The 168,650-nt window shown below is 35.2% G+C and carries 208 protein-coding genes, 6 tRNA genes, 2 pseudogenes and 1 riboswitch; of the genes and pseudogenes, 160 read left to right on the top strand and 56 right to left on the bottom strand.

What is annotated here, in order from left to right:
- The 16 genes and pseudogenes from ACESZG_RS10270 to ACESZG_RS10345 all read right to left on the bottom strand — a co-directional run.
- A pseudogene (locus ACESZG_RS10270) lies at positions 1 to 1,659 on the bottom strand (hypothetical protein); the annotation flags it as partial.
- A gap of 93 nt (positions 1,660 to 1,752) precedes the next feature.
- Positions 1,753 to 3,522 (bottom strand): hypothetical protein, encoded by a 1,770-nt coding sequence (locus ACESZG_RS10275; RefSeq protein ID WP_373218105.1) that lies wholly within the window; start codon positions 3,520 to 3,522, stop codon positions 1,753 to 1,755.
- A gap of 5 nt (positions 3,523 to 3,527) precedes the next feature.
- A complete protein-coding gene (locus tag ACESZG_RS10280) occupies positions 3,528 to 3,785 on the bottom strand; it encodes a hypothetical protein (RefSeq protein ID WP_118520370.1) in 258 nt (85 codons plus the stop codon).
- Positions 3,786 to 3,836: 51 nt separating this feature from the next.
- The gene (locus tag ACESZG_RS10285) at positions 3,837 to 4,907 is read right to left on the bottom strand and encodes a hypothetical protein (RefSeq protein ID WP_368256483.1); all 1,071 of its coding nucleotides are present in this window, start codon (positions 4,905 to 4,907) and stop codon (positions 3,837 to 3,839) included.
- Between the two features lie 2 nt (positions 4,908 to 4,909).
- Positions 4,910 to 5,773 (bottom strand): hypothetical protein, encoded by an 864-nt coding sequence (locus tag ACESZG_RS10290; RefSeq protein WP_373218108.1) that lies wholly within the window; start codon positions 5,771 to 5,773, stop codon positions 4,910 to 4,912.
- A 7-nt stretch (positions 5,774 to 5,780) separates the two neighbouring features.
- Positions 5,781 to 6,023, bottom strand: coding sequence for a hypothetical protein (locus ACESZG_RS10295; RefSeq protein ID WP_055053273.1), 243 nt, complete (start codon positions 6,021 to 6,023; stop codon positions 5,781 to 5,783).
- Between the two features lie 29 nt (positions 6,024 to 6,052).
- Positions 6,053 to 13,276 carry a DUF6273 domain-containing protein gene (locus tag ACESZG_RS10300; protein ID WP_373218110.1) on the bottom strand — a complete coding sequence of 2,408 codons (7,224 nt, stop codon included), beginning with the start codon at positions 13,274 to 13,276 and terminating at the stop codon, positions 6,053 to 6,055.
- 12 nt (positions 13,277 to 13,288) lie between these two features.
- Positions 13,289 to 13,996 carry a hypothetical protein gene (locus ACESZG_RS10305; protein ID WP_373218112.1) on the bottom strand — a complete coding sequence of 236 codons (708 nt, stop codon included), beginning with the start codon at positions 13,994 to 13,996 and terminating at the stop codon, positions 13,289 to 13,291.
- A gap of 14 nt (positions 13,997 to 14,010) precedes the next feature.
- The gene (locus ACESZG_RS10310) at positions 14,011 to 14,457 is read right to left on the bottom strand and encodes a hypothetical protein (protein ID WP_373218114.1); all 447 of its coding nucleotides are present in this window, start codon (positions 14,455 to 14,457) and stop codon (positions 14,011 to 14,013) included.
- Between the two features lie 2 nt (positions 14,458 to 14,459).
- Complete coding sequence (locus ACESZG_RS10315) at positions 14,460 to 14,903, bottom strand: hypothetical protein (RefSeq protein ID WP_373218116.1); 444 nt, start codon at positions 14,901 to 14,903, stop codon at positions 14,460 to 14,462.
- 21 nt (positions 14,904 to 14,924) lie between these two features.
- Positions 14,925 to 15,323, bottom strand: a complete 399-nt coding sequence (locus ACESZG_RS10320; protein ID WP_055053268.1) for a hypothetical protein — start codon at positions 15,321 to 15,323, stop codon at positions 14,925 to 14,927.
- A gap of 14 nt (positions 15,324 to 15,337) precedes the next feature.
- On the bottom strand, positions 15,338 to 15,730 hold the full coding sequence (locus tag ACESZG_RS10325) for a hypothetical protein (protein ID WP_373218119.1): 393 nt from the start codon (positions 15,728 to 15,730) through the stop codon (positions 15,338 to 15,340).
- Between the two features lie 53 nt (positions 15,731 to 15,783).
- Complete coding sequence (locus ACESZG_RS10330; RefSeq protein ID WP_373218121.1) at positions 15,784 to 16,008, bottom strand: hypothetical protein; 225 nt, start codon at positions 16,006 to 16,008, stop codon at positions 15,784 to 15,786.
- Positions 16,002 to 22,133, bottom strand: a complete 6,132-nt coding sequence (locus ACESZG_RS10335) for a hypothetical protein (RefSeq protein ID WP_373218123.1) — start codon at positions 22,131 to 22,133, stop codon at positions 16,002 to 16,004. The genes ACESZG_RS10330 and ACESZG_RS10335 overlap by 7 nt, the downstream gene beginning before the upstream one ends.
- Complete coding sequence (locus ACESZG_RS10340; RefSeq protein WP_373218125.1) at positions 22,130 to 23,074, bottom strand: hypothetical protein; 945 nt, start codon at positions 23,072 to 23,074, stop codon at positions 22,130 to 22,132. Before ACESZG_RS10340 ends, ACESZG_RS10335 begins: the two co-directional genes overlap by 4 nt.
- Positions 23,075 to 23,136: 62 nt before the next feature.
- Positions 23,137 to 31,851, bottom strand: a complete 8,715-nt coding sequence (locus tag ACESZG_RS10345) for an Ig-like domain-containing protein (protein WP_373218127.1) — start codon at positions 31,849 to 31,851, stop codon at positions 23,137 to 23,139.
- A 59-nt stretch (positions 31,852 to 31,910) separates the two neighbouring features.
- Between ACESZG_RS10345 and ACESZG_RS10350 the strand changes: the two genes are divergently transcribed.
- Together ACESZG_RS10350 and ACESZG_RS10355 are read left to right on the top strand one after the other, a co-directional pair.
- Complete coding sequence (locus tag ACESZG_RS10350; RefSeq protein WP_373218129.1) at positions 31,911 to 32,417, top strand: hypothetical protein; 507 nt, start codon at positions 31,911 to 31,913, stop codon at positions 32,415 to 32,417.
- The gene (locus ACESZG_RS10355) at positions 32,417 to 33,334 is read left to right on the top strand and encodes a hypothetical protein (RefSeq protein WP_118592914.1); all 918 of its coding nucleotides are present in this window, start codon (positions 32,417 to 32,419) and stop codon (positions 33,332 to 33,334) included. The genes ACESZG_RS10350 and ACESZG_RS10355 overlap by 1 nt, the downstream gene beginning before the upstream one ends.
- A 998-nt stretch (positions 33,335 to 34,332) precedes the next feature.
- On the opposite strand, the gene ACESZG_RS10360 is transcribed toward ACESZG_RS10355, so the two are convergent.
- From ACESZG_RS10360 to ACESZG_RS10540, 37 genes are all read right to left on the bottom strand, one after another.
- Positions 34,333 to 34,503, bottom strand: coding sequence for a hypothetical protein (locus tag ACESZG_RS10360; RefSeq protein WP_182465158.1), 171 nt, complete (start codon positions 34,501 to 34,503; stop codon positions 34,333 to 34,335).
- 264 nt (positions 34,504 to 34,767) lie between these two features.
- Positions 34,768 to 35,232: a hypothetical protein gene (locus ACESZG_RS10365; protein ID WP_368256301.1), complete on the bottom strand. Its 465-nt coding sequence runs from the start codon at positions 35,230 to 35,232 to the stop codon at positions 34,768 to 34,770.
- Between the two features lie 429 nt (positions 35,233 to 35,661).
- The gene (locus tag ACESZG_RS10370; protein ID WP_373218131.1) at positions 35,662 to 38,220 is read right to left on the bottom strand and encodes a phage tail tape measure protein; all 2,559 of its coding nucleotides are present in this window, start codon (positions 38,218 to 38,220) and stop codon (positions 35,662 to 35,664) included.
- 14 nt (positions 38,221 to 38,234) lie between these two features.
- Entirely contained in the window at positions 38,235 to 38,690 is a 456-nt protein-coding gene (locus tag ACESZG_RS10375) for a hypothetical protein (RefSeq protein ID WP_373218133.1), read from the bottom strand.
- The gene (locus ACESZG_RS10380) at positions 38,656 to 39,171 is read right to left on the bottom strand and encodes a hypothetical protein (protein ID WP_055053255.1); all 516 of its coding nucleotides are present in this window, start codon (positions 39,169 to 39,171) and stop codon (positions 38,656 to 38,658) included. The genes ACESZG_RS10375 and ACESZG_RS10380 overlap by 35 nt, the downstream gene beginning before the upstream one ends.
- On the bottom strand, positions 39,161 to 39,643 hold the full coding sequence (locus tag ACESZG_RS10385) for a DUF1064 domain-containing protein (RefSeq protein WP_055053254.1): 483 nt from the start codon (positions 39,641 to 39,643) through the stop codon (positions 39,161 to 39,163). The genes ACESZG_RS10380 and ACESZG_RS10385 overlap by 11 nt, the downstream gene beginning before the upstream one ends.
- Positions 39,644 to 39,647: 4 nt before the next feature.
- Positions 39,648 to 39,857, bottom strand: coding sequence for a hypothetical protein (locus ACESZG_RS10390; RefSeq protein ID WP_055053253.1), 210 nt, complete (start codon positions 39,855 to 39,857; stop codon positions 39,648 to 39,650).
- 66 nt (positions 39,858 to 39,923) lie between these two features.
- On the bottom strand, positions 39,924 to 40,229 hold the full coding sequence (locus ACESZG_RS10395; protein WP_055053252.1) for a hypothetical protein: 306 nt from the start codon (positions 40,227 to 40,229) through the stop codon (positions 39,924 to 39,926).
- 65 nt (positions 40,230 to 40,294) lie between these two features.
- Positions 40,295 to 41,095 carry a hypothetical protein gene (locus ACESZG_RS10400; RefSeq protein WP_055053251.1) on the bottom strand — a complete coding sequence of 267 codons (801 nt, stop codon included), beginning with the start codon at positions 41,093 to 41,095 and terminating at the stop codon, positions 40,295 to 40,297.
- A gap of 21 nt (positions 41,096 to 41,116) precedes the next feature.
- Positions 41,117 to 41,908: a hypothetical protein gene (locus tag ACESZG_RS10405; RefSeq protein WP_373218137.1), complete on the bottom strand. Its 792-nt coding sequence runs from the start codon at positions 41,906 to 41,908 to the stop codon at positions 41,117 to 41,119.
- Complete coding sequence (locus tag ACESZG_RS10410; protein ID WP_055053249.1) at positions 41,901 to 42,467, bottom strand: hypothetical protein; 567 nt, start codon at positions 42,465 to 42,467, stop codon at positions 41,901 to 41,903. Before ACESZG_RS10410 ends, ACESZG_RS10405 begins: the two co-directional genes overlap by 8 nt.
- Positions 42,464 to 43,522, bottom strand: a complete 1,059-nt coding sequence (locus tag ACESZG_RS10415) for a hypothetical protein (RefSeq protein WP_373218139.1) — start codon at positions 43,520 to 43,522, stop codon at positions 42,464 to 42,466. Before ACESZG_RS10415 ends, ACESZG_RS10410 begins: the two co-directional genes overlap by 4 nt.
- Positions 43,515 to 43,829 carry a hypothetical protein gene (locus ACESZG_RS10420; RefSeq protein ID WP_055053247.1) on the bottom strand — a complete coding sequence of 105 codons (315 nt, stop codon included), beginning with the start codon at positions 43,827 to 43,829 and terminating at the stop codon, positions 43,515 to 43,517. The genes ACESZG_RS10415 and ACESZG_RS10420 overlap by 8 nt, the downstream gene beginning before the upstream one ends.
- Positions 43,819 to 44,268, bottom strand: coding sequence for a hypothetical protein (locus ACESZG_RS10425; protein ID WP_055053246.1), 450 nt, complete (start codon positions 44,266 to 44,268; stop codon positions 43,819 to 43,821). The genes ACESZG_RS10420 and ACESZG_RS10425 overlap by 11 nt, the downstream gene beginning before the upstream one ends.
- A 10-nt stretch (positions 44,269 to 44,278) precedes the next feature.
- Entirely contained in the window at positions 44,279 to 44,815 is a 537-nt protein-coding gene (locus ACESZG_RS10430; RefSeq protein WP_055053245.1) for a hypothetical protein, read from the bottom strand.
- 59 nt (positions 44,816 to 44,874) lie between these two features.
- Positions 44,875 to 45,465 (bottom strand): hypothetical protein, encoded by a 591-nt coding sequence (locus ACESZG_RS10435; RefSeq protein WP_373218142.1) that lies wholly within the window; start codon positions 45,463 to 45,465, stop codon positions 44,875 to 44,877.
- Positions 45,466 to 45,571: 106 nt separating this feature from the next.
- Complete coding sequence (locus ACESZG_RS10440; protein ID WP_373218144.1) at positions 45,572 to 46,279, bottom strand: GIY-YIG nuclease family protein; 708 nt, start codon at positions 46,277 to 46,279, stop codon at positions 45,572 to 45,574.
- 392 nt (positions 46,280 to 46,671) lie between these two features.
- Positions 46,672 to 47,100 (bottom strand): hypothetical protein, encoded by a 429-nt coding sequence (locus ACESZG_RS10445; protein WP_227194032.1) that lies wholly within the window; start codon positions 47,098 to 47,100, stop codon positions 46,672 to 46,674.
- 18 nt (positions 47,101 to 47,118) lie between these two features.
- Complete coding sequence (locus tag ACESZG_RS10450; RefSeq protein ID WP_119252993.1) at positions 47,119 to 47,592, bottom strand: hypothetical protein; 474 nt, start codon at positions 47,590 to 47,592, stop codon at positions 47,119 to 47,121.
- Positions 47,593 to 47,646: 54 nt separating this feature from the next.
- Positions 47,647 to 49,239, bottom strand: coding sequence for a hypothetical protein (locus tag ACESZG_RS10455; RefSeq protein WP_349062402.1), 1,593 nt, complete (start codon positions 49,237 to 49,239; stop codon positions 47,647 to 47,649).
- A gap of 48 nt (positions 49,240 to 49,287) precedes the next feature.
- Entirely contained in the window at positions 49,288 to 49,473 is a 186-nt protein-coding gene (locus tag ACESZG_RS10460; RefSeq protein WP_055053241.1) for a hypothetical protein, read from the bottom strand.
- Positions 49,474 to 49,476: 3 nt separating this feature from the next.
- Positions 49,477 to 51,021 carry a hypothetical protein gene (locus ACESZG_RS10465; RefSeq protein ID WP_055053240.1) on the bottom strand — a complete coding sequence of 515 codons (1,545 nt, stop codon included), beginning with the start codon at positions 51,019 to 51,021 and terminating at the stop codon, positions 49,477 to 49,479.
- Positions 51,022 to 51,032: 11 nt separating this feature from the next.
- Positions 51,033 to 53,039 (bottom strand): hypothetical protein, encoded by a 2,007-nt coding sequence (locus ACESZG_RS10470; RefSeq protein ID WP_070100115.1) that lies wholly within the window; start codon positions 53,037 to 53,039, stop codon positions 51,033 to 51,035.
- On the bottom strand, positions 53,036 to 54,238 hold the full coding sequence (locus tag ACESZG_RS10475; RefSeq protein WP_055053239.1) for a hypothetical protein: 1,203 nt from the start codon (positions 54,236 to 54,238) through the stop codon (positions 53,036 to 53,038). Before ACESZG_RS10475 ends, ACESZG_RS10470 begins: the two co-directional genes overlap by 4 nt.
- Positions 54,239 to 55,059: 821 nt before the next feature.
- Positions 55,060 to 55,131 (bottom strand) — tRNA-Glu (locus ACESZG_RS10480).
- A gap of 41 nt (positions 55,132 to 55,172) precedes the next feature.
- Entirely contained in the window at positions 55,173 to 55,445 is a 273-nt protein-coding gene (locus ACESZG_RS10485; protein ID WP_055053238.1) for an HU family DNA-binding protein, read from the bottom strand.
- A gap of 17 nt (positions 55,446 to 55,462) precedes the next feature.
- Positions 55,463 to 56,236 carry a GIY-YIG nuclease family protein gene (locus tag ACESZG_RS10490; protein ID WP_373218148.1) on the bottom strand — a complete coding sequence of 258 codons (774 nt, stop codon included), beginning with the start codon at positions 56,234 to 56,236 and terminating at the stop codon, positions 55,463 to 55,465.
- Positions 56,237 to 56,242: 6 nt separating this feature from the next.
- Entirely contained in the window at positions 56,243 to 56,434 is a 192-nt protein-coding gene (locus ACESZG_RS10495) for a hypothetical protein (RefSeq protein WP_119252989.1), read from the bottom strand.
- Positions 56,431 to 56,775, bottom strand: a complete 345-nt coding sequence (locus ACESZG_RS10500) for an HU family DNA-binding protein (RefSeq protein WP_055053235.1) — start codon at positions 56,773 to 56,775, stop codon at positions 56,431 to 56,433. The genes ACESZG_RS10495 and ACESZG_RS10500 overlap by 4 nt, the downstream gene beginning before the upstream one ends.
- On the bottom strand, positions 56,772 to 57,389 hold the full coding sequence (locus tag ACESZG_RS10505) for a ClpP family protease (protein WP_055053234.1): 618 nt from the start codon (positions 57,387 to 57,389) through the stop codon (positions 56,772 to 56,774). Before ACESZG_RS10505 ends, ACESZG_RS10500 begins: the two co-directional genes overlap by 4 nt.
- 27 nt (positions 57,390 to 57,416) lie before the next feature.
- On the bottom strand, positions 57,417 to 58,652 hold the full coding sequence (locus tag ACESZG_RS10510; protein WP_373218304.1) for a PhoH family protein: 1,236 nt from the start codon (positions 58,650 to 58,652) through the stop codon (positions 57,417 to 57,419).
- Between the two features lie 183 nt (positions 58,653 to 58,835).
- Positions 58,836 to 59,066, bottom strand: coding sequence for a hypothetical protein (locus ACESZG_RS10515; RefSeq protein ID WP_118592927.1), 231 nt, complete (start codon positions 59,064 to 59,066; stop codon positions 58,836 to 58,838).
- Between the two features lie 96 nt (positions 59,067 to 59,162).
- Positions 59,163 to 60,035, bottom strand: a complete 873-nt coding sequence (locus ACESZG_RS10520; RefSeq protein ID WP_373218151.1) for a hypothetical protein — start codon at positions 60,033 to 60,035, stop codon at positions 59,163 to 59,165.
- Positions 60,035 to 62,767 carry a hypothetical protein gene (locus ACESZG_RS10525; protein ID WP_373218153.1) on the bottom strand — a complete coding sequence of 911 codons (2,733 nt, stop codon included), beginning with the start codon at positions 62,765 to 62,767 and terminating at the stop codon, positions 60,035 to 60,037. Before ACESZG_RS10525 ends, ACESZG_RS10520 begins: the two co-directional genes overlap by 1 nt.
- A gap of 305 nt (positions 62,768 to 63,072) precedes the next feature.
- On the bottom strand, positions 63,073 to 63,960 hold the full coding sequence (locus ACESZG_RS10530; RefSeq protein WP_349062394.1) for a hypothetical protein: 888 nt from the start codon (positions 63,958 to 63,960) through the stop codon (positions 63,073 to 63,075).
- Between the two features lie 104 nt (positions 63,961 to 64,064).
- Complete coding sequence (locus ACESZG_RS10535) at positions 64,065 to 65,171, bottom strand: Bro-N domain-containing protein (RefSeq protein ID WP_373218155.1); 1,107 nt, start codon at positions 65,169 to 65,171, stop codon at positions 64,065 to 64,067.
- 12 nt (positions 65,172 to 65,183) lie between these two features.
- Positions 65,184 to 65,453, bottom strand: a complete 270-nt coding sequence (locus ACESZG_RS10540; protein WP_055053226.1) for a hypothetical protein — start codon at positions 65,451 to 65,453, stop codon at positions 65,184 to 65,186.
- 193 nt (positions 65,454 to 65,646) lie between these two features.
- Here ACESZG_RS10540 and ACESZG_RS10545 point away from each other — a divergent pair, with 193 nt between their 5' ends.
- The 141 genes from ACESZG_RS10545 (at position 65,647) to ACESZG_RS11245 (ending at position 151,262) form a co-directional block, all read left to right on the top strand.
- The gene (locus tag ACESZG_RS10545; RefSeq protein ID WP_373218157.1) at positions 65,647 to 65,823 is read left to right on the top strand and encodes a hypothetical protein; all 177 of its coding nucleotides are present in this window, start codon (positions 65,647 to 65,649) and stop codon (positions 65,821 to 65,823) included.
- 430 nt (positions 65,824 to 66,253) lie between these two features.
- Positions 66,254 to 66,430, top strand: a complete 177-nt coding sequence (locus ACESZG_RS10550; protein ID WP_349062391.1) for a hypothetical protein — start codon at positions 66,254 to 66,256, stop codon at positions 66,428 to 66,430.
- A gap of 1,098 nt (positions 66,431 to 67,528) precedes the next feature.
- Entirely contained in the window at positions 67,529 to 68,299 is a 771-nt protein-coding gene (locus ACESZG_RS10555) for a hypothetical protein (protein WP_373218159.1), read from the top strand.
- 113 nt (positions 68,300 to 68,412) lie between these two features.
- Complete coding sequence (locus tag ACESZG_RS10560; protein WP_373218161.1) at positions 68,413 to 68,622, top strand: hypothetical protein; 210 nt, start codon at positions 68,413 to 68,415, stop codon at positions 68,620 to 68,622.
- Positions 68,615 to 69,091: a hypothetical protein gene (locus ACESZG_RS10565; protein ID WP_373218163.1), complete on the top strand. Its 477-nt coding sequence runs from the start codon at positions 68,615 to 68,617 to the stop codon at positions 69,089 to 69,091. Before ACESZG_RS10560 ends, ACESZG_RS10565 begins: the two co-directional genes overlap by 8 nt.
- A gap of 6 nt (positions 69,092 to 69,097) precedes the next feature.
- Positions 69,098 to 69,247 (top strand): hypothetical protein, encoded by a 150-nt coding sequence (locus ACESZG_RS10570; protein WP_373218165.1) that lies wholly within the window; start codon positions 69,098 to 69,100, stop codon positions 69,245 to 69,247.
- 333 nt (positions 69,248 to 69,580) lie between these two features.
- Positions 69,581 to 70,144: a hypothetical protein gene (locus tag ACESZG_RS10575; RefSeq protein ID WP_373218166.1), complete on the top strand. Its 564-nt coding sequence runs from the start codon at positions 69,581 to 69,583 to the stop codon at positions 70,142 to 70,144.
- Between the two features lie 12 nt (positions 70,145 to 70,156).
- Entirely contained in the window at positions 70,157 to 70,561 is a 405-nt protein-coding gene (locus ACESZG_RS10580) for a hypothetical protein (protein WP_373218168.1), read from the top strand.
- A 2-nt stretch (positions 70,562 to 70,563) separates the two neighbouring features.
- Positions 70,564 to 71,055: a DUF5688 family protein gene (locus ACESZG_RS10585; protein WP_373218170.1), complete on the top strand. Its 492-nt coding sequence runs from the start codon at positions 70,564 to 70,566 to the stop codon at positions 71,053 to 71,055.
- Complete coding sequence (locus ACESZG_RS10590; RefSeq protein WP_055053216.1) at positions 71,052 to 71,285, top strand: hypothetical protein; 234 nt, start codon at positions 71,052 to 71,054, stop codon at positions 71,283 to 71,285. The genes ACESZG_RS10585 and ACESZG_RS10590 overlap by 4 nt, the downstream gene beginning before the upstream one ends.
- Positions 71,286 to 71,300: 15 nt before the next feature.
- The gene (locus ACESZG_RS10595) at positions 71,301 to 71,501 is read left to right on the top strand and encodes a hypothetical protein (RefSeq protein WP_055053215.1); all 201 of its coding nucleotides are present in this window, start codon (positions 71,301 to 71,303) and stop codon (positions 71,499 to 71,501) included.
- Between the two features lie 26 nt (positions 71,502 to 71,527).
- Entirely contained in the window at positions 71,528 to 71,866 is a 339-nt protein-coding gene (locus ACESZG_RS10600) for a hypothetical protein (protein WP_055053214.1), read from the top strand.
- Positions 71,867 to 71,868: 2 nt separating this feature from the next.
- Complete coding sequence (locus ACESZG_RS10605; RefSeq protein ID WP_055053213.1) at positions 71,869 to 72,054, top strand: hypothetical protein; 186 nt, start codon at positions 71,869 to 71,871, stop codon at positions 72,052 to 72,054.
- Positions 72,055 to 72,454: 400 nt separating this feature from the next.
- The gene (locus ACESZG_RS10610) at positions 72,455 to 72,640 is read left to right on the top strand and encodes a hypothetical protein (protein ID WP_055053211.1); all 186 of its coding nucleotides are present in this window, start codon (positions 72,455 to 72,457) and stop codon (positions 72,638 to 72,640) included.
- A 415-nt stretch (positions 72,641 to 73,055) separates the two neighbouring features.
- Positions 73,056 to 73,262 carry a helix-turn-helix transcriptional regulator gene (locus ACESZG_RS10615; RefSeq protein WP_118592943.1) on the top strand — a complete coding sequence of 69 codons (207 nt, stop codon included), beginning with the start codon at positions 73,056 to 73,058 and terminating at the stop codon, positions 73,260 to 73,262.
- A complete protein-coding gene (locus tag ACESZG_RS10620; RefSeq protein ID WP_373218173.1) occupies positions 73,263 to 73,496 on the top strand; it encodes a hypothetical protein in 234 nt (77 codons plus the stop codon).
- Entirely contained in the window at positions 73,493 to 73,717 is a 225-nt protein-coding gene (locus ACESZG_RS10625) for a hypothetical protein (protein ID WP_373218175.1), read from the top strand. The genes ACESZG_RS10620 and ACESZG_RS10625 overlap by 4 nt, the downstream gene beginning before the upstream one ends.
- Positions 73,710 to 74,030 carry a hypothetical protein gene (locus ACESZG_RS10630; RefSeq protein ID WP_118592945.1) on the top strand — a complete coding sequence of 107 codons (321 nt, stop codon included), beginning with the start codon at positions 73,710 to 73,712 and terminating at the stop codon, positions 74,028 to 74,030. The genes ACESZG_RS10625 and ACESZG_RS10630 overlap by 8 nt, the downstream gene beginning before the upstream one ends.
- Positions 74,027 to 74,260, top strand: coding sequence for a hypothetical protein (locus ACESZG_RS10635; protein WP_055053204.1), 234 nt, complete (start codon positions 74,027 to 74,029; stop codon positions 74,258 to 74,260). The genes ACESZG_RS10630 and ACESZG_RS10635 overlap by 4 nt, the downstream gene beginning before the upstream one ends.
- A gap of 71 nt (positions 74,261 to 74,331) precedes the next feature.
- On the top strand, positions 74,332 to 75,174 hold the full coding sequence (locus tag ACESZG_RS10640; RefSeq protein ID WP_373218178.1) for a hypothetical protein: 843 nt from the start codon (positions 74,332 to 74,334) through the stop codon (positions 75,172 to 75,174).
- Between the two features lie 76 nt (positions 75,175 to 75,250).
- Positions 75,251 to 75,910 carry a hypothetical protein gene (locus ACESZG_RS10645; protein ID WP_373218180.1) on the top strand — a complete coding sequence of 220 codons (660 nt, stop codon included), beginning with the start codon at positions 75,251 to 75,253 and terminating at the stop codon, positions 75,908 to 75,910.
- Positions 75,907 to 77,439 carry a hypothetical protein gene (locus ACESZG_RS10650; protein WP_373218182.1) on the top strand — a complete coding sequence of 511 codons (1,533 nt, stop codon included), beginning with the start codon at positions 75,907 to 75,909 and terminating at the stop codon, positions 77,437 to 77,439. Before ACESZG_RS10645 ends, ACESZG_RS10650 begins: the two co-directional genes overlap by 4 nt.
- Positions 77,432 to 78,403: a M28 family peptidase gene (locus tag ACESZG_RS10655; protein WP_373218184.1), complete on the top strand. Its 972-nt coding sequence runs from the start codon at positions 77,432 to 77,434 to the stop codon at positions 78,401 to 78,403. The genes ACESZG_RS10650 and ACESZG_RS10655 overlap by 8 nt, the downstream gene beginning before the upstream one ends.
- A 160-nt stretch (positions 78,404 to 78,563) precedes the next feature.
- The gene (locus ACESZG_RS10660) at positions 78,564 to 79,082 is read left to right on the top strand and encodes a hypothetical protein (RefSeq protein ID WP_055053199.1); all 519 of its coding nucleotides are present in this window, start codon (positions 78,564 to 78,566) and stop codon (positions 79,080 to 79,082) included.
- Positions 79,083 to 79,143: 61 nt separating this feature from the next.
- The gene (locus tag ACESZG_RS10665; RefSeq protein WP_182466339.1) at positions 79,144 to 79,299 is read left to right on the top strand and encodes a hypothetical protein; all 156 of its coding nucleotides are present in this window, start codon (positions 79,144 to 79,146) and stop codon (positions 79,297 to 79,299) included.
- A gap of 1 nt (position 79,300) precedes the next feature.
- Entirely contained in the window at positions 79,301 to 79,543 is a 243-nt protein-coding gene (locus tag ACESZG_RS10670; protein ID WP_055053198.1) for a hypothetical protein, read from the top strand.
- The gene (locus tag ACESZG_RS10675) at positions 79,527 to 79,772 is read left to right on the top strand and encodes a hypothetical protein (RefSeq protein ID WP_118571405.1); all 246 of its coding nucleotides are present in this window, start codon (positions 79,527 to 79,529) and stop codon (positions 79,770 to 79,772) included. Before ACESZG_RS10670 ends, ACESZG_RS10675 begins: the two co-directional genes overlap by 17 nt.
- Positions 79,762 to 80,037: a hypothetical protein gene (locus ACESZG_RS10680; protein ID WP_373218186.1), complete on the top strand. Its 276-nt coding sequence runs from the start codon at positions 79,762 to 79,764 to the stop codon at positions 80,035 to 80,037. The genes ACESZG_RS10675 and ACESZG_RS10680 overlap by 11 nt, the downstream gene beginning before the upstream one ends.
- Positions 80,016 to 80,309, top strand: coding sequence for a hypothetical protein (locus tag ACESZG_RS10685; protein WP_055053195.1), 294 nt, complete (start codon positions 80,016 to 80,018; stop codon positions 80,307 to 80,309). The genes ACESZG_RS10680 and ACESZG_RS10685 overlap by 22 nt, the downstream gene beginning before the upstream one ends.
- On the top strand, positions 80,288 to 80,521 hold the full coding sequence (locus tag ACESZG_RS10690) for a hypothetical protein (RefSeq protein ID WP_118592952.1): 234 nt from the start codon (positions 80,288 to 80,290) through the stop codon (positions 80,519 to 80,521). The genes ACESZG_RS10685 and ACESZG_RS10690 overlap by 22 nt, the downstream gene beginning before the upstream one ends.
- Positions 80,522 to 80,537: 16 nt before the next feature.
- A complete protein-coding gene (locus ACESZG_RS10695; RefSeq protein ID WP_155511692.1) occupies positions 80,538 to 80,789 on the top strand; it encodes a hypothetical protein in 252 nt (83 codons plus the stop codon).
- Entirely contained in the window at positions 80,786 to 80,926 is a 141-nt protein-coding gene (locus ACESZG_RS10700) for a hypothetical protein (RefSeq protein ID WP_155511691.1), read from the top strand. Before ACESZG_RS10695 ends, ACESZG_RS10700 begins: the two co-directional genes overlap by 4 nt.
- Positions 80,923 to 81,192, top strand: coding sequence for a hypothetical protein (locus tag ACESZG_RS10705; RefSeq protein WP_055053192.1), 270 nt, complete (start codon positions 80,923 to 80,925; stop codon positions 81,190 to 81,192). The genes ACESZG_RS10700 and ACESZG_RS10705 overlap by 4 nt, the downstream gene beginning before the upstream one ends.
- On the top strand, positions 81,189 to 81,458 hold the full coding sequence (locus ACESZG_RS10710) for a hypothetical protein (RefSeq protein ID WP_373218190.1): 270 nt from the start codon (positions 81,189 to 81,191) through the stop codon (positions 81,456 to 81,458). Before ACESZG_RS10705 ends, ACESZG_RS10710 begins: the two co-directional genes overlap by 4 nt.
- On the top strand, positions 81,459 to 81,668 hold the full coding sequence (locus tag ACESZG_RS10715; RefSeq protein ID WP_373218192.1) for a hypothetical protein: 210 nt from the start codon (positions 81,459 to 81,461) through the stop codon (positions 81,666 to 81,668). It begins immediately after the preceding gene.
- Positions 81,669 to 81,727: 59 nt separating this feature from the next.
- The gene (locus tag ACESZG_RS10720; RefSeq protein ID WP_373218194.1) at positions 81,728 to 82,141 is read left to right on the top strand and encodes a hypothetical protein; all 414 of its coding nucleotides are present in this window, start codon (positions 81,728 to 81,730) and stop codon (positions 82,139 to 82,141) included.
- A 10-nt stretch (positions 82,142 to 82,151) separates the two neighbouring features.
- Positions 82,152 to 82,412: a hypothetical protein gene (locus tag ACESZG_RS10725; protein ID WP_373218196.1), complete on the top strand. Its 261-nt coding sequence runs from the start codon at positions 82,152 to 82,154 to the stop codon at positions 82,410 to 82,412.
- Positions 82,405 to 82,977, top strand: a complete 573-nt coding sequence (locus ACESZG_RS10730; protein WP_373218197.1) for a hypothetical protein — start codon at positions 82,405 to 82,407, stop codon at positions 82,975 to 82,977. Before ACESZG_RS10725 ends, ACESZG_RS10730 begins: the two co-directional genes overlap by 8 nt.
- Entirely contained in the window at positions 82,958 to 83,371 is a 414-nt protein-coding gene (locus ACESZG_RS10735; RefSeq protein ID WP_373218199.1) for a hypothetical protein, read from the top strand. The genes ACESZG_RS10730 and ACESZG_RS10735 overlap by 20 nt, the downstream gene beginning before the upstream one ends.
- Positions 83,372 to 83,417: 46 nt before the next feature.
- Positions 83,418 to 84,494: a phage antirepressor N-terminal domain-containing protein gene (locus ACESZG_RS10740; protein ID WP_055053185.1), complete on the top strand. Its 1,077-nt coding sequence runs from the start codon at positions 83,418 to 83,420 to the stop codon at positions 84,492 to 84,494.
- 5 nt (positions 84,495 to 84,499) lie between these two features.
- Positions 84,500 to 84,793: a hypothetical protein gene (locus tag ACESZG_RS10745; RefSeq protein ID WP_055053184.1), complete on the top strand. Its 294-nt coding sequence runs from the start codon at positions 84,500 to 84,502 to the stop codon at positions 84,791 to 84,793.
- Between the two features lie 221 nt (positions 84,794 to 85,014).
- On the top strand, positions 85,015 to 85,302 hold the full coding sequence (locus ACESZG_RS10750) for a hypothetical protein (protein ID WP_155511690.1): 288 nt from the start codon (positions 85,015 to 85,017) through the stop codon (positions 85,300 to 85,302).
- Positions 85,290 to 85,592: a hypothetical protein gene (locus ACESZG_RS10755; protein WP_055053181.1), complete on the top strand. Its 303-nt coding sequence runs from the start codon at positions 85,290 to 85,292 to the stop codon at positions 85,590 to 85,592. Before ACESZG_RS10750 ends, ACESZG_RS10755 begins: the two co-directional genes overlap by 13 nt.
- Positions 85,585 to 86,649, top strand: coding sequence for an SPASM domain-containing protein (locus ACESZG_RS10760; protein ID WP_373218202.1), 1,065 nt, complete (start codon positions 85,585 to 85,587; stop codon positions 86,647 to 86,649). The genes ACESZG_RS10755 and ACESZG_RS10760 overlap by 8 nt, the downstream gene beginning before the upstream one ends.
- Complete coding sequence (locus tag ACESZG_RS10765; RefSeq protein ID WP_227194092.1) at positions 86,643 to 86,963, top strand: hypothetical protein; 321 nt, start codon at positions 86,643 to 86,645, stop codon at positions 86,961 to 86,963. The genes ACESZG_RS10760 and ACESZG_RS10765 overlap by 7 nt, the downstream gene beginning before the upstream one ends.
- Positions 86,950 to 87,240, top strand: a complete 291-nt coding sequence (locus ACESZG_RS10770) for a hypothetical protein (protein WP_227194094.1) — start codon at positions 86,950 to 86,952, stop codon at positions 87,238 to 87,240. Before ACESZG_RS10765 ends, ACESZG_RS10770 begins: the two co-directional genes overlap by 14 nt.
- The gene (locus ACESZG_RS10775) at positions 87,233 to 87,478 is read left to right on the top strand and encodes a hypothetical protein (RefSeq protein ID WP_155511689.1); all 246 of its coding nucleotides are present in this window, start codon (positions 87,233 to 87,235) and stop codon (positions 87,476 to 87,478) included. Before ACESZG_RS10770 ends, ACESZG_RS10775 begins: the two co-directional genes overlap by 8 nt.
- A complete protein-coding gene (locus ACESZG_RS10780) occupies positions 87,462 to 87,908 on the top strand; it encodes a hypothetical protein (RefSeq protein ID WP_373218205.1) in 447 nt (148 codons plus the stop codon). Before ACESZG_RS10775 ends, ACESZG_RS10780 begins: the two co-directional genes overlap by 17 nt.
- 1 nt (position 87,909) lies before the next feature.
- Positions 87,910 to 88,305 (top strand): hypothetical protein, encoded by a 396-nt coding sequence (locus ACESZG_RS10785; RefSeq protein WP_055053176.1) that lies wholly within the window; start codon positions 87,910 to 87,912, stop codon positions 88,303 to 88,305.
- A 14-nt stretch (positions 88,306 to 88,319) separates the two neighbouring features.
- Positions 88,320 to 89,111: a hypothetical protein gene (locus ACESZG_RS10790; RefSeq protein WP_373218207.1), complete on the top strand. Its 792-nt coding sequence runs from the start codon at positions 88,320 to 88,322 to the stop codon at positions 89,109 to 89,111.
- 1 nt (position 89,112) lies between these two features.
- A complete protein-coding gene (locus tag ACESZG_RS10795) occupies positions 89,113 to 89,334 on the top strand; it encodes a hypothetical protein (RefSeq protein WP_373218209.1) in 222 nt (73 codons plus the stop codon).
- 4 nt (positions 89,335 to 89,338) lie between these two features.
- Positions 89,339 to 89,605, top strand: a complete 267-nt coding sequence (locus tag ACESZG_RS10800; protein ID WP_118571426.1) for a hypothetical protein — start codon at positions 89,339 to 89,341, stop codon at positions 89,603 to 89,605.
- 11 nt (positions 89,606 to 89,616) lie between these two features.
- The gene (locus ACESZG_RS10805) at positions 89,617 to 90,036 is read left to right on the top strand and encodes a hypothetical protein (RefSeq protein WP_373218211.1); all 420 of its coding nucleotides are present in this window, start codon (positions 89,617 to 89,619) and stop codon (positions 90,034 to 90,036) included.
- Positions 90,033 to 90,299 carry a hypothetical protein gene (locus tag ACESZG_RS10810; protein WP_227194101.1) on the top strand — a complete coding sequence of 89 codons (267 nt, stop codon included), beginning with the start codon at positions 90,033 to 90,035 and terminating at the stop codon, positions 90,297 to 90,299. Before ACESZG_RS10805 ends, ACESZG_RS10810 begins: the two co-directional genes overlap by 4 nt.
- A 2-nt stretch (positions 90,300 to 90,301) precedes the next feature.
- Positions 90,302 to 90,763 carry a hypothetical protein gene (locus tag ACESZG_RS10815; RefSeq protein ID WP_373218213.1) on the top strand — a complete coding sequence of 154 codons (462 nt, stop codon included), beginning with the start codon at positions 90,302 to 90,304 and terminating at the stop codon, positions 90,761 to 90,763.
- Positions 90,764 to 90,792: 29 nt separating this feature from the next.
- Entirely contained in the window at positions 90,793 to 91,335 is a 543-nt protein-coding gene (locus ACESZG_RS10820) for a hypothetical protein (RefSeq protein ID WP_373218215.1), read from the top strand.
- Positions 91,322 to 92,071, top strand: a complete 750-nt coding sequence (locus tag ACESZG_RS10825) for a hypothetical protein (protein WP_373218217.1) — start codon at positions 91,322 to 91,324, stop codon at positions 92,069 to 92,071. The genes ACESZG_RS10820 and ACESZG_RS10825 overlap by 14 nt, the downstream gene beginning before the upstream one ends.
- 18 nt (positions 92,072 to 92,089) lie before the next feature.
- A complete protein-coding gene (locus ACESZG_RS10830; protein ID WP_373218219.1) occupies positions 92,090 to 93,031 on the top strand; it encodes a DUF5688 family protein in 942 nt (313 codons plus the stop codon).
- Positions 93,032 to 93,076: 45 nt separating this feature from the next.
- Positions 93,077 to 93,643 (top strand): hypothetical protein, encoded by a 567-nt coding sequence (locus tag ACESZG_RS10835; RefSeq protein WP_373218221.1) that lies wholly within the window; start codon positions 93,077 to 93,079, stop codon positions 93,641 to 93,643.
- Between the two features lie 3 nt (positions 93,644 to 93,646).
- Positions 93,647 to 94,456, top strand: a complete 810-nt coding sequence (locus tag ACESZG_RS10840; protein ID WP_373218223.1) for a hypothetical protein — start codon at positions 93,647 to 93,649, stop codon at positions 94,454 to 94,456.
- 98 nt (positions 94,457 to 94,554) lie between these two features.
- Positions 94,555 to 94,743 (top strand): type II toxin-antitoxin system HicA family toxin, encoded by a 189-nt coding sequence (locus tag ACESZG_RS10845; RefSeq protein ID WP_055053164.1) that lies wholly within the window; start codon positions 94,555 to 94,557, stop codon positions 94,741 to 94,743.
- A 9-nt stretch (positions 94,744 to 94,752) separates the two neighbouring features.
- Positions 94,753 to 94,968 (top strand): hypothetical protein, encoded by a 216-nt coding sequence (locus ACESZG_RS10850; RefSeq protein WP_055053163.1) that lies wholly within the window; start codon positions 94,753 to 94,755, stop codon positions 94,966 to 94,968.
- A gap of 37 nt (positions 94,969 to 95,005) precedes the next feature.
- Entirely contained in the window at positions 95,006 to 95,185 is a 180-nt protein-coding gene (locus ACESZG_RS10855; protein WP_055053162.1) for a hypothetical protein, read from the top strand.
- A gap of 48 nt (positions 95,186 to 95,233) precedes the next feature.
- Positions 95,234 to 95,950 carry a hypothetical protein gene (locus ACESZG_RS10860; RefSeq protein WP_055053161.1) on the top strand — a complete coding sequence of 239 codons (717 nt, stop codon included), beginning with the start codon at positions 95,234 to 95,236 and terminating at the stop codon, positions 95,948 to 95,950.
- Between the two features lie 10 nt (positions 95,951 to 95,960).
- Complete coding sequence (locus ACESZG_RS10865; RefSeq protein WP_118571438.1) at positions 95,961 to 96,959, top strand: tyrosine-type recombinase/integrase; 999 nt, start codon at positions 95,961 to 95,963, stop codon at positions 96,957 to 96,959.
- 40 nt (positions 96,960 to 96,999) lie between these two features.
- Positions 97,000 to 98,208: a hypothetical protein gene (locus ACESZG_RS10870; protein WP_373218226.1), complete on the top strand. Its 1,209-nt coding sequence runs from the start codon at positions 97,000 to 97,002 to the stop codon at positions 98,206 to 98,208.
- 2 nt (positions 98,209 to 98,210) lie between these two features.
- A complete protein-coding gene (locus tag ACESZG_RS10875) occupies positions 98,211 to 99,116 on the top strand; it encodes a hypothetical protein (RefSeq protein WP_118571440.1) in 906 nt (301 codons plus the stop codon).
- Between the two features lie 95 nt (positions 99,117 to 99,211).
- Positions 99,212 to 99,478, top strand: a complete 267-nt coding sequence (locus ACESZG_RS10880; protein WP_055053157.1) for a hypothetical protein — start codon at positions 99,212 to 99,214, stop codon at positions 99,476 to 99,478.
- Positions 99,469 to 101,505: an NAD-dependent DNA ligase LigA gene (gene ligA, locus ACESZG_RS10885; RefSeq protein ID WP_373218229.1), complete on the top strand. Its 2,037-nt coding sequence runs from the start codon at positions 99,469 to 99,471 to the stop codon at positions 101,503 to 101,505. Before ACESZG_RS10880 ends, ligA (ACESZG_RS10885) begins: the two co-directional genes overlap by 10 nt.
- Positions 101,506 to 101,647: 142 nt before the next feature.
- Positions 101,648 to 102,283 (top strand): hypothetical protein, encoded by a 636-nt coding sequence (locus ACESZG_RS10890; RefSeq protein ID WP_118571442.1) that lies wholly within the window; start codon positions 101,648 to 101,650, stop codon positions 102,281 to 102,283.
- Complete coding sequence (locus ACESZG_RS10895) at positions 102,283 to 103,188, top strand: ATP-binding protein (RefSeq protein ID WP_055053154.1); 906 nt, start codon at positions 102,283 to 102,285, stop codon at positions 103,186 to 103,188. Before ACESZG_RS10890 ends, ACESZG_RS10895 begins: the two co-directional genes overlap by 1 nt.
- 40 nt (positions 103,189 to 103,228) lie before the next feature.
- The gene (locus tag ACESZG_RS10900) at positions 103,229 to 104,329 is read left to right on the top strand and encodes an AAA family ATPase (protein ID WP_055053153.1); all 1,101 of its coding nucleotides are present in this window, start codon (positions 103,229 to 103,231) and stop codon (positions 104,327 to 104,329) included.
- A 38-nt stretch (positions 104,330 to 104,367) separates the two neighbouring features.
- Positions 104,368 to 104,438: transfer RNA gene (locus ACESZG_RS10905), tRNA-Gln, on the top strand.
- Between the two features lie 405 nt (positions 104,439 to 104,843).
- Positions 104,844 to 104,917: transfer RNA gene (locus tag ACESZG_RS10910), tRNA-Ile, on the top strand.
- A 224-nt stretch (positions 104,918 to 105,141) separates the two neighbouring features.
- Positions 105,142 to 105,214, top strand: a tRNA-Leu gene (locus tag ACESZG_RS10915).
- Positions 105,215 to 105,255: 41 nt separating this feature from the next.
- Positions 105,256 to 105,894, top strand: a complete 639-nt coding sequence (locus ACESZG_RS10920; protein WP_373218232.1) for a hypothetical protein — start codon at positions 105,256 to 105,258, stop codon at positions 105,892 to 105,894.
- Between the two features lie 442 nt (positions 105,895 to 106,336).
- Positions 106,337 to 106,418, top strand: a tRNA-Leu gene (locus ACESZG_RS10925).
- Positions 106,419 to 106,442: 24 nt separating this feature from the next.
- Positions 106,443 to 107,042, top strand: a complete 600-nt coding sequence (locus ACESZG_RS10930; RefSeq protein WP_349062340.1) for a hypothetical protein — start codon at positions 106,443 to 106,445, stop codon at positions 107,040 to 107,042.
- Complete coding sequence (locus tag ACESZG_RS10935) at positions 107,032 to 107,592, top strand: cysteine hydrolase family protein (RefSeq protein WP_373218234.1); 561 nt, start codon at positions 107,032 to 107,034, stop codon at positions 107,590 to 107,592. Before ACESZG_RS10930 ends, ACESZG_RS10935 begins: the two co-directional genes overlap by 11 nt.
- 1 nt (position 107,593) lies before the next feature.
- Complete coding sequence (locus tag ACESZG_RS10940) at positions 107,594 to 108,055, top strand: hypothetical protein (RefSeq protein ID WP_349062339.1); 462 nt, start codon at positions 107,594 to 107,596, stop codon at positions 108,053 to 108,055.
- Positions 108,056 to 108,108: 53 nt separating this feature from the next.
- Positions 108,109 to 108,912, top strand: a complete 804-nt coding sequence (locus ACESZG_RS10945; RefSeq protein WP_373218236.1) for a ribose-phosphate pyrophosphokinase — start codon at positions 108,109 to 108,111, stop codon at positions 108,910 to 108,912.
- Positions 108,913 to 108,964: 52 nt separating this feature from the next.
- Complete coding sequence (locus ACESZG_RS10950) at positions 108,965 to 109,252, top strand: hypothetical protein (protein WP_118571449.1); 288 nt, start codon at positions 108,965 to 108,967, stop codon at positions 109,250 to 109,252.
- Positions 109,245 to 109,613: a hypothetical protein gene (locus ACESZG_RS10955; protein WP_118571450.1), complete on the top strand. Its 369-nt coding sequence runs from the start codon at positions 109,245 to 109,247 to the stop codon at positions 109,611 to 109,613. The genes ACESZG_RS10950 and ACESZG_RS10955 overlap by 8 nt, the downstream gene beginning before the upstream one ends.
- The gene (locus ACESZG_RS10960) at positions 109,597 to 109,938 is read left to right on the top strand and encodes a hypothetical protein (protein ID WP_118571451.1); all 342 of its coding nucleotides are present in this window, start codon (positions 109,597 to 109,599) and stop codon (positions 109,936 to 109,938) included. The genes ACESZG_RS10955 and ACESZG_RS10960 overlap by 17 nt, the downstream gene beginning before the upstream one ends.
- Entirely contained in the window at positions 109,938 to 111,413 is a 1,476-nt protein-coding gene (locus tag ACESZG_RS10965) for a nicotinate phosphoribosyltransferase (protein ID WP_118592986.1), read from the top strand. Before ACESZG_RS10960 ends, ACESZG_RS10965 begins: the two co-directional genes overlap by 1 nt.
- Positions 111,406 to 111,879, top strand: a complete 474-nt coding sequence (locus ACESZG_RS10970) for a hypothetical protein (RefSeq protein WP_118571453.1) — start codon at positions 111,406 to 111,408, stop codon at positions 111,877 to 111,879. The genes ACESZG_RS10965 and ACESZG_RS10970 overlap by 8 nt, the downstream gene beginning before the upstream one ends.
- Before the next feature lie 19 nt (positions 111,880 to 111,898).
- Positions 111,899 to 112,300: a hypothetical protein gene (locus tag ACESZG_RS10975; protein WP_373218239.1), complete on the top strand. Its 402-nt coding sequence runs from the start codon at positions 111,899 to 111,901 to the stop codon at positions 112,298 to 112,300.
- A 10-nt stretch (positions 112,301 to 112,310) separates the two neighbouring features.
- A complete protein-coding gene (locus tag ACESZG_RS10980; protein WP_055053141.1) occupies positions 112,311 to 112,811 on the top strand; it encodes a hypothetical protein in 501 nt (166 codons plus the stop codon).
- A complete protein-coding gene (nadE, locus tag ACESZG_RS10985) occupies positions 112,804 to 113,949 on the top strand; it encodes an NAD(+) synthase (RefSeq protein ID WP_373218241.1) in 1,146 nt (381 codons plus the stop codon). The genes ACESZG_RS10980 and nadE overlap by 8 nt, the downstream gene beginning before the upstream one ends.
- A gap of 1 nt (position 113,950) precedes the next feature.
- Complete coding sequence (locus ACESZG_RS10990) at positions 113,951 to 114,139, top strand: hypothetical protein (RefSeq protein ID WP_055053140.1); 189 nt, start codon at positions 113,951 to 113,953, stop codon at positions 114,137 to 114,139.
- A 12-nt stretch (positions 114,140 to 114,151) separates the two neighbouring features.
- A complete protein-coding gene (locus ACESZG_RS10995) occupies positions 114,152 to 114,547 on the top strand; it encodes a hypothetical protein (protein WP_373218244.1) in 396 nt (131 codons plus the stop codon).
- On the top strand, positions 114,547 to 114,930 hold the full coding sequence (locus ACESZG_RS11000; protein WP_118571457.1) for a hypothetical protein: 384 nt from the start codon (positions 114,547 to 114,549) through the stop codon (positions 114,928 to 114,930). Before ACESZG_RS10995 ends, ACESZG_RS11000 begins: the two co-directional genes overlap by 1 nt.
- 9 nt (positions 114,931 to 114,939) lie before the next feature.
- Positions 114,940 to 115,458 (top strand): hypothetical protein, encoded by a 519-nt coding sequence (locus ACESZG_RS11005; RefSeq protein WP_373218246.1) that lies wholly within the window; start codon positions 114,940 to 114,942, stop codon positions 115,456 to 115,458.
- On the top strand, positions 115,421 to 116,452 hold the full coding sequence (locus ACESZG_RS11010) for a DNA polymerase beta superfamily protein (RefSeq protein WP_373218248.1): 1,032 nt from the start codon (positions 115,421 to 115,423) through the stop codon (positions 116,450 to 116,452). The genes ACESZG_RS11005 and ACESZG_RS11010 overlap by 38 nt, the downstream gene beginning before the upstream one ends.
- 2 nt (positions 116,453 to 116,454) lie before the next feature.
- Complete coding sequence (locus ACESZG_RS11015; RefSeq protein ID WP_373218250.1) at positions 116,455 to 119,076, top strand: calcium-translocating P-type ATPase, PMCA-type; 2,622 nt, start codon at positions 116,455 to 116,457, stop codon at positions 119,074 to 119,076.
- A gap of 1 nt (position 119,077) precedes the next feature.
- Positions 119,078 to 119,845 (top strand): VWA domain-containing protein, encoded by a 768-nt coding sequence (locus ACESZG_RS11020; protein WP_373218252.1) that lies wholly within the window; start codon positions 119,078 to 119,080, stop codon positions 119,843 to 119,845.
- 17 nt (positions 119,846 to 119,862) lie between these two features.
- Positions 119,863 to 120,501, top strand: coding sequence for a TerD family protein (locus ACESZG_RS11025; protein ID WP_118571462.1), 639 nt, complete (start codon positions 119,863 to 119,865; stop codon positions 120,499 to 120,501).
- Positions 120,501 to 121,250: a PspA/IM30 family protein gene (locus ACESZG_RS11030; protein ID WP_373218254.1), complete on the top strand. Its 750-nt coding sequence runs from the start codon at positions 120,501 to 120,503 to the stop codon at positions 121,248 to 121,250. Before ACESZG_RS11025 ends, ACESZG_RS11030 begins: the two co-directional genes overlap by 1 nt.
- A 233-nt stretch (positions 121,251 to 121,483) precedes the next feature.
- Positions 121,484 to 121,666 carry a hypothetical protein gene (locus ACESZG_RS11035; protein ID WP_373218256.1) on the top strand — a complete coding sequence of 61 codons (183 nt, stop codon included), beginning with the start codon at positions 121,484 to 121,486 and terminating at the stop codon, positions 121,664 to 121,666.
- 13 nt (positions 121,667 to 121,679) lie between these two features.
- Positions 121,680 to 122,102, top strand: coding sequence for an NADAR family protein (locus ACESZG_RS11040; protein ID WP_373218258.1), 423 nt, complete (start codon positions 121,680 to 121,682; stop codon positions 122,100 to 122,102).
- 149 nt (positions 122,103 to 122,251) lie between these two features.
- A complete protein-coding gene (locus ACESZG_RS11045; protein WP_373218259.1) occupies positions 122,252 to 122,503 on the top strand; it encodes a hypothetical protein in 252 nt (83 codons plus the stop codon).
- Between the two features lie 10 nt (positions 122,504 to 122,513).
- Positions 122,514 to 122,675, top strand: a complete 162-nt coding sequence (locus tag ACESZG_RS11050; RefSeq protein WP_373218261.1) for a hypothetical protein — start codon at positions 122,514 to 122,516, stop codon at positions 122,673 to 122,675.
- Positions 122,675 to 123,640 carry an SPFH domain-containing protein gene (locus tag ACESZG_RS11055; protein ID WP_119253568.1) on the top strand — a complete coding sequence of 322 codons (966 nt, stop codon included), beginning with the start codon at positions 122,675 to 122,677 and terminating at the stop codon, positions 123,638 to 123,640. The genes ACESZG_RS11050 and ACESZG_RS11055 overlap by 1 nt, the downstream gene beginning before the upstream one ends.
- A 317-nt stretch (positions 123,641 to 123,957) precedes the next feature.
- Positions 123,958 to 124,149 carry a hypothetical protein gene (locus tag ACESZG_RS11060; RefSeq protein WP_373218263.1) on the top strand — a complete coding sequence of 64 codons (192 nt, stop codon included), beginning with the start codon at positions 123,958 to 123,960 and terminating at the stop codon, positions 124,147 to 124,149.
- On the top strand, positions 124,146 to 124,511 hold the full coding sequence (locus tag ACESZG_RS11065; RefSeq protein ID WP_118592622.1) for a hypothetical protein: 366 nt from the start codon (positions 124,146 to 124,148) through the stop codon (positions 124,509 to 124,511). The genes ACESZG_RS11060 and ACESZG_RS11065 overlap by 4 nt, the downstream gene beginning before the upstream one ends.
- The gene (locus ACESZG_RS11070) at positions 124,508 to 124,750 is read left to right on the top strand and encodes a hypothetical protein (protein WP_118592623.1); all 243 of its coding nucleotides are present in this window, start codon (positions 124,508 to 124,510) and stop codon (positions 124,748 to 124,750) included. The genes ACESZG_RS11065 and ACESZG_RS11070 overlap by 4 nt, the downstream gene beginning before the upstream one ends.
- Positions 124,741 to 125,484: a metallophosphoesterase gene (locus tag ACESZG_RS11075; protein WP_182465136.1), complete on the top strand. Its 744-nt coding sequence runs from the start codon at positions 124,741 to 124,743 to the stop codon at positions 125,482 to 125,484. The genes ACESZG_RS11070 and ACESZG_RS11075 overlap by 10 nt, the downstream gene beginning before the upstream one ends.
- A 2-nt stretch (positions 125,485 to 125,486) precedes the next feature.
- Positions 125,487 to 126,263, top strand: coding sequence for a hypothetical protein (locus ACESZG_RS11080; protein WP_118592624.1), 777 nt, complete (start codon positions 125,487 to 125,489; stop codon positions 126,261 to 126,263).
- Between the two features lie 4 nt (positions 126,264 to 126,267).
- On the top strand, positions 126,268 to 126,489 hold the full coding sequence (locus tag ACESZG_RS11085; protein WP_118592625.1) for a hypothetical protein: 222 nt from the start codon (positions 126,268 to 126,270) through the stop codon (positions 126,487 to 126,489).
- Positions 126,490 to 126,634: 145 nt separating this feature from the next.
- On the top strand, positions 126,635 to 127,192 hold the full coding sequence (locus ACESZG_RS11090) for a metallophosphoesterase (protein WP_070100113.1): 558 nt from the start codon (positions 126,635 to 126,637) through the stop codon (positions 127,190 to 127,192).
- Entirely contained in the window at positions 127,183 to 127,359 is a 177-nt protein-coding gene (locus tag ACESZG_RS11095) for a hypothetical protein (protein WP_182465137.1), read from the top strand. Before ACESZG_RS11090 ends, ACESZG_RS11095 begins: the two co-directional genes overlap by 10 nt.
- Positions 127,359 to 128,657 carry an RNA ligase family protein gene (locus ACESZG_RS11100; protein ID WP_373218266.1) on the top strand — a complete coding sequence of 433 codons (1,299 nt, stop codon included), beginning with the start codon at positions 127,359 to 127,361 and terminating at the stop codon, positions 128,655 to 128,657. The genes ACESZG_RS11095 and ACESZG_RS11100 overlap by 1 nt, the downstream gene beginning before the upstream one ends.
- The gene (locus ACESZG_RS11105) at positions 128,654 to 129,424 is read left to right on the top strand and encodes a putative quorum-sensing-regulated virulence factor (protein ID WP_118592627.1); all 771 of its coding nucleotides are present in this window, start codon (positions 128,654 to 128,656) and stop codon (positions 129,422 to 129,424) included. The genes ACESZG_RS11100 and ACESZG_RS11105 overlap by 4 nt, the downstream gene beginning before the upstream one ends.
- A 1-nt stretch (position 129,425) precedes the next feature.
- Positions 129,426 to 129,599 carry a hypothetical protein gene (locus ACESZG_RS11110; protein WP_182465138.1) on the top strand — a complete coding sequence of 58 codons (174 nt, stop codon included), beginning with the start codon at positions 129,426 to 129,428 and terminating at the stop codon, positions 129,597 to 129,599.
- 65 nt (positions 129,600 to 129,664) lie between these two features.
- Positions 129,665 to 130,585, top strand: coding sequence for a hypothetical protein (locus tag ACESZG_RS11115; RefSeq protein ID WP_373218268.1), 921 nt, complete (start codon positions 129,665 to 129,667; stop codon positions 130,583 to 130,585).
- Between the two features lie 52 nt (positions 130,586 to 130,637).
- Positions 130,638 to 131,636: an AAA family ATPase gene (locus ACESZG_RS11120; protein WP_119253562.1), complete on the top strand. Its 999-nt coding sequence runs from the start codon at positions 130,638 to 130,640 to the stop codon at positions 131,634 to 131,636.
- Entirely contained in the window at positions 131,636 to 132,229 is a 594-nt protein-coding gene (locus ACESZG_RS11125; protein ID WP_373218270.1) for a hypothetical protein, read from the top strand. The genes ACESZG_RS11120 and ACESZG_RS11125 overlap by 1 nt, the downstream gene beginning before the upstream one ends.
- A gap of 2 nt (positions 132,230 to 132,231) precedes the next feature.
- Entirely contained in the window at positions 132,232 to 133,842 is a 1,611-nt protein-coding gene (locus tag ACESZG_RS11130) for a DnaB-like helicase C-terminal domain-containing protein (protein WP_373218272.1), read from the top strand.
- Between the two features lie 8 nt (positions 133,843 to 133,850).
- Positions 133,851 to 134,987 carry a hypothetical protein gene (locus tag ACESZG_RS11135; RefSeq protein WP_055053120.1) on the top strand — a complete coding sequence of 379 codons (1,137 nt, stop codon included), beginning with the start codon at positions 133,851 to 133,853 and terminating at the stop codon, positions 134,985 to 134,987.
- An 11-nt stretch (positions 134,988 to 134,998) separates the two neighbouring features.
- The gene (locus ACESZG_RS11140; RefSeq protein ID WP_349062309.1) at positions 134,999 to 135,985 is read left to right on the top strand and encodes a PD-(D/E)XK nuclease family protein; all 987 of its coding nucleotides are present in this window, start codon (positions 134,999 to 135,001) and stop codon (positions 135,983 to 135,985) included.
- Positions 135,985 to 138,549: a PHP domain-containing protein gene (locus ACESZG_RS11145; RefSeq protein WP_373218274.1), complete on the top strand. Its 2,565-nt coding sequence runs from the start codon at positions 135,985 to 135,987 to the stop codon at positions 138,547 to 138,549. Before ACESZG_RS11140 ends, ACESZG_RS11145 begins: the two co-directional genes overlap by 1 nt.
- A gap of 108 nt (positions 138,550 to 138,657) precedes the next feature.
- The gene (locus ACESZG_RS11150; RefSeq protein ID WP_373218276.1) at positions 138,658 to 139,197 is read left to right on the top strand and encodes an NUMOD4 domain-containing protein; all 540 of its coding nucleotides are present in this window, start codon (positions 138,658 to 138,660) and stop codon (positions 139,195 to 139,197) included.
- Positions 139,198 to 139,389: 192 nt separating this feature from the next.
- Positions 139,390 to 140,769 (top strand): hypothetical protein, encoded by a 1,380-nt coding sequence (locus ACESZG_RS11155; protein WP_373218278.1) that lies wholly within the window; start codon positions 139,390 to 139,392, stop codon positions 140,767 to 140,769.
- 131 nt (positions 140,770 to 140,900) lie between these two features.
- A complete protein-coding gene (locus tag ACESZG_RS11160; protein ID WP_349062306.1) occupies positions 140,901 to 143,024 on the top strand; it encodes an ATP-dependent RecD-like DNA helicase in 2,124 nt (707 codons plus the stop codon).
- Positions 143,025 to 143,035: 11 nt separating this feature from the next.
- On the top strand, positions 143,036 to 143,233 hold the full coding sequence (locus ACESZG_RS11165; RefSeq protein ID WP_055053116.1) for a hypothetical protein: 198 nt from the start codon (positions 143,036 to 143,038) through the stop codon (positions 143,231 to 143,233).
- A complete protein-coding gene (locus tag ACESZG_RS11170) occupies positions 143,223 to 143,435 on the top strand; it encodes a hypothetical protein (RefSeq protein WP_118571482.1) in 213 nt (70 codons plus the stop codon). Before ACESZG_RS11165 ends, ACESZG_RS11170 begins: the two co-directional genes overlap by 11 nt.
- Positions 143,407 to 143,679 (top strand): hypothetical protein, encoded by a 273-nt coding sequence (locus ACESZG_RS11175; RefSeq protein WP_055053114.1) that lies wholly within the window; start codon positions 143,407 to 143,409, stop codon positions 143,677 to 143,679. The genes ACESZG_RS11170 and ACESZG_RS11175 overlap by 29 nt, the downstream gene beginning before the upstream one ends.
- Positions 143,680 to 143,732: 53 nt before the next feature.
- Positions 143,733 to 144,086, top strand: coding sequence for a hypothetical protein (locus tag ACESZG_RS11180; RefSeq protein ID WP_055053113.1), 354 nt, complete (start codon positions 143,733 to 143,735; stop codon positions 144,084 to 144,086).
- Between the two features lie 18 nt (positions 144,087 to 144,104).
- Positions 144,105 to 144,341 carry a polya polymerase gene (locus ACESZG_RS11185; protein WP_373218281.1) on the top strand — a complete coding sequence of 79 codons (237 nt, stop codon included), beginning with the start codon at positions 144,105 to 144,107 and terminating at the stop codon, positions 144,339 to 144,341.
- A 1-nt stretch (position 144,342) separates the two neighbouring features.
- Positions 144,343 to 144,768 carry a hypothetical protein gene (locus ACESZG_RS11190; protein WP_055053111.1) on the top strand — a complete coding sequence of 142 codons (426 nt, stop codon included), beginning with the start codon at positions 144,343 to 144,345 and terminating at the stop codon, positions 144,766 to 144,768.
- 11 nt (positions 144,769 to 144,779) lie between these two features.
- Entirely contained in the window at positions 144,780 to 147,023 is a 2,244-nt protein-coding gene (locus tag ACESZG_RS11195) for an adenosylcobalamin-dependent ribonucleoside-diphosphate reductase (protein WP_373218284.1), read from the top strand.
- Complete coding sequence (locus ACESZG_RS11200) at positions 147,023 to 147,292, top strand: hypothetical protein (RefSeq protein WP_055053108.1); 270 nt, start codon at positions 147,023 to 147,025, stop codon at positions 147,290 to 147,292. Before ACESZG_RS11195 ends, ACESZG_RS11200 begins: the two co-directional genes overlap by 1 nt.
- Before the next feature lie 2 nt (positions 147,293 to 147,294).
- Positions 147,295 to 147,516: a hypothetical protein gene (locus ACESZG_RS11205; RefSeq protein ID WP_373218286.1), complete on the top strand. Its 222-nt coding sequence runs from the start codon at positions 147,295 to 147,297 to the stop codon at positions 147,514 to 147,516.
- 141 nt (positions 147,517 to 147,657) lie between these two features.
- Positions 147,658 to 147,864, top strand: coding sequence for a hypothetical protein (locus tag ACESZG_RS11210; RefSeq protein ID WP_373218288.1), 207 nt, complete (start codon positions 147,658 to 147,660; stop codon positions 147,862 to 147,864).
- The gene (locus tag ACESZG_RS11215) at positions 147,849 to 148,538 is read left to right on the top strand and encodes a hypothetical protein (RefSeq protein WP_118592641.1); all 690 of its coding nucleotides are present in this window, start codon (positions 147,849 to 147,851) and stop codon (positions 148,536 to 148,538) included. Before ACESZG_RS11210 ends, ACESZG_RS11215 begins: the two co-directional genes overlap by 16 nt.
- A 16-nt stretch (positions 148,539 to 148,554) precedes the next feature.
- Complete coding sequence (locus ACESZG_RS11220) at positions 148,555 to 148,962, top strand: hypothetical protein (protein ID WP_349062299.1); 408 nt, start codon at positions 148,555 to 148,557, stop codon at positions 148,960 to 148,962.
- 56 nt (positions 148,963 to 149,018) lie between these two features.
- Complete coding sequence (locus tag ACESZG_RS11225; RefSeq protein ID WP_118592643.1) at positions 149,019 to 149,537, top strand: dUTP diphosphatase; 519 nt, start codon at positions 149,019 to 149,021, stop codon at positions 149,535 to 149,537.
- Between the two features lie 120 nt (positions 149,538 to 149,657).
- On the top strand, positions 149,658 to 149,885 hold the full coding sequence (locus ACESZG_RS11230) for an HPr family phosphocarrier protein (RefSeq protein ID WP_055053102.1): 228 nt from the start codon (positions 149,658 to 149,660) through the stop codon (positions 149,883 to 149,885).
- A 2-nt stretch (positions 149,886 to 149,887) separates the two neighbouring features.
- Positions 149,888 to 150,565: a hypothetical protein gene (locus ACESZG_RS11235; RefSeq protein ID WP_373218291.1), complete on the top strand. Its 678-nt coding sequence runs from the start codon at positions 149,888 to 149,890 to the stop codon at positions 150,563 to 150,565.
- Positions 150,562 to 151,095 (top strand): guanylate kinase, encoded by a 534-nt coding sequence (locus ACESZG_RS11240; protein WP_118571490.1) that lies wholly within the window; start codon positions 150,562 to 150,564, stop codon positions 151,093 to 151,095. Before ACESZG_RS11235 ends, ACESZG_RS11240 begins: the two co-directional genes overlap by 4 nt.
- Positions 151,080 to 151,262 (top strand): helix-turn-helix domain-containing protein, encoded by a 183-nt coding sequence (locus ACESZG_RS11245; protein WP_055053099.1) that lies wholly within the window; start codon positions 151,080 to 151,082, stop codon positions 151,260 to 151,262. Before ACESZG_RS11240 ends, ACESZG_RS11245 begins: the two co-directional genes overlap by 16 nt.
- Before the next feature lie 43 nt (positions 151,263 to 151,305).
- On the opposite strand, the gene ACESZG_RS11250 is transcribed toward ACESZG_RS11245, so the two are convergent.
- The gene (locus ACESZG_RS11250) at positions 151,306 to 152,499 is read right to left on the bottom strand and encodes a tyrosine-type recombinase/integrase (RefSeq protein ID WP_373218294.1); all 1,194 of its coding nucleotides are present in this window, start codon (positions 152,497 to 152,499) and stop codon (positions 151,306 to 151,308) included.
- Positions 152,500 to 152,841: 342 nt separating this feature from the next.
- Here ACESZG_RS11250 and ACESZG_RS11255 point away from each other — a divergent pair.
- Both ACESZG_RS11255 and ACESZG_RS11260 read left to right on the top strand, forming a co-directional pair.
- Positions 152,842 to 152,913 (top strand) — tRNA-Arg (locus ACESZG_RS11255).
- A gap of 124 nt (positions 152,914 to 153,037) precedes the next feature.
- Complete coding sequence (locus ACESZG_RS11260; RefSeq protein ID WP_020993940.1) at positions 153,038 to 153,943, top strand: SH3 domain-containing protein; 906 nt, start codon at positions 153,038 to 153,040, stop codon at positions 153,941 to 153,943.
- A 147-nt stretch (positions 153,944 to 154,090) separates the two neighbouring features.
- Here ACESZG_RS11260 and ACESZG_RS11265 read toward each other — a convergent pair whose 3' ends face one another.
- Entirely contained in the window at positions 154,091 to 155,335 is a 1,245-nt protein-coding gene (locus tag ACESZG_RS11265) for a polysaccharide deacetylase family protein (protein ID WP_368208823.1), read from the bottom strand.
- Between the two features lie 181 nt (positions 155,336 to 155,516).
- Here ACESZG_RS11265 and ACESZG_RS11270 point away from each other — a divergent pair.
- The 8 genes and pseudogenes from ACESZG_RS11270 to ACESZG_RS11305 form a co-directional block, all read left to right on the top strand.
- Positions 155,517 to 156,170 (top strand): annotated as a pseudogene (locus tag ACESZG_RS11270) (pseudouridine synthase); the annotation flags it as partial.
- Between the two features lie 88 nt (positions 156,171 to 156,258).
- Positions 156,259 to 158,217, top strand: coding sequence for an NAD-dependent DNA ligase LigA (gene ligA, locus ACESZG_RS11275; protein WP_020993939.1), 1,959 nt, complete (start codon positions 156,259 to 156,261; stop codon positions 158,215 to 158,217).
- A gap of 25 nt (positions 158,218 to 158,242) precedes the next feature.
- Positions 158,243 to 159,175 carry a homoserine O-succinyltransferase gene (gene metA / locus ACESZG_RS11280; protein ID WP_022381035.1) on the top strand — a complete coding sequence of 311 codons (933 nt, stop codon included), beginning with the start codon at positions 158,243 to 158,245 and terminating at the stop codon, positions 159,173 to 159,175.
- 361 nt (positions 159,176 to 159,536) lie between these two features.
- On the top strand, positions 159,537 to 159,950 hold the full coding sequence (locus ACESZG_RS11285; RefSeq protein ID WP_373218296.1) for an HU family DNA-binding protein: 414 nt from the start codon (positions 159,537 to 159,539) through the stop codon (positions 159,948 to 159,950).
- Positions 159,950 to 160,147: a hypothetical protein gene (locus ACESZG_RS11290; RefSeq protein WP_373218298.1), complete on the top strand. Its 198-nt coding sequence runs from the start codon at positions 159,950 to 159,952 to the stop codon at positions 160,145 to 160,147. The genes ACESZG_RS11285 and ACESZG_RS11290 overlap by 1 nt, the downstream gene beginning before the upstream one ends.
- Positions 160,147 to 161,118 carry a hypothetical protein gene (locus ACESZG_RS11295; RefSeq protein WP_368211338.1) on the top strand — a complete coding sequence of 324 codons (972 nt, stop codon included), beginning with the start codon at positions 160,147 to 160,149 and terminating at the stop codon, positions 161,116 to 161,118. Before ACESZG_RS11290 ends, ACESZG_RS11295 begins: the two co-directional genes overlap by 1 nt.
- A gap of 317 nt (positions 161,119 to 161,435) precedes the next feature.
- The gene (locus tag ACESZG_RS11300) at positions 161,436 to 161,621 is read left to right on the top strand and encodes a hypothetical protein (RefSeq protein ID WP_118520670.1); all 186 of its coding nucleotides are present in this window, start codon (positions 161,436 to 161,438) and stop codon (positions 161,619 to 161,621) included.
- Entirely contained in the window at positions 161,621 to 162,223 is a 603-nt protein-coding gene (locus ACESZG_RS11305) for a hypothetical protein (protein WP_055149318.1), read from the top strand. The genes ACESZG_RS11300 and ACESZG_RS11305 overlap by 1 nt, the downstream gene beginning before the upstream one ends.
- Before the next feature lie 233 nt (positions 162,224 to 162,456).
- Here the strand turns inward: ACESZG_RS11305 and ACESZG_RS11310 are convergent, their stop codons facing one another.
- Positions 162,457 to 162,711, bottom strand: coding sequence for a helix-turn-helix domain-containing protein (locus ACESZG_RS11310; RefSeq protein ID WP_373218301.1), 255 nt, complete (start codon positions 162,709 to 162,711; stop codon positions 162,457 to 162,459).
- 167 nt (positions 162,712 to 162,878) lie between these two features.
- A riboswitch (cyclic di-GMP riboswitch) is annotated at positions 162,879 to 162,959 on the top strand.
- 116 nt (positions 162,960 to 163,075) lie between these two features.
- On the opposite strand from ACESZG_RS11310, the gene ACESZG_RS11315 reads away from it, so the two are divergent.
- The 7 genes from ACESZG_RS11315 to ACESZG_RS11345 all read left to right on the top strand — a co-directional run bounded on the left by ACESZG_RS11315 (position 163,076) and on the right by ACESZG_RS11345 (position 168,374).
- Positions 163,076 to 163,618 carry a YHYH domain-containing protein gene (locus tag ACESZG_RS11315; RefSeq protein WP_243874232.1) on the top strand — a complete coding sequence of 181 codons (543 nt, stop codon included), beginning with the start codon at positions 163,076 to 163,078 and terminating at the stop codon, positions 163,616 to 163,618.
- A gap of 34 nt (positions 163,619 to 163,652) precedes the next feature.
- Positions 163,653 to 164,063: a hypothetical protein gene (locus ACESZG_RS11320; protein WP_173720424.1), complete on the top strand. Its 411-nt coding sequence runs from the start codon at positions 163,653 to 163,655 to the stop codon at positions 164,061 to 164,063.
- 126 nt (positions 164,064 to 164,189) lie between these two features.
- Positions 164,190 to 164,657: a hypothetical protein gene (locus tag ACESZG_RS11325; protein ID WP_118574576.1), complete on the top strand. Its 468-nt coding sequence runs from the start codon at positions 164,190 to 164,192 to the stop codon at positions 164,655 to 164,657.
- A 121-nt stretch (positions 164,658 to 164,778) separates the two neighbouring features.
- Positions 164,779 to 165,063, top strand: coding sequence for a DUF2442 domain-containing protein (locus ACESZG_RS11330; protein ID WP_055053093.1), 285 nt, complete (start codon positions 164,779 to 164,781; stop codon positions 165,061 to 165,063).
- A 159-nt stretch (positions 165,064 to 165,222) separates the two neighbouring features.
- Positions 165,223 to 165,462, top strand: a complete 240-nt coding sequence (locus tag ACESZG_RS11335; protein WP_008703324.1) for a hypothetical protein — start codon at positions 165,223 to 165,225, stop codon at positions 165,460 to 165,462.
- 131 nt (positions 165,463 to 165,593) lie between these two features.
- Positions 165,594 to 166,184 (top strand): zinc dependent phospholipase C family protein, encoded by a 591-nt coding sequence (locus ACESZG_RS11340; protein ID WP_368211335.1) that lies wholly within the window; start codon positions 165,594 to 165,596, stop codon positions 166,182 to 166,184.
- Positions 166,185 to 166,499: 315 nt separating this feature from the next.
- A complete protein-coding gene (locus tag ACESZG_RS11345) occupies positions 166,500 to 168,374 on the top strand; it encodes a C40 family peptidase (protein ID WP_368211333.1) in 1,875 nt (624 codons plus the stop codon).
- Positions 168,375 to 168,650: the final 276 nt, after the last annotated feature.

Raw genomic sequence — 168,650 nt, forward strand, 5'->3', positions numbered from 1 at the left:
TCTAGCAGTTGCTAGTTTATTTGCGGAGTTTGCAGCACCACCAGAACTAGAACTTCCTGCATAATTGTGCGTATGAGATGATGGTGCGAATGTAGATGGCTTACCTGTAACATTACCCCAAGCAACAGAATTTGCACTGCCAGCACTATTCGCATAAGATGCAGTACCGCTATCAGTACCAGAAACGATACTACTATATGCTTGTTTATGAAGTGCGGTACCAGCTGCTGCAATAGTAGCATAACACTCGGTAGATGTTTTTGCATCTGTTGCAGAGGTTCCACTTACTTCTGAAGAATTGACCAGCACCCAAGTTCTGCTGATACCACCACGCGCACCACTTGCAAGTGTACGGAAACAAGTTCCAGCATACGATCCTCCTGTTTTAAAGAAGGCATCTGCGTAAGTCTTTCCAAAAACATTGTAAATTCCGACTTGTACGCTATCCGCACTTAAGCCACAACGAACCAGCCATTTTACTTCAACTGTCGATGCTAAGCTGCTGTTATTCGTACGTAATACAATTCGTACAATACCGAAGCCACCACCACTATAATCCTGTGAGATAAAGAATGTGGTTGATTTATCTGAATAGCTTGCAGCAATAGTATCCAGTTTTGCGAATCGATGGAATGGATAATTGTTTTTGTCGCCTACACTCGCAGACGAACTATAAAATCCGATATTTGCAGAGGAGTTACCACTACCATCATAGTTAAAACTTAGCGTGATGTCAGTTCCACCAGATACGGTTCTAGCAGTTGCTAGTTTATTTGCGGAGTTTGCAGCACCACCAGAACTAGAACTTCCTGCATAATTGTGCGTATGAGAGGTAGGAGATTTCCCATTTAGAGCAGTTGTAATAGCATTTTGAGTCATGGTACCATCTGTAGCCGACCCAGTTTCAGTATAAAGCTTAGTTATTCCTAAGTAACTTGATGTACCTACAGAATATGTCGTATTTGTAGGGATTACCCATGCACCATCTGCACGAAGAAACTTTAATTGTTCTCCTATATTAGGTGCAGGAACAAGACCAGCACTTCCGGCAGAAGAAGAAGTAGCACCCTTCATGTTTCCATAAGTATGATCGGTAAATAATGCATCTGCAGGCACTGACTTACCAAGTGTATATGAACAAGCTACTGGTTTACCACCTGAGAAATATACTGGCTGAGTTGATGATCCAGCATTAGAAGTAAGAGCAGCGGCAGATGATGCGCTACCTGCAGAAATAGCATATTTAACACTTTTTGTGGCATCAGCAGTATTGTCAACGTTGCCTAATCCGACTTCACTTTTAGTATGCGTATGTGAAGACGGAGCTTTCCCGTCAACTAACTCTTTTAATATTTTACCCTGTGCAGCAGATAGAGACTCAGTTGTAGAGCTGCTTATTAGATTATCCTGAATACCTCGCCAAGTGTCACTTGAAGGAGGCGTATAGCCAAGAGCGCTTATTACATCGCTTTTTGTAAGATCAGCTTTTACATAAGAGAGTTCTGACCATTTATGCGTACCATCTCCCACTTTATGTTTACCGAATTTATCACTTGTAATTGCTATTTCTCCACTTAAAAGAACAGGATTATTTTTATTCCAATTAGCTTCCGTATCATATTTATGTTTGATTCGTATATTGAGATTTTGTTCTCCCATTGTGCACCTCCCTTTTTTAATTTTTATTTAAATAGATATAATCTATAATTTTCATATTTAGTAAAGCAGCCTCATAAAAGAGGCCACTTTCATTTAAACAGATGTCCCACAATTTAAAATAAGAGTATTGGCTCCATTAGTTAAATAATCAGTATTTAAACTTTTAACACTAAGAGCAACATTTCCTCCACCGTTAAATGCTACAGCATCAGCAACGGCACCTCCAGTAAGAGAGAAATTTCTTGATGCTGCAAGTTTTGTTGCAGAAGCAGCATTACCTGTACAAGCAGCCGCAGAAGTAGCAGTCGTTGCGTTACCCTGAAGAGCACCTGCAAAAGTAGTAGCAACAAGTTTTCCAGCAGTTGTATCAAGATATACACCTGTATCAAATACCTGTTCTCCAATACCAGTTGCTGCACTTGTAGTACCAGTTACATAAGCCTTTGCAGTAGTATTAAGAGTATTCTTTACTTTCTGGTCAGTTGTTTTGTAACCTTTTCCTTCAACAAAAGCGGCAACAGCTTTTGAAGTTGGAAGCTTAGTAGAAGTAGAAGCAGCTGCGATAGAAGAATCTACCTGTTTTGTAGCAGCTTCACCTACTGTAATTTCTCCAGACTTAGCACTTGTTGTAAGATTCTGTGTTGTAGTGGAATACTTAACAGTAGTAACGATTTCATCACCAGATGGTACAACAATCCATTTTGGATCCTTTGACATAGCGACTACTAAGTCACCGACCTTAGCTGTCACAGCAGCTCCTGTATAAGAATTATCAGCAGCTACAGAAACCTGAGTAATTACTTTATATGTATCGCCTATTACAACAGAAGATGTAGGAAGAGCAGTAGCAGTACCATTAGTTCCAAGTGTTCCTTTAAACACCATTGCATCAGAAGCAGCAATAGAACTTGAAATTTTGGCATCTACATACTGTTTTGTTGTTGGCTGTAAAGCATCAGTTGGATCGGCTGCAAGCGTTACTGTACCTGTGAATGTACCACCGGCTTTTGGCATAGCCGCGTCTGCTTTTGCACCCTGAGCGGATGTAGCATAGGCACCTGAAGCTGTGTAAGCAGCAGAACCTAGCCCTTTAACAGCAATATTGTCAGTAGCATTGCCGTTAACAGTTAATTTAATTGTGCCGTTATTAGTTCCAGAAGTAATAGATACAGACTGAACTGATTTATCTGCTTTAGCACCTTGTGCAGCTGTTGCAAATGTCTCGGCACCTTTAAATGCGGCAGAACCAAGAGCACCAGAGGCATGCGGAACTAACTGTCCGGAAGTATTTGTTACTACAGGAACATTGGCTGTCGTTCCAAGAGCGGCTCCATTTACAGGAACTTGTCCCTGTGAAGCTCCAGCTCCTTTATATGCAGCAGATCCCAATCCTTTTACTGCTATATCTGTTGCTGCTCCAGTTCCTGTTGTTACAGAGATTGTACCGTTCGCAGTGCCAGAAACTACTTTACGGACTGCGTTTGTAGCAAGAGCACCCTGTGCGGCAGTTGCATAAGCAGAAGTATTTGTATATGCAGCACTTCCTAATCCTTTTACCGCAATATTATCTGTAGTTGTTCCATCTACAGTCAGTTTTAATGTACCGTTGTTAGTACCGGAAGCAAGAGTTACGTTCTGTACTGAACCATCACCAATCAGTGCAGAGATTTCTTCTGGTGTCATAGTCGCATATGGCAATTCAGCAAATGTTTTAACCCCATCACCAATTTTAATTTTGTAAGCGCCAGATTCTGTAATTTCAATCGCTTGTTCACCTTTTAATAGAACAAGCGTAGATTTCGCCCAATTAGCGGTTGTGTCCGATTTAAGGGCAATACGAGTATTCAATGTCTGTGTAGCCATTCACATCATCCTTTCGAGCTACCGCATTGCATGATGAATTCCTTTTCAGGATCAAATGCCAATGCATAATATTTGATATTATTATCATCCCATCTATAGATTGCATTTGTGGTTGTGTCCACATAAATTGCATTTGTTTTACCAATTGTTGGAAACAATGTATAAGATGCATAAGGGATGACTTCTTGCTGATCAGCTATATATTTTTTAATATAATCAACAAGCTCAGTAAGACCTTGTAAATTAAGAAATTGTTCTTTCATTATCTGCACATCCCTTCGCTTTAATTAAAGCAAGGGGAGTAACCCCTTACTTTACGCACTAAATAAACCTTTGATAGACGCACTTGGAATTGCTTCGTATCCATCTCCAACAAGCCCCTTAAGAGCGGTGATATCAGATGTGTTCTTAGCAATCTTCGGTTTTTCAGCGGCAAGATCTTTTTCAAGAGCAGTAATCTTACCTTCGGCAGTATCCATTCTGCCTTTAACAGCAGTAATATCTCCAGCATTCTTTTTATCAGCAGCTTCTAATGTAGGTAATTTCTTTTCAATAGCATCAATTCTTCCTACAGCGGCTGTCAGATCTTCAGCTTTCGCATACTGAGAAAGGTCAGAATCTGCAAGAGCCTTAGAAACATATTCAGCAATATAACTTACGATATCTTTAGATGTTGCTGTGTTTGGGAGAGTACCGATAAGTGTTTTCAGCTTAGAGATATCCTCTTTATTGGTAGTAATCTGACTATTCATTCCTGCTGCATCAGATGCATGAGAAGAAATCCAATCAGAGATTTCCTTCAGTGTGTCATATGCTTCTGGGGCGCCGTTAACAATCTGAGCAACTGCATCAGAAACAGCTTTCTTTACGGATCCAGCCCCGGTTCCATTAAGAGTACTGATTGCTGCGGTATTAGCTGCAACACTTGATTTCAGAGCAGAATCATCATATGTGCCTGTCTTTACAGCTTCTTTAATATAAGAAACTACATCTTTAGCTTTAGCACCAGTAGGAATAGTACCAACATAAGACATTACTTCTGTTTTTGCTGTGTTAGCAGCTCCGGCTGCATCGAAATCTGTAGCCGCCTTTCCAGAATCTACAAGATTACCATTAGCATCAAGACCTGCAAGATGTCCGGAGATAGCTCCTTTTACCTTATCTGCTTTGCCTGTTGGCTGTGGAATAGTAATAGTAAATGCTGCTTCATCAATGGTTACGGGAGCAGTTTTTGTATAGAAATAAAGTGTGTATCCGTCTTCTGACTGGGATACTGTTTTAATTGAGCTTTTAACAGCTTCACTGATTTTTGTGTCAATCTGTACGTTATGCAGATTTAAGAACTCCTGAAGATTAGAAAGTGTAGCGAACTGTAATTTTGCCATAATTAATTTCCTCCTTGAAATATATTTGTTAAATCTTTAGAATCAATACCACCAAGTTTTCTTTCTAAAGCAGCGTCAATATGTTCGTCTAAAACATCCAGAACAGTTTCTTCAATGATATTTGAAACATATTCTTTTACAGAATCAGCACTTGCAAAATTCTGCTCATTGATCCAGTTTTCAGTGATATAACGATCAGTCGTATATTCACCATCCTGCTGAATGAAGTATAATGTAATAGATTTTCCTTGCATTTTTGTGATTGTTGTGCTGGAAGTATCAGCGTCATGAGATACAAGATACAGAACATCGTCTGCAGAAGATTGAACAGTAGTATTGTTTCCGCCAATGATAGATTGGCCTTTTACTTTATAAATACCATCATCGAGTGATGATATCTTTACTGGGACAACAAGAGTACCTATAAGATTTGTAATAGGCACATCAGATAATTTGTTATAAGACAAGCTATTAATATATTCTACGACAGTAGACTTGTCTTCAAGGTTACCAATAATATTATCCAGAAGTGTAGAGAGTTCAGAGGACTTAACATAATTATCCAATCCGATTGTTTTCTTGACTTCTTCAATAATATGATCTCTATCCTCATCTGTCATAGAGACATCATAAGAGAAGAGTAATTTATCTCCGGTGAAGAACATAAGATTTGAGCCAATGTATTTTACATCCGTAATCTGTTTGTCACCTTTGACATATTCTAATGTGTTGTCGATGGTCACCCATGCTATACTCTTACTGTCTTGGATGTAACAAAGTCCTGGGTATTTTAGCACCCCTCTTTGTAAAGCCTTTTCTGCAATTTGCTTAGTTGATGCAGAATACCAGGTTGGAATTAACGCCATGCTGTGATCACCTCTTCAATTTGTCATATTCATATTTTGAAATTTCTTTTATTGCATAGATGTCATTATCAGGCGGAAAATTATAGAGACCTTCAATGTGCCATCCATATTTTCCGTCTGAACTTAAAATAGCCTGTGCTTCTGTGATATCACATAGAAGCAACAGACTATGTTTCTCCTGATATTTGATATACAGGATATGATTAAGGACATCTACGACTTCATCATTTTTGATTACTTTATAATACATGTGATATCCTCCTTATAATATGGGAATGGTTACCCCTCACTTGAAATTGAGAACATAAGTAAGATTCCAGAATTCTGTCCTGGATAAGAGAACCCATATGTTCCACCGGCTTCATTGACTGTATACAGCCAGTTTGCAACTGTAGCATTTGGAGATCTGGTCCAGTAAGATTTATACTCCGTAGGAGTAGAAGAATTTGCTTTCTTTCTGGTATCATCATCTGTGAAATAAGCAATAGGAGCATTTGTTTCAGAAATATATGGTTCAGAAGTAGCAGTAGGATCAATTTCGTACAGAGATGGAACATAGAATCTGCAATTAGATACGGATGTATCATTTGATTTATTACCAATAGAAGAGTATACTTTTACAGGTTTGATCAGAGCTTTCCATAAAGGAGAAATAGCTTTAAGCAAACGTGTATTCAGCCATGTGTTCAGAGAAGATTCAGCCCATCCACCTGCATTTGTGCTCTTATTATTATAAGGCTTTTCAGTACCTAACAGGTTTGAAGCAACAAATGTAATGTTAGCTCTCTTTGAAGCAACGTCAGACAGATAATATCCTTTAAACTTAGCCACTTCCATAGGGATTATTTCGTGGATCCATGCAGCAATATCCATACATTGTTCTTCACCAAGATCTGCGTACCATACTTTAGCCCAATGTATAGTGCCTTTTGCAAAGTTTTCATATGCTCCGTCGTCAGCTTTAGAACATCCAAATACGAGAGTGGAACTATGCTCTGGAATCCTGATCGCATTCAGAGTAGTAGAAGACACTTCTTTCCCAGTCATGTTTGAATTGTATACATAAAGCTTCTGACTTCCAGCTTCATGACGGAATACAATAATCTCTCGATTTGTTCCAGCAGATGGAGTTATACTATCAGTATTCCATGAGAAACGAGGTTCCTGAGAATACCAAAGTCTGAATCCATTTGAACCATCACCCTGAAAACACTGAGCAAGAGTGGAGTTTACACTATTTCCTGAATCAAATTCAAAGTCAATAGCAATCGTAAAGTCTCTGTCTTTTTCCATGATCTTTAATCCGGTGTCAATATAGTTTGTTCCATCAAATTTAGTCGCAGTTGAAATAACTTCATGCTCTTCAATGTCGCCATAGCTATAATCAACACCAAGTTTGAAATCTAATGTATCTTTTAATGATAATGATTTTGCTTCAAGTCCCATTTTCATAAGAGTATAAAGCTCAACCTGTGTCATATTGGCCAGATCCTTACCATCAAAATATCCATCTACATATTCGCAGGTTTCATATACTGCATTGATCGTTTTATTTCCATCGACAAATCCTGACTTATCCCATCCTTTAAACAGATTGTACTTATAAGCAGATTCCTCAGCAGTATATACAGGAGTATCACCTGTATATTTTACATAAGAACCATACTGGGCAGTAGATTCTTGAAGAGATAATCCTTTAGAAACATATTTTACAGTATATTCACGAATTTTACTGTCATATACAGCAGTAATAGTTCTGTCAGCAAAGATTCCTGTCATTGAACCTTCCCATCCTTTGAAGGTATAATCAAGCTTAATTGTGCTTTTCTTTGTAGGAATAGGAATCGGATTAACTTCTCTTGTAGTAGGATCAACAGCGTTTCCACCTTTATCTACGTACTGGATATCAAGGATAGTATTACTTTCATCATCATTTATAAATGTAACTTTGAATTGAGTAATGATTGAATCGTAAGTAAGAACAAGGTCTGTCCAGATTCCAGGTTCATCTTCAGAACCAACAAATTCTTTATATTCCTGCTGTCTGACTACAGGAACATGAACAGATCCAGTAAGAACAGACTGCTCTGTAGTAGCTCCATTATCATCAATACCAGTAAGCTTTGATAATTTCAGAAGAAGCGTAGTATCATCAAGATTCCATGAGATACCAGTAATTGTTACGGTACGAAGAGTATTAATAGCAGCATTTAAGATAGCAAGAGCATCTACGATAGAATTCTGACATACAAATGTCTGTAAATTATCGTATCCTGCAACCTTAAGATCAGTTAAGTCTTTGAGGTTCTTGAGTGTAAGAGTGTTGATAGAAGATGGGAGATAAGCATGAGCAATCTTACCATGATTAGCAAATAATACAGATGTTACAATAGTTCCATCAGCATAAAGATTAATAAGATTTTCACATGCAGACAAGTTAACAGATCCTGTAAGATTTGGACAATTACGAATATCCAAAGTCTCAAGAAGAGTATTATTACCCATATTAAGAGATGTCATAAAAGTATTCTGATATCCAGCTGTATTATTACCAATGATAAGAGTTTTCAGCTTAGAAGCCTTGGAAAAATCATTATCATGAATATAACAAGCAGAGAGGTCATTTAGTGCCTCAATTCTTGATGCAGCATAGATAAGAATAGCTGTATCATCCATGTTTGTTAGATTAGTAGTAATTTCATATTCTTGTCCGGCTTTTGCACGTACCTGAGTGGTTTCTGGAGAGTTACCATAAAGTACAGAAATATACATGTCAGAATAAGGAATAATTCTCAGTGTGTAATCTGGTTTGACTACAACTTTCTTAGGTGTATTACATCTGAACATGATCTGATCAGACTTTACATCTGTATGTAAGAATTTCGTTCCCATATAAATATGCTGGTCACGTTCCCATTGTCTGAGATGATATTTTTCACGTCCATTCATCATCTCATTAAGGAATCTTACTGTTCCAGCACGATATGTTCTCAGATATAATCTTTCATAGTGGATTCTCCAAAGTTCTTCTGGGAACTGGCTCTGCCAAGCCTCATACTCATTAATTAAATGAGAATCAGACCAACAGTTAGAGTCTACAGACTGATACATATTTCTTAATTCTTGTGTAAATACATCACGTATTCTGCACCACAATACAGATTCAGCAGCATTGAAAACATAACCAGATGAAGGATTTCCTTCTTCTTTATAGTCAGTATCTTCCTTACCATATGGAAATGACAGCTCACCTGAATTATTAATACCAAGCTGAGTGTCCATATCATATGCCCATAGATCAAATCTATAACCATTATGCAGAGCAGCCGCATCATCATCTATAGTATAATATTTAGCTTTATCACCCATAGTTGTAGCTTCTTCCTGAGTGATATAATGTTTTGCCCAATGCGGGAAAACATTCTTGGCTCTATTGTCAATCATACTATATCTGAGTGTAACTAAATAGAAATAGAGCATTGCATCCTGAATACACCAATCTTTCAAGCCATCTTTAAATTCTTTATCACTAGACGTAATTACAAACTCATAGAAGTCTCTCCAAATCTGTTTGTTATCTGTACGTATTTTCTTTTTTGCTTCATCAGAAGTAAGAGCAGAACCATCCTTAGAATCGCCACAACAATCATATCTGAATTCAAATGATCCATCCCAGTTATTATACAGAGCATCATATGCTGTATTACCAGTTTTCCATTCAGCTTTACTGATAGGATATTTCATAGTTCCATCTTGGTTTATTATACCGGTCTGGAATGCAGAGTTTGGAAGAGTATTGTCACTGATTTCAATACAGAATTCTTTCATATCCTCTGGATCATAAGCTCTTGTAATATCAGTCTTCTTTGAATCTCCCATATTACCGAGAGAGTAGAAGTGCCAGTCTGTATCCTGAAATTCTCTATGAGTAGTAATATCAGGATCAGATTCTTTAATAAAGATTACACAGTTGACAAATTCCATAGAGTTCTTAACTTTAGGATCTCTACGTACCGCAGGACTTTCATATGGTAAAAAGTCGTTGAATCTCTTCTGTCCTAATGCATTAGTTGCCATATTTGAAGATGCTACATTTACTTTAAAATTCCACCAATTATTTGGAACAGAGTTTCTTGTAAGACTAATCTTACCAGTTCCGTCCTCATATTTTGTGCCATCACCAAGAACTAACTCTGTCTTATAGTTAGGATCAAGAGGAATCTTACTATTGATCTGATGTACACCATCCGCACAACAAATAACATCAATATTTCTGGCAGCAAAACCATATTCATTACTTGTAGTTCCCTGTCCGGCGTGGAAACAGTTAATAAATTTCCAGTTATCTAATTTAGGATCCCCATTCTTATAAATACATTCCATAGAAGTATTTTTAACAAAATCCTTCTTATCATTTGTAAAGTGAGGGGCTTCAATTTTTATAATTCTTAAATTCGGGCAAGCATTAGCTACAGAATCTGGAGTAAGAGCATTATTGTCATTGTAGATCTGGTTTCTATTATATCTTGCAATCATTTCATCTGAATCTCTGGCATCTGCAATAAAGTTAGCAAGAATGTCAGAATCTGTGAGAGAAGCAGAATAAGCTTTCATTCTATAAATCAACACATCACAATCCGGAGAACCAATAGAAATTGGGGCAGGAGAATACTGGTGCAGTCTATGAGAATTATCATAAATAAGAGGTCTTCCTCCAACTCCGTCTTCATAAGTCATAATGATAGAAGTTGCAGATGTGTCTTTTGTATCAATTGTATTGATATTATATTCAAATTCAATAATATCCTCTTCGCTATATGGAAAATATAAGCTGTCAGTAGAAGTGTTCACGTATGCTTCATGAACATCCATTTTAATACCTACGTCAGAGCCTTCAGTACCATCAATACATGATAAGAAAGTAGCAGAAGCATTACGAACATTCTGAGTCTTAAATACAAATTTGAATTCAGAACCAGTCTGTTTCGGGTCTTTTCCGAAGAGATTATAATTAATCTGAGCAGTTGTTCCAGCTTTTACACAGAAATACTGATTTCCAGAAGCATCAATTTGGTATCCACCATTATCCCAGTCAAAGTTATCTGATACTGAAAGAGTAATAGCAGAGTTATTTTTATCGGTCCAGAGTCTGTCGGTATCTCCATTGGATTTTCCAACAGGGTTAAAATCAAATGCTAAGTTAGCTGTGATTGGTTCAACATCAATATCAAGTTTAGTGATATTAACTGATAAAATCTTAGTCACTTTACGACATGAGATGGTCAGGTTATGTTTTCCTTCAGTGGATGACTTATAACTCCAGATTTGAGCAGAACGATTTACAGAAAGAGTGCTCTGTACTTTACCATCAATTGATAGTTTTACAGAGGCTGGATTGTGATCAGGATCATATACAACATATTTAATACTTGTTGCCTGGTACTGTTGTGCTGTAAATTCCTGTTGAGCACATCCAATAATAGGAGTTCTATTTGTAGGATCAACACAAATAATATCCTTACAAACAGTATTTGAGGTTATTTCTTTATTGTTAATTGTCGCAGTCATATATACTTTGAGTAAATGGCTGCCATGTTCCTGTTTAGGAATATTATAAGACATAATTCTACCGGAAGACTGAGTTTCAACAGTGCCTAAGTCTTTTCCATCAAGAATAAAATGAAGAGTCTTATTGACATTTCCGTAAGGTGTATACCTAAACACTACATCTGTATTTGTATATAACAAAGTATCATCAAATGTGCTTTCAAGTTTGAATTCTACAATAGTAACAGTCCATGTCTTAGTGGCAAGTGTCCCAAAACTGTCGGTAATAGTTAATCTAATAGTATTTGCACCGACATTAAGATATTCAGTGATATCAAAACTATTGTTTCCTTGCGCAGCCGTATTCGTAGCTACAATAGTATTACCAACTTTCCACACAGCAGTACCGGCTCCAGTTGTATCACCAGTATTATCTACAGATGAAAAACTATATTCAATAATTGCTTTTGAACCAAGTAAGAAAATAGCATCTGCATTTGTGATTCTTTCAATAGTAATAGTAGTAGTATCTGAGGAAGATCCTCCACCACCTTCAATTTTAAAGCTTTTCTGGATTTCTCCATCCTTTAAAAATGTAAAAATACTATTTTCGTATGTAACATCGTACTCTGCAGCCGCAGGATTTTTCTTGATTTCTTCAATGGCGGCTTTAACATCTGTAATATCTGTATTAATTCCTTCAAACTGAGTATCATAAGAAGTCATATTTTGTTTCAAGATATCTACAGCATTTTTGGCCTCATCAGATTTTGTAGTAGCACTTTCTACTTTTTTCTCAATGTTTGAAATAGTAGTTTTTATCTCTGAGACAGCAGTAGTATTGGCATTTACATTCTTTTCGATTTCAGTTTTAGCTGTTTCAAGTGGACCAATTCGATTAGAGATTACTGTATCTTTCTCGTCCATTTCTGCTTCAAGTTCCTGCTTCAATGCAGCTCTCCACTCAGCAGATGGCTCAATAGAACTAAGTTCTACAGTCTGAATAATAGTTTCTCCATCTTTGAATACTAATGAACCTTTTCCATTGACAACAGAATACTCAACTATGAGGTTTGCAAGACTGTTAATAGTAATAGGTTCTCCAATAGGTTCCGTTCCATCTTTAAACACTAAATTTCCAGTTGTGTTGTCATATTCAACTTTTAAGTTCTTCAAACTGTCAATACCAGAAATAGCAGTGTTTAATTCTTTGACTTTTGTATCAACTTCTGTTTTTGTATAATATGCTTTCAGAGATTCAGTTACTGTTCCATTAAGATCATTCATAACAGATGTTTTTACATCTGCCTTTATATCATCTACATTAATAGAGGCAGCAGAAGCCTTTGCTTCATCTGCGTATTGTTTTGCTTCGGCTACATGACCAAGAATCATATTTACAAAACTTGTATACCAATCTTCAGAAGGTTCAATGATTCCGTCATAATTTAATCCTTGAAGAACAGTAAACTTACCATTTGGTCTGGTTCTCCAAATATAATTGTTTCCTTTTTCATTTACGCCAGTAGCCATAATTTCAAAAATTATATCTCCGGCATTTGCTGTAACAGCAGCATCAATCAACCAACCAAATCGAATATAAGTATTATTGGAAGCTACATTGATAACTGTCGCTACTTTACCCTTTTTCTCAGCTACAGATTCATACCTTATCTGGATGAGCATATCCATAAGATCCATACCATCCCAATATCTTGGAATCCTAAATGGCATATACTGGCTGTTTTCTTCCTGCATAATATTAATCTGTGTAGCATCAACGGCAATATTTTTTAAGTTATCCACTGTTGAATATGCATTGTCTTGATATTTGGTATATACTTCATAACGACCATCAGTACATAATGTATATTCCTCAGTATCTACGGCTAACTCAGCACTCAAAGTCATTGCCGAATTAGCCGCAGCAGCAATTTTAGAATCTTTAAATGACATATCATGACTCCTTTACTTTAATAATTTATCCAGATCGACAACCTGATCAAGATGAACAACTCCATCCTGTGTACCATCAGGATCTTTACCTGTCATATCTTCGGCTACCATAGCAGAAAGATCTTTTACAACGATACCATTTCCAGTATCTTCACCATTTCTGTCTGTTAAAGTGATTTTTCTGTCTTCTGTATTAAGACGAATATCTTTCACCATACCTTCATAAGTTGCTTTATTCTGAGCATTGAGATCTTTAATCATTCCTTCCATAGCAAGGAGTCTCTGATCAATTTCAGTAAACAATTCAGAAGGTTCATATTTATCAAATTGTACAAGTGGAGTAATATGAATAACACCTGATGTGGTTTTTCGAATATAAGAAGTGTACGTTCCATCTTCATTAGCAACAAGTTTTAAGAACGTGAAAGATACTTCGATATCCCCGGCTTCAGCAGTAAGTGCTGCATCGACAGGAATTAAATACTGAATATAATTCTGTTCATATTCAAGATTATTTATAATAAGTTGTGTCATTTTAATTTTGTCTGATATCGGAAGCTTATATTTCATATAAACAGTAGTATCAGTCATATCAATCTGTTCTCTGTATAGTTTGCTTGTCACAATCTGAATCTTATCTACATAGTTACTTCTTTCCACAATTGATTCTTTGACTGTTGTTACAACAGTATTTTCATCTGTAATTTTTAGTGTATACATAACTTCCTCCTTCCTTACTTAGTCTGAGCTTTTTCTAAAGCTTCAATTCTAGTCTGTAGTGACTTAATAGTTTCCTGCAGTGTTGTGACTGATGAATTCGCATTATCAGCACTTTTCTTGATCTCAGCAGCATTCTGAGTCAAAGTAGTAATATTGTTCTGTATTGTTTCGATATTATTGGTCATGCTAAGTAATGATGTATTGATCTGTTCAATTGAAGTGTTAGAAGAAGAATCTGCAGACTGCAGATCAGAGATAGATTTCTGTACGGCAGTCATAGATTCTTTCAATTTATCCACATCAGCTCCCAGCTGAGTAAGTTTTCTTCCAACAACAAGGGCATCAGCGAATGCACCCTGTTTAGATAATGTCATATCTGATTCAGGGAGATTAGCCAGATAATTATAATCATACTTAACAACACCAACAGAGGTTTGAATTCCCTGAATATATGTTGCCATTATTACTCACCTTTTTCTACAAATTCATATAGTACTGTCATATCAAGCATAGACAGTTTGTCTTCATTAGATTTAAGCATTTTCTTGAGAGATTCCTCTGGGATCATCTCAACATCAAGTTCACATGTTTTATCATAAATTTTCTGCAGACTTTCTTGGATTTCAGGGATGATTTTATCTTTTATGTCATCATTAAGAGCACGATTTCCTGTTTCATTACCGTTTTCGTCAACAATAGGATGTGAGTTTTCCTCTGTAAAATAAGAATCAACTAACTCCTGCTCAACCTCTGAGATTTTATCTACCTGCGCCTTAAGAGCCTTCAGATTCATTGTATTCGCCCAGAATACATCAACATCTCCTGCGATTAAATCCGCACGACTCTTCATAGAATTTAATGTTTTATACATTGCCATAATGTCTGCATTTACAATAACTTTTTTCATAATCCTTGTACTCCTTTTATATTAATATGTAACTTTATTTTCTCTGACGAGTTCTTCAATAGCATCATTTAGATATGCTTCAAAGTCAGAATATAATGTTTCGATAGCCGCTTTAGAATCTTCTGTAATCAAAGCCTTAGCTTTATCAATAGCCATCTGTTTAGCAGTTTTCTGAGCTTCTGCATCAAACTTACCTTCCTTCTTCAAAGCATCTACATAAGTCTGATTAACTGTGAGCACTGCTTTACTAATAGCATCAGTAGCAGCGTCTATATATTTTACGAGCTGATCATTCTCCAAGTTCTTTTCCTGTTCTTTAATCTTTACTTTTAGGAAGAGGATTCCATAAGTAATAAGAAGTGGAAGAATACCAGTAATGATCAGATATAATACGTCCTGAATACCCTGTTTAATATTCATAGTCATACCTCCATTCATCCTACAGCCTCATCTTCAGATACATGATCGAAGACTGGCTTTTCTTGTGATTCTAAATTGCACATTGCAGTATCATAGGTAATACCTCCGACCTGGTTTTCTTTACTAGCTTTGGCATAATATCCTAAAATTGTAGGAATCAACGCTGCCGGAATACCTATGAGCGCATACATATAACTTGTATCTCCGGTGAGACTTATCATATGTTCGCTAAACCAAAGAATCTGTAAGCAGATAGCAAAGACTACAAACACAATAAGCTTACTTGTATTTGGTTTTTTAAAATTAAATCTTTTAACCTTTGCTGCCTTCAGATTTCGTTTCATTTCAATCTGCCGATTTTGGGCTTTAATTCTCTTTAATTCAAGTTCATATTCTCGACTGGTCAAATATTTCACCTTCTTTGCATAATAAAAGACCACGATTGCTCATGGCCTCTTATTTATTCAGGAATAATTCCATATACGTATGTTTCAAACTCTGTAAAATCTTTCAGGACTGCTTCTTTATTTGTTTTAAATGCTTCACTATCCTGAATAGATTTATTGATATTTACATTTCCATCTTTACTAACAGATGCATTAAGATAAGCAACCTGCTTTGAGCTTTCACCTTCACCGATCATAACCTGACCGGATACATTTCTTGTTTCACTAATTTTTAACATAACTTTTCCTCCATTTTTTGTAGTCGTTGAGTAATGAGAGAGAGCTGTCCCTGGAGTATAAGAATTTCATTCTTAAGGGATTGATTTTCAGATTCGAGAGAATCAATACGATGATGGGCTTTTTGAGTCATGTGAGTATTGAGAGAAATGAATTCAAGGTAATTCATTGAATATTCATCAGTACGTCCAACAAAATTAGGCTTATCTAAAATAGCTTTTGTAACCATACTATAATTTTCTGATTCAAAATTATTTTCTTTTAAATGCCTTTCTGTTTCCCTTGCTCCAAATCCGAAATGTATTTTAGGTATTTCATCATCGTTTGGACGTTGTTTAAATTTATATTGAATTGGATTTAATGACATATAAAACTTGTCAATAGATGAAATAGTATTAATACTTTTAATATCATCTTTTATATACTCATCTGAACCACCGTTTAAAGCACCTGTATAATAAATATTCTTCCATTTATAGCTTGCATTTCCTAAATTTAAGCCCTCCATTTCATATGGACCGAAATATCTTGCAGATCCATTTGATGTAACTTCTGCATAACGATTTTTTTCACTATTATGATATATTTTCGTTACAGATGTATAATCTACAGATCCAGCTGGCCCACGTGGACCAGTCGCTCCTTGTGGCCCACGAGTACCATTTTTACCATCTTTACCATTGGTTCCGTCTTTTCCCTTAGGGATACTAAATTTAAATGTCAAAGTATCTCCTGCAGTGTTTACAGAAGTCTCTACTTTAGGATCATCGTTATAATTAACTTGACTAGCAGTTGCTTTGTAAGAAGCAATCTTTCCGCCACCAGAATTTAAAGATGTGTATGTGTGTCCACCCATATGAATTGCGTTTACATACAAACAATTAAATTTATTATTTTTAGAACCAATATTCATGGTTGCGCTTGCGTCTCTTTTGATACTTGTTATAACCGGGATTCCGTTTGTATTCTCATCAGTTTTTTTTTCAGTATAAATATTATAAGGCATAATACACCATGTAGCGGTAACATCAGCATCTTGCTTATCTACGTTACCAATACCAATTGCACAACCACCTTCTGTATTTGGAAGCAACGTATGATTATGTCCATATCCATTATATGAAAAATATTCTCGATTATCATAATCAAGATAGATTGGATTTCCAGAACTATTAACTTCATATGGTGTCCATTTCATATTCTGATAAGGGATAGATCCTGTTTTAGTATCTATAACAAATTGACTTTGTACTAAACAATTGCTTTGTATTTGCATAGGCGCAGTAACAAGGAGAGTATCCCCCATGATTCGCAAAGTATTTCCACCACCAACATCTGTAGATATCATATATCCGCAATCATTATTTAGCCCGAATCTTAAATCACCGCTTGTAAGTCCCCAATTAGTAGCAGAGATGATTTCTCTTGAATCAGTAGGGTTACCGTTTACATCATTATAATAAATGCTATAACTTCTTTTTGCAGTCATTGTTCTTGCGGTTACATTTCCGGCGAAAGTACCAGAAGAAGCATAAATAGTACCAGAAATAATAGCATTACTTGCTTGTAACAAACCATTTTTTGACACTTTAAATCCAGTTGCCCCAGAGGGTATTTCTTGATCTTCATTTTGAATAATTCCAATTTTTCCATCAATAGTAATATATCCACTAAGATCAGATGGAATATTAGGTCTATCGTCAAGATCATTATAACTTAGTCCGTTAACAGTTGAACCTGGTCCAAGTGTAAGTGAATTAGCAATTATATCTCCTGTAAAGCTTCCTGAAGTGGCTGTAATATGACCTTTAAATGTAGCGCCTTGACTATTAATGTTTAGGTAATCACCCCAATGAATACCATCTGGACTTATACTTATGCTTCCTTTATTAGCAGTTAAAGAATTACTTGAAATAATCCATCCACCAATAAATCCATCATTAGCTGCAATCTTACCTGTAAACTCACCTTGATTAGCATACATCTTACCGTTAGAATCAACCATAAAATTACCGTCACCAAGAGCAATGCCATTGATTCCTACATATACATTTTTATTCGTTGAAATAGAAGAGGGATATTGAGTAGGAAAATCTTTTAATCCAGAATACAATTTTCCAGCTTCAATAACGAAACCTTTTTCGCCACCAATATAACCAGAATTAGCAGAAATCTTTCCACCAAACTCTCCGTCACCTTTGAAATGAGCTTCCCCTGAAGCATCTATACTAAAATTTTTCGAAGTAATAGCGCCGTTCTCCATGTCAATCAATGTTCCAGCCTGGGAATAAAGAGGAGAAGTGTTTGAAGGATCTTTGTAATTATTAGATTTCAGTTTTCCTGTTTTGATCAAGAGAGCATTAACATTCTCTGTACTGATAGCTCCAGCATCAATCTGAGTCTTGCCTGCAGTTGTGCCATTGGTATTGATTGCTGTAATCACACCATCAATATTGATCTGATCTGCTTTAATACCTACAACTTTAGATGAAACAAGATTTATAAAATCTGGGGTCAGCTCTAATTTAGATTCTCCAGTCCCACCAGTAGCAATAAGATTCAACTTATCAGCAGTCTGTGTTATAGAAGTAGAAGCTGCATCAAGCTTTTTATCTGTCTCAAGCTTATTATTTGAAACCGTCTGAGTAATTCCATCAACAGTTTGTTTATACTCTGTATATTTTGTATAGATAGACGATCCGTCTTCATTAAACAAACTGTTTTGTATACTCTGTACGATTTGACCCTTTTGAGGATCAGTAATGTTAGTAATCTGCTCAGTTGTCTGGTCTTTAAATGAAGTATATTGCTGACCGAACTTTTTACCATCAAGGTATACCTGACTGATATCAATTCCACCTTGTTCATTCGGTTCTACCATAGTAAAACTTAGTTTTTCTTTATTGATTGTTCCATCAGAGATCATATTATTGACAATAGTGTTATCAGGAATACCTGTTTGAGTGATACCATTTTCATCAAATAATGCTGTCTTATCACCGTTCTTGACAACAAAATTAAACTTTCCGGTACCATCCTGACCAATCTGTACCCTAACAGCTCCTGTTGAATCATAGAACTGCTGAGTGCTATTCTTAAAGGCAATACCAGCTTTTCCACTAGAGATGATCATAAACTCATCAGCAGTAGCAGTATGAGTATTTAAGTCAGCTACGGTCATCTTCTTAGCAATAAGATCCGTGATTACTGCTTGGTCAATAGTTACATTCTGAGCAGTAAGATGTACTGCCTGGAGATTACCTACACCAGCATTTCCTGCCAGGAGATTTTTCACATTAATCATATCAGCATTAATCTGGTTAGATTCTATAATCTTAGCTGACAGCTTTTCAATATTTGCCTGTTCCGCTTCGAGAATACGAGTTGTGATCTTATCTGCGGAAATAAGTTTTACATCGAGATATTTCATGAAAGCAGTATCAACAGTAAGCTTATCAAATACACCTTCTTTTGCTTTCACGAGTTCTGCAATAATTGTATCAGCAGTAATGGTTCCGCCAGACCCGGTTCCTCCAGTGACAGTTCCACCTAACATTGAATTGAATAGAGGATTTGAAAAGATTTGTTTGATAGCTTCTGATGTGATGACATAATCAGAAGTAGAAGATTTGTTGACTGAATTAACACGACCACCATTACGGTTGGAAGTATTAAGGGCATCGTTTAAAAGAGTATTATAATCATTCCTTTTAGCTTTGTACTGAATCATATTGCTAAAAGTAACTTCCATAGATTCATCTAAATCACAAGGATTATATGTGATTTCAATTACTCTTAGTTTAATATAATTAGTATCAGTGATTCCTACACGCACAAAATCATTTACCGCAAGCTGTTCATGGTACTCCTTAAATTCTGGAAGAGCGTATACATTCTCTACATCATCAGTATATGTATATTGTGGATGTGATTCCACATACAATTCTTCCAATGCATCGTCATAAAGAACTTTAGACTTATCTACGGCATCAGCAGTACTGTCAAGAGTAGTAACAATAATATTTTCATTTGTATAAGTGGATTGGCTATATAAACTCTTAATAATATATGTTTCTTTATCAGTAAAAGCTGAGTATTTGTTCTGTACTTTACCAAAATTTTCAAGTAATACATCTTTTGCAATCTGGTTTCGTTTCTCTTGAATTTCAGGTTTCTTAGCCTTATCATATTCAGCCTGGCGTTCTTTTAAAGCAGCCTCAGCCTGATCTTTTAAATTCAGATAATCCAGATATTTTTGATGCATCTGAGTAAAATATGCTTCTTCATATCCAGAAAGAGGATTATAACCATCTGCATAACCACTCTTTTTTAATTCTTTAATACAGCTATCGTAAGTTGAAATCTTTACTTTTAATTCTGAGATTCCATATAACTTCCAATCAGTTTCATAAGCTTTTATAATATTTTCAGATTGCGTGAAATACCCAAACTGGCTAGGTGAATCGCCCATCTCTAATTGCATACCGCATATAGTGAAATCATTAGTTCCAGCGAATGCTACATCAATTAAACGAGAAGAAAGATTAAAAGAAGTATAAACTCTTGTCCAAGAAGATGTAATGTTATAAGCAACATTCTTTCTATCTTCTCCAGTGTTATTATAACCAAGATAAAATGTACCGGATCCTTTTACAAAACAACTAAGAGTATATCTCTGAGATGGTTCGATACTGATATTGTGTTGATAGATGCCACCATCTGTACCAGTTACTTTAACTCCACGAGTGATTCCATAAGCAGGAGCATCATCAATTTGTATAGTTTGAAAAGAAGAAGTTCCAGGGTTTACCATATACCAATCTTGGCCCAACACAATCGGATTTACACATGAAATAATATTTCCTTTACCGAATCCTTCTACGGTTTCGTCTTGAGCTTGTAATGCAGCTACAATAGATGGAAGAGTGTAGTTCATAATTGATTCATATAAAGGCCAATCATGTGACTTTTTTAAAGCTTCTAAATCAAAATTCTTTTCATCATCAACATATAGAGCTTCTAAACCCTTAATGATTGCCATGTTAGCATTATATGCATCTTTTAAATCTTCAACTTTTTTCCCGAACCAATTTGTTTGAGCAGTATCAATTGGGACTCTATTCATTAATTCAGTAAGAACTTCCAAATTTTTATTATATTCTTTGGATAAATTAATAAACTCTTCTCTGTGGGACTCCCGGTAGCTTTGCCATGCATTATATTTTTCTTGTAGTGAAGTATCCATGTAAGGCTCACATATAAAATAGGAAAGATCAGTAATTACAGAATCACCAAAATTGACTGCATCAATATTATAATCATCTAAGCCTTCAACATAAAATTGTGTAACTAAATTTTCATCTCTGGAAATAGTTATACTATTCTGAATGTTTCTAAAACCCAAAACTACATTTGTATCTTTACCTAAGCTGTCAGGTCTATAAACATTTATGGTCATATTTACAGTATCAAACTCAAACACACATTTATAGGCTTGTGCGGCCTCTTGTGTTAAGAAAGCATATACATTTTGATCGTCTACTTCAAAGTTACATATATTATTAGGGAGTAATTTTCCGTCGTCATCAGGAGTAATATTATCCACATAACCTATATGCCAACCAGGGACATCTGCATGTTTTAATACTAAATGTAAAAAACTTAGATCTTCATTTTCTGAATCATAAAACTTAATCTGATAAAACTTATTTGTATCATGAGTTGCCTGATACATCATTTCATAGGAATCTTCTTCGCCCATATTAATTTTAAAGTTTTTCAGTTTATATTGAGTAAGCATGATTTCATAAGACTCAGCAGTAATCTCTTTAGTTTCACGCAAACCATCATTATTAATAGTTGGCGGATCTACTATTTTGAACCAAATGCCATCACAGTATAGCTCCATTAGCTCATCAAGTTCTTCATACCCGTCAGTAACAGTATTGTTTATGTATTTATCAACAGTAAATGTTAATTCAGCTGTATTATTAGTTTTTAACGACAATGAAGCGGTAGATGTATCAATGCCTCCTAGCGCACAATATAATCTTTTGCCAGGTTTAGCTAAATAAATAATAGAAGGCTCAGTACGTCCATAAATATCATACTTATGATTTATTTTCACCCAAACGCACCCACCTTTCTTGGTTCTCTATAAATAAGCTCAAATGTAGCATCACCAGTGAATCTTAATTCATTTTCACCGTAAGCCAATCTAAGCCAGTATATATTATCTATATCTTTTACACCCAAATCTTCAAAACTTATAATTGAATTAGTAATGTCATATATTTTTAAATGCTGGCAATCAATATAAAAGTCATCATCTTTTAAAGCATTTATTTTCATTGTTCCGTTATTGTCTGTTACATTTTGGATTGTAATAGTGCCATGGCTTTTAGGGGAAATTTTAATAAGAGGATAGATGTAATCTTCATGACAGTCAGAAGTGTTGTTAATTATATAAGTTTTTGGAAGAGTAGAAGAAGAGGTGATATTATGCGTAATCTCAGGAGTGTAACCATATGGACTGTCGCAAGTGACTGTAAAATTCATTTCATATGGGAACACAACATGATCAGTAGTAATTTCTGTGAATGTAGCAAAGAACTCTATATCTTCGTAGAAGTAGTCACCACCAAGTATCTTAAATAATTTTGGTGTTTGTGGAGAAGTTAACCAGCCATTAATAATACGGATATTGCTTGAAGAAAGGTAATCAGTATCATTCATCTGTATAACACCTAATTTAACATCTGGTATGTACTCCAATGGGAAAGTAATAATACCATTTTTCAATATAGGAGTACATTTTTCTGGGTATGTAATGATTCCACTAGATAATTCAGGTGTCACATTTATATTGTGACAAGGATTTTTCATGATGCTAAGTGTAAAGCTATAATTATCACCGTACACTGTTCCGAAATGATTTTCTCTTGCTCTATATCTATTCTTTTCTCCTAACTGTAAAGATCTGCTTTCAAGATTATCATTGTCTGTGATTCCAGTCATTATAATCCCGTATTCACTAGAATTATGTCCATCAAATTCAAATTGTAACATTTATTCACCTCTTTCATTTTATAATTTCATACAATAAAAGAACTGCCGAAGCAGTCCTTTTATCATCTAAGCTTTCTCCAGTCTCTAGTCATATTTTTGTTAATAATTGTAGAAACTTTGTTTGCGACATCTTGGATGTCTAAATCATTACTCATATTTGCTACATTAATGTTCACTTCGTTGTTGATAGTATAATCATTATTTGTGGCAGTAGGAGTAACCGGGTTAAACATATTGGTAAAGTTATTCATTGCAGCAATAGAAGGCTTGAGCAGACGAGTAAATTCCTCGGTCATTACTGATTCGCCAACTTTTGCACCAATGAATCCCTGATCCCCATTACTAATAATAGCTTTACCTAAAAGAGTACTCATATCAGCAGGTATTAGTTTATTTATTATTCCACCAGTAGCAAAACCATATGATTTATACTTTTGAAGTATCTGATTTTTTAAAGCAGAACCCCATGAATCATATTTTTTAACACCTGGAGTACTAATTCCAAGAATATCTGCAAGCTGTTGCATTTCTTTTGGTCCGACTTTTTTACCTTTGGAATTGAAGTAACCTACTAACTGACTAACACCAGATGGAATATCAGTTGCTCCATCTGGACGATTAGGTAGAGAGCTTGTCCAATCCTTCAGATATGCCTTTTTGAATCCTTCAACTGCGACATCAGACTGGTAGCTATGATTAGCCCCATTTTGATATGCATATTGCATGGCGGCTCTTAAGTTATCTCCAGAAGTAACATCAATCCCTGCATTAGCTGCATAGGATTTAATTGCTTCGTAATGAGCGTTTGGCATTACATGAACGGTACAAGTGGCTTTAGCAAGACCACCACCGCCAATAGCAGTAATGATACATTTTCTTGTTTTAGACTCATCACGCGCCATTAAACCGTTCTTATTAAGACCTGAAGACACACCACGAACTGTACCATCAGAAGAAACTTTCGCAATAGATTCATCAGAACTTTTCCACTCAATATCAGAGTGTTCCGGTTTGCTTGGTGACCATGTTGCTTTAAGCTGCTGTTTAATATGGTCATAAGTTAAATAAATATCAGTAGCGTTTAGTTTTAAACTGTATTTCTTGTTATTAACTGTACCTGGAGTTTCATTTCCAGCACCAGTGGAGTCTTTATTGCTATTAAATGTATTGTGAATACCATTCTCAGCACCGGTATATGTATTATTACCAGTTGTAGAGCCACCTTGTCCATTGCTTGTTCCATATGGAAGAGTAACTTTCATATTAGAAATGGTTTCTAATGCTTTTATCTGTTGAATCAAACTTGTATTGAAATCAGCAGACTTACCTATCATAGTATCAAATGTACTAGACACCTTAACACCATACTGATCCATCACAGTATGTAAATGTTTATATGTGTTATCATAATTAGTGGTTACATTGGTAAGCATTCCACTAATAATAGCTTCCTGAAACGAAGAATTCTTCTTTACTGCATCAAGTGTATTATCAAGAGCTTTATTCGCTTCATTAGAGAAATTCTCATAGCCGGTATTTTTCATATCGACTTCGTGTTGATGCATGGTATCTGCCATATCATCTTCGGCATCTGCAAGTTCCGCACGTAATTTCTCAAGACGAGCTTTGGCGGCAGCATTACTGGTTCCTTCAAGGGCAGCTATCTGGGATTTAAGAGTATTAATATCTTTAGACTTCTTTTTTAAAGTTTTGTCATAATCGTAATATTTCTCTTTAGCAGAAAGAGCGTTTTTACGCTTATCAATATTTTCCTGAAGTAAATCATTCTCTTTCTTAATTTGAGTCTCATACATATCAAGCATATTCTGTTTCAGTTCAGAAAGAGCAGTAGATTCTTGTTGAATACCATCAAGAAGTTGTTTGCTTTTCTCATTGTATTCGTCTAAGCTGTAACAACCATTTTTATATTGTTCTTCAAGCTTATTAAGACCTTCCCTATAGTTAGCAATCTTCTGTTTTGTCGCATCTATAGATTCTTGAGTTAATAAAATGTTAGTTAATCCATTTGTAGTAAATGAACCATCATCATTGTAAAAACTTTCAGCGTCACCGAGAAGTTTTTGCATAGTCTGATATTCAGTGATAACATTTGATAGTTTATCTTGTGCATCATCAAATGGTTTCCAACGAAGCTCCATGATTTCATTTTTCAGATTTTCTATATCACTGCCGATTTTTAAAATTTGTTCGTCAATCTGTGCTATAGAATCAAGATACTTCTGAGCTTCTTCATTGTTCATAGAAGAAAAATGAATATCATAGTATTCGGCTTTTTCTGCACGAAGCTTTTGAAGTGCATTAATCTGTCTCGCATTAGATTTAATGCGCTCCTGATAAATCTTTTCGTTAATCTGATACTCAGGATTATCATTTGCTTTTGCGTAATCAATTACTGCATCCTGCTTGGAACCTGCACGATCCCAGCGGTCAACAGCCCATTGTTTTATCTGTTCACGATTATCTTGTAAAGCCTGAACTAATTCAGCAGCTTCATTTTCTAACTTAACAGCCTCTGTCTGGAGACTATAAAGCTGTTTCTTCATCTTTTGGTATTCTGGATCGACAGTTTTATGTCCATTTACCTTAAGATATTCTTTCATCCTACCTTTATATTCTTTTATTTCTTTATCAGTAAGACGTTTCTGTTCATTGGTATAATAGAGTTCCTTTTTCATGTATTTTTCATATATAGAACCAGGTTTCTGATTATACCCTTGTGAGACTCTCAATTCCTGTTTAGCGTTGTAATAGTCAGCTTTGTTCTCACGTTTACCTATAACGGTGTCATAAGCTTCAATAACACGCTCAACCTTTGCTTTAGCTAAATCTTTCTGTGACTTAGTGAGTTCACGAATCGCTTTGTCACAATCCAAGATTTTTTCATACCATTCCTGATATGCGTCAACACGTTTCTTATCATCTTCGGATAAACTTTCAATATTGATTGTACCATTCTGGACTTTCTTTTTCAGTTCATCAGATAAACCAACAGCAGAAGCAACTTCATTTGCTTTAGCTACGTATTTTGCTCTGGAATCTTTTTGTGTCTGTAATTGTTTATTTAGATTTTTAAGTGCTTTATCATAATTCTTCTCAGAAGACTTATAATTACTATAATCGCTTTCAGCGATATCTTGATACTTTTCAACGATTCTCTCTAAACGGTCAAGAGCAGTTTCTATCCAGTCTTTAGCTTGAGTACTTACTTTTTTAATTGTATCATCTAATTCTGATGTGCCGTCTGCATAGGCAGGAGCAAGGGTTACACCAGAAGCAGTGCCTTGTGCATATGCTCTAGCATGACCATGTGTAGCACCATGTTTTAATAAATCCTCTGTTTGAGTAGCTGAAAAGATGATGTCACCTTTTTTCAAATTCTCAATATGAGCACCACCAGGAATAAGTGACCATACACCATCACGCACTATGGATTCAGAATGACCATTGATACCTACTTCGTTAACAATGGCCTGTTCATCATGTTTAAGTGCTACATCACCTTTTGCATGAGCAGAAGAGAGAGGCTTCATATTGAGAACGTTATAAGCTGTTCCAGAAGCGTGGGCAACTGAAGTCATTGTACCCGAAGCAGTTGCTATGGCACCACCAGATGGAGCACCTATAATATGGGCATAATAATTAACTGTGCCAGAAATAGTAGGAGCTGAGGTAGGAAAATCTCCTTCATAATGAGCAACTCCGTATGCATCATCAGCCACATGTGGGAAAATGCCTTCATAATTTGCTATTCCTTCAGCATCTGGGACAGTAGGCGCTTCATCTACATGAGCTGTAGCTTTAACGGTTGTATCTGGTACAGTGGGAGCTTCTGTTACATTAGCTTTTGCATTTAAACTTACTTGTACTCCTTCTCCACCAGTAACACCAGTGATATTGGCCTTAGCGTTGACTTCAACAGCATCTCCAGAATAAGGCTCGATTTCAAGTTTACCTTTGACAGGAACTTCAGTATCAGCAGTAGCGGCAGAATCAACATCTACCCCTTTAATAGAAGCGTGTACTTCTACATTTGCTCCTTTAGAATTTGCTGTACTTTGAGCTTGCATAAGCTCATCAAATTCTTCTTTATTGTTTACTTCACAATCAACAACTAATTTAGCTCCATTGGTAGGGGCAGATTCAATTAATTCGGTGGCCTTCTCAACATCCTCTTCACCATTAACTTCCATATCAATAGTAGCTGTAGTATCAGATGGCATAGATTCAATTGTAGATTTTGCTTGTTCAAAACTACCTTCATTAGAAACATCACAGTTTAAAGTTACAGTGGATCCAGAAACGTTTTGTAAGTTTTCAATATCTGATTCTGCTTCACTGGTATCTGCTTCAACATCAACTTTTGCCGTTATGTCGTCATTTGATATTTTAAGCAATTGGTCTTCTGCAGTTTGTATATTATCAGTATCTACTAATTTAACTTTAGAATCAGTCTGAGCTTGCTGTAAAGTTTCAAAAGCTGCATTAGCATCTTGAGTAGCTTGATCCAGAGTGTTATCCATGCCTTTTTGGTATAATTGGGTCTGGACATCCATTTCATTCTTAGCTTGCATAAAGTCTTGAGCAGCTTTTACAATACTAGAACTAGAATCGGCTTGAGATATATCAGAGGAGTTATATTCTACATCTTGCTCATGCGAAATAGCTCCTGTATACACAGTCTGGAGTTCTTCACCACCAGTAATCTCTGGATGGTATTTACCATCACGATCTCTATACTTATCTACTTCTGTTCCTAAATCAGTTACTTGCTGATGAATAGAATCTAAATCAGTTGAATCAAAATCAAATTTATAAGTTTTTCCTGTGAGATCAGTTAATTCATTTTGAGCTTCTTTCGCTTCGGTAACTACAGAATCCAGATTTTTTGTTGCATCAGTAGTATCTGTATTAACCTTTAAGATACCTAAACCTTCAAGAGCAGTAAGAATCTGGTCTTTAGACAACTGAGTCTTATCTGCTAACTGTTGTATGGCATCTTCAGCCTGTTCCATACCCTCAACATTATAAGCACCATCATTTAATTTGATGCCCTCTAATTGTGTACGGTTATATTTAGAAAGGGTTTCAAATGACTTTTCAGTAGCGGCATCGTTTTCTTTATGGGCAGCAGTAAGAGCTTCCAATGAATGTGTATATTCAGCAGCCCTATCAGGATCATCACCGAATCCCATCTGTTCAGCAGTCTGTGGTTTCTCCCAAGACCCCTTAGTAGTTTCTTTAGAGGAATCACTACTTTTCTCAGAATCTTTTAATTTACCAGCTTCTTTTAAAGCCTCAATAACAGAACGAGCTTGGTCTTTAGTTAAACCGAGTTTTTCACATAAAGATTCAACAGCTTTTTCTGCATCACCTAATTCAGTGTCCCATTTACCATCATTGAAATCTATACCTTCTAACTGTTCAGAAGTATATTTTCCAAGAGTGTCTACTAAAGAAGTAACATCTGTGTTCTGTTCTTCATATGCTTTATTGATACCATCAAGAGCAGTAGTAACAGAAGCAGAATCTGTTATAATGCCATCCATTAATGAAGATACATCTGTTCCTAATAATTCTTTAACAGTAGTACCGTAAGTGGCAGCTAATTCTTCCTGTTTAGCTATTAATTGATTAATTGCAGAAGTTCTTTGAGCTTCTGTCAGATTCTCATTCTTTTTAACATTTTCTATTGCATTCTGATATGATTGTACACCCATTGCTGCCGAATTAAAATTATCAACAGCAGTCTGTGCAGCATCTTCAGAGTAGTCACCCATATTATCATAGGTTTCTTTTAAATCCTGTTTATATTTATTAACTTTGTCCTCAGAAGCAGTAATAGCAGTAGTATTGGTGCTATCTGTATTCTTTAATTCTTCAAGTCGTTTTTGTTCGTCTGAAAGAACAGAAGTAAGTTCCTGAACCCTATCTATACCTTCTTCTGTAGATGATATAAAGTTATTATCAATGCCATAATCACGAAGACGACCGAAGTTAGCACTCATGAATTCTTTGCTGATTCCCATTGATCGAGCGGCTTTACTCATATCATCTATGTCAAATGACCATCTTTTACTTGCATCATCATAAGATGCCATACCCTTAGATTTAAGATCAGCTAAGAAATTATTAACACCTGTCTTATCTTCTGTGAGATATCTTACAGCTTTACCATAGTTCTCTGCAAAGTTTGCTCTATCATCTGAACCTGTAGGAGAAATAAGAGCGGCAAATGATTTAAAATCATCTGTACCTACAAGACCTTTATCATATGCATCTTTAGCATTCTTTAGTCCGGCGACAATGTTATTATATTTATCTCCGGCATTCTCCGTACTCTGGGCACGTTGCCACTGAGAATAATAGGAAAGAAGTTCCTGTTGCTGTTTCTTAGTTGCTTGCCATTCAGACTGAGATTGCATATAAGATAAATATTCGTTTCTAGCATCTTTTAATTTATCTTTTTCAGAATCATAGGCAGCTTTTTTATCATCTTCGTCTTCAGTTCCTTTAGCTTCTTTCCATGCTTTTTTTGCTTTATTTGTTACATCTGTTTGATCCTTAATAGCTTTGGTCTGTAACTTAATACCCTTTTCGAAATCTCCATCAGTGGCTTCAGCCTGATATTCCGTAAAGGTTTTCAAAGCATCTATGTTTAGTTTGATACCATCAGAAGTAGTGGTGAATAAATCATTAACATTTTGCTCAATGCCACGAGGATCTTTCACATCTTTGAAAGCAGTAGAAAGGATCTTAACATTGTCTTTAGAAATTCCACCTGCAGAAGTAGTCTCTGTAAGAATAGTTCCCATAGAAGAAAGAGTAGACTTAGCAGTTGATACTTTCGTTTCCATTGAATCTAAAGAAACGGCTGCTTGATCACTCATATTTTTAGCTGCTTGTTTAGCCTTTTCGAATGCCGTATAAAATTCATCAATTGAACTTAAATCTTTATTATCAGTGATAACCTGTACAGCTATTTCAAGTTCATCTTGTGTAGCATTTTTTAGATCTTCTCTTACTTTTTCGGCATCGCCTTTAGTTTTGCTAGCCTTTGCTCCTTTCAGAGCATCTCTAACCCTATTAAGACTATCTTGATTCTCCCAAACAGTATAAGCTTTATCATTGTCATCATATTCAGTATGAGCAAAACCAAAAGCTTCGGCTAAAGTACCTTTAGTCCAGAAATCGCTTTGAGAAATGTCTGCTATAGACTCAAGGACATCATCTCTTCTTGCAGCAAATTCTCTTACAGTTTCCTGGTCTTTAGGTTCCATTTCAAACAGTTGAGACCAAAGCTTCTGTTGATCTGGAGTAGCAGTAGCCATAGGGTTGACTACATTGTTACGGAGCCATGTGTCCATGTCTTTGCCGGACTGCTTAAAATTATCTAGTAGTCTTGTGCCGTCTGAAGAACCAAGCATACTATTCAACTGTGATTGAAACTCTGATGCCTTATCTTGATCTTCCCAGCTATCGAAAGAATCAATAGTACTTGCCATTGATTTGATAGAAGAAACCATTTCTCTTTTAGAGGCATCTATAGATTCTTGAGTATTAATTAAATTGGTATGAGCTTCTTGAAGTTCGCTATTGTCTGAGTTTAATACACTAGCAGCTTCATTATTAAGGAAATCTAATTGTTTGCCATCAAATTCAAGAGTTATCTTTTGACCATCTGCTGATTGTTTATAACCTTTTATTGCTTTTCCAAATGTGTTACCAAGCGCATCATATGCCGTTTGATCCAACGTATAGGTGATGGTATCTTCTCCTTTTGTATGCTTTTTAAGCATGTCGGAAAATTTTTGTACAGAATCAACTTTATATTTAGCTGCATCATATGCATTTTTGTATTCGTCTTGTTTGCTCTTATTCTCTCCTAAAGCAGTCTCATACCCTTTATACTGATCACTAATATTTTTCTTTGTATCATAATAAGTAAGATTCCTCTGTAGCTTTAAATAATCATTGACCTGAGTGTTTAAATCCTCAGCATTAGTTCCTGCATTAAGAATAGCATTACCCTGAGAATCCCATGAACGTGTGAGACTAGGAGCGGCAGCAGCAATTTGATTGCTTGTATCTAAGAAATCCTTATATTCATCATCTGTAAGACTAATATTTTTAATAGAATTACCGGATATTTTTACACCTTTGGACAATTCTGTGTATTTGGAAGTAAGTTCTCCAAGAGAAGCTTTCTGATCCTCATAGGCTTTAGTTTGGGATTGAATGGATTCTTTTGCTTCTTGGCCTTTAGCAATTAAGTTCTCATTTTTATGAACGAAAGCGTCAATGCCTTTACCAAGCAATGAGAAAGCTCCTTGTACAAGCATTCCAACACCAGCAGAAATAAAAGCATTGCCAATCATTGAGAGACCAGCAGATGCCATACTTTTTAGACCATCGGACCATTTCCCTTGTTTCTGTTGATCAGGTTTCTCCACCTCATTTTCTCTTTTAAAATCAGTGAGAGTCTTAGCATTAGTAGCTATTTGCTTGCCATAATCTTTGGCTCTTTGACTAGCATTCTTCGTTGCTTCATTCGCTTTAGCCATACGTTGCTCGTTGTCTGTAATGGCCTGACCATTGTTATCAAGTTGCTTGTTAAGGTCTTTAAGAACTTTTAAATCATCTGAATATGCTTGATAATTTTTATTGGCTTCTGCATAGCCTTTTGCTATAGCAGCATTACGTTGAACTCTTCGTGATTGTGGTAAAATTCCTCCATCTTCATTCTTGGCGAAAACCAAACTGTGTGATATAATATAGCAAATCTTAATTACTATATATAATAGAAAGAAGGAACAATATGGAAGAATTATTATTTTGCAATAAATGTGGAAAGACCAGTACATCTTCTTCTTATAAAATAGGGGATAGATGTTATACCTGTGAAATTGGAACTTATATAGGTACTGGCATTGATTGGTCTACAGCATATATGGAGTTATCAAAAGAATATGAGAAAACTCATGACGGTCATTGTCCTAGTTCCTTAGAATCTGATGAAATGCTCCGAGAGAAATATTTCTATAAAAAATTAGACAATGAAGTAGATTACTCTGCCGTTAAAAAAAGAAAATACTGGGAATCCCCTGAAGGAGTAGAAGAGCAAAACAGGATAACAGACAGATGGTATGCCAAACAGAATGCTCAGAAATTCTCTACTGGGCCTAAGTGTCCAATCTGCGGCAGTACAAACCTTAAGAAAATCACTGGAACAAGAAAAGCAATGAAGATAGGTCTGTTTGGTCTTTTTGGAGCTGGTGATCTTGGTAAGACTTATCAGTGCTGTAAGTGTGGAGCTAGGTTTTAATGAACATACCTGTAAATGCTAAAAGACAATTAGATAAAAGAGATATATATTGTATCTACCGGAGACCCAAAAAAGATAAAGATATATGCACTTTACCTGATAGGCATTATTGTCAAATGTGTACGGCTAGACCACAGACAACATGTCGCTTAAAGGTTTCTCAGTATCGAAATGAACTAAATGCTCGCAATAACAAAAAAGAATATCTTTTTGGTGTAGAAGTAGAACATGTTAGTAAAATTGATAAGAAGCTGAAACCAGCACAACATTCATTAAGCTCATTTACGGAAAGTTCTTCAAAAAATGCCAGTACAAGAACGTACAACTTGAATCATAATACTGTAGGCTCATATATTGATTATGGACCCAAATGGGATATTAAAAATTGGGCTGATTTTAAATATAAAGAAACCGTATATGTATTTAAGGGATTTTTGTATTGTGCAAAACATCATTCTGATTCATTGAGTCATGGACAAGTTATTATAAGAAATTTAAAAGGTACTAAAGAAAAGCATAGAGTAAATTTAATTTATTGTGCTAAGTGTAAAAAGTATTATATTGATGAAAGCCATTATAAAGATTTTATAAGACAGAAAGTATTGCTTGATTTTAGGATTAGGGCAAGCCATTCTCGTGGATATGGCTTTGGCGGATTCAAATCTGAATCTGAGTTACATCTTTATGGATATAATGCACAAAGCTCTACACCTAAGTCGGTACGACAACAAGTTTTGTATGATGTTGTTTCCAATAGGTTAATGCGTGTAGAGGTTGTTATTTCACACTTACAAGGACTCATTTCAATAAATGAATCAAGAAATGATAGAGCTACTGTTATCAAGCGCTACCGAGAAGATATGGATTTTTTATATGAGAAATTTCCAGGAGTAAGTATGGAATATAGAACCTTATAACAAGAGCTTTAAATGTAATACGTGCGGATATACATAATGATAGTTTATGAGCAATTTAATCATAATCTGCCGGAAGTGCGGTTACACATGGTGGCTAAGAAGATAATTATGACAAATAAAATACTCTATCATCAATAATATCACATAATTTTTGTGTTTCAATTTCATTTTTTAATAGGAAACATTTTCTTTTATCAAATATAAAGTAAAAGATTGTTTTAACATACAAGACAAAATATTTAAATTTTCTTGTAATAAATCTTTTATTCATATAAAGAGATGTTTTTATGAAACGAATTTTGCATTTGGAGGAAATATTTTTCATGGATGAATTCTTTCGTAAAATATTAAATGATTTTGTAGATGAGTATAATCAACAGAATATATAAAATTTAATGAACTCACGTTCTGGATATACAAAGTTGTCGAATATTGTTATTATACTACTAGGTATATTATGGTTATAGGTGCTGCATTATAACTCGCTGCACGATAATATACTTGATCATTTCTTTTGATCATGCAGAAGTGTTGGCATACATTCTGTATTGTTGATGCGGACGAAGAATCTGCCCGTTCTGGGCAATACACTTCCCCAATAAAGAAATTTATAAGGGAAGGGGGTGAAAAGAAGAATATGAATACTGGAATAATAATATCTCTTGGTAGTCTTTTACTTGTTGTAATATTAGCTGGTCTATATTATAACTCGAAAAATCATACCGTTGATCAAATTTGCAACCATCCAGAATTATCTGATGAGAAAGTCAAATTTATCACCGGAATGATGAAAAGACAATACAAGAATAAAAAAGTTGACTAATCGCTAATAATGTTCTACTTTATCATTTAATTACTTCGTCATATGTATTTCTCTTTTTAAAATTTTTAATAGAAGGAGAACTGTCACAGCAGTTCTCCTTTCTGTGCACCAACACTTTGCATAATACTATAGGAAAGTTAACAATCTCGACTGCATTGAATACAACCGAAAAAGATTATTCGTATAAGTCATATCCTGGGAGTTGATTAGCAATTTCTTTTGGGTAATTACTGATAAATTTTGTTCTGCCAATATCACTGATTTCTATAAGTAAATCTGTAATTTCGTTTGAGCTTAGATTTTGAATATATTCAGGAACTAATCTATCAAAAATGTTTTTATCCATTAAATACACCTACTTTCAAAACTATATTATGGAGGTTTAAAGATTATGGAAATATTAGAATGTCCTCTTTACAAAGAGTGTAAAGAAGAGGAATGTCCGTACTTTGAAAATGAAGATTGTACGTATTATACTAAGAAAGAGCAGGAGACTGAATAGTCTTTTGCTCTTTTGATGAATTTTGTAAGTATGTTTTATAAGTATCACAAGTAATACCTCTTATAACAGGAGAATCAATTATCTGACTTTTCTCTTTGCTAATAAACATTAGCTCCAATTTACTCCCCATGATGTTACCTCCTCGAAAGTTATTTCTGGGAATATTTTCTGAACAACAGAAAAAGTAGTTAGTTTGACTTTTGTTTCATTTGTTTCTTGAAAATAGTAATGCACTAATTCTTCAATAAATGCGAATAGTTGCATGTGTTGATTGTTAGATGTAATTATCCGTTCCATGGAGTATACTAAAAAAGACATACATCTTCCATAAGTGGTTGCTTCATTTTCGGTGACAGAAAAACTGCCATCTTTTGTAAATATTAGACTTACAGGAAATAATTTAGTAGGATCAATATTTTTTTCATATAAATATTTGCTTAAGGATTCTAATCCTTTAGTAAACAAATTGGCCAGTTCCTCTGGCATTTCATAAGTTGCATTCATAAATAAGCATCCGTCAAAATATGGCGGAGCAATTGGTGCATAAGTTCTGATAGAATTATTTATTATCATAGTTTTACCCTCCTATGTGAAATATAGCATAGAAGAATAATAAAGTAAAGATTTGTGCTTACATCACCTTTGCACATAAGGTAAGATTGCTTACGAGAGTAAGATGTATTTACCCTTTAATTTATTCGGCGTAAGCTGCCTAACAGTCCTGACTATTCCTTCTTGATCCGGAGACCAAGTTCCCATTATAGTCGATGAACGTTCTTCTCAGAGAGAAGCTTCGCTGCAGATCACCCATATATATACATTGTTACTATACCTATTACATTACTGTAATTGGGGAGTAGTATATACTTCGGTTCACCCTGAATGCCAAATTAAAAGCATTTCTCTATTCCTTCGAATAAAGACAGTTTCGGTTGTTTGCTTAGTAACCCCTTTCTCATATGAGATCGTTCCGTGTCACCACCAGGTTACATGGGGCGTTTTCTAAAGGACCAACTGATAATTTGTCCCACCCCAGTCCATAGCATGGCTAACAAGCATACCGCCGACTCCGGCTAAGGTTTTATTGAGTCCTAAACCATTTAAAAGTCCTACAGCGCCGTTGCCAACATCAAGCAATCCTTTAAAAGTATTAGTAGTACCTTCTGATTGCCATAATTGTGACCAAGATTCTTTGATCTTAGTTGTTTTTGCTTCAATAGAATCAAGGTATGTATTAAGCTCATTCTGAGCTGAATTTTGATAATTATTTGCGGAATCATTATAAACATCTGTAAGCAATTCAGGATGCTGCAATATGGATGCAAGAATATTACTTCTATTTTTTCCTGCCATCATTTCAAGCAGAGCAGCCTGTCTATTCTGACCATCTGCCAAATCTTGCTTACCAATATCATCCCAAACCTGAGAGATATCTTTTAAAATATCATAAGTATCTCTATAGTTTCCATTCATATCAAGAATAGAAACTCCAGCCTTACCGTTAACGGCAGTAAGAGATTTAATATTTGAATTAAGTTTAGAAGTGGTCTCTACAAGACCTTCTGTATCTTCACCCATAGAAGATAATTCTTCAGCAGAAGTGCCTCTAAGTCGTAATGCAATTGTTCTAAGACCAGCACCTACCTTCGATGGATCCTGCACTACACTATTTGCTGCCGTAACAAGAGCAACTGACTTGTCAAAGTCGTTCCCCGCTGCTACCAATGCTGAACCTGAATCCTGTAAAGCAGTGGCAATTCCGTCTGTAGAAATTGCATAGTTGTTACCAATAAGATTCATTTTATCAACGAGATCCATAGAATCATCAACTTTTACATCGTATGCTTTCATCATGGAAATCATAGCGGTTGTTGCATCATCTATAGATCCGAATTCTGATACATTTTTTAAAATACCTGTATTTTTAGCTAAAGTCTGAGATTCATTTAAGCTATATCCAAGACGAGAAAAATCAGCAGCACTACTAGTAATCTGAGTGGTTGTACTACCAATGTCTTTGGCATCAGTTCTAGCCTGAGTAGTAAAGTCTCTATATTCTTGTTTTGTACCATCTGATGTTTTCTTAAGTTCAGTCATCGCTGAATCTAATTCTTTTATTGATTCGACACCGGATCTGACACCTGTTGTTAATGCTTGGAATCCAAAATTACTTACAAGATACTGGCTAAGACTACGGAACTTTTGTCCCATTTCAGAAATATAACTAGATAAAGGTTTTACACTTTGAGTAACTTTAGTAAGAGATTGGTCAATATTACCTGGACCATTTTTATATGCTAATTGATATTTTTCAAATACACCAGACCCTCTATCAATAGTAGCATACATTTTACCTTGTGCTGCATTAAACTCTGTTGTGTATTTGCTTCCTTTTGCCAGATCTGCTGACATTTGTTCCATCTTAAGACGGACCTTATCAGATGCTGGATCTAAATCTGTACCAATATATTCTGAACGGCTATATCTATTTGGAGTACGTGAGAAAAACTGATTAGTATTACCGAGATACCTAGCTTGACGATTGGCTTCAGAGTGGAGAGCAGCAAAACGTACTTGCTCAGTGTCTCTTTCGTCTCCAGTAAGAGTCGCAAGACTATCACGAGATTTTTTTAATTGCTCATATGTATCATTGAAAGATTTTAATCTTTCATCATAACCTTGTCCTAGAGTTTTATCTAATGGTTTACCATTGTTAGGATTATATACTTGAGCCATTTTATTGAATGTCTTCTGTTTCTCACCCAAATTAGTGATAACTTTGTCGTATTCTGAAGCACTCTGAGTCATTGCTTTGTATGCTTCTTGATTCTTAGCCTGTGCTCCTCGAATGTCAGATGCAGAAGTAACCCAATCAGAAGCAGTACCTTGATTTTGTATCTGTCTAGCCAGCTGAGAATTTCTATGTCCTATAGTTCTCTTTGACTGTTTATAAGTACTTTCATCAATAATCCCACTTACATACTGTTCCTGTAGGGTTCCTATTGTCTTCATATTTCTCTTAATTTCAGCTTGAGCTTGTCTAAGAGTAATACCTGCAGATCTTGCAGTATTAGAAGAACTAGTAGTTTCTCCAACAACTATTTTACCGTCTTTAGTTTTTATATTGTCTCCAACAGTAAGCTTAATAGAGCCCATGTTTTTAGCTGTAGATTTTATTTCATTAAGTTTGGCTAAAAGTCCATCAAGTTCTCCCATAATTCCTTGATTTACAGAAAGTTTTACTTCTCCTAGATCAAGCTTACCCTGATACTTTGACAGCTTATTGGCTGTATTAGCCATAGATTTTAAAGCTTTTTCGGGATCGACCATCTGTTCTACAAGATTAGATCCTTTAATAACAGGAGTATTTTTAGCGGCTTTGGCAGTTGCTTTACTTATTGTTTTTACCGCTGTCTGTGCATTTTTAGTTAACTGTTTAGTATTACCTAATTCCACACCTAGTTTAATGTGCTTCTCTTTTAAAGAATTAATTCGTGTCTCTAATGCATTTAGCGCACTGTCTTCAACTTCTACACCAACGTTTATTATATAATCAGCCATTTTCTCACCTCACTTTATAAACCAACAGAATGTAATCCGCTGATAACAAATTTTGTTGCTTGCCCTTTGGCATGCATTTTTCTAGCACGAAAATATTGTTCCCAATAATTTCTGATAGGAGTTATTTTTTTACGAAATCCATGATTACCTGTTTCAAAACCCCAAGAAAAAACTATTTCTGGATCACCTTCCAATGGTTCCCATATGCCATGTCCTCCAGACATATGGCTTGAATCAAATCGTGCTCTAAGCTCTGCACTTCGACTATAAGCAAAGCCTGTAATTGTATGAATATTTTTTAAATCATAAAGTCTATAACCATCCGCCCAAGAAGAATAGTCATTATAATATTTTTCTTCTGACTGTTGTGCATCTCTTTCCATCTTAGGCTTGTAGTCATTAACAAACTGCTGTAAACCAATAGTTATTCCCTGGTCAATCAGCTTTCTTAACTGTGGAATTGTCCCCATCTTTTACATCAGCCAACTTTCGTAAATAATCTAACTGTTCCGGAGTAGCTTCTTTAAAAACATTTTCTAATATTCCAAATAATGCACTTAATCTATTAGACATAGAGTTAGTAAATGAAATACGAGCAGAAAGTGTTTCTTCAAACATAGCGACCATATCTCCATAATCAACACCAATCATTTCAATAATTTTATCTAAAAGACCAGAAGATACTAAGGCATCATAAGCATCAAGGCCTTCTTCGTCTTCGTAGGTGAGATTAGTATAGATAACCACACATGTCAGAGAAAAGTTTAAATGCTTATTCATTGGTTCGTATGTAAGAAGAGAAGTATCATATTCAATAATACTTTCAATAACTGTATCTATAAGTGCTCGTTTAGTAGCAAACGGCACATAATTTTCAACTTCAAGTTTTTCTAAAGCCCCTACTGGGTTCTCTTTATATTCTTTTACAAATTCTAAAATATTAATTTCCATCCTTTTTTCCCTCTTTCTTCCTTGCTCTTTTTAAAGCTTCATTTTCATCCCAATCGATCCAACCAGTAGACTTAGTATGAGTGATCCATACATAGTCCAAATCAGGATAGATATAATACATCAGTTTCCGTTTAATCTTGGCAGAAGGATCAACCATTCCACCTTTAGTGTCGTAGACACGTTCGCTTCCATCTGAGTATTTGACCCAAAAGTCAGCAACATAATCTATTGCACGTATAGTCTTTCCATTATGCCTGAAAGACGGTTGCAATTTATATTTTTTTTGTAATTCATAATCTACAATTTCACCAGAGTCCAATCCAGCGCATACGATGTCTTCATAAAATCTTTTCTCTAATAGAGAATCGAAACATACTTCTTTTTCTGTTTTTCTATCTATAACAGTACGATTCTGTTTACCTTTAGTAGTTTGATCGACACCATATTTAGATCTTTTTTTATAGTTCCTCACGTTATCACTCCAAAGTATGATTTTGATATTCTTTGTAATACGGATAACTTTCTTTCTTATCAAACACCATTACAATCACATCAGGACTATAATAAACATCTAAAGGCTTTAGCCCATGCTTTAAATAAAGTTTCATTTGCTGTGGGTCTATAATTCTCACTGCCTGAACCGGATCATAAGGAACTCCTTTTAAGTTAGGTATTACAATCTCCATTTAATTCCTCCGAAAAAAATAAGGGGAAACTGCAAAAATAGTGCGGCTTTCCCCTCAATAAAATATTTAATTTTCCGTCACTATTTTTTTAGTTTTTGCTTTAGGCTGTTCTTCTTTCATAATTTCATTTACTTTATCCTGAATAGGTTTAGTAAATCTTGTTTTATGAGTAACAGCATCAGCCAATTCTTTTTTTGCATCCTCTTTGGTCACATCACCAGTATTGTATTTAGCAATAATGTTATATACTTTTCTACATTCTTCTGTATGAAAAGCTACCATCCAAACAGGTTTATCTGCATCTTTAGTGCACTTAGGACAATACTCATAAGTAGTGCCACAAGTTACACAAATTCTTGGTTTTGATTTCATTGAGTATTCCTCCTTTGCCTTATTAGAAATGCCCCGGATTCGTCCGGGGCATAACAATTCAAGGATTATTCCTCTACATCATCCTCTGTCATTACAATGTAATACAGTGGAGAACCTGTCTGACAATAATCTCTCTGAGCTACACCAGAGAATGTAATTGTACTATCTGTTTCAAGTGTCAGATCGCAATCTGGTGATACCTGGAAACTTGGGAATACGATATAAGCTGCACGAACTACATCTACAGAACATGTGTCTGCAACGAGAACTTTCATTGTAATAGAAGAAGTAGTCGGGAACTTATCAGACTCATTAGTAACCTTAACACCGTTTTCTGTTTCATACTCGTATTTAGCAATAAGAGTACCTGTTACTCCAGTTGGAAGAGTGATTTTTCCACTGTCCTCAGCATATACAAATTCAGTTGCAGATGGAGCAGCAGTAGTAGAAGCAGTATAAGCTTTTCCTAATGTGCCGTTTGCTTCCAGAGCATAAAGCTTTGTAAGTGGAGCTTTCGGTTTCAGCTTTTCAGGAATTGTATATTCCTTAATGCCAGTTGTATCAATATGTAAGATTTTTGGTGCAAGAATCTTAGATTCTTTTGAAGCAATAATCTTATCTGTGCCAAATGTCTGAGACAGCATAGAGAATGAAAGTAAGTTACAATCAGCAGATACTTCTACAGATTTGGATGTATAGAATCTCTTAATCAGTACACCAAGAGCATCTGTTTTATCTTTACTTTCAGAAGTTGTATTAATAGAAACATTAGATAAATTGTTTAACAGATAGAGTAAATCTCCATCGCTATTTTCACCAACAATTTCTAAGACTCTATCAATAACCAGAGAATCAAAATTTGCCATAATATTTTCCTCCTTGATTTATTATTCGGTTTTAGTGACTCGTACATTGCTCGAAGAGGAGTACTCATTAGATAAGTCACGCAACCAATTTAATTGTTTAAGTAGATTTGGATTCTTAGACATATCAACCATTCCGCTGTACATTCCTGCAGAGATGGAGGCAGCAGTATTAATGGCCTGAATCCTTTGAACAGAATCTAAAAATGCATAGATTCCAAGACTTTTAAGACTGTTAATGTCATATTTAAAACCAGGACTATTTACCATAGATGAAATTAAAGGCAATAAAAAAGAACCCGGAGAGGGTTCTTGAGAAGTTTCTTTTACTCTTTGAATTTTTTTTCTTCTATCTTCATCTACTAATAGCTGTAAGGTTTCTTTGTTTGCAGCTCGTTCACGCTTAGGATGAATATTGTGCATCTCACGAATGAAAGATATCATTTTTATGTATATATCACGAGTAATTATTAATTCAGTATTTTCATCACAAAGCATTATATTATGGGTTTCCGGATCGACTAAAGGTGTCATATCTTTCAATGAAATAGTATCACCTAAAAGAAGACAGGTATCTTCAACACCTATATCACGAGTAAGAAGTATGAATAAATCAAAATCATCCAACTTACTATAGTTATAACCAAGATCCCACAATTCAGACTTATAATCAGAAGGTGTAGAACATATTTTATAAACTACATTAAAATAATGATTTTCTCCATATTTAGCTATATCAAGAATAGAAGGTTGATAAATAGTAATCTGATCATTAATTTTAAGATTCTCACCTAAATAAATGAGAAGTTTATCCATAATAATCACGACCTAACTTATCTAAGCGATTACTCTTAAGCCTATTTTGAATATCATTCGGAGCAGTCTGTTCAAAATACATATTCCTATAGTAATAACCATTTTCAGCCACTTTGCCAGAATCATATGTTTTTATTAACTGCGTACCTAATATGTTTGACCATTGAAATCTTTCTTTAACTAAAGCTGCTAGTAAATCCTGTCGATCAATACCCCAAATAGTACTGACATCATCCTGGTGAGCTATAGTTCTAAAAATAATTTGTTTAGAAACCATAATATTATTTGAGTATACAATTTCAGTGTCATTTACTTCAAAACAAATAAAGTTTTTGACTTTACTTTGTGCATCTGGAATCTTTAAAAAAGAATAAATATTTACATTATAATAATCTTCCGGACACGCATTAACTGCTTGAAGTTCTTTATTATTTAAGATTTCAATAATATCTGAATCTTTGTATAAATCCTCTAAGATTTTTCTCTTATCATAAGAAATACTGTCAAATCCCTGTTCATTTCTACAAGAAAATAATCTATCAATACGCTCTTGATTCATCGCATCACCTCCAATTCAATAGAAGATGGTTGCTTATTTGGAAGAGTAGCAATAATCTTTATTACTTTTCCTAAATTATTATAATTTAACAAAGCTTTGATACTTAACGTATTCTTACCTTCAGAGATTTCAAAGTCATTAGATAATTCTTCTACAGATAATTTGTTTCCATTGAACTCATAAGACCAAATGACAGATTTATCTTTAATATCACTCGCAACTGAAATAGTTCTTTTAGAGCCTCCAACACGTAAAGCTCTATTAGTACCTGAACATGATAAAACAATGTCCTCTATTTCTGGCTCTTGAGGAATAACCGGAGAGTCATAATAGTCACATATTTTTAATTCAACATTATCTGTAACTTTATTGAAATGATCCTGTTTAAGCGTTACTTTAGTTACTCCGCATGGGAACGTATCTTCTAGTTTTGACACTTCAAAAACTAAAGGCCTAATCATAGAATCACTCAACATGAAACGATCATTATAATCAATTGTTTGCGTAGTTGGAGTAGTAGGGACAATAAACTGTGACTGATTATCTACTGATGTAAAGAAACCATCGCTCCATACGCCACTGTTGTAGTTGTTGCGGTTTCTTAATACACCAAAACAACTATAAATTTGTTTATTCTTTATCCATTTAAACATCCAATTACATTTAAGAATGTTATATCTTATGAAAGAGTTTTTATCATTCTTCCCTAAAATAAGCCATAGCTCATGAACACCTGTGTTCTTATCCGGTATTTCAAGATAAAAACCAAAACGTTCAATACTATCTTGGTCCATATATTTCTTTTCAGGGAAATAGCCAGGTCTGAATTGAGCCAGATACTCAACCTGGTCCTTATTGATTGTATAGGTTTGAGAATACTGATATTTGATTTCAACATCTTCTAAGTATTCCATAGTCCTAGAATATAGCTTACATTGTCTGTGACCTAAGTCATTGGTGAAAGTTTTCTGCATGATTTCGTCTGACTGAGTACGAATACTGTCTGATACAGTATTACCGCATAAAGCCATTCTTTTTTTGAAAATATCACTCATGGTTATCACCTATTTTATCTATGATAGAATGAGCATCAAAAATTATTTTTCTATATTTTTGATGGTTGAAATTAGGATTATTAAATTCAAGTTTGGCGCATTCTATTGTATTAGCCAAATCAATTATATAAGGTGATGGGATTAATTCAGCTAATGCTGCAATATATAATTGCAAGTTATTAAAATAATTGTTAAGTTTTGGATAAGAGTTTTCTTGATAGATTAAAAGCCAATGAATTTTATTATGTAGTAATTCTATATAATCAGAGAACTGATTGTCATTAAAAGTTCCATATTTATACTTCATTCTGATCACCATCCAGATAAGAATTACTTCTGGAAGAGTGATTCCTAAAATATTTTCTGGCTTCCTTTTTATATTTCTTTTGAATGCTCATAATATAATTGGCATGTTCTTTTTGGCTGGTCCATTTTTCATCTTTTGAACCATAAAACATATTAGTATGCTCTAAAGAATTCAAACGAATATCATACCAAGCAACGACCATATATAAAGCAACGACTTCTATTTCACCATTAGTAAGGGTGTCCTCGAATTCGAACAGAACATCATTTTTTTTCGTTAAATCATGTTCTATTTTTAACTGGTCTAATTCAATCATTGCAATAGCACTATTTAGCCATTCTAAGCACAATTCAGTCCAGTCATCAGACGCTAATTTTAATACTTTTATATCTTCAACTTTATTTTCAAATCGTTTAAATACTGTTTCATAAGAGGTCATAGAACACCTCCTAAATCATTTTTTCTAACTCTGTACCACAAATTTCATCTACAGCACGTACTTTCTGAATAGAATCAAATGTACCATTATCCAGTCTAGTTGCTACCTCAATTTTAATTGCTGTTTTAAGCCCCTTAGGAACTTCAGCAAGTGCTTTCTTAAACTGAGCTGGTGAGAGAGCAAGAAACTGATTAATATCAGAAGCATCATAAAGATTATCATAAAGATCTTTTACATCTTTCCATCTAGGATCCTCTAATAATTCATCATTCTCAATCTGGAAACATGGATCATAAATATATGGTGATCGGCTAGATTTAAGAGAGTACAAATCTCTATATTCTACTTCACGAACATCTCCATATCCATCCCAACGGTATAGAATATCACTTTGTTTACCAGGCATAAATAATGTTCCCTGCACTAAAGAACGACATTCAATAAGTTCGTTCTGTTCAAACTTTTTAGTAGTTTTAACAGGAGCTGTTTCCTTTGTAGTATTTTCAGTAGTAGCAACAGTTTTTGTTGCAGCTCTTCTTGTTGCCATGTTATTACTCCTTTTTAATCAGTTAAAGAGGTGGTAACTCCACCTCTTTAAATAGTTTTTTATTTAAGTGTCCAAACTCCGAAACGCTTTCCAATAATTGTGGCCACACCCATTTTAATCTGATATTCATACTCATTAGTTTTATCCATATTTGTATTTCCATCAGATACTTCTTTAATCTGAGCGTCGCCTTCATTGTAGATCTTGATAAATTTGTTATCAGCTACTGGCATAATCAGAAGTTTAGTATTATCTACTAACTTTTTACTTGTGTCATTGTTAGCAAATCTCTGTGGAATTTCAACAAGACGAATACCTTCAAACATACCTAAACGGCCTGTAGTGTGTCTTTCATCTTTCATTGCATTAGATACCCAAGTAATATCTTCCATAGCAGAAAGTTTTGCAAGAGCAGATTTGGTACCCATAACAACTACTTCATCACCTGTAGCCATCTGTACATCTTCGATTAGAGTCATAAACTCATCTTTTGTTGTTGATGAAAGTGTACCTGTCTTATTAAACTGTGTAGACGGGAGAACCTTCTCACCTGCTGCCATTACAGCTGCGTATACCATATCGTTGATTTTCTTATCAAAGGCTTCATAGATTTTCTGTACAAATCCAGCCCAGTCAACACGACCTGCCATAAACAGCTCATATTCTGTGTAAATTTTAATTCCATACCATGAAGTTCTTACAGAGAATGTCTGTCCTTCTGCCAGACGCTGTCTAATACTTAATGTTTAACTTATATTATTTTCCAATATTTAAAAATTCCCATGTATAACCGCCACAAGTTTTTCTCTGCTTGCGACAGACTTTTAATATTGCAGAACTATCAAGTGATAATTCTTTTGCTGCTTCTGCAGCATCTTTAAATTCTTTATTTAATTCAATACAAAAAACAGGAGTAGTATTTCTTCTGCTTGATGGTTTACCTATTTTTGCGTCAGCTATTTTCTTTTTAGCTTCCTCAGTGTGATGTCTACCATACATACCATTGTTTTTACCTGTTATTTTTTCTTTTATTTTAGGATTTTTCCACTGATTTATTGCATCAGAACTTCGGATTGATTTTAGATTTGAATTTAAGTAAGACTTTTTTACAGATTCGCTCATCTTACGGCGAGACTCTGTAGAATAAGAATTATGATCTTGACCACCTGATTTTAAATTGTATCCTTTATCTCTATTAAGAGTATCATAGTAGTCTATATAATAAATCTCTTTTTCGTTTAATTTATCAATAGGACAGTATTCTAAAACATAGAATTTGAAATTTTCGATACCGTATTTATTCCATGCTTTTTGTAAATAATCATTATGATGTAATCCACTGTTTAATTCACTGATATGTTTTTTCCATCTTTCATAGATATTTACAGATTGTCCAATATATTTTTTATTAGTTGATAAATTTTCAATGCAATAAATACCAGATACCAATGTATCTTTTTGCATTCGTTCATCTCATTTCAATTGTATTTTGGAAAATAATTTTATAGGGGCGTTAACCCTGTTGAGCCATAGCTCCTCATATTTTCATATGAGAACAGACTATATCTTTTCCCGGATATGCCGAGCGCACCATTTCCATTTAAGGGGGTTTCACCCACTCACTTGAGCCGTACTCCTGTTGTGAATCTCTTCACCAAAGGGATAGTCGTTGAACATTACCTTTCGGTCTTAGCTGCTGATTGTCCATTATTAAAGTGTTTAGGATTTAACCATGCACTATCTATTCAATTTTTTCTACTTTCGTCGCATTCACATTTATACCTATACGGTATTATGTTGTAGCTTGAATAGCTTTAGGATTTTCCAGCAATTAAATGCATATTTTTTCATACAGCTTACGCTATACGGACCCTATTATTGTCAAGGTCATGATGGTTACCGGAAAGTTCAGACACTGTCAGAATAACTTCATCCGGTACATAGAACTCATTAGTATCACCGTCAGCCATAGATTTGATTTCTACAAATTCATTGAAGAATGGGTTTTCTCCCCAACCAGAAACAAGCAGATTCTCTACTGTCTCTTCGATAATTTCAAATACATCAATTTTATGTCTACGAATAGCTTTTCTAAGTTCTTTTCTTGAGCAGTTTTCATCTACTCCAAGTACAGAGAACATAATCTCTCTGATTTTATTATTAGCATCTTTTGTAGATACTTTTTCTTCTCCCTTAGCTGTGTCAAACATAAGCTGGGAGTACTCTGCATAATCATTTTCAGCAAAAATATTTCTTACTTCATTACTTGAAAAATTAAGTTTCATTATGTATTCCTCCTTCCATTAACCAATTGTCAGCTTTTTGTCTGCTACAGTTACAGTTGCACCTTTAGTAGGAGTACCACTAAATCCTTCAGATGATACTTCAAACACATCACCTACATAAAGCTCATATGCTCGAACGATGTCGCCATTTGCGTTATAGAAATTACTTTCATGTTTAAGAGCGGTAGTATACTCTTCGTATAACATTGGTACTTGGAGCAGTAACAGAGCATCTCCTGGTGTTTTAACTTCTACATACCAATTTCCGTTAGCTGCTTTATCCAGTACTACACCAGCAAAACCAGTAGAATCTTTAGCTTTATAAGTCTCCGGTTTGATATAATCGCCTTTTGCAACAATTGATCCGTTGTCCAGATCTTCTTCAATCTGAATGTTATAAATATGACCTGCAATAGTAGCTTTCAGCTTAGAGCTACCAGCAACAGCGTGTTTTTCAGCAGTGGCCATAAATTTCTGAAAATTAGATGCCATTTTTATTTCCTCCTTTAAATATTTTTAGGCAATAAAAAAGAGCTATTTGATAGCTCAATCCTTAAATAAACTTCCATATGGTTTCTTAGCTTTCTTAGGTTCAGTAAAACCAATAGCACTAGGTTTCTGCTGATAGTTGAAAGTGCCTTTTTCTTTAACATATTTACCTAAAATAGCATCGGCTCTTGTCTGTACTTCTTCTACACTGTAGATAGCCTGATTTTTGATCAGTTCTTTAAAATCTTCTCTATTTTTCAGTTCAGTGTAAATTTCAGCACCAAGAACAGCTTCTTTATCTTTTGATTCGTACTCATTAATTCTATTCTGAAGAGCAGCATAGTTACTTCTGAGTTCTTCTAATTCACTTTTTTCTGAAAGCGTAAGATACTCTTTAAATAATTCTGTTCTTTCATCTGAGAGAGATACTGCATCGCCATCTTTTGTATAGCCCTGACGGAAAATTTTACTTTCATCCCAGTTGCTATATACAAAATGGTCATCATATGTAGCATTAATAAAATACCATTCATTATCATTTTCTTCCCAAGTAGACAGAAGAGTATATAATGCACCTCTTACATCTTCATGACTAATTTCAAAAGTAACTTCAGTATTACCATTTTCTTTTTTTGTATATCTTTTTTTATTGCTAAACTCTGAATTGTCATTTGATTCTGGATCAGCTTCCGGATCAGTAACTGGTTCTTTTACCGGTTCGTTTGGATCTTCTGTACCTTCGAATAATTCAGCAAACTTAGCCTCTAACTCTTCATCGGACATAGACTCATAATCAAAGTCAAGGTCTTCAACAGTTTTAGAGTATTTCTCTAATAATTCATTGAGTTTCAACGTTTGGTTTCCTCCTTTCGTTGGTTCTTCAATTTCAAACTTAGCAAGAGTCTCCTGCAAAGACTGAATAACCTTTAGTAATTTTTCTTCTGTATTAGTAAAAAGACTATTATTCTCTTCACTGAAATCAGCAATATCTAATCTGGCACCCTCCATACCTTCTTCAACGGGTTTCTCGGTGATAGGATCAGTGCCTAAACAAGTTACACCATTATATCTGAATTTATCTAAGTGAAGCACTTTGTCCTTAGTGTCAAAAGAGAGTTCTGAAATACTTAATTCACAACTTACTTTACTTCCTTGTTTACGCTGAATAATTTCACATGCTGGAGCACAATAATCGTTATAAATTACCGCATCGGCAATAACATATGTTTTATCATGTTCTTTATCATACTCAAGATGATATCCTTCAGGATTGACAAAAACACCAATAGGTTGCTCAATGTATGTAATGTTTCCTTCATCATCAAATTCCATAGCATGAGAAGTAAAATCAGTAGTTCCATCAGATAAAGTGGTAATAGCGGCCAGAACTGGCCTATAGTGTAAAGACGGTAAAGCTTCTAACTGAGCTTCTTCAGATATATAAGATTTATTTCTATTTTCATATAAATGATTTACTTTGAATTTAGTTCGTAAAAAACCATCATCTTCATCAGAATCTTCTAATTCAAATTTTGCCGGAACCTGAACTGCAATATTATATCCAGACTCTTTGGCACTGAATACAGTTGTCTGATTCCTCTGTTCAAAAAAAGAATAGAGATCATCTAATGTAAGTACTTTTTTCTTCATGTTAGCCTCCTTTCTATTGTGTATTTTTATCCTCATAGAAGAGGAGTACTAACTTGCACAATAAATATCGGTATAAGTTAGCTTGTTTATATCTATATTTACATTTGCAAAAGAAAGAGATGAACAATTTGCAAATGTATAGATACCTTTAGTATAGCCGACCTGAGGAAAGCCAATAGATTTTAAAATATTTGCTGTTTCCTGGTCAGCAGTTCGGATAAAATGTTTGTTCATCTATTATCCCTCCTGTTCACTGGACTTTTCTGATTCTCTACTTTTTTCACCTTCATCTGTAAGGTTGTCAGATTGAGGTCTTCCACCTTTTGTATCATCTGTTTTACCATCAATAACTTGCTGTGAGGCAGATCCACTCAATGTGAAAGAAGTACTAAAAGGAATCCATGTTTCGTGAAGTTTTAGAACAGTATTTTCAAGATAATCCATAGATAAAGCTTCAAGAGGTGAGATACCATCAAGAGCAGCAACGGCTAGCTTTACTGGCACACCTCGTTCTCCAGATTTCATAAGTTCTTCTTTTTTAGAAGCTTTTGTGTAAGGAGATACCTCAAAATATTTTACTCTAGCATGATCATCACCAATAGCAAAAGTAAGATATCTATTAACTCGTTCTTCTATCTGTGGAAGGACAGTTTTAATAGCCATCATTGTGTCACAAAGAATAGCAGCAGTAAAAGCTGTCGTACCTGAGACTTTGTCATTATCAAGAATCTGTGCACCACCAGAATTTTTAAATAAATTCGAAGTAGCAGTAGCAATTCTATTAACATCTTGAGTCTGGTCACCTTGAAACTCTATAGGTTCAATTTTAAGAGGGGAGATAGCTGCAGATACACAATCTGGAAGAGATTCAACTAGTCTATTATAATATTCAATGGCTGTATCAATATCTACTGAGAAATCATCTGGTTCGTCAGAGTTAGTAAGTGTTTCTAATCTTGCAACCAGAAGTTTATAGATTGATAAGTCATCTTTTACCGACTGAATACTTTGGAGATCAATAAGATCAATAAGTGGTTCGAACAAACCAGAAAGAGGTGGCATATTAAGCGTTGGATCATCAATGTTAACTTTAATTACAAAAGTTCTTTCTGGATCCAACTCTTGCCAACGAAGAGTATTGTCACTTTGAAAGGAATTGTATTTAGAATTAAATTCAGAATCCCAGTATTCTAAGTCGGCAGTATGACTTCTGAAATAACTGAAATCAAAGGCACAATTAAGAGTGCCATCATAATTGACAGAAGATACTTTACAATAATCTCCATCAAGAGGGTAAATGAAGAATCCAGAATCATCTTCATATGTATAACCATAAAATGTATCTTCACGCCATGCAATCAATAGGCATTTTAAAATCTCTGACTGCATATTCATCTTATCAAGTTGTACTAAAGTATTAAAATAACTAGTCTTTATTTTTTCATCGTCATGCGCATCCTCAGTAAAATCTATCTGAGGTATAACATTAAGAGCTGTTAAATCTACCATTTCTGCCTGATAGGAGATAAGTCTTCTGTAATTATGAGAAACTCTATATAAGAATCTGCTCAAATTACGAAGGTTAGATTCATTGGTTTTAGGGTTTTGCATATATTGACGTAATTTATCTTTACTAAATACAGTAAATGTTCTTGTTTCTGTTTTAGTTAAATCAATAAGCTGTACGGCTTGCTTTACTTGAGCGAATTTTTCTTGTAATGCCTGTTGTTTAAGAGCATAATTTTTTATCTCTTGAGTTGTTTTTTCCTCTTTAATAGCCAATGTCTCACCTCCTAACTAAACATTTTTCTTACTACACCTTTACGAATAGGCATAGCAGCAGCTATATTTTCTTTTTTGGGACGTTTCTTATTTTTAATATGTTCTCTACGAAGTTCTGAGAGTCCATAACAGAGCATTGAGAAACAATACGAACGATCATCATGCAATTTGTTTTGCTTCTCTGTAGACAGTTCAAAGCCATCTTTACCAGATTCTCGTTTCTTTCGTACCATATTAACCATTTCCTCCTTTAGTGAGTCGATCTGTACTAGACCAAGTTCCTCATCAGGAGATAGTTTATAAATTTTAGTTGAGGCCAAATTTCTTTCTTGAAGTTCTTCTTCAACTAAACGATCTAATTCACCTTTAGACATAGATTTATCTTTATACTTAGCAATTAAATCTTTTTTTGCTTTTGCCATTTCTTTTTCGTCTATATCTAGCATTGTTAAATATCCTTTATTATCATACTCAGCAGTGAAATCTATGAGATCAAGTCTCATCATTTCAATAGCAGCTTCATAGATAATAGATTTATACATAGTAGGCGGTAATAATTTAATTTTATCTACAGCATTAGGAAATTTTTTGACATAATCAGACGACTGTTCTTTATCTATAAGACCTCTATGTAAATATTTCTGTTCACCTTCATGTCCTTCTTCATACCAATCTTCCATAAGATAATCTGCAATATTAACACCGGCACCACCAGAACCAGCATCTATAAAGATATTACTTATGTTTGTATAGTCATCGACTCCATCACCGTTATAGTCAAGAATCAGTTGTTTCAGTTTCTTGACCTGTTCAGGTGTACGCATAGGAGTTTTATTCTTTTTACTAAGATCCATAAAATTAATACCATTAGCAATACGCATTCTCCAATTGTCTGAAGAATCTTTATAATATTCTCCAACAAGGACAAAAGAGTTATCCATAGATCTAGCTGGATCATATGCTAAGGCAAAAAGTCTGTCTTTTGTATCATTAAACATAATTGGGGGACGGATAGTAGAATTTTTTACTATCATAGAACGTTTGAAGATGGCATCTGCACCGCCATCAGAAGTGAATATATTGTAATACTCACGAAGAGCTTTTTCTTTATTTTCACGCATTGCATTGTCAACCTTTTCTTTGGTTAACAGAGATGCTGGATAAATCTTACCTCTATATGTAGCATTAAACATAATCTCACAGTTGATGTCTGCTACAAAATGATCTTTGGAACCCCAGATCATAGCTTTACTGTATTCTTTATACTTTTTATAAAAGTAAGAATCAGTAGTGCTGGCACTTGAAGTGTAGAGTAATTGGTTAGGCAATTCTTTAGGAAGAGTAGTTACATTTACACTTCCACCCATTTTAAAGTTCTTATCCTGAGCTGTATATGGTTCAATAACCTGAAATACTTCTTCGTCCAGGAAACCAGATTCATCAAAACAAACTGCTTCTGCACGTTTTCCTCTTTTCGCGTTGACGTTACTGTTAAGTGTTTTAACGAAGCTACCATTATACAATCTATAAGTAAAACCTGCAGGATTTCTTATAAAACCATCATTATTGGTCATATTAATGACAACTTCATTCCTAAATACATCAGTTAATCCAGTAAATGACTCAATTTCATTTTTAGCGATAGATACAATCTTTTCAAAAGTTTCTATGGACTGGTCACTGGTGCCAGCGCATATATAACATCTACAATTATTAAGAAGCATACCTCTTGTCATGTAATATAATGCAAGCAATGTCGATTTTCCATAATTTCTGGTACATAACCATAGAGCATACATCTTATCCCAAGAATTCATAAATGTATAGGTCTGCACATCAAGAAGGTCAACGCCTATGAATCTTTCCATAAATTTGGTTGGATTTCTTAATCCCCATTGTTTAATTTCAGAAAGTTTCTGCATTCCTTCCATTTTTCGTTGAGAAATGATTTCTTCTGTAGGCTTAACAAAAATAGTAGGTGTATCTGGAACCCATATACCAGAATCAGTCTGTTTCATTCCACAATCACCTCATCATTTTCATCAATCAATTTCTTATCTCTGAGGAAATTTTTTAGATCATCGTTCTCTCTACGAAGAATACGTGCTTCTTCAACCGCAGCATCACATTTATTTTCTAATTCCAACACCTTCTGACGTTGGGTAGATATCATTTCAGTATAGTCATTTTCATCTAAAGCCAACTGTTTCATGATTGCAGCAGTACTGGCTTCCGCAACCTGAAGCATACCTTGAGAAGTTCCTATATCAAAAGCATTTACTTCCTGTTCACGAAGCTTCATTTCCTTAAGCTCTTTTACTTTCCCGGTCCAGGTATTAGCACCTTTAGTATTATGATTGCTATGCTTAATACTAATTCCATTATCACGAGCCAAATCAAGAGTAGTTTTCATAATGTCTTTTTTAGTGGCTTCAAGAGCTTTGATAGTAGCAGAATTTTTTATAATAGATTCTGGAGTTTTCTGCAGAGCATTAATTACAGTATTGATTTTTTCAGATTGGTTAAGACTATGTACAATCTCTACACAGGCACCTAACTTCAATTCATCGTCTTGCGTACTTTCATCGAGGAAACCTACTAATTTTCCATACATTAATGGTTTATCTGCATCAGCAGCAGATTCGAATGGATCATAACCAAGAGCTGAAATAACAGTTCTTTTATTGGTTTTATACATTTTTTTTACTTCATCAGAGTTATCTACAGACCCAATAGACGGTAGAAGAGTAGAACTATTGCCACAATCACCATCTTTCCAAGTTAATGTATTATATTGTGGCATAGATATATTTTTTATATAACTAGTCCAGGTATTATTTTTGGGCCGACCAGACATAGTGTTAGCAGCTTCAAGAATAGATTCATCATAAAGCTTTTGAAAGAAAGGTTTGTCTAAATATCTGAGCGCTAACTGGACACTCTGCTCATCAGGGGCTTTCTTATTGCCTTTTAAATCTTCAGAATATGCCAACTTTGCTGCACACATTTTACATATTCTTGTCACACCAGTAGTACATAGAGGATCTGTACTTTTATAAAAGTCGGAAGCATCTTTCAGCTTTCCACACATATTACATGTAAATTTAGTACGCCCTACTTCATAGAGAGCTTCATCAATAGCACGATCAATAACTTTTTGAGCAGGTGCTTTAGGTTTTGCTCTTGGTACAGGCTTTTTTTCAACTTCTTGTGCCACTAGAGCACCTCCTTTTTATCCAATTAAAAAAAGATACCAAAGTATCTTAGTAATAGCAGGTATGGGAGTTGAACCCATCTACAAGCCCTATGAAAGCTCCGAGGAACCGATCCTACGTAACCTGCGGTATTTGTAGACTCAAAAGGCTCATTATCTGTTGCAATCAGAGACAAAACCTTCTAATAAACCTAATCCATGCGTATACACATCTCATAGTAAAACTTATCTACTTGTTTTATGGAATTTTGATTTAATTTGTTAACCTCATGGGAGAAGAGTGATTCGAACACTCAAAGCAATTGCAACGGTTTTACAGACCGCCGTAGATCTCCATCTCTACCGTTCTCCCGGACGTTGCGTTAGGGATTCGAACCCCAGAGGCTTTTACACCCAGACAGTTTTCAAGACTGCACCCTCGACCTACCGGACACGCAACATTAATCTGTCTTTCCAGATTGTTAGGCCGCTCCGCAGCCATTTCCTAATTATAAGTAAAAGGCAGGAGAGTAGTCCTGCCTTTCAACCGGAATCAATCCGGTTATCTTTATATTCATGATATGCTACAATCACATAACCAAGAGTTACATGGTAGGATTTTCACCTACGAATTCCCACAGGAGGTGGGCTGTAATCTACATATCTTGTAACGCAAAGCAGAGTAATCGAAACTCAATCCTGTCGGATCACACGACTTAGCAGGTCGGTTCCACACCTTGTGAATTTACTTTGCAGAATAGGAGGGGGGAGTTCCAGTTCTCCCCAAAGAAACAACTATACGGAAAATGACATTTGAGATTACCCACAACTCTCAAATATACAAACATCCGGTACGGGAATTGAACCCATGTTACTGCATTGAAAGCGCAGTGTCTTAACCGCTAGACTAACCGGACAAATCGCCAACCTGGAATTCACCAGGTCAGCAATTTAATATTTATTTCACTGCATCTTTTAATGCTTTTCCGGCTTTGAATTTAGGTGCAAGATGAGCTTCTGTCATCATAGTTTCTCCCGTCTGCGGATTACGACACTCTCTAGCAGCTCTTTCAACAACTGAGAAAGAACCGAATCCTGTGAATGCTACTTTTCCTCCGCTTGCCAGTTCATTAGTGATAACCTGAAGAAATGCGTCAACCATTGCTCCAGTATCTTTCTTTGTGATTCCTGTTGTTTCTGCTACTTTTGTAATAACTTCTGCTTTTGTCATAATAATTATTTCTCCTTTTATTCTTTATTATTTACTACGGCATATCTAAATTTATAGCCGTGAGTTTGTTTTAGTTTTCCTTTACACACCTTGCTTATAGAAGATGGATCTAAATTTAATTCTTTAGCTGCTTGACTAATACTTTCATAATTATTGATAATTTCTCCAGAAGAGGAGATTCGATCTATAGATTTTAGGGTAGAATCTTTATAATTCTTTCTTTGATGTAATCTATAAGAAATAATTTCATCAGTGGTCATATCCTTAATGTCATTGAAATACATAAAAATATATCCATGACATGTATTGTTTTTTCCTGATGCAGTTTTAGAAATGTTTGTGGAAGCTATGCCATTAGCTCTGGCACAGTCCTGTACGCTTACATAATACTCTAACACTTCATAGTTAGTATCTAACTTTATAATAGGTACAGTTTCGTCTACACCATTAGAAAGCATTCCAAAATTTTTAGGAATACAATTTCTATTATAAGCTTTGTAACCTGCCAAGCCTGATCCACCAAGAGTCATATTATACCCATAATTATATGTATCTAATGTAGCTATCCAATAAATTTCTTTAATATCTAACTCGTCAGGTTGGCATTCTTCAAGTATATAAAAATCAAAGTTCTCAATACCGTATTTATCCATTGCTCTATAAAGAAATGTATCTCTTACTAAAGAACTTGTATGTCTATGCTGAGTCCATCGTGATTTAATATCAATAGATTGACCAACATACTTTTTGTGATTTATTTTATTCTCAATGCAATATATACCACAGGACACTCAACATCAGTCCTCTACAGGGACCTCTGTTTTTTCTGTGACAGCTAAATCAAAAATACAGCCTTCAAATGTATTCTTCAGTGCGTTGATAAGATCAACTACCTCGCCATCTACGTAAACAGCTCCCTGTTCATCAATTGTAGCCTTCTTGATTTTCATCTGGGTAGTAGTTGTTGTTTTAATTTCTACTCCATTCATCCTTTTCTTCCTTTCACTCTTTCCCACAATTTTAAAGCTTCTCTGTACTCTTTAATATTATCTTTCCTCCAGCGAGCACTGTAACGTGCAGAGAATTTTAAAGTAGGTTCTATTGTTTTAATTTCTCCATCAGGCATCTTTTTCTCATGACTTGGTACTAATTTACTAAACATACCAAATCCTGTGAACAGTCGAATTTCTACATCCTTATGTTCATTTGCTGACAGGAGTAAATCATACACAGTTTCTTCTAAAGCTTCATATATTTCAGCTATATTTTCTTCTTGATAGCCTGTTTTTTCTGAAACCTTAGCAATCAATTCCTTTTTAGAATATTTCATAATATTTCATCAATAGGGCAATCGACACCAACAATAGTATCAACAATTCCCAATTCTTTAGCTTCTTCTGGGAACATATAATATTCTCGATCAGCAATACCGTCTAAAAAATCTTTGGTAATAGAGGTATTGGCATATACAAGTTCAGCTAATCTTTCATCACATTTATTATAAAAATTCATGATGTCATTTGCTTTTCTGGAAGTCTGCATAATACCGGTTTGTCCGTCATGAATACAAATTGTACTATTAGGAAAGATATATGATTTATCACAGACCATTGGAATATAACTTGCCATACTTGCAGCCATTCCAATTATTAAGCAATAAACAGGTGTAATACTATGTTTAATACAATCAATGAGTCCCATTCCGAAGTTTACGACTCCACCTACTGAATTTAAAATAATCCAAATAGGCTTTCTTTTATCTTCAGGAACATCTTTATCTTCCTGATTATATTTCAAAATATATAAACAGATGGACTCTAATAGATTGTTATTGATTTCATCGTTAATGATTAATCTACGATTGTCATAGTTGCTTTTGATGATATCAGCAACTAATTCATCTACTCCACTTTTCATAATTGGAAAATCAAATAATTCTTCCATATGTTTCTCCTTGTAATCCTTATATTTTTAGAAGTGATCCTTTTCGAAAAGATCAGCGAAGAGTTTACTGGTTTCTGATCGCACATCTTCTCCAAGATAGATACATCCAAATTTTTCATTTCCTTTAAACTCATTGCACATTTTAATGAGAGGATTATTAATCGTTTTACTTAACAGGGATTGTTTGTAATCACCTGCAAGATAAATTTTACTGTTCTCTCCGAGTCGTGTACCAATAAGTTTAATTTGACTTTCTGATAAATCTTCTGCTTCATCACAGAGAATAACAGTGTCATTATAAGTAGTACCTTTCATAAAGAACGGTACATTAGTATCTAACACACCAGATACTTTCAAACTCTGTAATTCAAACTCTCCGCCATTAAGAGACTGAGAGAGTGGTTCAAAGAATCTCCCAACTTTATCTTCCATGTCGCCTGGAAGGAATCCGATCTCTTTACCTTCACCAGAAACTTCTCGTACACCTAAGATTTTACTATTTCTGCCTTTCTCCTTTACATTGTATAGTGCCATTTGCATAGAAAGATAAGTTTTTCCGCTGCCGTAACCACCGAGAATAGCAGCGATAGTAATATCTGGGTTATTCAAGATATCTAATGCACAACGTTGTAAAGAGTTTTTTGCTTTAATAAATTTGGAAGATGGCAGTTTTAGTGCCACAAACCCCTGACCATCATAGCGCATTTCTTTAGTAGTGCCATCGTCAGTATTTTCAATAATGAGATACTCATTGGTGTACCAAGTTGAATAATCTAGTTCAGCCATAGCCTGATTGATAGCATTAGTATCACCTTTAATTACTTTATATCCTTTATATATCTCGTTAGTAGGCTCTACGATTCCATACACTGGCAGGTTAAAGACTTTCCTTGCAATATTTTTGCAGCACAAATCATCTGAAATGAATTCAATATCCTGAACTTTAGATAGAGTATAAGCACTAAAAACAATCCTGTTGTCTGGTCTAACTGGATCCAATTCAAAATTTAACAGTTGTTTTTCCATTTCAAAATTATAATTTATTACGGAATACTGATCATGATTCTGATCTAAAAGACGAGCTATATGTCTAGCTTTGTATTTGATATCCTCATCTTTCCGAGAGGATGTTTTGATATTTTCGATTTCTCTAAGAGTTTCATCAGAGATGAAGAATCTTTCTTTGAATGCTGCCTCCTGGAGATTCAGGAGAGCATTAGTATCATAAAATTTAGTAATAGTTAGGCACTCCTTTACAGTGATTTTGCTTTATCAGCATAGTAGTCCTCAATATATCTGTTATTGCCTGAGGTCTTATAATATCCTACATGATATCCTTTTTTATTAATGTAACCTTTGTGCGTGTTTCTAATGATACCTTTGTCCATTAGTTTTTCAATTTCTTTCTTAGAAATCGGTTTAATAATAATCAACTCTTTCTATAATTTATTTTTTATTAAATAGATGTTCGTAGATTTCCATACCCCTGTCATTCAGCATCCTGTAGTAAGGTTCCTGAGAAGACTCCCCATTTCTTCTCACAGTCACACCGGAACAGGCTGCGTTGTCACAGCGGAGGATATTTACGCCATCTACTTTTTTCAATGTTTTCCCACAGACAGGACATTTTCCTAAAAATTTCTGTCTGGCAAAATAAAGTCTATTATTGTTTTTCATCCTTATATCTTCCCTTTCATATATACTCAATCAACGAAATCTCGCAAACGCGCCTGTAGAGCGCATTTGCGGAGACATTGGTTTAATTTGATAGCGTCATTTTTGCGCCATATAGCGGGCCTGACGCTTCCTATGATTTTTTCGATCATTTTTTTGTTGACATTCGGAACAAAGTACAGAACGATTATTTTTGGATACTGCAATAAATTCTTTACCGCAACAATCACACGTAATAAGTTTTGTTTCATCCTTGGCACTTTTATTCTGGCAATCGGTGCAATAAGGCGAACCGCCTTTAGAATATTTCACTTTATACGGCTTTCCGCAGCGTTTACACAGTTTTATCTTAGACTTCGGACCTAAGTTCTGATACTGATAGCCCAACTCACGCATATCTGTAATTTTAAGCACCGGATCAGACTCATTATCAACAAATGTGATTCTTATATTGAAGCGAGTTATCTTTTTACTCACTTCAACCAACCCTAATTCCTTTAAGTCATAAATCATGTACGGACGATCATCTACTTTACAAGTTACTCTGGCAAGGTTGAAATATACGTCCATAGAATAATTGATCCAGTTATTATTGGTTTCTGATTTTAGATTGTTAAACTTGGCAATGACTAAAAGAGTAAATGCAAGTCTTTCCCTGGCAGGATTCTTGATTTCCTTGATAGTATCTAACTCTTTCTGCGTAATAGGTATATAGTCAATGTTCAACAGATCTCTCTTCTTAGCTTTACCAATACATTTGTCTATAAATGAGTACCAGTTATTGATATCAAAATCAGAATCTACTTTGGAAGCAAATTCTTCTATACCATTATAAATTTCTTTCTGAGTATACTTCTCCTGATACATATATCTAGTTAGAAGAGCTATGTTTGCTCCTAAATCTTTAGGATTACAATCACCGAGTTCTAACATTTTTTCTATATATTGTTTTTCGTTGAGTATTAAATCCATTATTCTTCGCCTTTCATTTTTACTTTTTTCATTGAGAAGTGTTCGCCGCAAAACTCTATATCACCGTCTGGATCCTTTACAGGAAACTGCGCATAGCCATCTGTTCGAGAAAGAAGGTTATCAATAATAGTGTCTCCGGACATCTCCCAGACGAAAGTTTTACCCTTTTTTGTGTTATATCCCAAATCAACCAGAATGTTACAAAGCTTTTCTGCGTCTGGAACATATTCTGCACACTCTGATTCAAAAGTCATTCCAATAGGAGTTAAAGAAGTATCTTCATACACAGAGCTATGGCGACTCATTCTGTTTGCATAAGTTTTGTTATATTTATCATAGATACGTTTTATAAAAGCCTTATCCTTATTTGTGTAGGTAGCATCTGACTTCAGAATAGAACTGTCAAACGGTACCTTACTTTCTTTTACATCAGCCAGTGTTTTCTCAATTTCCCAACAGAGTTCATTGACTACACAGGTTTCTGCATTGACTGGATAGAATTCTTTATAGAATTTAAGAAACTCTGCCTGTTCTTCAGTCAACTCTTGTGATGACAGCAGCTCTTCCAGTGGAATATTAAATCTGGACCTGCTCACGGCATCTGATGTTTTGATGTAGTCTTTGTATTCTTTCATAAGAGTAGGGTAGTTGTAGATGAAGAAGTATGGCTTCTTATCTGCACAAATTCTCTGATTGAATTCCTTCTTAGATATTTCTTCTGGTGTATCTGTTTCTTCTATACGGTTGTAGCTATTGTCATACCAATGTTTTGGCATAGGTTTAGCGATGATTCCTTTAGCTTTATCAATAGAGTTCTGTTGGAACAGCTGCCCACACAATATCCTGTAGTCTAAGACTTTATATTCCTCACTGTCTTTCGGGAACCTTGCCTGTAAGCATATCTGTGAAGTGATAACATTAGTAATAGGACCAATCGCATCACCGAAAGAACCTTTATTAGCTTGTATCATATCTGTCTCAGTCGGAACTACCTTGTTTCCTTTGCGCTGAATACAATAGATCGGAGGTAAGTTTTCTGTATGCTTAAGTAAGATGTCATTATTAGTAGTGAACATTAAATCTCCATCGCAGTCGGCTCCATTGAGAGCTTCTTTAGTACTATCCCATGAGTTTAACAACATACATGTGTTTATATATCTATACCAATAAGTCATATCAGGAGTCCCTACTATCTTAAGCTTACGTACATTGTATTTGCTTGTCATAGGTGCTCTGAAGCAGCAGACCTCGCTGACTTCTCGATCAAGCCAATGTTTATGCCAGCATTCCCCAGCATGGAGTAATCCTGTGACCGGTAAACCAAAGATACTCTGCATCAAGCTATACGGATCCCCTCCAATGATGGCAAAGTTACCCCTTACTTTGAGTACACCAATCTTGGCCTGTCTGATTTTTTTCTTTATCATATTGTAGATTCTGTCTCTGATGTAAGGATCATGAATCATCTGTGGCTCAATCATGAGAGCATTGATATACGGTTCTTCATCAATATAGGAATCTTCTGTAAGATTTGTTCCTCTCAGAAATAGGAGTGACTTCCTGTAATCTAATCCAAGGATTTCTTGAATTTCTTCTACTGTAGGACGGACCAATTCAGTTACTTCTTCCGGTGTAAGGTGGTAATTCTGCAGGAACTGGTAATTTGTGCTTCTGTACTCATCAAGTCTTGCAGGAGCAGTCTTGGCTATAGATATTTGATAATGATATTTTTCTACATTGGACCAGTAATCTTCGAAAGAAGAATAGGAATCCCATAATTTAAGCATAGAAGTAGTAATAATCAGTTCAGACTCTCTGATATCTCTCATATCTCCCCAGGCATCTTTTATATAGAAGTTTTTCGCTATAGATTCCCCAAAAGCTAAGTAATCCATTGTGAAAACCATGCCCTTTGTCCATGGAAGTCCTCTGAGATTACAGCCAGATAAAAAATCTTCTTCTTCGTCAAGCTCTCTTGCCCAACGGTAAGAGAGTGATGGAAGCATGATTCCGTAACCGTCTGATTCCGTAAGCTCTATTTCTTGATCCTTGAGGAACTCTACTATTGGTTCATCAGACTGAGAGTCATCTACACGAATAATGTCTTCTGTGAAATGAGTAATGCAGTCAGGAACGACTATGATCCCTTTTGGCATACTTACTGGAATACTACCGGAACAGATCAGTGCCTGGTACGCTTCAAGTTTAGCTGGCACAAATTTTTGTTCTAGGTTCCTACCGCAACAGAGACGCTCATAGAGCTGGGGATATAGCCTTTCAGAGACATAAACAATAGTAGAATTCTTTATGCCCCCGTTGGTGCCTAGGAGTCTGTGATATTTTATTCCATTGATAGAAAAGCCTTTATTGGCTCTGTTATAATCAGACATTTTATCAATGATCAGACACATGTAATCTGGAACAAATTGAAGATTATAGAATCTTTTATAGAGATTTGCTATGAGAGTATCTTTCTTAGAAGAATCAGATTTTTTGAGACGCTTGATTTCTTTCTTTATATAAGAAGCTTCTTCTTCTCTGGCTTCACTGGTGTCTCCGTTGAGTTCATCAATGAATCTGAGAATCTGGCTATCAGACAGAGAAATAATGTCTTCTGTGTTTAGAGCTTCCTCTAATGGATATTCTAGCTTCCAGCGTGATCTGCGAAGACGTTCACTGTGGAGCTTGAATAAGTATCTTTTACATTTTTTCTGCTTTGCTATTGTAATCATTCCTTTCTTTAACTTATGCGAGCCATGAGGGTCTTATAGTTTTCTCTCACTCGCTTCGCTCATTCGTTCAACTTCGAATAATATTTTTTCTACTTAATAAAAAAGGTACAAATATTTTTTTATATATAAAGATATATGTACAATTTTTATTTTGGTGGAAACTTTTCACCAACAAAAACAATCAACGTCTGAACGCAAAATTTTTTCAGAAGCAGCTGCTTTAGGCGAGGCGCTTAACCGCCGAGTGTAGAAAGTAGCGCTGAAAAAACTTTCATGTGTTCAGACCTCAGGCTTCGCCTTCCGGTCTACCGACTTAAAATACTGGTGTTTATGATGGATTGAATCTTTTTCTGATTAACTTGATCAAACTTATTGCTAAATTTATAAAGCTTCTCGATTGTTAAAGCATTCATTTCAGACAAACTCGGCTCAGGAAGATTATTAAATGGTTTAATAGAAGTGAACACATAACATTTAGTATATTTTTTGATTCCATATATAGACAATTTATCTAAAATATATTGAGTATACTTCTGAGAATCAGAACTATGTAAAACAGACCATTCATCTTTATATGAAGTTTCCTGCAGCGCCTGTTCTTTGAGCGCTTCTATAGCTTCTGTAGGTATGTCTATTTCTTCATATCCTTGTTTGAAAGTGTATCTATATTCCATATGATAAGAAATACATTCTCGCTTTTTAAAATTAGTAAGAGTAGTATATAAAGTTTTACTCAATAAATTGTTCAATTTATTAAAAAAATATCTATAAGTTGAAAGTGAAAGGTTAGTTGTATTTACACAATCTAAGTAATACTTTGGACGCGTGAATCTGCAACTGGTCATACCCAACTCCTCAAATAGTTCTGAAAGAGAATATTTATGGTTGAGTTCTAACGTAGTTAAATTGGCATAAATCATAGAATTGTATTTACCCTGAGGATAATATTCTCTTGGTGTTGCTATTCTTTTTTTACATTTTTTCCTGGGTTTTGTGACAGGTTCAGGAAAAATGTCAGTAATAATAATTCTGTTGGAACCAGGCACCTTATCCCATGAAAAATATTTCTTCATCTCATTGACTCTGACAACATATCTGTTTCCGGCAGGCATCTTCTGACCAGTAAGAGCTACTGACAGTTCCTGCATATTTTTAAATTCTTGACCTGGTAAAATTTTTGTAGTGTCAATCAACTTTCTTACCCCCTATATAATGGTTTTATTTGAGTATATGGATCAAATTTCTTTTGTAAGAGGCTCACTGTAAAGTTGTAAGCCTCTCACTATAGAATCAAAATTTACTTGCATATTTCATAATACTGAGCAGACAGCTTTTCGATGTCTGGACCGAAGATTACACATGCTATTTCAGCTAGATCATTGAACATACCAATGTGCTCTATGTAATCTAAACGGTTCTGTAGCTTAGGTTTATGTGTCTCATTGTAATGTTCAAGCTGTACTTTAGTATTCATATGAAACTTATTGTCGAACTCTCTGTAGAGGAATGGCCAACGTGTATGAGGACTTCCTCCGAAGCGTACAATTCTATTGAGGATCTGACGTTTATCTGCTAATGGAATGTCTGATGTAAGATTACGAATGATGTCTTCCTGATGTGAAATAGTGTGATTCTGCTGCTGAATTGTATTGTTCTGTTGCTGGATAGTATCAAGAGTAGTTTTAAAAAGAAGTCGAGTGTTCTGATCTGCAAATGGAAGATAGGTGTCTAGGAAAAGATCGGATTGTGATGGGTTAACATAGCCCCCTGTCTTACGGATAGAGGGGAGTACTTCTGAAGTAACCCAATGCTTGAACTCTTTTGCTGATGGGAGCTTGCTGCTGAGAATAAGGGAGTAGAGACCGGATTCGTTGATCCAAACGGGATGTTGAGTTCTTCCAAAACTGTCTATAATAGATGGGGCGTCTCCGGGACGGGTCATCTTATCTTCATCAGAAATATTCTTTCTAATAGCTTGTGTGGTATCTGAATATCCCAATGCTACAGCTACATCCTTACCTACGAACCATGGTTCCCCTGAGATTTCAACAGTTCTCAGCTCACCAAATTCTGGATGATTGAACACTGTTGGGGCTTCTGTTGGCGTAGACGCTTCTGAAAGATGATTTATAAACCAGTTTAGATGTTCTTTGGTAGGGTCTATTTCTTTGAAACCTGCGTAGTTAATGATGATAAGTTTACGGGAATTAAAAATAGTATGATCGGTATTTTCAGGTGAAACATGGTATTTTATAGCTCGCCAGGTGTCTTTGTAACCACAGATAGCTGCAACATCTTTACCGATGAACCATGTGGTGCCTTCAATGATAGAGTATCTGAGAGGGATTGAAATTGAATCATTAGTGTGGTATAGTAATGTGTGGGTATTAGTAAAAGTCTTCATATAAAATACTCCTTATGATTTATAAACTTGTTTACGGGTTAAAGCTTCAAGCTCATCATAGTCATACTCAGTTAAGTGGGAATCTGTAGTATTGATCAGGAACTCGTTGGGTTCGAAAGATGAGAGAAGTGAGTCTAAGAGTAGAAGAGTGTTTTGTACACCTAGATTGTAGCCTTTTACTGCATCTGGAGGTGCAGTAGATAGAATGGCTGATTTGTGAGAATCAAGTTGTTTCTGGAGTTCTTGAGTAAGATTGACTCCAATAAAAGTAATGTCGTTCATATGTGCCTCCTGTGATTTCTATCCCTTTCGGGATAAGTGTATTATAGCACTGACTACGAAAAATGTCAACAGAATTTTACAAACTTGTTTAGAAAAATAAAAACAGGTGAATCAGGAAAACATATATAATAAGGAAGAAACTCTGATCTGGAAATCGAGTGAGAGAGATGTGATGATCGGAGAAACTGGGAACATGGATCCGAAATCTGAACTTGGTGTCAAAAAAGCTCTGCATCCCCGGAAAACACTGCGTTTTCAAGGCTTTCAGGGCATAAGTACCCCCGGTCTAAAACGTGCGAAAATGCTTATTTTCAAACCTTTAGTGGGCAGATATGAACAGTTTGGGCTGATTTTGGTTGTTTCTGACTGAAATAGTAGGAATGCTATGAATTGTGCAATGGTAAGATGTATCGTTTTACAAACGCCCCGTTTTTAAGGCTTTAAAGTGTTAAAGTGGATAGCCCTAGTATACTTTAATAAATCAGTGTTATACATCCGTACCGTAGCAAAATTTTACAGTATTGAAATTTTACAATTGAAAAATTTTGCAGTGATAATACTATAGAATTTTATAGTACTAAAGTAATCAGAATATTCGTACAATATAATGAATTGTATTGAATTGTGTCTGGTTTCTTTGCTCGAACCATAGTGTTTTTAAGATTGCGAATACAATTTTGCTTTAAAACTCAATGTTTCTGACAATTGTTTTCTTTTGCAGTAAATTAACTAACAATTCTTGCTAGAAGTTTAATTATATATACAACTCAACAAATTGAATAGAAAAGAGGCTATAATTTATGTCAAATTATGAATATAACAAGAAATATGCTAAAGAATGGGACAAAAAGAACATGAAAAACGTTGGTGTCAGTTTACGAATTGAACAATATGAAAAACTCAAAAAATATTGTGATTCTAACAATATTGCAGTATCAGCTTTTATTAAATCACGTATTGCAGATATAATTGATTAAACTTTATTGATTAACACTCTATTCTAAATATTTAATCTATTCTAAATATTCATTCTATTCTGAATATTCATATGTATTACACTATGTATATAAGTACATACAGTAATACGTATTACACTTTGTATGCAGACTGTCTGATCCTGACGACCTTTATTTTTCGCTTTAATAGGAAGTAATTTTTCACGAAAAAACTTTTTTTCATGCAATTTTCCCAGTGTTTATGCTGGTTTGCGAACTTTTGTAAACGTGTAAATAAAAATATTTTTAAAAAAGCTATTGACAAACTACCTTGAGAGTAGTATGATAAGCGTGTCGATAAGGAAAGGCGGTCGGCAAGTTCAAGCGGTGGTTAGGTATCCACTCAAAAATACCTAAAGGAAGAAATAAAACTTTTTTGAAAAAAGTACTTGACAATCTACCTTTAAGGTAGTAAGATAAGTACATCGACAGGAGAAAGGAGTGGTAATTATGATTCGTCCACTATGCAGGACGTAAACACTGCATAGGCACTTGTTAGCAGATAGCAAGAGTCTACTGAAATAAGACACAAATACTATTCAGGCACTTGTTAGCAGATAATAAGCGGTATTTCTAAACCGATATCAATTGAACCATTTCCCGAAGTCTGGGATATCTTGTTAGTGGACTCGAACGGCTTCCGCTTTTATAGGGGGGAAAGAAGGTTTCGACAGCAAGAGATGACAGGGTAGGGGATAAAAAATCATCTTGTGAAGATGCAGGATGGAGTCAGCAGGTGGGCTATGACTAACATTTCAGTACGGTACGCAACTATAAACAACTTTGTAAATCATTTTTATTGTGATTCCCGATAATATGCCTCTGTTTTAACAGACACGTTGGTTTCCGACGTGTTACGGTATGATTTACAATTTGCTCATTCAGACATAACCTGCGCAGGGTATACAGTGCAAAGCGCACACCTTGCAAAAATGGTTGACGTCTTTATTGATTCTATCCGTATCTAAGGCGGAAGGTCTAGCACTATAGATATAGCTATCAGTAGGTGCAAGTCCTGCAAGTGCTATAAACACTTTTGTAAAGTGCGCAAAAATATTTTAAATTCAGGAGGAAGATACTATGTTAAAATCAGCTTTAATTATCAATGCTTTAGAAATGCCAGCAAACTGCCATGAGGACGTAAAAGCGCAGGTGAAAGACCTCGTAACATTCAAAACTATGACCGCAGAAAAACAGCGGATTCTTGCTACTAAGTTAGGCACTAAGAAACTGTCAGACCTTATTTCAGAGGGTGAAAAACTCTATCCAGGCAAGGACTGGGCTGAGTACTCAGATATTGAAATGTCAACAGCTTTCGCAGGCTGGACTGAAAAAGCCACTGACCTGCGTGAAGACTTTATCACTGCCAATAGCAATCTTGAGGCTTGCCAGTGTGACGAAACCACATTCAAGGACTTACCAGACACCGATAAAATCTTTGTTACTCTGATTTGTCATTCAGTAATGCCCAAAATGGGCTTAGACTCTGACTTAGTTCCTGAGTCCCTTGGTAAAACCATTGCTACTTGGTATCAGTCAGGCAAGGGTATGTCTGGACTCAATAAAGCCCTCAGAGACTCATTCCGTACTTTCATTGGTCAGTCTGGTGACTGGTTTGATGGTCTCAAGCTTAAAGCCTCTGATATGGCTGGGTCTGATATTCGCCACTTCATAGCTTCCTTTGAGCGTGGTGCATCCCGTAAAGTGTCACAGAAAAAAGACGGCACTGTAGAAATCGGTGAGTTCGACTATAAAGAGGACTTCAGTCAGCGTGTAGTTGCTAATAAAGTTACTGATTTACTGACAGTCTACCTGCTGTCAAGAGCTGATAAAGTCGAAGTTGTAGCATAAACAAGTTTATAAATCATGAGCTTATACTCTGCCTATGACTTCGGTCATAGGTAGGAATAAGAACATGATAGGGTCATGCTCTAGCCTTAAAAAGAGCAATAGGAGGAAAAACTATGAACCGTAAAGAATTAAAAGCTCGCATTGCATCTTGTGAGCAACTCATCAACGAGGCAATTTTCTGTCAAGACGCAGAAACCGTTTACCACTACATGAAAGTAGTGGAAGGTCTGAAAAAAGACCTCGCAGCTAGTAAACCAGTATACCCAGAACATCTCTATGTTCGTTTGGGTGACCTTGTGAATCTGGAGGTGCAACATGTATAACATTAGAACCATGAAAAATCCAGAAAAGCACTATGGGCTTACTTTCCCTAAAGGTGCTTTGTTTATTAGAGGTCAAGGCAAACGCTTTGTCCTCTGCCGACAGATTAAACAGTACCCGTTTGTGGTATATATGTCTGTTATGGACAACACTGGTTTTATTCAGTGGAAAAAAGCTAAAATTTCCCCTAGCACACATGTACTAGCAAAGGAAATCGTAGATTATGTCCAGAAAAACGGGCTATATCTGCGCAAGGAAATGACTCCACAGCAGCTTGTAGGTCTTACTTCCTGTCTCCCAAAGGAACGCAAAGTAGGCTGGGAGTTCCGTCAGCATAGTCATATTTCAGGGGCTATCAATGACATGGAAGTTACTTTCCATGAATGTTACTGGAGTACAGGCAAGAATAAACCGCAAATGGCTTACAAGCCAAAAGGAACTAAAATCAGTCCATACGAAAAGAGGAGGTGAAAAAGTATGCTGAAAAACTTTAAAAGAGGTCTGATAGGGTATCAGGACCTGTGCAAGGCAATTGCACAGTTAAAATCAAACCCAGATTATGTCTGGACAGAAGAAGACTTGGAAGCTCTTGAATATGTAGGTGAGGATTATCTCCAGCGGAGGTGATTCTATGATTTACAATTCTTGGACTACCCAACGCAAAGCAAGGGCAGTCAAGCAAATGAGCGATTATTTGCTCAAGAACTGTTACCCCAGCTATACAACATGGCGAAAATACTGTCCATATTGGAAGCAAGGGAAGACGGAAACGGAATACTTTGAGGACATCCTAGAGTTTGTTTCTCAACAAGGCAATTTTGAAAATGCACTTTTTGTATTCTACTGCTTAGTTGCCTAAGCAGATGCTCTATTTCTACGAGGAGTAGACAAGGCAAGGTCAAACCTTGATAGAGCATTATTCAATGAGTTATGCCACTCTAAAAGGCAGGAGGAAAAATTATGACAAAGATCTACACAAGAATCATCAACAAGAAAATTACATCAGTAGAGCTGAAATCTGTTTTAGGCAGAGAACTCTACATCTGTAACAATGGAAACTGGACAGATGTTCTCAACGAATTTTCTTTCAGCTACACACCAGAACAGTTCTGCCAGTATATTGCCGACTATGAAGCATGGGCGGAACTCAACAATGTCTATGTAGAAATTCTGGAAGGTAAAGCAAAGCACAGGGAAATCATCAACCTTGTTAAAGAAAAACTGACAGAATTCTTTAGCGAATATGATTACACCTTCTTTCCTAAGTTCTACAAAACTCTTTCCGCAAAGGAAAAGAAAGCAGCTGTACTGATTCTCAGTCACAGTGAATTGTTTGACTATGGATGTATTCCAGTAATGTATCCAAGCACAAACGAACTCTCTCTTCTCTGGAAAGGAAATAAGAAGCTTAAAAAATGTCTGTTCGTTCCTATCAAGGGACCGGATTATGAACTCACTGTAAACATGTTCACAGGCGAAGTAGTAGATTATATGGACATGGACATTATAGAAGAAAATTTCTAGGAGGAAATCATTATGAACAAGGCAGATAAAATCAAACGGAAACTCATAAGGGAAGTAGTAATCCCTTCATTGATAGGAGTGTTAATAGCACTCCTTTTTTTATTGGCTGTAGTGAAGCCTACAGGAGCAAGCGAAGACAGTACCCGTCCAATGACAGGCACAGTCTATTTTGTTTCTGGACATAGTGTATCCATTGTATCACCTGATAAGCGCACCTGGAGCTACAAAGGAAAAGGTTTCTCTGTTGGAGACACAGTATCTTGTGTTGTGTCTAATAATGGCACATCCAAAACAGTAGATGATTATATCAAATCGGCTGTTGTGAGCGAAGGACAACCAATAGAAATAGAAGCAGCTGAAGAAGGGGCTTTAGTCCACTTTGCAAGCGAAACGTATTATTTAGAAAGAAGGTATTAATTATGACATTAAGTATATTCTATAAGCAATTTTCAGGAAACGATTCATTTGAAACTCCGGAAGATAGACAGTCAATCTATCTTGATAAGCTGGAATCCGAACATCCAGGAATCTTTTGCACAATGGAGTCTGCTATTTTTGGATCCTTTAATGATGAAGGATTTTATGCAACTTCGGTACTACAGTCTCATACTGGTTATGTTGTAACCAATAAAACTTCTTGTGGAGCAATAGCTCTGTTTTACTCTGGAGCAATGGAACGCTTCGCTCAACTTATTGGAAACTTCTTTGTCATTCCATCTTCAACAGAAGAAGTGATTCTCATGCCTGAAGGCGATCCTACAAGAATTAATAAGATGATTCGAGGAACAAATGCTTACGTAGAAGATAACTTGGTTTTAGACAATCATGCATACTTCTTTAACAAGGAAACCGGTACATTGAAGCCTGTAGTATCTCTGAGTGATTCTATAGCAGAGAGGAGATTAGCATGACATATAAATACACAACTGTAAGAATACAACGGAAAGAGGCTCTTTTGGGTTACACAGTACCTAAAGGAGCCTTATTTATTAGAGGCAATGGACTTCAGTTTATCTGCACAGAGAGACCTAAAGATCCTATGAATATTCCTGTGTTAATGTTTCAGAATGGAAATTGGCACAGAATTTCAGTGTCTGTTATGTATAGCTATCTTGCAAGAGAGATAGTGAATTTTATCTAAAGGAGGAGTTCTGTTATGAATAACGTATACACGATACAAGAGATTATGACTTTGAAATTCTGTGAGTTGTCCAATGTAGTGTATGAAGCTATCTTAGCAGAACTCACAAAGCAATACCAAGGTATTATTGATAGACTGTTGCCTATCTTTGATAAGGCACCTGTATATCAGTTAGACCAGTATGTAGATATCTATAAATTTATAGTAGTTATATAAGATATATAAGAAAGGAAATAAAAATCATGAAGAAATTATTAGCAGTAGTATTAACAACTATGATGATAACAACCCCAGTATCAGCAGCTCCAACAACAGATGGAGAATACAAAGACCTATATCCTCTGACAGGAATAGTAACAGAGGTTGAGCACATGGAAGATACTGATCTGATTACTATGACAACTGCCAATGGAAATCAGTTCTCTTGGTACGCTGACGCAGAAGACTGTTGGTCTATTAATGACCTTGCTTCATGCATCATGGAGTCCAACGGAACCGAGATTGTCTATGATGATGAAATTGTAGACGCACACTATGCAGGTGGGCTTAAACAATTTGCTCGGTATGCAAGGGAGGACTAATCATGAAATATAAACTTAGAATCTATTTCAAAACAGGTTCCAACAAAGGAAATCTAAGGAAAGAAGAGTTCTTTCCTACAAAGGAACTGATGCAGGAAAGATATGAGGAACTGTTTAATTCTAAAGACTATGCTCTTAATCCTACAACATGGGAGTTGATAGGAGATGAGTGGCTGAGAATTTTTTAAAGTAGAAAATAAAATATACTGCATAAGCAGTATATTTAAGCATCTTGAATTACTCAAAAAGGGGTAGCATGAAATCTAGGGCTACCCGTTTTCCTCCAAGATGTTTAACTATGCTGCTTAGAAAGGAAACAATATGTTAAAGAAAGTAACCAGAAGAGAAGCACAAAAAGCACTTGTTGCAGGGAATCCTGTATATTTGCTTCCGAATAGAATGCAAGTGAATTCACCTTGGGCGCATCCATTCAAAGTGAAGACCCCTATGTCAGAAGAGAAATTTAATCGTCTGATAATGAAATATGAACATGCTTGTTGCACTGTAGATACAGGAACCGGAAGTTTCTGTTATATAGATACTTGACAAGGGAACAGATGTTTGCTATGATTCGATTAGGAGGTAAACATGAAAATAATTTATACAACATTAATAGGACTGGGCTATGTGTCCAAAGAGTCAAATAATAAATATACTGTAGAATTTCTACATGGAAATTATATTTTTGACTTTCCTAAAAAAATAGTAGAACCATTATTGGTTCATAATACTCTTTATGAAGCGATTTTGCGCAGGAAAGGAGAATGGAAATGAGACATATTTATGTAAAGACACCAAATGGTCTAGGTAAATTAAATTTTTATGACGGATCATTATGGCACTCTCATTACATAGTAGACCATTATAAACATGATCCAAAGTTTTACTCTGGATACTATGAAGGAAGATATATAACTAACGCATCTTGCTATAGCAAAAGAGATATCAAATACCTCAGGAAGAGACCGCTGATTGATCTGATCACCAAGAGAAAGGAATGACTATGCAGAACATATATGTATATAATCGTAAAGATAAAATAGGAAAGCTGATATGGTATAGGGGTATAGTCTTTTACCCTTATGTAGTCACTCATAGTCATTCCTACAATAGAATGTTTTTATATAGTGGCTCAATTGATGATAGAATTGTTGTAGACTGTACGGTTTACAGAAAAGAGGCAAGGCAAATGATAGTATACAAAATAAATGTCCTGCAAGAGTTGAAGCACAAAGGATATTCAACTTATGTCTTGCGGAGAGATAGAATCATGGGAGAAGCTCAGATACAAAAGATTCGGCAGGGTGAACTTGCTAGTAAAGAAACTCTCAATACAATCTGTCGATTATTGCAGATACAGCCCGGAGACTTGCTTGAATATGTGGAGGAGATATAGATGTTAGGAGAATACATTAAAGACCCATTTTATGGGTTAGGCAAAGTTATAAAATTCAGACCTGGCAGTAGTGAACTTGTGTACTTTTTCAAAGCAAATGATAACCTACATGATGGTGCAATAGAGCCAGGTTCCTGTCCAGGCAACCATGGTTGGTGGTTTGGTTCTGACGACATTAAAAGAATGAAGTACCTTCCTCCGCTAGCATCATTAATAGAGAGGAGGCAACAATGAAAATAGGTGATATAGTATGGCGAAGCAATTCTGGTATGGGAAGAATAGTAGATATTAGATCTTCCCCAGCGCCATATCTAGTTTATTTTTATAAAGAAAATAACCGTTTGCATAATGGCAACGATAGAGGCTCAGATTACCACTATTGGTGGAGCTATGCTGAAGACCTGAAACTTATTTCATCTGTCCGTACACTAATAGAAAGGAGGCAACATGGTTGATTTAAGGAAGAAGCTCCGGTCTGGAATGATAGCTGTCACACCAGCAGGAAGCTATCTTGTTCTTACCGATTGCGAGACAGCGAATTATGGCAGTCAAGATTTTTGTATTATTGGACCTGATGGTTTTATGATAGGCAGTAATTACGATGAAAATTTGAGCACTATTCGTGGCATTTGCTCTATAAAAGCTCTATATAAGTCAACTGTAAATGGACTTACTTATGAAATGAAATACAAAGATAAAGATTTAATTTGGACAAAGGATCCAAAAAATCTTAAAGAATTAATCATATCAAGGAGGTTTTCAAAATGAAGACAGCAAAGGAAAGACTCTACAGAGTTGATTATGCCGAGGAAAAACTCGGTGACACAGTAACTAAGGAGATGATGAATACCAGTGAGTATGAAAAAGGCTACGGAATCATTCAAGCCCTTGAATCATGCGAAACAGACGGAGAACTTGACATATTAGATGAAGTTCTGACTGCTTTATGTGGTCATGGTATTGAGTATCTCACCAACTTAGTAGAATGTGACTGCTAAACTATGAAATAAAATTAGAGCTGTGAAAACAGCTCTTTTTTATTATATAAAAAAGAAAAGAGGAAAACAAAATGGAAAACATCGTTTACAACACAGTTATGAGCAACTTATTAATCTCTGGTACAAAGGCATGTGCAGTAATTCCAAGGGAATTGATGTCTGTCGATCCAGCTTACCAGCGGCTGGAAACACGAAATCATAGAAAAATTAAAGCAATGCATGACAATTTTGATCATATGATTATGGATGCATTATTAGTAGTGCCACATCCAGAAGAGTGCACTTTTTCTATTGTAGACGGTTATGGTCGTTTTATTGCATCAGAAGGTATTTTAGATAAACTCGAATGTGTTGTTATTACTTCAGCCCCATCTGATCCAGATGAGAGAAGACATTTCGAAGCAAGTATCTTTACAAGACAGAGCTTGTATACTGAAAAAGTTACTCCGCTGCAGATGCATAAGGCAAATCTTATCTTAGGTGAACCGAATGCTGTAGCGTTGCAGGAAGTGGTTGATGAATATAATTTAAGCATTGCAGAAGACAAAGGGGTAAGAAAACCAGGAACTATTGGTAGTTACACATCCGCTTACAGGATAATTAAAGCAAAAGGTAAGATAGCTTATGAAAGTATTATATCTACTTGTTGTAAAGCTGGTTATAACTTATCAGGAGATGGATTATGTGACAAGATAATTAGGAACTTATATAAAATTTATTGCTTCTACGGAGATATTGGATTAGTAAAAGTATTGCCTATTATGAGAGGAACTGAGCCAAGTACACTTAAAGCAAAAGGAATAGCTGCTTATCCAGAAAGAGTTGAATTAAGTCTTGCTCTCTACCTGCAGGACTATCTTGTATCTCTTGGTGAACCAAAACAGTTTAACGAGAAAAGAAAGAAAATTTCTTAAACAAGTTTGTAAAAAGTATTGACAAGTTTTACAAACTGGTTTATAATGCAGTTACAGTTAAGAAAGGAGAAAACAAATGGCAACACTTATTAGTTTATATAAAGATAACAGAATCACTTCATCAGAGGTAGAATCTAAGGACATTGATATTGTCCTTGGATTCCTCTTCAAAAACTATGTCTTAGGAGAAGACATCACAGAGAACTTTGACTCAAAGTTTCTCTACATTGAGGACAGCAAGTTTAAAATGAAACCTCTAAACAAGAAAATAAAAACATTTTCGCAAGAAAAAGAGGATTCTGTAGAGGTTCTGATTCAGTTTGAGGAGCTCGCTAAGAGCTACGAAGCAGCTTATATCTTTGACCAGTATGAGGTATTCAAGTTTGAAAACGGTGACTATAAAGATCTGGATGAGAGAGATTATAAACTCTCCATCTGTAAGCACTGCGGAAAGATTATTTCTGAACCTTTAGTTAATGACTATTGCCCAGAATGCTTCGTAACCTATGGAGTACAGGAAGTGTTTGAACAGATCCAGTCAGACGACAAAGAGCTGTATACAGAATATGAGACAGTTTCAAAAGTCATGAATACTGTTGAAGCATTCTACGAAAAAATCAAAGACAAGGGAACTTTAGCTGTACAGAAAGCAAGAAAAATTTCTGAGCAATACTTAGGGAAAGAACAGATTCCTGAGGAGCTCTATGAAACAATTTTAGGAGGATTTGTAGCATGAATAAGGAAACAATGAAACAGGGTATGATTAAGGTTCTTAATATGTATGATATCCCTTGGGGTGATTCAGCCATTGACAAAATTATCAACACATGGGCAGACAACAAGGCACCTTTGATTGAGTTATTAAGACATCATCCGAATTGGAATGATGAAAAATGCTATGTGGCATTTGATCAGAACATCAAGGGACAGCCAGACGAGGAGAAAATTTATAATTTCATTAATTGGATGATTATCAAGGGAAGACGCACAGATGCTTTGTTTGCACTGAGAGATTACAGAGAACAGCTTTTGGATGAACGAACAGCTTCTTTAATTAAAGAATGCTATCCTGATATTAAAGGTATTTCAGCAGGTCAGAAAACCTCAAGAGCAGTGAAGAAAATCTGTACACTTATAGGTATTACTTCTAATACCTATTCAGATTTTGAAAAGAGGTATGCCAAATATTCAGATGCAATCAATCCTCTTGACGTTGTTCGGCACACTATCCTGTCAGTTAATCCAGTTGATTATCTGTTGTCCTCCAATGGAAACAGCTGGTCATCCTGTCATACACTTGATAAAAACAATCCTAATGGTTACTCAGGATGCCATTGTTCTGGAACAATGAGTTATCTTCTTGATGGAACTACAATGGTTTACTATCAAGTTGATAAAGAGTATGACGGTAATGACTTAGAATTCGAACCTAAGATCATCCGTCAGTTATTCCATTATAAAGATGGAATCCTTGTACAGGGAAGACTCTACCCTCAATGTAACGATGGCAAAAACTCACTGTATACTCCAATTAGAGCACAGCTTCAGAAAATCATCGCTGATTGTTTAGTGGCTCCTAATCTTTGGAGAAAGAAAGGCGGCACCTCTGCTTGTTGCTCAGTTATTAATTCTGAAGGTACCCACTACAGAGATTATGAGTGCCAGAGTGAGTGCTCAGTAAGTAAAATTATCAAAATGATTCCCAAGGGAAGAGTAGATAATAGGCATATGACAGTTGGACATGATATCTATTGTGTAAAGTGCGGGGATTGGCATGATATGGAAAGTACTCTTCTTTGTGAGGATTGTTATGATAACTATGGCGACAGTGAATCTCATAGATGTTGTGATTGCGGTGATCGCTATGGCGAAGATGAGATGTACCTTATCGACGGAAGTTGGTATTGCTGTAATTGCTCTACTTATTGCGATTGCTGTGATGAAAGAGTGCCCAATAGTTATATCAACTATTATGATGAATTAAATATGCATATCTGTAATGACTGCAGGGATGAAAATTTCACAACATGTGATTGTTGTGATGATTTATGTAGAAACGATGATGTCACATGGGTGGAATCAACCGATGAGTATGTATGTGATCACTGCTTAAGAACAAATTATACATATGTTGAAAGCGAGGATGACTATTTCCTTAACGAAGAAGTTAAAGAATGTAAAGAGTGTGGAAGCCTCTATGTAATTGAAGATGGTGACAAAGGGCTTTGTCCAGACTGCAAAGAAAAGGAGACCGGAGATGAGTAAAAATAAATATAAAATTACAGAATTAGAAGAGATTTTGAGAATGAAACAGATGACTTTAAAGAGTCACCTGGAAGCTAAGTTAGAAGCAGCAGGTTATGAACCTAAATCGGAGGATGGATTCCTCTATGCTAAGGGAACTTTTCCAGTACTTTTAGTTGCTCATATGGATACAGTACATGAAGAATGTGTCCAGAAAATCAAATACACTGGAGCAATCATGTCTTCTCCTCAAGGGATTGGGGGAGACGATCGGTGTGGCATCTACGCTATTCTGCAAATTATTAAAGAGTATCATTGTTCTGTATTGTTTACAGAGGATGAAGAGAAAGGGTGCGTAGGAGCTGAGAAGTTTGCTGTAAGTGACTATATAGTAAACAATGATATAAATTATATCATTGAAATTGATAGAAGAGGGACCAATGACTGTGTATTCTACTCTTGTGATAATCAAGAATTTGAAAAATTCATTGAATCTACTGGTTATTTCAAAACAGCATGGGGTTCTGTGAGTGATATATCAACAATTGCTCCGGCACTCGGTGTAGCAGCAGTCAATTTATCTTCTGGTTATTTCGACGAACACACTACAAGAGAAACAATCAATGTAGAAGCATTACTTTCTACAATTGAAGAAGCGAAAAAGATTCTTGCTTTACCATGCGAGGAACCATTTGAGTACATTGAAGCTGCCTATGGTGGTTATGGAAACTGGTGGAGAGATTATGATGAAGAAGCATCACCTATTAGCACTGATTACACAACAGCTTATACAGATGATTGTACTTATATATTCTCGAAAGAGGAGAAGGCAAAGAAATTCTTCCATATTTATCTTCAGACTTACAGCGGAAATGAAATCTGTTGTGAAATCCTCGCAATAAATGAAATGGAAGCAATTGGTATGGCTTTAAGTCATTATCAGTATTATTCTGCTTGTGACATTATTGATATAAAATCACAGTAAAGGAGGAATGTTTATGCCAAAGTATATGATTGACCTCTAGCCCACTAAGAGGTTTTCATATAAATTACAACTGAATATAGAAAAATTACAACTGAATATGGGTAAAGATTAAAACAAACAACAAAAAACAAATTTCAAACAAGAATAGGAGATTATGATTATGATGAACACAACTATTATTACAAAAATTATGGCAGCACTTGGACAGGACGAGCTTAAAGAACTCATCGGAGCACTTCAGGGAATGGTTGATGCACCAGAGACAGTACAGAAACATTGGGAGCCAACAGAAGGTGAGCAGTACTTCTATCTGTGGGGTACAGGAAAGAAAGACGGTGGAGTATTCACAGCAGAGAACCAGAAAGATGTGATGCGTTTAGCAGTAGGCAACTGCTTCAAGACTGAGGAAGAGAGAGATGCAGCCGCTGAGTATCTGATGATTGTAGCAGAGCTGAAACGCTTCGCTATTGATCACAACGATGAGATCGACTGGGACGATCACTCTCAGAGAAAATACAAACTCTGCTGGAACAGAGAGACAGAGAAAGTTGATTCCACATGGAGCAGAAGAAAAATTACAGATGGTATTTACTTCAGCTCTCATGAGGTAGCAATGGCTGCTGTCGAAGCTGTAGGAGAGGATAGAATCAAAAAGTTCTATCTTCCAGATGCTGAGTAAACAATAAAATAAACAGTTCTCTTGGGGTTCGACTCCCCAAGAGAATTATCAAGGAGCTATTATGGAATTAGATAAGTTATTAAAAAAGAGAAGCATAATAAGCTGCACAATCAAGGACGGGATTTGTATTGTACAGTATGCTTCAAAGGAAATGAAACTATTAGATATATCAGGTATGGGTATTGTAGAAGTACTTGATTTTATATTGGAGGAATAAGATGAAAGTTGGAGATAAAGTAATAGTTGATCCTAGATTGCATGGATGCATATGGTGTATTCCTGTGGAAGAAGTTAAAGGAAAAATTATGACTATAATATCCATAAATAACCCTAGAGGTTTTGAGGCTTATTGTTGTGTTAAAGAATCAGGATATATTTTTAAGTTGGATATGTTTATTCCTGCAGAAGGTACTTTATTTTTAGCTATCCATGAAAGAAGGCAATATGAAGAGAGGAGATAAAGTAATTTTTAGATCTAATACTCCTCGTATTCTATGGGGCGTAGATATAAATTATTTATTAGGAAATATATGTACCATAAAATCAATTATAGAACTAACTTCTAAAACTTTTGAAAGAAAAGCTTATGAGTTAGAAGAAGCTAGTGATTATTGGTTTCCAGCAGAGGAATTCATTCCTTACAAAGGACTAACTGTACTAATTGATAAGAGGAGGAAACATGAAATATAAAGTTGGAGATAGAGTCATGGTCCGGACAGATTTAGTTGGTGGGTTAGAATATCCTTATTCGAATCCGTCACGCAGAAAGTTATATTTTGCTTCAGCAATGGAAAAATTCCGTGGAGAAGAGTACGAAATAGTAGCAATTGATTATGTTTGTGAAGTTTATAGTTTATCTCTAGGAGAAGAGGAATCTAAGTGGGTGTTCAACGATGCAATGTTGATACTTGTTGATGGGTTAAGGAGCTTGATATGCAAGAGAAATATAAAATAGGAGACATAGTAAGAGTTAGAAGTAATTTGAAAGGTAATACAAGATATTATTATGATGGTAGTGATAATGAATATTTGTTTTTTAACATTGCCATGCAAAAATTCTGTGGCCATGCATATAAAATCATAGATAAAGTTTCATCATTTTATCCTGGCTATGTTAACTATAGACTAGCACTAGGAGATGAAACATGCGAGTGGGTTTTCAGTGACATAATGTTAGAACCTGTTCAGTGTTTAGGGGGACTTATATGCAAGAGAAAAAAGAATTAAAAGTTGGAGATTGGGTTCGTGTAAAACGTAACCTAGCAGTTCATGAGATAGGGGTGAAGTATCTCGGAAAAGTTTATAGAATCAATAGAATAAGTTATACAGGTTACTATCTATCTGGTACTCCAGAAGGATACTGGTACAGATCATCACTTATTCCAGTAGGAAATTTAAGTAGACTTGTAGAAATTAGAAAGGAAAATCATGAGATATAAAGTCGGAGACAGAGTAGTGATTAGAAAAAATTTAGTTAGCGGGTGGTATTACCATTATGAAAATTCAATGGGAAGATTATTTTTTAACAGCCACATGTATAAACTTTGTGGAAAAATTTGTGTAGTAACTAAAATTACAGATCTTGTATTAGATGAATATTTCTTATCAATAGATGATGAAGAAGTATCATGGTATTTTAACAATGCAATGTTACTTCCGGCAAATAGTTTGAGATATTTAGTAATGACAAGGGAGGCGACCTCATGAAAATATATGAACTTCATCAAGACGTATCAGGCAGATGGTTCGGCTATTGTGAAGAGACAAAAGAGTATACACCAAGCTTCATCAAATGTAAAAATTTGAAGAAAATGCTTATCTGGAAAGGTTGGGGGTGGAAATGATTGAACTTAGAGACTGTATTGTGGGAGTTAAAGATGAAAAAGAATATGAAAAAGTAATTCAGATTGCGAAAGAACAAGGATGTGAGTGGAATTCTGGAGACTCTTTAGATTATATCTACTGTACATTTCCAACAAGATTGTTTTTTGATAAAAGAGGAAGGGTCACATTTGGGGGATATCATGAAAAATATTGTGACTATCATTGTAAAAATTTGATGAGTAGATTACGAGAATTGATAATTATAAGACAGAAGGGAAAGTTATGATTGATTTAAGAGATAGCACAGTATTAGTTAACAATGTAGAAGAATATATAGCTGTGACTAAAATTGCTAAGAAACAAGGCTTTAGATGGGCGAGTTGGGCCCCTTTAAGTATAGTCCTTTGTGAGTTTCCAACGAGACTAGAATTTAATAGGAAATATGAAACATATTGGGGTTCTAGTCGTGGAAGATGTGCACGAGATTATCCTAGATACTTGGATATAATTAAAGGAGTGCGAAGACTCATAATGGTCAGAAAGGAAACGTAAATGATAGATTTGAAATGTTGTACTGTTTTGGTGAATAATAAAGCAGAATATATAGCGTTAATCAAAGAAGCGCAAAAGCAAGGTTACACATGGGCGGATGGAACTGCTTTAACCAATATATTTTGTGATTTCCCAACAAGATTACGCTTTAATGGAGAGTGTAAAGTATATTATAATTCTTCCGCCTATTATTATAATCGTGATTACTAGTGCAAGGAAATAGTTGGTGCATTAAGAAATATGATATTGAAAAGAAAAGAGGGACAACTATGTTAAAAGAAAAATTATCTATTGAGCGGAAAAAGGCTGTAATGATTACAGCCGATTTTACAGCACCTACAACAGAAAGCTATGCAATGGCATGGCTAAAACTGTGCAACAACGCAAGAGAGTACAAAGACGTTATCTGGAGAGTAGAGAATGATTCAGGAAATAGGGTATATGTCTGGTGCAATCCAAAGTATAAAGAAACAGTAATAGAATTCCTCACAGGAATAGTTTACTATCATCAGGAAGATAAAGGGCCTACATCAGTAGGAAAAGTTATTGAGGCAGAAGATGTTACAGTTGGTTTCCCGGTGTATGAGTATGAGAGTACATGTTCTTCACATGAGGAGCAATGGGGCATAGATATTGATAATTCAATTATGTTTTGGGGAAGAGTTAAAGAAATTTTTTATTGAGGTGATTTTTATGAAAAATAAGGAAAATTTGCCAAAGAATTTTCTTAATCTGCTTTTACCAAAAAGTAAATATATTGCAAGAGATAGGAACAATAAACTTTATGTGTACACTGAAAAGCCAGTACGATGGAGTTGTTATTGGAGCTTAAGAGGTAGTTATCAGATATCGGCAGATATTTTTGGTGATATCTTTAGTTTTATTAAATGGGAAGATGAAGAACCCTGGGGTATTGAGGATTTAAAGAAATTAGAGGTGAAAAAAGATGATTAATTTAAAAAATACATGTGTGTTAGTCAGAACGAAAGAAGAAAACGAAAAACTACTTAAAGAAGCTGAGAAACAGGGATTCAATTGGTCTCAGAGATACGATTGTAAACCATTACTAGCACAACATTTTCCAGACATTTTAAGATTTTATGAAGACAAAGTTATAACTTATGAGGCGAGTATCAGATCAAATGTTGATTTCTACGAAGCATCAGAACTCCTCGGCACAAAGGAAATGACGGCAAGAGAGTTTGTTGAGTGGTATCTCAATGTGGATTTTTTGTGCGGTAGACGTAACTGTGATGAATGTGTACTTGGCAGAAAGAACACTAAGTGCAACAATCAGTTGTGTAGTACATGCAACTGGAAAAACAACATTGATGAACTTCTTGAAATTGCGAAATCAAGTAGAATTACAGTTCCTACACCCGAAGAGAAAGCAATTGAAGATATTGAGAAGTTAATTCAAAGTCCATATCGCGGAATAACAGGTGAAATTAAGGAATCCTTAAAGCTGGCGGTGGAGAAGCTGAAAGAGGTGAATGATAATGGAGAGATTAACACTTGAAGATGCTATTTCTCATGCAAAAGAAGTAGCAGAAAAGAATTATAGAGGTGCAGATTTTGAGTCAATTGATTCTGTAGACGATGATATAAAAGCTAATTGCATAAAATGTGCAGAAGAACACGAACAGCTTGCGGAATGGTTAGAGGAACTGAAATCTTACAAAGACTTAGACGAACAGGGCTTGCTTGTTAGATTGCCGTGTAAGGTTGGAGATTCTGTTTTCATCATTGTCGGAAAAGATATTTCAAGACAAGGAATAAGAAAGATAGAAATTTCTGACAACAGCATTATATTTAAAACAAATAGACAGAAAAGAATATTTAACGTTGCTGAGTTTGGAAAAACCGTATTCCTCGCCCGTGAAGATGCTGAGAAGAAGTTGGAGGAATTTTAAATTGAATGCTAATACAAGAAAACTTATATTAATGGAGGAAAACATTATGGATAAATTAATAGCAAAAGAAGTAGAGTTTAACGGAGATATTCTTAGAGCAGCACAGGATCCTGATGGAAATATTTGGGTTGGTGCTCGCTGGGTATGTGAAGCTATCGGTTTAGATGATAATCGGATCAAATATGAAAGAAGAAAAATGCAAACGGATTCAGTAATTTCAAAGGGGGTACAAAATTTTACCCTCCTTACCAATGGCGGGAATCAGAATGTTATGTGCTTACAATTAGATTATTTACCATTATGGTTGGCTAAAATCTCAATTACTCCAACTATGAAAAAGGAAATGCCGGGAATAGCAGAAAAACTTGTAGCATATCAGCTCAAAGCAAAAGATGTACTGGCAGCAGCTTTCCTTGAGAAAAAAGTTAATAATCCAAACGTTATTCAGTTACAGCTGCCAGATTTCAATAACAAAATTGAAGTATTAGAAAGAAAAGTAGATAAAATCTTTGAAGATATGGGGCGTTTAGCTTCTATGATGGTTCAGGAGAAAATTGTTACGACACCTATCCCAGTGAAGAAAGTAGAGAATCCTGGTAAAAAATGGAAAAATGATATGTACCAGATGATTGATGCTCTTACCACTTGTGACAAGTTCTCTGATCGTGGCTCTGTAATGAAAACTGTATATAAGTATATGAATAAAAATTATGGTATCTGTTGGGATCAGGAAGTGAAAGATTACAAAGAAAAATATAATCCAGTAAGTAAATTTAGTACTTATGATGTTGTCTATGCCAATGATACTTTAAGATCTATCTTCAGTGCTGCGTTAGGAGATCTGTATGAAAAATATAAATCAATCTGTAATCAGGATGCAACAGATTCTATTATTGCTCCTCTCGTAGAAAAATATGGAGATAAGAGCAACGGAGGAATGGTTACATATAGAAAAGTATACAAAAAGATGGGAGAAATGAGTCCGATCAATTGGCATAATTTAGAAGTTCGTTATATTAACAAACATGGCAAAGCAGGAGCAAGAAGAAAGAAAATCATTTCTTCCAATCCAGAAATGCTGAGAAAATTTAAGAATGCAGTTGATGTCATGATGGTTGGGTAAAGACTATGCTAAAAATAGGGAAAACATATTATTTAAAAACTTGGGAGGAGCTTAAAAAAGCTTCCAATGGTGATTATTCAGGAGCTTTAGATTTCGGAGAAATACTATTTTTATCTAGGATGAAGATTTTATGTGGGGACAAGATATGTATAATTGGAAAGTATCCTTATCATGAAGGAGTTTATCAAGGGATAGATATGAAAATTTCACAACAATTTTTGTTTACTGAAAATATGTTGTTCACATCTGGTTTGCGAAAAATGATTGAGGTGAGAAATGAAAGTAGGACAAAAGTATAAAGTTCGTTCTTGGGATGATATGAAAAGAGAATTTGGAATTGCTCAAACTGGGGATGAAATATATATACCATGTTTGGCATTTTTTGTTAAAGACATGTGTAGATTTTGTGGAACTACTATAACTGTTTCATATTTTATATACGACAATGTTTTTAGAATCGAAGAAGATAACGGTAGATATATGTGGTCTACAGACATGATCACACCATTAGGAGATTTATATGAAGCGATACAAAGTAGGAGACATAGTTCAGATTCGTCAATGGGATGATATGGTTAAAGAATTTGGTGTTAATTATTATGGTGTTATTCGATGTAACAATTATTGCAGTTTTGTGGGAGAAATGAAGAAATATTGTGGGAAAAAATTACGAATAGATACTATAAAAAATCTTGGTAATACCTATTATTATACAATGACTGCAATTCCGTGGACTTTTACAAGTGAGATGTTTGAAAAAGGAGACTTATCAATGTTAATCACAAGGAGACAGGAATGTATAAAGTAGGACAGAAAGTAAGAGTTAAATCTTGGGAACAAATGGAAAAAGAATATGGACTTAATTCTTGCGGTAGCATAAAGACACCATCATCATTTACTAGAGAAATGAATTGGTTTTGTGGGATGATTTTTACAATTAAGAATGTAAGATCTGGTATTTTTCGTGTTACTTACGATTTAGAAACTAATAATAAGGAATTAAATGATGAAATAAAACATTATTACTGGGATGAAGAAATGCTTACATCTGCCGGTTTATTGGCACAAATAATTCAAAGGAGAAAAACTCATGTATAAATATTACGACAAGAAAAACAATTTTGTAGAAACATTTAATCCGGAGACAGGATTCTATATCCGGTCCGATGATCTTACAACAGGAAAGGAACCATTCATGAGAGATTTTCCTGCTTTGTTAGATATTGGTATTATGGGACATTGTGTTCATGGAGCATCTGGTTTGTGTATTCAATCAGGAGTTCAGTGTTATCAGAATGGATTACACACACAGGAGCCTAACATGTCCCTTGAGAATTTCAAGAGAATAGTAGATGAATGTAAAGGGAAAACATTTCAGTTTGCTCTTGGTGGCAGAGGAGACGTAGACCAGCATGAAGATTTTGAAGAAATCCTTAAGTATTGTAGGTTACAAGGGATTGTGCCAAACTTTACAAGTTCCGGTTTAGGATTCAATGAAAAAATTGTTTCCTTATGTAAAGAATATTGCGGAGCCGTAGCTATATCTTGGTACAGAAGTGAATACACAGGGAAAGCGATTGATATGTTAGTATCTGCAGGAGTTACTACTAATATTCATTATGTCCTTGGACGGAATTCTATAGATGAAGCTATTGAACGTTTGCAGCATGAAGATTTCCCTGACGGTATCAATGCAGTAATTTTTCTTCTTCATAAGCCAGTAGGTTTAGGAACTCAGGCAAATGTATTGTCTCCTGATGATGAAAGAGTCAAAGAATTTTTCTCTTTGATTGATAAACATGATTATAAATTTCAGATTGGATTTGATTCATGTTCTGTGCCTGGACTGTTGAATTTTACAGAAGAGATTTTAAATTCTACTCTGGAACCGTGTGAAGGAGCAAGATTTTCTGGTTACATTACGTCAGATATGAAAATGCTGCCATGTAGCTTTGACAATCAGGAACTTAAGTGGGCAGTTGATCTTAATGAACACACTATTCAGGAAGCATGGGATTCAGATGTGTTCGATGATTTCAGAAGCCATTTCAGGAATTCTTGTAGAGGTTGTAGTCGTCAGTGTGATTGCTTAGGTGGATGCCCGATCAGAAGAGAAATTGTCTTGTGCACAAAAGAGGAGAAAGATTTATGCTAACAATTGGGCTAAGTGCTGTATTAATAGTGACATTGATAATTTTATTCGCTTGCATAAGCGAAAATATAAATTTGAAAATGGAAGTAGAGGAACTAAAAAGACAGAATGAGATTCAACGTTTTAAGTACTCTAGCATATACCGGGAGTATGTAAGATTATTAATGGAGCCTGGCACTTTAAAGTCTACTACACCAGACATAAAAGAAGCTGTTCATTACGCAATGGTTAAAGCTCATCCTGACAATGGAGGTAAACAAGAAGATTTTGTAAAGTTTAGAAAGCTATATGAGAGGATGAATAATGAATACAGATAAACTTAAATTTCTTAAACTTGGCGGGCAATATAAAGTAAAATCATTTGCTCGTTTAATGGAAGAATATGGTTCTGATAACTCTAGTGGAATGCCGAATGTCATCTGCGGTTTTAATAAGCAAATGAAAAAATTGTGTGATCAAAAAATTACGATACAAGATACATTCTATAAGAATGAAGATAAGTTTTATCAAATAAAAGAAGCAAGATATTGTTGGAATAGTCAGATGTTAGAACTTCCTTTAAGCACATTGATCTATAGGAGAAGACATGGATAGATATGAAATATATTTCAAGTTAAGGGAAATCTGTTCTGGACATTTATGCACTAATTGTCCAATAAGTTTCATAAATTCCAAGCATAAATGTGGCCATGGTTATGGGTATTCTTTAGATGGGAATCCGATACCATTATCAGAAGCTTTGAAGTATTACTCTATTATATATGGAGAACACAATTTGAGGAATACTATAGAGAAAAGAAAGGAGAATTATAGACATGAAAGAAGGATATAAATTAGAAGACACTATTATCCTCAATGGAAAAGTAGGGTGGGTAAACACAGGAGATGATGCTGGTAGCATTATTGGGATACAAAATATTCAGAAAGTAAAAAGATTTTCTGGTGAAGAAATTGTTGTATCTAATGATGGATTTGCTTTTTCAAAAGAAATGGAAAGTCGATGCGGGTGGCTTGACAGATATGCAAGTATTCAAATGCTTACAGGAGATACACCTATTGATATGGATCACATTGATGAGACAAAGATTGTATCAATGGAAGGAATCACTGAGTCTGAATATTATCATAGGTATAGTGATTATACTGGATATCTTTGGACTGAAGAAGAATTCAAATGTGGTGGTCATGATCTGTTAAAAATCTTAGAAGGAAACATGGGTAAGTATATTCATATAGAAATTGAATTATATTCGAGGTGTTGATATGACATTTGAAGAAGCTAAACAGCGTTCGGATTACTGTTTTAGACTCAACGGAATCCAACTTCTAATAAGGAATATAAGAGAAGAGCATTTAGAAATTGATCTCGATAATGGTCCTCTTATAGGTAAAGCTGTATTGGAAATAGGTTATGTTGATATTGAAGTAAATATTTCTGTTCTCGGAATGTTTAACGAAATACCAACATATAAACCGACTATTGAATATTTTACTTGTTTAAAAACGGAGAATGATTGGGAGCCTATTGAATATATTGGGACTGGAGCAGATGTGGATTGGTGGAGTAACAGATGGAAAGAAGAGTTGGAAGAAGATATGTTTTTAGCATTAAATGAATATGTGGAAAGTGCAGGACTCAGCTATGATGAACCAAATTGAAGGAGGAAAGAAGAATGGATAAAGCTTGGTTAGAACAGAAAATAAAAGAATGTGAAAGTGCCCGGCCTGAGATTGAAAAAATACTTAGGAACAAGCTGCATTTGGATGATAAGGAATTTGAGAAAATCATGGATTGTCTCGAATCTCCTTGTTATACTACTGCAATACAAGAATTAAACATGGTACTTATTATGAAATATGTGGATGATTCTACAAAAACTTATGAAGAATATAAAGAATTATCAGAACTTACAGGAATTGAAGAGCTGTTTTATAAATACACCAAGAAAAATTGGATTGATGCATATTTAGATGGAGAGCCAATGGAATTTGATGGAGATATTATTATCACAGATCCTTGTTATATCATGAAAGAAGATGATGATTGGGCAACATGTGCCTACGGAGAGAATATGGAAGCACTTGGAATAACTCACTATATGACAAGAGACACTCTCTATGGAGATTGGAGCTGTACCACTTTTGACACTGACACAAAAGAAGCTATTGGTGAGTTTTGTGCAGATGCTGGTTTAGTGTCAGTATTTTTATTAGATGAAGTTCTGAAATATAATCCAGAATTTGACTATCATTTAAAAAATAAATGGATGGCTACTTGGATTAAAGACTTCAAGGGAACTGTGACATTTGTTGTTAAACACATTGATGGTTATTATGAAGAAGATACCGATTACTGGAAGAAAGGTGACTACTGGGAAGATTATGTTTTAGAAGTAGTAGGACATGGCATTAACAAGGTTACTGGTAAACCAATTAACTTTGTTGGAAAGCAAACGGGTTTATAATATGATTCCGAATAAAAAAGGTTTGCAAGTTATTATGAAAAACACTTTTACTCCAGGATGGGAAAATAGAATTTTTACATTAACTGGAGAAAAACAAATAAATGATTGGGTGAATGTCTACTATCCAGTAATGGAGAATGTTAATCCTGTCAATAGATATTTTATGGTGCCGCTGAATTCGTTAAAATTATTAATTTTAAATAAACAAGAAAAGGAGAACTAAAATTATGAAAATGAGCTATGATGTACAGGTTGAGGAGTTAGGAGCAAATAGAAGAGGTCTCGTTACTTCAGAAGAGGGAAGAGCTATTGTTGAGTTTATGAAAACAAGTAGAGCCAACATGTGTTTTGAGTACGATGATGAGGCTGAAGCTAAAAGAAGAGCTTCTGCAGTAATGAATTGTTGCAAGAGACTCAATGAAGAAGGCGAAAAAGAAGTTATTAAATACGCTAAACGTGGAAATAAAATCTACGTCATTAAAGTGACGGAGTAAGGAGGAGTCTTATGTTAGACATTAACAAGAGAGTGAGGTGTGAGGGAACAACTGTTGCAGAGATGATTGAAGCTCTGCAGCGGTTGCCTCAGGATGGTATTGTTCACTTTGAAGGGAAAAAGAATGGTTACATCCATTGTGATCCAGAGAGTAAAACAATAGATTTTGACACTGATGACCTTAGTGCTATGTATGAAGAGGTTTCAGAAGAGCCTAAAGAGTTCTATCTGGTGTGTATAGATACTTATATCAAAGAATATGTAGCCATAAAAGCACAGAATAATTTTGAAGCCGAAGCAAAAGCACGAGATTTAAGCCAGATAAACTTTAATGGAATGAATAAAGAAGTCTATGTTTGTGCTACATGTAATGCTCATACAAAAACTTATGCACAAGAACACAATTACAGAATTATAGAGGAGGACGCATGAAGTTAAGAATAGGTTTTGTAACTAATAGTTCCTCATCCAGTTTTACTATTGCTAAAAGTGATTTAACAGACGATCAGATTGAAAAGATTAAAAATCATATTAAGGTTGCAAAAGAATTAGAAATGGAAACATTTTATGATGAATGGGACATCAGAGAAACTAAATATGAAATTCATGGCTATACTCTTATGGATAATTTTGACATGGAAAAGTTTTTATTATTAATTGGTGTAGCTAGAGAAGATGTCGAATGGGAGGATTGATCATGAAGATTAGAAAAGGATTTGTAACTAATAGCAGCAGCAGTAGCTTTATTCTTGGTTTCAAGAGTGAAGAAAGTATCAAAGAGGAGCTGCAGAAAGAAAATCTTGAAGAAGAATACTTTGAGGAAATCTTAAGAGATGTAACGGAAGCTGCAAAGTTGGATAGAGAAGATGTTTTGGAAGGATATTCAGAAGAAATCTATTATCAGACTCTTTGGGAGATAGAAGACAGTCTCTATGTACCTTATAGTAAGAAACTTGAAATACGAAAAACGGAAGAATTCCAGGAAAAGCTTAATAAAGCAATAACAGATAGGATGTCTGAGTTAGAGGAAGATATGCAAGGGTACTCTGTATTTGTAGAGATTAATTATTCAGACAATGATGGTCTTATGTATTCAACCCTTGAACATCATGTTGTACCGGATATGAATTGTTGTCTTGCTGCTATTAGTCATCATTGAAATGCAAGCATTAGAAAGGGTGTGGAGAAATGGGAAATTACTATGAAGGAAAATTAATTTTCGGATTGAAAAGAAATCTTCCAGATGAACTGTTACATGATTTATCAGTGCTTGCAAGTGAGCGGAGCTGTGATAGAGATATAAAACCATTGTTACAGCATAGAGAATTAAAAGAGTCTAAATGGATGAATCATTATAGAGCTTTATATCCGACTTACACATTAGAATTTTCAGAGGGAGTGTGGTTCTTGACTGCCAGCTTCTGTATGAAAGGATACATGTGCCTAGGTGATGACTTAGGGCAAGATATTTATGACTTTCTGTATCCATATTTTAATTCAGACATTCTTGATGAAGCAGATGGTGGCTATATAGGCACTATTGAAGATGAAGATGGAACCTACCGGAAAGAATTCTATGCAAACTATGAGCGATTCAATAAAATCATAGAAAATAGAGAATACCTGTGTAAAGGTTGCTATAAGAAAATGGATGGATCATTATGTAATGATTGGAAGTACTGTAAAAGAGCATATGATATAGGAAGAGGTGATACCATTGAAGATTCGTAACGGGTTTGTGACCAATAGTAGTTCTTCAAGTTTTATTATTGGCAAAGCAAACGACAATACAGTAACTATTGATTCAGTATATCAAGAAATAAAAGAACTTTATAAACAATATTATAAATCTTGTTCTGAAATGTATAGTTATGTAGAAACGTATTATCCTGATGTATTTGAAGTTGTCACTGAAAAAAGAAGCAAATATTTACACTCGAAGAAATCATGGGATTGTACAAAAATTGCTGATACTCAGTTGAGATTGATGTTTGGCCTTGATCATTATGAAGAATTACCAGAAGTAATTGATTGGACCAACTGTAAGACATACAAAGACTATGTCAATTTTTGGATTCCTAGAATGGAAATTGGAGTTCATGCACCTTTTTATATAAGAGACTTTTCCTGCAATGATCCGTATATCCCTCTTGATTTCAGCACACAAATGAGAGAGTGCTCAGGAGACAGCGGCAATGGAATTGAATCTGATATCTTAGCTTGGTATTTTCCTTGGATTGAAAATATAAAGTATGACTGTGATAGCTGCCCAGATAATGAATACTGCTATAAAGAGGAATGTCAGGAAACTAAACAACAATTTATGGGAAAAGAAATTCCAAGAGATCAAGCATGTTTATATATCTTAGGAAAGATTTGTGTATGTTCAGAGTGTGGATATCTGCCTAACTATGTAGTCGAAAGATTAGAAGAAATATCAGAGTATTCATGTAACCATATGGGTTAAGAAAGAGAGGGATTAGTTATGATGAACTATGAAATGTTTGTGGAAGAACTTAAAAATAAAATAAGTGTAGCTATCAACATTCCTATTGAGAATATAGAATTTTCAAAAGATGGAGATAGATTTTCTCCGACAGGAGACAGACTGCTGGTGAAGCTTGCAGAGCATGATGATGCCTGGGAGGTCTGTGGAATACATACAAAAGAGCTTTTTAGAGAATTCTTAAATGGAACATCATTTGACACCATTCTTGATAGTACTGTAAGAGACATTAGACAGTTACAAGGACAAAATTCTTATGAAAAAACAAAGAAAATTTGGAACTATGAAACTGTTAAAGATTCTCTTTTTATAAGGCTGCTTAATTATGATGATAATTCTAAAGAATTGAGTAATGCTGTTTATAAAAGAATAGGTGATATTGCTCAGGTATTATATATGAAGGTGTCTGAATGTGATGGAAACATTATGAGCACTAAGATTTTTAAATCTGTAGTAGAGAAATGGAAGGAAGATGGTTTGACCTTAAGTGAAGGCAATATTCTGGAAGAAGCATTAAGAAACACAGAACGTATGTATCCACCGAGAATTTACAGATGGGAACAGATGCTCTTTAGTCCGGAATATGAAGGAGAAGAGTTTATGAGTCCTGGTACAGAAGAAGCAATTAGCCAAGATTTTATTGGAAATTGTCTAACTACAGCAAAGAAAACAAACGGTGCAGTAGCTATATTTTATCCTGGTGTGGCTGAACGCTTTGCTAATATATTGGATTCAGATTTGTATTTAGTGTTTACCAGTGTGCATGAGGTGATGGTTCATAATGCTGATGGTGTTGATGCGGTAGACTTATCAATAATCTTACAGGATACGTTGGAAGAAGCGACACCTAAAGAAGATTTTCTCACAAGGAAAATATATAAGTATGAAAAAGATACTCATAGATTTCTTTGTGCCATATAAAAAATAGCCTCTCTCTTCTTGAGAGAGGCTAACAGGAGGGTAGATATGAGAGAATACCATATTTATATGCAGCGTACAAAGTGTGTAGAATGTTATTTTAAACGGGTCACATACAAATGGCTCCCGTGGGAGTATATAGGGTATGTTGCCGGCACTAAACAATTGTATACATATTTTAAATCAGAATTTAGATACAATTTGTCCAGTGTAGTATTTTACCATTCATTCAACTATTTTGATGATGAATATTTAAAAATAGATAATAATTGGGATTTCATGTCTACTGGCCCACACGAATATCACAGATATTTGATTATGGATGATTATGGTAATGTACGAGACTTTCATCGACTTACTAAGAAATATAAGAAGAAGAGAATTATACATTATGGTATTCGTGGTGGTGGTTGGCATAGTCATTGGCCAAGATTGACTTCTGATCAGCGTAAAAGTATTACTCCGGAAGAAATAAAAGGAATTAAGTGTGAATATGGTTTTACTCTTAGACCTATAAAGCCTAAAAGAAACTTGGACTACTTTTGGGATAATGAAAAATGTTCTAAAGTATCTGGTTGGAAGATGCAAAGTAAAAGAAGGAAACAGTGGGGGTGAAAAATGAAGATATATTTACTATGTACATTGGATAGTGAACATTATAGAGAACCATATTTTTACTTTTTCAAAACTGCTTTTGCGGCTCATAAATGGGTTATAGACAACTTAGTCAGTATTACAGAGGAAAGCCGAGAAGAAGTAATAAGTGAGCTTGAATATAAAAATGTAGACGGATCCGACGACCAGATCATGCGAATTGATTATTCATACGGAGATGGAGAATTCTATGTTAACACTATTCATGAAATTGAAATAAAAGATGGAGATTATCTTTGTATTTATCATCATGCTTACGAAGGTGTTGGATTCTATGTAGAGAAGATTGGCACTTTGGAAGAATGTAAAAATCATATGTTAGATTTAGCAGCTAAAATGGCTAATGATTTTAATATTGACATAACTGACGATGATGTATTTGAAGTTAATTCGTTTGATTCGTGTGTTGACGATGATTATCAGTGGCATATGTGCAATGTTATTCAGTTCAAGGCAAGCGAAATTATAGGAGATAAAGAAAAGGAACTTGATAAATCAGATTCTGCTGGGTTAAATGATGATATTCATAAATATAGTGATGAAGTCTATAAAGAATTGAAGAGCATATATGAGCCGCTTCCGATGTATGGGTGCGCCACCAACTATGCCGAAACTTCATTAGGAGAAGTAATTGAAGATATTGATGCCAGACCAAAATATGAAGTATTTAAAGAATTGTGTAACTATCATGGAATTGCACCTAGTACGGTAGAGTATCTGTACGAATCTATTTGGGGAAAGCCAAAGGATAAAACAGTTGGATATTTCTTATAATACAAATAAAAATAAGGGGATAAAATTGCAGTATTTTTTAATAGGAGTTATAGCAAGAACTATCATTGAATGGATATTTAGATGAAAGAAGGTGAAATATGAAAACTTATAACAGAAGAGAAGTTGAGAGAATTATTCTAAAGAATGGCTGGGAACTAGACCATTGTACTGGAGGACATTCGATTTATAAGAAAGAAGGTGTAAAGAAAACATTGTCTATTGCTTATAAGAAATGTAACCGGATGGTTGTGCAGAGACTTATTAAAGAATTTGGGTTAGTTACATAGGAGAATAATATGAAAAATAATAGTTGGACTCCCATTAGTACTGGTTTATTACCAGATGATATGGAAGATGTACAAGTAACATATATTGGATACAACGATCATGAGCCTTATTGTGATGCATTTGCGTATAGAAATGATGGAGATTGGTATTGGTCGTTAACCGACGATGAAGTTAGAGTAGAAATAACAGCATGGAAATATAACAGTGAGCCCTATAAGAAATAAATGCTAAATAGAATTGAAAGGTAGAGAAGGTGAAAATATGAGTTGGCACACAGAATGGGGAGACTTTCCTGAACTGTATAAGGAAGTAGAAATTCTTATGACTGATGGCAGCATCAAAAGAGATATAATGGTTAAAGGAAAATATGGAAATTATGAATGGAGGAATTGGACAGATAAGTGTGTTGTAGGATGGAGACCTATTGAAAAAACTACATAAATACTATAAACTGTAAATAGCCATCTTTTTGTATCAAGGAAAGGTAAGGTGAATTTGGGAAAGAAAGTTAAAGTAAGAGATATGAAGCCAGGTTGGACATATAGAGTACCTGGCAAAACATTGGAAGAAATTTATGAAAGTGCGCATGAATATGCTAAATGGCCTCCGGTACAAATGACAGACGCAAAGCAAAATACAGGTTTATTATTGCTCAAAGTTACTGAAGACAATAAAAACAATTGGGATGAAAAATACGGGTTCAATCTATATCCTATACATGAAGAAGTTGAGCTGACAGAAAAAGCACTGAGGCCCGGTCAGCAAGGAACTTTTCAAGTAGTAAGAACCGGGAATAAGGTTTGGAACTATCATCCCAATTGTACTGTCCGAGTAGAAGTAGACTCATTAGATTTTGAAATGGAAGAAGCTTATCCATTCCCTATTGCTGTAGTGAGAGATGACTATGAGCCAATACCTTTGCCGAATCCATGGACATGGGGGGAAACAAGCGATCCTGATTCTAAGGCAGCAAAGCATGTAGATGTTTGGGACGAGTCTGATGCAAAGACTATAGTTATATTAGGAATAATATCATTTGTACTGTTAATGGCTGGACTCTCTGGTTTGAGTCTACTGATAACAATGTGGGCGGTAGCAGCAGCTTATTTTCATTCAAAGCATGAAAAAGTAAGAAAAGAAATCCTTGAACAAAGAAATAAACATGGAATTAGTGGAAGTGGATTAGACCACAAATTTAGATGGTGAGGTGAATTGCATGAAAGGAAGAGAAGAACATAAATATAAATCAGAAAGCAAGATGAGAGCATTGCTTAGGGATAAGCCACAATATTTCACTGGTTATTATAATGGTCTATTCAATTCATGCGAATATCTTACTGCGCAAAATTATACTATGACGGCTGTTAGGTTTATGAACTTTTTGAAAGAAAACGGGTTTATAGAGTCAATAGAAGATTGTAATGGAGCAATGACTATTGACAATGTAAACTCTTATCTCTCTTGCTTAAGAGGAAGAGATGGAGGATATAGTTCAGATAGTGCTAAAGCAACTACTTATACGGCATTAAAATCATTTGCTGATTATTTGTTAAGCAGAAAAATGATTTCAGAGAGCCCTTTTGATTGTGGCATAAAAAGAGTTTCTGTAAAAGATCCGCTTAAACAGGTTGCAATGACAGCCGCAGAGTTGAAAAAAGTTGTTGAAAGAATAAATGATAATTCTATTGGTACAAAAAGGGCCAACGCAAGAAGAGAAGCATGGAAGGAAAGAAACCTTGCTATATTTACTCTTCTTATGGTAACTGGTATTCGTGTTACTGCGCTTACAGAACTTAATATGGAAGATATATTCTGGGATCAGAAGATTATTAGGGTTACTGATAAGCGCAGAAACACTTATGAATGTGAACTTGATGATGATAGTATGGATATTTTAAGAAATTGGGTAATAAAACGTGCAGAACTTTTGAATAAAAGAGATTGTAATGCTCTTTTTATTTCTAACAGACGAACAAGAATCACTGACAAATCAGTGAGAGATTTAGTTAAGGCATATACCGCAGATTTTGAAAAACATATTACTCCTCATAAATTTAGAAGTACTTTTGCTACATTATTATATGATCAGACAGGAGACATTGCATATGTACAGCAATTAATGAATCATTCTCGACCTGACACGACACAAAGATACATCGTTCGAAAGCCTATTAATGCTGAAGCTGCTAAATATGTAAATAGTTTATTGAAATAAGTTCTAAACAATGATATAATACAAGAAAGGAGGTTGCAAAATGTTAAGAAGTGAAAACCTGTATGAGATACTGGATAAGTATTTTTCTCAGATCCAGAAAAATTCATATTACAAGAGAGAAGTACAAAAATTTCTTATGAAAAAATATGAATATTCAGATATTGAATATATGCAGTATATCATTGGAGCGAAAAGTAAAGATGAGATTCCAGACAATGAAATGTATTGGCTTATTGATGCGTTTAATAATGTTTTTAGGGCAAATATGGAAATGAAAACATATTTTTCTGATAAGGAAATAGTAAGATTTTCGAGCCTAAAGGCAGATTATTTAAAAACAGATATTTATCCAATAAGAATAAGTCCAGTGATAGAGATAGCTGAAGATCAATGGGTGACAAAAATAAGTATTGATTTACTAAAAGAGTTTTACGATAACCAGCTTATAATATACAATCCAAGGACTCAGCGTCAACTTAAACAGAGACGTAGAGGACAAGATGTATCATATACAATTGATATAGTTTCTTCATCAGTAAAAGCTATTGAAGGTTTAATGAGCAAGGGAGAATTTGTACCTAATGCTTTAACTCTTAATCTCAATGTTGATGATTCAGAGGTAGATTTTGATATTGTTGGATCAGAATTGATACTTAATTCTGGTAAATTTGATATCATTGATGGTTTTCACCGGTTTAGAGCTGCAATAAACACGAAAATTAAGAATCCTGATTTTCAGTTTAATTTTATCCTGAATATCATGAATTTTACAGAAGACAAAGCATGTCAGTATATTGAGCAGGAAGATAAGAGAAATAAGATTTCTAAAAGTTACTTAGCTTCTATGGATAAGTCGTCTCCTACTAATATAATTATTGACAAACTAAACAACACATTGGATAGTCCAGTAAGAGGTAAAATTGAAAGAGCACATAGAGGAGAAATAGACAGAGCTACTTTGTTTTCATTATTGGAGTTTATTCTTAAAACTAAAAGTATGAACCGGAGTCAGTGTATCAAAACTGCGGTATTTATCATAAATATTTTGAAGATAGTTCAAGAGAATAATCCAGATGTTGTATTTGATGACACCACTATGCCAGTAGTGTTATATGGTTCATCTATCTCAAAGGATGCATATGAATGTGCAGAAAAAATAGAAAGTGCATTAGGAAAAGATGTGCCGATTATTAATAGTGTTACAAACATGAAAGTAAATAAAATAAAAGCTTTATTTGAGGAGGTGTGATTATGTATAATGAAGAACGGAAGAAAGAATATCTGCGACATGTAGTAGAAGATCTTGGACAAACTCCACAAAGTGCGAAAGCTCTTTTTAACAAAACGGAAGACTATGAGGACTTACTTAACAAGGACTTATGTGATTTTACTTTTTCTGAAATAGATAAATTGTTGTCTACATTTGCAGCCTCATCAATAAATGCCTTAAGGAAAAATATAAGTGTTTTACGGAAATATGCTGACTGGTGTTGTTCCTGCAACATATCTATAGACAACATAAATCACTATGATGAAATAAATATGGAAATTGAAAGTCTACAGAAATATCTTAATAAGGAAAGAGCGGTGTGTCCCAGCAGAGAACAGGTTTTAAAGGATATTTCTAAAATTAGAAACTATTCTGATAAATTTTTAATTCTGGCTTTGTTTGAAGGAGTAAGAACAGAAGCCCCCGGTGAGCTTTTAAGAGCTAAAATAAGTAAGTTGAATGGTAATATCCTTACTTTCGAAAACGGAGAGGAAAAAACTTTGTCAGAGACGCTGGTAGACTTGGCTAAAGTTAGTTCACAAGAGGAGGAGTATATATCTTTTACTGGAACTGCTTCTTTATTAAGTATGAAGGGGAATATTGTTAACTCCAGGAATAATACACGTAGTGATTCATTAGAAGCTTTAAATCTAAGACTGACAAATAGGTTAATTGCGCTTAGAAAAGAGCTTAATATTCCGTATCTGACTATTCCTCGACTCTATACAGCCGGAATTGTAGAGCAGTTTAGAGAAATAATGAAGAAATATAATGTTTCTAAGGAAGATATCTTTGAAAGCCAGTATGTTGAAATGGTTAGTTCAAATTATAATATAAGTTCTTATGGCAAAGGAACTCTTAAAAATAAATTTTATAGTTATTTATAATAGATAATACCACACATAGATTGACTTAATTTGCTGTGTGTGGTAATATTTAAACATAATAAGCGAACAAGCGTTCGAACATTGGAGGGATTGCAGTGTTAGAGAGACTTTATGAATGTTTTGGAACTGAGGAGAGAATTGGATTAATTTGTCACATAAATGGCATGGAAATGGGGTGGATGAACTTTGTAATTGAAAATATATATGAAGAGGGAGATGTTGTAAGAGTAGAAACCGGAGATTCCTACATAAGACTGGAGCCGAAGCTTTATGAAGAGGTTCCAGTTGGAGAAGGGGAAAAATTTGTTCATGGTAAAGATTATGTTATATTGTATAAAATGGAGGAAGAAGAGTGCTTTTAAAAGAAATGCGTGAATTAGTGGAAGAATTAAATATATATGCTCATGCGTATTATATGGAAGATACTTCTCTAATTTCTGATTATGAATATGATAAAAAATATGATCGACTTAAAGAACTTGAGAAAGTTACAGGTATTATTTTAGCCAACAGTCCCACTATCAATGTTGGCTCAGAAACAGTTAGTGAGTTAGAAAAAGTCGAACATGATCATCCAATGTTGTCCTTAGACAAAACAAAGGATATAAATGAAGTTGAAAGTTTTATGAATGGTTTGCCAGGATTAGCCATGCTAAAAATGGATGGGCTTACTATTTCAGTAAAATATATAGATGGTAAATTGGTTGCTGCAGAAACTAGAGGGAATGGAATCATCGGAGAGAATGTTTTACATACAGCAAACAGTTTTGTAAATCTTCCAAAGGAAATTCCTTATAAAGATGAAGTAGTAGTTGATGGAGAAGCTGTCATGGAAATCCATCATTATACTTATCTTAAAGAGCTAAAAGATATTGATCTGAAAAAAGATGGAGAAAGAAAGGGACTTTTTGGTGAAGAATTAGAAAAATATATTAAAGATAATGGTATTAAGAATATCAGAAATTTAACTGCTGGCTCTGTTAGACAGCTTGATAACTCCGTTACAAAAGAAAGAAAAATCAAGTTCATTGCTTGGAAGGCCGTTCGTGGAATAGATGGAAATAGTTTCATGAAAAGATTACAGATATTAGATCTGCTAGGATTTGAAGTGGTCCCTTGGGTAAAAGTTGATAATATTGAAGAGAATATTAAAAAACTTAGAGAAACCGCAAGAGAAAAAGATGTTCCTATTGATGGAATCGTATTTTCATATGATGACATTGATTATAGTGAAAGCTTAGGAAACACATCACATCATGTTCGATCACAATTGGCATATAAATTTGCAGATGATAAGTTTGAAACAGTAATTAGAGATGTAGAATGGAGCATGGGAAAGACTGGACAGTTGACACCTGTGGCAGTTTTTGATCCGGTTGAAATAGATGATACGATTGTTGAAAGAGCTAGCTTACATAATGTGAATATTTTCAAAAGTTATGAACTGTCAGTAGGAGATACGATTACGGTATATAAGGCGAACATGATCATTCCGCAGATTGCAGAGAATTTGACCAGAAACGGTGACAAATTGTTTACTGTGCCTGACAAGTGCCCTATTTGTGGTGGTCATGTAAAAATTACAGGTGAAAATGAGACAGAAGAGCTTCAGTGCATGAACCTTGAATGTAAAGGGAAACTTCTTGGTGAATTATGTACTTTTGTAAGCAAAGAAGCACATGATATTACAGGGCTTTCTAAATCTACTCTGAGTCTATTAATAGAGAAAGAATTTATTAAAGGGCCTTTAGACTTATTTTATCTAAAAGACTGCCGGGGAATGTTAGTGACATTACAAGGGCTAGGAGCAAAAAAAGTTGATAAAATCCTGGAATCAATAGAAAAATGCCGCAAGACAACTCTGCCTAAATTTCTTTATGGGCTGTCCATACCTTTAATCGGTCGAAGTGTTAGTAAGCAGCTAAACATTGTTGAAGAGAAAAGAGCAAGAGAAAAAGGGTTAAAAACAGCTTTTGATAGCTTTATTAAAGATATGGATTCTCAGTATGATTTTACATGTTTGGAAGACTTTGGTTTTGCGAAAGCTTCTTCTTTGAAAAATTATTTTGAAGAAAATCAAAGATACATAACTGAGCTTGCTGCGGAATTCCAGTTTGAAGAAGTTTCTCAGGAGACTGTAAAAGATGGTTTGAACGGAGCGATATTTTGTATTACTGGGACACTCACCGAGTTTGCCAATAGAGCAGCTCTAGTAGAGAAGATAGAATCTCTTGGAGGCAAAGTCACAGGATCAGTAACCAAAAAAACTAACTACCTTATTAATAATGACGCAATGTCAAAAAGTAGCAAGAATGTGAAAGCTATGCAGCTTGGTGTCCCGATAATTTCAGAAAAAGAATTTTTAAACAAGTTTATAAAAAAGTGTTGACAAGGTGAAATGACTATGGTATACTTAGAGCAAGTTAAGAGAAAGGAGAACAGTTTCAAGCAATAAACAAGTTTGTAAAAAAACTTGTTGACACAGAATACGGAGTATGTTATAATACATATATCACAAAAGGAAGAGGAAAATGAGATATGTTTTAGAAAGTGAAAAATATCCTGGAAATTATTTGGTGTTTAAACATGGAAGTCCTCCTCATGTGGTGGATTTAAAATCTGCTCAGAAGTTTGACAATGTACCGAAAGCTTTAAACAGGATATCAACAATTCCTAAAAATTTAAGCATATACGCCCCTTGGAAAGTAACATCAGTTGATGAGAGAGTTGGTTTTGTACAGCAGAATAAATCTCTTGTAGAGATTGGTGATTATAAAAAGAAAATAGATGACAGCATATTGCCTATTAAAGAAATATTAGGTAATAGAAAACCTTTAGAAAAACAGCTAAAGGAACTGGAGCTTATATCTCAGGATCTTGATCACTATATAGAATTTAATAAACTGAATGTTACTTCTGGATATTGGGCCTATAAAATAAAAAAAGCAATTAGAGAGAAACGAAGAAGTATAAAAGAAGATCTATATTATATAGATTATCTTCAGACAGCTTCATTACCTCAAATTGTAAACGGGGAAGGGAGGCCTAATTTAGATAATCAAAAATATCGAATTAGATCAGATATTGGACAAGAGTTTTTTAATCAGAAGTACATATCTAAAGAAATAGCAGAGAAGATTTGCAAAGAAATAGAGGAGATTACATAATGAATGAATTAATTATGCTGGTAGGTTTACCTGCTTCCGGTAAAAGTACATGGGCTAAAGAGTATTCAGAAACTCATCCTGATTATATAGTGCACTCTTCTGATAAACTCAGAGAAGAAATGTATGGAGATAATTATGATGACGCAGACAACAGTAAAGTATTTGAAGAACTGCATCGTAGAATACTGGAAGATTTGAAAATGCATTCGGTTATTTATGATGCTACTAATTTGGTAAAGAAAAGAAGAGTGCATTTTTTAAAAGGAGTTCCTAAACATGTTTATAAAACATGTATTATGTTTTTGAAAACGTATGAAAAATGTTTAAAGGATAACTCAAAAAGGGAAAATTCAGTTCCAGACGAAGTGATTACAAGAATGAGGAAAGTATTTTCTCCACCAATGTACCATGAAGGGTTCAATGAAATTAGAGTTGTACAAGATGATCATAAAGATATAAAAGAATTAATAGATATGGCTCGTGACTTCGATCAAGAGAATCCACATCATTCTCTTACTCTTTATGAACATCTGAAAAAGGTTTCAGAAGGAGTACCTAGAGAAGAAAAAAATTTATGGGTGGCGGCCTGTCTCCATGATATTGGAAAGCTTTTCACTAAATCAAGAATTAATGGAAAAGGTGAAGAGGATGATTACTGTCACTATTATCAACATCATTGTGTTGGAGCTTATGAATGTTTAACATGTTTTGATTTTTCCGGTGCACTTACAGGAAAAGATATATATGATGCTTTTTATACAGCAAATTTGATTTATTATCATATGCATCCCTATTTATCATGGTCGCAATCAAACAAGGCAAAGAATAAAGATAAGTATTTAATTGGAAAACAGATGTTTTCAGATGTGATGTTATTACATGAAGCAGATGTTAAAGGGCATTGATTTTCGATATAAACAATGATATAAAACAGGAGAATAAAAAATGAGAATTATTAAGGTAGGAAACACATTTAGAACTTACGACGATTCATTAGAAACTTTCGACAAGCTTCCGGCTCAGAATTATGTCGTGAGGTTTCAAAAGAATTCTGGTTTCTTTTTAGAAAAATATGCAGACATAGAAATCAAAGAAAAAACCTACGGAGTACATATGAGTAAGGTTGAAAAAGTTCTTAAGGCTTTTCCAAAAGCAGAAAAGAACCTTGGCGTTATCCTGTCAGGCAATAAAGGAATCGGCAAATCATTGTTTGCAAAGACATTGGCTGTGGAAGCAACAAAAGTTGGTTTACCAGTTATCATTGTAGACACGTATATTCCTGGAATTGCAAGTTTCATAGAAGAAATTGAACAGGAAGTAATGATACTGTTTGATGAATTTGATAAAACATTTGGCAGTATTAAAGCTGCTGATGGCATGGCAGATCCTCAAACAGAAATGCTTACATTGTTTGATGGATTGTCTCAAGGGAAGAAAATGTTTGTGATTACTTGTAATGACCTCAACTCGTTAAATAGTTATTTAGTAAACAGACCTGGAAGATTCCACTATCACTTTAGATTTGAGTATCCGTCAGATGCTGAAATTACAGAGTACTTAGAAGATAAGTTAGATAAACAGTATTACAGTGAAATTGAAAAAGTAATTTCTTTCGCTCACAAAGTAGATTTAAACTATGACTGCCTGAGAGCAATTGCATTCGAGTTGAATTTTGGAGAGCCTTTTGAGATAGCAATCAAAGATTTGAACATTATTAATCTGAATAGTGTTATATATGAAGTCATTTTACATCTTGAAGATGGTTCTGAAGCAACTACAAAATTGACTATTGATTTCTTTGATAAGAGCGCAACGATTGAACCAGAATTCTGCTTTAAAGGAACCTATGTAGATGCTTCTTGTAAAGTTCTTGATTGTGAGTTTGATCATAAAAAAGGCATCATTTATGTATCTGGAAATGATATTAAATTAGAAAGTGATAATTACTACAATGATGAAGAAGATAAAAAGATCATCAAAACAATGAAGCCAGCATATATGACTTTTGTAAGAGCAAAAAGTAGAGAATTGCATTATGCAGTATAAATAATCTGTATATAGATACCTTCATAGGTATCTATAGAGGGTAGTGGCCAAGCGGTAAGGCACAGCACTTTGACTGCTGCATTCATGGGTTCGAATCCCATCTACCCCGTAGTTCTAAGTTAGCTCTGAAGGCCAAAGAGGTAACCGATAGAACTAAGGTATACCTACTTATGTTCATGGCGAACATAGATAAAACTTAAGTGAAAATTTGGATGGTTTAATAACTGGAACCTGTTCAAAAAAGGGAACACAGTACATTGGTAGCAATGGTTTGGATGTACAAAACATTTATATAGATGTGCTTTGTGCTAATGAGGCGAGGGAAGTGAGGATGATCTGGTCAAGCAGAAGTGTAATTAGTTACGAAGCAAAAAAGTAATTGAGTCAGCGAGGTAGAGGTGAGTGATGGGGCAACGGAATGGTGACGACTGTTCGTGTAGCTGACATGATTACAAATCAATCATTATAGTTGTTACGTTTTTATATGTGGGTGTTTTCAAAGTTCACCCACTATGGAAACTTAGCTCAGTTGGTTAGAGCAACCGGCTCATAACCGGTCGGTCCTGGGTTCGAGTCCCAGAGTTTCCATTTCTCCTGACGAAGGAGTGACTTTTGAGAGCTCTAATTTTCAATAGTAAAGAGCCGTTGCTGATTTGGTAGTGAGAATCAGATGGCGCTGGAAAGACAGATAGTTTTTGAGATGTTTTGTAATGAGACAAACATTCAGCTTTAAAGAAAATGTAGGGAATTGAGCTGATCAAAGAACACATAATCCTGTTGTGACTGCAGTATGACAGGTCATGCATGAAAAGTGATAAGTAGCTCAGTTGTGAAAAAGAGCGCACTGCAAAAGTGAGGTCGGTGGTTCGAGTCCACTCTTATCACAGTCAATTAAATTAAAGTTTAAAATTCAGGAGGTATTTATTATGACAACAGAAAAAATGAATGTACATAAAGCATTAGCGGAACTGAAGATCTTAGATGATCGCATCATAAAAGCAATCAACAGTGTAGAAGCTTGTATTTCAAATAAGCATTCTAACACAAAGGTCAAAGGAGTGGATATCAAAGTTTACACAGGAGTTATGAAATCTTCTTATGATAAAGCAACTGATTTAATCAAGAGAAGAGAAGCTATTAAAAGAGCTGTAGTTCTTTCAAATGCAGTAACTAAAGTCACTGTTGCCGATAAAGAGTATACAGTAGCTGAAGCTATTGAAATGAAAAATCATGGAATGGACTTCAAGAAACTTTTAAAACAGAAAATCAAAAAACAGTATGATGCTGCTATGGCTCAGATCATAACTGAGAATGGTAAATTGGAAGATAAAGCTGAAAATTATGTTGTAGGGCTCTATGGCAGTAAAGAAGGTAAAACCTCTACTGAAGAGTTTACAAAAACTAGAGAAGCTTATATAGAAGCTCAGACAATGGAACTTGTTGATCCAATTGGTGTTCTTAAAGAAATGGAGGATTTAGAAACAGAAATTGCAGAGTTCACTGCTGAAGTAGATGCGGCACTTTCAGTAAGTAATTCTCTGACAGAAATAGAAATTACATACTAAGATATATTCACTGCTTATCGAAAACTTTAAACTATAATCTATATGTCTTTTTAGCTGGGTTAGACATATATAAAACAATAAAGAAACCACAGCATTACTTATACAGTAGATAATAGTATAAAATACAAAATGGATTAGGATTACGTGGTCGTATAGGACCTGTAAGCTTAATATATTATATTATTGGATGAGGCAGATAGCCATAGTACTGTAAAGTTCAAAGATTAAAACTCAAATCTTAAAATTCAAAATTCAAAGTTTATCCCAGTTTAAAGATTAAAGAATAAAGCATAAAGAATAAAGATTTATCAAATCCTTGGTAAAAGTTTATGAGCATGATTATACTTGGCTCTTAGTTTGTACAAGGCTGGTAAGTAGTGAATAAGTAAATATAATAGTCGCTTTCATTATTAACAATTGGCAGTTGAACTGCCAGTTGTACCCACCCATGGTGGAATTGGCAGACACGTTAGATTTAGGTTCTAATGCTTAATAGCGTGAGAGTTCGAGTCTCTCTGGGTGGATTAATAAATAGAAAGGAGTAAAAAATGTTTCAAGTAGGAGATATAGTACAAGTAATAATAGTGCCTAAAAAATATAAACAATATGATATTGCAGGTGCTACAGGCGTTGTAAAAACAGTTTATTCTAACAATATAAGAATACATATCTCTAGTTATTACAATGAAGAATCAGAAGAAGGAGATTTTTATTTTAAAGAAAATGAGCTAAATAATTTTACAAGAAAGGAAAATGATATGTCAATTATAGAACTTTGGGAGAAAAGAAGTATTGAAAAGATTGATAAGGAAGCTGAAATTAAATTAATGGAATTGCTTGCAGAAGATGAATATACTCATGATTTAATTTTACACATGAATGATCTAAAAGATGCCGGGTTTAAAGTTGAAATACCAAATAATATTTATGATATGACTTCTGATTATACTAGAGGAATGAGAACTATTACTTTAAGTTCAGCAGAAGAGAAAAAAGTTGAAATTAAAAAAGTAGCAGAAGAAGTTGGTGTCTTATTAGAGATGTGTAAAGGAGACGTTGTTAAAGAAATGGAGATTCTTTGTAGCTATAGAGTTGTAGAGTACCCATTCGGGAGAATGACTGTTGGAGGTAATGCTTGTGGGAAATAAAAAGAAAGTTCTGATTGTAGTTGATGTGCAGAATGATTTTGTAACTGGCTCACTAGGTACGCCGGAAGCTCAAGCTATTGTACCTAAAATTAAAGAAAAGTTTGAAGAATATAAAAATAATGGGGATTATGTAGTGTATACAATGGATACACATAATTCAGATTATTTGAATACTTCTGAGGGTAAAAAACTTCCTGTTGAACATTGTATATATCGAACTTCAGGGTGGGAGGTTATAGATGAAATTCATCCTGTAAAAAATAATTATAACAATTTTATGGTATGTAAAAAGTCAACTTTTGGTTATGAAGGCTGGGATTGGGAAGAAATATTTGGGACAGACAGTGATATAGACAATTTAAACATTGAAATCATAGGTGTGTGTACAGACATCTGCGTTATCACAAATGCTCTTCTTATCAAAACTTATTATCCGGAGGCAGAGATCACAGTAGATGCGTCATGTTGCGCTGGAACTACACCGGAGAAGCATAAAGCAGCTTTAGAGGTGATGAAAAGTTGTCAGATTAATGTGATAGGAGAGAAATAAGATGGTAGGAGAAAATACTGTGGAAATGAAGAAATTAGAAGAAATTACATTAGAGGATATTCAGAACTACTTACGTAAATATGACTGTGATGGAGTGATCACTACAAAACTTGTTGAAAAAAACAATACAGAAACCTTACAAGTATTTGAGTTTGATGGGCTTTATGACGATACTATTTGGGTGTGCTCAATTTATAAAAATGAGGATAATGATTTTTATATAAAAACAGCTGACGCAACCTCACCGTTTAATCATGCAGATGGCGTTGAATACGATGATAAAGAAAATGAACTGTTTAAGATTAGTACAATTGTCGCAGAATTATTAAGTTATGTAAAAGTTTCACTATGTGATTCTATTGATTATCTCCAAAGACAGGTGGATTTTATCAATAATTTCTGTAATGGCAATCATTTGAATAATCCGTCTGTAATAACTACCTGTGATATTGAGCATAAGTAAAAGTTAAGTAAGGATTATTAAACAGTAAGAAATAAATTATAAGGAGATTTGGAATGATTAAATTAAACGGTGTAGAAATCAAACTTGATAAATATCCGGATGGAACATTCTTATTTAAGGATATTCCTCCTATTGGAGGATGGTGCAGAGATAATATTGAATGGTTCTTTGAATCAATGGAAGAATTAACAGCAGTTGAATATATTACTAGATATTGTTGGGATCATAGAGTAGTGCCTAATTTATATATGCCTTATATCCCAGATGCTCGTATGGATCGAGTTAAGTATGAGAACGAATTATTTACTTTAAAATATTTTGCTCAGACTATCAATTCATTACATTTTGGAAGAGTAGAAGTTTTAGATCCTCACTCTGATGTATCTGCCGCATTATTTAATAAAGTACATGTAGAGTCACCGAATCGAATGATTGAAGATACTGTCAAGAAGATTGCTAGTGATAATCTTATGATGTTTTATCCGGATGCAGGATCTATGAAAAGATATTCTTCAGCAGTACATCTTCCATATGCTTTCGGTATTAAGAATAGAGATTGGGAGACCGGAGAAATTAAAGGTTTAGATTTATCAGGTGAAATTAATCAACTGCCAGGTAAAGATATCCTTATTGTAGACGATATTTGTAGTAAAGGCGGAACTTTTTATCACAGTGCTAAAAAGCTGAAAGAGGCCGGTGTAGGTAAGATTTATCTTTATGTTACTCATTGTGAAAACACTGTTTATGATGGAGAGCTTCTGAAAAGCAATGGACTGATAGAGAAGATTTATACGACAGATACGATTTTGACAAATCTGGAAAGTCCTAAGATTGAATTGGTTGAGAGATTTAGATGAATCAGTCCTGTACACACGCAGCATTCTTGCAGAAAAGAGGTAAGAGAAGAAAATGAGTAAATCAGTATTAGTGATTGATACGCCAGAGAAATGTATACGTTGTCCGCTATTAAACGATGCAGATGAATGCACAGTACAAGATGCTAATGCAAATTTCAATGCTGGTGATTCGTGGGATGAGTTAATGAAAGGATGTCCTTTGAATCCATTGCCGGATAAAATGAAATTAACAGGAGTGTACGGAAGAGAGTATTTTCAAAGCAATGGAAAAATGCCTAGCTACAAGATTGGTTGGAATGATTGTTTGAGAGAAATTACAGGAGAAGATAATAATGAGTAAAGTTATGTTATCTATAGAAGAACCTAATTCATGTGACGAATGCCCATTTTCAGAATTAGAAACGTATGGATATTATTGCCAATTATTAAATAAATACATTAATTCCTTAAAAAGGAAAGAACATTCAACGATTCCTAAATTATGTCCATTAAGAGAATTACCAGATTACCGTACAGAAACATACAAATGGGAAGATAGACTTCTAAGCTTACAAGACGTGATTGAATCAATGGCTTATGAAATTGCTACATATAGACACTCTAATAGATATTCTCATATAGAAGATGTGGATGATATTTTAAGAGAATATGAAGTTGATAAAATTATAAAGGAGATGAGAAAGTATGGAACCAATTATTAGTCCTTGGTTGATTTATTTTGCAAGTAGAGCAGATGCAGTGGGGACTTTATTTCTGATTGTTGCAGTAGCTGCATTTGCAATATGTTTGATAGGATTTGATGATTTAACAAAGAATGGATTCAAGTTATTTATTTCAATTGGGATTATTTCTGTAATTTTAACAGTTCTTACACCAACTACCGAAACCGTTTATACAATGATGGTTGCAAATGAACTAACATCGGACAATGTTCAAGCAATTGGGAAAACCGGCAAGGATGTTATTGATTACATTACTGATCAGATTGATAAAGTTGTAAACGACAAAGAGGAGGATAAAAAATAATGGATACCTTAGCAATTCTGTTAAGCGATACTTACAAACAAGTACACCACAATATGTTTCCGAGAGGATTGACGAAGTTAGTCTCTTATTGGACTCCGAGAAGATCAATGTTAAAGGAGCAGGATCATATGGTTTTCTTCGGACTGCAGGCTTTTATTAAAGAATATCTTATTACATATTTTAAAAGAGATTTCTTTAAATTAAGCACTGATGAAGTTCAAGAACTTTATACAATTAGTATGGACATTCAGTTAGGAGAAGGAAATTACGATATTTCTCCAATCCTTAAACTTCACGAATTAGGGTATCTTCCGATTCAGATCCGTGCATTACCGGAAGGTACATTAGTGCCTATGGGAGTGCCATGCATTGAAATCACGAATACACATCCAGATTTTGCATGGGTTGTGCAGTGGATTGAGTGTATTCTGCAGGTTGAGCTTTGGAAGCCGTGTGCTCATGCAACAATTGGACATATGTACAGAGAACTGGCAAATTTCTACTATAAAAAGACCTGCGACGACATTTTAAGACCTGAAATGGCCTGCTCAGACTTTGGAATGCGTGGAATGTCCTGTATGGAAGAAGCAGAGAGATGCTCCGTTGCTTGGCTATTATCCTTTGATAAGACAAGTACGATCCCGGCAATTGATTATTTGGACAAATATTATTTCAATGACTGTAGCGTGAGTCATATTGGAATTGGTGCGATTTCTACCGAACATGCGGTCATGGCTTCAAATTATGCTGTGGACGGAGACGAAATTACATTTGTGAAAAGACTACTTACAGAATTATATCCGAATGCATCTTTCAGCATGGTATCTGATACATATGATTACTGGAACATGATTGACAATATTCTTCCAGCTTGCAAAAAAGAAATTATGCAGCACAATGGTAAGCTCTTGGTTCGTCCGGATTCTGGTGATATGGTAGAGATTTCAGTTAAGACTATCGAAAAACTCTGGAATACATTTGAAGGATCAGTAAATAGCAAAGGTTACAAAGTACTGGACCCTCATATTGGAATTATCTATGGTGATGGCTGTACTCTTAACAATGTAAAAAAGGTATGGGAAGAACTTGAGAAGAAAGGATTCGCTGCAAACAACATTGTATTTGGAGTTGGGGCTTTTTGTTTCTCGGCAGTTGTAGAACCTGATGGACGTATGGTCGTTGTAACCAGAGATATGTTCGGCATTGCTATGAAAGCTACATTTGGAGAAGTTAACGGACAACCGATTATGATTTACAAAGATCCAAAGACAGATGTAAGCCATTTAAAGAAATCTCATAAAGGATGTTGTCATGTATATTACGATGAAAATGGAGAATTAAGGTGCAGAGATGGATATGACAGCTTTGTTTATGATGGGGCATTAAAAACTGTATTTAAAGACGGTGAAATATATCATACAGAAATATTTAAAGAAATCAGAGACAGATTAAACGGAAGAAACAAAGATGAGTAAAATTACAGATTATTTATTAAAAGATGATGTGATTGTAGTAATGGATGTAGATGGAGTACTTGCTCCGTATGAGTTTTCTGAATTAAGTCATAGTATGACTGACGATGAATGGGACAGACTTGTAGCTTCCGGTGAGAATCCGTATAAAGATGTGCGTCCGATCAAATTAATACAGGAGTTTATTCAGAAGAAAGGCGTGAATAAAGTATATACCTGTTCAAAGAGTCCTTTAAATGAAATTCCTGGTAAAAGAGCTTTTATAAAAGACAATTATGATCTGCCAGATGATAATATCTATTTCACTTTAGAAAAGACAGAAAAACTTACTGTGCTTCAAACGCTGCAACAAAAGCTCGGACTTAAGCCATCTCAGATTGCAATTGTAGAAGATACAGTTAAAACTTTGGATTATATTCGTGCACATAGCGATTTTGTAACTGTACATGTTTCATCATTTATGGAGTAGATATAGGGAGGTATTAAAAATGAGTTATTTTACTGATTCAGTTTCAGATCTTTGTCAGGGGATTATTGATAAAGTAGATACTTATGAAAAACGAATTAAATACTTAGGAGAAGAAAACAAGAAGCTCAAAGATGAGCATTATAAAGATTCTGAAATGCAGAGAATGAAAACAGAGTTGGAAAAAGCAAAAGATGATTTACATAGAGGATTTCCAATTTCTAAAGAAGAAGAGGAGAAAATCAAAGAGTGGCAGTTAAAACATGACGCTGAGAAACATGGTTTGAAAACTATGGAACAGAGATTGAGAGCTGGCGGATGTTGTGGCGGGAGATATACATATCAATTTGTTCCCACAAGCATTGGAACTATTGGAGAAGTGATTTGCTCCTGTGGCGAGAAGTTTACATTTCAGGATTTATAGGAAAAGATTTATGATTAAAATTATTGAAGGTAACATTGTAGATGCACAGACCGATTATATAATTCATCAAGTTAATTGCCAAGGAGAAATGAATACTGGAGTCGCTAAAGCATTAAGAGATTATGACGAAGGTATTTATATACATTATAGAAACGTCTGTAAATTACGTGAGTTTAATCCAGAATTACTTCTTGGAACATATGACGAGTACTTTATCAGAAGGAAAAATCAAGAGATATTGTCCTTATTTGCACAAGACAAGTATGGATATGATGGAAAACAGTATACTGATGTTAAAGCTTTTCGAGAAGGATTAAATTTTATTCGACAACAAATACCTGTTTATTGGTTTGATGCTGATAACAGACCTCACAAGACAACCATTGCACTCCCATATAAAATAGGCTGCGGAAGAGGAGGAGCAGACTGGGAAGTGGTTTATAAGATTATAGAAGAAGAATTAAGTAGTTTTGAAGTAGAACTGTGGAAATTGGAGGAGCAGAATGTTTAATGTAGAAAAAGCAACAAATGATTGTATTCAGTGGATTAGAGATTGGAGAGAAGAGAATGGTCCTGGATGTAATCTCATAGTAGGTATTTCCGGTGGCGTTGACTCTTTAGTAGCTGCTGAGCTATGTGTGGAAGCCGTTGGAGCTGACAAAGTTCTCGGAGTAATCATGCCGAACTATAAACAGGATGATATTGATGTGGCATATGACATTTGCCAGCATGTATTAAACATTGATTATCTTACTATTAATATTGGATCAGCTTATGATGATATTATTGATCAAATTGATGCTGCATTTAATGTAACAGATCAGACATTAATTAATCTCGCTCCTAGACTAAGAATGACCACCCTATACGGGGTGTCACAGTCACACAATGGAAGAGTGGTTAATACATGTAATCTTTCTGAGGATTACATCGGATACTCCACTAGATATGGTGACGCAGCTGGAGATTTTGCTCCATTGGCACAGTTTACAAAGGGAGAGGTAAAAAGAATCGGGCATTATTTAGGATTGCCTAAAAATTATGTAGAGAAGACCCCGTCGGATGGTTTATGTGGTAAATCAGACGAAGATAACTTTGGATTCACCTATGCAGTATTAGATAAATACATCCGTACAGGAGTGTGTGACGATCCAGAAGTAAAAAGACGGATTGATCGTTTACATGAGAAGAATGAGTTTAAACTGAAACCAATGCAGTATTTTAATTATAAAGAGGAGAAAACAGATATGAATATGTCACCAGATGAGATTTTAAAAGCACTTGAAAAAGCAGTAGCGAAAAAAGAAAAAGAGCATACTATTGGAGAAGAGCTTAGAAGCTGTGAGCGTCAGATTAAAGATGCTTTAGGCATTGATGTATATATTGTACCTAAAAATAAAACTGATAAACAGGTTTGTAAAACACTTTCGAAAGATGATATCACATTTGTAGGAAGAACAAAAGATATTGCTACAGGAAAAATTAGAACTACTGTAGGGTTCAAAGATGGAACACAGACTTCTGTAGTCTTAAATGATTGGGAAGACGAAGATGATACTGAAAAAGCCATTATGTGGTGTTTGCTTAAGAAGTGTTTCAAATCAAAAAGAAGCTTAGAAAAAGTAATTTATTCAATGGAGGACATGTAATATGAGATCAAAGAATTCCTGGAACAAAGAGTATGAGACAAAAGTAGATAAAAACGGAAAGAAACATACTAGAATGGTTAAACATGGGATGAAGCAGTCTAAGAAGTCACTTGCTTTTTCTAAACATGTAAATAAAATGAAAACTGATAAACCTAAGTGGAATAAGAAATCTAGTGGCGAGAGCCACTAGAAAGGAGGGCTCATGAAAATACGGAAAGGATTTGTTACTAATTCAAGCTCTAGCAGTTTCATTATTTGCTTTGCAAGGATTGCTGACAAAGAAAAAGCTCAGAAGATAATTGATCAGTTCAATCTTGATGTATTAGATGTTACTGGTGTAAATGATGAAAAAAACTGGTCTGGTGAGCTTGGTGCTAGTTGGTGCGGAGCGGTCATTTATGGGGTTGATGACATTTTAGAAAAGCACCCTGATGGAGAATATATCGTAATTGAGGACAGGAACGATGCTTATTATGATGAATGGGGTGATGCTGTATATGATTATGATTTCTCTATGAATGAAGCAATAGATGCTATTACGGAAGTAAATGGATTTGCTGATATAGAAGTTGCTGAAGGAGAAGGGAGAGATGGTTAATGAAAATAAGAAGAGGATTTGTTACTAATAGTTCGTCTTCAAGTTATATCATTGCAAAAAAGAAAGATGCAACATTAGCAGACATTAAAAATTCACTGTTGAAAGTAAGAGACAACGCTAAATCTTTTTTGATTGAACAGCATAAATGGATTGATCTTGAGCCGGATGTAGAAGAGTCAATAAGAAAAGAAGATTATGATAAGGCTGTGGATGCGTTTTTAGAACACACAGCAGATTATTTATACGGTAACTTTAATGATGGAACATTAGGTGATTGGGAAGTTGGATCAGATGAATTCTGGAGTGAAAACGGGGATCCATATGAAAATTTTATTTTAGATTCTGCATGGCTTATTGGTGATGAAAACTTACAGATTATCTGAGGAGTAAACATGAAAATAAAAGCAAAGCAAATAATTGTAGATAGGAGCACATCTTATAAATATTATAAACCTAAATTCTGTTGCAAAGCATTGGAAGAGAATCCTAGGATAGTTATTTCTAATGAATATCCTGATAACTACTTATGTAGAACTTGTGAAACTATAGAATGCCATGGTTGTGACTATAAAACTGATGAAACTTTTGGAATTTTCTTTTACATAAGCGAAGAAGTCCAAGACTGGGAAGATACATGGCCTGAAGACTATTATTACCCTCTTAAATTCTGTCCATTTTGCGGAGAACCAATTGAAGTTGATGTCATAGAAACCATTGATAAAACAGAAGAAGCAGAAAAGGTATCTGAGGTTGCAACGAAGCTACGAAAACAGTTATGGACATGTGATAGCAAGAAAAAGTGTGCAGAGTTAGAAAAAGAGATAAGGAACTTAGACGATATAGTAAATTATTATTATTCAACAGGAGAAATTGATGAAAATAGAGAAAATCAAAAAATTGTTGAAAAGTGAACACTATGATTTCTTAAGAGCGAACGAGCACCTGGGGAGTAACATAATTCTATTAGGCTTAGGTGGGTCTCATGCTTATGGTACAGATACAGAAAACTCCGATCTGGATATTAGGGGTTGTGCTTTAAATAAAAGAGAAGAAATCCTGATTCCTACACATAATTTTGATCAGGTAACGGAAGAAACAACAGATACAACAATCTATTCTTTTAATAAATTGATAACTCTATTGTCAAACTGCAACCCAAACACAATTGAGCTGATAGGATTGAAGCCAGAACATTATCTTTATATTCATCCAATTGGTCAAGAACTTCTTGATAATGCTGAAATGTTTTTATCTAAGAAAGCGATCTATTCTTTTGGAGGCTATGCTACAAGCCAGCTAAGAAGGCTCGATAATAAATCTGCCAGGAAATTGGGACAAGAAGAAAGAATGCAGCATGTTCTTAATAGTATTATGAATGCTTTTTATACTTTCCCTGAAAAGTATTTCAATTTTCCAGAAGATGCAATAAAGCTTTATGTAGATAAAGGTATTCAGGAAGATTATGAAACAGAAGTATTTATGGATATCCAGTTGAAGCATTACCCTTTGAATGATTATCAGGGGATGTGGGCCGAAATGAAAAACATTGTTAGGGATTATTCCAAAATTGGGAAGAGAAATAAGCATGCCATAGAACATAATAAGTTAGGAAAGCATATGTGCCATTTAGTGAGATTGTATCTTATGTGTTTTGATATTCTTGAAAAAGGCAAAATTATTACATATAGAGAAGATGATCATGAGCTTCTTATGGCTCTACGTAATGGAGAATATTTGGATGCAAACAGTCAGCCTATCCCAGATTTTTTTGAAATGGTAAACGAGTTAGAGAAAAGACTTGAGTATGATTCAAAGAATACCTCATTGCCTGATAAACCAAATTATAAAGCTATAGAAGAATTTGTAATGTCTGTCAATGAAAGAATTGTATTAGGAGAGATTTAAGAATGAATTTTAATGGATTAAAAAGTAGCGAAGTAGAGGTTAGTAGGACTACATATGGAAGTAATAAGCTTCCGGAACCTGAATTGAAAAAATGGTATCATTTTGCTAAGGAAGCATTAACTGAACCAATTACTATGATTCTAATAATAATTGCTTTGTTTCAGTTGGTTTTAGGCGCTATGGGAGTAATGTCTCTTTCTGAACCTGTAATGATTATAGTGGTTTTAGCTATTGTTACTGGAATTGCTATTAAGACAGGTCTAGGCGTACAGAAATCTGCAGCAGAGCTAAGAGCAAAAACGGCAGTTAGATATTGTGATGTTGTCCGAGATGGAAACGTACAGACAATTAATAAAGATGATCTGGTAGTAGGTGATTTAGTTCTATTGAGAACTGGACAAGAGATTTTTGCAGATGGATTTATTGTTGATGGAGAAATTTCTGTTAATAACGCCGCTATCAATGGAGAGACAAAAGAATGTAGAAAAATTCCTAGTGCTAATTATAAGCATGTTAAAACAACATCAACTACTGCATATACGGATCAGTGTTCTCTCTTTGCAGGAACAGTTATCATGTCTGGTGAAGGAAAAATGATTGTTACAGATGTCGGTGTTAATACAGTTAATGGTGATACTCTTGTCAAAATGCAGACTTTAGAGCCTCCTAAGACAGCTCTTGATATTGCTCTGGATCATTTGTGTGATTTTATTTCAAAATGGGGAACAATTGCGGCAGCATTAGCATTTGTAATTATGACAATTACAGGTATCTTAAATGCTGGAAGCTTAAGTCAGTATTTCTCAGGAAGTATTCTTGAAAGTATTCAGAAGGTAGCACAGAATGTCTCAAATGCATTGACAATTATTGTTGCGGCTGTACCGGAAGGTCTGCCACTCATTGTAAAACTTGTAACTAAACAGAATGTATCGACAATGGAAAAATTCAATATTCTTGCGAAGAATACTGGTAAAATTCCTGAATTGGCGTATGTTAATTTAATTTGTACGGATAAGACAGGAACTCTCACAACAGGTGAAATGACTTCTACAGTTATGATTAACGGTAACTGTCAGGATATTTTTAATAAGGAAAGTTCGCTCAACGAGCTAATTGATTTAAACATTTGTATGAATAATAGTGCAGTGTTTGATTCTAATGGGAATATCACTGGTGGCAATTCAATTGATCGAGCAGTGCTTGATATGCTTTCTCCTGAAGACGCACAAAAAATACAGAATAAAGCTATCATGAAGAAACGTGTTCCATTTAGTAGTGAAAATAAATTCTCTGCAGTTACTTTAAATAATGGAGCAAATGATTTTACTGTTTATAAAGGCGCACCAGAGAAATTAATTGAGAAGTGTAAATTCTATCTTGACAATGATGGCATTGTAACTGAGCTGACAGAAGAAAAAAGAAAAGCTTTAAAGAGCCATATTAAGGGATTAACAGAGAAGGCAATGAGATGTATTGCGTTGACTATCTCAGATAAAACTGATGATGGTCTCCCCGATGAAATGAATCTCCTTGGAGTCATTGGAGTTGTTGACCCGGTTAGGAATGAAGTTCCAGAAGCAGTAAAAATTGCTCACAAAGCTGGAATTCAGGTAATTGAAATTACTGGTGATTGCATGGAGACTGCTAAGGCTGTTGCTATGGAAGCTGGCATTTATAAGCCTGGAGATTTAGCAGTTACCAATGATGAGTTTGAGGCAATGTCAGATGTAAAAGTAAAAGAAATTATTCCACAGTTAAGAGTAATTTCCAGATGCTCACCGAATACGAAGCTTCGTCTTGTAACATTAGCGCAAGAAATTGGAATGTCTGTGGCAATGACCGGTGACGGTGTGAACGATGCTCCTGCGCTAAAGAAAGCAGATGTAGGCTTTGGAATGCAGGATGGGTCTGATGTGGCAAAAGAAGCAGCAGATATTGTTTTGACAGACAATAATTTTGCAAGTGTGGTAAAGGCAGTCGAACTTGGTAGAACATTTATGCATAACATTATGATGTTCCTTGAATTCCAGCTACCTATCAATATTTCGTTGTTGATCTTAAGTATGGTATTTCCAATTATTTCTGGTGGCTCTGCTCTATTAGCAGCAGTTCAGATCCTTATTGTAAATATCATCATGGATTCACTTAACTCATTAAGCTTTGGTGGAGAACCGCCAAAAGAGGAATATATGAATGAAGAGCCTATCATGAAAGGATCCGGATTATTTATCCGTGGAGCGAAAGGGAGAATTGCATTAAGTTCAATTGTATTTATTGCTTTATTTGGTGTAATTACATTTGGTCCAGTTGGAAATATGTTTACAACAAAACTTTCGGCTATGACAGCGAGATTCGCTTTATTGTGTTTAATGGCAGTATTTAATGGATTCACTATTAGAACAGATAGCATGAATCTTTTCAAAGGAATTAAAAATAACAAATTATTTGTGTATATCGCATTGGGTATTTTTGCAATGGCTGTAGTTTTGTGTAACTTTGTAGGAAATCTAGTACAGACAACTCCAATGGACGTTAAACAGTGGATTATAGTTCTTGTGACAGCATTTATGGTTGTGCCTGTAGATTGGATTAGAAAAGCAATTTGTAAGAAAGGAAGTAACTAAAATGGGATTTTTGGGAAAATTATTCGGAAAAAAAGATGAGGAAGCAGCAGTAGAGTTATCTTCTGCTGTAACTCAGCAACCTGTATATGAAGAAAAGTTACAGACAATTGATATGTCTAAGCACAATGAAAATCTTGGCAAAGTACTTATTGATATGTCTAAGGGAAGCAAGATTGATATGACAAAACATACGGCTAGAGTAGCTCTTGCAATGGATTATTCAGGAAGTATGGATTGGCTGTATGATAATGGATCTGTACAGGAAACCATTTCTCGTTTGTTGCCTATTGCTCTAAGATTTGACGATAATGGAGAACTTGAGAGTTGGTTGTTCTCAAATGGAGCGGAGCGCTTAAAAGCTGCTAACGCTGATAATTATAGTAGTTATGTTAAAAATGTTATGAAAAAAGCTCATATGTATATGGGTGGTACTAATTATGCTCCTGTATTGAAAGAAATGGTTACATATTATAAAGATATCGAGCCAAGTGAGATTCCAGCATTTATCATCTTTATTACAGATGGTGAGAACAGTGACACTTCTGCCACCAATGCAGTTATTAAAGAGCTTTCAGAGTACAACATCTTTGTACAGTTCATAGGAATTGGGGATGAAGATTTTGGTTATTTAAAATCCCTTGACAATATGAAAGGTAGAAAACATGACAACACCGGTTTTACAGCAGTAAAAGACATGAATAAAATGTCTGATGAACAGTTATATACAGAGATTCTTCGTCAGTATAAAGACTGGCTGAATAATAAATAAAAAGGAGATAAAGAGATATGGCAGTAATCAACATGAGTAAAAACCAGAAAATTAGTATGGTAAAAGAGGATGGTACAGGTATTAAGAACTTCTTCATTGGAGTCAATTGGGATCAGAACCGTTATGCTGGTGAAGCAGACATTGACTTTGATATCAATGGATTTTTAACAGATTCAAGTCGCAAAGTAGTATACCCAGAAGATTTAGTAAACTATAAAACCTATGAAGATGGTTCTGCATATCCCTGGGTAGACTATTCAGGAGACAATAAAACTGGTGACGATTCTCAGGGAATGATTTTCAATGGAAAGCATTATGACGAATATTTCATTGTGCATGCTGATACTTTCCCGAAAGATAAAACAGAATTTACTATCTGCTTAACAATTTTTAGGGCCTTACAGCGTATGCAGAATTTTGGAATGGTCTCCAATGCAGTTATGACAATTTGTGATTACGACAATCCAGATGGTGATAAGTATGAATATGATCTGTCTGAGAATGAAAACTTTGAAAAATTGAATGCAGTAGAAATGGGTAAATTATACCGTTACGGAGATGGATTCAAATTCCAGGCATTAGGTTCTGGTTATGTGGGAGGTATGACAGAACTGTTTAAAAACTTTGGGCTTGATATTGATGAAGGGAGAGACTAATGAATATTACAGCTGGAGCAATTGTTGTAATTGTTATTTTAATACTCGTAGGATTTTGCTTCTTTTTTAATAGCAAAATTGGAAAGAGGGTAAGGATAAGAGCATCAGGCACGGCGAATGAAGCAATTCAGAAAGATGCAGCCACCCCTGAGGGAGCTAAAGCATATTATAATGCTGCTATTGAAAAGAAAGAAGATGAACTTCAGCAGGAAAATGTAAGATATCAGCAGATGCTTGGTAAGATTTCCAATTATGAAGATGACCTGTTCCATTTGAAGAAAGATGCCATGAAAGCAGATGTAAATGTAAATGCTTGTGTGGATCGAGGAGATGACGAAGCGGCAAAAGTCTACTTAAAAGAACAACAGGAACTGAATGATAAAATTGATTTTATCAAAAATACATTAAAAGAATGGAAAGAGAATGCTGACGTACAGAAAGAAAAAGTAGAAGTATTACAGCAACAACTTAATGATTTAAAAGCAGAAAAAGAAAGTGCAGTTTTAACTCTGGAAACAGCTCAGGCATCAAAAGCTTTTAATGTAACACCGGGAGTATCTTCTAGTGAAGAGGAAAAGATGTTAGAGAAAGTACGTGACGGAGTTAAAAAGCAAAAAGAAGCTGCTGATGGAGCTAGGATCGTTTATGAAAGTTCTGCTATTGTGCAGAAACAGCGTCTGGATAAGAAAATGAAAGATGATGAAATTGATAAAAAGTTGCAGGAACTGAAAGCAAAGAAAGGCAAATAAAATGATAGTGTTAAATATAGGCGTGTTTGTGGTATGTCTATTAGTCTGTTTCTTAATTGGATTCTTTGTAGGGAAGAGAAAATAAGTGTAGTAACAAAAGGTTAAGGTGAGGTTCAATTCCTCACCTACACTTAAGGAGGTTAAACAATGAAATAAAATATGGAGGTGGTATTACGCAAAGAGGAAAAAGAATATTAAATAAACCAATTGATGATGCATGTGAGAAAGAAATTTTGATACCAACAAAAAGAGTGATCACTGTAGAAGCTGAATACAACTTGACTGATCCTGAATTAATTGGAACAAAAATAACTGACAGAGATATAGTAGAAGAATTGGTAAAAGATGAGCTTATGGCATCTTTTGAACAAAATGATGGATTCGTAAGTTTAACAGTAACTTGTAGTGATTATTAGGGAAGGAGAAAGAATGATTAATAGTTTTACTGGAGATTATTACTTTTTAAGTAACTTTTATATGGCACCGGTAAGTTATAACGGATGGGACTATACAAATAATGAAGCAGCTTTTCAAGCACAGAAAACAAAAAATCGTAGACTAAAATTCCAGTTATTTTCTCAAGCTAGCCCATCAGAGGCAAAGGCAGCAGGTAGAAAGATTGATTTAAGATCAGATTGGGAAGAAGTGAAAGATAAAGTAATGTATGAAATCGTACTGGCTAAATTCACTCAGAATCCAGACCTTAAGGAAAAATTACTTGCCACAGGAGATGAACATTTGGAAGAGGGTAATACTTGGGGAGATGCTATTTGGGGAACTGTAGATGGAGTTGGAGAAAATAGGCTTGGGAAGATACTTATGAGAGTGAGAGATGAATTAAATGAAACTTAACATATTTTTTATCATTCTTGATGCTATTTTTATAGCAGTATCATTGGTAGACCTTATTACTTATAAAAATTTACTTAGTTTAATGCTGGTAGTCTTTTTCACTTGGACATTTATAAATGATATTAAAGAATATAAAGGAGACAAATAACATGGTAAAAACATTAAAAGAAACAACAGAAATGATGGTTAACCCAGATTATAAAGAGAGATTCAAAGCTGAATATTACCAGTTAATGCTTAGATTCAGAGGTTTACAGTCTATGCTTTTTAAATGGGACAATGGAACTCTTAGTTTCGAACCAACATGCCCAAGAAGTACTTATAATATTCAGATTGATGCTATGGCAAGCTATTTAGCTATCTTAGAAGCTAGGGCTGTTATGGAAGGTATTGAATTATAAAGGAGAGAGTATGAATCCAGTATTTGTATTTTTAGTATTGGTTGGAGCAGTAATTTTATGGTTTCTATTATCTGCACTGTTTTATCCATTTGGGAGATTCTTACATAGGATCTGGAAAGATGCAGCAGATGGAATAAATAGAGAAGATCAAAACAAGGAGAAGAAAGATTAATGAAAAAAGGATTTTTAGGTAGTATTGGATTAGCAGTAATTATTGTAGCAGGATTAATTTGCGTAGCAAAGTGTAGCGTAAGAGTACCAGCAGGTTATGTAGCCGTAGAATACAAGATGAATGGTGGAATTTCAAACGACACTCTTTCACAGGGATGGCATTTAATTTCACCCACAGTAAAAACATCTTTGTATTCAATTGGTATTGAGCAGTCATATCTTACATCAGAAGATAAAGGTGATTCACCAAAGGATGAGAGTTTTAAAACGCCTACCGCTGATGGAAAGCAACTTCTTGTAGATCTTGAATTCTCATATAAATTCGACCAGGATCAAGTTGCTGATGTATTTACAAGATTTAAAGGTCAGTCTGGCGAAAGTGTAAAGAATACTTTTATTAAGCCAAAAATGAAAGCATGGACACAGGAAGTAACTGCTAAGTATCCAGTTACAGATGTATTTGGTGATAAGCGTCAGGAACTGAACGAAGCTCTTGATACATATCTGAAAAAGAAATTTGAGCCATATGGAATCATCATTGATACTGTAAACTTTACTTCAATTTCTACAGATGATGAAACTCAGGCTGCTATTCAGAAGAAAGTAAATGCACAGCAGGAACTGGAACTTGCAAATATTGAAGCTAAGACTGCAAAGGTACAGGCAGATAAAGATAAGGAAGTTGCTCTCATCGCAGCGGAGCAGGATAAAGAGAAAGCCGCTATTGAAGCTGAACAGGCGAAAATCACTGCGGAAGGTAAAGCTGAAGCTACAAGAATTAAAGCGGATGCTGAAGCAGAAGCAAATAAAAAGATCGCTGAGTCACTTACTCCAGAACTTATTGAGAAACAGAAGATTGATAAGTGGAATGGTGATGTGCCGAAGGTACAAGGTGGAAATGCTGCAACAATTGTTGACGCAGGAGAATTAACATCAGGCAATGTAGCAACTGTTGAAAATAAATAATTAATAATGAGGGTAACGTATAGTGAGAACTGTGGACATATACCACACTGACGGTAGCGTAGGGATTTTGCGTCAGTAATAAAGAGGTGGCTGCGTAAGGTGAAGATAACGTTAACAACTACGAATTGTAATGTCGGCCCAAAGCAAGTAAGTATAGTTATGATATCTGCTGCCATAGGCAACACCTCCTTCAAAAACAATGTGTGATACAATCCCATATCACATTACCCATTCAGAAGATCCTCACCCGGTACAGACCTGGGATCAATAGTATTGTACTTTAGGTGAGGTGGTTTGTCAATATAAAGGAGGAGACAATGGTAAAAACTACGATTACGGAAACTACTAAGAAATATGATAAAGAAGGCCATCTTATTGAGGAGACGACCAGAACTGAAACTACTGAGGATAATACTATAACATATGGTTCTTATCCTTATGGAACTTCTTATCCTTATGGAACTCAGAAAGATTGGACCTTAACTACAAATGTAGGAGAGAGTTTATGAAAAAGAAAGTATTAAGTATTTTAGGAGTTTTATTGATAAGTATTTCAACATTAACTGGTTGCGCTAAATGCATTGATAAAAAAGAGGAAAGCGTGAAGGTCACAGTTGTAAATGAATATTATAAACCTAAAGAAACCCGTTTTACAGGTATGGTTAATCATGTTCCGCAATTTCGAACTGATTATGCTGAATATGAAATTACGGTAAATTATAACGGAACTGAATATTCACTTAATGATGAAAGTACATATCGTAAATATCATGGAAGAATAGGGCAAACAGTGTCTGCCGTATTGATTACAAAAACATACGATAATGGCAAGGTAAAACAATGGATTGATAGTTTAGGAGGAATTAAGTGATTAAGCAAACCATGGGATGGATTTCTGCTATATGTGGAGTAATTGGAGCTATATGTAGTGGTTGGAAGTTAATGCTTTTGCCAGTAGTAAGAATATTAAACATGATTGCAGATAAAAAATTAGATTTGTGTATTTTATTGATTTCAATTATGAAAATGTTTTTTGCGATACCTGTAGCATATTTCATGATTCTTATAGGATTTTCAATCGCTACATATTGTTGGAGGTGGTGGAAGTAATTTGGATCACAGGTGATACACATGGGGATTGGATCCATAGATTAAATATGGACTCGTTCCCGGAGCAAAGAGAGATGACTAAAGATGACTATGTAATTGTTCTTGGAGATTTTGGGATATGGAGAGATTCACCTCAGCAAAGGTGGTATCTGAATTGGCTTGAGGAGAGGCGTTTTACAACACTTTTTATTGATGGTAATCATGAATGTTACGATATATTAGATTCTTATCCGGTAGAAGAATGGCATGGTGGCAAGGTGCATTTTATTAAGCCATCTATAATTCATCTTATGAGAGGACAAGTATTTGATATAGACGATTTAAAATTTTTTACTTTTGGCGGAGCTGCCAGTCATGATATTTCAGATGGAGTATTAGAGATTGACGATCCAAGAGTAAAAGAATGGAGGGATGATCCGGATAAAATGTACCGCATCAATCACATTTCATGGTGGGAGCGAGAAATGCCAAATCAAGAAGAGATGGATGAGGGAATAAAGAACCTGGCAGAACATAATAATAAGGTAGATTTTATCCTGACACATTGTACAGCTTCTTCTACAGCAGCATTATTATCACATGGATTATATAAACCGGATAAGCTAACTGATTATTTGGAAGAAATAAGGTGTAATGTTGATTATAGAAAAAATATTTTTGGACATTATCATCAAAATCTTGCAGTTTCTGATAAGGATATTTGTTTGTATGAACAGATTATAAGGGTGAATTAACTATGCAAAAAATAGACCGAACCGGAGAAGAAAATATTAATAAACAAGGATTAAAGATGCAAATTATTAGATATAAAAATGTCCACGATATTGATATCCAATTCGAAGATGGAATTATTGTGAGACACACTTATTATCAATATTTCAAAAAAGGAAATATTATAAACTATAATATTCCCACTTATTTAGGTGTTGGTTATAGAGGTTATGGCCCTTTTAAAACTAAAGTTGGTGTTTCTCATACAGAAGAATATACAAAATGGGGATCTATGTTAACAAGATGTTATAGCGATAAATATATTAAAAATCAAAATTATATTGATTGCTATGTATGCGACGAATGGAAAAATTATCAAAATTTTGCAAAATGGTACAGCGAACATAAATATATCTTATCAAAGGACGACTCACTTGAATTGGACAAAGATATAAAAGTTATTGGAAATAAAATATATAGTCCCGACACCTGTTTGTTATTACCCCATAGATTAAATACAATTGTGCTAGATAGAAAAAATGATAGAGGTAATTATGCTTTAGGAGTACAAAAAATAAAGTCCGGAGCATATATAGCAAGTTGCAATGGAGTTAATGGAGAAAAAATTTATTTGGGACGTTTCGAGTCAGAAGAGGAAGCAAGTAATTCATATAACATTGCTAAAAAGAAAATTATAGAAATTGTCGTCAAACAATATAAAAATATAATTCCAGATGAAGTGTATGATGCAGTTATGAAATATAAAGAAATTTATTATTCAGCACGAAAATTACAGGAGTAGAACGATGACGGATACATTAAAACTTACGAAAAGTGCCAAAACTTATATTGAAGCTTTGAAAGATACATTAAAAACAAAATATCAGTTGTCAGACAGTAAAGTATCAAGTTTAGTTATGGATTCTTATGTAATAGAATCTCTTATTGATTACCCAGAAGAAACATTGCATGAGGACATCGAAACACACGCAGATAATATTTATGAAGATTGGATAGGTGAGCTATGAAAACATTTTTATCAATTTTGAATATTCTATGTTGGGGTATTCTAGGAGCCTATTGCTCATCAATAGGGATACATGGAACAAGATTTTATATAATATTACTAATTGTTGGCATTATTGATATACTTAGTGTTGTGGTGAGTAGCTTATGAATTATTATATTTCAGACTTACATATTGGTCACACAAATGCATTGGCATTCGATGCTAGACCATTTAAGACAATAGAAGAGAACGATGAAACTATTAAAAATAATTGGAATTCAGTAGTTGGCTTAGATGATGATGTTTATCTTTTAGGAGATATTAGTTGGTATGGTTCAACTAAAACATTGGAGTATTACAGCCAGTTAAATGGTAGGATTCATTTAATAAAAGGAAATCATGATAATAAGATTCTGAAAAACAAAGATTTACAGAATTTATTTGTAGAAATAGTTGATTATAAAGAACTATACCTTAATCCAAAAGAGAGTATTATTCTTTGTCATTATCCGATTCCTTGTTTTAAGAATCATTACTATGGTTGGTACCATTTATATGGACATGTACATACAGGTTTTGAAAATAATATGATGCAAAGAACAAAGTATGAAATGGAAAATCTATATAATACACCATGTAAAATGTATAATGTCGGAGCAATGCTGCTGAATTATACTCCTAGAACTTTAGAAGAAATAACAGGAGGAGCTACGTGTTTATAACTAGAAAAAAGATGAAAAAGAAAATTACTGATACATATAACAAAGGATTTCATATAGGAAAACTTTATGGTGTTACTAAAATATATAATGAAATAAAAGGAGGCAACACAGATGTAATTGATCTGTGCAAGAGAATTATGAGTGAGAAAGAGGTATTCAATACTTAATGTATTGTGCTTACATTACTGAGCTTAAGCAACTTCGTAAACACAGCAATGCTGATAGGCTCCAGCTTGGTACCGTTTTTGGAAATACGGTTATTGTTGATTTAAGTTATTACGAAGGGCAGAAAGTTGTATTTTTCCCGGTTGATGGTCAGCTAGGAGAAGAATTTGCAAAAGAAAACAATTTACTGCGTATTAAAAATGAAGATGGAACAACTACAGGTGGATATCTTGATCCTGTAAAACGAAACATTAAAGCTATGAGACTGCGAGGTGAAAAATCAGAAGGATTGGTTTTACCAGTAGAATCTCTTAGTAAATGGACTGATATAAATAAATTATCTTTAGGAGATCAAATTACTGTACTTGATGGGACAGTTATCTGTAAAAAATATATTCCAAGATCAAATCATAAAAAATCTAACAATGGTCCGAAAGTAAAAACTCCAAATTTAAAAAACAAATTTCCTTATTTTAAAGAACATGCTGATACAGAACAGTTAGCATATAACTTAAATGCCTTTAAACCAGGAGATACTTGTTACATTACTTTGAAAATGCATGGCACATCTGGTCGAACAGCAAATGCAATAGAAGTAACTACTAAGAAAAAGACTCTACTACAGAAACTTTTTTGTAGACCGGCTCCTGTTATCAAAGAATGGAAAATAGTTACTGGAACAAGAAGAGTTGTACTCAATACATTTGAAGGCGGTTACTATGGGAATGATAAATTTAGACAGAAATATCATGACTACTTTATTGACAAACTGCCAAAAGGAATGGAAGTGTTTTATGAAATCGTAGGGTGGGTTGATGGTACAGAGCAGACCATTATGGGAACCTGTTCCAACACTAAAATTAAAGATAAAGAAGTTAAGAAGCTTTACGGTGATGAAACAGTGTTCTCTTATGGGTGTACTCCTGGTACTTCTGATATTTATGTTTATAGAATGACTATGACCAATGAAGATGGGATTCTTACAGAGATTCCATGGGAAGAAGTAAAGAATTGGTGTGATCGTTTAGGAGTTAAACATGTACCTGAATTTGATAAATTCCTGTTTACTACTAAAGAAGATCTTATGGAGCGTGTAGAAAAATACTATGATGGGCCTGATCCAATAGGGGCGACACATGTTAGAGAAGGTGTAGTTGTAAGAATTGATAATAGAAGTAGCTTTAAGGCTTATAAACACAAGAATTTCACTTTCAAGGTCCTTGAAGGATTGATAAAAGATTCCTCTGATACACCGGATATGGAAGAGGCACAAGAAATTATTGAGGAGGAAACTGTATGACATTAGCAGAGAGATTTTTTAAGGAAGAATTAGAAGTATTTGAAAATGATGATATTCAGGAATTTTGTATTGAATTACTAGATACTGCGCCTACATATTTCTGGCAAGTGTCTGCTTCAAGTACTAACAAGTATCACCCTGATTATACAGTTGGTTTTATGGGACTTGCTAAACATGTAAAAGGAGCAACTAGATTCTTAAATCATATGCTGTCAATTGATTGTATCAAGAGTCAGTTTACATCAAGAGAAAGAGATATGCTACGAACAGCTATTATGAACCATGATGATGAAAAACTTGGGCGTAATGGCAGTCAATATACTCTTTTTAAACACCCGTTACTTATAGCTGAGAGAATAAAATCCTATAAAGGATTTGAATGGTTGCCGGATGAAGAATTGGATTATATTGCAGACTGTTGCGCCTCACATATGGGTGAATGGAACACAGATAAAAGAAGTAAAGATGAGCTGCCATTACCAGAAACAAAAGGTCAGATGATAGTTCACTTAGCAGATTATTTAGCATCAAGAAAAGATTTAACAGTATCTTTTGATGAAACTGAAGTAGATGAACTGATGAAAGAATTCAAACCTACACCAGAAACATATCTTATGCCATTCGGCAAACATAAGGGAGAACCACTCTCTGAAATTCCAGATAGTTATTTAGGATGGTTGAATGATCAGAATCCATCAGAACCTCTGAAAACACTACTTGCTGAAGCTTTAGGCATTAGCGGAAGCATCTTTGAAGAGGAGGAATGAGATGGAAACACGAACAACATTATGCCAGTGCACTCGTTGTGCTTCAGTGTTTGAATGGAATGAAAGAAAAAATAATAGATGTCCAGAATGCAAAGGCATATATACAGTTATTAGATTCGCTAACCCGTCAGATGAAGAATATTTAGATAGAGTTAGCATGAGATTTAGTGAATAAGTCGTTCAATCATGAACGCTTATCAATATACCAAACAATATTATTTATAAGAGGAGACAATATTCATGAGTGAAAAAACAAATTTAAGACAGGCAGACACAAAAGTAGAAGTAGTTGGTATTGTAAGCGAAAACACACTGGAAGAGTCAGTAAGAGATGGTAAAAAAGTTATTAGCGGTGACATTACAGTACAGACAGGAGACATTAACTTTGTAACATTTAGAGTGTATATCAATGAGAAAAAGAATGACGGCACAGATAATGGCTATTATGCAGGCATTGAAACTGTAATGAGAGAATATCAGTCTATTGCTAAAGTTGGTAAAGACGCAGCTACAAGAGTAACTGTTACAGATGGTCAAATCAGACCTCGTTCTTACGTTGGAAAAGATAAACAGGTACATGTAGGTATTTCTTATCAGACAATGATTTTTAAGCGTTATGATGGAGCCCCAGAGAAATTCGAGCCTCGTGCTTGGTTTGAAGTAGAAATGGCAATTGCTTCTATTACTCCAGAACTTTATACATCTGGTGAGAATAAAGGTGAAGAAACAGGCCGAGCTATCGTAAAAGGATGGATGCCTACATACGCAGGAATTGAGCCAATGACCTTATATGCTCCAGCAGAAGATGGAATTGCAGAAGCAATTTTAGATGATTATGCACCAAATCAGACTGTTAAGTTCTATGGTGATATTGTAAATAGTCGTGCAGAAATCACAAAAGAAATTCCTGTAAAAATTGGTAAACCAAGATTTGAGAAGAAAACTATCTATAAAAATGAGATGATTATTACAAATGCTTCTGATGCTTACGGCGAGGATAGTGAAACACCAACTCCAGAACCATATGACATTGGTGCAATTTCTCAGGCAATTACTGATAGAGAAGTTCGCTTAGAGGAAGAGAAAGCAAAAGCTAAACAGCCAGAGACAGCAACTTCTGCCGCAACAACTAAAGCTAGACCAAAACTTCCTAACTTTTAATCTGTAAACAAGTTTGTAAAAATATAAATAGTAAAATTAAAGGAGATTACATATGACAGATAGTATTTTTGAACCAGAAGTAAGCGTTGTAGCACATGGTCTTGAAGGAAAAGTAATTATGCTTTATGGCACAAACAATACGGGAAAAACTTATAATTGCGCAAAGATGAAGAATGCTTTGTTCTTCATGTGTGAGAATGGTTTAGGCGCTCAGGCAGGAGTTAAACATAAAATGATTAACAACTGGAGAATGTTCACTAAATACATCAAAGAACTTACTGATCCTAAAACAGTAGAAAGAGCTAAAGAGATTTATTCCACTATTGTTATTGATGAAGTATATGCTTCCTCTCTGTTTTGCCAGAAATTCATATGTGACACATATGGTGGAGGATGCATTTCTCTTGGAGCCAATGAAAACAGCAAAGTAAATCTTTATCAGATTTATGAACGTATTTATTGGGAACAGATTCAGAAATTAGTAACTTCCGGGTATACAGTGGTATTCGTTGCGCATGCAGACGAAAAAGATGGCTTTATTCAGCCTAAGGGAGACAAGCGCTGTATTAAACCAATTGTAGATAATTGTGACGTAGTGGCTTACCTTGAACCAAATGGCGTAGATGAAGATGGACATGTAATTAAATCTTCTGCTTATTTTGCGCAGACAGATAAGTTCTTCGCTCGTTCAAGATATGATTTCATGGTAACTAAAATTGAAGAGTTTACAGCAGATAATTTAGAGAAAGCAATTTCTGATGCAATCACTAAACAGGAAGAAGCTGACGGTATTAAATCAGTATCCTATGATGAACAGCAGTCTATGTATGAAGAAAAAGAAACAATGTCCTTTGAACAGCTTCAGGAAGAGATTGCCCTTTGGGGAGGTAAACTGGCTGCCTCAGATCATATGGAAACATTGACAGATATTGTAGAGCAGACTCTTGGTGTTGGGAAGAAAGTATCTCAGTGTACTAAAAAGCAGACTGAGGCAATGAGCATTATTCTCGAAGACATTAAGGATGCTTGTGCTGAATTAGGAGTGGCGTAATGCCAAGGGCAATGTACATTTGCCCGGTATGTCATAAAAATGTACTTGCTTCGAAAGCTATTCATATAAAAACCAGATACTATCATAAATCTTGTCTTGATAAAAAAATCAAGAAAGAAAAAGAAAAGATTGACAATGATAAGCTGACGAAAAAGCAAAGGGAACAGTATGAGAGAGCACTGAAACAAAGTGCTCTCCCTAAAATCCCTGAAGCAGTTCCAGAAAGTGAAGCCCAGGCAGCAGAAAAATTCTTTAGTAAAGTGGAGCAAATACAGGGTAAATGCACAGCGAAAAGTTCAGCAATGGCTTATAAATACAAAAAAATGTATGAAGGATTTACTTGGGAAGGAATGGAACAGACTTTAGAATATTGTTTTTCTATAGTTGGATTAGAAGCCAGGAAAGATGAAGATAGTGACATTGTTGGATTAATTCCTTGGTATTATGACCAAGCTCAGGCATTTTATGCACAGCTAGACAGTATAGAACCTTCAAAAGTAGATTTGGATAAGATTTATAAAAAGAAGCATATAAAAGTATCGCCTAAAAAGAAAAATGTAGATTTGATTGATATAAGCAAAATAGGGGAGTGAATATGTTAATTGACAAACACGCCACTCTTCAATGTTTAGGATGTATTATGAAGAAACCTTCCCTTTTGGAAGAATACACACTTACACAGTATGACTTTGAAGAAGAACAATTTTACGCAATATTATTTTCATGTGTGTATAACCTCTACAACCAAGGGGTAGAGATTATAGATACATTTGCTATAGATAGTTTTCTTTCAAGATATGAGAAACAATATAAAATTTTCAACGATAATCAAGGAATTGATTATTGTGACGATGCCATTCGTTTGGCTGAATTGGAAAATTTTAGTTACTACCTGGAACGCTTGAAAAAATTTAGTCTTTTAAGATATTGGGATTCATGTGGAGTAGACATAAGGAACATCTATGATCAAACAATCATTGAGCCTAGCAGACAAGAACAGCAAGCAGCTAAATTAGATGCAACTTCAATAAATGATATGATTCTGGAAGAAGAGGATCTGCTCATTACGAAAGCAAAAATGCTCTATGGAATGGATTCTTCGAGAAGGGGTCAGCTTGCCGGTAAGGGAATGAAAGAACTGAAAGAAAGATTGAAAGAAGAACCAGAGTTTGGAATACCTTTACAGAGCCCTATGATGACTACTATTGCTAGAGGGGCGAGACTTAAAAAGGTCTATCTTCGTTCTGCTGATTCTGGTGGAGGAAAGACAAGGACTGCATTGGCAGATATCTGTAATATTTCAATCCCTTATTTCTATGATACAGATAAAAAAGAATGGATTTACACTGGGTGTGAGGAACCATCTCTATTCATCTCTACTGAGTTAGAGGAAGACGAAGTACAGACTATCATTATGGCATACGTTTCCGGAGTACCAGAGAACAAGATTCTTGATGGAGACTATGAAGGAGATGAGGAAGAACGAGTAGATAAAGCTATTGAATATATTGCTACTTATCCTTTATATATAGAAATTATTAATGATTTTGGTATAGAAGATATATCAAATATCATTAAAACTTATAAGAGAGAAAAAGGATGTCATTATTTCGTATTCGATTATATACATATGTCAGCTAAATTAATTGCTGAAGTTGCTTCTATGAGTAAAGGAATGAAATTGAGAGAAGATCAGACTTTGTTCTTATTCATGGACACTCTTAAGAATTTGGCTATGAAATTGGATATCTTTATTCTAACAATGACTCAGTTAAATGGTACATACAAAGATAGTCAGATTAAAGACGAAACAATGTTAAGAGGTGCAAAATCTCTAGCAGATAGAATTGACTTAGGTGAAATTTCACTGAGGCCAACAAGTGCAGAGTTAGAGTGTGTAAAGAAACTTATGCACAATATGTATGGAGTACCGATACCGAACCTTGTAAGACACATATATAAAGTACGAAGAGGAAAGCTGACAAAAATCCGCTTATGGCAATATGCTGACCTCTCTACTGGAAGAACCAAAGATTTATTTATCACAGATAACTATTATAACTTGATTGAAACTGAAGTGGCTGTAGCTCAAATTGAGAAAGTAATTGAGGAACATTCTGAGAGCCTTGATGATATCCAGATTACTGATGATGAGCAACAAGAAGCTACGAGTACTTTATTAGGATCAATGCCATTTGATTTTTAGGTGTACTGATGCCTTACTATGATAAAAATGCAATATTAAAGGCTCTTACAAAGGAACAGGTAATCAAGATAGTTACCGATTTAGGATCAAAAGGATATAGAACAGACTCATCTGGGAATCTTATCTTTCAAACAATCTGTCATGGTGGCGATAGTTATAAGCTTTATTACTATCATGAACCTACAGATCAGTATTCTGGAAGAACATTTCATTGCTACACCTCATGTAGCGAATCATTCTCTATTTTTGAATTAGTAATCAGAGCTAAAAGAGTACAAGGGATTACTTATACTTGGTATCAGGCGGTATCTTATATTGCTAATCAAATAGATATGAAAGCTGTTGAACATATTGAGAGACCAAAACATATATGTGATATGTCGTGGCTCAAGAAGTTTGGAAAAAACAAATCTACAGACATTATAGACTGTGAACCTATAGATGAGCATGTGTTAGAAATGTTTGAATATACTCCTCATGAAGTGTTTTTAAACGACCATATTTCCAGAGAGACGTTATCTACATTTGAAATATCTTATTGGGGTAATACAAATCAAATAGTTATTCCTCATAGAGATAGACATCAAAATCTTATTGGTATAAGAGGAAGATATCTCGATGAAGAAGACGTAGAGAACATTGGAAAATATGTACCTCTTAATATAGAAGGAAAATTTCTAAGCCACAAGTTATCACATAATCTTTATGGTATTCATATTAACCAGAATAAGATTAAGACTTGTAGGAAATGTTTACTACTTGAGTCTGAGAAAGGAGTTATGCAAAATCATTCGTATTTTGGTGATGATGACTTTTCTTTAGCTGTATGTGGCAGTGAAATTTCAGATGAACAAATCAAATTGCTACTCGATTATTTGAAGATAGAAGAATTAATTCTTGGTTTTGACAAGGAATATAAGGATCCATATGGATGGGACGGTGAGCTGTACAAAAATAAATTATTTAAGAAAATACGTCCGATTATTCCATATTGTAAAGTATCAATCTTATGGGATAAAGATGGGGTATTAGATTATAAGGATGCGCCTACAGATAAAGGCAAAGAAACATTATTAAAACTGCTTGACAACAAAGTAGAAATAACTATGGAAGATATCACGTTGGAGGGAACGTATTATGTATAGAAAGGCATTAATTGACTGAAATCAGTCAGAAAATCCGACAAGTAACTGAGGAGGATAAGGGGCTGCCTTATCTCTCCTACAGTAAAGAGAGTAACTTTGATCATTGTCCACTGAGTCACAAATTAAAATATGTAGACAAAAACTTTTCAAAGAAATCGTCTCTTCCTATGGAAATTGGTTCTATTTTACATAAGGCATTAGAGCTTAAAGGAAGAATGATAATGGAAGGTAAGACAGTAGATTATGACTATCTTAAAAGCATTACAGAAGAGGGCTATTTAGAGACTGATGAGAAGTCGGATAATCACATTCTCGGTATAAAAGACCTCAAAAAGAAATATTTTGATGAGTTTTTTACTGCTGATAGTAAGTCAGGTATGAACTATTCAGAAAAGATGGATATCTTTTATAACAAAGTATTGCCATCTAGGATTGATAGTAAAGAGTGGACTCCCGTAGCAGTAGAACAGAGATTTGAATTTGTATATGACGACAGAGTTATTATACATGGTTTTATTGATAGAGTGGATAAGAATGCAAAAGAACAGCTAAGGATTACTGACTATAAATCCTCAAAGGCCGTGTTTAGAGATGCAGATATAAAAACACCTATGCAACACGTAATTTATGATCTGGCATGTATTCATTTATACGGACAGCCTGCAACAGACCATGTGTATGATTTTATTCTTATAGATGCTATTCAAGGAGCTGATGAAGGTGTATGTACCAAAGGCTATCTTAACAGAGGAATTAAGAAACTGGACAAGGTGTTAAATGAAATGGATGAAATGGAAATTAAAGGCGAGTATCCTCCCAAACCAACTCCATTATGCTACTGGTGTCCATTCCACAGCACTTCCCCAAATGCTGATCCTAAGTTTTCTGGTCTATGCCAGTATCATAGCTTATGGACACCTGAGAAAAAATCATTTGCAGTGCTTAATCCTTATAGACAAGGAATAAAGAAAGAAACTAAGAGAAAGTTGGTGTTCTAGTGAGAATAGAGACACATGCGCATACAGAATTTAGTCAGCTTCGTATGTTGGACTGCATCGTAAAAGTACCTCAATTAATAAAACAAGCTACATCTCTTGGACTTTCAGGAGTTGCTATCACTGATCATGAGTCTGTATCTGGTCATGTGAGATTTATTCAAACAATTAAATCCATGAAGTCTTCCGGTGAACTGCCGGAAGATTTCAAAGGAATACTTGGTAATGAAATATATTTAGTTGACAAATTAAATATATCAGAAGATGGAAAGAAGTCTTGTGATTCTCCATTTTATCATTATATTCTTCTGGCTAAAGATGAAATAGGGCATAAGCAGTTAAGAGAACTTAGTTCATTAGCATGGGATAACAGTTTTTATACAGGAAGGATGGAACGTGTTCCTACATTGAAAAGTGATCTGGAACATGTGGTTAAATCTAATCCTGGACATCTGATTTCAACGACAGCATGTTTAGGAGGAGAATTAGGCAAGTCTCTATTAGCAGGAGAAAATTATATGGATTTTCTTCTCTGGAACCAGCAGTTATTTGGTAAAGATTTTTACTTGGAAATGCAACCGGGACTGTCAGAAGAACAGATAAAGTTGAATCGAGAGATTGTAAAATTAAAGCATCAATTAGGAATAAAAGCTACTATTGCCTGTGATGTTCACTATTTGAAACAAGAGGATAGAGAAATTCATGCTGCTTATCTTAATAGTCGCGATGATGAAGAAAGAGAGTTAGGTGATTTCTATGAATCAACTTGGATGATGACCAATGAGCAAATTCATCAGAGGATGGATTATCTTGGGTATGAAGAAGTGGAAGATGCATTGAAGTGTTCTCTGGAGATTGGTGAGAAGGTTGAAGAGTATGATTTGTATTGTCCAACTATTGTTCCTGGAGCTGACATCCCTGATTTTGAGTTAAGTGATTTCTTTGGCAATTATTATGATCGCTATGAATACATATCTAAATTCGCTCATAGTGATAATGTTTATGATAGATATTTATTAAAACTGATAGAAGATGGATATTATGAAAAGATTCCTTATACTACTTTCGGTAAAGTAAAATTTTTTGAGACTTTAGATAGAATTGAAGTTGAATTAAAAGAAATGTGGCTTGTTACTGAAAAGCTTGGTACAAGTATTTCTTCCTATTATATATCAACACTTGAGTTGGTTAATATTATGTGGGAAGAAGGAGATTCTTTAGTGGGTGTAGCCAGAGGTTCAGTAACAGGAATGTTTACAATGTATCTCATTGGCATTACTCAAATGAATCCTTTACAGTGGGGACTGCCTCATTGGAGACATATTTCCCATGAAAAAGTTGAACTCAGTGACGTAGATATCGACACACAGCAAGATAGAAGACTAAAAATCATTGAAGCTGTGAAACGTCGCAGAGGTGAAAGAAAAGTACTTAATTGTAGTACTTTTAAAACAGAAGGTAGTAAATCAGCTATTATTACTGCTGGTAGAGGATTAGGCTTAGATTCAGATATCACTCAGTATTTATCTAATCTTATCCCTGTTACCAGAGGTCAAACTTGGAGTTTACATGATTGTCTTTATGGGAACGAAGAGAAAGAACGTCAGAGACAAACTGAATTTGCAAATGAAGTCAAAAAATACGACAAACTTTTAGAAACAGCTATGACTATTGAAGGGCTTATATGTGGAAGAAGTATACATGCTTCAGCAGTATATTTGTTTAATGAAGATTTTTTGGCTCACAATGCTAGGATGAAAGCTCCAAACGGTATTTATATCACTCAATTTAATATGAAAGATTCTGATTATTGTTCTGGTCTTAAAATGGATTTCTTAACCATTCAGGCATTAGATAAGATTAGAACTTGTATGAATTTGCTAATTGATGCGGGATATATGAAATGGCAAGGATCACTGAGAGCTACATATAATAAATATTTACATCCAGATGTACTTGATTATGATACTAAAGAAATGTGGGATATGGTTGCAAAGAATGATGTGACAGATCTCTTTCAGTTTGATACTGCAGTTGGGCTTCAGGCAGCTAAACGAATCAAACCCCATTCCTTAGTAGAGCTTGCAACTGCGAACTCAATTATGAGACTTATGGTATCAGGAGAAGGCGCTGAACAGCCCATTGACACTTATATTAGGTATAAGAATGATATTAATGAATGGTACAAATGCATGAGAGATGAGTACCGTTTGACAGAAAGTGAAATAAAAATATTAGAGAAATATCTATTACCTGTATATGGAGTAGGAGATACACAGGAAATTGTAATGGAAATTTCTATGGATGATCATATTTCAGGATTCAATGTTACACAGAGTAATAAGTTAAGAAAAGGTATTGCTAAAAAAGATGAAAAACTGCAGGAAGCTATGAAAAAGATGTTCTTTGAACATGGCAAAGAGATTGGAACTTCAGAGAATCTGCTGAACTATATCTGGAAAGAAGTTATAGGAAAGCAGCTTGGGTTGAATACGGCTCAAGTAAAACCTTGTGAACGTATGCAAAAACGGTGTCCGTACTTTTTACGGGCTAACGGTGGACGCTGATAATGCCAATACCGTGCCAAGTTAAATCGGGTGTAACGACTATTAGTACTGATGAGATTAGCACATTGGGAAGCGCAAGGATAGGGTGACTGTGCTCTGGAGGTTACGATGGAAGAATGGAAGGATATTGAAGGATGGGAAGGAAAATATCAAGTATCCAATTATGGAGACATTAAAAGATTAGAACGAGATATTACAGATAGTTTAGGAAGAACCAAGCATTATACTGAAAAAATATTTCATCCTCATAAAGCAAATAACGGATATACGAGAGTAAGTTTTGGAACAGAAAGAGATTTGACTCATAGGGTTGTAGCAAAAGCTTTTTTGCCGAATCCTCGAAATTTACCGGAAGTAAATCATAAAGATGGACATAGGAAAGATTTCAATTTTGCAGGGACCAAAGAAAATAATTATGAAGACGGAAATTTGGAATGGGTTGACAGAAAAGAAAATATGCTTCATGCCTCTCGTACAGGTTTGATTAATAAAGATAGTAAAAAACGGAAAATATCAACAGCATTAAATCAGAAAAAGTCAGTTGAAAAAGCACTAAGACCTGTAGCATTGCTTGATGATGAAAATAATATTTTGAGTATTTTTCGAAGTATAAAAATTGCTGGTGAGATTACAAACATTCCTCAATAAAATATAGGAGAAGTATGTAGAGGGAATAGAGACTCAGCTGGCGGGTTTAAATGGGAATATGTGGACAAAGATTTATTTAATACAGTCACTCAAGAGATAGTCTAGTCCGAACAAATACTACGAAAGTAGCGGTACACCGATTCATTTTCTAAAAACCACACTTTCCCTTATTCCTGTATTGGTTTGCAAGAGTTGAATTTAGGATATCACTATCCAATTATCTATTGGAATACAGCATGTTTAATTATCAATGCCGGAGCCAACGAAGAGCTTGATGATAATAAGTCCACTCAATATGGGAAAATTGCGAAAGCAATAGCCAATTTTAAGCAGCGTTCAATCATAGTAGACAGACCTCTTATCAATGAAGCAAAGTTTTCCTTTGTCCCAGATGAAAAGAACAATCGTATTATTTTCTCTTTTAAAGGACTTTGTGGAATAGGTGATGATATAGCTCGTGCCATTGTAGAGCATCAGCCTTATAGTTCATTTGAAGATTTCTGTAAACGTATGGTAGACACTAAGATTATTGGTACTGCTAAAATGATTATTCTAATTAAAGCTGGTTGTTTCAATGAACTTGATTCTCCAGATCGCATGGAAACAATGAAAAAGTTTCTTTCTCGTAATGTATTTACACCTATAGATAAGCTGACTATGCAGCAGTTTAACTCAGCATTAGAATATGACATCTTCCCAAAAGAGATGGAAACAATGATTAGAATCAAGAATTTCAAAGCGTATGCTTTACATGAGAGTTTCTTTTTAAAAAATATAATAGATGAAGGAAAAAAGGTACCTAAAAAAGGATATCATGACAGATATTTTGCTCTTGATGAAAGAGGTACAGAATTTTTGATGGAGCACTTTAATACATGTATTGTGGGTACAAAGGAGGATGGAGTAATTATTTCAGAGAAGCTCTTTAATAAAGAATGGGATGCTCTTATCCAACCATTGAAAGATTATATGGCTTTACCTGAGACACTTCAATTATATAACCAGAAAAAACTTGACTCAACAATGGAATCTTATGCATCTGGATCATTAGAACAATGGGATATGGAATCATTAAGCTATTACCCGGATCGGCATGAGTTGTGGAATTTGAATGAGCCAAAGTATGGAGTGGTTGATTATAATTCACTCCCAGAGATTCCTGAAGTGTATGAGCATACCACAAGAAGAGTTAGAGGAGAAATTAAACATTTTCCTAAATATAAAATATTTCGATTAGCTGGAACTGTTTTAGACTCTGATAATAATAAACATTTGGTGTCGTTGCTGACTAACCATGGTGTCGTAACCTGTAAATATAACAAAGGTCAGTATAGTTATTATAATAAAAGAATTTCTGAGCAGACACCTGCAGGCAAGAAAAAAGTTCTGGAAGAGTCTTGGTTTAAAAGAGGTTCTAAAATCATTGTTTGTGGTTATAGGCGTGAAGATCAATTTGTTATTATGAAATATCCAGACACTGTTTATACTCATACAACTAATAGAATTGAGGAAATTTACAATGATGGAACAATATTGGCTCAAACAGATAGAAAGAAAGTTGGTGAAGGATAATAGAAACTGTAGTTGAACAGGTACAGTTCAAAGGTCTTTTAGAAGAGCAAAAATACTATAATGATTCTACTCACTGGGGCATATTTTATGCAACAGTGAGAGAAATAACTGTAGGAAATCTTACAAAAGGCATGAGATATTGTATTAAAGGAAATATTCATACGCCTATTATAGGAAAAGTTTACGACATAAAAGGTGAAATGGACTACAGCCCCACCTGGGGAGAGCAAATTAGTATTCTTGAAAGCTCTATGAATAATGATTTAGCTGAAACTGATATTAGAGGTCAAAAATATATTCTCTGCAAACTATTCCCCAAACATGTACAAAGAATGTATGAGACTTTAGATAATCCTTACTTAGCTTTAAAAGAAGGGAACGTAAAAGAACTTACAAAAATTAAAGGATGTGGCCCTAACGTAGCTACTAAGTGGATTGAGAAATTTAATGATACTTATGACAAACACAAAGCTTATATTGATTTAGCCAGATATTCTATTACTGATAAATTGATAGAAAAGATTATTAAATACTATCATGAAGATGTAGATAAAGCCGTTGATGTAGTAAAAAATCATCCATATGATTTGACAATCATAAGAGGGATAGGTTGGAAAACAGCCGATGATATAGCACTGCAGAATGGAGCTGATCCTTATGGTATAGATCGGATTGAAACTTGTATTAAAATGTTTCTAAGGAATCAAGGAGAGAATGGAAAATCATTTAGTTATTCAGAAGAAATCATGCAAGAGTTAATAGATAAAATAGGAGAAGAAGTACCTGATTTGAATATCGCTGAAGCGATACATGATTTACAAGATTCCCAAATGATTGTATGGAATAAAGAAAAAACTAAGATAGGATTGAAATGGTATTATGACTTAGAATATTCGATAGCTGAACATTTAGTAAGATTAAAAAATGCCCCTAATAAATTTAAGTATAGTAACTGGCTAGAGATAATTAAAAAGAAAGAAAAAGCTCAAGGATGGGATTATACAGAGCAACAGCTTGAGGGTATTAAAATGGTTCTCGATAATCAGTTATGCTGTATCTCCGGTTACGGCGGAACAGGTAAGACGAGTATTATTGATGGTATTCTTACTATCCTGCAAGATTATAAAAGTGTAACAGTAGCTTTAGCCGGAAGAGCTGCGGCGAGAATTAGTGAAGCTTCTGGTAAAGAAAGTCAAACAATTCATAAGTTACTCAAACTCAAATATGGAGATCCAAGAACACCATTTGACTATGAGTATGATCCTTTAGATTATGACATTATTGTAGTGGACGAAATGTCTATGATTGATGGTTATCTTTTTAAGCAATTACTGAAAGCGTGTGCTACTGGAACAAAAGTAATCTTTATTGGAGATGTGGGGCAGCTAGAATCTATAGGTTCCTGTGCAGTAGCTGCTGATATGCTTGAATCTAAATATATATCTTCAATTTTCCTTGATAAAATTCATAGACAAGCTCAGAAATCAGCGATTATTACTGAAAGTATTCGAGTGAGACAAGGAAAACAATTAACTTCTGATGGGTGGACTGGAGAAGAAACAAGAGGTGAACTTCAGGACATGATTCTTAATTGCTATACTGATAAATCTAATACATATCATAATATAGTGCAGTATTTTAAAGAAGAAATCAAACATGCTAAATCTATTCTGGATGTGCAAATCATTGTTCCTTGTAAACAAGGAGTGTCTTCAGTAGCTTCTTTAAATCATATAGCTCAACAGATATACAACCCCAAATCAAAAAAGCAATACAAAATTATGAAAAGTGGAGTAGTTCAATGGGTATTAAAAGTAGGAGATAAAGTTATAAACAAACAGAATAAGTACCAGATAATTAATTCTGATGGTTCAGTTGTAGATATCTTTAATGGAAACTTAGGCATCATAAAAGATATAAAAGATGATTATATCCTGATAGATTTTCAAGGAATTGGCTATGTAGAAGTACCTAAATCACATGCTCCTTATATAGAGCTTGGATATGCAATAACTTGTCATTCAGCTCAAGGAAGTCAGTTTGATACAGTTATTGGAGGAATAGACTTTTCAATGTTTATTATGCTTAATAAAGAACTCTTATACACCATGATTACTAGAGCCAGTAAAAAATTTATACTATGTGCTCAGACTAAGGCTCTGCAATACGCAATTACTAAAGAACAGATTATCCATAGACAAACTTATCTTATGGATGATTTAGATGAATTATGTAACAAGAAATTTGATTTTTAGGAGGTATAAATATGGATGAATACAAAGAGCCATCATATAAGAATATGACAATTACACAGGTGATTGATAGATTATCAGATATTGCTGATAGCGCTCAATATTGTGAAATAGAAGGCATCTTATGTAGAGCAATTGCTATGCTTAAAGACTATAGATCAATAGATGAATTTATTAATGAACCGATGGGAGGCGGGTATTATGGCGTTTAGTCACGATATTACTTTCTGTGCAGGAGAGTTAGTGGATTGTCCTAAAAAAGAATCCTGTTATAGATACAAAGAAGTAGATAGATTCCAGCCAGGAGAAGTATTTTCTATGGCTACTCTATATAAAGCAGCTTGTTGTGAAGCTAATGATTTTCAATTATTCATAGGAGATAACAATGAAATGTGTGAGGAAAGAACAATATGAGTGTATATATTTAACAAAACAAAATCGAGAAGAAGTTTTGAAAATATTTGAGCCTAATATTGATGGTGAACATATATTTATCAAAGAAGATAATGACAGGCATTGTATTGTTGAACATCTCGGTTGGTATAGAACATATTACTTCTATAATCGGTGGTATGTTTTAGGATTAGAAGATTATACATGGAATTGCTATACAGACGAAGAATTTAAAGAAGAATTTGAATTAGTAGAAGGGAGGTAACTAAAATAATAGTTTTAGATGACAAAAACTTTTGTGTAAAAGAAGTTGCTAGTATGGAACCGCCACATATCAACATCATTGTCGTGTATCCAGTGGAATTTATTGGTGATCCAGTGCTAGAAGAAAATATCCCTAAAATGCTTTCGGTAGTTAGAGAATATATTAAAGAGTATGAATCATATTTAACATTTAAAACAAAGATAGGGAATACTGTATGGGATTCAGAGAAACTTAAATATGGCAATATAGCATATGAGCACCAGGAAAGAGCAGATAAATTAGCAGAAAAAATGAACGAAGGTATTAGTCCTTATTTTTGGTATGTTGGCAAAGTATCTGAGAATGTAGTATTCAATGAAATTTCACGAAAAGTTGATTACGCAGTATGTTTAGAAAAGATGATTTGAGAGATAAGGAGGACAAGAGTGAAAATTAATAGAATTAAAGATTTTGAATCATTTTTTAAAGTAGTAGATAAATGTAAAGGAAGAGTAGATATTGTCTCACCGGAAGGTGACAATATTGTCCTTAACAGTCAGTTATGCAGATTTGTTTTAACTGCTTTGGTACAGTCAGGGGACACTTTATTAGATACTCTTGAATTGCATTGTGAGGACCCTGATGATGCAGCTTTGTTTATTAAATATATGATGGAGGAATAAAATGAAAAGATTAAATATTTATTTAGCTGGTGCTTGCAAAGGATTAGTTGATGAAGGGACATCTTGGAGGAATGAAGCTTTTGAGAGATTTATTTTAGCACAAAAGTATTTAGATCTTATTGCATATCACTTATATGATCCAACAGAGTATTTTCCTAGAGATGGCTCTAAATCTATTACAGCCAAGCAGACAAAAAATTTCTATATAAAGTATCTCATCGCCAATAGTGATTTGATTTTAGTAAACCTTAATAATACTGAAAATTCTGTGGGAACTGGACAGGAATTACAATATGCAGTTGATAAAGGGATACCTGTTATTGGATTTGGGAAACAGAATGTATATGAATGGCTTCCTGAAGATTGTGATGTAGTGTTTGATACTCTTGAAGAAGCTGTTGATTATATTATTAATTATTACGATTAAGGAGAATGTGTATGACAGTACAGGAATGGTTAGGAACAGAGAATCAATTAGGACAAGACATTTGGGAAAGAAAATACAGATATGAAAATGAAACTTTTGATGAGTGGATTAATCGTGTATCTGGTGGAAATTCAGAAATTGCTAATTTAATTAAAGAGAAAAAGTTCTTATTTGGAGGTCGCATTCTTGCTAATAGAGGTCTTGAGAATAAAGGACGTAAAATTAGTCTCAGTAATTGCTATGTAATTGAACCACCAGAAGACAATATTGAAAGTATCTTTGACTGCGCTAAAAAACTTGCTCGTACATATAGCTATGGTGGTGGATGTGGAGTTGATATTAGTAAATTATCTCCAAGAGGTGCAAAGGTCAATAATGCCGCTAAAGAAACAACTGGTTCTGTATCATTTATGGACTTATATTCTATGGTTACTGGATTAATCGGGCAAGCGGGACGTAGAGGAGCTTTAATGCTTAGTCTTTCATGTGAGCATCCAGACTTAGAAGAGTTTATTGGTATTAAATCAGACCTTGATAGAGTCACAAAAGCTAATATTTCTATTAGAATTACAGACAAGTTTATGGCTGCGGTAAAGAATAAAACTCCATTTACTTTATCATTTACTAGGTTAGAAACAGGAGAAACCATCACTAAAGAAATTGATGCATATGAAATGTTTCATAAAATGTGTGAAATGAACTGGGATTATGCTGAACCTGGAATGCTTTTCTGGGATAGAATCAATAATTGGAATCTACTTAGTTGTGATGATGAGTTTGAATATGCAGGAACAAATCCATGCGCAGAAGAACCTTTGCCAGCGGGAGGTTCATGCCTTCTTGGTAGCATTAACCTAGCTGAATTTGCATGTGATACAGGATTTGATTTTGAGAATTTTAAGCATTGTGTTAAATCGTCTGTTATTGCATTAAATGAAGTATTAGATGAAGGACTTCCACTCCATCCATTAAAAGAACAAAGAGAATCTGTATATGATTGGAGACAGATTGGACTTGGAATCTTTGGTCTTGCCGATTTGCTTATTAAACTGGGAATTAAATATGGTAGTCCAGAAGCCATTGATTTATGTGACATGATTGGACATACTATGGCAGATATGGCAATTAAAACATCTGCTGTGTTAGCAAAAGAATATGGTGTATATCCTAAATATAAACCAGAAGCGGTAGAACAATCAGCGTTTTATAGTAAAAATGCATTAGGAGAAACAAAAGAATTAGTAGAATCATTTGGACTTAGAAACTCTCAGTTACTTACAATTGCACCAACTGGATCTCTTTCAACTATGCTTGGTGTGTCTGGTGGTATTGAACCTATTTTTGCAAACTACTATACAAGAAAAACAGAGTCTCTTAAAGGTCATGATGAATATTATAAAGTCTACACTCCAATTGTAAAAGAATATATGGATAAACATGGATTAAAAGATGATTCTGAATTACCAGATTACTTTGTAACAGCTCAGACACTGGATTATAAGAACAGAATCTATATGCAAAGTATTTGGCAGTCACACATTGATGCATCTATCAGTTCTACTGTTAATGTTCCAAATGATTTTACAGTTGAACAGGTGGAAGGATTATACATGACTGCATGGGATGCAGGATTAAAAGGTGTAACTATCTTTAGAGATGGATGTAAACGTGCAGGTATTCTTACTATTAAAGAGAATGTAGAAGATATTGTAGAAAAACCTCACAGATTAGAAAGAGGAATGATCATCAAAGCAGATGATAATTGCATTGGCAAAAAGAGAACTCTTAGGACAGGTTGTGGAACACTCCATTGTGAAGCTTTCTTTGATCCAGACAATGGCCAGTTGCTTGAAACTTATTTCAGTAAAGGGTCTTCCGGTGGGTGTAATAATTTTATGATTGGACTTTCGAGAATGATTTCTTTGGCAGCTAGAGGCGGAATTGATGTTTATTCCATAGTAGATCAGTTAAAATCTTCTGGTACCTGTCCATCATATGCGGTTAGAACAGCTACTAAGCACGATACATCTAAAGGCAGCAGTTGCCCTGTAGCTATTGGAAATGCTCTTCTTGAAATGTATGAAGAGATGATGGATGAAGTAGGTTTTTCAGATATTGAAGAAAAAGAATTAGAAGTTATTACACCTAAAATTGTACCAGTTTCTAAGGCGAAATGTCCTCAGTGTGGTGGAGAATTAGTCTTTGAAGGTGGCTGTAACACTTGCAAGAATTGTGGATGGAGTAAATGTGATTAATGAAAGTAATAGAAAAAGGTGACAAGCTCTATTATACAAGAATTTTCCCTACAGTAGGTATCTATGATGTCTGTGATTTGACTGTTCGTACAGTCACAGACACCTACTTTGTAGGTATGGATAAAAGAGATAAACATGAGTATCTCTTAGGATTTAATACTGTAGGAGAAGTAGTATTTGATAGTAAAAAAGTCGCATTGAATAAAGTACATGAAGCTGAGAAACATAAATTAAATATCAGTGATGAGACTGACTATGAGGAATATTAACAATGATTGATAAAGAAGTTATTGATAAAGAAAGAATGTATGCTGAAAATCAGCTTAAAGAAAAATCTGGTAGTAACATTGTTGTTGAATGGATGTCTGAAATAAAAGAGCTTGCGAAAAATGGATATGAGATATCTAGCGCAAATGCTCGTATGAAGGATGAAAAATTTCAAAGAATTATTGGTATCTGTGATGCAGTAATTATGGTATTGAAGGAGAATTAGGATATGGAATTTGCAAAAGCAATAGCATGGATTTCAACTGCTGTAGCAGTAATAATAGGTATGAAAATTACAGAATCGCCATGGTGCTTGTGGGCGTTTTTATTACCATTGTCAATGAGTTAAAGGGAGTAAAAAACTAAAATGAATTGTTTCAATTGTGATTATTACAGAGAAAGTTATTTATTTAACTGTTGTGAGTTAACGCAAGAGGAATGCTTCTTTATAAAGACAAAAGAGCATCCATGTTACTATATTAATGATGATTATATTTTTAAAGAAGATGTTCCGTTCTTTGGATTTAAGAAAGGAACTGATTCTAAAGAGGTTTTTAAATGGCAAAATATCTAATGAAATATAAAGGTACTTACAGACTAAAAGCTGCAATAGATCAAAGTACCAATGATTATCCCAGAGATGATTCTGGAGGAATAGATTCAAGTTTTGATGATATTTATATTAAGTGTTATGGTGGCGCTCAAATATATCATTATGGTTTTTCTACTCTTGTAGCTTATATCCCATCTATAGGAAGAGGACACAATATTTTAAAAGCTATAGCTAATGATATTGGGTTGCCGGAATATAAGACTTATGAAGAATTATACAAAGCACTTGAAGATGAAGGAACTGTACGAAGTATCATGGAAAATGATAAAGAAATAGAATTTAAGTTCCATGCTCGTAAGTTAGAATACATAGCATCTTTTCTTAAACCTGCAACTGCAGGATCAGATATTAGTCCTTTCTCGACTAAGAACTTACCCAAATGTGATTACCCTATTCCTGAGGAAGATTTAGCAGAATACAATGCTATTTTGGATTCTATGGACAACAAGGATTACTTGTTAGTCTCTAGGGTGACCGATGCTTTTTTGACCAATAAACTTCAAAAAAGTAAGCAGTATAGGACAATTGATTTGAAAAAAGATATGAAGAAAAAATGTTTAAAAACTAAAGAATATATCCATTCATTAGGTGAATGGGACAAATATATTAAGTATTTAAAAGAAAATATAAAATGAAAGGTCAGATTAGTTTATGACATTGCAAGGAGTAATAAAAGACTTCAATTTATCTGATGATATATATTATATTCTTAAAAAGAAAGATATTAGAATACCAATAAAAAGATATAAAAATATAGAAGTATGTGAGTATTGGTATGATGATGAGAGTCGTCCAGATATATGTTGCTGGATAGATGTTGAAGGTATTGGTTATGGATGGATATGGTGTGCTAATAATCTACGTAGTAAATCAAGAATTTTACAGAAAAGAGCAATAAGAAAATTTGCTATGGACTTGTTAAAACCAGAAGATGAAAATACTAATATTTTATGTTTTGATGATCCAAATGAAAAAGTTCATGTATATGGATTTATTCCTAAAGACAATAAAAATGTTTATATTCAAATCAGACTAAGTGATGAAGAATTACATTTTTAGCATGAACTTATCAATAAAAGAATCACAATATTACATACACAAAGGAGATTATTAATATGGCAAAAAGAGTTGCAAAATTTGAAAAAGTATCTTATGAACAGTTTGAAACAGCATGGAAAGATTCATTCAGTAAGCCGTCAATGATTACTGATAAAACAATTAAAGATGCATATTACCCTATTGAACTTCCTCAGAGAGCAACTAAAGGTAGTGCTGGCTATGACTTCTATTCACCGTTGTCATTTGTGTTAGAGCCGGGAGAAACAATTAAGATTCCAACTGGTATTCGTTGCGGAATGAACAATGATTGGGTACTAATGTTGTTTCCAAGAAGTGGTTTAGGTTTTAAATATAGAATAAGACTTGAGAACACAGTTGGCATCATTGACAGTGATTATTTCTATTCAGATAACGAAGGGCATATTATGGTTAAAATTACCAATGAAGGGGTTAAAACTATGAAAGTAGCTAAAGGTGATGGCTTCTGTCAGGGGATTTTCTTACCTTATGGAATTACAGAAGATGATAAAACTGAGGGTACTCGTAATGGTGGATTTGGAAGTACAGATAAATAAAAAATAGAGGCGCTGAATAGAGTGCCTCTAAAAAAAATGTGTGTTGGTTGTGTACAAGTGAAGTGTATAGAACAACCATCTACACTATATCATACTATTTAACAAAAAGAAAGGATAAAGATGAAAATTCGACTAAATGATTCGACAGATGCTACAGAAATTGTCAGTATTGCCAATAGATTTAAAAATTGTGATATTGATGCACAGTTCGGAAGATATGTTATTGATTTAAAGTCTATTCTGGGAGTCTTATCTTTTGGATTACCAAAAGATATTGACATAAATATTATGGGTCCAGAAATAGATATAGAAATTTTTAATAAAGCTATTAAAAAGTGGAGGGTTTAACTATGAAATTTGAAAGAACACATGTATATAACTTTGAAGAAGCACTTTATGGAATGAGACTGCCGTTAATGTCTCATAGTAAGAGTGATAGTACTAATTGTATTGATAAAGAATGCGATCATTGTCCTTTTGTATACGAAGATTATAACTGTGATATGATGGATTATATTATTGGCCCAAACGATATGGATTTATGTCAGAGACTTATCAGTGCCGGACCAGAGCATAGAAAATTTTTAAGACAGATTTCTGTAGCTGTTACTATTACCGCACCGCTTTATTGGTGGAAAGAGTACGATACATATAAAGTAGGAACAGTAGCTAATAGTTCCAGTACAATGCACAAACTTGCTAGTACACCTATTACTTTAGAATGTTTTGAAACAGACGATTTCGATTCAGAGATTGAAGACCCAACAGCTATTATTAATCAGTGTGAGCATTATAGACAGAAATATCTTGAGACTAAAGACAAACGCTATTGGAAAGCTTTAGTACGTTGGTTGCCTAATGGATGGCTTCAGACAAGAACTCTCAGTTTGAATTATGAGAATCTTCGTTCTATGTATTTTCAGAGGAAGTCTCATAAATTAACTGAATGGCATCAGTTTTGTGACTGGATTTTAACTCTTCCTTATGCTAAGGAGTTAATTACTTATACAAAGGAGAATGCCGCATGATAGTACTTGTAGGAGAATCAGCATCAGGTAAAAGTTCTATTGAAAGAGAGCTTATTGCTTTAGGTTTTAATAAAATAGTTACATATACTACTAGACCTATGAGAAAAGAAGATGTAGATGGAGAAACATATCATTTTATTACAGAAGAGCAATTTAATGATATGATAGAAAAAGATCTTTTTGCTGAACATGCTTCTTACAATGGTTGGCAATATGGAACAGCCAAAGAAGACTGTACAGATGATAAAGTAGTTGTCTTGACTCCTCATGGGCTCAGACAATTAAAGAAGAACAAAGATTTGCATATTATATCTTTCTATATTGATGTTCCTCGAAGGGATAGATTAATTAAAATTCTGGAACGTGGTGACGACATAGAAGAAGCCTATAGGAGAAATCTATCTGATGTGGGTCAATTTGATGGTATTAAGGATGAAGTAGATTATGTAATTTCAAATAAAGGCTATTCATGGAGTCCTTTAAATATGGCTCATATAATCAAAAGGAGTATGGAATGGATGAAATGTTAACTCCAACAGATATACAAAAACATCTAAAAATAGGACGTAACAAAACATATCAGCTTATTCAACTAAGTTCTTTCCCTAAAATAAAAATAGGAAATACATACAGGATTCCTAAAGAAAAGTATCTTAAATGGATATCTGATAATATACGTAAAACAATATTTTTATAGTAAAAAATGGGAGCTATATCGAAATGATATAACTCCCTTATTTTTAATCAAGTAAATTTATGACTTCTGATTTATGTTTATTCATGATATGCATATATATGTTATAAGTTGTGGAAACATCTTCATGTCCAAGTATCTCTGATATTACCTTGATATCTACAGGCTGGTTCTGTTCCCATCCTTTCTGCAGCAGCATAGATCCGAACGAATGCCTAAGATCATGTAGGCCGAAACCATTAGATTCGATGCCGGCTCTCTTGAGGATCGCTTTAAGCGTCCTGGTAAGAGTTGACTGTGATGGTGGAATATTATTTTCAGTTACGAATATATGGTCATCTCCGGATGCTTCCAGTCCAGGAGACACAGTTTTAAGCCAGAGCAGCTGTTCCTTTGCACGATTTGCCAGAGGAATAACTCTGATTGACTTAGGACGCTTTGGTGTATCTATGAGCCACTGATATTTGCTATCTACTTTGATACGCTCCATTGTCTTATCTATGTTAATGGTATTATTCTTAAAATCTATATCTTTCCATGTGAGAGCATAAGCTTCTCCTATACGCATACCAGTATAAAGAACTAACAGACAGAACCTAGCATTACGTCCATAGATGTAATCACCTGTCTTTACGCCTGGCAAAGCAGAATCTGCTTTCATAAGAGCCGTCTTATAAAACTTCTCAGCTTCTTCTAAAGATAAGAAAGAGTGCTCTTTCTTCTGTACTGCATATTTTGACTTATGCGGCATCTTAATCCCTTTTGCAGGATTCTCTGTGATGATGTTACAGGATACAAGATAATCGAAAACAATATTGAAAAGAGTGCGTGTCTTTTTAACAGTGCTCTCAGAATATTTCTTCGACATATTTGTATAGTATGTTTGAATGACAATCTTGTCTATGGCAGCCATCTGGACATCAGCAATCGGATTAGTTTTAATATAGCAGCGATTTGTAGACTGAAGAGTAGCATAGTTATTTGTCTTGAAAGTCGGCTCCAACGTCTGCAGGATATTATCTATACATTCCCCAAGAGTCATCTTACGATAATCTTTTTGGTTAACCCTCATACTCTTAGCTTCAAATTCTTGTATCTTGCGTTTTACGTCAGCTTTTGTCCTTCCTACAAATTCTTTTCGGCTTGTCATACCAACATATTTCTTACGGTACCTATAGTATGTAATGTCATTCTTTGTTACAGTATCCCATGATCCTGAACCTTTTTCCCTTCTTGCCATATACATCCCTCCGTTGTACAAAATTACACTAATTTTACTTACAAAATAAAAAACTTTACTTTTTTCCAAAATTATGATAATATGAATTATGTGTTAAGTAAATTATAGCATACGGATAAGGATGAAGCAATAATTATTTCCCCCTTATCAATGCGGAAAATGAAATATTCCCCCTTATTTCCCCCTTATGAATTAAATTTAATAGGGTGAAAAGGGTATAAACTAACACGACTAGGTATCAAGTTTGACAACTAAATATCTCTTATAAAGTGGCTTTAAAGCCAGTAAAATCAATACTTTTCAGTATTTACAAAGGTTTCAAAAGATTGATTTTCAAGATACGCGCCTGTAGCTCAGTGGATAGAGCAGTGGTTTCCGGTACCATGTGCGGGGGTTCGATTCCCTTCAGGCGTGCTGCCTGGGACGTATGTACAGTTCCGGTGCGTTGTATCACAGGAGTTATCAGAATCGGGAACTGTCAGAAATCGTATGGCGGCAGTGAACGGAGCAAACGGTAACTCATAAGGAGGACAAGAACTTGGATGATTTTAGAGAATGGTTATCAGATAATCTCCGGTATTTTATGCTGGGTGGAGCTATTCTGATAATTGTGGTTGTCCTGTTTTGCGGCATTCGAGCCTGTTCCGGAAGTAATAAGGGGAATTCCGGAGATGAACAGAAAACCACATCCGAAGACCAGGGAAATGTTCCTTCTTCTCCGATAAGTGAAGGGGAGTCTGACGAGAAGAAAGAAGACGCCAATCCCATGGAAACAGCAGATGCAGACGTTACTGCATTGATCACGAGCTATTATCAGGCTCTGGGGGAAAAAGATATTGCAACGCTGAAGACTCTGGAAGATGATTTCACACCGTCTGATGAGTCAAAAGTCACAAATTTGAAAGATTATATCGAAGGGTATGAAGTAGGCGATGTGTACACGAAGAAAGGTATGACAGATGATTCTTACGTGGTTTACGCCTGTTTCTCGTATATCTGTCAGGGCGTTGAGACCAAGGCCCCTGCACTGACTCAGTTCTATGTATATAAGAACAGCGAAGGAAACTGGGTGATCAATAACGGAGCTTTACAGGATTCTGAGATTTCCGCATATATGGAAAAACAGTTATCAGACAGTGATGTTTCAGCTCTTATAAAGAAGGTGCAGAATGAACTGGATCAGGCACAGCAATCTGATCCGTCTCTTGAAGAATTCCTGAATGGTCTTGGGGAGGAAGCAGGTGTGTCAACAGAGGCAGAAGATGGCACGATGCTTACTGCTTCGGAGGAATGTAATGTACGCGCAGAAGCCAGCACAGATGCTGATATCCTTGGCGTGATCTCAGCAGGTGATCAGGTTCAGAAGACAGGTACTGATGGTGAATGGGTTCAGATCGACTACGACGGTCAGACCGGATACATCAGAGGGGATTTACTCGAATAAAATTGAATATGGAACGTAAAAAATACAGGCGGTTATCTTTGTGGTAACTGCCTGTATTTTTACGTTCTGTTTTTCTGACATTGTTTTTGTCAGCTTCTGCCGGAGATTTTGCTGTTCTTATTACTTTTCGCAACTTCCGCAAGGGACTTACTTGATTCGATTAAATTCACCGTATGTAACTCCTGTCGATAATTCTGTCTGATGCAGGGAAGCCAGTTCGTGCACTGTTACAAGCTGATAGCCTTCTTCGATAAGCTGCGGGATTAGGATCTCGGCTGCATCTACAGAGGTGCTGAAGATATCGTGCATCAGAATAATGGAACCATCTTTTACGTTATTCATGACTTCCTCAACCGTAGATTCCACATCCTGCGTTTTCCAGTCCAGAGTGTCAATGGACCACAGAATCATCGGGGTTCCCACAGTTGATTTTACCGTATCATTAACAGATCCATATGGCGGGCGGACCACCGAAGCTCCCTCACCTGTAAGATTTACAAGCTGTTCATCCACTCTTGCAATTTCTGAACTGATCTCATCCGAAGAAAGAGTCGCCAGATCCTTATGGTCATAAGTGTGGTTTCCAAGTTCACAGCCCAGTTTTTTCATGCGTTTTACTTCGTCCGGAAAACTGGCAATCTCAGTACCCACCATAAAGAAAGTTGCCTTTGCATTATTTTCTTCCAGACAGTCCAGAAGACGGTCTGTAAAAGAACTGGGACCATCATCAAAAGTAAGGGCGACCGACTTCTTTGCCGTAGAGGTACCGGACTTGTCAGAGGTGTCTGACTTACCTGAAGATTTCTTCTTCGAGGATTTTTTCTTTGGTGTATAATCTTTCAGAGAACCATCTGTATCCAGTTCATAAGTTTTCTTATCTATTATCACAGTCCCTGTCTGCAGAATGCCATCCATATCAAAATAATACCGCTTCTTTCCGATATCTGTCCAGCCTGTCTGCATAATACCAGTCTCATCCATATAGTACTGTTTCCCATCTGTATCTGTGAACCATCCTGTGTATGGCTTATCATCTACCAGAAACATCCAGTTACTTCCACTGGAAGCCCAGCTGCCCTCTGATGCCTCAGGCGAGATATCAGTTCTTAATGCAGGACCGCCCGGAGAAGCTTCAGATGAATCTGAAGAAGTGCGTCCAAACAGTTTCCCGGAAGAAGAATCCGTAAAATTATCATTGCTATCAGTCAATGTTTCCTCAGAAGTAAACTCCGCAGAATCCTGATCTTCTGACACGAAAGCTCCGGTATCGCTGATGGCATCTGCCTGTGAAGTCACAGCGGAAGAACGGGTGAAAATTCCTCCAAGTATCAGACACAGAATAACAGAAAGTGCGATCAGCCACCGGTTTGTACGTGGTAAATGATCTGACATGAAAGCCTCCTTTTTGATAAAATCAGTGACAAAAAAGATATCCTGTCATTCGATATCATACAATAAAATCTGACAAAATACAAGGCGATTCCCCATTCCTGCCCTTTTGAAAAAAATTCCAGAAAAATTCCATCAAAATTTCACCGTTGATAAGATGTACAAAAAATTATATAATAGAACAATGGACGAAAAAATCAGAATAAACAAATATTTAAGCGAGGCAGGCATATGCTCCAGACGGGAAGCCGACCGGATGATCGAAGAGGGAAGGATTACGGTAAACGGAAAAAAAGCAGAAAGCGGTCAGAAAGTCAGCCTGGAAGATGAGGTCTATGCAGACAATATACCTGTCCATAAAAATGAAAAAAAAGTACTGCTTCTTTTTAACAAACCCAGAGGGATCGTGTGCAGTACAAAACAGCAGTTTGATGAGACGACGGTAACAGATTATCTGGATTATCCTCTGCGTGTTTATCCTGTGGGCAGACTGGATAAAGAATCACAGGGCCTTCTCCTTCTGACAAATGAAGGAGATCTGGTCAATAAGATCATGCGCGCCGGAAACTATCATGAGAAAGAATATTTTGTGACAGTGAATAAGCCGGTGGACAGTGAATTTGTCCGAAGGATGAGCAAGGGAGTCCCTGTTCTTGATACGGTGACCAGACCATGCAGAGTGGTGCAGACAGGAGAATGCAGTTTTCGGATCATTCTGACACAGGGATTGAACCGGCAGATCCGCAGAATGTGCCGGTATCTGGGATATGAGGTACAGAAGCTGAAAAGGATCAGGATCATGAATCTGACTCTGGACGGGATCAGAGAAGGCGAATACAGAGAGATCACAGCACAGGAATGGGAAGAACTGAACCATTTACTGGAATCTTCCACAAGTGAAACAGTGATCAGAACAGGAGAACAGAATGGAAACAGCAGCGATCATGCGAATGAAAGAGCTGGTGCAAAAGCTGGACAGGGCAGCAAAGGCGTATTACCAGCAGGATACAGAGATCATAAGCAACAGAGAGTACGATCAGATGTACGACGAGCTTCAGGCTCTGGAGAAAGAGACAGGCACTGTTCTGGCAAACAGCCCAACCGTAAGCGTAGGGTACGAGGCAGTTGACCAGCTTCCAAAAGAAGAACACGAATCCCCCATGCTGTCTCTGGACAAGACTAAGGACAGAGAAGTTCTGAGGGAATTTATCGGGGAACACAAAACGCTTCTGTCATGGAAGCTGGACGGACTGACGATCGTTCTTACCTACGAGAATGGAGGACTTGCCAAAGCAGTTACACGTGGAAACGGTGTGACAGGAGAGGTTGTCACCAATAATGCCAGAGTATTTAAGAACGTTCCTCTTAAAATCCCGTATCAGGGAAGACTGGTGTTGCGTGGGGAAGCGATCATTACCTATTCGGACTTTGAACGGATCAATGAATCCATAGAAGACGTTGATGCGAAATACAAGAATCCGAGAAACTTATGCAGCGGTTCTGTCCGCCAGTTAAACAATGAGATCACAGCCCGCAGGAATGTGCGTTTCTACGCATTTACGCTGGTAAGCGCCGACGGGGTTGATTTCCATAATTCAAGAGCCCGGCAGTTTGAATGGCTGAAAGAACAGGGATTTGATGTAGTGGAATACAGGACAGTCACAGCTTCAACGCTGGATGAAGCCATGGAATATTTTTCAACTGCGATCACTGAGAATGATTTTCCGTCGGACGGACTGGTTGCTCTTTATGATGATATTGCATACGGAGATTCCCTTGGAAGAACAGCGAAATTTCCCAGAAATGCTTTTGCATTCAAATGGGCAGATGAGATCAGAGAAACCCATCTTCTGGAGATCGAATGGAGCCCGTCAAGAACAGGGCTGATCAATCCGGTGGCTGTTTTTGAACCGGTTGAGCTGGAGGGAACCACTGTGAGCCGTGCCAGCGTACACAATGTGAGCATTCTAAAAGAATTGCAGCTTGGTATCGGGGATACGATCACTGTATATAAAGCAAATATGATCATTCCGCAGATTGCAGAAAACCTCACACGCAGCAGTAAACTGGAAATTCCGGATACTTGCCCTGCATGTGGCCATGGAACGCAGATACAGAAGGTAAATGATGTGGAGGCACTTTACTGTACAAATCCTGACTGTGCCGCAAAGAAGATCAAATCCTTTGCACTTTTTGCAAGCAGGGATGCCATGAACATTGACGGACTGTCAGAAGCAACACTGGAGAAATTCATTGCAAGAGGCTTTATTCATGATTTCGGAGATATTTTTGAGATTGGAAAGCATCGTGATGAGATCGTGGAGATGGACGGATTCGGGGAGAAATCCTTTGAGAACCTGATGACCAGCCTTGATAAAGCTAAGGAGACTACTCTTGCGAAGGTGATCTACAGCCTTGGAATCGCCAATATCGGCCTTGCCAATGCAAAAGTGATCTGCAGGCATTTTGATGATGATCTGGAGAAGATCCGTCATGCAGATAAAGAGGAGATCAGCTCTATTGATACCATCGGACCGGTAATTGCCGGAAGTCTGACTGATTATTTTTCAAACGAGGATAATAACAGAAAACTGGATCATCTGATGAGCCATCTGACTGTTAAGAAAGAAGAAAAGACAGGTGAGCAGATTTTCCGGAACATGAATTTCGTTATCACAGGAAGTGTGGAGCACTTTGCAAACAGAGCACAGGCAAAGGAATTTATTGAGTCTCTGGGAGGCAAGGTGACCGGATCAGTAACATCGAAGACGAACTACTTGATCAATAATGACACAACTTCCAATTCTTCAAAGAATAAAAAAGCCAAAGAACTGGGAATTCCAATCCTTTCGGAAGAAGATTTCCTGAAGATGGCACAACAATAAAATAATAAGAACAGGAGATAAGATAATGCCAATTAAAATACAGAGCGATCTGCCCGTAAAAGAGATTCTGGAAAAAGAAAATATTTTCGTGATGGATGAGTCACGTGCATCCCATCAGGATATCCGCCCCATTCAGATCCTTATTCTGAACCTGATGCCTCTGAAAGAGGAGACAGAGCTTCAGCTTCTGCGTTCCCTTTCCAACACACCGCTGCAGGTAGATGTCACTTTTATGGCAGTACAGAGCCATGAAGCGAAGAATACATCTGTGAGTCATCTGAATAAATTTTATCAGACATTTCCGGAACTGAAAAATAACAAATACGATGGAATGATCATCACAGGGGCTCCTGTAGAGCAGATGGAATTCGAAGAGGTAGACTACTGGAAGGAACTGGTAGAGATCATGGACTGGACAAACACCCATGTTACCTCCACCATTTATCTGTGCTGGGCTGCACAGGCAGGACTCTACCACCACTATGGACTGAAAAAACGCAAACTTGATAAGAAGATGTTCGGTCTTTTCTGGCATAAAGTGATGAACCGTAAGATTCCGCTGGTACGCGGATTCGACGATATGTTCCTTGCACCTCATTCCAGACATACGGAAGTTCCCATCGAGGATATCCATAACTGTAAAGAACTGACAGTGCTTGCTGAATCCGATGAAGCAGGGCTTTTCCTTGCAATGGCAGACGGCGGCCGCAAGATCTTTGTAATGGGACATCCGGAATATGATCGTGTGACTCTTGACGGTGAGTACAAACGTGATGTCAGCAAAAACCTGCCCATCGAAATCCCGGAGAATTATTACAAAGACAACAACCCGGAAAACAGACCGCTCCTTATGTGGAGAGCACATGCGAACAACCTGTATACAAACTGGCTGAATTACTATGTCTACCAGTCAACTCCGTTCGACCTGTATGGAACACCGGATTTCAGCGAGATCTAAAGGGTTTGCGAGAAGTTCAATTTCACTATCTTACCGTATTTTTACGTAATTTCATGCGAAAATGGAGTAAAAATGGGGTATGGATTCAGTAAAAATGGGGTATGACATATATCTAACAATGTATAATAGGGAATTTCACACAGTAAATGCCTGATATTGCCAATTGAATATTTTAAACATCTGAATAAGTCCATGTACTTGTATAACTACAGGTATGTGGGCTTATTTTAGTGCTTAAAAATAATAGGTAAAGTTTGCAGATGAGTATGAGAAACGGTTTATCAGATTAGAAATAAGCAACAGAAAAAACATACCCGAAGAAATGGTGATTTAATAGAACAAAAACAAGGAGGAAATGACAATGAACAAAACAATATATGAAGCAGAGTTTACCAAAATGGTACATGATAAAATGAGAGAAGCTAATAGATTCAAAGAATATGAGAGAATACCCAAAAATAGGATAGGTGGGGATTACTGGAATACTTACTGGACAATCCGTTATATGCTTCGCACTATGACAGATATTTTAGAAAATGGAGATAAACTGGTATTATTAGGATACTTCACTGTAAAGCCTAAATTTTATAAGGAAAGAACAGCATGTCCTGGAATGGAAAGAACAGGAAAAAATGTGTATGAGATTCCAGAAAGATATAAGGCAAAGTTTAAATCTGGTACTGTGTTAAATCGTGCTTGCGAAGCGTATGGAGATTATCACAAAGAAGAAGCAAATAATAAAGATGATGAATACGAAGAAGGAGAAGAAGAGTAATGAGATGTAAAGATTGTGAATATGTAAAATGCTATGCTGTCAATAAGAAGATGTATTATTGTGACAATAGAAATAGAACAAATCTGATGGGTAAACTGGGTGATGATGTTTTACCTGAGACAAGTCCTGAGTGGTGTCCAATGGCTGATAGGACAATTGATGAAAATAATATGGCTGAGAAAGGATTAGAGAAGTAATGGAATTAAACAATACAGAAATGAAGATGCAGTATATTCTTGATGAAAATAAAAATCTGGCAGAGATACCATTAACAGACATGTTGCCTGTAGAATATCCAATTAAATATAAATTAATCAGTGCATTTGAAGTGTTTGTAAGAGTGCCAGGTACAGAAAACTATTGGATTTCTAATTACGGAAGAGGTATAAATAATTATAGAAATTCAGATAAGAATAAATTCTATGAGCATAAACAAGGGCAATGCCATTATACAGTTTATGCAATATCACGAACACCAGAAAAAATTAGAGGAAAACTGACAGGTGAAATTATAGTTGAAACAACTAAAAGAGAAACCTGCCCAGAAGAACTGGTGGCAAAAAGTTTTCTGAAACAATATAAAGGTAGATTTAAAGTCTGGCATAAGAATGGTGATTTTGCGGATAACTGGTATAAGAATTTGATATATGTTACTGGTGAAGATTTTAGAAAACTGAAAGCAGGTAAGATTACATGGCAGGAATTAGGCTATGAGCAGAAATATATTGAGTATGTCAACAATGCCAAGAATCAACCAATGACTGCGTATGGTTCTATTTCTAGTCGTTGTAAAGGTGAAAATAACAGTGAGAGTGCGCACAAGTGTTATGATGATGTTGAAATGTGTCAAGAATGGAAAGATGATCCGCAGTTATTTGTCAAGAGATACTTGGAGTTATATTATGAAGTACCAGGCGAATCAATGGCTGTAGACAAGGATTTATTTGGTAATGGAAGCAAGGTGTATTCTCCTGAGACAATCTGTATTCTGCCACAAGGCTTAAATACATTACTTGCCAACAGTAAAAAGCATTATAAAGATGGGGAAACACCAGACAATGTGCTTCCTCTTGGAGTAAGATATAATGGTAAAGTCAATAAATATTACGGACAGATTACTTATTTTGGTACAGAAGATGAATTGATTTACCATATAGAGATACAATAGCAGAAGCATTTGCAGATTATAAGAAATTCAAAGAATGCGACATTGCAATCATGGTGTCAAAATACAGAGATAAGATACCAGAATACATATATGAGAAACTACGTACGGTGAGAGTAGAGCCGTATTGATGTGTATATCCTAGAGAATACGGGCATAATATTGACTAAATAATTGATTCAAGACTGGGTTTATGATACAATATAATCAAGAAATAAAGGTATATTTGTATGAACCCAGTTGTTGACATAACATGACTGGGGTGTTATATTCTTATGAATAATAATGCGAATTTTGAAGAACAGAAGGAGGTTGATTGTATGGCATTAGCACAGAAACGAAATCCAGGGTGTATTATTACCTGTGGCAAGGAAAAAACATTCTTTAAAAAAGTAAATGAAAATCGACCGACTGAGGCATTTTGGAATGAATGCAAACAGTTACGCAAAAATTTGAATACAGAATCAATTAATGCGTTAAATGCGTTGATGGACAAGGAAGATTAATGGGTAATCAAGAATTAAGTTTTGTTGAATTGAATCAATCGAAAGTCACAGATGATGTGATACAGCAGTTTGATTGTGGAAATGAGGATATGACAGAATATCTACACAAATATGCAAAAAATGATTCAATAGAGGGTAAGGGTGTTACATATGTTTTAGTAGCAGAAGACAGAAAACATATTTATGCTTATGCAACTATTAAGGCATATAGCTTATACTATTATGACGAGGCAGAGAAATATCATACAAAGGTAATGAATGATGATGGAAAGATTTTATTATCTATTCCAGCAGTTGAGATAAAGATGTTTGCAATCAGTAGAAAACTAAAAGGTCAGGTAGCATATTTGCTTGATCCAGTAAAAAAGCAACATTATTCAAGTATCTTCTTTAAATGGTTTCTTGAGTATTTATATTACATGTCAATGAATACTATTGGATTTCAGATGGTATTTCTTAGAGCAAATAATGAGGGAGAAAGGCTTTATAGAAATAATAGTTTTATCGAATGTGATGAATATTTAAGTACATATGATGCTAAAGCAGATGGATGTACTTCTTTAGCAATTACCTTGTCAGAAATTGAGGAAGTTATTTTTTGATAGGCATATCAGGGAAAACAAAATCCTTGATGTGCCTATTTTTTTACGTTTTATATGTCTGCTGCCGAGCGGTACTCTTTAATGTAAAACCACCGCCCCTATAAACACGTATATTAAATTTTAAGGACGAATAATATACACATAAGAAATATCTTCATATAATATAATATATAAAAGTCTGTTATAAAGCGAAATACAAGGCTTGAGAAGCATTCTGAGAGCATGATTTATTATCATAGAGGTTGATCTTCATCAGAAGGAACATAGACACAAATATCCTGTATCTGACAGTGCAGAATACGGCACAAGTCATTAACTGTCTTCATAGAAATATTTTGATTATGTTTAAGACGATGCAAAGTGCTATGAGACATATGATGCTTGCTTGTCAAAGTATACCAGTTTTCATTTGTTTTCTTTAATGTTTCCCAGAATGGACTGTAATCTATCATGGCTGTTCCTTCAAAGATATTTGATATTATTACCATAAAATAGATTCTTATACTTGAATATCTTCGTTATAACGAATATAATAAGGGTATTACAGCAATGTGATAGTGAATACGAAATGTCGAACAAATTTGACAAAAAGAATTGTATATTACATATAGCAGTAGTATAATCAAATTGTGAATTTTATGTGAAATGTTTATTCAATTGAATACGGCATAGCCAGAGAAATCTGGTGACGCAAAACTACAGGGTCTAAGCGAATGTATGACAGCCAGTTGCAACTATGATAATTAAGGCATTGCTTTTTTTCTTATGGAGAAGTGATGTCTTTTTTAAATAATTTTACGGAGGAAGAAGCGTATGATGAAAAAGTTTTTTAAGAAAATCTCTATTTATACGATGACAGCAATGCTTGCTTTTTCAACAGTACCAGGAACAGTACAGGCACATTCTGGAAGAACAGATTCAAGTGGAGGACATCATGATAATAAAAATGTGAGTGGTTTAGGTTCTTATCATTATCATTGCGGTGGACATCCTGCACATTTACATGATGGTGGTGTATGTCCTTATAGTAGTTCTGCTGCTACGTCAGATACATCAACTACTTCTGAGGTGAGTACAACGACATCTGGTGGAGCAGGTTGGGGAACTTTTGGCGGTGGTTTAGCATCTTCTAACACTTCACAGACGACAACTGCAACACCATCAGCATCTAATGCAATACAATTAAATGCAGGAAGTAGTATTACAATTTCCAAAGACATTATCAAGATTGTACAGGATGTACTCAATCAAAAAGGATATGATTGTGGATCTGTTGATGGTATTGCAGGAAATAAGACTAAAGAAGCTATTAAGAAATTTATAGACGAGAATCAATCAGACAGTACAGATAATGCAATTGTGAATATGGTTGCTAAAGGACTGGGGATTAAATAAAGCAATTACAAGATAAAAGGAAGTATTAACAGACATGAATACCAAAAAATTTTTACCGTTACTCATTAAATCGACTCTTATATTAACATCAATAGGAATGTTGACTGCCTGTGGAGAATCATCGGATAATACTTATGATTCTTCTGTAACATCTTCAAATAGTTATAATTCATCAGATTACAGTAGTGATTCGTATTCCAGTGATTATGGTTCATCGGATTATGATGACGATTCAAATAGTTACAGTTCTTCTTATGATTCAAATGATTACAGTTCATCAGATTATGATAATGATTATTCAGAAGGACATTCTTATGATAAAAGTGATCCGTTTTACTCTGCCAACGATGTTGATGGTAATGGTAAGTTGACAGACGAAGAATGGCAAAATGCAATGGATGACGCAATAACCTATTACTATTATAAAATGCAAGAGGGAAATTGATTTAGATAATATTGACATGGAGTTTCCAAGGCATGAAAAGAAAATTTACAATAGGGATTTTAATTGGTATAACAGATACTATCTGGATGTGGATCGTCAAATGACCAAATAAATATATCTAAATGGATGTTTAAAGACGATCTGAATATTTATAGTTGTGAAAAAATTCTTGGTAAAGCAAAAGTAGAAGAATTAAATAATTGCACACAATATTTTTGGGACGACTATAAAATTTGCAATAAATATGAAGGAACGCTATCGCTATTATATTCTAATAAACAGGATGATTGGTCTTCAAATCCTGATAGAAATTCATATTCTTTCCAGTGGACTGTTCAATGTGATGACGAAGAATATAAACATATTTTTAAAGATTTAGAAAATTATAACCACTTACAAAAATATGTCACGAGTGCATCAGATGGAACAAATGGTGAATGTTATAATTTTATTACTGATTTTAAAGATGAAAATTACGATGAAAAATGGTTTTTTGGTGATAATGGTACTGCATATTTTGTTATCTATTCAATATACAAAGATGGAGTCCTTGAGCTACAGTGGGGACTTGGGCGTGTTCCAATAAAAGAGTAGGAGTTTATCATAATGGTTCAAGTTATAGTCTGTTTACTCATACTGATGCAAAACTGGGAACTTGCAAAAGATATGAAGCCATTAAATAGAATTAATCCGCTTATCTAAAGGGGGAAATCATATGAACGAATATTTTCCGACAGTAGTACAGGTGATACCATTGGATAACTTTCATGTGCAGGTATTCTTTGATGACGGTAAGATTGTAGACTATGATGCTACAGAAGATTTGAAAGCAGAAATATTTAAGCCATTAAGAGATATTGATGCATTTAAAGAAGCTTGTACCGTTATGAATGGTACTCTTGCATGGGATCTTTCTGGCAACAGAGATGAATCCAGTTGTATTGATATTGATCCGTTTACTGTATATGAGTTAGAATCCATTAATAATCTGATTGCTTGAATAATGTGATCACAATTTAATATGAGCAGCATGAAAGCCCTCGGGAGTTAATCCTGGGGGGCTTTTGGTATAGCCAAATCCGTTGAAGTATGTTATTATATGCATCAGTTCTCAGAATCGGGAATATTCAGTTGAGATAAGAAAGGACACAACAATCATATGAACATAGGAAACAATATAGGAAATATCATGAAGATCACAGGCGCATGGAACACCTTTAAGAGCAATCATCCCAAGTTCCCGGCATTCTGTCAGGCAGTTTCACGCAAAGGGCTTAAAGAAGGAAGCATTATTGAAATTGCGATCACCACTCCTGAGGGAGAGAAGATAGAGACAAACCTGAAAGTAAAGGACAGTGACCTGGAATTACTGAAACAGCTGTCTGACCTGAAAATGTGAAAAAGTTTACAAAAATTTTATTTGAATAACAGGTATAAATCTGCTATAGTATTCTATGTTGGTTAAGTTGATTATTATTCGTTCCCATATATAAGAATGATAGGTTCTCAAAAGAAAGAAGAGGAAGAAAATTGCGTAAAAAATCACATATTTTATTAGCAAGATACCTTGCGGATCAGATGCAGACCACAGCAAGCCTGCAGTCTCACAGAAAGGCTTTCTGTCTGGGCAGCATTCTGCCGGATATCAAACCGTCCTTTATCACCAGGAGACACGAGTTCTACGGAACATTTGAAGATGTCAAGAACCGGATGAAAGAACTGGCAGATATCAGACCGGATGAGAGTAACCAGAGAGTTTACTGGCGGCGGTTCGGCGAAGTGATCCACTATATGGCGGATTATTTTACCTTTCCTCATAACAAAACATATACAGGAAGCTTCAGCCAGCATAATCATTATGAGAAAGTACTTAAGAACAGACTGAAAGAATGTATACAGCAGGGAGAAGCACATGCATATCTGGAACCGGCCATCCGCTTCGCAGATTTCGCCACCCTGATCGATTATATCGAAGCTACTCATGAGAAATACCTCAACAAGCTCCGCAGCGTGGAAGAGGATATCCGCTTTATCCTGAATATGTGTTTTCAGGTAGTGCAGGGACTGATACAGATCTGCATTGGTAATAAGAACTTTGCAGGAGCCATTCAGGCAGCCTGACAGAGATACGCTAAGAATACAGGAAGGCTGTGTGGAAATCATATCCGCACAGCCTTCCTGCATTCTGAAATATATCTTTCTCACTGCTTGAGTCGGTTAAAATGTGACAAAAAAATGAATTTTGGTCAAATCTGGAATTTACCTGCCCTGAGCTGTTGATTTCAAAAAATGATTATGCTAGAATAAAACAGGTTAATATTTCGGGATAATTCACTTATGAAATAACATAATAATGTGAAAAGTAATTTAGACAGTATGCCCTTATAAACAGGGGGTAAGGACATGCTCACAGTAAGAAGGGAGCAATTTAGATATATGAAAAACAAGTATCTTACCAGATTCTTATGTCTGACATTGATGTCAGGAATGGTATTATCCGGTCCTGCGTCCGTACTTGCAGCAGAGGATACTGCTGCGTATACAGCAGACGGTTCTGATTTCAGCGATTCCGGTGATTTTGATTCAGGATCAGAGAATCCGGCGCCGGCAGATCCGACTCCTGCAGAGCCAACACCTGCGCCGGTAGACCCGACACCTGCACCGGTAGATCCGACACCAACAGATCCGACACCAACACCTGCAGAGCCAACACCTGCACCGGCAGATCCGACTCCGACACCAACAGATCCGACTCCGACACCTGCGAATCCTACACCAACACCGTCTTCGCAGATTACGAAGGCAGCCCAGGATGTGATCGACAGAATCAAAGAGTTGAACGCACAGACCATCACGCTGGAGAAGAAAGCCACTGTTCAGAGCATCCGCACTGCATATAATGCCCTGTCTGATACAGAGAAGGCACAGGTTTCTAATTATAATCTGCTGGTTCAGGCAGAAGCGACTATTGCTCAGTTGGAAGCGCAGAAGAACAATGCGGATACGAATAATCCATTTACGAGTAATACCAGTGCTGCACAGACCGGAACTCCGGTATATTATGCGTCCAATATCCACGCAGGTAAGGATTTCTATCTGGACAGCCTGAAGAATAACTACAATCTGACCTTCTCAGATGATTTCGCTTCTGTTATGGATGAGATCGAGAAGGAATATAAAGAGAAGAACAAAGTAGCAGATGCCAGCGATGTAAACGGCAGCAAGACCACCACATCTGCAGACAGTCTTCTGGTAAGAAACTGGCAGGATATCCTTGCAGTCTATGTATATCAGCAGAGCCAGGACGGAAAAACAGAATTTACCCTGGATTCTTCCTGCAAGAAAGACCTTGCGAAAATCTTTGCAGAGATGAACCCGATCGTAAGGGACAAGCAGGATATCACTCACGTTACATACGCTAATCGTAAAATCAACTACTATATTAAGAAAAATAAAATCGCAAAAAAGGATCGTACGATCCTTAAGAAATATGTGGAGACAGACTGCAAACTCCTCTGCGCGGTAGTAACAGCTGCCAACGGTTTTGTCCGCGAGAGCGTAGGAGATGATGTTTCCGAGGAAAGAGTAAATGTTATCTCCGCAGCCTATTCACTGGTTGGTAAAGTCGGTTACTTCTGGGGTGGCAAATCCACAGTGATCGGTGAAGATCCAGGCTGGGGAACTAGCGAGAAGGTATCAGCCGAGGGAAGCAAGAGCACTGGAACCATCCGCGCATACGGACTGGACTGCAGTGGTTTTGTCACCTGGGCAGTGATCAACGGATATCAGGATAAAGCAATGCAGGAAGCTGTAGGTGACGGAACTTCCGATCAGTGGGAGAAAGCAAACGTGGTAACTGAGGCAGATGCACAGCCCGGAGATCTGGTGTTCCAGAAAGGACCGGAAGCAGGAAGCGATAATCATGTAGGTATTCTCTGCGGTAAAACAGACGCAGGTGACTGGATCGCAGTACACTGCTCCTCCGGCAAGAATGGAGTAACAGTAGGCGAAGCATACAGTGCAAGCTTCCGTTACATCCGCCAGCCATCCTTCTACCCGACACAGGAACAGGTTCAGGAAATGCAGAGCAGCAGTACGGTAAGCACAACAACAAGTGATGCAGCAGCTTCCACAGGAACAGATATCTTTTCTGCAAATGTGACAGTAAGCAATACTCTGCAGAATGCGATGAAGTCAAATACTTCCGACTCAACAGGATTCACAACATCAGAATCCACTGAGAAGACTTCCATCCTTCCAGATAAGATTGATCTGTCAAAAGAGAAAGTCGCTGTATTTAAGGCAAAATAAAATGGATAAAAGAAGGGAGAAAGTCATACAAAAAAGTCTGGCTTTCCCTTCTTTTTTCGTGTGTAAACTTTTTTATCTGTTAACTTAAACGATCAAGTAAAAACTGACGAATTTGCTTATTGGTCTGCGGAATATGCTTCAAAAGCGAAAAAAATATTCGAAAATATGGAAACAAAAATTGACAAAGTGTACGAAATATGCTTGAATGAAAAAGTAAATTCTACATTCTAACACACCTTGATTTTATGCGGGATTAAATTCTATTTTCGGAGATAC

It is taken from the genome of Blautia sp. Marseille-P2398, assembly GCF_964240315.1.
Taxonomy (GTDB): domain Bacteria; phylum Bacillota; class Clostridia; order Lachnospirales; family Lachnospiraceae; genus Blautia_A; species Blautia_A wexlerae.

Excerpts from the sequence above, each read along its gene's own strand:
- ACESZG_RS10430 (WP_055053245.1), bottom strand. The coding sequence starts at position 44,815 with ATGGCAACAAGAAGAGCTGCAACAAAAACTGTTGCTACTACTGAAAAT.
- ACESZG_RS11315 (WP_243874232.1), top strand. The coding sequence starts at position 163,076 with ATGACAGCAATGCTTGCTTTTTCAACAGTACCAGGAACAGTACAGGCA.
- ACESZG_RS11080 (WP_118592624.1), top strand. The coding sequence starts at position 125,487 with ATGCAAAAAATAGACCGAACCGGAGAAGAAAATATTAATAAACAAGGA.
- ACESZG_RS10770 (WP_227194094.1), top strand. The coding sequence starts at position 86,950 with ATGAATACAGATAAACTTAAATTTCTTAAACTTGGCGGGCAATATAAA.
- ACESZG_RS10545 (WP_373218157.1), top strand. The coding sequence starts at position 65,647 with ATGGATCCGAAATCTGAACTTGGTGTCAAAAAAGCTCTGCATCCCCGG.
- ACESZG_RS11240 (WP_118571490.1), top strand. The coding sequence starts at position 150,562 with ATGATAGTACTTGTAGGAGAATCAGCATCAGGTAAAAGTTCTATTGAA.
- ACESZG_RS10670 (WP_055053198.1), top strand. The coding sequence starts at position 79,301 with ATGAAAGTTGGAGATAAAGTAATAGTTGATCCTAGATTGCATGGATGC.
- ACESZG_RS10300 (WP_373218110.1), bottom strand. The coding sequence starts at position 13,276 with ATGTCATTTAAAGATTCTAAAATTGCTGCTGCGGCTAATTCGGCAATG.
- ACESZG_RS11330 (WP_055053093.1), top strand. The coding sequence starts at position 164,779 with ATGAACGAATATTTTCCGACAGTAGTACAGGTGATACCATTGGATAAC.
- ACESZG_RS11005 (WP_373218246.1), top strand. The coding sequence starts at position 114,940 with ATGAAAATAAAAGCAAAGCAAATAATTGTAGATAGGAGCACATCTTAT.
- ACESZG_RS11125 (WP_373218270.1), top strand. The coding sequence starts at position 131,636 with ATGCCAAGGGCAATGTACATTTGCCCGGTATGTCATAAAAATGTACTT.
- ACESZG_RS10290 (WP_373218108.1), bottom strand. The coding sequence starts at position 5,773 with ATGGCGTTAATTCCAACCTGGTATTCTGCATCAACTAAGCAAATTGCA.
- ACESZG_RS10575 (WP_373218166.1), top strand. The coding sequence starts at position 69,581 with ATGACAAAGATCTACACAAGAATCATCAACAAGAAAATTACATCAGTA.
- ACESZG_RS11030 (WP_373218254.1), top strand. The coding sequence starts at position 120,501 with ATGAATATTACAGCTGGAGCAATTGTTGTAATTGTTATTTTAATACTC.
- ACESZG_RS10535 (WP_373218155.1), bottom strand. The coding sequence starts at position 65,171 with ATGAAGACTTTTACTAATACCCACACATTACTATACCACACTAATGAT.
- ACESZG_RS10405 (WP_373218137.1), bottom strand. The coding sequence starts at position 41,908 with ATGGATAAACTTCTCATTTATTTAGGTGAGAATCTTAAAATTAATGAT.
- ACESZG_RS11210 (WP_373218288.1), top strand. The coding sequence starts at position 147,658 with ATGAATTGTTTCAATTGTGATTATTACAGAGAAAGTTATTTATTTAAC.
- ACESZG_RS11025 (WP_118571462.1), top strand. The coding sequence starts at position 119,863 with ATGGCAGTAATCAACATGAGTAAAAACCAGAAAATTAGTATGGTAAAA.
- ACESZG_RS10410 (WP_055053249.1), bottom strand. The coding sequence starts at position 42,467 with ATGAATCAAGAGCGTATTGATAGATTATTTTCTTGTAGAAATGAACAG.
- ACESZG_RS11250 (WP_373218294.1), bottom strand. The coding sequence starts at position 152,499 with ATGGCAAGAAGGGAAAAAGGTTCAGGATCATGGGATACTGTAACAAAG.
- ACESZG_RS10875 (WP_118571440.1), top strand. The coding sequence starts at position 98,211 with ATGTATAATGAAGAACGGAAGAAAGAATATCTGCGACATGTAGTAGAA.
- metA (WP_022381035.1), top strand. The coding sequence starts at position 158,243 with ATGCCAATTAAAATACAGAGCGATCTGCCCGTAAAAGAGATTCTGGAA.
- ACESZG_RS11320 (WP_173720424.1), top strand. The coding sequence starts at position 163,653 with ATGAATACCAAAAAATTTTTACCGTTACTCATTAAATCGACTCTTATA.
- ACESZG_RS10605 (WP_055053213.1), top strand. The coding sequence starts at position 71,869 with ATGAAATATAAACTTAGAATCTATTTCAAAACAGGTTCCAACAAAGGA.
- ACESZG_RS11135 (WP_055053120.1), top strand. The coding sequence starts at position 133,851 with ATGCCTTACTATGATAAAAATGCAATATTAAAGGCTCTTACAAAGGAA.
- ACESZG_RS10950 (WP_118571449.1), top strand. The coding sequence starts at position 108,965 with ATGAGTAAATCAGTATTAGTGATTGATACGCCAGAGAAATGTATACGT.
- ACESZG_RS11305 (WP_055149318.1), top strand. The coding sequence starts at position 161,621 with ATGGGTAATCAAGAATTAAGTTTTGTTGAATTGAATCAATCGAAAGTC.
- ACESZG_RS10810 (WP_227194101.1), top strand. The coding sequence starts at position 90,033 with ATGAAGTTAAGAATAGGTTTTGTAACTAATAGTTCCTCATCCAGTTTT.
- ACESZG_RS10590 (WP_055053216.1), top strand. The coding sequence starts at position 71,052 with ATGACATATAAATACACAACTGTAAGAATACAACGGAAAGAGGCTCTT.
- ACESZG_RS10715 (WP_373218192.1), top strand. The coding sequence starts at position 81,459 with ATGATAGATTTGAAATGTTGTACTGTTTTGGTGAATAATAAAGCAGAA.
- ACESZG_RS10610 (WP_055053211.1), top strand. The coding sequence starts at position 72,455 with ATGAAAATAATTTATACAACATTAATAGGACTGGGCTATGTGTCCAAA.
- ACESZG_RS10500 (WP_055053235.1), bottom strand. The coding sequence starts at position 56,775 with ATGAAATATTCTAAAAAGGAATTGATTGCTAAGGTTTCAGAAAAAACA.
- ACESZG_RS11300 (WP_118520670.1), top strand. The coding sequence starts at position 161,436 with ATGGCATTAGCACAGAAACGAAATCCAGGGTGTATTATTACCTGTGGC.
- ACESZG_RS10560 (WP_373218161.1), top strand. The coding sequence starts at position 68,413 with ATGAACCGTAAAGAATTAAAAGCTCGCATTGCATCTTGTGAGCAACTC.
- ACESZG_RS10600 (WP_055053214.1), top strand. The coding sequence starts at position 71,528 with ATGAAGAAATTATTAGCAGTAGTATTAACAACTATGATGATAACAACC.
- ACESZG_RS10680 (WP_373218186.1), top strand. The coding sequence starts at position 79,762 with ATGAAATATAAAGTTGGAGATAGAGTCATGGTCCGGACAGATTTAGTT.
- ACESZG_RS10685 (WP_055053195.1), top strand. The coding sequence starts at position 80,016 with ATGCAAGAGAAATATAAAATAGGAGACATAGTAAGAGTTAGAAGTAAT.
- ACESZG_RS10565 (WP_373218163.1), top strand. The coding sequence starts at position 68,615 with ATGTATAACATTAGAACCATGAAAAATCCAGAAAAGCACTATGGGCTT.
- ACESZG_RS10435 (WP_373218142.1), bottom strand. The coding sequence starts at position 45,465 with ATGGCAGGTCGTGTTGACTGGGCTGGATTTGTACAGAAAATCTATGAA.
- ACESZG_RS10995 (WP_373218244.1), top strand. The coding sequence starts at position 114,152 with ATGAAAATACGGAAAGGATTTGTTACTAATTCAAGCTCTAGCAGTTTC.
- ACESZG_RS10515 (WP_118592927.1), bottom strand. The coding sequence starts at position 59,066 with ATGAAAAACAATAATAGACTTTATTTTGCCAGACAGAAATTTTTAGGA.
- ACESZG_RS10850 (WP_055053163.1), top strand. The coding sequence starts at position 94,753 with ATGAAAAATAATAGTTGGACTCCCATTAGTACTGGTTTATTACCAGAT.
- ACESZG_RS10585 (WP_373218170.1), top strand. The coding sequence starts at position 70,564 with ATGACATTAAGTATATTCTATAAGCAATTTTCAGGAAACGATTCATTT.
- ACESZG_RS10800 (WP_118571426.1), top strand. The coding sequence starts at position 89,339 with ATGAAAATGAGCTATGATGTACAGGTTGAGGAGTTAGGAGCAAATAGA.
- ACESZG_RS11110 (WP_182465138.1), top strand. The coding sequence starts at position 129,426 with ATGGAAACACGAACAACATTATGCCAGTGCACTCGTTGTGCTTCAGTG.
- ACESZG_RS11170 (WP_118571482.1), top strand. The coding sequence starts at position 143,223 with ATGGCGTTTAGTCACGATATTACTTTCTGTGCAGGAGAGTTAGTGGAT.
- ACESZG_RS10890 (WP_118571442.1), top strand. The coding sequence starts at position 101,648 with ATGAGATATGTTTTAGAAAGTGAAAAATATCCTGGAAATTATTTGGTG.
- ACESZG_RS11115 (WP_373218268.1), top strand. The coding sequence starts at position 129,665 with ATGAGTGAAAAAACAAATTTAAGACAGGCAGACACAAAAGTAGAAGTA.
- ACESZG_RS11100 (WP_373218266.1), top strand. The coding sequence starts at position 127,359 with ATGTATTGTGCTTACATTACTGAGCTTAAGCAACTTCGTAAACACAGC.
- ACESZG_RS11235 (WP_373218291.1), top strand. The coding sequence starts at position 149,888 with ATGAAATTTGAAAGAACACATGTATATAACTTTGAAGAAGCACTTTAT.
- ACESZG_RS11045 (WP_373218259.1), top strand. The coding sequence starts at position 122,252 with ATGGTAAAAACATTAAAAGAAACAACAGAAATGATGGTTAACCCAGAT.
- ACESZG_RS11165 (WP_055053116.1), top strand. The coding sequence starts at position 143,036 with ATGGATGAATACAAAGAGCCATCATATAAGAATATGACAATTACACAG.
- ACESZG_RS10420 (WP_055053247.1), bottom strand. The coding sequence starts at position 43,829 with ATGAAGTATAAATATGGAACTTTTAATGACAATCAGTTCTCTGATTAT.
- ACESZG_RS11160 (WP_349062306.1), top strand. The coding sequence starts at position 140,901 with ATGAGATATTGTATTAAAGGAAATATTCATACGCCTATTATAGGAAAA.
- ACESZG_RS10660 (WP_055053199.1), top strand. The coding sequence starts at position 78,564 with ATGATGAACACAACTATTATTACAAAAATTATGGCAGCACTTGGACAG.
- ACESZG_RS10765 (WP_227194092.1), top strand. The coding sequence starts at position 86,643 with ATGCTAACAATTGGGCTAAGTGCTGTATTAATAGTGACATTGATAATT.
- ACESZG_RS10845 (WP_055053164.1), top strand. The coding sequence starts at position 94,555 with ATGAAAACTTATAACAGAAGAGAAGTTGAGAGAATTATTCTAAAGAAT.
- ACESZG_RS10930 (WP_349062340.1), top strand. The coding sequence starts at position 106,443 with ATGTTTCAAGTAGGAGATATAGTACAAGTAATAATAGTGCCTAAAAAA.
- ACESZG_RS11310 (WP_373218301.1), bottom strand. The coding sequence starts at position 162,711 with ATGGTAATAATATCAAATATCTTTGAAGGAACAGCCATGATAGATTAC.
- ACESZG_RS11175 (WP_055053114.1), top strand. The coding sequence starts at position 143,407 with ATGAAATGTGTGAGGAAAGAACAATATGAGTGTATATATTTAACAAAA.
- ACESZG_RS10415 (WP_373218139.1), bottom strand. The coding sequence starts at position 43,522 with ATGAGTGATATTTTCAAAAAAAGAATGGCTTTATGCGGTAATACTGTA.
- ACESZG_RS10355 (WP_118592914.1), top strand. The coding sequence starts at position 32,417 with ATGAACATACCTGTAAATGCTAAAAGACAATTAGATAAAAGAGATATA.
- ACESZG_RS11245 (WP_055053099.1), top strand. The coding sequence starts at position 151,080 with ATGGATGAAATGTTAACTCCAACAGATATACAAAAACATCTAAAAATA.
- ACESZG_RS10790 (WP_373218207.1), top strand. The coding sequence starts at position 88,320 with ATGGATAAAGCTTGGTTAGAACAGAAAATAAAAGAATGTGAAAGTGCC.
- ACESZG_RS10855 (WP_055053162.1), top strand. The coding sequence starts at position 95,006 with ATGAGTTGGCACACAGAATGGGGAGACTTTCCTGAACTGTATAAGGAA.
- ACESZG_RS10895 (WP_055053154.1), top strand. The coding sequence starts at position 102,283 with ATGAATGAATTAATTATGCTGGTAGGTTTACCTGCTTCCGGTAAAAGT.
- ACESZG_RS10620 (WP_373218173.1), top strand. The coding sequence starts at position 73,263 with ATGTTAGGAGAATACATTAAAGACCCATTTTATGGGTTAGGCAAAGTT.
- ACESZG_RS10625 (WP_373218175.1), top strand. The coding sequence starts at position 73,493 with ATGAAAATAGGTGATATAGTATGGCGAAGCAATTCTGGTATGGGAAGA.
- ACESZG_RS10710 (WP_373218190.1), top strand. The coding sequence starts at position 81,189 with ATGATTGATTTAAGAGATAGCACAGTATTAGTTAACAATGTAGAAGAA.
- ACESZG_RS10315 (WP_373218116.1), bottom strand. The coding sequence starts at position 14,903 with ATGAAAAAAGTTATTGTAAATGCAGACATTATGGCAATGTATAAAACA.
- ACESZG_RS11200 (WP_055053108.1), top strand. The coding sequence starts at position 147,023 with ATGAAAGTAATAGAAAAAGGTGACAAGCTCTATTATACAAGAATTTTC.
- ACESZG_RS10370 (WP_373218131.1), bottom strand. The coding sequence starts at position 38,220 with ATGGCTGATTATATAATAAACGTTGGTGTAGAAGTTGAAGACAGTGCG.
- ACESZG_RS10320 (WP_055053268.1), bottom strand. The coding sequence starts at position 15,323 with ATGAATATTAAACAGGGTATTCAGGACGTATTATATCTGATCATTACT.
- ACESZG_RS10780 (WP_373218205.1), top strand. The coding sequence starts at position 87,462 with ATGAAAGAAGGATATAAATTAGAAGACACTATTATCCTCAATGGAAAA.
- ACESZG_RS10540 (WP_055053226.1), bottom strand. The coding sequence starts at position 65,453 with ATGAACGACATTACTTTTATTGGAGTCAATCTTACTCAAGAACTCCAG.
- nadE (WP_373218241.1), top strand. The coding sequence starts at position 112,804 with ATGTTTAATGTAGAAAAAGCAACAAATGATTGTATTCAGTGGATTAGA.
- ACESZG_RS11065 (WP_118592622.1), top strand. The coding sequence starts at position 124,146 with ATGAAAAAGAAAGTATTAAGTATTTTAGGAGTTTTATTGATAAGTATT.
- ACESZG_RS10390 (WP_055053253.1), bottom strand. The coding sequence starts at position 39,857 with ATGGAGATTGTAATACCTAACTTAAAAGGAGTTCCTTATGATCCGGTT.
- ACESZG_RS11190 (WP_055053111.1), top strand. The coding sequence starts at position 144,343 with ATGAAAAGATTAAATATTTATTTAGCTGGTGCTTGCAAAGGATTAGTT.
- ACESZG_RS11105 (WP_118592627.1), top strand. The coding sequence starts at position 128,654 with ATGACATTAGCAGAGAGATTTTTTAAGGAAGAATTAGAAGTATTTGAA.
- ACESZG_RS10360 (WP_182465158.1), bottom strand. The coding sequence starts at position 34,503 with ATGGATAAAAACATTTTTGATAGATTAGTTCCTGAATATATTCAAAAT.
- ACESZG_RS10280 (WP_118520370.1), bottom strand. The coding sequence starts at position 3,785 with ATGAAAGAACAATTTCTTAATTTACAAGGTCTTACTGAGCTTGTTGAT.
- ACESZG_RS10720 (WP_373218194.1), top strand. The coding sequence starts at position 81,728 with ATGTTAAAAGAAAAATTATCTATTGAGCGGAAAAAGGCTGTAATGATT.
- ACESZG_RS10900 (WP_055053153.1), top strand. The coding sequence starts at position 103,229 with ATGAGAATTATTAAGGTAGGAAACACATTTAGAACTTACGACGATTCA.
- ACESZG_RS10505 (WP_055053234.1), bottom strand. The coding sequence starts at position 57,389 with ATGGAAGAATTATTTGATTTTCCAATTATGAAAAGTGGAGTAGATGAA.
- ACESZG_RS11230 (WP_055053102.1), top strand. The coding sequence starts at position 149,658 with ATGAAAATTCGACTAAATGATTCGACAGATGCTACAGAAATTGTCAGT.
- ACESZG_RS10795 (WP_373218209.1), top strand. The coding sequence starts at position 89,113 with ATGATTCCGAATAAAAAAGGTTTGCAAGTTATTATGAAAAACACTTTT.
- ACESZG_RS11015 (WP_373218250.1), top strand. The coding sequence starts at position 116,455 with ATGAATTTTAATGGATTAAAAAGTAGCGAAGTAGAGGTTAGTAGGACT.
- ACESZG_RS11050 (WP_373218261.1), top strand. The coding sequence starts at position 122,514 with ATGAATCCAGTATTTGTATTTTTAGTATTGGTTGGAGCAGTAATTTTA.
- ACESZG_RS10940 (WP_349062339.1), top strand. The coding sequence starts at position 107,594 with ATGGTAGGAGAAAATACTGTGGAAATGAAGAAATTAGAAGAAATTACA.
- ACESZG_RS10595 (WP_055053215.1), top strand. The coding sequence starts at position 71,301 with ATGAATAACGTATACACGATACAAGAGATTATGACTTTGAAATTCTGT.
- ACESZG_RS10295 (WP_055053273.1), bottom strand. The coding sequence starts at position 6,023 with ATGTATTATAAAGTAATCAAAAATGATGAAGTCGTAGATGTCCTTAAT.
- ACESZG_RS10330 (WP_373218121.1), bottom strand. The coding sequence starts at position 16,008 with ATGTTAAAAATTAGTGAAACAAGAAATGTATCCGGTCAGGTTATGATC.
- ACESZG_RS10650 (WP_373218182.1), top strand. The coding sequence starts at position 75,907 with ATGAATAAGGAAACAATGAAACAGGGTATGATTAAGGTTCTTAATATG.
- ACESZG_RS10635 (WP_055053204.1), top strand. The coding sequence starts at position 74,027 with ATGAAGACAGCAAAGGAAAGACTCTACAGAGTTGATTATGCCGAGGAA.
- ACESZG_RS10815 (WP_373218213.1), top strand. The coding sequence starts at position 90,302 with ATGAAGATTAGAAAAGGATTTGTAACTAATAGCAGCAGCAGTAGCTTT.
- ACESZG_RS10485 (WP_055053238.1), bottom strand. The coding sequence starts at position 55,445 with ATGACAAAAGCAGAAGTTATTACAAAAGTAGCAGAAACAACAGGAATC.
- ACESZG_RS10980 (WP_055053141.1), top strand. The coding sequence starts at position 112,311 with ATGATTAAAATTATTGAAGGTAACATTGTAGATGCACAGACCGATTAT.
- ACESZG_RS10960 (WP_118571451.1), top strand. The coding sequence starts at position 109,597 with ATGGAACCAATTATTAGTCCTTGGTTGATTTATTTTGCAAGTAGAGCA.
- ACESZG_RS10615 (WP_118592943.1), top strand. The coding sequence starts at position 73,056 with ATGATAGTATACAAAATAAATGTCCTGCAAGAGTTGAAGCACAAAGGA.
- ACESZG_RS10580 (WP_373218168.1), top strand. The coding sequence starts at position 70,157 with ATGAACAAGGCAGATAAAATCAAACGGAAACTCATAAGGGAAGTAGTA.
- ACESZG_RS10630 (WP_118592945.1), top strand. The coding sequence starts at position 73,710 with ATGGTTGATTTAAGGAAGAAGCTCCGGTCTGGAATGATAGCTGTCACA.
- ACESZG_RS10730 (WP_373218197.1), top strand. The coding sequence starts at position 82,405 with ATGATTAATTTAAAAAATACATGTGTGTTAGTCAGAACGAAAGAAGAA.
- ACESZG_RS10425 (WP_055053246.1), bottom strand. The coding sequence starts at position 44,268 with ATGACCTCTTATGAAACAGTATTTAAACGATTTGAAAATAAAGTTGAA.
- ACESZG_RS10820 (WP_373218215.1), top strand. The coding sequence starts at position 90,793 with ATGGGAAATTACTATGAAGGAAAATTAATTTTCGGATTGAAAAGAAAT.
- ACESZG_RS10570 (WP_373218165.1), top strand. The coding sequence starts at position 69,098 with ATGCTGAAAAACTTTAAAAGAGGTCTGATAGGGTATCAGGACCTGTGC.
- ACESZG_RS10640 (WP_373218178.1), top strand. The coding sequence starts at position 74,332 with ATGGAAAACATCGTTTACAACACAGTTATGAGCAACTTATTAATCTCT.
- ACESZG_RS10395 (WP_055053252.1), bottom strand. The coding sequence starts at position 40,229 with ATGAAATCAAAACCAAGAATTTGTGTAACTTGTGGCACTACTTATGAG.
- ACESZG_RS10785 (WP_055053176.1), top strand. The coding sequence starts at position 87,910 with ATGACATTTGAAGAAGCTAAACAGCGTTCGGATTACTGTTTTAGACTC.
- ACESZG_RS10775 (WP_155511689.1), top strand. The coding sequence starts at position 87,233 with ATGGATAGATATGAAATATATTTCAAGTTAAGGGAAATCTGTTCTGGA.
- ACESZG_RS11060 (WP_373218263.1), top strand. The coding sequence starts at position 123,958 with ATGGTAAAAACTACGATTACGGAAACTACTAAGAAATATGATAAAGAA.
- ACESZG_RS11335 (WP_008703324.1), top strand. The coding sequence starts at position 165,223 with ATGAACATAGGAAACAATATAGGAAATATCATGAAGATCACAGGCGCA.
- ACESZG_RS11040 (WP_373218258.1), top strand. The coding sequence starts at position 121,680 with ATGATTAATAGTTTTACTGGAGATTATTACTTTTTAAGTAACTTTTAT.
- ACESZG_RS10365 (WP_368256301.1), bottom strand. The coding sequence starts at position 35,232 with ATGATAATAAATAATTCTATCAGAACTTATGCACCAATTGCTCCGCCA.
- ACESZG_RS11345 (WP_368211333.1), top strand. The coding sequence starts at position 166,500 with ATGAAAAACAAGTATCTTACCAGATTCTTATGTCTGACATTGATGTCA.
- ACESZG_RS10455 (WP_349062402.1), bottom strand. The coding sequence starts at position 49,239 with ATGAAGAAAAAAGTACTTACATTAGATGATCTCTATTCTTTTTTTGAA.
- ACESZG_RS10805 (WP_373218211.1), top strand. The coding sequence starts at position 89,617 with ATGTTAGACATTAACAAGAGAGTGAGGTGTGAGGGAACAACTGTTGCA.
- ACESZG_RS11120 (WP_119253562.1), top strand. The coding sequence starts at position 130,638 with ATGACAGATAGTATTTTTGAACCAGAAGTAAGCGTTGTAGCACATGGT.
- ACESZG_RS10830 (WP_373218219.1), top strand. The coding sequence starts at position 92,090 with ATGATGAACTATGAAATGTTTGTGGAAGAACTTAAAAATAAAATAAGT.
- ACESZG_RS10655 (WP_373218184.1), top strand. The coding sequence starts at position 77,432 with ATGAGTAAAAATAAATATAAAATTACAGAATTAGAAGAGATTTTGAGA.
- ACESZG_RS10460 (WP_055053241.1), bottom strand. The coding sequence starts at position 49,473 with ATGAACAAACATTTTATCCGAACTGCTGACCAGGAAACAGCAAATATT.
- ACESZG_RS11055 (WP_119253568.1), top strand. The coding sequence starts at position 122,675 with ATGAAAAAAGGATTTTTAGGTAGTATTGGATTAGCAGTAATTATTGTA.
- ACESZG_RS10520 (WP_373218151.1), bottom strand. The coding sequence starts at position 60,035 with ATGGATTTAATACTCAACGAAAAACAATATATAGAAAAAATGTTAGAA.
- ACESZG_RS11205 (WP_373218286.1), top strand. The coding sequence starts at position 147,295 with ATGATTGATAAAGAAGTTATTGATAAAGAAAGAATGTATGCTGAAAAT.
- ACESZG_RS10350 (WP_373218129.1), top strand. The coding sequence starts at position 31,911 with ATGGAAGAATTATTATTTTGCAATAAATGTGGAAAGACCAGTACATCT.
- ACESZG_RS11150 (WP_373218276.1), top strand. The coding sequence starts at position 138,658 with ATGGAAGAATGGAAGGATATTGAAGGATGGGAAGGAAAATATCAAGTA.
- ACESZG_RS10470 (WP_070100115.1), bottom strand. The coding sequence starts at position 53,039 with ATGAAACAGACTGATTCTGGTATATGGGTTCCAGATACACCTACTATT.
- ACESZG_RS10690 (WP_118592952.1), top strand. The coding sequence starts at position 80,288 with ATGCAAGAGAAAAAAGAATTAAAAGTTGGAGATTGGGTTCGTGTAAAA.
- ACESZG_RS11195 (WP_373218284.1), top strand. The coding sequence starts at position 144,780 with ATGACAGTACAGGAATGGTTAGGAACAGAGAATCAATTAGGACAAGAC.
- ACESZG_RS11020 (WP_373218252.1), top strand. The coding sequence starts at position 119,078 with ATGGGATTTTTGGGAAAATTATTCGGAAAAAAAGATGAGGAAGCAGCA.
- ligA (WP_020993939.1), top strand. The coding sequence starts at position 156,259 with ATGGAAACAGCAGCGATCATGCGAATGAAAGAGCTGGTGCAAAAGCTG.
- ACESZG_RS11265 (WP_368208823.1), bottom strand. The coding sequence starts at position 155,335 with ATGTCAGATCATTTACCACGTACAAACCGGTGGCTGATCGCACTTTCT.
- ACESZG_RS10310 (WP_373218114.1), bottom strand. The coding sequence starts at position 14,457 with ATGGCAACATATATTCAGGGAATTCAAACCTCTGTTGGTGTTGTTAAG.
- ACESZG_RS10700 (WP_155511691.1), top strand. The coding sequence starts at position 80,786 with ATGAAAATATATGAACTTCATCAAGACGTATCAGGCAGATGGTTCGGC.
- ACESZG_RS10555 (WP_373218159.1), top strand. The coding sequence starts at position 67,529 with ATGTTAAAATCAGCTTTAATTATCAATGCTTTAGAAATGCCAGCAAAC.
- ACESZG_RS10965 (WP_118592986.1), top strand. The coding sequence starts at position 109,938 with ATGGATACCTTAGCAATTCTGTTAAGCGATACTTACAAACAAGTACAC.
- ACESZG_RS10835 (WP_373218221.1), top strand. The coding sequence starts at position 93,077 with ATGAGAGAATACCATATTTATATGCAGCGTACAAAGTGTGTAGAATGT.
- ACESZG_RS10450 (WP_119252993.1), bottom strand. The coding sequence starts at position 47,592 with ATGGCATCTAATTTTCAGAAATTTATGGCCACTGCTGAAAAACACGCT.
- ACESZG_RS11000 (WP_118571457.1), top strand. The coding sequence starts at position 114,547 with ATGAAAATAAGAAGAGGATTTGTTACTAATAGTTCGTCTTCAAGTTAT.
- ACESZG_RS11295 (WP_368211338.1), top strand. The coding sequence starts at position 160,147 with ATGGAATTAAACAATACAGAAATGAAGATGCAGTATATTCTTGATGAA.
- ACESZG_RS11180 (WP_055053113.1), top strand. The coding sequence starts at position 143,733 with ATGGAACCGCCACATATCAACATCATTGTCGTGTATCCAGTGGAATTT.
- ACESZG_RS11285 (WP_373218296.1), top strand. The coding sequence starts at position 159,537 with ATGAACAAAACAATATATGAAGCAGAGTTTACCAAAATGGTACATGAT.
- ACESZG_RS10955 (WP_118571450.1), top strand. The coding sequence starts at position 109,245 with ATGAGTAAAGTTATGTTATCTATAGAAGAACCTAATTCATGTGACGAA.
- ACESZG_RS10665 (WP_182466339.1), top strand. The coding sequence starts at position 79,144 with ATGGAATTAGATAAGTTATTAAAAAAGAGAAGCATAATAAGCTGCACA.
- ACESZG_RS11325 (WP_118574576.1), top strand. The coding sequence starts at position 164,190 with ATGTTTAAAGACGATCTGAATATTTATAGTTGTGAAAAAATTCTTGGT.
- ACESZG_RS10675 (WP_118571405.1), top strand. The coding sequence starts at position 79,527 with ATGAAGAGAGGAGATAAAGTAATTTTTAGATCTAATACTCCTCGTATT.
- ACESZG_RS11290 (WP_373218298.1), top strand. The coding sequence starts at position 159,950 with ATGAGATGTAAAGATTGTGAATATGTAAAATGCTATGCTGTCAATAAG.
- ACESZG_RS10945 (WP_373218236.1), top strand. The coding sequence starts at position 108,109 with ATGATTAAATTAAACGGTGTAGAAATCAAACTTGATAAATATCCGGAT.
- ACESZG_RS10550 (WP_349062391.1), top strand. The coding sequence starts at position 66,254 with ATGTCAAATTATGAATATAACAAGAAATATGCTAAAGAATGGGACAAA.
- ACESZG_RS11010 (WP_373218248.1), top strand. The coding sequence starts at position 115,421 with ATGAAAATAGAGAAAATCAAAAAATTGTTGAAAAGTGAACACTATGAT.
- ACESZG_RS11085 (WP_118592625.1), top strand. The coding sequence starts at position 126,268 with ATGACGGATACATTAAAACTTACGAAAAGTGCCAAAACTTATATTGAA.
- ACESZG_RS10275 (WP_373218105.1), bottom strand. The coding sequence starts at position 3,522 with ATGGCTACACAGACATTGAATACTCGTATTGCCCTTAAATCGGACACA.
- ACESZG_RS10495 (WP_119252989.1), bottom strand. The coding sequence starts at position 56,434 with ATGAATGGAGTAGAAATTAAAACAACAACTACTACCCAGATGAAAATC.
- ACESZG_RS10970 (WP_118571453.1), top strand. The coding sequence starts at position 111,406 with ATGAGTAAAATTACAGATTATTTATTAAAAGATGATGTGATTGTAGTA.
- ACESZG_RS11225 (WP_118592643.1), top strand. The coding sequence starts at position 149,019 with ATGGCAAAAAGAGTTGCAAAATTTGAAAAAGTATCTTATGAACAGTTT.
- ACESZG_RS10400 (WP_055053251.1), bottom strand. The coding sequence starts at position 41,095 with ATGGCAAATTTTGATTCTCTGGTTATTGATAGAGTCTTAGAAATTGTT.
- ACESZG_RS11215 (WP_118592641.1), top strand. The coding sequence starts at position 147,849 with ATGGCAAAATATCTAATGAAATATAAAGGTACTTACAGACTAAAAGCT.
- ACESZG_RS10870 (WP_373218226.1), top strand. The coding sequence starts at position 97,000 with ATGTTAAGAAGTGAAAACCTGTATGAGATACTGGATAAGTATTTTTCT.
- ACESZG_RS10740 (WP_055053185.1), top strand. The coding sequence starts at position 83,418 with ATGGATAAATTAATAGCAAAAGAAGTAGAGTTTAACGGAGATATTCTT.
- ACESZG_RS10920 (WP_373218232.1), top strand. The coding sequence starts at position 105,256 with ATGACAACAGAAAAAATGAATGTACATAAAGCATTAGCGGAACTGAAG.
- ACESZG_RS10750 (WP_155511690.1), top strand. The coding sequence starts at position 85,015 with ATGAAGCGATACAAAGTAGGAGACATAGTTCAGATTCGTCAATGGGAT.
- ACESZG_RS10760 (WP_373218202.1), top strand. The coding sequence starts at position 85,585 with ATGTATAAATATTACGACAAGAAAAACAATTTTGTAGAAACATTTAAT.
- ACESZG_RS10840 (WP_373218223.1), top strand. The coding sequence starts at position 93,647 with ATGAAGATATATTTACTATGTACATTGGATAGTGAACATTATAGAGAA.
- ACESZG_RS10445 (WP_227194032.1), bottom strand. The coding sequence starts at position 47,100 with ATGAAACTTAATTTTTCAAGTAATGAAGTAAGAAATATTTTTGCTGAA.
- ACESZG_RS11090 (WP_070100113.1), top strand. The coding sequence starts at position 126,635 with ATGAATTATTATATTTCAGACTTACATATTGGTCACACAAATGCATTG.
- ACESZG_RS10755 (WP_055053181.1), top strand. The coding sequence starts at position 85,290 with ATGTATAAAGTAGGACAGAAAGTAAGAGTTAAATCTTGGGAACAAATG.
- ACESZG_RS10285 (WP_368256483.1), bottom strand. The coding sequence starts at position 4,907 with ATGGCAAAATTACAGTTCGCTACACTTTCTAATCTTCAGGAGTTCTTA.
- ACESZG_RS10745 (WP_055053184.1), top strand. The coding sequence starts at position 84,500 with ATGCTAAAAATAGGGAAAACATATTATTTAAAAACTTGGGAGGAGCTT.
- ACESZG_RS10340 (WP_373218125.1), bottom strand. The coding sequence starts at position 23,074 with ATGTTACAATTTGAATTTGATGGACATAATTCTAGTGAATACGGGATT.
- ACESZG_RS10375 (WP_373218133.1), bottom strand. The coding sequence starts at position 38,690 with ATGGGGACAATTCCACAGTTAAGAAAGCTGATTGACCAGGGAATAACT.
- ACESZG_RS10705 (WP_055053192.1), top strand. The coding sequence starts at position 80,923 with ATGATTGAACTTAGAGACTGTATTGTGGGAGTTAAAGATGAAAAAGAA.
- ACESZG_RS10975 (WP_373218239.1), top strand. The coding sequence starts at position 111,899 with ATGAGTTATTTTACTGATTCAGTTTCAGATCTTTGTCAGGGGATTATT.
- ACESZG_RS10645 (WP_373218180.1), top strand. The coding sequence starts at position 75,251 with ATGGCAACACTTATTAGTTTATATAAAGATAACAGAATCACTTCATCA.
- ACESZG_RS10380 (WP_055053255.1), bottom strand. The coding sequence starts at position 39,171 with ATGGAAATTAATATTTTAGAATTTGTAAAAGAATATAAAGAGAACCCA.
- ACESZG_RS11220 (WP_349062299.1), top strand. The coding sequence starts at position 148,555 with ATGACATTGCAAGGAGTAATAAAAGACTTCAATTTATCTGATGATATA.
- ACESZG_RS10525 (WP_373218153.1), bottom strand. The coding sequence starts at position 62,767 with ATGATTACAATAGCAAAGCAGAAAAAATGTAAAAGATACTTATTCAAG.
- ACESZG_RS10725 (WP_373218196.1), top strand. The coding sequence starts at position 82,152 with ATGAAAAATAAGGAAAATTTGCCAAAGAATTTTCTTAATCTGCTTTTA.
- ACESZG_RS10990 (WP_055053140.1), top strand. The coding sequence starts at position 113,951 with ATGAGATCAAAGAATTCCTGGAACAAAGAGTATGAGACAAAAGTAGAT.
- ACESZG_RS10305 (WP_373218112.1), bottom strand. The coding sequence starts at position 13,996 with ATGTATACACTAAAAATTACAGATGAAAATACTGTTGTAACAACAGTC.
- ACESZG_RS10735 (WP_373218199.1), top strand. The coding sequence starts at position 82,958 with ATGGAGAGATTAACACTTGAAGATGCTATTTCTCATGCAAAAGAAGTA.
- ACESZG_RS11130 (WP_373218272.1), top strand. The coding sequence starts at position 132,232 with ATGTTAATTGACAAACACGCCACTCTTCAATGTTTAGGATGTATTATG.
- ACESZG_RS10440 (WP_373218144.1), bottom strand. The coding sequence starts at position 46,279 with ATGCAAAAAGATACATTGGTATCTGGTATTTATTGCATTGAAAATTTA.
- ACESZG_RS10865 (WP_118571438.1), top strand. The coding sequence starts at position 95,961 with ATGAAAGGAAGAGAAGAACATAAATATAAATCAGAAAGCAAGATGAGA.